This window comes from Gelidibacter maritimus (assembly GCF_014062315.1).
GTDB lineage: Bacteria > Bacteroidota > Bacteroidia > Flavobacteriales > Flavobacteriaceae > Gelidibacter > Gelidibacter maritimus.
In genome coordinates this window covers 115,344-310,844 of the sequence record NZ_JACGLT010000005.1, presented here as the reverse complement: position 1 = coordinate 310,844, position 195,501 = coordinate 115,344, and the positions used below count along the sequence as shown (strand labels likewise).

General features: G+C 38.2%; 148 protein-coding genes and 1 other RNA gene. 97 read left to right on the top strand and 52 right to left on the bottom strand.

Annotated elements, in window-relative coordinates; all coding sequences use genetic code 11:
- The 6 genes from H3Z82_RS09050 to H3Z82_RS09025 form a co-directional block, all read left to right on the top strand.
- On the top strand, positions 1-831 hold an 831-nt coding region (locus H3Z82_RS09050), incomplete at its 5' end, for a sugar kinase (protein WP_182202274.1).
- A gap of 33 nt (positions 832-864) precedes the next feature.
- Positions 865-1,533, top strand: a complete 669-nt coding sequence (locus H3Z82_RS09045; protein ID WP_182202275.1) for a bifunctional 4-hydroxy-2-oxoglutarate aldolase/2-dehydro-3-deoxy-phosphogluconate aldolase — start codon at positions 865-867, stop codon at positions 1,531-1,533.
- Positions 1,534-1,548: 15 nt separating this feature from the next.
- Complete coding sequence (locus H3Z82_RS09040) at positions 1,549-2,529, top strand: TRAP transporter substrate-binding protein (protein ID WP_182205127.1); 981 nt, start codon at positions 1,549-1,551, stop codon at positions 2,527-2,529.
- 60 nt (positions 2,530-2,589) lie between these two features.
- Positions 2,590-3,054, top strand: a complete 465-nt coding sequence (locus H3Z82_RS09035) for a TRAP transporter small permease (protein ID WP_182205125.1) — start codon at positions 2,590-2,592, stop codon at positions 3,052-3,054.
- The gene (locus H3Z82_RS09030; protein WP_182205123.1) at positions 3,054-4,349 is read left to right on the top strand and encodes a TRAP transporter large permease; all 1,296 of its coding nucleotides are present in this window, start codon (positions 3,054-3,056) and stop codon (positions 4,347-4,349) included. The genes H3Z82_RS09035 and H3Z82_RS09030 overlap by 1 nt, the downstream gene beginning before the upstream one ends.
- A gap of 5 nt (positions 4,350-4,354) precedes the next feature.
- Positions 4,355-4,999 (top strand): carbohydrate-binding family 9-like protein, encoded by a 645-nt coding sequence (locus H3Z82_RS09025; RefSeq protein ID WP_182205121.1) that lies wholly within the window; start codon positions 4,355-4,357, stop codon positions 4,997-4,999.
- Here the strand turns inward: H3Z82_RS09025 and H3Z82_RS09020 are convergent.
- On the bottom strand, positions 4,996-6,036 hold the full coding sequence (locus tag H3Z82_RS09020) for a LacI family DNA-binding transcriptional regulator (RefSeq protein ID WP_182205119.1): 1,041 nt from the start codon (positions 6,034-6,036) through the stop codon (positions 4,996-4,998). The genes H3Z82_RS09025 and H3Z82_RS09020 overlap by 4 nt on opposite strands.
- A 196-nt stretch (positions 6,037-6,232) precedes the next feature.
- Here H3Z82_RS09020 and H3Z82_RS09015 point away from each other — a divergent pair, with 196 nt between their 5' ends.
- From H3Z82_RS09015 to H3Z82_RS08915, 21 genes are all read left to right on the top strand, one after another.
- On the top strand, positions 6,233-7,144 hold the full coding sequence (locus H3Z82_RS09015; protein ID WP_182205117.1) for a nucleotidyltransferase family protein: 912 nt from the start codon (positions 6,233-6,235) through the stop codon (positions 7,142-7,144).
- A 1-nt stretch (position 7,145) separates the two neighbouring features.
- Positions 7,146-8,210 (top strand): phosphotransferase enzyme family protein, encoded by a 1,065-nt coding sequence (locus H3Z82_RS09010; RefSeq protein WP_182205115.1) that lies wholly within the window; start codon positions 7,146-7,148, stop codon positions 8,208-8,210.
- A gap of 91 nt (positions 8,211-8,301) precedes the next feature.
- A complete protein-coding gene (locus H3Z82_RS09005) occupies positions 8,302-9,618 on the top strand; it encodes a sugar MFS transporter (RefSeq protein ID WP_182205112.1) in 1,317 nt (438 codons plus the stop codon).
- A 35-nt stretch (positions 9,619-9,653) separates the two neighbouring features.
- Positions 9,654-10,652 carry a Gfo/Idh/MocA family protein gene (locus tag H3Z82_RS09000; RefSeq protein WP_235982416.1) on the top strand — a complete coding sequence of 333 codons (999 nt, stop codon included), beginning with the start codon at positions 9,654-9,656 and terminating at the stop codon, positions 10,650-10,652.
- 12 nt (positions 10,653-10,664) lie between these two features.
- Complete coding sequence (gene nagB, locus H3Z82_RS08995; protein WP_182205110.1) at positions 10,665-12,593, top strand: glucosamine-6-phosphate deaminase; 1,929 nt, start codon at positions 10,665-10,667, stop codon at positions 12,591-12,593.
- A 93-nt stretch (positions 12,594-12,686) separates the two neighbouring features.
- Positions 12,687-13,244 (top strand): LacI family DNA-binding transcriptional regulator, encoded by a 558-nt coding sequence (locus H3Z82_RS08990; protein WP_182205108.1) that lies wholly within the window; start codon positions 12,687-12,689, stop codon positions 13,242-13,244.
- Between the two features lie 90 nt (positions 13,245-13,334).
- Entirely contained in the window at positions 13,335-13,652 is a 318-nt protein-coding gene (locus H3Z82_RS08985) for a hypothetical protein (RefSeq protein ID WP_182205107.1), read from the top strand.
- A gap of 121 nt (positions 13,653-13,773) precedes the next feature.
- Positions 13,774-15,231 (top strand): sodium:solute symporter family protein, encoded by a 1,458-nt coding sequence (locus tag H3Z82_RS08980; RefSeq protein ID WP_235982415.1) that lies wholly within the window; start codon positions 13,774-13,776, stop codon positions 15,229-15,231.
- Positions 15,232-15,762: 531 nt separating this feature from the next.
- Complete coding sequence (locus H3Z82_RS08975; RefSeq protein ID WP_182205106.1) at positions 15,763-17,316, top strand: glutamate racemase; 1,554 nt, start codon at positions 15,763-15,765, stop codon at positions 17,314-17,316.
- 120 nt (positions 17,317-17,436) lie between these two features.
- Positions 17,437-19,164 carry a gamma-glutamyltransferase gene (gene ggt / locus H3Z82_RS08970; RefSeq protein WP_182205105.1) on the top strand — a complete coding sequence of 576 codons (1,728 nt, stop codon included), beginning with the start codon at positions 17,437-17,439 and terminating at the stop codon, positions 19,162-19,164.
- A gap of 209 nt (positions 19,165-19,373) precedes the next feature.
- Positions 19,374-20,252 carry an AraC family transcriptional regulator gene (locus H3Z82_RS08965; protein WP_182205104.1) on the top strand — a complete coding sequence of 293 codons (879 nt, stop codon included), beginning with the start codon at positions 19,374-19,376 and terminating at the stop codon, positions 20,250-20,252.
- A 165-nt stretch (positions 20,253-20,417) separates the two neighbouring features.
- Positions 20,418-21,737, top strand: coding sequence for an L-fuconate dehydratase (locus H3Z82_RS08960; protein ID WP_182205103.1), 1,320 nt, complete (start codon positions 20,418-20,420; stop codon positions 21,735-21,737).
- Positions 21,738-21,739: 2 nt separating this feature from the next.
- Positions 21,740-22,516: an SDR family NAD(P)-dependent oxidoreductase gene (locus H3Z82_RS08955; protein ID WP_220459156.1), complete on the top strand. Its 777-nt coding sequence runs from the start codon at positions 21,740-21,742 to the stop codon at positions 22,514-22,516.
- Between the two features lie 67 nt (positions 22,517-22,583).
- On the top strand, positions 22,584-23,435 hold the full coding sequence (locus H3Z82_RS08950) for a fumarylacetoacetate hydrolase family protein (protein ID WP_182205102.1): 852 nt from the start codon (positions 22,584-22,586) through the stop codon (positions 23,433-23,435).
- Positions 23,436-24,266, top strand: coding sequence for an amidohydrolase family protein (locus H3Z82_RS08945; RefSeq protein WP_182205101.1), 831 nt, complete (start codon positions 23,436-23,438; stop codon positions 24,264-24,266).
- 4 nt (positions 24,267-24,270) lie between these two features.
- On the top strand, positions 24,271-25,050 hold the full coding sequence (locus H3Z82_RS08940) for an L-fucose dehydrogenase (protein ID WP_182205100.1): 780 nt from the start codon (positions 24,271-24,273) through the stop codon (positions 25,048-25,050).
- A 2-nt stretch (positions 25,051-25,052) separates the two neighbouring features.
- Entirely contained in the window at positions 25,053-26,381 is a 1,329-nt protein-coding gene (gene fucP / locus H3Z82_RS08935) for an L-fucose:H+ symporter permease (protein WP_182205179.1), read from the top strand.
- Entirely contained in the window at positions 26,368-26,709 is a 342-nt protein-coding gene (locus tag H3Z82_RS08930) for an L-rhamnose mutarotase (protein WP_182205099.1), read from the top strand. The genes fucP and H3Z82_RS08930 overlap by 14 nt, the downstream gene beginning before the upstream one ends.
- A gap of 4 nt (positions 26,710-26,713) precedes the next feature.
- Positions 26,714-27,862: an alpha-hydroxy acid oxidase gene (locus tag H3Z82_RS08925; RefSeq protein WP_182205098.1), complete on the top strand. Its 1,149-nt coding sequence runs from the start codon at positions 26,714-26,716 to the stop codon at positions 27,860-27,862.
- Between the two features lie 243 nt (positions 27,863-28,105).
- Positions 28,106-29,563 (top strand): FAD-dependent oxidoreductase, encoded by a 1,458-nt coding sequence (locus H3Z82_RS08920; protein WP_182205097.1) that lies wholly within the window; start codon positions 28,106-28,108, stop codon positions 29,561-29,563.
- A 160-nt stretch (positions 29,564-29,723) separates the two neighbouring features.
- Complete coding sequence (locus tag H3Z82_RS08915; RefSeq protein WP_182205096.1) at positions 29,724-31,493, top strand: aminopeptidase P family protein; 1,770 nt, start codon at positions 29,724-29,726, stop codon at positions 31,491-31,493.
- 59 nt (positions 31,494-31,552) lie between these two features.
- Here the strand turns inward: H3Z82_RS08915 and H3Z82_RS08910 are convergent, their stop codons facing one another.
- From H3Z82_RS08910 to H3Z82_RS08895, 4 genes are all read right to left on the bottom strand, one after another.
- The gene (locus H3Z82_RS08910; RefSeq protein WP_182205094.1) at positions 31,553-32,515 is read right to left on the bottom strand and encodes an endonuclease/exonuclease/phosphatase family protein; all 963 of its coding nucleotides are present in this window, start codon (positions 32,513-32,515) and stop codon (positions 31,553-31,555) included.
- Positions 32,516-32,854: 339 nt separating this feature from the next.
- On the bottom strand, positions 32,855-33,286 hold the full coding sequence (locus tag H3Z82_RS08905) for a hypothetical protein (RefSeq protein ID WP_182205092.1): 432 nt from the start codon (positions 33,284-33,286) through the stop codon (positions 32,855-32,857).
- A gap of 8 nt (positions 33,287-33,294) precedes the next feature.
- Positions 33,295-33,810, bottom strand: a complete 516-nt coding sequence (gene azu / locus H3Z82_RS08900) for an azurin (protein ID WP_182205089.1) — start codon at positions 33,808-33,810, stop codon at positions 33,295-33,297.
- Between the two features lie 65 nt (positions 33,811-33,875).
- A complete protein-coding gene (locus H3Z82_RS08895) occupies positions 33,876-34,784 on the bottom strand; it encodes a helix-turn-helix domain-containing protein (protein ID WP_182205087.1) in 909 nt (302 codons plus the stop codon).
- Positions 34,785-35,019: 235 nt separating this feature from the next.
- Between H3Z82_RS08895 and H3Z82_RS08890 the strand changes: the two genes are divergently transcribed.
- The 4 genes from H3Z82_RS08890 (at position 35,020) to H3Z82_RS08870 (ending at position 40,555) form a co-directional block, all read left to right on the top strand.
- Positions 35,020-36,582 (top strand): glycerol-3-phosphate dehydrogenase/oxidase, encoded by a 1,563-nt coding sequence (locus H3Z82_RS08890; protein WP_182205084.1) that lies wholly within the window; start codon positions 35,020-35,022, stop codon positions 36,580-36,582.
- Between the two features lie 338 nt (positions 36,583-36,920).
- Positions 36,921-38,498, top strand: a complete 1,578-nt coding sequence (locus H3Z82_RS19640; protein WP_235982414.1) for a glycerophosphodiester phosphodiesterase family protein — start codon at positions 36,921-36,923, stop codon at positions 38,496-38,498.
- A gap of 161 nt (positions 38,499-38,659) precedes the next feature.
- Complete coding sequence (locus tag H3Z82_RS08875) at positions 38,660-39,412, top strand: aspartate/glutamate racemase family protein (protein ID WP_182205082.1); 753 nt, start codon at positions 38,660-38,662, stop codon at positions 39,410-39,412.
- A gap of 3 nt (positions 39,413-39,415) precedes the next feature.
- Complete coding sequence (locus H3Z82_RS08870; protein WP_182205079.1) at positions 39,416-40,555, top strand: DmpA family aminopeptidase; 1,140 nt, start codon at positions 39,416-39,418, stop codon at positions 40,553-40,555.
- Positions 40,556-40,586: 31 nt separating this feature from the next.
- On the opposite strand, the gene H3Z82_RS08865 is transcribed toward H3Z82_RS08870, so the two are convergent.
- Entirely contained in the window at positions 40,587-41,915 is a 1,329-nt protein-coding gene (locus H3Z82_RS08865) for a D-serine ammonia-lyase (protein ID WP_182205077.1), read from the bottom strand.
- Between the two features lie 309 nt (positions 41,916-42,224).
- Positions 42,225-43,793, bottom strand: a complete 1,569-nt coding sequence (locus H3Z82_RS08860) for a serine hydrolase (protein WP_182205074.1) — start codon at positions 43,791-43,793, stop codon at positions 42,225-42,227.
- Positions 43,794-44,419: 626 nt separating this feature from the next.
- Between H3Z82_RS08860 and H3Z82_RS08855 the strand changes: the two genes are divergently transcribed.
- The 17 genes from H3Z82_RS08855 to H3Z82_RS08775 all read left to right on the top strand — a co-directional run bounded on the left by H3Z82_RS08855 (position 44,420) and on the right by H3Z82_RS08775 (position 66,938).
- Complete coding sequence (locus tag H3Z82_RS08855; protein WP_182205072.1) at positions 44,420-45,331, top strand: polysaccharide lyase family 7 protein; 912 nt, start codon at positions 44,420-44,422, stop codon at positions 45,329-45,331.
- A gap of 45 nt (positions 45,332-45,376) precedes the next feature.
- Positions 45,377-46,423 (top strand): T9SS type A sorting domain-containing protein, encoded by a 1,047-nt coding sequence (locus H3Z82_RS08850; protein WP_182205070.1) that lies wholly within the window; start codon positions 45,377-45,379, stop codon positions 46,421-46,423.
- Positions 46,424-46,494: 71 nt separating this feature from the next.
- The gene (locus H3Z82_RS08845) at positions 46,495-48,798 is read left to right on the top strand and encodes a chondroitinase-B domain-containing protein (RefSeq protein ID WP_182205067.1); all 2,304 of its coding nucleotides are present in this window, start codon (positions 46,495-46,497) and stop codon (positions 48,796-48,798) included.
- Positions 48,799-48,806: 8 nt separating this feature from the next.
- Positions 48,807-51,044, top strand: coding sequence for a heparinase II/III family protein (locus H3Z82_RS08840; RefSeq protein WP_182205065.1), 2,238 nt, complete (start codon positions 48,807-48,809; stop codon positions 51,042-51,044).
- Between the two features lie 109 nt (positions 51,045-51,153).
- Positions 51,154-53,445 carry an alginate lyase family protein gene (locus H3Z82_RS08835; protein ID WP_220459155.1) on the top strand — a complete coding sequence of 764 codons (2,292 nt, stop codon included), beginning with the start codon at positions 51,154-51,156 and terminating at the stop codon, positions 53,443-53,445.
- A gap of 10 nt (positions 53,446-53,455) precedes the next feature.
- Entirely contained in the window at positions 53,456-53,812 is a 357-nt protein-coding gene (locus tag H3Z82_RS08830) for a cupin domain-containing protein (RefSeq protein WP_182205062.1), read from the top strand.
- 341 nt (positions 53,813-54,153) lie between these two features.
- Entirely contained in the window at positions 54,154-57,231 is a 3,078-nt protein-coding gene (locus tag H3Z82_RS08825) for a SusC/RagA family TonB-linked outer membrane protein (protein WP_182205059.1), read from the top strand.
- A gap of 128 nt (positions 57,232-57,359) precedes the next feature.
- Positions 57,360-58,781: a RagB/SusD family nutrient uptake outer membrane protein gene (locus H3Z82_RS08820; protein ID WP_182205171.1), complete on the top strand. Its 1,422-nt coding sequence runs from the start codon at positions 57,360-57,362 to the stop codon at positions 58,779-58,781.
- Between the two features lie 27 nt (positions 58,782-58,808).
- Positions 58,809-59,711: a PKD domain-containing protein gene (locus H3Z82_RS08815; protein WP_182205057.1), complete on the top strand. Its 903-nt coding sequence runs from the start codon at positions 58,809-58,811 to the stop codon at positions 59,709-59,711.
- 23 nt (positions 59,712-59,734) lie between these two features.
- Entirely contained in the window at positions 59,735-60,637 is a 903-nt protein-coding gene (locus H3Z82_RS08810) for a polysaccharide lyase family 7 protein (protein WP_182205054.1), read from the top strand.
- 178 nt (positions 60,638-60,815) lie between these two features.
- Positions 60,816-61,517, top strand: a complete 702-nt coding sequence (locus H3Z82_RS08805) for a FadR/GntR family transcriptional regulator (protein ID WP_182205052.1) — start codon at positions 60,816-60,818, stop codon at positions 61,515-61,517.
- Between the two features lie 192 nt (positions 61,518-61,709).
- The gene (locus H3Z82_RS08800; protein ID WP_182205050.1) at positions 61,710-63,026 is read left to right on the top strand and encodes an MFS transporter; all 1,317 of its coding nucleotides are present in this window, start codon (positions 61,710-61,712) and stop codon (positions 63,024-63,026) included.
- A 14-nt stretch (positions 63,027-63,040) separates the two neighbouring features.
- Positions 63,041-63,796, top strand: a complete 756-nt coding sequence (locus H3Z82_RS08795; protein WP_182205047.1) for an SDR family NAD(P)-dependent oxidoreductase — start codon at positions 63,041-63,043, stop codon at positions 63,794-63,796.
- A gap of 31 nt (positions 63,797-63,827) precedes the next feature.
- A complete protein-coding gene (locus H3Z82_RS08790; protein ID WP_220459154.1) occupies positions 63,828-64,688 on the top strand; it encodes an alpha/beta hydrolase in 861 nt (286 codons plus the stop codon).
- Between the two features lie 10 nt (positions 64,689-64,698).
- Entirely contained in the window at positions 64,699-65,721 is a 1,023-nt protein-coding gene (locus H3Z82_RS08785) for a sugar kinase (protein WP_182205043.1), read from the top strand.
- A gap of 9 nt (positions 65,722-65,730) precedes the next feature.
- Positions 65,731-66,402, top strand: a complete 672-nt coding sequence (locus tag H3Z82_RS08780; RefSeq protein WP_182205041.1) for a bifunctional 4-hydroxy-2-oxoglutarate aldolase/2-dehydro-3-deoxy-phosphogluconate aldolase — start codon at positions 65,731-65,733, stop codon at positions 66,400-66,402.
- 2 nt (positions 66,403-66,404) lie between these two features.
- On the top strand, positions 66,405-66,938 hold the full coding sequence (locus H3Z82_RS08775; RefSeq protein WP_182205039.1) for a LacI family DNA-binding transcriptional regulator: 534 nt from the start codon (positions 66,405-66,407) through the stop codon (positions 66,936-66,938).
- Positions 66,939-67,265: 327 nt separating this feature from the next.
- Here the strand turns inward: H3Z82_RS08775 and H3Z82_RS08770 are convergent, their stop codons facing one another.
- Positions 67,266-67,841: a hypothetical protein gene (locus H3Z82_RS08770; protein ID WP_182205037.1), complete on the bottom strand. Its 576-nt coding sequence runs from the start codon at positions 67,839-67,841 to the stop codon at positions 67,266-67,268.
- 550 nt (positions 67,842-68,391) lie between these two features.
- Positions 68,392-70,434 carry a BCCT family transporter gene (locus H3Z82_RS08765; RefSeq protein ID WP_182205034.1) on the bottom strand — a complete coding sequence of 681 codons (2,043 nt, stop codon included), beginning with the start codon at positions 70,432-70,434 and terminating at the stop codon, positions 68,392-68,394.
- A gap of 820 nt (positions 70,435-71,254) precedes the next feature.
- Here H3Z82_RS08765 and H3Z82_RS08760 point away from each other — a divergent pair.
- The 14 genes from H3Z82_RS08760 to H3Z82_RS08695 all read left to right on the top strand — a co-directional run bounded on the left by H3Z82_RS08760 (position 71,255) and on the right by H3Z82_RS08695 (position 98,381).
- Positions 71,255-71,812, top strand: a complete 558-nt coding sequence (locus H3Z82_RS08760) for an RNA polymerase sigma-70 factor (RefSeq protein WP_182205032.1) — start codon at positions 71,255-71,257, stop codon at positions 71,810-71,812.
- Positions 71,813-72,175: 363 nt separating this feature from the next.
- The gene (locus H3Z82_RS08755) at positions 72,176-73,330 is read left to right on the top strand and encodes a FecR family protein (protein ID WP_182205030.1); all 1,155 of its coding nucleotides are present in this window, start codon (positions 72,176-72,178) and stop codon (positions 73,328-73,330) included.
- A 172-nt stretch (positions 73,331-73,502) separates the two neighbouring features.
- Positions 73,503-76,802 (top strand): SusC/RagA family TonB-linked outer membrane protein, encoded by a 3,300-nt coding sequence (locus H3Z82_RS08750; RefSeq protein WP_182205028.1) that lies wholly within the window; start codon positions 73,503-73,505, stop codon positions 76,800-76,802.
- 10 nt (positions 76,803-76,812) lie between these two features.
- The gene (locus H3Z82_RS08745) at positions 76,813-78,351 is read left to right on the top strand and encodes a RagB/SusD family nutrient uptake outer membrane protein (protein ID WP_182205026.1); all 1,539 of its coding nucleotides are present in this window, start codon (positions 76,813-76,815) and stop codon (positions 78,349-78,351) included.
- 538 nt (positions 78,352-78,889) lie between these two features.
- Positions 78,890-79,960 carry an endonuclease/exonuclease/phosphatase family protein gene (locus tag H3Z82_RS08740; protein WP_182205024.1) on the top strand — a complete coding sequence of 357 codons (1,071 nt, stop codon included), beginning with the start codon at positions 78,890-78,892 and terminating at the stop codon, positions 79,958-79,960.
- A 12-nt stretch (positions 79,961-79,972) separates the two neighbouring features.
- On the top strand, positions 79,973-81,331 hold the full coding sequence (locus tag H3Z82_RS08735) for a Gfo/Idh/MocA family protein (RefSeq protein WP_182205022.1): 1,359 nt from the start codon (positions 79,973-79,975) through the stop codon (positions 81,329-81,331).
- A 54-nt stretch (positions 81,332-81,385) separates the two neighbouring features.
- Positions 81,386-83,191, top strand: coding sequence for a right-handed parallel beta-helix repeat-containing protein (locus tag H3Z82_RS08730; RefSeq protein WP_182205020.1), 1,806 nt, complete (start codon positions 81,386-81,388; stop codon positions 83,189-83,191).
- Between the two features lie 7 nt (positions 83,192-83,198).
- Entirely contained in the window at positions 83,199-85,559 is a 2,361-nt protein-coding gene (locus H3Z82_RS08725; protein ID WP_182205018.1) for a glycoside hydrolase family 95 protein, read from the top strand.
- Positions 85,560-85,581: 22 nt separating this feature from the next.
- Complete coding sequence (locus H3Z82_RS08720) at positions 85,582-86,451, top strand: alkaline phosphatase family protein (protein WP_182205015.1); 870 nt, start codon at positions 85,582-85,584, stop codon at positions 86,449-86,451.
- A gap of 9 nt (positions 86,452-86,460) precedes the next feature.
- Positions 86,461-88,755 carry a GH92 family glycosyl hydrolase gene (locus H3Z82_RS08715; protein WP_220459153.1) on the top strand — a complete coding sequence of 765 codons (2,295 nt, stop codon included), beginning with the start codon at positions 86,461-86,463 and terminating at the stop codon, positions 88,753-88,755.
- 2 nt (positions 88,756-88,757) lie between these two features.
- On the top strand, positions 88,758-91,325 hold the full coding sequence (locus H3Z82_RS08710) for a glycoside hydrolase family 3 C-terminal domain-containing protein (RefSeq protein ID WP_182205006.1): 2,568 nt from the start codon (positions 88,758-88,760) through the stop codon (positions 91,323-91,325).
- Between the two features lie 66 nt (positions 91,326-91,391).
- Positions 91,392-93,929: a beta-mannosidase gene (locus H3Z82_RS08705; RefSeq protein ID WP_182205004.1), complete on the top strand. Its 2,538-nt coding sequence runs from the start codon at positions 91,392-91,394 to the stop codon at positions 93,927-93,929.
- 48 nt (positions 93,930-93,977) lie between these two features.
- A complete protein-coding gene (locus H3Z82_RS08700; protein WP_182205002.1) occupies positions 93,978-95,621 on the top strand; it encodes a beta-N-acetylhexosaminidase in 1,644 nt (547 codons plus the stop codon).
- Between the two features lie 531 nt (positions 95,622-96,152).
- On the top strand, positions 96,153-98,381 hold the full coding sequence (locus tag H3Z82_RS08695; protein WP_182205000.1) for an alpha-L-fucosidase: 2,229 nt from the start codon (positions 96,153-96,155) through the stop codon (positions 98,379-98,381).
- Positions 98,382-98,793: 412 nt separating this feature from the next.
- On the opposite strand, the gene H3Z82_RS08690 is transcribed toward H3Z82_RS08695, so the two are convergent.
- The 7 genes from H3Z82_RS08690 to ssrA form a co-directional block, all read right to left on the bottom strand.
- Positions 98,794-99,648, bottom strand: a complete 855-nt coding sequence (locus H3Z82_RS08690) for a 3-keto-disaccharide hydrolase (protein ID WP_235982413.1) — start codon at positions 99,646-99,648, stop codon at positions 98,794-98,796.
- A gap of 57 nt (positions 99,649-99,705) precedes the next feature.
- Positions 99,706-101,049 carry a Gfo/Idh/MocA family protein gene (locus tag H3Z82_RS08685; RefSeq protein ID WP_182204998.1) on the bottom strand — a complete coding sequence of 448 codons (1,344 nt, stop codon included), beginning with the start codon at positions 101,047-101,049 and terminating at the stop codon, positions 99,706-99,708.
- Positions 101,050-101,065: 16 nt separating this feature from the next.
- On the bottom strand, positions 101,066-102,049 hold the full coding sequence (locus tag H3Z82_RS08680) for a formylglycine-generating enzyme family protein (RefSeq protein WP_182204996.1): 984 nt from the start codon (positions 102,047-102,049) through the stop codon (positions 101,066-101,068).
- Positions 102,050-102,154: 105 nt separating this feature from the next.
- Positions 102,155-102,844, bottom strand: a complete 690-nt coding sequence (locus tag H3Z82_RS08675; RefSeq protein WP_182204994.1) for a 3-keto-disaccharide hydrolase — start codon at positions 102,842-102,844, stop codon at positions 102,155-102,157.
- A 274-nt stretch (positions 102,845-103,118) separates the two neighbouring features.
- Positions 103,119-103,745, bottom strand: coding sequence for a hypothetical protein (locus tag H3Z82_RS08670; RefSeq protein ID WP_182204992.1), 627 nt, complete (start codon positions 103,743-103,745; stop codon positions 103,119-103,121).
- A gap of 402 nt (positions 103,746-104,147) precedes the next feature.
- Positions 104,148-104,558, bottom strand: a complete 411-nt coding sequence (locus H3Z82_RS08665; protein WP_182204990.1) for a hypothetical protein — start codon at positions 104,556-104,558, stop codon at positions 104,148-104,150.
- A gap of 711 nt (positions 104,559-105,269) precedes the next feature.
- Positions 105,270-105,666: a transfer-messenger RNA gene (ssrA, locus tag H3Z82_RS08660) on the bottom strand.
- A gap of 395 nt (positions 105,667-106,061) precedes the next feature.
- Here ssrA and H3Z82_RS08655 point away from each other — a divergent pair.
- Entirely contained in the window at positions 106,062-106,931 is an 870-nt protein-coding gene (locus H3Z82_RS08655; protein WP_182204987.1) for a DMT family transporter, read from the top strand.
- Positions 106,932-107,211: 280 nt separating this feature from the next.
- Positions 107,212-108,414: an NAD(P)-dependent oxidoreductase gene (locus H3Z82_RS08650; protein ID WP_182204985.1), complete on the top strand. Its 1,203-nt coding sequence runs from the start codon at positions 107,212-107,214 to the stop codon at positions 108,412-108,414.
- A gap of 119 nt (positions 108,415-108,533) precedes the next feature.
- Here H3Z82_RS08650 and H3Z82_RS08645 read toward each other — a convergent pair whose 3' ends face one another.
- Positions 108,534-110,438, bottom strand: a complete 1,905-nt coding sequence (locus tag H3Z82_RS08645; protein WP_182204983.1) for a TlpA disulfide reductase family protein — start codon at positions 110,436-110,438, stop codon at positions 108,534-108,536.
- 280 nt (positions 110,439-110,718) lie between these two features.
- Complete coding sequence (locus H3Z82_RS08640; protein ID WP_182204981.1) at positions 110,719-111,354, bottom strand: SanA/YdcF family protein; 636 nt, start codon at positions 111,352-111,354, stop codon at positions 110,719-110,721.
- A 418-nt stretch (positions 111,355-111,772) separates the two neighbouring features.
- Here H3Z82_RS08640 and H3Z82_RS08635 point away from each other — a divergent pair, with 418 nt between their 5' ends.
- A complete protein-coding gene (locus H3Z82_RS08635; RefSeq protein ID WP_182204978.1) occupies positions 111,773-112,132 on the top strand; it encodes a DUF1801 domain-containing protein in 360 nt (119 codons plus the stop codon).
- A 192-nt stretch (positions 112,133-112,324) separates the two neighbouring features.
- Here H3Z82_RS08635 and H3Z82_RS08630 read toward each other — a convergent pair whose 3' ends face one another.
- The 4 genes from H3Z82_RS08630 to H3Z82_RS08615 form a co-directional block, all read right to left on the bottom strand.
- The gene (locus H3Z82_RS08630) at positions 112,325-112,789 is read right to left on the bottom strand and encodes a GNAT family N-acetyltransferase (RefSeq protein ID WP_182204973.1); all 465 of its coding nucleotides are present in this window, start codon (positions 112,787-112,789) and stop codon (positions 112,325-112,327) included.
- A gap of 1 nt (position 112,790) precedes the next feature.
- Positions 112,791-113,654, bottom strand: coding sequence for a hypothetical protein (locus tag H3Z82_RS08625; protein ID WP_182204969.1), 864 nt, complete (start codon positions 113,652-113,654; stop codon positions 112,791-112,793).
- A 15-nt stretch (positions 113,655-113,669) separates the two neighbouring features.
- Positions 113,670-114,488: a 3-deoxy-8-phosphooctulonate synthase gene (gene kdsA / locus H3Z82_RS08620; RefSeq protein ID WP_182204965.1), complete on the bottom strand. Its 819-nt coding sequence runs from the start codon at positions 114,486-114,488 to the stop codon at positions 113,670-113,672.
- A gap of 281 nt (positions 114,489-114,769) precedes the next feature.
- Positions 114,770-115,129, bottom strand: a complete 360-nt coding sequence (locus H3Z82_RS08615; protein WP_182204961.1) for a hypothetical protein — start codon at positions 115,127-115,129, stop codon at positions 114,770-114,772.
- Between the two features lie 394 nt (positions 115,130-115,523).
- Between H3Z82_RS08615 and typA the strand changes: the two genes are divergently transcribed.
- The 6 genes from typA to H3Z82_RS08585 all read left to right on the top strand — a co-directional run bounded on the left by typA (position 115,524) and on the right by H3Z82_RS08585 (position 122,898).
- Positions 115,524-117,323: a translational GTPase TypA gene (gene typA, locus H3Z82_RS08610; RefSeq protein ID WP_182204957.1), complete on the top strand. Its 1,800-nt coding sequence runs from the start codon at positions 115,524-115,526 to the stop codon at positions 117,321-117,323.
- Positions 117,324-117,587: 264 nt separating this feature from the next.
- Positions 117,588-118,559 carry a GNAT family N-acetyltransferase gene (locus H3Z82_RS08605; RefSeq protein ID WP_317172441.1) on the top strand — a complete coding sequence of 324 codons (972 nt, stop codon included), beginning with the start codon at positions 117,588-117,590 and terminating at the stop codon, positions 118,557-118,559.
- Positions 118,556-119,698, top strand: a complete 1,143-nt coding sequence (locus H3Z82_RS08600) for a DegT/DnrJ/EryC1/StrS family aminotransferase (RefSeq protein ID WP_182204948.1) — start codon at positions 118,556-118,558, stop codon at positions 119,696-119,698. Before H3Z82_RS08605 ends, H3Z82_RS08600 begins: the two co-directional genes overlap by 4 nt.
- On the top strand, positions 119,699-121,003 hold the full coding sequence (locus H3Z82_RS08595) for an O-antigen translocase (protein WP_182204944.1): 1,305 nt from the start codon (positions 119,699-119,701) through the stop codon (positions 121,001-121,003).
- 24 nt (positions 121,004-121,027) lie between these two features.
- Entirely contained in the window at positions 121,028-122,326 is a 1,299-nt protein-coding gene (locus tag H3Z82_RS08590) for an O-antigen translocase (protein WP_182204940.1), read from the top strand.
- Positions 122,323-122,898, top strand: coding sequence for an acyltransferase (locus H3Z82_RS08585; protein ID WP_235982412.1), 576 nt, complete (start codon positions 122,323-122,325; stop codon positions 122,896-122,898). The genes H3Z82_RS08590 and H3Z82_RS08585 overlap by 4 nt, the downstream gene beginning before the upstream one ends.
- 375 nt (positions 122,899-123,273) lie before the next feature.
- Here H3Z82_RS08585 and H3Z82_RS08580 read toward each other — a convergent pair whose 3' ends face one another.
- Together H3Z82_RS08580 and H3Z82_RS08575 are read right to left on the bottom strand one after the other, a co-directional pair.
- Positions 123,274-124,107, bottom strand: a complete 834-nt coding sequence (locus H3Z82_RS08580) for a glycosyltransferase (protein ID WP_182204937.1) — start codon at positions 124,105-124,107, stop codon at positions 123,274-123,276.
- A 12-nt stretch (positions 124,108-124,119) separates the two neighbouring features.
- Positions 124,120-125,259 (bottom strand): glycosyltransferase, encoded by a 1,140-nt coding sequence (locus tag H3Z82_RS08575; RefSeq protein ID WP_182204933.1) that lies wholly within the window; start codon positions 125,257-125,259, stop codon positions 124,120-124,122.
- Between the two features lie 53 nt (positions 125,260-125,312).
- On the opposite strand from H3Z82_RS08575, the gene H3Z82_RS08570 reads away from it, so the two are divergent.
- A complete protein-coding gene (locus H3Z82_RS08570) occupies positions 125,313-126,407 on the top strand; it encodes a glycosyltransferase (RefSeq protein WP_235982421.1) in 1,095 nt (364 codons plus the stop codon).
- Positions 126,404-126,802: a sugar 3,4-ketoisomerase gene (locus tag H3Z82_RS08565; protein WP_182204926.1), complete on the top strand. Its 399-nt coding sequence runs from the start codon at positions 126,404-126,406 to the stop codon at positions 126,800-126,802. Before H3Z82_RS08570 ends, H3Z82_RS08565 begins: the two co-directional genes overlap by 4 nt.
- Here the strand turns inward: H3Z82_RS08565 and H3Z82_RS08560 are convergent.
- Positions 126,785-127,717 (bottom strand): glycosyltransferase family 2 protein, encoded by a 933-nt coding sequence (locus H3Z82_RS08560; RefSeq protein ID WP_182204922.1) that lies wholly within the window; start codon positions 127,715-127,717, stop codon positions 126,785-126,787. The genes H3Z82_RS08565 and H3Z82_RS08560 overlap by 18 nt on opposite strands.
- A complete protein-coding gene (locus tag H3Z82_RS08555; RefSeq protein ID WP_182204918.1) occupies positions 127,717-128,613 on the bottom strand; it encodes a glycosyltransferase family 2 protein in 897 nt (298 codons plus the stop codon). Before H3Z82_RS08555 ends, H3Z82_RS08560 begins: the two co-directional genes overlap by 1 nt.
- 231 nt (positions 128,614-128,844) lie before the next feature.
- Here H3Z82_RS08555 and H3Z82_RS08550 point away from each other — a divergent pair, with 231 nt between their 5' ends.
- Positions 128,845-130,437 (top strand): right-handed parallel beta-helix repeat-containing protein, encoded by a 1,593-nt coding sequence (locus H3Z82_RS08550; protein WP_182204914.1) that lies wholly within the window; start codon positions 128,845-128,847, stop codon positions 130,435-130,437.
- Here the strand turns inward: H3Z82_RS08550 and H3Z82_RS08545 are convergent.
- The 4 genes from H3Z82_RS08545 to H3Z82_RS08530 form a co-directional block, all read right to left on the bottom strand.
- A complete protein-coding gene (locus H3Z82_RS08545; RefSeq protein WP_182204911.1) occupies positions 130,434-131,117 on the bottom strand; it encodes a cell division ATP-binding protein FtsE in 684 nt (227 codons plus the stop codon). The two genes, H3Z82_RS08550 and H3Z82_RS08545, sit on opposite strands and share 4 nt — an antisense overlap.
- A 278-nt stretch (positions 131,118-131,395) precedes the next feature.
- Entirely contained in the window at positions 131,396-131,902 is a 507-nt protein-coding gene (gene azu, locus H3Z82_RS08540; protein ID WP_182204908.1) for an azurin, read from the bottom strand.
- 251 nt (positions 131,903-132,153) lie between these two features.
- Positions 132,154-133,743, bottom strand: coding sequence for an apolipoprotein N-acyltransferase (gene lnt / locus H3Z82_RS08535; protein ID WP_182204905.1), 1,590 nt, complete (start codon positions 133,741-133,743; stop codon positions 132,154-132,156).
- 794 nt (positions 133,744-134,537) lie between these two features.
- Positions 134,538-135,608 (bottom strand): putative type IX sorting system protein PorV2, encoded by a 1,071-nt coding sequence (locus H3Z82_RS08530; RefSeq protein WP_235982411.1) that lies wholly within the window; start codon positions 135,606-135,608, stop codon positions 134,538-134,540.
- Between the two features lie 313 nt (positions 135,609-135,921).
- On the opposite strand from H3Z82_RS08530, the gene H3Z82_RS08525 reads away from it, so the two are divergent.
- Together H3Z82_RS08525 and H3Z82_RS08520 are read left to right on the top strand one after the other, a co-directional pair.
- Entirely contained in the window at positions 135,922-136,683 is a 762-nt protein-coding gene (locus H3Z82_RS08525; protein WP_182204902.1) for a CDP-alcohol phosphatidyltransferase family protein, read from the top strand.
- 59 nt (positions 136,684-136,742) lie between these two features.
- Positions 136,743-137,618 (top strand): DUF808 domain-containing protein, encoded by an 876-nt coding sequence (locus H3Z82_RS08520; protein ID WP_182204897.1) that lies wholly within the window; start codon positions 136,743-136,745, stop codon positions 137,616-137,618.
- A 109-nt stretch (positions 137,619-137,727) separates the two neighbouring features.
- Here H3Z82_RS08520 and lptB read toward each other — a convergent pair whose 3' ends face one another.
- From lptB to H3Z82_RS08500, 4 genes are all read right to left on the bottom strand, one after another.
- On the bottom strand, positions 137,728-138,468 hold the full coding sequence (lptB, locus tag H3Z82_RS08515; RefSeq protein ID WP_182204893.1) for an LPS export ABC transporter ATP-binding protein: 741 nt from the start codon (positions 138,466-138,468) through the stop codon (positions 137,728-137,730).
- Between the two features lie 74 nt (positions 138,469-138,542).
- Entirely contained in the window at positions 138,543-138,893 is a 351-nt protein-coding gene (locus tag H3Z82_RS08510; protein ID WP_182204889.1) for a carboxymuconolactone decarboxylase family protein, read from the bottom strand.
- Positions 138,886-139,722: a twin-arginine translocase subunit TatC gene (gene tatC / locus H3Z82_RS08505; protein WP_182204885.1), complete on the bottom strand. Its 837-nt coding sequence runs from the start codon at positions 139,720-139,722 to the stop codon at positions 138,886-138,888. The genes H3Z82_RS08510 and tatC overlap by 8 nt, the downstream gene beginning before the upstream one ends.
- The gene (locus H3Z82_RS08500; RefSeq protein WP_182204882.1) at positions 139,722-140,687 is read right to left on the bottom strand and encodes a KpsF/GutQ family sugar-phosphate isomerase; all 966 of its coding nucleotides are present in this window, start codon (positions 140,685-140,687) and stop codon (positions 139,722-139,724) included. Before H3Z82_RS08500 ends, tatC begins: the two co-directional genes overlap by 1 nt.
- Positions 140,688-140,775: 88 nt before the next feature.
- Here H3Z82_RS08500 and recQ point away from each other — a divergent pair, with 88 nt between their 5' ends.
- Positions 140,776-142,977 (top strand): DNA helicase RecQ, encoded by a 2,202-nt coding sequence (gene recQ, locus H3Z82_RS08495; RefSeq protein WP_182204877.1) that lies wholly within the window; start codon positions 140,776-140,778, stop codon positions 142,975-142,977.
- Between the two features lie 306 nt (positions 142,978-143,283).
- On the opposite strand, the gene H3Z82_RS08490 is transcribed toward recQ, so the two are convergent.
- Positions 143,284-143,739, bottom strand: coding sequence for a hypothetical protein (locus tag H3Z82_RS08490; protein ID WP_182204873.1), 456 nt, complete (start codon positions 143,737-143,739; stop codon positions 143,284-143,286).
- A gap of 298 nt (positions 143,740-144,037) precedes the next feature.
- Here H3Z82_RS08490 and H3Z82_RS08485 point away from each other — a divergent pair, with 298 nt between their 5' ends.
- The 5 genes from H3Z82_RS08485 (at position 144,038) to H3Z82_RS08465 (ending at position 153,440) form a co-directional block, all read left to right on the top strand.
- Entirely contained in the window at positions 144,038-145,039 is a 1,002-nt protein-coding gene (locus H3Z82_RS08485) for a lipoate--protein ligase (protein ID WP_182204869.1), read from the top strand.
- A gap of 683 nt (positions 145,040-145,722) precedes the next feature.
- Positions 145,723-148,743: a tetratricopeptide repeat protein gene (locus tag H3Z82_RS08480; RefSeq protein WP_182204864.1), complete on the top strand. Its 3,021-nt coding sequence runs from the start codon at positions 145,723-145,725 to the stop codon at positions 148,741-148,743.
- A 102-nt stretch (positions 148,744-148,845) separates the two neighbouring features.
- Entirely contained in the window at positions 148,846-150,582 is a 1,737-nt protein-coding gene (locus tag H3Z82_RS08475) for a TonB-dependent receptor (protein ID WP_182204860.1), read from the top strand.
- A 208-nt stretch (positions 150,583-150,790) separates the two neighbouring features.
- Complete coding sequence (locus H3Z82_RS08470; RefSeq protein ID WP_182204856.1) at positions 150,791-151,744, top strand: Fic family protein; 954 nt, start codon at positions 150,791-150,793, stop codon at positions 151,742-151,744.
- A gap of 79 nt (positions 151,745-151,823) precedes the next feature.
- Entirely contained in the window at positions 151,824-153,440 is a 1,617-nt protein-coding gene (locus H3Z82_RS08465) for an amidohydrolase (protein ID WP_182204853.1), read from the top strand.
- A 4-nt stretch (positions 153,441-153,444) separates the two neighbouring features.
- Here the strand turns inward: H3Z82_RS08465 and H3Z82_RS08460 are convergent, their stop codons facing one another.
- A complete protein-coding gene (locus H3Z82_RS08460) occupies positions 153,445-153,819 on the bottom strand; it encodes a GxxExxY protein (protein ID WP_220459152.1) in 375 nt (124 codons plus the stop codon).
- Positions 153,820-153,944: 125 nt separating this feature from the next.
- Positions 153,945-154,640 carry a class I SAM-dependent methyltransferase gene (locus H3Z82_RS08455; RefSeq protein WP_182204850.1) on the bottom strand — a complete coding sequence of 232 codons (696 nt, stop codon included), beginning with the start codon at positions 154,638-154,640 and terminating at the stop codon, positions 153,945-153,947.
- A gap of 343 nt (positions 154,641-154,983) precedes the next feature.
- Between H3Z82_RS08455 and H3Z82_RS08450 the strand changes: the two genes are divergently transcribed.
- The gene (locus H3Z82_RS08450; RefSeq protein WP_182204847.1) at positions 154,984-155,889 is read left to right on the top strand and encodes a hypothetical protein; all 906 of its coding nucleotides are present in this window, start codon (positions 154,984-154,986) and stop codon (positions 155,887-155,889) included.
- A gap of 58 nt (positions 155,890-155,947) precedes the next feature.
- Here the strand turns inward: H3Z82_RS08450 and H3Z82_RS08445 are convergent, their stop codons facing one another.
- Complete coding sequence (locus H3Z82_RS08445) at positions 155,948-157,207, bottom strand: exo-beta-N-acetylmuramidase NamZ family protein (RefSeq protein WP_182205156.1); 1,260 nt, start codon at positions 157,205-157,207, stop codon at positions 155,948-155,950.
- A 9-nt stretch (positions 157,208-157,216) separates the two neighbouring features.
- Between H3Z82_RS08445 and H3Z82_RS08440 the strand changes: the two genes are divergently transcribed.
- From H3Z82_RS08440 to H3Z82_RS08410, 7 genes are all read left to right on the top strand, one after another.
- A complete protein-coding gene (locus tag H3Z82_RS08440) occupies positions 157,217-158,452 on the top strand; it encodes an ABC transporter permease (protein WP_182204843.1) in 1,236 nt (411 codons plus the stop codon).
- A 258-nt stretch (positions 158,453-158,710) separates the two neighbouring features.
- Entirely contained in the window at positions 158,711-159,898 is a 1,188-nt protein-coding gene (gene mnmA, locus H3Z82_RS08435; protein ID WP_182204838.1) for a tRNA 2-thiouridine(34) synthase MnmA, read from the top strand.
- Positions 159,899-159,929: 31 nt separating this feature from the next.
- Positions 159,930-161,543 carry a S8 family serine peptidase gene (locus H3Z82_RS08430; RefSeq protein WP_182204834.1) on the top strand — a complete coding sequence of 538 codons (1,614 nt, stop codon included), beginning with the start codon at positions 159,930-159,932 and terminating at the stop codon, positions 161,541-161,543.
- Positions 161,543-162,487 carry an NAD(P)H-dependent flavin oxidoreductase gene (locus H3Z82_RS08425; protein WP_182204830.1) on the top strand — a complete coding sequence of 315 codons (945 nt, stop codon included), beginning with the start codon at positions 161,543-161,545 and terminating at the stop codon, positions 162,485-162,487. Before H3Z82_RS08430 ends, H3Z82_RS08425 begins: the two co-directional genes overlap by 1 nt.
- A gap of 561 nt (positions 162,488-163,048) precedes the next feature.
- Positions 163,049-164,440, top strand: a complete 1,392-nt coding sequence (locus tag H3Z82_RS08420) for an MATE family efflux transporter (RefSeq protein ID WP_182204825.1) — start codon at positions 163,049-163,051, stop codon at positions 164,438-164,440.
- Positions 164,441-164,828: 388 nt separating this feature from the next.
- Positions 164,829-165,056, top strand: a complete 228-nt coding sequence (locus H3Z82_RS08415) for a hypothetical protein (RefSeq protein WP_182204822.1) — start codon at positions 164,829-164,831, stop codon at positions 165,054-165,056.
- On the top strand, positions 165,056-165,628 hold the full coding sequence (locus tag H3Z82_RS08410; protein ID WP_182204818.1) for a phosphatase PAP2 family protein: 573 nt from the start codon (positions 165,056-165,058) through the stop codon (positions 165,626-165,628). The genes H3Z82_RS08415 and H3Z82_RS08410 overlap by 1 nt, the downstream gene beginning before the upstream one ends.
- A gap of 5 nt (positions 165,629-165,633) precedes the next feature.
- Here the strand turns inward: H3Z82_RS08410 and H3Z82_RS08405 are convergent, their stop codons facing one another.
- Together H3Z82_RS08405 and H3Z82_RS08400 are read right to left on the bottom strand one after the other, a co-directional pair.
- A complete protein-coding gene (locus tag H3Z82_RS08405; RefSeq protein ID WP_182204814.1) occupies positions 165,634-166,515 on the bottom strand; it encodes a diacylglycerol/lipid kinase family protein in 882 nt (293 codons plus the stop codon).
- 362 nt (positions 166,516-166,877) lie between these two features.
- On the bottom strand, positions 166,878-168,239 hold the full coding sequence (locus H3Z82_RS08400; protein ID WP_182204797.1) for an acyl-CoA dehydrogenase family protein: 1,362 nt from the start codon (positions 168,237-168,239) through the stop codon (positions 166,878-166,880).
- 90 nt (positions 168,240-168,329) lie between these two features.
- On the opposite strand from H3Z82_RS08400, the gene H3Z82_RS08395 reads away from it, so the two are divergent.
- Positions 168,330-168,545 (top strand): hypothetical protein, encoded by a 216-nt coding sequence (locus H3Z82_RS08395; RefSeq protein WP_182204770.1) that lies wholly within the window; start codon positions 168,330-168,332, stop codon positions 168,543-168,545.
- Between the two features lie 136 nt (positions 168,546-168,681).
- On the opposite strand, the gene meaB is transcribed toward H3Z82_RS08395, so the two are convergent.
- The 3 genes from meaB to H3Z82_RS08380 form a co-directional block, all read right to left on the bottom strand.
- Complete coding sequence (meaB, locus tag H3Z82_RS08390; RefSeq protein WP_182204767.1) at positions 168,682-169,758, bottom strand: methylmalonyl Co-A mutase-associated GTPase MeaB; 1,077 nt, start codon at positions 169,756-169,758, stop codon at positions 168,682-168,684.
- Between the two features lie 17 nt (positions 169,759-169,775).
- Complete coding sequence (locus tag H3Z82_RS08385; protein WP_182204765.1) at positions 169,776-170,351, bottom strand: DUF2911 domain-containing protein; 576 nt, start codon at positions 170,349-170,351, stop codon at positions 169,776-169,778.
- 236 nt (positions 170,352-170,587) lie between these two features.
- Complete coding sequence (locus tag H3Z82_RS08380) at positions 170,588-171,286, bottom strand: DUF4382 domain-containing protein (protein WP_182204763.1); 699 nt, start codon at positions 171,284-171,286, stop codon at positions 170,588-170,590.
- A gap of 240 nt (positions 171,287-171,526) precedes the next feature.
- Between H3Z82_RS08380 and H3Z82_RS08375 the strand changes: the two genes are divergently transcribed.
- The 5 genes from H3Z82_RS08375 to H3Z82_RS08355 all read left to right on the top strand — a co-directional run bounded on the left by H3Z82_RS08375 (position 171,527) and on the right by H3Z82_RS08355 (position 176,242).
- Positions 171,527-173,065, top strand: a complete 1,539-nt coding sequence (locus tag H3Z82_RS08375; protein ID WP_182204761.1) for a bifunctional metallophosphatase/5'-nucleotidase — start codon at positions 171,527-171,529, stop codon at positions 173,063-173,065.
- Between the two features lie 338 nt (positions 173,066-173,403).
- A complete protein-coding gene (locus H3Z82_RS08370) occupies positions 173,404-174,801 on the top strand; it encodes a nicotinate phosphoribosyltransferase (protein WP_182204758.1) in 1,398 nt (465 codons plus the stop codon).
- 154 nt (positions 174,802-174,955) lie between these two features.
- Positions 174,956-175,561, top strand: coding sequence for a bifunctional nicotinamidase/pyrazinamidase (gene pncA / locus H3Z82_RS08365; RefSeq protein ID WP_182204756.1), 606 nt, complete (start codon positions 174,956-174,958; stop codon positions 175,559-175,561).
- A 197-nt stretch (positions 175,562-175,758) separates the two neighbouring features.
- Entirely contained in the window at positions 175,759-176,094 is a 336-nt protein-coding gene (locus H3Z82_RS08360; RefSeq protein WP_220459151.1) for a PIN domain-containing protein, read from the top strand.
- Positions 176,084-176,242 (top strand): hypothetical protein, encoded by a 159-nt coding sequence (locus H3Z82_RS08355; protein ID WP_182204753.1) that lies wholly within the window; start codon positions 176,084-176,086, stop codon positions 176,240-176,242. The genes H3Z82_RS08360 and H3Z82_RS08355 overlap by 11 nt, the downstream gene beginning before the upstream one ends.
- A gap of 227 nt (positions 176,243-176,469) precedes the next feature.
- On the opposite strand, the gene ccsA is transcribed toward H3Z82_RS08355, so the two are convergent.
- The 6 genes from ccsA to H3Z82_RS08325 form a co-directional block, all read right to left on the bottom strand.
- Positions 176,470-179,622, bottom strand: coding sequence for a cytochrome c biogenesis protein (gene ccsA, locus H3Z82_RS08350; protein WP_235982410.1), 3,153 nt, complete (start codon positions 179,620-179,622; stop codon positions 176,470-176,472).
- A 63-nt stretch (positions 179,623-179,685) separates the two neighbouring features.
- Positions 179,686-181,185 (bottom strand): ammonia-forming cytochrome c nitrite reductase, encoded by a 1,500-nt coding sequence (gene nrfA, locus H3Z82_RS08345; RefSeq protein ID WP_182204751.1) that lies wholly within the window; start codon positions 181,183-181,185, stop codon positions 179,686-179,688.
- Between the two features lie 12 nt (positions 181,186-181,197).
- Positions 181,198-181,797 (bottom strand): cytochrome c nitrite reductase small subunit, encoded by a 600-nt coding sequence (gene nrfH / locus H3Z82_RS08340; protein WP_182204749.1) that lies wholly within the window; start codon positions 181,795-181,797, stop codon positions 181,198-181,200.
- 356 nt (positions 181,798-182,153) lie between these two features.
- Complete coding sequence (locus H3Z82_RS08335; RefSeq protein WP_182204746.1) at positions 182,154-186,113, bottom strand: AsmA family protein; 3,960 nt, start codon at positions 186,111-186,113, stop codon at positions 182,154-182,156.
- A gap of 284 nt (positions 186,114-186,397) precedes the next feature.
- Entirely contained in the window at positions 186,398-186,910 is a 513-nt protein-coding gene (locus H3Z82_RS08330; protein ID WP_182204744.1) for a hypothetical protein, read from the bottom strand.
- Positions 186,911-187,332: 422 nt separating this feature from the next.
- Entirely contained in the window at positions 187,333-188,001 is a 669-nt protein-coding gene (locus H3Z82_RS08325) for a porin family protein (protein ID WP_182204741.1), read from the bottom strand.
- A gap of 171 nt (positions 188,002-188,172) precedes the next feature.
- On the opposite strand from H3Z82_RS08325, the gene H3Z82_RS08320 reads away from it, so the two are divergent.
- Positions 188,173-190,653, top strand: coding sequence for a hypothetical protein (locus H3Z82_RS08320; protein WP_182204739.1), 2,481 nt, complete (start codon positions 188,173-188,175; stop codon positions 190,651-190,653).
- A gap of 151 nt (positions 190,654-190,804) precedes the next feature.
- Here the strand turns inward: H3Z82_RS08320 and secA are convergent, their stop codons facing one another.
- The 3 genes from secA to H3Z82_RS08305 form a co-directional block, all read right to left on the bottom strand.
- The gene (gene secA, locus H3Z82_RS08315) at positions 190,805-194,158 is read right to left on the bottom strand and encodes a preprotein translocase subunit SecA (RefSeq protein WP_182204737.1); all 3,354 of its coding nucleotides are present in this window, start codon (positions 194,156-194,158) and stop codon (positions 190,805-190,807) included.
- A 273-nt stretch (positions 194,159-194,431) separates the two neighbouring features.
- Positions 194,432-194,653: a DUF2795 domain-containing protein gene (locus tag H3Z82_RS08310; protein WP_010177336.1), complete on the bottom strand. Its 222-nt coding sequence runs from the start codon at positions 194,651-194,653 to the stop codon at positions 194,432-194,434.
- 156 nt (positions 194,654-194,809) lie between these two features.
- Positions 194,810-195,385, bottom strand: coding sequence for a cob(I)yrinic acid a,c-diamide adenosyltransferase (locus tag H3Z82_RS08305; protein ID WP_182204734.1), 576 nt, complete (start codon positions 195,383-195,385; stop codon positions 194,810-194,812).
- Between the last annotated feature and the right edge of the window lie 116 nt (positions 195,386-195,501).

Below are 195,501 nucleotides of genomic sequence, written 5' to 3'. Positions count from 1 at the left end.
GCATTGATGGAAATACGTCGACAAAATGTGTCTGCAGAAAACATTATTTATGGCGGTGAACGTTTGGGAATTTATTTTCTAGAAACCGGTGCGGGATTACGTGGCAGTAAAGTGGTCTATGATCGTAATCATTCGGGCATTTCTGACGTTGAAATTGGTGTGATTGATTGGAAAAAGGTCTTTCAAGATGCAAGTGTATTCCATTGGAGCGGACTTACACCAGCTATATCCCAAAATGCAGCTGATGTGTGTTTGGAAGCGGTGAAAGTTGCCAAAGGTATGGGAGTCCTAATTACCACTGACCTAAACTACAGGGCAAAACTTTGGAAATACGGTAAAGCACCTAAAGACATTATGCCAGAACTTTTAAAATACAGCAATGTCATATTGGGAGACCTTGATACCGCTTTCATGATGATCGGAAAAGATAAGGTTAACCCAAACTATAAGGATGCTGACAGTTTACCACAGTTTTATGATCTTTTTTTTGATCAGTATCCTGATTTGAAATATATGGCGACGACCTTGCGATACTCCCGAAGTGCATCCCATCAACAAATAGGTGGTATTTTTTATGATAAAGAAAAATTGTATACCGCAACCGTTAGAGAAATCACACCTGTAGTTGATCGTGTTGGGAGTGGTGATGCCTTTATGGGAGGGATTATTTATGGTCTGGTGCTGGATACGTTTGATCCTCAGTATACGATTAATTTCGCAGTCGCAGCTTGTTGTTTGAAACATACCATTTCGGGTGATTATAACTTGGCCACAAAAGAGGAGGTAGAAGCTCTGGTTAAAGGAGGTCCCTCAGGGATCGTTTCACGATAATTTATAAAAATACGAAAAGAATAATAATAGCTTATGGCACAATTTTCAAGAATAGAAGTCGCAGGTATCATGAAAAAAACAGGATTGGTGCCCTTGTTTTTCAGTCAAGATTTAGAATTGAGCAAGAGTATTCTTAAAGCATGCTATGATGGTGGTGCGCGGTTGTTGGAGTTTACGGCCCGTGGTGATTTTGCTCATGAAGTTTTTGGGGAACTGAACAAGTATGCCATCAAAGAACTACCTGGAATGGTAATGGGTGTTGGATCGGTAACCGATGCGGCGTCAGCTTCCATGTACATGGCATTAGGGGCTAATTTTATTGTTACACCTGTATTTCGTAAGGATATTGCCATCGTTTGTAATAGACGTAAAGTATTGTGGTCTCCAGGATGTGGGTCGTTAACAGAAATTGCAGAAGCGGAAGAAATGGGCTGTGAAATTGTTAAACTTTTCCCTGGCGATAGTTTTGGCGCAAAATTCATAAAGAACATCAAAGGCCCACAGCCATGGACCAATATTATGCCTACAGGAGGTGTGTCCCCTGACCAGGAGAATTTAAAGGAATGGTTTGATGCGGGAGCGACATGCGTAGGCATGGGATCCCAATTAATAACGAAAGACATAGTAAATCAAAAGGATTTTAAGAAGCTGGAAGAGCAGGTCCGATGGACCATTGAGACGATCAAAACCTTGAGGGAATAAATTACAGTTTTGAATATGAAGAACTATAAATATATGTTATTTACGATTGCGCTTTTCTTTGGGCTCGTTTCCTGCGAATCGATCGAAGAGACCAAAATAATCAAGTTGGCCCACGGTCTGGATGAAACGCACCCTGTACACAAAGCTATGGTATTCATGGGTAAGGAATTGGAAAAAAAATCTAATGGGACTTTAAATATTCACGTCTATCCAAACCAGCAATTGGGTTCAGAGCGGCAATGTCTGGAACTTCTACAAATTGGAAGTTTGGGAATGACCAAGGTGTCCGCCGCCGTTATGGAAAACTTTTCACCAAATATGAAAGTGTTTGGATTACCGTATTTGTTCAAGAATCGTGCACAAACCTTTAGGGTTCTAGACGGCCCTATTGGAAAGGAACTTTTGGATGGTGGCACAAAATATTGGTTAAAAGGCTTGGGTTATTATGACGCTGGGAGCAGAAGTTTCTATACCGTTAAAGAACCTGTTGAGGAGCCGGATGACCTGAAGGGACTAAAAATCCGGGTCATGGAAAGTGTTACAGCCATGAACATGATTAAGAGCATGGGAGGGGCGCCTACGCCAATTTCTTCTGGCGAACTATATACCGCTTTGCAGCAGGGGGTGGTGGATGGAGCTGAAAACAACCCTCCTACATTCTACTTGACAAGGGAGTATGAAGTTTGTAAGTACTTCTCTTTGGATGAGCATACTACCATCCCGGATGTGCTCATTATGAGCACACATTTATGGGAGTCATTAAATGAAGAGGAGCAAGGGTGGGTGCAAGAAGCGGCAGACGCATCAGTCCAGTACCAAAGAACACTATGGGCCAAGGCCGAAGAGGAAGCACTTACAGCAGTTGAAAAAGCCGGTGTTACCATTTCAAGACCTGATAAAGCACCTTTCATGGAAAAAGTGACCTCGGTCTATGAATCTTATAAGGATAACCATGAAGTGTACAGTCTGATCCGAAGGATTCAAGAAACCGATTAGAGCAAACTTCACACTGATAATATTAAACCGTACGATTCCTATAAACGATAATCAAATATTATGAAATTCCGAAGAAAAATAGATCTGTATTTAGGTTATATCCTGGTTGTTATTATGGGCGTTATGGTTATAAACGTTCTTTGGCAGGTGTTTACAAGATTCGTTATGGGCGATCCAAGTTCATTTACTGATGAACTTGCACGCTACCTTATGATTTGGGTTGGTGTCTTGGGAGCGGCCTACATTTCTGGAAAAAGAATGCACGTTGCCATAGATTTATTGCCCAACCGTTTAAGTAAGGCAAAACAAATGCTGCTCAAGATGCTTGTGAATTTTATTATCATCCTATTTTGCTTTACCGCCTTGGTGGTTGGCGGTTTAAGATTGGTATATATTACCTATGTCCTTGATCAACATTCGCCTGCACTGCAAATTCCTTTGGCCTTAGTGTATTTGATTATACCTATTAGTGGCATCCTTATTATCTATTATAAAATATCAGATATTTATCTTAAACAATTCTAATGGAGTATTTACCTATTTACGTGTTAATTGTCAGTTTTGTCGGATTGTTGCTCATTGGCGTGCCGGTGGCATGGAGTATTGCCATCTCTTCATTATTGACCATGATGACCAGTATTTCCATGCTTCCCGCTTTGACTACGGTTTCCCAGCGCATTGCTACCGGATTGGATAGTTTTGCATTATTGGCCATTCCATTTTTTGTGCTTTCGGGACAATTGATGAACAAAGGTGGCATTGCGCATCGCCTAATTGATTTTGCTAAAACCCTAGTTGGCGCACTGCCAGGCGGACTGGCACTTATTAACGTAGTGGCGGCTATGCTAATGGGCGCCATTGCTGGATCGGCTATGGCATCGGCATCGGCAATGGGGAGCATTTTGGGTCCGGAAATGGAAAAAGATGGCTATTCAAAAGAATTTGGCGCAGCGGTGAATGTTACTTCCTCAACCTTGGGATTGATTATTCCGCCAAGTAATGTGCTTATCGTATATTCTTTGGCCAGTGGTGGCGTGTCTATCGCTGCACTGTTTTTGGCAGGTTATATTCCTGGAATTTTAACAGGTCTGTTTTTAATGATCGTAGCATCGTTATACGCAAAAAAGAAGAAATATAAGTTGGGGGAAAGAAGTTCGTTGAGAGCTGTGGTCAAAACTTTCGTAAGAGCTTTTCCAAGTTTGATGTTGTTGGTTGTGGTTATTGGAGGTATTGTGGCAGGGATATTTACAGCAACTGAAGCTTCTGCGATTGCAGTACTCTACACATTGGTCTTAGGTTACTACTACAAAGAAATCCAAACAAAAAAATTACCGCAAATACTTTTGGAATCCGCTGGCACCACAGCTATCGTGATGTTGCTCATTGGGGCCTCCATGAGTATGTCATGGGTCATGTCTTATGAGAATATACCTCAAGATTTAAGCAATCTGTTGTTGGGTCTGAGTGATAACCCAATCGTGATATTACTCATCATTAATATCATGTTGCTTTTAGTGGGGATATTTATGGATATGACACCCGCAGTGTTGATATTTACCCCTATATTTTTGCCTATAATCATCACGTTGGGCATGGATCCCGTACATTTTGGAATTGTAATGATATTAAATTTATGCATTGGTCTATGTACACCGCCAGTAGGATCCGTACTGTTTGTGGGAGTTGGAATTGCAAATACCACCATCGAAAAAGTATTCAGGCCCCTGCTGCCTCTTTTCCTGGCCATGATTATTGCATTATTATTGATCACCTATATTCCTGAATTAAGTTTATGGCTACCAAGTCTATTTGACCTCTAAAATTTATGAAAACATACAAAGTTAATGTAATTGATTCCAATATTATGGAAATCAACGGTAAAGCAAATCATCCCTTGTGGGAAAATGCAGTCGTCTTAAAAGACTTTTCTTCACCCTGGATTTCTGAGGATTTTGAGGACATTGAATTTAGAGCCTTATACGATGGTACGCATTTATTTGTAGCCTTTAAGGTAAATGATAGTTCACTGCATATGGTCAGTACGGATAACTCAAAAAAAAGTGTTGACAATTCTGATCGGGTGGAGCTGTTTTTAAGGTCTGATAAGCATTTGAATCCTTATTATTGTCTTGAGATAGATCCGCTGGCTCGAGTTCAGGATTTTATGGCGCGTCCAAATAAGGTGTTTGATTACCAATGGGATTGGCCAAAACAGGACCTTAATATCAAATCGAATATTACCTCTAAGTCCTTCACTGTGGAGTTGGCAATCTCAATAGACTCTCTAAAAAGATTCAACCTTATCCAAAAAGATGGTCATATTGAAGCAGGGATCTATCGCGCCAAATACAATCAGAAACAAGATGGTCAGTTTGAGCCCACTTGGATCACTTGGATCGATCCTCAAACCGAAACGCCAAATTTCCACACGGCATCATCCTTTGGAAAATTAAAACTTGTAAACTTTTAAGCTCTCAGAAAAGGCTTAACATTTTCTGAATTGATAATATCTATTGGTAAAAGGTATTGGCCAGGAATGTCTTTTTCAAACACCAAATGTTCAATTAAAAACTTTAGACCTAAATAGGCTTGCTGTCTGGGGTTTTGATGGATGAGAAAATCGATCACGCCATTTTTTAGGAAACGGACATTTTCCTCCAACAGGTCATATCCTACCAGTTTAATATGGTTCTTGTTTTCAGATTCTAATAAGCGTGCCACATGAAAAGCTTTTGAATTGGTAACAAAAATCCCGGTCAAATTAGGATGATCCTTTAAAAAATCACGTAATTTATCTTCCGTCTCGGTATATCTTATTTTGCACTTTAAAATATCATCTTTAAAACCTTTGAGATCCTCAAAATAACTCTTGAAACCTTTTTCTTTTTCCTGCATGTGTACCGCATTCTTGTATTTTTCATCAATATGGATGATGGCCATATCACCATTATCGATAATACTGTGCATTAATTTTGCGGCCACACGTCCACTTTGGTAAAGGTCTTGGCCAATAAAACTGGCAGCAGAAGCGTCAATTTGATTATTAAAAGTGCACACTTGAATGTTCAAGGACTTATATTCCTCTAAGACGGTTTTGGCCTCCTTATAAAACAAGGGCACCATCAAGATCATGTCTGGAGTTGAATCCAATAGCTTTTTATGTTGTTTTATAAACGACTTAGTGTCCGTGGGATCAAATAAAAAGGTGTTCATCCTTATGTCAAAAGCGCTGAATTCGGAAAGGGCTTGTTGCATCCCGTCTGAGCAGACCTGCCAATAGGCATCCTTTTGTGGGTCAGGCAATAAAGCGCTTATTTGATAAATGCGATTGTTTTTTAAGTTTCTTGCGATAAGATTGGGCTGGTAATTAATATCTGACAAGAGTTGCTTGACCTTGTCTTCAACATCTTTTGCCACATTGCCCCGTTTATGGATAACCCTGTCTATAGTTCCTTTTGAAACTCCAGCGAGTTCTGCAATATCTTTAATGGTGTATTTTTTCATCATTCACATTTGTATAGTACACGAGAGATGTGTATATTCGCAATACTGTGTTCGAGCACAATGTATGGAAAATTCCGATGCATTTCAAAATTACGCAGTAATATGTGATAAAATCAACGGATTTTTTTGGTCTAAATTACATTAATTTTCAAAATCAATCTCACTCGTCTGAGACAATTTACAAGTTAAAACACAAATCATGGTAGAGACAAATAAACCCACATTAGTCATTTTAGCAGCTGGAATGGGGAGTAGGTATGGTGGCTTAAAGCAAATGGACGCTTTCACTCCCGAAGGTGATACCATAATTGACTTTTCTTTATATGATGCGCTTCAGGCAGGATTTGGAAAATTTGTTTTTATTATCCGTAAAAGTTTCGAGGAAGAATTTAAAGAGATTTTTAGTGAAAAGCTGAAGGGGAAAGCTGAGGTGGATTATGTGTTTCAGGAATTTGATAGCGTTCCTAAAAAATATATAGATCCCAAAAGAACCAAACCATGGGGTACAGGTCACGCCCTATTAATGGCGAAAGATGCCGTTAAGGAAAACTTTGCCATTATTAACGCAGATGATTTTTATGGTAGGGAGGCCTTTATGACCATGGCCAAGTATTTATCGGAAACGGATAAGGAGTCGTATGATTTTAGTATGATGGCATACCTGCTTAAGAACACCGTATCAGACCACGGCTATGTGGCCCGCGGTGAATGTGAAGTAGATGAAGACGGTTATTTAAAAGATGTTACCGAACGTACGCATATTGAAAAAATTGATGGTCAACTCATGCGTAAGGATGCCAATGGTAAATTTATTCCAATTGACGGAGATACGACCGTGTCTATGAACTTTTGGGGCTTTACGCCAAGATGCTTCGAATTTGGCGGAGAATTGTTTGACGCGTTCTTAAAGGTCAATAAGAACAATCCAAAGGCAGAATTCTTTATTCCTTATGTGATCAATGAAATTTTGAGATCCAAAAAAGCAAGTGTAAAAGTTCTAAAATCCGATGCACAATGGTTTGGGGTCACGTATCTTGAAGACAAGGAGATTGTTGAAGCAGCTATCGCGAAGCTAAAAGCGGACGGTGTATATCCCAAAAAACTTTGGTAAGATGAAATCAGAACAACTGAAATTTATATTTGAACAGTTTGAACACGATGCCGAATTTGATTCTTATAAGGAATTGGCTTCCGGGCATATCAATGACACTTATTTGATCAAGACCAAAGAGAAGCCGTATTTTGTTTTACAGCGGATCAATCATGGTGTATTTAAAGATGTGCCGGGACTTATTGAGAATAAAATGCTGATCAGTAACCATATCAAAGAGAAGCTCAGCCATTTGTCTCCGAAAAAACAAAACAGACGTATCCTCAGGTTTTATATGACAAAATCTGGGGATTCCTATTATAGAGGCGATCAGGGAAACTACTGGAACCTCATGCATTTTATTGATAAAAGTGTCACCCACTTAAGTGTTTCCAATGAAACTATTGCTTATGAGGGTGGCCGCTTACTGGGTCAGTTTTTGACCTTGACCAACGACTTTGATGCCTCTAAATTAACTGAGGTCATTCCAAAATTCCATGACATGTCTTTTAGATATTGGGAATTTGAAGAGGCGAATCGAAAGGCATCTCAGGAGCGACTTGAAAAAGCGAAAGAGCAGATTGAATTGGTGAGAAATGCCAAAGAGGAAATGCATATTCTCCAACATTTGAAAGAATCTGGGGATATCAAATTGCGCGTTACCCATAACGATACCAAAATATCCAACGTCTTGTTCAATAAGCGCGATAAAGGGCTTTGTTTGATTGATTTGGATACCGTAATGCCAGGGATTGTACATTATGATTTTGGTGATGCCATCCGTACTATCTGTAATACTGCGGCAGAAGATGAGTCCAATTTGGATTTAGTTGAGTTTAACGTCGATTATTACAATGCCTATACTAAAGGATTTTTAAAAAAAATGGGAAAATCCCTGACACCAATTGAATTAAAACACTTGCCGTTGGGAGCTAAAACCATGATATTTATTATTGGATTACGGTTTTTAACCGACTATCTGAATGGCGATATCTATTTTAAAACAAAATATGACGATCATAATTTAGATCGTGCGAAGAATCAATTTAAACTATTGCAGAGTCTCTCTGAAAAATTGGGTGTATAAAATCATGATGATTAAAATATTAAACCGTCCAATCATATTAGAATAACTATAAAACCATAACCAATACGTCGCTAACCGATAACCTGTCTATATGAATACAACACAAAAAAACAATCTCGTCCCAATCCTTATCATTGGAGGACTCTTCGCCATTTTCGGATTTGTTACTTGGATTAATGGAGCGCTCATTCCATTCATGAGAACGCTTAATGAACTCACTGAAGCCCAATCTTATTTTGTGGCTACAGCATCATACATTTCCTTTGTGGTTATGGCTTTGCCGGCATCTTATGTCATTAATAAAATTGGATATCGCAACGGTATATCATTAGGTCTGGCGGTTATGGCCGTTGGAGCATTGGTATTCATTCCTGCAGCAGATGCACGTACCTATTGGGTGTTTTTATTGGCTATTTTTATTCAAGGTATCGGGATGACCATTTGTCAAACCGCTGCCAATCCGTACATTACCATTTTGGGGCCAATAGAAAGTGGCGCTAAACGTATGGCCATGATGGGAATTGCCAACAAGGTGGCTGGAGCACTCGGATCGGTGATATTTGGTGCTTTATTATTATCAGGCATTGATGAGGTCAATGAGAAACTGGGTACCGTTTCTGACGATGAGAAGAATGTTCTGTTGGATACAATGGCCGATAGTGTGCACACACCATATATTGTGATGGCGGTTATTCTGTTCATTTTTGCTTTCTTTATTAGAAAAGCAAATTTACCACATGTTGAAGCAGCTGAAGAAGAGGTTGTGGTGGAAGGAGAAGTGAGAAAAAGCAGTAAATCCATCTTTGAATATCCGCATTTATGGTTGGGCGTATTGGCCTTGTTTGTATATGTTGGAGCAGAAGTAATTGCTGGCGATACCATTATTGCATACGGGATTTCTCTCGGAATCTCGGCGGATGATGCAAAATGGTTTACTACCTACACCTTAATGGCCATGGTAGCAACTTATGCTGTGGGCGTCGTTTTGATTCCGAAATATATTAAACAAAAAACAGCATTGATTATCAGTGCCATCTTAGGTATTGTTTTCAGTATCTGCATTTTGTCAACTACCGGATTTACGTCGGTTTTATTTGTGGCAGCTTTAGGTATTGCAAACGCCTTGGTATGGCCGGCAATATGGCCGTTGACGTTGGATGGCTTGGGAAGACATACCAAGACAGCCTCTGCATTATTGATCATGGCCATTTCGGGTGGTGCTATCATTCCGCCACTATACGGCCGTTTGGTAGATGCCGGCAAGCATGAAATGATGACCAACGGTGTTCAAGATGCCGCTGAGTTATCTGTAGCGTCAACAAGTAGCTATTGGATCTTGATTCCTTGCTACCTTATCGTTCTGTTTTTTGCGGTCTGGGGACACAAAATTAAAAGTTGGAAAAAATAGATACCGATAGAACATAGGCAGGTGAAGGTTTTGAAATGAAGGCGAATAGAACATATAAATGGGGAATGATTGGTTGCGGAAGCGTAACCGAACTCAAAAGTGGACCCGCTTATCAAAAAACAGAGGGTTTCGAACTTTTTGCAGTTATGCGACGTGATATCGCTAAAGCAGAAGATTATGCCAAAAGGCATCAAGTGCCTCTTTTTTATAATGATGCCGACGCGCTTATCAATCACCCAGAAATTGATGCAATCTATATTGCTACGCCACCAGATTCGCACGAGTACTATGCTTTAAAAGTGGCTGAAGCGGGAAAGATATGTTGCATTGAAAAACCTATGGCACCGAGTTACGAGGCCTGCGTAAGGATTAATGCCGCTTTTGAAGAGAAAAATGTGCCATTATTTGTGGCTTACTACAGACGGTCATTGCCGCGTTTTTTGCAGGTAAAAGAATGGATCGATCAAAATGAAATAGGAACTATTAGGCACATCCATTGGCATTTTGCCAAGCCGACCAATGATATGGATACGTCAAGATCATATAACTGGCGCACCGATGCAGAAATTGCTCCAGGGGGATACTTTGACGACCTGGCATCGCATGGTTTGGATTTGTTTGTGTATTTGCTAGGAACGGTTACATCTGCAAAAGGCACAGCTGAAAATAGGCTGGGACTTTATACGGCCAAGGATATTGTTAAAGGACAATGGCAACATGATTCGGGAGTGACCGGATATGGCAGCTGGGACTTTGGAGCGGATCAACGAGAAGATGTCGTTAAAATATACGGCAATGAAGGAAATATCACTTTTTCAGTTTTTGGAGAGTGTCCCCTTGTATTGGAACGTGATGAAAACACGATAAGTCAGACTATAGAAAACCCAGAACATGTGCAATGGTATCATGTTCAAAATATCAAAGCTCATTTATCAGGAGTAAAAACACATCCATCATTAGGCGAAACAGCAATGCATACCGCATGGATTATGGATCGGATATTAGAAAATAAAATTGAAGTCATTAATAATTAAATAAGTTAGGATATGTTAAAAAGCACAATCGATAAAGCAACAGATTTCGAAAAAAGGTTCGAAAATATCAATACGGTTATGTTTGAGGATTCTCAAGTAGCCTCTAAAGCCGTTGCAGAAGAAATAGCAAATCTTATTAAGGTGAAACAATCGCAAAAACAGCCCTGTATCTTAGGGTTGGCAACAGGTTCTTCACCAAAAGGCTTGTACGCTGAATTGGTGCGATTGCATAAAGAGGAAGGTTTGAGTTTTAGAAATGTAGTGACCTTCAATTTGGATGAATATTATCCAATGGAACCAGATGCGGTAAATAGTTATGTGCGTTTTATGAAGAAAATGCTATTTGATCAAGTAGATATTCTTCCTGAAAACTGCTATATCCCAGATGGAACGCTGCCTAAAGATAAAATTGCCAGTTATTGCAGTGATTACGAAAAGAAAATTGAAGCACTTGGCGGTATTGATCTCCAAATTTTGGGGATTGGTGGTAACGGCCATATTGGATTTAACGAATCAGGTTCCCTACAAAACTCGAAAACACGATTAGTAGCCTTAGATCATATTACCAGGGTTGCCGCCAGTAAGGATTTTGCAGGGTTGTCCAACACACCAAGAACGGCAATTACGTTAGGCGTCAAAAAAATAATGGAAGCCAAACGCGTTATTCTTTTGGCTTGGGGCGAAAGTAAAGCAGCAATTATCAAAACATCGGCTGAAGGGCAAGTTACCAATCAGGTGCCGGCCTCCTTTTTGCAAGAGCATAATAATGTCACTTTCGTACTTGACAAAGAAGCGGCATCAAAGTTGACCCGTGTCAATGCACCGTGGTTGGTGGAGAAAGTCACTTGGACCGATCGTCTTATCAGAAAGGCCGTACTGGGGGTAGCAATGCATCTCAAAAAACCTATCTTAATGCTTACCGATGCCGATTATATTGAGAACGGGATGAGTGATCTCTTGGCGGAATTCGGACAGGCTTACGATATCAATATCAAAATTTTTAACAAACTACAACATACCATAACCGGATGGCCAGGTGGAAAACCAAATGCAGATGATTCGCATAGACCCGAGCGTGCCAAGCCAAGTAAAAAACGTGTTTTGATTTTCAGTCCGCATCCTGATGATGACATTATCAGTATGGGTGGGACTTTTAAACGACTTCACGAGCAAGGCCATGAAGTACATGTAGCCTATCAAACTTCAGGAAATATTGCCGTGGCTGATGAAGAAGCTTTGCGTTTTGCAAACTTTGTTATTGATTATAACGAGAGGTTCGGAATTAAAAGTGAAGCCACTGAAAAAATATACAAAAAGGTTGTCAAATCGCTTACTGAAAAGAAACCAAGTGAAATCGATATTCCAGAAGCACGTTATATCAAAGGACTGATTAGAAAAGGTGAAGCAAGAGCGACCAGCCATTTTGTTGGATTGTCCGATAACCAGATCCATTTTATGGAAATGCCGTTTTATGAAACAGGAACCATTGACAAACATCCTCTGGGAGAAGAAGACATTCAAATGACCGTGGATCTTATTGAGAAAATAAAACCACATCAAATTTATGCTGCTGGAGATTTGGCAGATCCGCATGGAACCCACAAAGTCTGTTTGGATGCTGTATTTGAATCCGTCAGAAGATTAAAAGACAAGCCATTTATGAAAGATTGCTGGGTATGGCTCTACAGAGGTGCATGGCAAGAATGGGGAATCGATGAAATTGAGATGGCCGTACCAATGAGTCCAGATCAAGTATTGGAAAAACGTCACGGTATTTTCAAACACCAGTCACAAAAGGATGGCGTGGTATTCCAAGGCTCAGATTCAAGAGAGTTTTGGCAGCGCGCTGAAGATAGAAATAAAGAAACGGCCGATTTATATGATCAATTGGGCTTAGCACATTACGCTGCAATGGAAGCCTTTGTAAGATGGCATTTTTAGTCGGCAGAATTTATGAGAAAATGACGCCTGTCACACCATGCTATGATAGGCGTCTTCTAAAAGTAGGCATGGAATAAATTTAAGAAAAGAAATATGATGGAAGTAACCATGAAAACCTTATCCCAAATGAGCGGCTATTCTGTATCCACGGTATCCAAGGCGCTCCGAGATAAAAAGGATATTAGTCTCAAAACAAGACAGATTATTAAGGAATTGGCTGAGACTTATGACTTTGTGCCCAACAATTCGGCTATTGCGTTACGATCTCAAAAAAGTAATACCATTGCTGTAATCGTACCGCAGATTGACTCTATGATCTACGGAAGCATGTTGAACAGTATTCAAATGGAAGCTTTTAAGCAAGGGTACCGATTGGTGGTGCAACAGTATTTGAATTATGAAAATGGCGAGCTTGAATGTCTGAAAAGCCTCAGAAATGGGGGTATTGATGGCGTTATCGTTATCGGGACTTCAACCACTTTAGAAGATTTAAAGCAAAACTCTAAAGATCAATTATTTCCTACGATCATTAAAAGAGTAGAGGATTTGTCGTTGAAAGCTCAAGATTACAAACATTTTGGAAAAAAGATGATCACGTCATTGTTTTCAAAAATTAATTTGAATGATGATATGCGAATCAATGTCGTTTAAACATTGTCACCATAAGATTTAGGGCTTGTAAATTTTGAAAACGGTAGGTGTTTAATTAGTTAAAGAGAGGTATTGAAAATGGAGCAAAAATTGGAAATAGAAGATGTGAATCGGCACTATTGGTTCTTGGAGATGAATTTTCCATGTTCTAAACAATATGATCAATTTATAAATTGGCTTCAAAAGGAATATTATTTTTTTCAGCAGGACAATGGGCCATATTTAACCATTTATTTTCCTAACGGACATGTCAAAATCGAAAAGAAAACGAAAAAAGAAAATATTTATGCCTCAGAGATTACTGTGGAAAGCAAGTGTCGTAAATTTGGTTTAAAAATGCGAAAAAGCTTGTCAGAATTCCTTTCTTTTATTGAAAATTATCATAGACTCAGTCAGATAAAATACTGAGGTTCTTATTCTTATAAAATACATGAATGAGCCTGTAATATTATTATTTACAGGCTTTTTTATACCCATTGATTGGGTTTATGGAAATGCTTAAATTTACAAGTTTTACAGCTCAGATAAAATGATGCAAAGAACTACGCTTACTATTTTTTTGTTGTCAATATATGTTATTGCTATTATTGCCATAGGGATATGGAACAGTAAAAATGACAGTAGCGAATCTTATTTTTTAGCTTCCCGAAAATTGCCAGCTTGGCTATTGGCCATAACTTTTATTGCCTCATGGTGGGGCGGTGGCTCAGCTATTGACTTGGTAGACCATGCACATAATAACGGACTGAGTTCTTTCTGGATCTATGGCGTACCAGTGCTCATTGCTACTGGCTTGATGTATTTATTTTCAAAAGGCATTCGAAACATTGGGACCATATCACAACCTGAGCTCATGAGTCAACGCTATAATGAAACGGCAGCGTTCATGCTGACCATTTTTATTGTTATTTTTATGGTAATTGCTTCCACGGTTCAGGTCATAGTCATAGGTCGCTTTTTTCATGCCTTTTTTGATATAGGTTATGAGAATAGCGCCATATTAGGTACTATAATTGTGCTGGTCTATTCTATGTTTGGTGGATTTAAAGGGGTTGTGCTGACCGATTTGCTGCAATTTGTATTTTTTCTATTTACAGGAATTTTCTTGTTTTATCTCACCTATTCGGACTCAGGCGGTCTTGAAGCTGTTAAAATAAATGCCATAGCCAATGCGAAGGTTGGTTACACCTCGTTTTTTTCCAATGTGGCTGATAATTTAGCTTACGTCATCACTTTTGGAACCTCTTGGATGATTCAGGCCAACATTTGGCAACGTATCTCAGCGGCTAAAAACGGATCAGCTGCTAAAAAGATGATGCTTCTAAGTTTCTTGGCGTTTATACCATTATATCTGATGGTCACTTACACGGGCATGTTTAGTTCTGTTTTGTATGAAACCGTTCCAGAAACTGGAATTATTCCAGATTTGATCAGTAATCTGAGTAGTCCATTGGTAAGTGCAATACTGTTTGTGGGCTTATGTTCTGCCATCATGTCCACTATGGATTCGCTCATCAATACAGGTGCCTTGTCATTAACTGTAGATGTTTTTCAGAAGTACATACAACCCAATGCAAAACCTCAGACTGGAGTTATTGTCGCACGTGTTTCAACCTGTGTTATGGCGGCAATTGCGTTGTTTATGGCGTTAAGGATACAATCGGTACTTACAATTTCTTGGATTGCCTCCGATTTTCCTACCAGCGGGGCATTTGTACCTTTGGTTTTGGGTTTTTTATGGGCAAGAGGGACTTCCCAAGCAGCAATTGTATCTATGATTTTCGGTCTGCTGTTCTCTAGCTATAATCTATTCGTGGCCTTGGGTGCTGATTTTCCGGTAGCATGGGAAATTGCATCGGCAAAGCAGGCTATTATTGGCATCTCAATTTCTTTTGTCCTTTATGTGGGGATTAGTTTGCTAACCCCAGCAAAAACGGAAAAAAGTATACGGTTTATTCAAAAAGCAAATTTGTTTGGAAGGTATTGAGAGCATTGATTTTGTGTTTTAAGACCATCGCTGATTTACTGAAATCGTCTTAGGGAATAACATAAAGATGACACTTAAAATGCAGCGGTTTTTTCGAACGATAAATAAGATCATTATAACTCCAATAATGTATATAAAGGCTGTTTAGTAAATTTAATTTTGAGGCGCCAATTAAGCGATGAGAATCTGATTTTCTGCGGGGTTAATAGTTTTAATAGATATAATTTAATTAATGGCTGGCCCTATAACTTGCAAATCGGATTGTGTCCTTAAGAAGCCCTCTGTTCAATTCGGTAAATTTTAATACTCTAGAGTTCTTGATTTTATTTTATAAGGGAGTTTTATTAGATAAAGCAATTAACTGAATATTATTGAACTATAATTGGTATATATAGTAACAGTTGCTAAATTTAAGGTCGCATATATTTCAACAAAAGTGCAACCAATAAAGTGAATCGATTCTAAGAAAACATGTATATAACCAAGTTTTAATCCTTCCATCCATTTATGAATGCTATTACGAATAATAAAATGACACACCTAAAAAATCAGTATCTGTGGGCTTTATTGGTAATTTTGGCAAGCTCTTGTAAAAATTCTGAAAAGAAAAACCTCGTAAAAGACGAGACGGTTATTCAAAATGAGCGTGCTATCGAATCTGCTATTATGAACGATGAGCGTTCATTTTTCCATGTCAATTTTGAGGATTATCCTGAGATGGACAAAACCTTGCCTATTGGTGTTTTCGATTCAGGAACTGGTGGTCTGACCGTATTGGATGCGCTCGTTAATTTTGACGGTCACAATAATAACAATCAAGAAAAAGGCGGCGATGCTGTTCCTGATTTTGTCTCTGAAAAATTCATTTATTTGGCAGACCAAGCCAATATGCCGTATGGCAATTATTCCAGTGAAGATAAAACAGATTTATTAGTAGAACATATTCTTAAGGATATGCAGTTTTTACTGTCAAATAAATATTATCGTGAGGCTAACGATGCGCAATTTCAGCAGGATAAACTACCAGTGAAATCCATTGTAATCGCCTGCAATACGGCTACGGCCTATGGAAGTGAATTTATAAGGAAATTCATAGATAAAACCGGGATTGAGTTAAAGGTCATTGGTGTTATAGACGCTGGGGCTCGTGGTACACTTTCTACCTTTGGAAAGGATGAAAGCGGCTCCATTGGTGTTATGGCTACGGTAGGGACTATTCAGTCTAAAGGTTATGAGAACACATTGTTGAGAGTAAAAGATGAATTGGGTTATACCGGCAATATTCAAATATTTAACCAAGGAGGCCACGGTATTGCTGAGGCGGTTGATGAGGAGCCGGATTTTGTGACTAAGAATTCTGACGAACCTCGAGACGATTATCGGGGACCTTCATTAGATGATCCAAATTTCACCATTGACAAAACCTTAATGGATATTTATAATTTTGATTTCGACCACGGCAAAATGCTTTGTGATAATCAAGATACTGACGATTGCCAAATTCTTCAAATTAACGATTCTGAAAACTACGTACGCTATCACGTCGTTAGTTTATTGGAGAAAATCAGAAAATCAGAAAATTCCCAACCGCTAAAAGCCATTGTTCTGGGATGTACACACTATCCTTATTTGACGGAGGAGATCAATGAGGTTTTAGATGAACTTTATAATTATAAAAAAGATGGTTCTTATATTTATCGCGACTTTATGGCCGAGGATATTGCTATCGTGGACCCTGCCGTAAATGTTGCTGAAGAACTATATGTCTATATGAAAGAGAAGGATCTTTTTAACCCTTCCGGGGATATTATGGATAGTGAATTCTTTATTAGTGTACCAAATTCCGAAAATTCAAATGTAAAGATCGACGATAACGGTCGTTTCCCATACGACTACAAATACGGAAGAACAGAGAATGAAATTCAGGAATATGTAAAAATGGTCCCTTTCAGTAAAAGTAATATTTCAGAAGAAACCTTAGATCGTTTTAAAAAATCAATTCCTGAAACTTATAAATTGATCGAAGCATTCAATCGGTCAAATCCAAAAACTGAATATTTTGAATCATCTCACAGAATCCAATAGGAAGTTATAAATTTATCACATCATAAAATTTTCAAATATCATTCTAAACCAATAAATGAAGTCATCCCAGAAATTGATTTTTGGGAGCTGCTGAACTAAAAACATAAAACCAAGTATCTTATGAAACGTAGTATTAAATTATTGAGTCTGACCTTTATTTCCGTTCTCTTTCTTACCTGTGGCGGAAATAAACTTCCTATTACTGAGCGCTTTGAAGGTGGAAAAACGGCGTTTTCAACAAATGGCATGGTGGTTTCTGCACATCCTGAGGCCAGTAAAGTAGGCAAGGACATTCTGAAACAGGGTGGAAACGCAGTAGATGCCATGGTTGGCGTCCACTTTGCTTTGGCAGTTGTTTATCCTTCTGCAGGAAATCTTGGTGGTGGCGGATTTATGATGTATAGAAAAAATGATGGTGAGGTGGTTTCTTTGGACTTTCGCGAAAAAGCGCCTGGTAACGCCTTTGAGGAAATGTACTTGGATGCCGATGGCAATGTGATTGAAGGCGAAAGTGTCTATGGTCAGAAAGCTGCTGGGGTGCCAGGATCGGTGGACGGTATGCTGATGGCACACGAAAAATTTGGCTCACTTCCGTTGACTACCTTGATTGAACCCGCCATTAAACTTGCAGAAAAGGGATTTCCTATTTCAGCACAACAAGCACGTAATTACAATTCTTATAAAGACGATTTTCTAAAATACAACCGAAATCCCAACACGGTGGCTTTAATTAAGAATGAGCCGTGGAAAGCTGGAGATCTTTTGGTACAAAACGATTTGGCCCAAACCCTCAAGCGTATCCAACAACAAGGACGGAAAGGATTTTACGAAGGTAAAACCGCTGAGTTGATTGTTGCCGAAATGCAGGCAGGCAACGGTATCATAACCTTAGAAGATCTTAAAAATTATAATTCTGAATGGCGAACGCCAATCACTGGTAGTTACCGAGGTTATACAGTTTATAGCATGGCACCTTCCAGCAGTGGAGGTATTGCCTTGGTCCAACTTTTAAAGCTGTCACAGCACTACCCTTTATCTGAATACGGATCAAAATCAGCTAAAACCATCCATCTGATGACTGAAATGGAAAGACGGGTTTATGCTGATAGAGCGGAACATTTGGGCGATTCTGATTTTTGGGATGTTCCCGTTAACGCGTTGTTGGATGATGATTATATCGCATCACGAGTGGCTCAGATTGACGAATCAAAAGCAACGGATAGTGAAGAGGTTCGCGCTATGTCATTGGACAATATTCAGGAAAAGGAAGAAACTACCCATTATTCAATAGTGGATAAGTTTGGCAATGCCATTTCGTTGACCACTACTATCAATGCTGGTTATGGATCTAAAGTATTTGTGGAAGGCGCTGGATTTTTATTAAATAATGAAATGGACGATTTCAGCATGAAACCAGGTGTGCCAAATATGTACGGATTACTTGGAGGCGCTGCAAATTCAATTCAACCAAACAAGCGTATGTTGAGTGCTATGACACCAACGCTTATTGACAAAGATGGCCAATTGTTCATGGTAGTAGGTACGCCGGGCGGTTCAACCATTATCACATCTGTCTACCAGACCATTGTCAATGTGATTGATCATGGCATGAGCATGACCGATGCTGTTGCGGAAAAAAGAATACACCACCAATGGAAGCCGAATTGGATCTCTATTGAACGGGGAGCGATTGATGATTCCGTACGTACAGAGTTGGAGGCTATGGGCCATGTGATAAAAGAACGGGGAAGCATCGGTAGGGTGGAAGCCATCTTGGTCAGACCTGACGGATCTTTAGAAGGTGCGGCCGATCCAAGAGGCGACGACTGGGCCATGGGTGTGGATTAAATTGAGCAAGACACATCAAAATTGAATATATAACACATCATATTAGGGTTTTACAAAACCAAAATATGATGTGTTTTTTTTATAGGATGGTGATGAAAACTTGAGACTGTGGAAGAATGAACCCGATCCAAACTATAATCGTTTACTGATGTGATACTTTTATTGCACAATAAGCTAAAAATTGCTTACAAAGTGCTATTTTCATAGTCATGAAATTACATTTATTAGATCGTAGTCATACTGCATCTGCGATATCGGTAAGAAAAAACAGTTACGCCAATTTTCTTAAAATTTGGCACTACCATCCCGAATTGGAATTGGTGGTTGTTCTTAAAAGTAAGGGCACGCGTTTTATTGGCGATAGCATTAAGAAATTTCAGCCCAAAGATGTCGTGCTTATTGGAAAAAATTTGCCACATATGTGGTTGAATGATCCTAAGTATTTTCAGGAAGATAAAAACTTAAGGGCGGAGGCTGTTGCTATTCATTTCAGGGAAGATTTTTTAGGAAGTACATTTTTACAACTGCCTGAAATAAAACCTATCGTTGCCCTTTTTAAAAAAGCAGAACAGGGCATTCAGTTTAGGAACCTGCCGGAAGCTTTCCTACAGGCCATTGTAAAACTAAATGACGAAACCGATTTTAATAAAACACATCAGTTCATTGGCATTCTCCATCAATTAGCTTTGCACGATGACTTTAAGCTCCTGGCCAGTTCAGGCTATGTGGCCTCTTTAAGACTCGAGGAATCAGACCTATCTAACAAAGTTATTGCGTTTATTTTTAATAACTTTAACAAGGATATTGATCTTAATACAGTCGCTGATATTGTAAAAATGAATCCATCGGCATTCAGCCGCTCGTTTAAACGTGTGCATCGAAAAACATTTTCAAAGTATGTCAATGAAATTAGGATCGGTTACGCGTGTAAATTGCTTATTGAGAATGAACTGAATGTTGCTGCTATCGCCTACGAATCAGGATTTAACAATCTTTCAAATTTCAACCGGCAGTTTAAAATGATCAAGAGTATGTCACCGTCGGCTTATTTGAAGAAGCATAGTAAATATACAAAAGAGTCGATATAATGTGCTCTAATGCAAAAATAGTATTAGTAGGGGTGTAATTATTAGTGGATTTATTAAGATTCATAGTATAGCTTTGAAAGATTATCAAGGAGGTCTCATGGATTGGGTAGAAAAGACTCTAATCGGCCAAAATTGCAAATGACCTATAACAATACGTACTAAAAAATGAAAAAACCAATTACCATAACCGAAGTCTTAACCAAAGATGTCCGTTTTCCCACAAGTGATGAATTGGACGGTTCTGACGCTATGAATACGGATCCTGATTATTCAGCAGCCTATGTCATTTTAAAAACCGACCACCCAGAATTTGAAGGTCACGGATTAACCTTCACCATTGGTCGCGGCAACGAATTATGCGTGGCGGCCATTGAGTCACTTTCTCATTTGATCATAGGTAAAACCTTGGAATCCTTCACGCAGAATATGGGTGATTTCTGGAAGATGATCACAGGCGATAGCCAGCTGCGTTGGTTGGGTCCTGAAAAAGGAGTCATCCATTTGGCTACGGGTGCCGTTGTCAATGCCGTTTGGGATTTATATGCGAAGGTTGAAGGCAAGCCACTTTGGAAATTAATTGCCGATATGTCTCCGGAAGAATTTGTGAAATGTATTGATTTCACCTATATCACAGACGCCATAACTCCCGAGGAAGCCTTAGAACTTCTTAGGAGTAATGAAGCCACCAAACAAGAACGGATTGACATTTTACTAAAAGATGGCTATCCTGCCTATACCACATCTGCGGGGTGGTTGGGCTATAGTGATGATAAAATGCGTAGATTATGCCAAGAGGCGAAAGCGGATGGGTTTAAGCATATGAAAATTAAAGTCGGTTCTGATTTGCAGGATGATATGCGCAGGGCACAGATTATCCGTGAGGAAATTGGAGACGATTTACAACTGATGATGGATGCCAACCAAAAATGGGATGTGGATGAGGCCATAGAAAATATGGCATCGCTCAAAAAATTCAATCCGTATTGGATTGAAGAGCCTACCAGTCCAGACGATATTTTAGGTCACGCCAAAATTGCCAAGGCCGTAGCACCAATAAAGGTTGCCACTGGGGAACATTGTCAGAATCGAGTGGTATTTAAACAATTGATTATGGCCGATGCCTTACAGATTTGTCAGATTGATAGTTGCCGCGTTGGTGGGGTCAATGAGATTTTAGCCATTTTAGTGATGGCTGCAAAATATAAGGTCCCTGTTTGTCCGCATGCAGGAGGTGTTGGCCTCTGCGAATATGTACAGCATTTATCAATGATTGATTATATTTGTGTCAGTGCCACCATGGAAGATCGGATCATTGAATATGTCGATCATTTACATGAGCATTTCTTTGATCCTGTAGTGATCAAAAACGGCGCTTACATGCCACCACAACTTCCAGGATATAGCATCACCATGAAACCAGAGTCGTTGGAAACCTATAGTTTTCCGAACGGAGAGGTTTGGACTAAAAAATTACAAAAAGCATAATTATGGTATTCAGTTTAAAAGGAAAAACAGCCATCATCACAGGTGGTGGAAGTGGGATAGGAAAAGCAATTGCCACCACATTTGCAAAACATGGTGCGAACGTTTGTATTTTGGATTTCAATGTTGAAAATGGAAAAGCAACCGTTTCAGAAATTGAAAAAGATAGTGGTTCGGCAAGTTTTTACCAATGTGATGTGGCCAATCAAGAACAAGTGGAAGCCATTTTTAGCAAGATAGCTAATAACAATGCCATCGATATTTTGGTGAACAATGCTGGAATTGCCCATGTTGGAAATATAGAAAACACCAATTCTGAGGATTTGGACCGATTGTATAACGTTAACATCAAAGGGGTTTATAACGGCATGAAAGCGGCCATCCCACATTTTAAAAAGCAGAAAAAAGGTGTAATCGTTAATATGGCTTCCATCGCCTCTTCAGTCGGGATTTCAGATCGATTTGCCTATTCCATGACCAAAGGTGCGGTCTTGACCATGACCTATTCGGTGGCAAAAGATTATGTCGCAGAAGGTATCCGGTGTAATTGCATCTCGCCAGCGCGTGTGCATACGCCGTTTGTGGATGGATTTATAGCCAAAAATTATCCCGATAATCAAGCGGAAATGTTTGAGAATCTCTCAAAAACACAGCCTATCGGACGCATGGGGAAACCTGAAGAAATTGCGAATTTGGCACTCTATCTATGTAGTGATGAAGCCGCGTTTATTACGGGAACAGATTTCCCAATTGATGGTGGTTTTATTAAGTTGAATGGGTGATTTCCATCCTTTCCGATAGTGATAAAACCAATAAAATATAATAATAGAAAATAAATAATAGTTTACAATGAAACTCATAAGATTTGGGTCGGAAGGCCAAGAAAAACCAGGACTTCAATTAGAAAATAAACGTATTGACGTCAGCAGTTTTGGCGAAGATTTCGATGAAAAATTCTTCGAAACCAATGGCTTGGAACGTTTAAAGGACTGGTTAAAAACTAACCAAGAAAATTGTCCAACCGTTGATGATTCGGTACGATTGGGATCACCAATAGGAAGACCTTCAAAATTGGTCTGTGTCGGGTTAAATTATGCCCAGCACGCTGCCGAAACTGGAGCTAAAGTGCCATCAGAACCTGTTTTGTTCTTTAAATCGACAACGGCAATTGTCGGTCCAAACGATAATGTCATTATTCCAAAAAACAGTGAGAAAACGGATTGGGAAGTGGAATTGGCCATTGTTATTGGTAAAAAAGCGTCATATATATCTGTAGAAGAAGCAGACGATTATATCGCAGGTTATGTCTTGCATAACGATGTGTCTGAACGCGCCTTCCAAATTGAAAAAGAAGGCCAGTGGTGCAAAGGAAAAGGCTGTGATACGTTCGCCCCTTTAGGACCATTTATGGCTACAAAGGATGAAATAGAAGATGGCAACAATCTACATCTATGGTTGGAGGTCAATGGCGAACGCTTGCAGGACTCATCAACCTCCGATTTTATTTTCAATATCCAGCATTGCGTGTCATATATCAGTCAGTTTATGACCTTGTTGCCTGGGGATGTCATTTCAACAGGAACGCCTTTTGGTGTTGGATTAGGATTTCAACCCCCACGTTATTTAAAGCCAGGAGACGTCATGCGCTTAGGAATTGAAGGTTTAGGGGTACAGGAACAAACAGCAGTAGCCTACAAATAAATGCGAATAGACACACATCAACATTTCTGGAAATTTGATCCGCAAAGAGATGCTTGGATTACGGATGACATGTCCGTAATCCAACGCGATTTCCTGCCCGAAAACCTAAAGCCAGTATTGCAGCAACATCAATTGGATGGCTGTGTTGCAGTTCAGGCCGACACATCAGAAGCCGAGACTAAGTTTTTATTGGATTTGGCCAATCAACATGATTTTATCAAAGGTGTTGTGGGCTGGTTGGATTTGTGTAGTGGCACTATCGAAAATCGTTTACAGCAATTTTCAAAACACAGAAAGCTCAAAGGTCTGCGACACATCGTCCAGGCGGAACCTGTTGGTTTTATGCTTCGCAAGGATTTTCAAAACGGCATTTCAGCATTGGAAAAATACAATCTGACTTATGATATCTTAATTTTCCCACATCAATTGGAGGACGCCATTAAACTGGTAGAGGCATTTCCGAAGCAAAAATTCATTCTGGACCATGGCGCAAAACCTTATATCAAGGACGGGAAAATAGAGCCGTGGAAAAGCCAGATGGAAACACTATCTGGGTTTGAAAATGTGGCCTGCAAGGTTTCAGGATTAACTACGGAAGCGGATTGGAAAGATTGGGATAATGCTAACATGGAACCCTATCTGGATGTGATTTTTAATGTCTTCGGAACCAAAAGAACACTTTTTGGCAGCGATTGGCCGGTCAGTTTATTGGCGGGAAATTATACAGAAACGCTATCGCTTGTTGAAGATTATATTTCGAAATTTTCAGAAACCGAACAACAACAAATTATGGGCTTGAACGCCAAAACCTGGTACCATTTAGAAGATTAAACTTATGGATTTAAAACTAAAAGATAAAGTCATTGTTGTTACTGGCGGCTCAAAAGGAATTGGTAATGGCATTTGCAAAGTGTTGGTCCAAGAGGGTGCCATTCCTGTAATTTTAGGTCGAAATGAGCAAGATGTTATAAAAGCGGTGAATACTATAAAAGACAATGGCGGGCAGGCATTTTATGCTTTGGCAGAATTAACCGATCAAGTTGCCTGTAAAAATGCAATGGATAGTGTGATCAAGGAATTCGGTCGTCTTGATGGTTTGGTCAATAATGCGGGTGTTAATGATAATGTGGGACTTGAACATGGCAATTATGACCATTTTATGCGCTCCATTCAACGCAACGTTGCACATTATTATGCCATGGCACACCATGCCTTGCCCGAACTCAAAAAGACTAAAGGTGCTATCGTAAATATTGGATCAAAAACTTCGGTTACCGGTCAAGGGGGAACTTCAGGTTATGCCGCTGCCAATGGTGCCAGAAATGCATTGACGAGAGAGTGGGCAGTGGAATTATTGCCTTACAGTATTCGCGTAAATACCGTTATTGTTGCCGAATGTTACACGCCATTATATAAGAAATGGTTGGATACCTTCCCAAATCCCGAGGAAAAATTAGCAAGTATTACCAAACATATTCCTTTAGAAAACCGAATGACCACCGATATCGAAATTGCAAATACCGTGGCATTTTTGTTATCTGAAGTCTCAAGCCATACCACCGGACAGCTTTTGTTTGTTGATGGTGGGTATACCCATTTAGACCGCTCGCTATAATGATGAAAAACGCCATAAAACAACCACTCGTTTCGAGAAACATCCTGCTACCGTTTATATTGATCACCTCCCTGTTTGCACTGTGGGGAATAGCGAATGACTTGACGAATCCGATGGTTTCTGCCTTTAAAAAGGTTATGCCCGAACTTTCAAATACGCAAGCCTCATTGGTTCAGTTTGCTTTTTATTTCGGCTACTTCTTTATGGCTTTACCAGCGGCATTGTTTATCAGAAAATACAGTTATAAATCTGGAATTCTTGTCGGGTTATCGCTATATGCTATTGGTGCTTTTTTGTTTTTTCCAGCTGCGAAGTTTGAAATCTTTAATTACTTTTTGGTTTCCTTATGGGTCATGACCTGCGGCTTGGCATTTTTAGAAACCACTTCCAATCCGTTGATTCTGGCATTGGGTCCTAAAGAAACCGCTACCCAACGCCTCAATTTAGCACAGGCATTTAATCCGATAGGGTCTTTAACGGGAATGATCATTGCGCAGGTATTTATCATTGATGCTTTACGTTCCGTAGAATTTACCGAAGAAGCATATCAGGCCTTGTCAAGTTCAGAAATGGCGGCCATTCGGGAAAACGATTTAAGCGTCATCAGTGTGCCCTACATTGCCTTGGGCGTTTTGGTCTTGATTATTATGGTGGCCATCATGATGGTGAAATTTCCGAAGGTGGAAGCGCATTCAAAAATTGCACTTTCAAATACGTTTAAAATCCTGGTAAAAAATAAAACATACATTACCGGGGTGATCGCACAAATGTTTTATGTAGGTGCGCAGATTATGTGTTGGACCTTCATTTTTCAATATGTAGACAATTTAAATGCGACCTTGCCAAGAGAAGAACACTTAACTGCCACTTGGTATAATGTAGGCGCAATGCTACTATTTCTTTCGGGAAGATGGGTAGGTACCCTGTCGATGAAGCGGATTGGCCCTTCCAAATTATTGTTTATTTTTGGAATAGGGGGCGTGGTAACCACCTTGATTACGGTGTTTATTGGCGGTCATATTGGTTTGTATAGCTTGGTAGCAACATCGCTCTTTATGAGTATTATGTTCCCAACCATTTACGGAATTGCCTTAAATAATATGGGCGATGAAGCCAAAATTGGTTCTGCCGGATTGGTGATGGCCATTGTGGGTGGTGCATTATTGCCAGTTTTACAAGGAAGTATTTTGGATATTGGCGGACCGGGTTTTGCTGATGTGAAAATCCTTGGGTATATTCCTGAGGTTAATTTCTCCTTTATCTTACCGCTGATTTGTTTAGCGGTGGTAGCACTTTTCGGATATAAAACTATAAAACATGAAAACCAATAGACATTGTTTTGCACTCGACTTGATAAATGATGCCGAACTGATTTCTGCCTATAAGAAATACCATGAGAACGTATGGCCGGAAATCGAAAAAAGCATTAAGGATAGCGGGATTTTGGCTTTAGAAATTTATCTTGTTGAAAACCGACTGTTCATGATCATGGAAGTTAACGAAACGTTTTCTTTTGAAAGGAAGGATAAAATGGATGCCAACAATCCTAAAGTTCAAGAATGGGAATCTCTCATGTGGAAATACCAACAAGCACTTCCGACGGCAAAAGACGGTGAAAAGTGGGTGTTGATGGATCAGATATATCAATTAAAAGCCTAATCACATGGAAATAAAAATAAACCCGAAATATCCGTCTGTTACTGATTTGCGAAATAGAGCGATGGTGAAAATGCCTAAGTTCGCTTTTGAATATTTAGATGGTGGCTGTAATGAAGATATCAACTTAGATAAAAATCGTACCGATCTGCAGAAAGTCGAATTAATGCCGCAATACTTGTCCAAGTTTGATAAGTCGGACACCAGAACTGAATTATTTGGGCATACCTACGATGCGCCTTTTGGGATAGCACCCGTTGGACTTCAGGGTCTGATGTGGCCCAATTCGCCAGAGATTTTGGCAAAAGCCGCCTTTGACCATAATATCCCTTTTATACTTAGCACGGTAACCACTTCAAGCATTGAACGGATTGCGGAGTTGACCGAAGGGAAATCGTGGTTTCAACTATATCATCCAACGGATGAGAAAATTAAACGAGATATATTGGATAGAGCTGCCAATGCAGGTACCAATGTTCTTGTGATTTTAGCCGATGTGCCTACTTTTGGATTTCGCCCACGTGATATCCGGAACGGATTGGCCATGCCACCTAAAATGAGCATGAAGAATATTCTTGAAATATTTACAAAACCAGATTGGGCCATTCAAACCTTAATTCATGGGCGGCCTGCTTTTAAAACTATGGAGCCGTACATGCCGAAAGGGTTGGATTTAGCGAAGTTGGGGGAGTTGATGGATATCACTTTCTCTGGACGATTAAATACAGATCGGATCGCCTCGATAAGAGAACAATGGAAAGGTAAATTGGTAATCAAAGGCGTGGTCAGTGAGGAAGATGCTGAGAAGGCCATTGGTCTTGGTGTTGATGGGTTAATTGTTTCCAATCACGGCGGACGCCAGTTGGATGCTGGGCAATCGTCTATTGTGCCGATGACCCATTTAGCCGAAAAATTCAAAGGTCAGATAAAAATCATGGTCGATTCAGGGTTACGCGGAGGGCCAGATATTGCAAGAGCCATGGCAAGTGGTGCTGAATTTACCTTTATGGGACGCAGCTTTATGTATGGTGTTGGCGCCTTAGGTAAAGAAGGAGGAAATCATACTATTTCTTTGATGAAACGCGAATTCCAACAAGTCATGGAACAGATCTGTTGTGAAAAAGTGGAAAATTTACCTCAGTTTTTGGTGAAATAGAATGGTCTTGATGTTTGAACCGTCTTTTGATAAAGTTTGTAACATTTTATCCTTAGCTACGGGTTTAGCCTATAAGTGTCTCTTTATTCTACTGCGAAGGGAACATGGATATTAATTTGATTTTCTTTCACCAAATTCTATATCAACTATAAAAGCCAGAATCACTACTTTTGCCGATCATTAATTGTATTGGCTAATTTTGGGAAAATCGCAAGTGGTCAACTTCAGTTTAAATAAACCTAAGTGCGAAATTCTGAAAGTAAAGCGTTAAGTTGGTCGGTATGTCCAGAATGTCAAGGATGTGGCAAGAAAAACCAAAAGCCCAAAAAGAAAGTGCGACCCCGCTATAAATTGGCCTGTGATCAGTTTAAGAAAAACAATGGCATTGGGACTGCGCCACTACGTCCGAAGACACAATTAAAGTTGTGCAGCAACTGTTCTGGATCTGGGTTGATTTCTTCTAACAACCCTCCGCAAGTTGATTATGACAACTTCCCACATATAGCTATTATTGGTGGAGGGATAGGTGGTATCGCATTAGCTGTGGGCTGCTTGCACCGTGGGATACCTTTTACTCTTTACGAGCGCGACAGCGGTTTTGACGCTCGATCTCAAGGTTATGGTCTTACGCTGCAACAGGCACGAAAAGCGATAGAAGGATTGGGGATTTCCACTTTGGAAGATGGTGTCATATCAACACTACATGTTGTGCATACAACTGACGGAAACGTGATCGGAGAATGGGGGATGAGAAAGTGGTCGGAACCAAATGTCAAAGTCGCTGCGAAACGTACCAACGTCCATATTGCCCGCCAATCGTTACGTTTGGAACTTCTTGATCAACTCGGTGGGGATGACACCGTTAATTGGGGTCACCAGCTAGTCGATCTTAAAGAAAGTAGGGACGGTCAGATTGCTTTGAGCTTTCAAGTGAATGGTGAAATTAAGACGACGCACGCAGATCTTGTGGTTGGAGCTGATGGTATTCATAGTTCTGTAAGAAAGTTAATGATTGGCGAGGCTATCAAACCATTGCATTATCTAGATTGTATGGTGATCTTAGGTATTTGTCCACTGACGGATGTCAAGGATGTTAAAAGTGCTTTGCTCGATTCAGCTACGGTATTTCAAACTGCTAATGGGGAGGAGCGCATCTATATGATGCCGTACACCTCTGACAAAGTTATGTGGCAATTGAGCTTCCCAATCTCAGAACAGGAAGCGAAGGACTTACATTCGCAAGGTGCGCAGGCACTTAAAGCCGAGGCCTGCCGTAGAACCCAATGGCACGATCCCATTCCACAGGTTTTAATGGCAACGGAACTAGATCAGATTTCAGGTTACCCAGTATATGACCGCGAATTACTCGATGCAGAAGTATTGGATAAATTCGGAAAAGTGACCCTGATCGGGGATGCTGCTCACCCAATGAGCCCGTTTAAAGGACAAGGGGCAAATCAAGCCTTGTTGGATGCATTAGCGCTTACGAGAGAAATTTACAAAGAATGTAGATCATTATCCCATTGGCGTGATGCCGGATTAAGACGGAAAGTATTAAGCGCTTTTGAATCAGAAATGTTGGAACGCAGTGCAGCCAAGGTCAAAGATTCAGCAGCCGCTGCACAATTCCTTCATTCAGAAATTGTACTTCATGAAGACAATGCGCCGAGAGGACGTTGTTTAAAGAACAATGAACTGTAAAATCCCACTTTATTCTCTTTTGGGTTATAAAATTCAATTCGCCATCTGTAACAGTGCCATACACTTCGCTTTTTTAACGTAATGATAGCGTTATAATGACGATCAACGGTAAGATTTTGCTATAGATTCTTTAACTTTGGCCTATATAAATTTTATAGATATGACCGCCAAAGAAAAAGTAGCCTTGTTGAGAACCGAAATGAAGAAAAACAATATTGATGCCTTTATTGTTTATTCTGCCGATCCGCATTTGGGGGAGTATCTTCCCGCCGAATGGCAGGAGCGAACTTGGCTTAGCGGATTTACCGGTTCTGCTGGATTTGTGGTTGTAACTTCAGATAAAGCAGGCCTTTGGACCGATGGCCGTTATTTTACCCAAGGTCCCAGGGAATTGAAGGGATCGGGTATTGATTTGTTTAAAGATGGGATCGAAGGCACGCCAAATTATATTGATTGGATCATCTCCGAAACATCAGAAGGTGCGACCATAGCGGTAAATGGCTTGGCCACTTCCCATTCCAATTGGGTAGATTTAGAAACCAAATTGACCAAACACAAGCGACAGGTTAAAGACTTGCCATTGTTGAATAATGTTTGGACGAAACGTCCTGCGCCAAGTAAGAATTCTGTTTTTGAGCATCCCATGGCATACGCAGGCCAATCGGCAATTGATAAAATTACTGCTATTCGTGAGAAAATGAAGGAGGAAGGAGCAACGGCACACATCATTTCCAGCTTGGATGATGTGGCGTGGACGCTCAATCTTCGCGGGAGTGATGTCGAGTGTAATCCTGTATTTTTAGGTTATATTTTATTGACGTTGGAGGAATGTTTCCTTTTTGTCGATTTGTTCAAATTAGATGATGACGTAAAAGATCTCATGAAGAAATCGGGGGTGTTTTTAAAACCCTACCATAATTTCTTCGATCATCTTAAAATGTTGAAAAACCAGTCCATTCTGATAGCAACTAATAGTAACCAATCAATTTTTGAGGCGGTTAAAGCTGATAACACTATCATTGAGAAACCAGTTCCTGGAAATTTAATGAAGGCGATTAAAAACGAAACAGAACAAAAAGGTTTTGAAACGGTCATGATCCGCGATGGTGTGGCGATGGTGAAATTTCTCCATTGGCTGATCCATTCCGTAGGTAAAGAAGATCTTGACGAATATAGTATCGGTAAAAAACTATATGCGTTTCGTGCTGAGCAAAAGAATTTCATTGGGAATAGTTTTGGAAGTATAGTCGGCTATAAAGACAATGGCGCCATAATGCATTATTCTGCCAAATCTGAAGGAAGTGCTAAAGTTACTAATGATAGCAGTATTTTGATCGATTCTGGAGGTCAATATTTGGAAGGGACTACTGATATTACCCGTACGTTTGCCTTGGGAGCCGTATCTGATGAGTTTAAGAAAGATGCCACTAAGGCACTTCAGGGATTGATTCAATTAACTTTGGCGAAGTTTCCTAAAGGCACAAGAGGCGCTCATCTTGATGCTTTGGCGCGAATGCCATTATGGAAAGAGGGGAAAGATTTTAATCACGGTACCGGTCATGGTGTGGGCAGTTTCTTGAATGTTCATGAAGGGCCGCAAAGCATCCGTAAAGATTTGAATCCGGTAGAACTACGAGCAGGCATGGTCCTGTCCAACGAGCCTGGGTATTATGTGGAGGGTAAATATGGGATTCGTCATGAAAACCTCATTCTGATTAAAACCTGGAAGACTAACGAATGGAATACCTTTTATGAATTTGAAACCTTGACGCTGTGTCCTTTCTTTAAAAATATCATCGTTCAAGACATGCTTTCCCAAGAAGAGATTGATTGGATCAACAACTATCATCACATGGTTAGTGAAAAGCTCGGACCACATTTGGATGGTGAAGTCAAAACATGGTTTGAGAGTTTGGTAGCACCATTATAATTTCAAACATTTCAAAAAAATTGTACTGTTCTATATTTGAAATAGCTTTCTGTTGGGCGTTACACCTTAAATTCAGCCCACAACGGATAATGATCGGAAATCAGCCAAGACAGGCTTTGTTTGGTTAAATCTCGATTTGCAAGGGCATAAGGTACAAAGTCATAATTGCCGCCATTTATAAATTCCATGGACAATTTTGGTCCATTGCCCTGACTGTTGAACCAAGCAATCTGATCGTAGAATTTAGTGGTATCAAAAATAGATCGGGTAACGTTTTCATTCTGAAGCTGTGGAGGAATGTACAAGCCTTCGGAAAGAAATGTCTCTTCTAATAGATCACCTCGTTCATCGATATTAAAATCGCCCAAAGCAATAAAATCCTGATGGTAGGCATTGATACTGTCCGCCCAACTATAAAGCCATTTGGCAATGCCTCTAAGTTCCTCAATTCGGCTTTGTGGGCTTTTCCCATAAAGAATATGTAAAGTCACTAATATAAACGTGTGTTTATTGGATTGAAAACTTACGGCGTAAGGTGATCTTACAAACTGTTTGGATAGGGCGTGCTTTCCGATATTATCTTCCCATTCTTCGGGAACCACCAATTCTCCTGCCAATCCTGATAAATGCACTCTTCGGGTATCGAATAAATAGGCCATGCGTTCACCATTGCCCACTTTGCCCTTATTGACATCGGTGAGAATAAAAGACCAGTTTTTACCCAACACTTTTAAAGTGTCTCGGAGCGCTCTTATATTGTCTTTGACTTCCTGAATGGCAATAACATCAAACCGACTGATAATTTCAGCAATGCATAAAACAGAATGCAAATCGCGTTTGGGAGAATCCTCATCATCAGAATCCCATTTGCGCGTTAAATTTCCAAAGGCACGAATATTCCAAGTGGCAATAAGGAGATTTTTATCTAATTTTTTAAAGGGAATTTTTGAGTCTAAATCGGCTTTCAACAAATTTAGATTGTCTTGAACCTCTGTAGGTGGTATGTCGGTGATGGCGATCATACACTAAATATAATGAATTATAGGTTTTGACGTTTAATTTAGCGTCTATATTTTATTTCCTGATGGTAGATGTTTGCTTGATATAAGCCTTTGTCATTCAGTGTTATAAGTTAAAATATGCCCATTGCTCTATTTGATAATTATAAAAACAATAGTGTTTAGTTACTACAGAAATTGGGAGATTTAAAAAATAACTGGTCCTGTTTCATGGTATTTTGCAGTCCTTTTTAAAGTTCTTGACTCCCATCGGGTACATCATTGAATTTATATTTAAGTGACACGCTGACATTTAAATAGCTGTTCAAAAATCCGATGCTAATGTTTAAATTCTGACCATATTTACGACCATAAAAACCAGGGGATTAAGTAGGCTACAATTGCAAAACCAAGAAAGTAATAAATTAGCAATTTTTTGTATTTAGAAGTATCTGGGAGATTGATTTTCTTCGTGACTCTATAGCCGATGGTAATTAAAACGGCAGCCAATAGCATTCCAATAGGGTGCTCTACAATATAAAACCTTGAGATGGTATGCCCCATGGATTCTCCTGAAAAGTTTGACATTCCCAAAGGAGATAAAAAATAGAGTATCAAACCAATAAGTATTTGAATGTGCATGGTAACCATTCCTATCAAGGCAGCAACTTTCACTGATTTGTTGAAAGGTTTTTTCAATAAAAATCGCACAAGAATGAAAATAATTACTAGTAATAAGAGGAACAGCAAAAGCATGCCAATGCCGTTATGTGATTCTTTGAGAATAGTGTACATGTTTTATTTTATTTAACGTTAAACTTACCTTTCATAATAGCGTAATGGCCAGGAAAAGAGCACAAGAAGTCGTATGTTCCTTTTGCCGGAGCCTTAAAAGTGACAGATGTACTTTCTCCGCCACCTATAAGATCTGTGTAAGCAATAACATGCTTTAAATCCGTTGGGATATAGTCGTTTTCTTTGGCTTTAATGGCGATTTTGGCAAATTCAGAAACGGATATGCCGTTGCTAATCAGTACAAAGTTATGGCCCATTGCGGTAACGGGCATCGTACCAGTATGTTTTAGGGTTAATATTATAGTTTGACCTTCATAGGCTGTGATTTCGGTCTTGTCAAATTGCATTTTATCGTTAGAATTCAAGAGGATGGTTATCGTATCTTGTTTTGATAATTTTTCTAATGCGTCAGGCGTCATTTCATTTGCTACCGATTCAGTTTTAGAGGTTTCCTGACAGGAAACAAAGCCTACAAGGGCCAATGTTACAATTAGAAAAGTGGAGGTAAATCTATTCCGTTTCATTATTTTAAGTTTTTAGCAAATATAATGCTTACGACTTCCTTTTTAGAGGATTTTTTATGCCGAAATTAGGACAAATCAATCATTTTTCGATACATTGAAGGTGTGGCGTTCGTTTGGTTTTTAAAAAGGCGACTGAAATATGAAGCGTCATCAAAACCCAATTCTGTACTAATTTCCTTAATATTCATATTGGTTTGAAGAAGCAGTACCTTAGCTTCTAAAATGATGGTTTCCTTGATGATTTCCGAAGTTGTTTTTCCCGTCTCCTGCTTGACACGTTTATTGAGATGATTAGGCGTAATGTTCAACGTTGTTGCATATTTTTGAATGGACCAATGTTGCTTAAAGTATTTGAGAACTAAGCTCATGAAGTTTGAGAACATAGCGTTATCTTGTCTTGGTTCAAGCTCTTGTTTTTTTATCGTTAAAAACAATTCTGCAATAAAAGTAGAAAGGTAAAATGTGATTAAGCGATTGTTGTTGGGATTCTTTTTTCGATGTTTAAAAAGTTCAACCATTCGAGCTAATAATTGCTCTAAATTAAAGGCTTCTTTTTGAGTTATCTGCAAATAATTTTGATGACTTGGTTGGGTGATCCAGATTCCTAAAAATGGGTTCGCTCCAATAAACTCATCTGAAAAATGGCAATAAAATCCTTCAAGATCGGGAGATACTGATGTAGTGGTAGTAATGTTGTTTTTGGGTGTGAATAAAAAGTCATTTTTATATAATAGATAGGTCTCAAGTCGTAAGCTTTTCGCCATGCTGCCATTAGTTATAAAAACAAAGTCGTGAACCGTTTTTTTATGGGGCGGAAGAGGCAGATTAAGATACACATCGTCATCCTTAAAAGAATGGATAAAAAACTCAGCGATACTGTCATCATTCAATAATTCATCCGTGTTGTTTTTAATATGATCTTTTCTAAAAATCGTCGGACTCAATACCGGAATGTTGGATTTTGATGTGTTCAATGGTTTGTCAGATAATAGGGTTAGTAGATTTTAAGGCAGGTATGCACCATGAAAAATTAAATTGACCATCTGGTTTATTAGTAAGCATAAAATTACGGACTTTATTCAAAACTATTGCTTTTATGATTTTAGCCCATGAGGATTCTTTGGTTTCATTTCGTTTGACGGATTTACGAATTGTGGTGAATAAAATATCTATATTTGAAATTGAATAACCACCCCAACCCATAGCCTTTTGTTCGATAGAGAATCTTTATTAAAACCCTTAGAAGGCAATCCTGAGTGGGATGTTATTATTATTGGAGGCGGGGCAACGGGCCTCGGTGTAGCGCTGGACAGTGTTACCAGAGGTTATAAGACGCTGCTCTTGGAACAATCAGATTTTGCAAAGGGGACGTCCAGTAGAAGTACCAAATTGGTGCATGGCGGTGTACGCTATTTGGCGCAAGGCAATATTGACTTGGTTCAAGAGGCTTTGTACGAGCGTGGACTGATGCTGAAAAATGCATCACATTTGGTCAAAAATCAATCGTTTATCATTCCTACCTATAAATGGTGGGATGCTATTGTTTACACTGTGGGATTGAAAGTCTATGATTTTCTGGCAGGAAAATTAAGCTTTGGTAAATCGACAAGAATTTCTAAAAATGAAACCTCACGGAGACTTTCCACCATCAAAACAGACCATCTTAAAGGAGGTGTGGTATATCATGACGGGCAATTTGATGATGCACGATTGGCAATCAATATTGCTCAGACTGCTATTGAACAGGGGGCGTCACTCTTGAATCATTTTAAAGTCACCCGATTACAAAAAGATACTGACGGAAAAGTCAGTGGTGTTACTGCCATTGACCAAGACTCACATAGGAAATATAACTTTAATGCCAAGGTAGTGATTAACGCAACTGGCGTGTTTACCGATGAGATTTTGCAAATGGATATTGCTGGCGCCAAAAACACAGTAAGGCCTAGCCAAGGTATTCATTTGGTGCTGGACGGCTCCTTTTTGCCGGGCAATGATGCGATTATGATTCCTAGAACAGTTGATGGGAGAGTGCTTTTTTTGGTGCCTTGGCATCATAGAGTGGTGGTAGGCACAACTGATACACTGCTCGATAGCCATAGCTTGGAACCTAAACCATTAGAAGAGGAGATTGATTTTATTTTGGAAACTGCCAATGCCTATTTGAATAAAAAGGTGTCCAGGGCAGATGTGTTGAGCATCTTTGCCGGATTAAGACCGCTGGCAGCACCAAAAGATCCTTCAGAAAAAACTAAGGAAATTTCGAGAAGTCATAAGATAATTGTGTCATCGTCCGATTTGATTACCATTACTGGCGGCAAATGGACCACCTATAGAAGAATGGCCCAGGATACCATAAACAAGGTGATAGCTTTGGGTAAATTGCCTCGTGAGAAATGTCAAACAAAACATTTGAGTATTCATGGTGCTGACGGTTCAGCAGAGGATGACGACCACCTATATGTTTATGGGACAGATCAGATAGCTATCGAACAATTGATTAAGGCGGCGCCTGAGCTCGGTGAAAAGTTGCATCCAAGATTGGAATTTCTAAAAGCCGAAGTGGTCTGGGCGGTTAAAAATGAGATGGCCTTAACGGTAGAAGATGTCTTGGCAAGACGCGTGCGTATCCTGTTCTTGGATGCAAAGGCTTCACAAGATGTTGCACCTCAAGTTGCGGAAATATTGGCTCAGTATTTAGATAAGGACGAGGCTTGGAAACAATCCCAGATTGAGGAGTTCACCCAATTGGCAGATCAGTATATTATATAAATAAAAGCGATTTTGAATCGTATTTTCCGAAATATAATTTTAGTCCGCTCTACAATAAGAAGTCGTACTAAAATCGTTCGTTTTATTTTTAATTACGCTTAGTCTTAATTAAAGAATTCGGGCATCTTCATACTCTGACAATGTTTTCGTGCAGATTAAAGAAACAGTGCAATCAAAGACTGATGGTACCTCGATTTTTGTTTGCACCGACAATCTCGAGTGATTGCTACCAAATTATCTTAAATTTGAACTTAGGATGAAGTAAATAACTTAGGGTTGATAGTAATGATGTTTATTAGGCGGATATCTGGTTTAACTCTTTTAAAAAAAAATACATTATGCGTTATGTTTTTATACTGTTAATGGTCATGTCACTGCAGACATGCAAATCGACCAAACCACCGATCGGCATAACGTTTTCAGAAAATCCTGTAATTGCCCATAGGGGAGCCTGGAAGGCTCAAAATCTTCCCCAAAACTCTATTGCATCCCTAAAACATGCCATAGCGTTGGGCTGTACCGGGTCAGAGTTTGACGTGCGTATGACTTCAGACAACGTATTGGTGGTGAACCACGATGCTGATCATAACGGACTCATTATTGAAAAAACTACATATTCAGAATTATCGAAACACAAATTATCCAATGGTGAAATTTTGCCCACCTTAAGAGATTATCTGTTGGCAGGAATGGAAAACAATCCAGGTACAGGTTTGGTTTGTGAGATCAAACCTTCAAAAACTGAAGGTCGGAATGAACTCATGGCAGAGAAAGTATTGGAATTGGTTGAAGAAGTTGATGCTGAAAAGTATATTTCCTATTATATCAGTTTTAGCTATGAACTATTAAAGCGAATCATTGAGGTAAATCCGAAAGCGAAAACACAATATTTAAACGGCTCGATGGCTCCGGAAGCTTTGAAAGAAGCCGGGATTTTTGGATTAGATTATGCAGCTGGCGTCTATAAACGTAACCCGGAATGGATAGAAAGTGCCAAGGACCATAATCTGAAATTGAATGTTTGGACGGTCAATAGAACCAAAGATATTGATATGTTTTTGGCTCATGGTTTTGATTATATTACCACGGATGAGCCAGAGCTGGTATTTGAGCGGATGCGACATCGGACTCAAAAGAAATCTGAAAACGACCTTAAGGTCATGACTTATAATTTACGTCTGGACATTGCATCAGATAAAGAAAATGCATGGCCCAATAGAAAGGACTTTCTAAGTTCTCAAATTCTGTTTTTGGAACCTGATATTCTTGGGGTCCAGGAAGCTAAGCCAAATCAGGTGGACGACTTAAAAGCATCTCTGGAAAATTATAAGTTTATCGGGAAAGGACGTGATGGCGGGCAGGAAGGCGAACATTCAGGAATTTATTACAACAGCCATAAATTGAAGGTCGAAAACGAAGATACGTTTTGGCTTTCCGAAACTCCCGATGTAGTTTCTAAGGGTTGGGATGCCGATTATCCAAGGGTGTGTACTTATGGATTATTTACCTTCAAGAAAAGTGAACAGAAAATATGGGTCTTTAACACGCATTTAGATCATGTAGGTGCTGAAGCACAAAGAGAAGGAATGCAACTCATTTTAAACAGGATTAAAGAAGTGAATATCCAAAATTATCCTGTGATTTTGATGGGTGATTTTAACGTAGAACCGGATTCAGAAGTCATTAGGTCTTTAAAATCTCAACTTTCTGATTCACGAGAAAAGGCTGAGGTCGTTTTCGGACCCGAAGGTACGTTCAACGCTTTCAAATATAATGAGCCTGTAACCCGAAGAATTGATTATATCATGGTATCTGATGGGATTAAGGTTGAGAAATATGCGACGCTGTCAAGTTCAATAGATTTTAAATTTCCTTCGGATCACTTTCCGGTTTTTGTTGAACTCAGACTGGAATAAAGGAATTGAACAAATGAAGGTTCTGTGGCTAGTTTCAAATAGAGAAGACAGGCTCGTCCTAAAAAATTAATTCATCATGGATTGTTTTGAAAATCTCATTACCTTAGTTAAAATGTTGAAGCACGCAGGATAATTCTGCTGCTCATGGAAAAGAAGTATTTATGATTGGAATTGTGGGAGGTGTAGGACCTTATGCAGGAATTGACTTATTAAAGAATATTTTTGATAACACTCTGGCCAAAAGGGATCAGGACCATTTGGATGCTTTGTTGTTTTCTTTACCGTCCAAAATCAAGGATAGAACGGAATACCTTTTAGGAGAAGTCGATGAAAATCCAGGCTATTCTATTGCAAAAATAATTTCGGACTTAGAAAAATCGGGTGCTACAGTCGTTGGCATTCCTTGTAATACAGCACATGCACCCGAGATATTTTCCTTGGTCAAAGAAGAATTGAATAAGCAAAAGAGTCACATCAAGTTACTTCATATGATCGATGAAACGATCGATTTCATTAAAGTAAATTACCCGCATTTTTCTAAAATAGGTGTACTTTCGACCACGGGGACCTATAAGCAGAAGATTTATTCAAATGTCTTAAAAGATAACGGTTTTAAGGCTATTGTACCTACTTTGGAGATGCAGGAAAGATGCGTTCATCCGGCCATTTACCATCCAGAATATGGTATAAAATCAAAATCGAATCCTTTTCATCCAGATGCCAAGAAAAACTTGGAGATTGCCATGGATTATCTTAAGGAAAATGGTGCAGAAGCTGTAATTTTAGGATGTACGGAAATACCATTGGTAATCACCACTAAGGAAGTTAATGGTATGATTGCAATCAATCCTACCAACGTTTTGGCAAGAAAATTAATTCACAAAATAAATCCCGAAAAACTAAAACCTTTATAACTGATGACAAGACTTATTTTGGTAGGCCTACTCTTGATTAGCTTACCGTTTCAGAATAGTGCTCAAGAACGACAACGAGCTCGTGATTTAGGTATTAAACCAGGTATTCTCACCCCTGGAAAGTACAATGCCATTACTGATGTAGCTGGTGTATCGGTTGGCCAAAAGACCTTAAATATCGGCGACTCTATTCGGACGGGGGTAACTGTTATTTTACCACATCAAGGCAATCTGTTTAAAGAGAAAGTCCCTGCTGGTATTTTTGTTGGCAATGGCTTTGGGAAATCAATCGGCACCACACAAATTGAGGAATTGGGAAATATTGAATCACCAATAGCCTTAACAAATACTCTGAACGCTTTTTTAGTGGCGAATGCACTTGTTGATTACACATTGAGCATTCCTGAAAATTCGAAAATTAGGTCGGTCAATCCCGTTGTTGGAGAAACCAATGATGGTTGGTTGAACGATATTAGAGGCCGCCATGTAACTACTTCTGATGTTTTTGAAGCCATCAATACGTCTTCAACCAAAGAAGTTCTCGAAGGTAATGTTGGCGCTGGAACCGGTACTAATACGCTGGGATTTAAAGGTGGCATCGGAACGTCTTCCCGAGTGCTACCCAAATCCAAAGGCGGATATACCGTAGGGGTCTTGGTTCAGACAAATTTTGGTGGCATTTTGCGAATTAACGGTGCTCCTGTGGGCAAAGAATTGGACACTTACTATATGGCTAATGATGTGCCATATCAAGTGGATGGTTCCTGTATGATTATTATTGCCACTGACGCTCCACTTTCAAGTAGAAACTTACAACGCTTGGCACGACGTTCATTTTTAGCTTTCGGTGCTGTGGGGTCTTTTTCTTCCAACGGAAGTGGCGATTACAGTATTGCTTTCAGTACGCACAAGGATACCAGAATTCCGTATGATGCTGAGTCCATTGAAAAAACCAGTCCAGAAGTTCTAAATGATTTTATGTCTCCTTTGTTTTTGGCTGTCTTTGAAGCTACCGAAGAAGCCATTTATAATTCCATGTTTATGGCTGAGGATATTGTGGGTCAAAAAGGAAGACAAATGAAAGCGCTGCCCATCAAAGAAACCTTGGAGATATTGGATAAATACAAAGCACGCGAAAACTAACCGGTTTTAATGGCCTCAAAATAAAATTATTTTAGGTCATCAGCAGTTGGCGGCCTCTTTCATAAAACTTTTTCCTTTGGAATTCGGGCACGAGAAGACCACCAGTAGCCCATACGATATGCGTTGCATTGTTCAGGTTGAGTTGATGTGTTTTTACATAATCTGTTTTTTGTAACCGTTGAGGTCCTATTAAACCTGCAGTAGCAGAAGGTTCGAGAAAGATGTTCTCGGTGTCTTTTAATTGGGCTAAAAGTTTAAACAGTTCGTCATCTTCTACCGTAAAAATACCGCTGACTAGAGATTTACTGATTTTTGTGGCGAAATGTGAAGGTCGACCTACAGCCAAACCGTCTGCATCTGTTACGTTATCAAGTCCAATATCCTGAACACTGATACGACTCATTTCACCGGTAACCAATCCTGTCAAGACCGCGGGAGAATGTGTAGGTTCAACAAAGAAGCAATGCACATGATCGCCATAAATTTGCTTTAACCCAAAAGCTGTTCCGCCGGGAGAGCCACCCACACCACATGGGGAATAGACAATTAATGGATGATCTGCATCAACCTTGATGTTTTGCGATTTTAACTGCTCCGCTATCCGTAATGCACCTACGGTATAACCAAGAAATAAATCGTGTGAATCTTCATCATCAACAAAGTGGGCATTCGGATCTGACTTCGTTTTTTCTCGTCCGACAGAAATGGCCTCGCTAAAATCGCCATCGAACTCGACGACAGTCACTCCGGCCTTACCCAACAACTCTTTTTTCCACTGTTTGGCGTCGGCAGACATATACACTGTCACTTCAAAACCTAATTTCGCACTGATAATACCTATACTGAGTCCGAGGTTACCAGTTGATGCTACACCAATCTGATGTTTGCTAAAAAACTCTCGGAATTTGGGAGCGGTCAAAACACTGTAATTATCCTCTTTTTTCAATAGACCCGATTCAAGCGCTAAGTGTTCTGCGTAGGTCATGATTTCAAAAAAACCCCCACGAGCTTTGATAGATCCACAAATAGGAAGTGCATTATCACATTTTAAGAACAATCGTCCTTTTGTTTCTTCCTTATTGCCATCTAAAAGCGATTTCATCTTTGGGATTTCAAGGAGAGGAGACTCTAAAATTCCGTGACTTTCTTCAGTTTCGGGAAAAGCTTTTACGAAAAATGGTGCGAAACGTTTCCATAATTGCTCGGCTGCTCTCATATCATTCATGTCTATGGAGAATTTTGCGGCGTGCCGTACAGATTGTAACTCGGGATTGACCCAAGACACGGGTTTTGCTCTTTTGATCTCTTCAAGAATGGGAGAGGTTTCTATAAAAACGTTTATTTGGTTATTGGAATACATAATTTCGGAGTTATAACAATAAATGAAAAATACCACTATTTAGAATGAATAAAAATAAGGATAATTTTTCGATTTGCTTCCGAGTTAAGGTTAATTTATATGTTGAATGAATGTGAGTGAATGCAAATGAATTGAGTCGTTTAAAATTGAAAACAGGATAAACACATTGGAAATTAATCTAAAAAACTCGATTTCGTTCAAGATAATTAGGGTCGATTATCCAGGAGCGGACCGATAAAATAGGTAAGGACAGCGAATCACGTTTTATCCCAATGTCGGGTGACATTCTTTGCCATAACGGTATTTAATTTAGTCCGCTTTCCTAAAATCCAAATCCTGAAAATCATAACTAAAATCTGTCAATGGCGAAATCGGACTCATTTTAAAACCATTCGCCTTACCTTCGGTGTCCAAACTGAAATTCACAAAAGCATCGGCTTTAAGCGAAGCGTCATTCCATCGTACTACATAGGTTGTGCCTTTATAAAATGCCATGGTTCCGGTTAAGTCCGAAGATTTTAAAGCTTTAAAATGAAGACTGCCATTCTGATTGGTGATGGCCACTTTTCCAAACCAGTTATCAATATATGTCCCGGTATAATCTGCAGGATTAGGCTTTTGGGTTTTATTCTTAAGTTGCGCGGTAATGCTTTTTTCCAAAGCAGAAACGATGCTGTCCTCTTCCTTTTCGCCTGCCAATCGCCGTTCATTATACTGCTGTATTCTGTCTTTGTCTTTGATGCCGAAATAGGCATCCTTGATGGAATTGGTCACAGCGTTGAATGCCGCACCGCTCTGTTGATTTGTGAGCACAATAATGCCCAAATTCATTTCTGGAATAAGTGTTACCTGACTGACAATCCCGAGCAATCCACCCGTGTGTGTCACTTGAAAATGGCCGTTGACATCACTCAAGAACCATCCCAGGCCATAAGCTAAGAAGTGTGTATTGTACGGGCCTTTCCCGGTTTTGATAAGCGTTTGTGGGGTCCACATGTCGTTGAGAACTTTAGTGCTGAAAAGAGTATCATTTAGTTTTTCGCCGTATTTCCCTTCGTTCAATAATGCTTGTACCCAAGTGGACATATCGTTGATGGAGGCGAAAATTCCTGCTGCGGGTGTAGAGATTTGGGTAAAGGTATTCGCTGTCAATTCGAGTTTTCCGTTTACAGGTGCATGACCATCAATTCTGTTGTTGTCAGCTTTTATTTCAGATAGAGAAAGTAAGGAACGCTCCATCTTTAATGGCTTAAAGAAATTTTCTGAAATATAATCGTCAAAGGATTGTTTTGAAATTCTTGAAACCACTTCGCCGGCGACAATATAGAGCAGGTTGTCATAATCAAATTTACTTCTGAAAGAGGATACGGGTTTTAGATATCTAAGATTATGGATCATTTCATCTTTAGTAGTGGTGTTGGAAGCGGGAAGCACCATCAGATCTCCAGCGCCCAGACCCAAGCCGCTACGGTGGGTGACGAGGTCTCGAACCGTGAATTCCCGTGTCACGTAAGGATCGTAAAGTTGAAATTCTGGGATAACGTCTATGACTTTCGTATCCCAAGTAAGTTTGCCTTGATCTACAAGTTGACCCATAGCTGCTGTTGTAAATGCTTTGGTATTTGAAGCCACACCAAAAAGTGTGTTTTCATCAACTTTGGCATTTGTTTTTATTGATCTGATACCGTAAGTGTTCTTGTGATAGACCTGGCCATCCTTCAATACCGCCACAGCCATTCCGGGAACATCAAAAGTAGTCATCGTTTTTTGGACTAAACTGTCAATCTGCGGGCCGCTCAAGGCTTGCGCATTTATTAAAAAATTGATGGAAAGGAAGAGTGCCGTAAGGCATAGTTTTTTATGGATAAGTGACTTCATGATATTGATTTTAATAAAGAGACTTTAAAGGTATGAAATCTTTCAAATTTATAATATTAAAAGTGAAGGTTGAAAAAATCTGATCTCAAGTATGGTTGTTTTATCTGATGGAGATTTTTGGAAAAGGGTTATTAATGCCAGTGGAAATCAGTTGGAACTATTAGATATATTGGTTCTGTGCTTTATGGTTATCTACTTGTTTTCGTTACTACTTGTAATGTTATCAGCTTGGCATAATTTTGAAAGTCAAAATAGTTTAAACTGATAGAACATGGAATAATGGCCTAATAACAAACTATTGCTAACCAATTAGAAAGTGATTTATTTAATAATATATTTCAATTTATACTTCATAAATGTACTGTTTTAGAAAGATTTCAAATTGTGTTTTTAAGTTGAGAGTTAAGCCTCTGTTGGTCCGTTCCTATTCCTATCGAAATTTAGCTAAAAGGGTTCATAAAAATTTTTAAAAGTATGGTCCAGATAAAATTACATTTCACTTCTCTATAATTTCTGAATTGCTAAATATTCATAGAAATATTTGTTTCTGAACTTTAATTATATATATTTGGTAAACCAATCTGGTAAACCAATTATGTGATTTAACAAATATTACAATCTAAAACATGGCCAATAGAGCAAGTTTTTTACTTTTAAGTTTAATGATGTCTCTGTTGTTTACCTGCAGTTCATCCAATGAAGTTTTGGAAGAAATAGAACAGGAACAACAGGAAGAAATCGAAGAAACACCAACTCCTGTTTTTGCAGACATTGATTTCTCCAATTGGAAAGTTACTCTTCCCGTAGATAGAGATAAAAATGGCAGTCCAGATGAATACCAACCCGCAAAACTTGTAAATTTCGGATATCAAAATTTAGAAGAGGTCAAACCTTTTATGTATGATGATGTTTCGGATGCCTCCATTGTCTTTTATACCTATCCTGAGACTTCTACAACCAATAGTTCCTATTCCAGAACGGAACTGAGAGAGCTTATCAATCCATCCAATTCTCGTGAAAATTGGAAGCTATCTGACGGCGGCATCATGAAAGGTCGTTTGAAAGTGGATAGTATTTCTGAAAACACTAAAAGTAGTGCAAAATATCATAGCGTGATTGTTATGCAAATACATGGTATTATTTCAATAAAGGACATGCAGTTACATGGTTTTTCTTCAAATAATGGGCCTCCTTTATTAAAAATGTATTGGAAAGATGGGTATTTATGGGCACACAAAAAGTCATTGGTAAACGAAAATACTCAAGGTGATGACCTTTTAAATGTCTCTTCTTCTACGTGGACAGATATCAAACATAATTTTGGTTACGTAGGTTTTGAGCCTTTTGATTTTAAAATTACAGCTTCCAATGGAAGGTTAGAACTGCAATTGAATGATGCTTCACCTTTTATATATGAAGATGTCAGTTTGGCCAAGTGGCCTTTTGAAAATTACTTTAAGGCAGGCAATTATTTGGTCACAACAGATGCCGATGCTTTTGCCTATATAAAATATTACAGTTTGAATGTCACTCATTAAGAGTTTTACCATTAATAACCATTACTAACCACTAAACACACAATTATGAAAACAAAATTACTTTTCCTTTTAACGGCTGTCCTGTCTCTATACGGGATTCAAGCTCAAGTATCGCTTCCTTATTACGACGGCATTGATTATACCATTGGTGAAAAACTTATTACTGAAGGCACCAACACTGGCTTTGGTGACTGGATGATTCCAGCATTCCAAAGTGCGGGGTCAAGTGCAGATCCATTTATAGTGGCCTCCCCAGCATGGTCTTTGCCTGCAGGTCTTCCAGCAGCAACTGGAAATGCTTTGGAATTTGTTGGTGGAGGTGATGACCCGGTCATTGCAATACCTGATCAAGGTGATACGGGTGTAATCTATTCGTCATTTGTTTTTAGAGCGATAGATCAATCTGCGGTGAACACGAATAGTCCAGAGTATTTTTATTCTTTTGCAAAAACCTCAAGCAGTGGGACATCTCTCAATTATACGTCATGTGTCTATATTAGAAAAGTTGATGATGGCACGTTTAATTTAGGAATCTCTGAAAACAATAACACAACCAATGCCGTTTGGGCACCTGATGCATTTACAGTTGAACAAGACTTGTTTGTAGTGATATATTATGATATAGACAATGCAGTTTCAAAGATGTGGATCAATCCAGTAGTTGATGGCAATGAGCCAGCAACTACTTATATTACAGATGAAACCGCTACATCAACAAGAACTAACCTTGATAAAGTAAGAATTAATTTAGGGTCAAATTCTAAAACACCTGGAATCATACTGGACGAAGTGAGAATCGGTAATTCATGGTTGGCAGTCACCACAAACCCGACAGCAAGTGTGTCAAAAAATGAGTTTGCCAATAATATTAAGGTCTATCCAAATCCATCTCGGAATTTTTTAAATGTGGAGACCAACAATATGACGGTAACATCGCTACAATTTTATAATATCTTGGGAGCTAATGTTTATTCACAAAACGGACTGCTCAATAATCAAGTAGATATATCAACATTGGCAAGTGGCGTTTATTTAATGAAAATAAATTCTGGAGACCAGTCGGTAACCAAAAAAATAATTAAAGAGCAATAACCAATTACTTATATGGAAAAGCCTTTAATTTAAAGGCTTTTCCATTTAAATAATTTTGAACAAACAAAATCATGAGAACATTCATTTCAATTTCATTCTGTCTAATCCTATTTTTTGGGTGTGAAAAACCCATATCATCGAATTCAATTTCTGTTAATGATATTGAGGCTTTAAAGGAAGCCATCACAAACAGTAAAGCTGGCGATGAAATCGTTATGGCAAATGGTATTTGGGAGGATGTTCAGATTGAATTTTCAGGTCAGGGTACGGAAGATGAGCCCATTGTTTTAAGAGCAGAAACGCCAGGAAAAGTTACGATTGAAGGGGTGTCCAATTTGAAAATTGGCGGCCAATATCTAATTGTTAAAGATTTACACTTTAAAAACGGACATACGCCGACCAAAAATGTCATCCAGTTTAAAATTGATGATGAGAATATTGCAATGTACAGCAAAGTGACCAATTGTGTGATTGAGGAATTTACACAGCCCAATCGTGAGGTTTCAGATCAATGGGTCGAATTCTGGGGACGTCATAATGAATTGAGCAATTGTTATATCGCCGGAAAATCGAATTTTGGACCGACGGTCATGGTCCGATTGAATGGTAATGAACATATTAAGAATTATCATAAAATCATCAACAACCATTTCGGGCCAAGACCTCGAAAGGGCGGGCCACATGGAGAGACCCTTCAAGTTGGAGATAGCTACACGTCTATGACGCCATCGCATACCATCGTATCCAATAACCTTTTTGACCGTTGCAATGGTGAAGTTGAAATCATTTCGAGTAAATCGAATTTTAATGAATTTACCAACAATGTGTTTTTTGAAAGCGAAGGGTCTTTGGTATTACGTCATGGGAATTATGCAAAAATAGATGGGAATGTTTTTATAGGAAATGATAATTCGGAATTTATAGGTGGTATTAGAGTCGTCAATACGGGCCACTGGATTACGAATAACTATTTCTACAAACTGAAAGGAAAAGTGTTTAGAAGTCCACTTGCAGTGATGAACGGCATTCCAAGATCGCCATTGAATCGCTATAACCAGGTCACCGATGTGGTGGTGGCTTACAATACCTATATTGACTGTGAATCGCCATTTCAATTTGGTGTGGGCTCTAATGTGAGTCAGAGTGAGGTTTTACCAGAATCGGAAATCCGTTCGGCAAGAGCTATCCGTACCATTGTCGCCAATAATTTGATATACAATCATAATCCTGATGATCAACCTGTAGTGGCCCATGACTCTGTAGATGGCGTTATGTTTGCGAAAAACATTCTAAACAGTCCAAACCATAGTCCTGTCAAATCTGAGGGATTGATTACAAAAGATTTTAAGGTGAAAGAAGTGTCAGATGGTCTCTTCGTTCCCACAGAAAATTTTGAATCTGTTTATCCTGGTTTTGATTTCGAAACAATAACTACAGATCTTTTCGGAAATGATCGCACAAAGCAAAATGCCGTAGGTGCTATAATAGTGCCTGTTAAGGATGGCGTCGTTTTAGTAGATAAAAAGAACTATGGCACGGATTGGTTTGCTACAGAGAAATCAGCCTATGAAGCGCAGACATTGCAGGTTTCTAATGTTGAAGAATTAGTAGGTCAACTTCAAAAAGCGAATTCCGGAGATATTTTGGCTTTGAATCCTGGAGCCTATGAGTTGAATGAAAAATTGATCATCAACAAAAATATCACCATAACCTCTTCTGACAAAAACAATAAAGCGGAATTGATATTTAATTCTGATAGTATTGCTTTTGAGCTGCATCCCAAAGCACGATTGCAACTCGATGATATCTTTATGAAAGGAAATGGCAATCAAAATGCCTTTGCAACTTTGGATAAGAATATGACCAAGGCTTATGATTTGTTTTTGGAAAATGTAGAATTGGATAATTTCAAAAACGTCTTACAGGTCAGTAAAGGGGCTTTCGCAGATACCATTTCAGTGGTAAATTCGGTCATTAAGAACTCAAATCGAGGATTTCAATTAAATAAAGAAACCGATGATAAAGGTGATTATAATGCAGAGTTCGTCATTTTGAAGAATAATGAATTCACCAATATTAATGAAACCATTCTCGATTATCATCGAGGTGGCTATGATGAATCCACCATAGGCGGAAATTTAGTGTTTCAAAATAATACGGTCACCAATTCGGGGAAACAGGAAGCAGACCATATCCTTATAAAAAACAGAGGCATCATTAATGTCGATTTCTCCAATAATACCTTCAAAAACAATCCTGTAAAACTGATTGCGGTGCTTTGGGGTGAGAAAGATCAGAAACCTGTTGATAATACCATTGAAAATTCGGGCGAAATACAAGTGGTTCAGAACTTAAAATTAAAATTAATGTACTAAAAGATTCAATGATGAACCCAAGCAGCACATATCTGATTTTCTTTTTTTCAATCTATTCCTTTGTGCTGTTTGGGCAAACAATCCCTTCTGATAAAATTATTCCAATTATAGAATTGAGGCGTTATTTAAAAGAAGATCTTAAAACCAAGTTTAACGGCAGTAACACAGATGAATTGGCATCCTATTTTAGAGAGAAATTTTCTGAACGTTATTTCTTCGATTGGAAACAAATGGATGCCAGATTTGAAACCTATAATGATCTATATCCTAATGTAAAAGTTTCACATCAGGAAAGAGCTTTGGACCATAGGTCAAAATTCTCAGCCAAAACTACTTGGAAATTACCGTTTAACTATACGGACGGATCTCCGGTAAATGCCTATGCAATCAGACATTTGGCGCGTCAGCATAAGATGGTAGATATTGCCTTCGACTATTACTATGAAAATAAGGAACCAAAATTCATCAACTATTTTAAAGAACAGCAGCTGTCCTTAAATGCTGCACTACTCACCAATCAATTTGAAACAATTGAAGATGGCAATGGTGTTTATGAAGTATTTCGTTCAGGGTATCGCATCTTAAATTGGTTGCAGATCCATAATATGTTTTTGGGCGAAAAGAATTATTCTGATGACGATCAATTATATACAATTGCTACCTTATTACAGCACGGTTCGGATTTGTTTGAAAACAATGAAGAATTCACTTCGGGAAATCACCAAACCCGTGGGATGTCTGCTTTAGCCATGTTGTCTATCTTATTTCAAGACTTTGAAGATGCCGATTTATGGTTTGAACGCTCCATGTCACTCTTAAAAATGCATTTGGAAAAGGAGATTAATGACGATGGTTTTCAATTTGAACGTACCGTACATTATCATATAAGTGATATTGATAACTACTATTATGTTTATCAATTGGCTAAAAATAGCGGAATGCCCTTGGATCCTTTCTGGGATTCAAAATTGGAGTCTTTATTTACGACACTTATCAAAATTGCTTACCCTGATAAATCTGCTCCAGTACTTTCCGATGATACGGATGCGCCTTGGGCAGAAAAAAATGATATTTCCGGAGCACTGACTTTGGGGTACGTGCTTTTTGGAAATCCTGAGATGGGATATTTTGCCAAAAAAAAGGTAGAGTCTAAAATGTTTTGGTATTTGAATAATTCCCAATTGGAACTTTTAAAAGACATCACTTCCAAGAAACCAAATTATGAATCTTTAGCTTTTGAGGATACGGGTCTATATATCATGAGAGAGGGCTGGGAAAAGAACGACCGAATGCTCATTATTTCTGCTGGATTGGACCCAAAAAAACCCGACCATCAGCACGGTGATATGTTAGGGATCCAAGCCATGGCTAATACTCACGTGTTATTGCCCAATTACCAAGTGCGCTATTCCTTGGAAGATTTGGAATTGTTCAAAAACTCCATGGTTAAAAACGTGGCATTGGTAGATGATGAGTTGCAAGGAAAAGAATACGCTTCCAACAAAGGAGGAAGTGGGTTTGGGAAATTTGGGAAGTTGCCAAATCCTAAGACATTATTGTGGAAAACCAATGCGGACTTAGATGTATATATTGGATCACATGATGGTTTTAATAATATAGGGGTTGATTACAGCAGACAAGTTATCGATACTAAAAGTGGTTTTTGGATCGTGAAAGATAATTTTAAATCGAATCAAAAACATACGTATAAACAAGTTTGGCAAGGACATTACAGTTTTGAAAATGCGCCAAATCTACTTCGTGCAACTTTTGATGATGGTTCAGGAGTTGATATTTTACAATTGCATGACGTAGATGAGGTCTTAACGGATGGAGCTCGAGGGAAGGAGTGGAGCGTCTTGTCAAAGAATGATCAAAACAATTTTGGCTTTCTAACAGTTATTTATCCTTTTTCAAAATATGACCATCGCATTGACGAAAACTCAAACGATTATATAGTTAATGGCTGGACTATAAATAAGTCCAATGAAATTACAAACTCTTCTAGTGCTACTATCATTTCGAAACATGAGCAGCTTTATGCATTTTCATCATCTGAGATAACATTCGGGACTGTCACGATAACCTTTGAGAGCGAAGTTGATGTTTTTATCACTTTTAATGAACGTCAAATCCACATCTTATCATTAAGTGATCACAATATTGCTATAAATGCTATTAATGGCAAATCCATTCAAAAGAAATTATTGCCAGGAGAGACCTATACTTATACTATTCAAAATTAGCAATTTCATTTTCTGTTAATTTCTTAATTTAACTCTTTAAAAATTGATGGATTAATAAATTTTTATATATTTGGTCAACCAGATTGGTCAACCAATTTAAAAAAAGAGCATGCAATCTCAATTAAAGTTCAACTTCAAATACAGTTTTCTTTTTATTTTATCGCTATTTTTTGGGTGCCAACCGATGGCGCAACAGCGCATTCTGACGCACAATGAAGTCAAGCATCACCCAAAACTCATTCTCACTCAAAAAGGAGTCGCAGAAATAAAATCCAAACTCGGGAATATTCCACTTTTTGATACTTCCTTAGAGGAGGCGAAAGCAGAAGTAGATGCAGAAATCAGGTTGGGGATTGAAGTGCCTGTTCCAAAGGATCTTTCTGGTGGTTATACGCACGAACGACATAAAAGAAATTTTTTAATGATGCAAAAGGCGGGTGTCCTGTTTCAGATTTTGGAAGATGACACTTACGCCATATACGTTCGGGATATGTTGATGGCCTATGCCAAATTATACCCAACTCTTCCTATCCATCCACAAGAGCGATCTTACGCACGCGGCAAGCTTTTTTGGCAAGCATTGAATGACTCCAATTGGTTAGTGTATACAAGTCAAGCCTATGACTGTATTTATGATTGGTTATCTAAAGAGGACCGCGATCTATTGGAAAAGGATTTATTCCGTCCGTTTGCCGATTATATTTCCATAGGCAATCCGCAATTTTTTAATCGTGTTCATAATCATAGTACCTGGGGCAATGTGGCCGTTGGGATGATTGCTTTAGTCATGGATGATGCTGAATTATTGGACAGAGCTTTATATGGGATCAAAGATGATAAGTTGACCGCAGGAATGAGAGACAATGATGGCGGACTGATAAAAAAAGAAGGTCAGAAAGTTGGTTTTTATGGTAATTTGGATGAACCATTCTCTCCAGATGGCTATTATACCGAAGGTCCTTATTATCAGCGCTACGCCATGTATCCATTTCTGATTTTTGCGCAAGCACTTGAGAATGTAAAACCTGAATTAAAGATTTTTGAATATAAGGATGGTGTACTCTTAAAAGCGGTGAATGCCTTATTAAATCTTACCGATGCGGATGGTGATTTTTTTCCTATAAACGATGCCCAAAAAGGGATGTCCTATTTTTCTCGGGAACTGGTGACCTGTGTGGATATTGCCTATTACTATGGTGGTCAAAATCCTGAATTACTTGATATTGCCCAGAAACAAAACCGTGTGTCTCTAGATGATACTGGCCTGTCCGTTGCAGTGGCAATCAAAGAAGAGAAAGCTAAACCTTTTGTGAAAAAGTCAATTGAGTTGCGTGATGGCCAAATGGGCGATGAAGGTGCTATCGGAATCCTACGAAGTGACGATTTGGAATTGGTTTTTAAATATGCAGCCCAAGGCTTAAGCCATGGGCATTACGATAAATTGTCATTTTCATTATATAATGCAGGGCAAGAAGTATTACAGGATTACGGTTTGGCGAGATATGTCAACATTGAACAAAAAGGTGGTGGCAACTATCTGAAGGAGAATACTACTTGGGCAAAGCAAACCATAGCCCACAACACGTTAGTGCAAAATGAGACCTCGCACTTTAAAGGCGATTACGAAACTGGAAGTCAACATCATTCTGAAAAATATCTATTTAATGTTGATGATGAAAATCTGCAAGTGGTCAGTGCAATTGAGGAAAATGCCTATCCTGGAACTAAGATTCAGCGGACTATGGCGCTAATTAAGGATGAAAATTTTGAAAACCCTTTCGTTCTCGATATTGTGAAGGTTAACTCTGCCACGTCCAATAATTATGATTTACCTTTTTATTATTTGGGACAGTTGTTACAGACCAATTTTAAATATGAAACGCCAAAAACATTAACCCAATTAGGAGATTCAAATGGCTATCAACATTTATATAAAGAAGGTTTAGGTATTTCCGACGGCAACAACACGAGTTTCAATTGGATGTTGAACAATACGTTTTATACCTTGACTTCCGTTACATCTAAAGGTGATGAATTGGTGTTGGCAAGAATAGGGGCAAATGATCCAGTGTTTAATCTGCGGCGGGAGCCAGCATTTATCATCAGAAAAAAAGATAAAAAGGATGCCATTTTTATTTCCATATTGGAGACGCACGGCTCATACAGCCCAGTGTCGGAATTCGCGTTGAATGCTTATGGACAAATAAAGAACATAGCAGTGATACATGACGATGAGGATTACACTGCAATTGAAATCACCTCTAAAGATGATAAAAAATGGTGGTTTGTTATGGCCAACAACAACAACAACAACAGTTCAAATGATGGGCAACATCAACTATATATAAATGATACTACGGTCAAATGGGAAGGACCTTTTGTATTTAAACCTATTAATTAAATCTATTGGGATGAAAACAGTTAGAAGTAGTGAGGAATTTATTTTTGATGACCAAATTGAATGGGAAACCATTGGAGACGGCATTAAAAGAAAAATTATGGGGTATGATGATAAAATCTTGCTGGCTAAAGTTCATTTTGAAACGGGGGCAGTCGGATCAATGCACAATCACGTCCATTCTCAAGTCACCTATGTTGAAAGTGGAGAATATGAACTGACCATAGGCGATGTCACCAAAACGATTAAAACAGGTGACAGTTTTTATATTCCATCAAACGTCATGCACGGAGCAACCTGCACACATGAGGGCATGTTGATTGATGTGTTTAGTCCAATTCGGGAAGATTTCTTACCTAAGGGTCAGTGAATTAAGACTTGTACCATTGAAATATGTTAAATAGAAAACTTTTTTTTACAAAAGTATTGGAATTACCATTTTTTTATTATATTTGGTCAACCAATGTGGTAAACCAATCTGGTTAACCAATATTGTCTAAGGTTTGTAACAAAAAAAAGGACAGGTGCACGCCTATCCTTTTAGAGTAAAAATACTTCTTTGGAGGGAAGTAAATAGTTACATGCCGTCTTTATGACACCATGTTCTGCAAAAATACAAAAAGATTTGAGTTAAGCGAAACATGTGTTGTGATAAAGTGATTTATTAATATGGAGTTATCCAAGATTTACACTTTAAACAAAAAACAAATTATGAATCTAAAAATTAAATTGACATTAATCCTCATCGCGGTCTTTAATGTCTCATTATTTGCTCAAAATGGCATCTTGATTACAGGAAAGGTAGTTTCTGCTACAGATTCCCAACCCATACCAGGTGTCAATGTTATCGTGCAAAACTCATCAAAAGGAACAACAACTGATTTTGATGGATTGTATCAGATCGAAGTTTCTAAAGGAGATGTGCTGCGCTTTTCTTATGTGGGATTTATAACCCAAGTTATTATCATCGATAATCAAACAGAGTTGAATGTTTCGTTGGCAGAAGACTTAGCGACATTAGATGAAGTGGTCGTTGTAGGATACGGTAGTCAAAGAAAAAGTCATTTAACCGGATCTATTTCTAAGGTTGTCAATGAAGATTTAGATCAAGTTGCATCGGCGAGAGTAGATGATGCTTTAGTTGGACAGGTTTCGGGGGTTAATATTCAAACCACTGACGGTGAAGCTGGTTCAGCGCCAACCATTAGAATTAGAGGTACTGGTTCATTGGCTGGAAGCTCCTCTCCGTTAATTGTAGTTGACGGTTTGGCTGTGGATGATGACTTTTTAGGCTCCTTAAACATGAATGATGTCGATTCATTTGAGGTGCTTAAAGATGCCGCTTCCTCGGCTATTTATGGCTCAAGAGGTGCTAATGGCGTCATTTTGATTACCATGAAAAAAGGTAAGGAAGGGAAGACCAAGTTTAGCTATAACACCTTTACGGGACGCAAAGATGCCAAGAAAAGTGATGCTTACAACTTTTCAGTTAAGGATGCCATAGCTTTAGAACTCGAGGAAACAGGAACTTTATCGGACAGAGCACGTTATATGCAGTTGTTAGGGGTTGATAATGATTGGCAGAACATCATTTTCAATGGCGGGACCATTACCAACCATGCGTTTAGTGCAAGAGGTGGAAGTCAGCGTACAAAGTTTAGCGCTTCTCTTGGATATTCACACGATGAAGGCGTATTGATTATAGATGACTTCAAAAAATACAATGCGAAATTGACTATAGATACAAAGCTAAGTGATAAGTTTTCCATAGGTGCTAATTTATCTCCATCTTATACCAATACAACCCGTTTTGATGGATCTACTCACGATATCTTAAGACAGGCACCATGGTTGCCACTTTACCTTTCTGAAGAAAATATGCCATTTGTAAATAGACTAAGAGAGAATGGTCGGTGGGCAAACGCAAAGATTGGTGATTATGCAGAGCAACGTATGTTTGATGATTTCGATTTGAATACGATGCAACCTATAGCTTCCGGTGGAACGGATATTAGTGATACCTCCAATACAAACCCTGGAGCAAAAGTCTTGGAGCGCGATCGCAGGGATTTGAAATTTAAACTGTTCGGTAATTTTTACCTACAATACAATATCACAGATGCTTTGAGTTTCAGGGCTTCTTTGGGAGGCGACTTTCAAAACACGAGCAGAAAGCGTTTTTGGGGAGAGAAATCCAATAACATAGGCCCTTCCGTGATAGAATTAACATTGTCTGATGAGAATACAATTCATATTGTTACGGAAGAGTATTTGTCTTATAACAAAACTTTTGGGAATCACGATGTGAGTGCGGTGGCAGGTTTTGCGGCCGAAAAATGGGATACCTCATTTAAAACCGTTACTGGAGCTGGCTATGATAATGAGTATATTAAAACCATTTCGGCGGCCACAATCATATCTGAAAAGGAATCTATGGATTACCAGAGACGTTTATTATCTGTTTTTGGACGGTTAAATTATGCCTACAAGGATAAATATTTGGCCTCATTAAGTTTTAGACGTGATGGAGGTTCGGTTTTTGGACCAGATAATAAATATGGTGATTTCCCTGCGGCTTCTGTGGGATGGGTTGTTTCAAAGGAAAAATTCATGAGAGACAGTGAGGTCATCAATAATTTAAAATTTCGATTCAGTTATGGGGTTACAGGAAATCTTAATCTAAATGCGGGTGACAAGCTGATTGATAATTATCCTTATTTGGCACTATTAACGGCGTCAACTGCAGTGGTTGACAATAGTTTGGTAACAGGTTTTAACCCAATTAATATTGCGAATCCGTTCTTGCAATGGGAACGTTCTGTGGAAATTAACCCAGGAATTGATTTTGGAATGTTTAACAATGTGATATCGGGTTCGTTTGAATATTACCAACGAAACAGTGATCAGTTGTTGTTGAATAACCCTATTTCTTCAACCACTGGTTTTACCAATGCTCTGGTTAACCTTGGTGAAGTTGAAAATAGAGGATATGAAATAGAGTTGAGAACGAGAAATGTATCTAATCAAAATTTTCAATGGTCAACAACCATATTGGGTTCAGTCAATAAGAATGAGCTCATCAGTTTTGGTGATTCAAATGGACTCATTCAAAATGTTGATGACAAAAGAGCGGCAGAATGGATCAATTTGATTGGAAATCCAATTTCATCTTTCTATGGATGGGTTGTAGATAGAGAAATTCCAAAAGAATTTATTAGTAATCCATATTTTCCAGTTGGTGGACAGGCTCAGGATGTTTATGTGAAGGATTTAAATGGTGATGGATTGATCGATGATGATGACAAAACTATTTTAGGTAGTCCATATCCAAAGCTAATTTGGAGCTTTACCAATGAGCTACAATTCGGAGATGTTGACGTAAGTTTCATGTTCCAGGGCAGTCACGGTGCACAGGTAAGAAATATGGGGGATCAGTATTTGTTCAATCAATTTAATAGTGCTCAAGATTTTATTCCAGCAACAACGCCAGATCAAGGTTTTATCAGGGAGAAAATATTTACCAACTCCATTGTTCAGGATGCGTCCTATATCGCTTTGCGAAATGTGAATATTGGATATAATTTTTCTCAGGATTTGATTTCCAAAATAGGTCTTTCAAAAGCAAGGCTTTACGCAGCAGGACAAAACTTACTATATTTTACTGCTGATGATTATACAGGTTTTAATCCGGAATCCATTTACAATACGAGCCCAACAACTTATGGTTACCAAAGAGCAGGTTCGCCAATTTACAGAACGGTTTCATTAGGTCTTAACTTGGAATTTTAATTAAAAACGATACGTAAAAACATATATAAATTATGAAAAATTCATATTTAAATTTCGAACATTCAAGTTCTTGTCTATTGCGAACATTAAAGCTGACATTAACTAAAACTGTTCAGTTCAGGGCATTCATGATAGCAGCCTTGGTTCTTATCTCAGGATCATTTGTGAGCTGTGGTGATAACTTTTTAGATCCAGCTCCAAGTTCTGCAATCAGTGCAGATGACTTTTACACTACTGAGGGCGAGCTTCTTAATGCGGTTATTAATATGTATGACGGTATTCAGGGTGTGAACGCTTTGGATGACTCTGATTCTAATGCCAACCATGCAATACAGGTTGAGTTCTATATCACCGAAATGCGGAGTGATAATACGAGAACTAAAAGTAGTGAAGGTGAGGCCGCACAATTTGAAAATTACACCTTAAGACCAACAAATGGGATTGTGTATGACTATTATCGTAGCTTTTATGATGTTCTCAAAAGAGCAAATATCGTACTTGCAAATATAGATGTAGCCTCCGAAGCTAATAAAGCGAAGATTGAAGGTGAAGCAAAATTTATACGAGCCTATGCCCATTTTAATTTGGTAAGGTTGTTTGGCGATATACCAATGGCCGACAGAGTAATAGGGATTGCTGATACGGATGTTCAATTTACAAGAACTCCAAAAGCGCAAGTATATGAATTAATTATTGATGATCTTAATGCCGCTATTGCTTCGTTGGATAACACATATGTCAATAGAGCATCAAAAGCAGCAGCACAAGCTACGTTGGCCAAGGTATATCTTACCTTGGGAACCAATTACACAGAAGCACAAGTGCTTTGTGAAGCAGTCATAAACAGTGGATTTGCATTGGAACCAAACTTTAATGACGTGTTTTACAATGAAAACAATAATGAAGTTATTTTTTCAATTGGCTTTCTTTCAAATCCAGCATCAGATAGTCAAAGTTTCTCTGCAGAATGGCTGAATTCTGTAGGACGGTCTAGCGGTGTGAATTACGTTACCAACGAGGCTGCGGCCGCATTGGATGCAAATGGAGGCAATAGAGCTGCATATTCTTATCGTATTGATCCTGCACAACCTACCCAAAAACAAGTGGCTAAATATTTCCCTAATGGGGAGAATGGAGGTGCCACAGGCGTTACCTTTAATAGCAATCCAAGAGCTGCTGGCAACGATTGGATTGTCTTGAGATTGTCGGATGTTCTTTTGATGCATGTAGAAGCTATAATGGCCGGAGGAGCATCAACATCAGTGCAAGCCGCATTGAATTCATTTCAAAAGGTTAGAAACAGAGCAGGGCTTACGGATGTGGTTACGAGTATTACAAAAAAAGATTTATTGGATGAAAGACGTGTGGAATTGGCTTTTGAAAACCATCGATTATTTGATTTGATCCGATTTAATGCGGCTCAGGATGTACTCTCTGCGTTTTCTGCAGCTAATGGTTACAGCTTTACTTCCACTGATTTATTGTTGCCAATTCCTCAAAGGGAAATTAACCTTAGCCAGGGAATGTTGACACAAAATCCAGGGTACTAAACAGTTTTAATAAAAAAATATACGATTATGAAATTCATAAAAATTATTAATAAAAAGTATAGACAAGGCCTTGGTATCGCAGCTTTTATGTCCGTAATAGGGGTGTTCATCTCCTGCGATCCTGCATTGAGTCATTACGAATTTGATTTGCCCGAAACAGGATCGATTGCTGACGCAACGCCACCTACGGCCAATTTTTCTGCAACGCAAAGTTCAATAGATTATAGAATATACAACTTCTCTAATCTTTCAGTGAGTGCGACCACATATCTTTGGGATTTTGGTGATGGAAATACATCGTCTAGCCTGGATGGTGTTAATACGTATCCGGGTGAAGGCACTTTTACCGTCACACTAACGGCCTCAGATGCGTTAGGTGTTGAAAGTACCTTTTCCATGACTATTGAGATAGTGGAGCCTGAAGCTCCGGCGGCCATAGTTCCTTTTATTAAAGAAGCTAGTTTTGAAGATAACAGTCCAGGAAGTGAAGACTGTGGAAGCGGTAATATGGACGGGCGTGACTGTTGGAGAATTAGCGGTGGTCGTATTTTTGGAATTACATCAAGTCCAGTAAGAACAGGCTCGCAAGGTGCTAAGTTTGACGCAGGATCTGACCGGGTTGCTTATCAAGCTTTGACGGTAACACCTAATACGGATTATATTGTGACAGTTTATTACACCATCAAAACATCGCCAGTTGGTTCTGCAATGCGCTTGGCAATTTTAGGGAATGCTATTTCAAATGCTTCAGAAGCTGAGGACGCTATCATTGCTTCCATTACTGGTGATAATCAGGATGATGCCAATGAATACTTGCCTTTAGTATTATCATTCAATTCCGGAGCAACAGATACTATTGCCATTTGGATAGATAGTAATAACGTGGCGGAGTCCAGAATTGATGATGTCTCTATTATTTTGGCAGAATAATGAAATTAGTTAACGGCTTTAAAATGAATAAGATTCGACTTTTTAGTCTGTGTATGATTTGCTTCTTGTCCATGCAATTGAAAGCTCAGAGCAGTTCTGTGGACGATCATCAGCAAACTCAGGTTCAGAAAAAGAAAAAAAAGAAAAAGAGATTTAAATTGTCAGGCATTGACTTATCGCATTGGTCGGTAACAGTGCCAGCTGCAAGAGAAGATGGAAAACCCTTAAGTGTGGAGCCGCCAGCAATTTTAGATTATGGTAATAACGAGGCTCTGAAGCCCTATATGTACAACGATTCTATAAAGGGAGCTCTAGTGTTTTATGCCTATCCAAGTGAAGCTACGACGGCCAACACAAAGTATTCGAGATCGGAGTTGCGGGAGCAGATGGTGCCTGGGGATAATAATACCAATTGGACATTTTCACAAGGAGCCAATATGAAAGGGAAGTTGCAGATGGATGAGGTTACTAAAGCGGCAGATGGGAAATATCATAAGGTGATTGTGATGCAAATCCATGGTCGATTAACCAATGAGCAACGCGATGCCATAGGACAAAAGGATAATAATGCGCCGCCAATGCTCAAAATTTATTGGCAGGATGGCAAAATCAGAGTGAAAACCAAAGTGTTGAAAAATTTAAACGCTCATGGTGAAGACCTTCTTTACACAAAGGCTTGGGGAGATGACAAGGGGTTTACTTTTGAACAAGAAGTAGGATTTAAAAAATTTACGTTGGAGGTTCAGGTAACTGATGGTAGAATGGTCGTTATTTTAAATAACAATGAGTACAAAGTTTATGATGACATCCATATGAGAAAATGGGGGATTTTTGAGAATTATTTTAAGGCTGGAAACTATTTCCAATCAAGAGATAAAGACGGTTCGGCAAGAGTTAACTATTACGAATTGGAGGTAACACATTAACTTAGTATTGGAGCGTTTAGAAGAGTTTTTGGCTTAGTGCTGTGTTAATAAGGGATGTTAAGATTATTTTTTATAAATTTGACCTATGCTAACTGGTTAACCAATCGTGAAGCTGTTTTAAATCATCCAGGATTTCTGACCTTAAATTAGTAAGGAGATTCGTAATAAAATGCAAAAAATGAAATTTGAAGTTTTAACAAAATACGAAAGTGAAGCGACTCAAAAAGAAGTCATTTCAAAAATTAGAGATTTGATCAATCAAAAGAATCTTGAGCCAGGAGATAAGTTGCCGTCCGAAAGAAGTCTTTCTGAAAAATTTGAAGTGAGCAGGGGTTGCGTACGTGACGCTATTCAAAAATTGGAGCTTTATGGCTTATTGAAGTCCATGCCACAAAGTGGAACTTTTGTAGCGAATATTGGAGTGATTGCTTTAAATGGAATGATTGAGGATATTTTGAGCTTAGAGGAACCTGATTTTAAATCGCTTGTAGAAACACGAATTTTGTTAGAATTGAAAACAGCGCGGTTAGCTGCTTTGCGAAGATCTGACGAAGACCTTGTTAAGATGAGGATCGCTTTAGATGCTTATAATAAAAAAGTGAATGCAGGAGAAGATGCTGTGCAACAAGATCTTGTATTTCATTTGGCCATTGCGAGAGCTGCCGGCAACAGTACGATGAATACTTTTATGTTGATTATCACTCCAGAAATCATCACCAATTTCGCAAAATACCATGTGTGTGAAAAAAACGATCCTGTAATTGGTATAAAGGAACATGAAGATATTTTTGAGGCGATCAGAAAAGGAGATCCAAAAGAAGCCAAGCAAAAAATGAAAGATCATTTTAGAGTATTGTATCAGTATTTATACAATATCTAATAAATAACAATCTGAAAACATAAATGCACGCTTGTGTTTTCACGGAAAATGAAGGAGGGAGGTAAGTCGATTCTTTATTAGTTTCATTCGAAATTAAGAGATAATCAGTTTACTTTCATAGATATAGATAATTCTGTCGCATTAATCGTTAATGATGGCACAGTATGAATATGTTTTAAAATAAAGGAATTTATGAAAGTTAGAGGTTTAAGGTGGTGGGTAGTCGCATTGATAGCTATTGCAACCATTATCAATTATATCGACCGTACATCGCTAAGTGTTCTTTGGCCAGAAATTGCCAAGGAATTGTACCCTGGACATACAGCAGACGAGACAAAGTCAATCTACGCTCTTATCTCAATTATTTTCGTGTTTTCCTACGCTTTTGGTCAGGCCATATTCGGTAAAATATTCGATTGGGTGGGTACACGAATAGGATTTGTACTATCCATTGGAGTTTGGTCCGTTGCCACAGCGTTACATGCTTTAGCTCAAGGCGTATTGAGCTTTGGAATCTTCCGAGCTATATTAGGTGTTGCAGAAGCTGGTAACTGGCCAGGGGCTACCAAAGGTAATGCCGAATGGTTTCCTACCAAGGAGCGCGCACTCGCCCAAGGAATATTTAATTCAGGAGCGGCCATAGGTGGAATAGTATCTATCCCGTTAATTGCATTTTTAACTATCTATTTTAACTGGAAATCCATCTTTATACTGATTGGTTTAGTAGGATTGCTCTGGCTGATTCCATGGTTGATATTAGTCAAATCACCGCCTAAAAATCATCCTTGGATAACGGATGATGAGCGAGACTACATTTTAACAGGTCAAAAAAATGAAGATTTTGATGCCGATGGTGTGGAAGACCAAGAGTATAATCCAGACACCAAAGCACTGCTTGGCCATAAACAAAGTTGGGGAGTCATTCTGGCTTCGGCCGCAATCGATCCGATCTGGTGGTTATTTGTTTTCTGGATCCCTATTTATTTACATGAAGTTTACGGGATGGATGTAAAATCTATCGGACTGTATGGTTGGGTGCCTTATGTAGGGGCTATGCTTGGAGCATGGTTTGGCGGCCTCCTGGCGCAGAATAGATTAAAGGCAGGATGGAATGTTGACAAGACCCGTAAAATGGTCATTTCTATTGGGTGTATAATAATGTTACCGGCATTATTGGGCATGGCAAATCCCGGTGGCCCCGTTGGAGCGGTACTTATCATGGCCGTTATTTTGTTTGGTTTTCAGACAGCTATTGGAAATATACAGACTTTGCCGAGTGACCTTTTTAGTGGGAAAACGGTAGGAACTCTTGCTGGATTTTCCGGTATGGCGGCTAAACTAACCGCTGCAGGTCTAACATACTTGGTACCATGGTTAACTAGTGGCGGGAATTATACCCCTGCATTTGTAATTGGTGCCGCCTTGGCAATAATTGCTTTGGCAAGTGTCTGGATATTATGTCCAAACATAAAACCGGTAAAATCAAAAGAATTAATTAAAAATCAATAAATAAATCTAATATTATGAGTAATTTAAAAGGAAAAGTAGCAGTAGTCACTGGAGGTGCCCGTGACATCGGACGTGCCGTTTCAATAAAATTGGCTAAAGAAGGCGCGAAAGTGGTGGTCAATTATTTTGAAAGTCAAGAGGAAGGCGACGAAACCGTTAGATTGATTAAGAAAGATGGTGGTGAAGCTATAGCAGTTTATGCAGACGTCACCAAACAAAAAGATATTGACAACTTGGTCGCTAAAACCAAAGAAGCTTATGGAAATAAGGTTGATATCCTCGTAAACGTTGCCGGTGGACTTTTCGCAAGAAAGACCATTGAAGAAATAGATGAAGAATTTTACGATTTGTTGATGAATGTCAATTTTAAAGGAACTGTTTTCACAACAAAATCATTTAAGCCTTTAATGGGCAAAGGTGGAGCAATTGTTAATTTTGCCTCGCAAGCAGCAAGAGATGGCGGTGGTCCTGGTTCAGGATTGTATGCGGCATCAAAAGGTGCTGTTTTGACCTATACAAGATCTTTGGCCAAAGAATTTGGTCCTCAGGGCATTCGCGTTAACTCATTATGTCCAGGGATGATTGCAACTAAATTCCACGATGATTTCACAAGTGATCAAGTCCGTGCCAACGTGGCCAATGGAACACCTCTGAGACGTGAAGGTCAAGCTGAAGAAGTGGCAGATCTGGTTGCATATTTAGCTTCAGATGAGGCTTCTTTTATCACAGGAAATAATGTGGACATCAACGGAGGTTTAGCGTTTAGCTAACATGTCCCGTTTACATTGTTTAACCAGGAGATTGGCAGGTGTTTTTGTGCTATTGCTGGCTACCATGACGGTCGCACAGGTAAATAATGCTCAAACACCTGTCAATTTTCCTAATAACTATGTGACACAATTAGATCTCGTTTACACTAAAGTGGGATCATGGGAAGGACGCTTGGACATTTATCATCCATCCACCAAAGATCAAAAAGTACCATTGGTCATAAATATCCATGGCGGCGGTTGGAACCATGGAACAAAAGAATCCCAAACTGGGTTTGGATCCTTTTTCAAGAAGGGATTTGCGGTAGCCAATATTGAATATCGACTGGTCCACGAAGGAGAAGCTCCAGCGGCCGTACAGGATGTACGATGTGCACTCAATTATTTATATGAACATGCAGAAGATTTTAATGTCGATAGAGATCGCATTATACTCATGGGCAGTTCAGCAGGAGCTCACTTGGCCATGTTGGCAGGTTTATTGAAAAACAACACTATTTTTGATGTATATTGTAAATCTGAAAATAACCTCGCTGTTTTTGCGATTATAAATAAATATGGCGTTTCAGATCTGACTTCTGAAAATGTGAGAAAGTCAAAATCAGTAAAAAACTGGTTGGGCACACGTTATCATGATGTGAAATTTGTAAAATCAGTTTCACCTATCTATTACGTGGATAAAAACAGCCCGCCTATTTTTATGGTACATGGTGATGCCGACCCGATTGTATCTTATTTACAATCAAAAAGGCTGTATCAGGCTCTTCTTGATAATTCAGTAAAAACAAAATTAATGACCATCAAAAATGGAGAGCACGGTAAGTTTTCTAAAGAAGATCAAAAACACAGCAATGATGAGCTGTGGCATTTTTTGGATGCTTTAGGGCTTTAAAATATATAAAATGAATAAAGTAGTAACTTTTGGAGAAATCATGTTGCGTTTGTCAACAGAGCGACATCTACGATTCTCCCAAGCCAATAAATTTGCAGCTTCTTATGGCGGTGGTGAATTCAATGTCGCCGTTTCTTTGGCTAATTATGGCGTTTCCACTGAATTTGTAACACGGCTTCCCAATAATGAAATTGGAGCCTGTGCTTTGAAGGAAATGCGTAAATACAATGTGGAATCTAAAAATGTAGTGTATGGCGGTGATCGTTTAGGAATCTATTTTTTAGAAACTGGCGCCGGAACACGAGGTAGCAATGTGGTTTATGATAGAGCCAACAGTTCCATGGCAACCATTGAACAAGGTGAAATCAATTGGGAGGATGTTTTGAAAGACGCGACTTGGTTTCATTGGAGTGGTATTACACCTGCCATTTCAGAATCGGCGGCACAAGAATGTTTGCGAGCGGTAAAGACCGCACACACACTTGGTCTCACTGTTTCTTGCGATCTTAATTATAGATCCAAACTGTGGAAATATGGCAAAGCGCCTAAAGACGTTATGCCAGAATTATTACAGTATAGCACAGTGATATTGGGCGATTTGGACACGGCTTTCTTTATGCTCGGAATGGATCAGGTAGAACCGGATTATCAGGACGAAAAATCCCTACCGAAGTTATATGACAAATTGTTTAAGACATGCCCGAATCTGAAAACGGTGGCGACAACTTTACGCTATTCCATTAGCGCCTCACATCAACAAATTGGAGGTGTGTTATATGATGGAAATCATCTGTATACTGCAGACATTAAAGATGTCACTCCTGTTGTAGATCGTGTTGGTAGTGGGGATGCTTTTATGGGTGGATTGATTTATGGATTGATAAATGATACAATTGACAAACAAAAGGCGTTGAACATTGCAGTGGCTGCCTGTTGTTTAAAACATACCATATCGGGAGATTATAATTTAATCACACTTGATGAAATAGAAAGATTATTAAGCGGAGATGCTTCTGGTAAGGTCTCAAGATAATTAAGGAAAATGGCACAGTTTACAAGAATAGAAGTGGCAAACTTGATGGAAAACACAGGCTTAGTGCCTTTGTTTTACCACGACGACGTTGAAGTGAGTAAAAAAGTTTTAAAGGCCTGCTATGATGGGGGAGCTCGGTTATTGGAATTTACCAGCCGCGGCGACTTTGCCTTTGAGATTTTTGCAGAATTGAACAAATATGCACTTTCTGAACTTCCAGGAATGGTTTTGGGCGTGGGTTCTATAACCGATGCCGCCGCGGCTTCCCTATATATGCAGCTGGGAGCCAATTTTATCGTCACACCAGTGTTAAGAGAGGATATTGCCACTGTGTGCAATAGACGTAAAGTATTGTGGTCACCTGGCTGTGCTACCTTGACGGAGATTGCCAGAGCGGAAGAATTAGGGTGTGAAATTGTAAAATTATTTCCTGGCGATGCCTATAGTCCGAGTTATGTCAAGGCGATAAAAGGACCGTGTCCGTGGACCAGCATCATGCCTACCGGGGGCGTTGCACCTACAGAAAAGAGCTTAAAATCGTGGTTTGATGCTGGAGTCACTTGTGTTGGAATAGGTTCAAAACTTATTGCAAAGAACGATCAAGGCTATTTTGACTATGCCGAAATTGAAAGATTGACGGCGTTTTCCGTAGGGTATATCAAACGTATTAAAAATAGATAACTATGCATCCCGAGGCGATAACGCTTAAAAAAATTTCAAGACTTTCAGGTTATTCTGTGTCAACGGTGTCCAAGGCCCTAAATGACAAAAAGGATATCAGTATTGAAACCAGGGCTACAATTCTAAATATTGCCAAAGCGCATAATTACGTACCCAACTATTATGCCATCGCACTACGCAAACAGCAGACAAAAACATTAGCACTCATTATACCACAGACCTCAGATGAGTTTTATGGCCAACTTCTGTCTGAAATTCAAAATATGACTTTTGATCTTGGGTATCGATTGCTCGTCTTTCAATCCTTTGAATCCATTCAAAAGGAAAAGGACTGTTTTAAGATCATCAATGACGGCAGTGTCAATGGCGTTCTGATCATCACTACACTAAATAATGAATGCTTAATTAAAAAACTTGAAGTTGAAAACATGTTGCCAACTGTTTTGTGGACATTAGAGGGGGAAATAGTTGACAACAATCTGATCTTGGAAGAGACTAAAATATACTTTAACCAATTGCTGGATAAAATTTTTTAGAATTGGAGTAGATTTGTAAGCAGTCTTATTTTAAAATTAATTTCTTGCTTTCCATACCCAAGCTATGGGAACTAATTTAACATAGGAGTTATATCATTTCGATTTTTAAAGGTCGTACTAACATAATTTTAATTTTGAATACGGCAAACCATAACTCTAATTTAAGAGTCCTAATAAGAATTTGAGATGGAGTTGTCTTTAGAAGGTGTCAATTTTATCCAACGGAAAAACTTTAAGGTTTTGTTGGTGCTTAATTTGATTGACCGTTTTTTTGGATATATAAATACAATATTTTAAAGACGGCGCTTAGAATCTAACGATCCAGTTTTATAACACCTCAAAAGCCGTTTGATAGGTCACCATCGTATCATTTTTTATAAAATTTAAATATTGATCCTGATAGGTTATTTCAGTTGCGAACTGAAGATTTTCAAACTTGGCTGTTTTAAAAGTGAAGTCTTCAATGTCCAATTGCGGACTATCAACTTCAAGTTGTTCAGAATTCAATAAGCCAATTGTTCTTTGTACCACATAAATCCCTTTGGGTACTTCTTCCGATAGGAAACTCCCTTTTGACTCTAAATTGAATAATGGGTACAAAACTAATTCATTGAACAATTCATGTGCTGGGATTTTTAAAACCTTCCGGCGGTCAAACCAAATTTCTATTTGGCTTTTTGGTGTGTTGAGCATTCCTGAAATAAGATTAGCCTCAATATCTTCCAGTTTTTTGATTTTCTTGTCTTTAAGACCATAATAAAAGAAAGGATCCAAAATTAAATCAGGGATACTGCGATTCTTTTTGGTAGCAATTGCCTGCCAACGTTGATAGGTATCTGAACCTAAATGTAATTGCCTTATTTCTATGCCTTCTCCAAACGTATTAATCTTTATTTTAGGCATAGGGTAAAGTTTCAAAAGACTTTATGATAACAATAAATAACCCAATTATATAATTTACCAATTCACTTCACGCAACCCTATTCACCGTTCATTTGCCGAGGTGATACCCGGAAATGCCTCTTTCAGAATCATAATAAAGGCCTAATGCTTTCTAAATTACCGTTAGGTTCGTTTTGTAATTTGAAAATTTGTGTTGTGGATTATAAACAAAGTGTATTTCAATTTTGCTTTTCGAATATATGCAAAACTTTTAGGATTAGGCATCGTTTGAATTCATAATTATAAGCATCCTGGCGATTAATTCTTCGCTTGAATTATTTTTTTATAAAAACTGAGCAAACCCTTCAACAGGTCTCGTCTGATGATCCAAAAACAATTATCTAATCCAATTGCGCTGGGGTATTGCCTGTGCAACTTGGATAGGTCTCGAAATTTTTAGTCAGGAAAACCCAGCTCACAGATACTCGGTTTGCTCAGATAATATCATATCATAGCTCATTGTGTTAAGTGCTTGTTATCGGACTACGAAAAATTCCATCCACTGAAATACCTATGTGTTAAACTTTTGTTTGATCTTTTTTACTTTCTTACGGTGGATATTACTGCTGATAAACATGACATTTTTCTCTTCAGAGGTCAGTTTTAAAAACCTTTCGTAATGCTTTAAGACGTCGGTAATTAATTCGTTTTTTGAAAAGTATGTCACGTTATAGCCTTCTCGCGTATCACCAAAATAGGTTAATGGATAAAAAGATTCTTCAATGTCGGCATCCGGTAAGTTTTTTTCTTTTATAAAATATTCAGGCATATCTCGCGATTCGTTTTTTACGCCATAGATGAAGTTATTCAGCACATCATATTTGATTTCAATTTCTATCCGATTCGGATCTTGATGGTTATGGATCAAGGCATCGATGCCATGTTGTGATAGGACCTCTTGCAGTTCTTCAAAGGCCTCTATAACCGTTGTATTGATAAATCGATCAATCGCTGCGCGATTTTTGAACGTGACAATCTGATTCAGTTTGTCTTTCCATGAATCGGACGACCACAAATTGGTGCTCATTGAGAAGCCGCTCTCGTAATACTTATAGTCAATGCGAAGTGCTTTTACCAAACTCACGATAAACAGGAGCATGATGACGGAAAAGGGCAGTGCGGTAATGAGCGTCATACTTTGTAGAGCAGGCAAGCCTCCCGCATTTAATAAAACCAGCGAAATTACCGCTAATAAAATACCCCAAAGTACGATTTGAAGTTTACTCGACTCCGTTGAGTTTTTTGTGGCAATACTGTCCATCACAACAATACCGGAGTCGGCGGAGGTGATAAAAAATATGGTGATGATGAAGATGACCACATAGCCGGTTATTTCGGTTAATGGTAAATATTCCAAAAAACTAAACATAAGGATATCCGGATTGCTGGCAATGTTGCTCAATGCACCATTGGCCACAAACTCATCAATCCACATGGCGCTGTTTCCGAATACGGTCATCCAAATAAAATTGAAGAGCGCAGGAATGATAAGAACCGCCCCAACAAAATCTCTGATGGTCCGTCCTTTTGATATTTTAGCTATAAACAGCCCTACATAAGGCGCCCATGAAATCCACCAGGCCCAATATAAAATGGTCCAATCATAAAACCAAGGCAGCTCGTCGGTTTGGTAGGCGTGGGTGTTAAAGGTTAGTTCAACAAAATTACTTATATAATTTCCTATACCGGTGGTAAAGCCGCCAAGAATATGAGTGGTGGGGCCAACTGCAACAACAAACAGCAACAATAAAACTACCACCACAATGTTGATGCTACTCAGTATTTTTATGCCCTTGCTTACTCCCGTAACAGCCGAAAGGATTGCAATTCCGACTAAAATACAGACGATAATAATTTGGTATGTAAAACTAGTGTCTGGAAAGATATTCATATTGACCAATCCCGAATTAATTTGAACCACGCCAAAGCCTAAAGTTGTGGTAATGCCAAAAATAGTACTACACAGTGCAAAAATATCGATAACATTTCCCCAACCGCCTTGAATTCGGTCCTTGAGCAGTGGATAAAAGCAGCTTCGTAAGGAAAGCGGTAATTTATACCGGTAGGTAAAATAAGACATGGCCAAACCAACGATGCCGTAAATGGCCCAAGCATGTACGCCCCAATGAAAAAAGGTGTATAATTGTGCGTTCTCCGCTTTGTTGATGCTCGCATCGCCAGCAAAAATATCTGAGCTGTAATGTTGCATCGGCTCGGCGACACTAAAATACATAAGTCCGATTCCCATTCCAGCTGCAAAGAGCATGGCCACCCACGAGAAAAAAGAATGTTCCGGTTGGCTGTCGTTATTGCCAAGTCTGATATTCCCAAATTTGCTTAAGGCCAAATAGAACATAAATCCCACAAAAATGGTAACGGCCCAGACATATACCCAATGGAGATTGGTGAAAATAAAGTTTTTAATGGTTTCTAAAACTGCATTGGTTTCGTTTGGAAATTGACCGGCAAAAACACCCGTTATGGTGATGAATATAAGACTCGGAATGGTGATGCCTTTGTTTAGTGTGATTTTACTGAAAAATGCTTTTTTCATAAGTTTTTATTGAGGGTAATACGAACTGATTATCGGTGCGTTTGGAATATTTTTTATGGATACGTTAAATTTTTTTAACATCGAGATAAGCTTTTGAGTTCTCCTGAGAGACAGCAGTGAGGTTAATTCTGATCTGAACCTGGACTAACTACAACAGCAATGTGTAGGTGATTTATCCATCATTTCAAAGCAACTGATTGTATGGTTTGAACGCATGGCTATACCACCAGTTGCTCTTATTTTAATTCTGTCTGTTAAAAGAACATCCACAGCTTAATGAAGCGTTTCAACCAAAAATTTTAATGGAAACTTAGTTCGGCACCAGTTTATTTTACCACGTTGTATACTGTATGGCCCCCTTTTGTTTCCCGAAAGGTAAATAATTAATATTGGGAGTGCAAGTGGCCGATGGATAAGAATATGTCTTTAACCCATGAAACGCTTCACCGTCAAAAAGAGCAATCGGGTCAAGTTGTTGCAGCTTTTAAATCTCAAAAATTATGTTTTCTTGTGGTGAGGGATGGCTGATAAAAAAACTCATCATCTGTTATTCCAACAGATTAAGGTCATCAATTGCTGAAAAATTGAGCATGCATTCTTATGGCTATTCTTATTAAATGATTTCAATGTGCCGAGGTTTGTAGTTTAAGAATTTGAGTGAGAAATAAGCTTTCAGGAAGTTTTGATTTTTTATAAATCAGGTTTTTAATCGGTCTTAAAGTAGTTTTTAAAAAGATGAATAAGTGATGGTTTTATAAATATATTGCCATTTGATTTTTTTTGTTAAGTTTGTTAGATACAAATTCCTATGTTGTAAAACATGCTTAATTCTGATACTAATCTAATCGAATCTTTAAAAAGCGGCGACAAAAAAGCATTGACTGCGCTTTACGATAAGTATTGGAAACCACTTTTTATATCTTCTTACAATATTCTCAAAAACAAGGAAGTATGTGAAGAGATTATTCAGGATGTCTTTATTGAAATCTGGAACAAGCGCTCTGAACTTGAAATTAAGGTGTCACTACAAAGCTATCTTTATGCTTGTGTCCGGTACAAAGTATTTTATGAATTTAGAAAAAATACGATAATAAGGGTCGAGTTATTTGAAGATTTGAATAGACGCTTCCATTATGCAACACCAGAAACCAAGGTCATGTATAAGGAATTGGAACAGCATATAGAATCTATCGTTGGGAATTTACCTCAAAAATGTCAAAATGTATATCGTTTAAGCCGGAATGAGCATCTAAGTCACAAGGAAATAGCACAACAACTGAATATTTCTACAAAAACAGTTGAAAACCATATTACAAATGCGCTTAAGGTCTTGCGCGCTTCTTTAGGTAATGTCTTATTTATTTTAGTCTTTCTATAACTGTTGTTTTAAAAACCTAAACCTTTAAATATCCGATTATATGTTGGGTGAACCCATCTGTATGTGTCGGTCTCATATCTGTTTTTCCACTATTTGTCTGTCTTAAATTTTCCTTTCCATGGTTCGTTTTTAGAACCTACGGAAGGCCACGTCTTCTTTTAAAAAATACATATTTACCACCTTATAGTATAATCTTTAACCCCGATTATGGTCAAGTCCTTTTTAAGGATAATGCAATGATTCTGTTAACATATTTTTGAAATAATGTATTAATTAAAAAAATTTTTGGAATTTACTTAGGGGATAGGTCATTTATTATACACTATACTAATAGAACGCATAATTTGCGCAATAAACTTTAAGATGAATAACCAAAAAATAAATAAAGAATTTAAAAACTTAATTGAGAAATATCTCGATGGAGAAATCAGTATAGAAGAGTTAAAGAAGTTGGTAAGTTATTATGAAAGCTTCCAAAAATCTAATGAATGGGTTGAGGAATTGGGATCGGAAAGCGAATTGAAAAATAAAATACTTTCTAATATTCTTGAAACCATTCAGGAAGAAACCCCTAAAGCTAAGTTGGTACCATTTTATAAAAAGCCAATATTCAAATACACTGTGGCTGCTTCCATTGCACTTTTAATGGCGCTGAACTTTGTATTTACCAAACCTGACTCTGTTAAAATAGAGCCCACACTTGTGGAGTCTAAAGATATAGTTATAGGAACGGACAAAGCCACGCTAACCTTGGCTGATGGATCTCAAGTAGTTTTGGAAAGTGGTGAATCTTATAAAACCGCAAACGCCAATAGTAATGGAAAGGAAATTATATATGATGCTGGAGCAAACGCATCATCAGAAGTCCAATATAATTACTTAACCATTCCCAGGGGAGGTCAGTTTTTTATCAAATTATCTGATGGAACCCAGGTCTGGTTAAATTCGGAATCGCAGTTAAAATATCCAGTGCATTTTGTGTCTGGTAAAACACGTGAAGTTGAGTTGATTTATGGTGAAGCTTACTTTGATGTGTCCCCAAGTGTACATCACCAAGGCGCAAAATTCACGGTTAAAAATGAATCGCAAAATATTAATGTGATCGGTACAGAATTTAATGTTAAAGCTTACAAGTCAGAAAATCAAATCGTAACCACTTTGGTGGAGGGTAAGGTTGAAATTGCAAAAGAAAAGGACAGGGTGCTCTTGAATCCTAATCAGCAATCTGTTCTTGATATGCAAAATGATAAGATAGCGGTTAAAGAAGCAGATGTTGCTCAGGAAATCTCTTGGCTCAAGGGCTTGTACACCTTTGACGAAGCCTCCTTGGCCGATATTATGCGCACGCTATCTCGATGGTATGATTTCGACGTCGATTTTAAAAATACAGAAAAACAAAACTATGTTTTTACCGGTGTTTTGGAACGATCAAAGTCCATCCAAGATATTTTGAAGAATTTAGAAGCCACGGGCGAGGTTCAATTTAATATTGAGAATAAAATGATAACAATTGAATAAAACGAATACGATGAAACACTATTGAATTAAAAAAGAAAAGGCTACACCTCTCACAGCAATAGCCTTTCCACTAAGAGAGTAATTAAAACAAGTTTAACTAAACCAGAACAAATTTATGAAATTTTATCCTGAAATGGCATTCCTTTATCCGAGGAATCTATTAAAACTGATCATGAAAACCTTTTTTCTATTATGCTGTACGGTGGTCTTTGCTTTAGGCCCTAACGATGGATTGGCCCAAAATGCCAATATTGTTATTAATAGCAACCAAACCTTAAATGTAAAACAGGTTTTTAAGCTGATTAATAAACAAACGAATTACCGTTTTGTATATCGCAATGACTTAGTCAATGATGCACCTCACATCATCGTTGAAAAGGGGACAATCAAAACGAAAGACTTATTGAATAATATCTTGACACCCATTGGTGTTGATTACATATTTTCTGACGACACCATAATTATTAAAAAAATGGAGGTCGTTGCCCAGGATGTCAAAAACACGCCCTTAGTAGCCATTCAATCTTTGGTGGAAGGTGTGGTGACCGATGCTGACGGAATGGTTTTACCTGGTGCAAGTATCCTTGAAAAAGGAACTACAAATGGTGTAACCGCAGATTTTGATGGAAAATTCTCTCTGGAGGTGCAGTCTAAACAATCTGTCTTAGTCATTTCCTATATGGGTTTTGTTACCCAAGAAATTGTAGTTGGAGATACCAAAGTGTTTAATATTACCATGATTGAAGACGCAGATGTGTTGGATGAGGTGGTGCTGGTAGGTTATGGAACACAAAAGAAAGTGAATGTAACTTCCGCGATTAGTACTGTAAACACTGATGATTTGGGAGATATTACAGAGGGCAATATTGGTGCTGCCATTCAAGGTAGGGCGCCGGGGCTATATGTAAGAGACGCCGGTTATAACGAAGGGATTGGCTTTTTGATTCGTGGCTCCACGACTATTGGTAATAATACGCCGTTATTTATAGTAGATGGTGTTCCACAAGATGCCTTAACGATAGATCCTAAGGATGTTAAAGATATCTCCATTTTAAAGGATGGCGCTGCTTCTGCAATTTATGGTTCCAGAGCAGCAGCCGGTGTGGTGTTGATTACTACTAAAACCGGAGATAATGAAAAAGCTTCCTTTAACTATGAAACCTATAGTAGTTGGAGTAACGTCACCACCACGAGATCTTTTGTAAATTCCATTGAATCTGCTAGGATCATGAACGAAGCTTCTGTAAATTCTGGCGGCGATCCTTTATTCTCACAAGAACAGATCAATTATTTCAGAACCGGAGAAGAACATTTCTATGCCAATATCAACTGGGTTGATGAAATACTCAAAACAGAATTTGCTCATAGTCATTTTTTAAGTGCTCAAGGCGGCAGTGAGAAATCATCCTATTATGTATCCTTGGGATATAGAAATGCGGATGGTATTATGGTAAAAAACATTGATAATACACGTTATAACCTGCGCGCCAACCTAAACGCACAGTTGGCCGATAATCTTAAGTTGGCAACAAATATAAGCTATATTATTACCGATAGTACCACGCCTAGTGTGAACGACGGGATGGATAATATTTATCTACACGCCAATGTTACTGCTCCATTTATGCCCATAAAAATGGGCGATGAAGAAGACGCTGTGTATTCTGACCAAAGTCAGGCAGGTGATTATTTCAGATGGTTCAATAATCCACTTTGGGAGCTTGGTGGCGGTAAAAATAGGACGGTCGGAAAGAATTTTTCTGCTAACCTGAGTTTGGATTGGGAGCTATTTGACGGCTTTCATGTTCAAGGAAACTATTCTGGTATTTTCTACAACCAAAAGTCATCGGCCATGAATTATCGGGCAGTAGCTAGTGGGGGACCATCATGGTTTGCAGAGTTTAATAATTTAAATCAAACCTACAATGATAATAGACAAATCAATGCGCAAACGTTTTTAAGTTATGAAAAAGAAATTGGAGACCATTACTTCAATATCCTTGGAGGCTGGGATGTCCAATTTAATAAAGATTCATTTCTAACGGCGGGTCGCGAAAATTTCCAATTTGACGATTATTTGTCTGAGTTTGATGCACCCAATTCAGGTGATAAAGAGGACATCACAAATTTAAGTAGTAATACCTTCGAAAACGTCTTGCAATCTGCCGTAGGACGTATCGACTATAATTATGCTGGGAAATACCTTTTAACCTTAGTGGGACGCTATGACGGTGCGTCAATTTTTGCCCCTGAAAACAGATATGGGTTTTTTCCAGCTGCTTCTGCAGGGTGGTTAATCTCGAGAGAAGATTTTTACACTTCAGAAACAGTGAATTATTTGAAACTAAGAGCTTCATACGGGGTTACTGGAAATAACAGGGTAGATGGAACCTACTTCTCCAATATCTTATTTGGCCAATACTATTTTGGGTTGAATGAAACTGTAGGTGTTACGGCAAATGAAGCTGAATTGCCATTTAGGGATTTAAGTTGGGAAACCACCAAAACTGCGAATATCGGGGTTGATTTTAGTATAAAAAATCGTCTCTTGGACGCAAGTATTGACGTCTATCGTAAAATCACCGATGATATTCTTTTGCCAAGCCCAGTTCCTGGGACCGTGGGCACCGATAGAAATGGTCCTGCTATTAATGCGGGAAGAGTCCAAAATACAGGGGTGGAACTCACACTTAGTCACCGTAATGCTGTTTCTAAAGACTTTAGCTATGGCATTTCTGCCAATGCATCGTATAATAAGAATGAAATCTTAGATCTTACTGATGCCTTTTCAGAATACAGTACAGACTATAGAATTGGCGATCCGTTAGGCGCTGTATATGGCTATAAGGCCGATGGTATTATCTCTTCAGATGCCGAGTTGCAAGCCTACAAGCAGGCTATTACCTCTGGGGCAGACCCCAATACATCGTTAGGAGATATTAAATATGTGGACGTCAACGGCGATGGAAAATTAGATTTTAAAGACCAAGTGGTCATCGCAGAAACAGTACCAAGGATTAATTGGGGCCTTAGGTTAAGTGCCGAATATAAAAATTTCGATTTCCAAGCTTTCTTTCAGGGCGTAGGGAAAACCAAACAATACCGAAGTACTGATCTCTTCGGAAACTATAGCTGGATTCCGCAAGAAGCTACGGATGCATGGAGTCCTGAAAATACAGACGGTAGCTATCCGCGGGTTTTACTCTACGGGCAGCAAACATATTTTAGAAATTTTAATACCACTTCCAGTTTTTGGGCATTTAACGCTGCTTATTTAAGGTTAAAAGATGTTCAATTAGGCTATAACCTGCCATTGAAGGAACAGAATTTCATCAAGAAAATGAGAATTTATGTTAAGGGTACCAATGTACTTACGGTTTCTGATTTTAGACCAGGGTTTGATCCCGAATCCAGTGGTTTGGGTATTCCACCATTAAAAACCTTTTCAATGGGATTAAATGTTAATTTTTAATATAAACATCATGAAAAAATTCAAATATATATATCAAGTTTTAATAGTCATAAATGCACTGCTATTGGTGGGTTGCTCCAATGATGACTTGACCACGCTGCCGGTTTCATCCATCTCTGAAGATGAGTTCTGGACTTCGGAAGAGCAGGTTATAATGGCTACCAATGCCGCTTATTTAACTTTGGAAAATAACGATAAGATAGAGTGGGATGGGTTTACTGAAGTGCTTTTTAGTCAAACCGGCTCCACCAAAGAAATTGCAACAGGAGGTATCAATCCTGGTTCGGATGTTGTTAATTCACTTTGGACCGATGCTTATCAGAATATTCGAGAGGCCAATTGGTTTTTGAACAATGTCGAAAAATCTCCAGTTAGTGGCAATGAGCTGGATAAGTATACCGGCCAATGGCGTTTTGTTAGAGCTTGGGCGCATTACAAACTTATGTATCATTTTGGAGGCGTCCCGATTGTAACAGAAGTTCTCAAAGTTACCGATGGTCGGGTTAAACCAAACTCTAGAGCTGAGGTTTTGGCTTTTGTCCTTTCAGAATTGGATCATACCATTACTGAATTGTCAGCAGCAGATTACAATCCTGAAGGGGGTAGAATTACAAAGTGGGCGGCTATGGCCTTAAAATCCCGTATTCTATTGTACGAAGGGACCTTAAATGATAATCAGGATGATTTCCAATTAAGTGCCAATATTTCTAAAGACATAATTGAACAAGGTGGATTTGGCCTACATCCCAATTATACTATGCTTTTTCGCCCAGAGGGAGATAATAGCAACGAAGTCATATTGGCGAGAATCAATGCCGATAAAGAAGGCGAATATCATAATTTAGGAACTAGATTAGGGCCACCGAGTTTCCATGGTAGTTATAATACTTATTCACCAACACGGGCATTAGTGGCAAAATATCCTGACATCAATGGGGTTGCTATTGAAAATAGTACCTTGTATGACGCCGATGAACCTTTCAAAAACAGGGATCCAAGGTTGAAGCAAACCGTATTCGACTGGACAAAAGATGTAGTCTATGAAGGCGCTGAATTTATTAATACGGGCACTTGGTATAATTTTAGAAAATTTATTGATCCGAATGAAAAATCAGATAGAAGCCATGCCGATCACATCATCCTGCGTTTAGGTGAAGTCTATCTTAATTACATCGAAGCACAGAACGAGCTGAATGGCCCTAGCCAAGAATTATTGGACTACTTGAATGAGCTTCGTACCCGTGCAGGAAAAGGTGCAGCCGATGACGGTAGCGATATTGCGGTCCCACCAATAGCATTGGCAGGTTTAACAAAGGAAAGCTTTAGGGAGATCATACGTAGAGAACGCGTAATTGAATTGGTTGGAGAAGGCAACTTGTATTATGATTATCACCGTTGGGGCTTATTGGAAGAAACAATGAACAAGCCAGCAGAGGCCGTTAAGCCTTTGGAAAATAGAACCTTTACGGCACCAAGAGATTACACATGGCCAATTCCTGATTTTGAACTTATAAATAATCCTAACTTAACTCAGAATACCGGGTATTAAAAACAGAATTTATAAGGAAGTCATGCAATAGTACGCACCTTAGTTTACGGAAACCATTGGGTTTTGCTATTTACTTTATAGTTTTATCCAATGGCCGGAAACTATTTTTGAAGTATTGTTTGTATCACTGTAGGATAACTTTTCCTATAACTCAAAAATACAGAAATAAGAAGAAACCGTGCGGTCAGTATTTATTATGACTGCCAAGAATGAAACTGCTTCGATTTTCGATTTTTTGGTCAGGAGAAGAACACTTAGCCATCCACAAGGTAAGTGCAGAAAATGGTAAAGTTAAAGTCATCGGCATTGCGCCGATAGCACCTGCTTGTGGATTATTTTAAAACCGAGACTCACTTTATAACAGCTTGATTCACTCCTTTTAGGCCAAAGTTGTCAATTATGGTGTGAAGGCAAAAACAAACCTGAAACTTGATAGGTTTGGTTGGGAAGCGCATAGGGTTGAAACAACAAAAAATTAAAAGTGAACCTTTCAAAAATCTCTTATAACGCGTAAAATGCTATAGGTAAAATATTAATTATGAATAAAATTGCAGCCTTACTTGGTCTCCTTCTCATTTGTTTTTCATGTCAAGGTTTCGAAAAACAACAATCTGAAAAACCGGATGTCGATGGAGGCACCAAAGATCTCAAAGTGATGACCTTCAATATTTGGCAAGAAGGCACGATGGTAGAAAATGGCCTGGATAAAATCCGGGATATCATCATTGAAGCCGATCCAGATCTTGTGGGCTTTACCGAAGTCAGAAATTACGAAGGTGAGGATTGGACTTCAAAAATTGTAAAAAAATTAGCCGATAAAGGAAGTCATTACTCTGGCATGTTTGCGGGCGGTGATGTGTCCCTGATCAGTAAATTTCCCATTACAGCTTCCCATCTTATATTTGATGGCGAGGGTTCAGTGGTGAGATTTAATGTGAAAGTGGACTCACAAACTATTGTGGTGGCGGTTGCGCATCTCGACTATACGGGTTATGCCTGCTATTTGCCACGAGCTTATTACGGTGGCACGCCCAATTGGAATTTTATCAAGGACAGAAAAGGAAACAAGGCGCCCATTACCGATGTGGATGCGATTATGGCTTACAATCAAAAATCAACGCGAGAGGCGCAAATTCAAGCATTTCTAAACGCCGTGAAAGACGAAACCAATCCTGTCATTTTGATGGGCGATTTTAATGAACCTTCGCATTTGGATTGGACTGAAAAAGCAGCGCAACGATTTGATCATAATGGGGTAGTTATAAAATGGCCAAGTACTTATGCCTTATATCAAAATGGATTTACAGATGCCTATCGCGAATTTCATCCTGATGAATTGACTCATCCTGGCATCACCTGGCCTTCAAAAGCCCATGGAAAGGGCTCGACAAGCTGGACCCCATTATCGGATGAACGGGATCGGATTGATTATATCTTTTATAAAGGAAATGGCATTAAAACCACGTTTGCCACGTTGGTAGGACCAAAAGAATCTTACGCTTTTGATGAACTCACAACAACCCATACCTCTGGCGATCATTTTTTGGCCGATACCTTAGCATGGCCTTCAGATCATAAGGCGGTACAAGTCACATTACGCTTTAAATAAAAAGAAACAGCAATGAAAACAAGAAGAAATTTTATAAAACAAACCATGGTGGCTACGGCAGGTTTGGCCTTGACACCATCATTAACATTTGGAGTCAGCCAAACCCATAACGTACAGAAACTTAAGTTAGCATTTATAGGCGTAGGAGGTCGTGGTATGGAACATGTACGAAATGCCGTGAAAAGAAAGGATGTGGAAATTACCGCTATTTGCGATATCGATCCAGCAGCCATAAAAAATGCTTTGAAAGAGATCAATAAGTTTGGGTTTAAACGCCCTGAAATCTACAATAAAAGTGAATACGATTATAAAAACCTATTAGAGAACAAGGATGTAGAGGCCGTAGTCATTTCTACGCCTTGGTTATGGCACGTGCCCATGACGAAAGACGCCATGTTGGCTGGGAAATATGCTGGTGTTGAGGTGTCTGCAGCAAATACCATGGAAGAGTGCTGGGATCTTGTCAACACCCACGAACGTACAGGCACCCATATGATGATTCTCGAAAACGTGAATTACCGTCGTGATGTTATGGCCGTTTTAAATATGGTGAGACAGGATGTTTTTGGAGAATTGGTCCATTTTAGATGCGGGTACCAACACGATTTGCGCGACGTTAAATTTAATAATGGCAAGCAAATTTACGGTGGCGGGGTTGAATTCGGTGAAAAAGGAATGTCAGAAGCACGATGGCGTACGCAGCATTCATTGTTAAGAAACGCCGATGTTTATCCTACTCACGGAGTGGGACCAATTGCCGTGATGTGCGATATTAATCGGGGCAATCGGTTTTCATCTTTAACCTCAAATGCTACAAAAGCCATCGGACTAAATAATTACATTGTTAAGAACGGCGGAAAAGACCATCCTAATGCCAAGCTCAAATGGAAACAAGGCGATGTCATTACAACCACCATTGAAACCGCTTTAGGGGAAACCATTATTGTTACCCACGACTGTAATTTGCCACGGCCATATTCTTTAGGGTTTAGAGTGCAAGGTGCCAATGGTTTGTGGGAAGTAGATGGCAATAGAATCTACATTGAAGGGCAGTCAAAATCACATCAATGGGATGATGCCGATGACTGGCTTAAAAAGTACGATCACCCTTTATGGAAAAAATATGGAGAAATGGCTTCAGGTGCCGGTCATGGCGGTATGGATCACTTTGTTCTGAATGCTTTTGTCGAATCGGCAAAACGGAATATTGCACCGCCAATGGATGTTTACGATGCCGCCGCTTGGAGTGCCGTCACCCCTTTATCTGAAATGTCTATAGAAAATAATGGACAACCTCAAGATTTTCCAGATTTTACCAGAGGGAAGTGGATCAAGAGAGAACCATTTACTTGGATGAATGAAGAGTTTTGACAGTATATGAAAAATCACTTATTTATTATATGCTTGATTTTGATGCCTACTTGCATGCAGTCAAATACGGCAAGTCAGATTCAAGAACATAAGAAGCTTATCAAAGCTGAGGATTTTGGAATCATCCCCAATACGTCAAAGGATATGGCGCCATTTTTTAATGATTTGATTCAAGAAGTTTCTAAGTTTTCTAATGTGACCATCAAATTTCAAGAGGGTAGATATGATTTTTGGCCAGAACATTCACCAAAACGCGAATATTTTATCTCAAATACCTCAAGTGAAATTGAATGCCCTTCCAAAACAAAAACCATAGCTTTATTATTGGAGGGTTTAGAGAATATCACTATTGAAGGCAACGGAGCTCTTTTTATCATGCACGGGAAAATGATCAATTTTGCGTTTGTGAATTGCAAGAACATTATCATGCAAAACATCAGTTTTGACTATGAACGGGCGACCATGTCCGAGCTGAAACTCGAAGCGGTTTCGACTAATAGCATTACGGCAAGTATCAACCCAAGTTCTACGTTTAGGATTATAGAACATCAGATCGAGTTTTATGGCGACAATTGGACACTCGAAAAACACCACACCATTGCAGTAGATCCTGAAATGGCAGCTTGGTATTACAGCGATTTTGGTCCTCTATTAAAAAGTAAAGCAGAAAAAATTGCACCCTATAAGGTGGTCTTTACAGGCGATTTCTCAAAAGCTAATTATAAAGAAGGACAGGTTTTAACGGTTAGAGATCCGATTAGAGATCAAGTGGGAGGCTTTATTGCTTATAGCAAGAATGTTGAGTTAAAAAACGTGAACATGCATTATATGCACGGCATGGGCATCATAAGTCAATTCTCTGATAACATCACATTTGATGCGGTTAACGTCCAACCCAGAAAAGAAACCGGAAGACTAATTGCTGCCTTTGCCGATGCTTTCCATTTTTCAGGTTGTAAAGGACAGATCACAATTAAAAATTGTACCACTAATGGTGCCCATGACGATGCTGTAAACATTCACGGTACCCATTTAAAAATTAGAGAAAAACTAGCTCATAATATTGTCAACTTGGAATTTATGAACCATCAAACTTATGGTTTTGATGCTTTTTTTAAAGGTGATACTTTAAATTTTACCCATTCTAAAAGTCTGCAGGTCTATGGTCAGGGCATCGTAAAGAAGGTCGCAAAAATTAGCGATAGGATTGTGCAAATCGTGTTGATGGAAGATTTACCGAACGACTTAAAAATAAATGATGTGGTTGAGAATATCACTTGGACGCCTTCAGTAACCATCAAGGATAATTATTTTTCCGGTACAAACACGAGGGGCGTTTTACTAACCACCAGAAGAAAAAGTGTCATTGAAAATAATGTGTTTTATAGAACAGGCATGCACGCCATTTTAATTGCCAATGATGCGTCCAGTTGGTATGAGGCTGGTGCCGTGAGAGATGTCACCATTAGGGGAAACCAGTTTATTGAATGCGGTTATAATCAGTCGCCAGACAGTTACATAATTAATATCTGGCCAGAGAATCATGAAACAGTACCCAACTATTTTGTACATGAAAATATTGTTATTGAGGACAATCTGTTTCAATCATTTGACACTCCGATTCTAAAGGCGAAAAGCACGAAAGGAATTCTATTTGAATATAATAAAATAGTGGTTTCAGATATTTTTGAACATTTAAAAGCAGGGAGACCTTCGTTTTATTTTGATCAATGTACCGAGGTTTGTCTTATCTTGGAAAAATTCGATAGTAATAACTTTGAAGCGATGACTACGACTAAAAACATGTCTAATAATGACATTATTGTTAAGGATTCGAAACAAATAAACCCTAAATATTAATAAACAAATGACCAAATTGAAAATTAAAGAAACACTTGTCGCGTCTCTCACTTTATTGATGTTCTCCTCTTGTGCCCAAGATAAATCATCAATGGATTTATGGTACAACGAACCCGCTGCCAATTGGATGACCCAAGCCCTACCTATTGGAAACGGTTATGTAGGTGCCATGTTTTTTGGAGGCCTGCAAGAAGAACAGATTCAGTTTTCAGAGGGTACGCTGTGGTCTGGCGGGCCTGACTCCAATCCCAACTATAATTTCGGAATTCGAAAGGACGCCCATAAACACCTGTCAGAAGTTAGGACCTTGTTGAAAGAGGGAAAGAAGGCAGAGGCCCATAGAATTACCCAATCCCAGTTCACCGGAATCATCGACACTGGTAAGCAATACAATGCCGACTTTGGTGATTATGGCGCTCAACAAACCATGGGAGATATTTTCATAAAGGTGGGCCATTCTGGAGACGTTAGCAATTACAAACGCGGTCTTGACATCAACAATGCTTTGGGCAAGGTAGAATACAGTATCGGGAATGAAACATATAGCCGAACGTATTTTGGTAATTATCCGAGTAATACCATGGTCTATCGTTTTGAAAGTTCAAAAAAGACAGATTATGAAATCCGTTTTGATAGTCCACATGTCATGGTTTCACAGGATTTCAAAGATGGTGTTTTTGCCTTTGAAGGGAAAGTTGCCGATAATGGAATGCCATTTGAAACAAAACTGTCTTTGAAATTATCAGATGGACAAATCACCTATAAGAATGGGATTATTTATATAAAGGATGCGAACGATGTCATCATTCTAAACACATCTGCTACCGCTTATACACTAAATTACCCGACCTATAAGGGTAATGATTATAAAGCGGCCAATAACGCAGTAGTGCAGAAATGGGAGAACTCGACTTATGAAGATTTGAAAAAGGAGCATATCAGCGATTATTCTAATTTGTTTGATAGGGTGAGCTTGAATTTGGGCGAAAGTCCAAAAGTTGATCTTCCTACCAACGAACGTTTGGTTGCTTACGCCAATGGCTCAGACGACAATGCTTTAGAGAGTTTGTATTTTCAATATGCTCGATATTTAATGATCTCGGCAAGTCGCCCCAACACCATGTCCATGCACTTGCAGGGCAAATGGAACCATTCCACCAATCCGCCATGGGCCGCCGATTATCATAGCAATATCAATCTGGAAATGATCTATTGGCCAGCAGAGTTGACCAATCTTTCAGAATGTCACGTGCCGTTTTTGGACTTTATAGAAAGTCTTGTAGAACCTGGGAAATTGGCTGCCAAAGAATTTTTCAATACCCGAGGCTGGATGACCAATACCATGACCAATGCCTATGGTTACACCTCGCCGGGATGGGGTGTGGATTGGGGATTCTTTCCTACAGGTGCCGCTTGGTTTTCACAACATTTATGGGACCATTACGACTTTACTCAAGATAAAACCTATCTAAAAGAAAATGCTTATCCCGTTATGAAGGAAGCTGCCCTGTTTTGGATCGATTACCTGACCATGGATGATAATGGGAACTTAGTGTCAACCCCGTCTTATTCTCCAGAACACGGTGGGATATCAGAGGGCGCATCTATGGACCATCAGATTGCTTGGGATATCTTGAACAACTGTATTAAAGCTGCTGAGGTGCTGGAGATAGATGATGAATTCACCGCAACAGCAAAACGTACCAGAGATGCGATCTTAAAACCTAAAATTGGTTCTTGGGATCAATTACAGGAATGGACCGAAGATGTGGATGACCCAAAGAGCGATCACCGTCATGTTTCCCATTTATTCGCATTACATCCAGGTAATCAAATCTCAACGGCTCAAACTCCAGAATTGGCCGAAGCGGCAAGAGTTACCTTAAACGCTCGTGGCGATAGTGGAACAGGTTGGTCGCGTGCATGGAAAATGAACTTCTGGGCACGTCTCAACGATGGAAACCGTTCGCACAAAATGCTAAAAAACTTATTAAAACCTGTTTCTGATACAAGCGTTGAAATGTCAACGGCAGGTGGAACCTATTCCAATTTACTATGTGCGCATCCGCCATTTCAATTGGATGGCAATATGGGTGGCGCTTCCGGAATGGTGGAAATGTTGCTCCAGTCGCAATCAGGAATCATTGAGCTGTTACCGTCATTACCCGATGTATGGCCAACAGGAGAAGTCAAAGGCCTAAAAGCCCGAGGTGGATTTGAAATCGATATCCTTTGGAAAGATGGACTTGTTGTGGAAGCAAAAATTATTGGAAAACCCAATCAGTCCGGCGAACTAAAAGTCAATAATGAAAGATTGACTTTTAAATTAAATACCGAGGGTATTTATACCTATTCAGACAAAAACTAAAATATTAAAAATATAGAATCATATGAAATTTCAATTTAAGTATTACAGCCTCATAGCTCTTGTAGCGATAGTCTCCTTCGGACAACTTCAAGCACAAAACAAAGTGCTTATCATTGGCATAGATGGCACCCGACCGGACGCTTTATTGGCAGCCAGAACTCCAAATCTCGATCAATTATGGGAAAACGGCGCTTACTCATTCAAAGCAAAAACGGACGATCTGAGCTGGAGCGGTGTCTGTTGGACCAGCATGCTTACTGGCGTTTGGAAAGAGAAACACAACGTCTATGGCAATGGCTATGAAAATCCTAATACTGAAGAATATCCTCATTTCTTTAATTTGGCACGACAACAACAACCCGATTTACGCACGTATTCCATTATCAATTGGTCTCCAATTCATAAGATCCTTAATAATAATGACGCCACCGTTATGAAACACAAATTGACCGATGGCTTAGTCACTAAAAGTGTTAGCAAGACTCTAAGAAATGAAGATGTTGATGTGATGTTTGTGCATTTGGACAATGTGGATCATGCGGGTCATAGTACTGGGTTTACGCCAGATAATCCAAAATATATTAAGGCCATTGAAAAATCGGATAAAAATATTGGCAAGATTCTGAAATCCCTTAAAAAACGAAAAAATTATGCCAACGAAAACTGGCTCATTTTAGTCTCTACCGATCATGGTGGTAGCGGGACCAATCACGGTGAAGCAACGCCTGAACATACTACCATATTTTATATTGCTTCTGGAAAAGACGTTAAGAAAGGAGAAATTCAAAAACAGGTTTATATCACTGATGTAGCCGTAACCGCACTTAAACATTTAGAGATTGCCATTAAAGACGAGTGGCAATTGGATGGAAATGTATCAGGGTTGAAATAGATTTCTAAAATGAACAATACTGAGATGAAATCGGTTTTCTATCCTTTTGGACTTTGGATTGTAGTGTTCATACTTTTCTTAGGCTGTAAATCGGAACCTGAGAAAACAGATAAAGTATCCGTCAACCTCATTGATTACGTCGATCCTTTTATCGGTACAGCCTTTCATGGACATACCTTCCCCGGTCCTGTGCGGCCTTACGGCATGGTGCAATTGGGCCCGGATACCAAATTGAACGGTTGGGATGCTTCCAGTGGCTACCATTATGATGACAGCACCATCTATGGGTTTTCGCACACACATTTGAGCGGTACAGGCATAGGCGATATGGGCGATGTTCTGCTCTTGCCCTTTACAGATGATATTGACAAAAAACCGATAGCGACCTTCAATAAAGCAGACGAATCAGCAAAAGTGGGGTATTATAAAGTGGCCTTTAATAACTATGACGTCACAGCAGAATTAGCAGTAACCGAGAGGGTGGGTCTGCATAAATACACCTTTGACAACGATACGGAAAAACGAGTCTTGTTTGACTTGGCCCATACCTTGCAAAGAACATGGGGCAACAGTAATGTGCATAATGAGCTGGAGGTTGTGGATAGTGTCACGATTAGAGGCCTCAAGCACACCACAGGATGGGCCGATGACCACAAAGTGTACTTCTATGCCGAATTTTCCAGTCCGTTTGCAGTGGAACAGATCAATATCGATTCTGTAAATGTCTCCAACCGCGCCATCGCGAAAGGTCAAGATGTTTATGCCTATCTGAAATTTGATGCCCTGAAGGCTGATGAACCCCTTCAGGTTCGCGTGAGTATTTCATCAGTTGATACTGACGGCGCTAAAAATAACTTGGCTACAGAATTATCACATTGGGACTTTGATAAGGTAAGAGTGGACACTGAAGACGCTTGGCAAAAGGCACTTAAGAAGATTAAGGTTCAAACAAAAAATGAGGACGATCTGACCATTTTTTATACCGCTTTATATCACAGCATGATTGCGCCGATGACATATCAGGATGTCGATGGGCGCTACCGAGGCATGGATAAGGAAATTCATCAATCGCCAGAAGGCGTTACCAACTATACTGTGTATTCCTTATGGGATACGTTTAGAGGTCTTCATCCGTTAATGACCATTATTGACGAACCAAAATCGGTAGAATGGGTCAATAACTTGATGTTGAAATATCAGGAAGGTGGCATCTTACCTATGTGGCCATTGGCTTCAAACTATACAGGAACCATGGTAGGCTATCCAGCGGTAGCAAATATTGCAGACGCGCTGTCAAAAGACCTTCCTGGAATAGACAAGACATTGGCTTTGGAGGCCACATTAAACAGTGCCTTATATAAACCTTGGATTGTTGAGGACGATGCGCTCAATCCGAAGAAAAAATCCTTGATGCCATTGTATAATAAGTATGCCAATGCCAATAAACATTTCCCCGCAGATAAGCTGATAAAGTCGGTGTCCTTTGGATTGGAAATGGCTTATTATGATTGGTGTATTGCCGAAATTGCAAAATTAAACAACAATGATTCCCTTGTTGCTGTTTTTGAAAAGAGAGCTAAAAATTACCAACATTATTTTGATCCGAGCACAGGATTTATGCGTGGTAAAAATGAAGATGGCTCTTGGGTAACTCCTTTTAATCCTCGATATTCCAGTCACAAAGAGTCAGATTATACCGAGGGCAATGCTTGGCAATGGACCTGGTTTGTGCCTCACGATGTGGACGGCATTATCGAGTTGTCTGGCGGTCGCGAGCGGTTTACCCAAAAGTTGGACACCCTGTTTACCACCTCTTCGGAAATTGTTGGCGAAGATGCCAGCAGTGACATTACAGGATTGATTGGCCAGTATGCGCACGGTAATGAACCGAGTCATCACGTTGCTTACTTGTACACCTATGCGGGTCAACCATGGAAAACCCAAGAGTTGGTCGATCAAATTTTAAATGATTTTTATACCTCAGAACCTGATGGCATTATTGGCAATGAAGATTGTGGACAAATGAGTGCGTGGTATATATTAAATGCGATGGGTTTTTATCAAGTGGCACCAGGAAATCCCGTTTACACTATAGGACGCCCTATTTTTGATAAAGTTGAAATCCCATTGGATTCAGGTAAAAATTTCACCATCATCACCGAAAACAACAGTCCTGAGAACAAGTATGTGCAAGCGTTTTATGTGAATGATGTGAAACAAAATGGGCTGTTTTTTAAGCATTCAGATATTAAAAATGGTAGTACTCTTAAAATTGTCATGGGTAATAATCCTAAAATAAATTAGGAATGAAAGCGATATTAAAACTCATCTTCTTTATAGTCCCATTAGGCATCATCGGACAACAAAAAAATCTGCCATTTCAAGATCCCTCGTTGGCGATTGAGGTGCGGGCAGAGGACTTATTAAATCGCTTAAGCTTATCGGAAAAGATCGGGCAAATGCAAGATGTGGCTCCGGCAATTGAACGTCTGGGAATTCCAAAATATAATTGGTGGAATGAATGTTTGCACGGGGTCGCCAGAGCTGGTTCAGCAACATCATTTCCACAGGCTATCGGGATGTCGGCTACTTTTAACGTATCACTTCTTAATCATGTGGCCAGCGCCATTAGTACCGAAGCACGGGCAAAGTTCAATCAAAGTATCGCCTTGGGGCAGCGCAACCGCTATCAGGGCTTGACCATGTGGACGCCCAACATTAATATTTTTAGAGACCCAAGGTGGGGGAGAGGTCAAGAAACCTACGGTGAAGATCCTTTTTTAACCTCCCGGATGGCCGTAGCTTTTGTAAAAGGCTTGCAAGGTGATGACCCCAACTATTTTAAAGTCATTGCCACGCCCAAGCATTATGCCGTACATAGCGGTCCGGAGTACAACCGACATAGTTTTGATGCCTATACTGATCCAAGAGATTTATGGGAAACCTATTTGCCAGCTTTTGAAGCGGCCATAGTGGAAGGGGAGGCATTTTCTATCATGTCTGCTTACAATAGGTACCTTGGGGCTTCGGCTACCGCAAGTCCACTTTTGCTGGGTGATATCTTAAGGGATCAATGGGGATTTAAGGGTTATGTCGTTTCGGATTGTGGTGCCGTTTTGGATATTTATAAATACCATCATATTGTGGCAACTGCCGAGGAAGCATCAGCTTTAGCGGTGAAAGCAGGATGCGATTTAGATTGTGGAACGAGTTATGCAACTTTAGCCAATGCGGTGGAACAAGGCTTGATTACAGAAGCAGAAATCGATACCTCTTTAACACGGTTGATCGTCGCCAAGCTCAAATTGGGGCTCTTAAATCCTTTAGACCAAACACCGTTTTCAGATATCCCTGAGTCCGTAATAGAATCTGAAGCACATCAACAATTGGCACTGCAATCGGCGCGAGAATCCTTGGTGTTGCTAAAAAATGAAAATAGAATTTTGCCATTATCAAAAAACATAAAAAATATTACGGTGATTGGGCCAAATGCCAACGACCGCCATTTTGTGCTTGGAAATTACTTCGGAACACCAAACCATTCAAAAACAATATTGAAAGGCATCAAAGATAAGGTGTCCAAGCAAACGAAAGTCCATTACTTTAAAGGCGTCAATCTTATTGATGACCAACCAATTTTTGATGTCGTTGGAGATGATTTCTACAGTGGAGAAGTGACCGCCGAATATTATAATAATGCCAACCTGAAAGGTAATCCATTCGTTGTAAGTACTGTGAATTTTGTCGATTTTGAGTGGGGTGGTGCAGCACCTGTTCCTGTATTGACCCCGGGCGATTTCTCAATTCGCTATTCTGGAATTTTAAAACCTGACTTCACCGGAGAAGTCGCTTTAAATGTGCTTCAGAGCGGCGGAAGCTACAAATTGATTGTGGATGGCAAGGAATTTATGGTAAGTCAAGAGGATTCAGATCCTAAACCTAAAACACTATTTGTAGAAAAAAACAAGAAATATGCATTCGTCATAGAATATCAATGTACCAATCCGTGGATGGCTTCTGTTCAATTAATGTGGGATTTGGAGCATAGACTGGGCAAAGAAAAGATGTTTCAAAGTGTCAAGGAAAGTGATGCTGTGATTTATGTGGGCGGCATTACGGCACGATTGGAGGGCGAAGAAATGCCCGTGGATGTGCAAGGCTTTTATAAAGGCGACCGCACTACTTTAGATTTGCCAAAAGTACAACAGGAACTGCTCAAGGAATTGCACAAATTGGGCAAGCCAGTAGTGTTTTTATTGACCGGCGGTAGCGCCATGACCATTAATTGGGAACAGGAACATCTTGATGCCATTCTTAATATCTGGTATCCAGGACAGGGTGGTGGCGATGCTGTTGCTGATGTTCTTTTTGGAGATTACAATCCGTCCGGGAAATTACCCATAACCTATTACAAATCAATTGATGATTTGCCTCCTTTTGAGGACTATCATATGAAAGGTCGCACCTATCGTTATTTTGATGGCGAAGTGCTTTATCCTTTTGGTTACGGATTGAGTTATACTGATTTTTCCTATTCGAAGCCCCAATTATTGAAATATAGGCAACAAAAGACCGAATCAAATCTTGTGGAAGTTACAGTAACGAATAATGGAAATTACGACGGAGAAACGGTAGTTCAGTATTATGTAAATGATAAAGAGGCAAGTGTTACAACCCCGTTAAAATCACTAAAAGGCTTCCAGAAGGTTTTCTTGAAGAAGGGAACATCAAAAGTTGTGCGATTTGATATCACCCCTAAAGATATATCCATATTTAATAATCAAGGCGAATCCTTTATTGAACCTGGGATATTTGAGATTTATGTTGGGGACAGCTCAACAACCACTAACAAGACTTTATTAACCGTAGAATAATACACCATGACTCTTCTAACCACAAAAACCGTTAATCTTTTCGTTACCTTTTTAACAGCTATGCTCATGATCAATATAAGTGTAAATGCTCAGAATAAAATAACAATCGATTCTCAATGGGAGTTCCGTCAATCCAATATTGGAGAATGGCTTCCAGCAACTGTTCCTGGGACGGTCCACACCGATTTATTAAACAATAAAATCATTGAAGATCCCTATTATCGCACCAACGAAAAGGACTTGCAATGGATTGATAAAGTGAATTGGGAATATAAAACCACATTTAATATTGATGCATCGGTTTTCAATAAAGAACATATCGACATTATTTTTAATGGTTTGGATACCTATGCCGATGTGTATTTAAACGACTCCCTTATTTTATCGGCAGATAATATGTTCAGAACTTGGAAAGTGGACAGTAAAAAGCTTCTAAAAAACGGTGCAAACGATTTACATATTGTTTTTCACTCCCCAATCAACAAGGGGATGGCACTTTATGAAACCTTCGGAATTCCGCTGCCTGCCAATAACGATCAATCGGAAAACGGTGGGCTGGGTTCAAATAAAGTGAGTGTGCACACCAGAAAAGCTGGCTATCATTATGGCTGGGATTGGGGCCCAAGATTTGTGACTTCGGGAATCTGGAGAACCATTGAAATCAACGCTTGGAACACCGCACAAATTGACGATAGTTATGTGGTGACGCGCAGCATCGATAGAAATTCGGCACATTTAACGGCAGATGTAACCATTAATTTATCCACACCAGGCAATTACACACTAATCACAAAATTAGATGGTCAGAAAGTAGCACAAAATGACGCTTTCCTTGAAAAGGGCGTGCAGGAGATAAAATCCGAGTTCAAGATTAGAAACCCTAAGCTATGGTGGCCAGTAGGTTTAGGTGACGCCCATTTATATACGGTTACACAAGAACTTTATTTGGATACTGAGTTAATAGATGTTAAAGAAGTAAAAACTGGAGTTAGAACCGCACGATTGATCCAAGAGGAGGATGCCGATAAAAATGGGAGAAGTTTTTATTTTGAAGTGAATGGCGTGCCAGTTTTTGGAAAAGGTGCCAATTACATTCCGAATGATCTTTTTTTGCCTCGCGTCACTTTAGAGGATTATGAAACGGTGATCAATTCTGCCGTTGAGGCCAATATGAACATGCTTCGCGTATGGGGTGGGGGTATTTATGAAAACGACGAGTTTTATGAGTTATGCGATGAAAAAGGCATTATGGTTTGGCAGGATTTTATGTTTGCCTGCAGCATGTATCCAGATACACCAGAACTTCAGGAAAGCATTAAGCAGGAAGCAATTGATAATGTCCGCCGCTTAAGAAATCATCCGTCCATTGTGTTATGGTGTGGCAATAATGAGATCGAAGTGGCCTGGTCTGAATACGACCATACCCGAGGATGGGGCGGTTGGAGAAAGGAATATCCAAGAGAACAGCAAAACAAAATCTGGGCGGCCTATGAGACCATTTTCCATGACATTCTACCTAAAGTGGTAACTGCTGAAACCGAACTTATCGATTATTGGAAATCGTCGCCGTCAGCAGGACCAGAACAAGTGGCTACAAACGAAACCCGATCTGGAGACAACCATTATTGGGGCGTTTGGCATGGCCTTCATCCCTTTTCGGATTTCAATACTTACATTCCGCGATTTATGAGCGAATATGGTTTCCAGTCTTTTCCAGAATTTTCAACCGTAAAAAAATACACCATTGAATCCGATTGGGATATTGAATCTGAAGTGATGGCAGCCCATCAGCGCAGTGGTATTGGGAATTTGCGGATCAAACAATATATGGAATCCCATTATAAAGATCCCAAGGATTTCGAATCGTTTTTATATGTGAGCCAACTTTTGCAAGCAAAGGGGATCAAAGAAGCCATAGAGGCACATCGGAGAAATATGCCGTATTGCATGGGGTCTCTTTTTTGGCAAATTAACGATTGCTGGCCCGTAGCGAGTTGGTCGAGTATGGATTATTATAAAAACTGGAAGGCACAGCAATACATGACTAAAAAAGCGTTTGCACCTATTTTTGTTTCGCCAAAAGTCAATGGCGAACAACTCGAATTTTATGTGATTTCGGATGAATTAAAATCACAAAGAGCCGAATTGAAGGTCACCGCTATGGATTTTAATGGTCACATTATAAGTTCCTCAAACAACACGATTAAGATTGATCCCAATACCAGTAATATCTATCACACCGTTGACGTCAGTACATTGATTAAAGACTATAAAATGGAAGACGTGGTAGTGCTTTCGGAAGTGATTGTAAATGGTGAAATGGTTTCAGACAATATTACTTATTTTGCCGAACCAAAAGATATTGAGCTATTTCAACCAGAAATAATTAAAACTTTCACTGTTTCTGATGACGGAAAAACACAATTGACTTTGAGTTCAAAAACTTTGGTTAAAGATGTGTTCATTACGATTGATGGCGCTTCTTTGAAGTTGTCGGACAACTATTTTGATTTGTTGCCTGATTTAGAGAAAACAGTAACATTTGAAAGTTCAGATGTTGACCCTACGAAAATTAAAATTACGTCATTATTTGACACTTACTAAAATTATAAATTCTGAAATATGAAAGCTAACTTCTTTAATTATTTTAACATGAAGCACTTTATCATTATTGCACTGGTTTCTTTGGCCTTTATGTCTTGCACTAAAAAATATCAACATCTTGAAAACACAGACGAAGATTATGCCATCATTCCAAAACCTTTAGTTCTTGAACCACAAACGGGACGGTTTTTAGTCGATGCCAGTACAACGATTGTTGGAGATGAAACTCTGAGTAATGAAGGCAACTTTCTGGCTGAATTATTAAGCATGACCCTCGGTACGAATATTCAATTTTCCTTACAGAACGCTAAGGGCGATATCGTTCTTGAAATTGATCCCGCCATAGAAAATGAAGAAGGTTATGAGTTGTACGTAGATTATGATAAAATTCGGATTTCTGGTAAAAACAGTACAGGGGTGTTTTATGGGATTCAAACCTTGAGACAATTGATTCCCCTTGCGAATGGCGCGGCTGCAGATGATGGAAAAGAACTCACCATTCCTGCAGTGGTCATTAAAGACCATCCCCAATTTGTTTACCGTGGCATGCACTTAGACGTGGCGCGGCATTTTTTTCCTGTAGCATTCGTTAAAAAGTACATTGATTTAATTGCGATGCACAAAATGAACACCTTTCATTGGCATTTAACCGAAGATCAAGGGTGGCGAATTGAAATAAAAAAGTATCCTAAATTGACCGAAATCGGTGCTATTAGAAAAGAAACGGTTATTGAAAAAAACTTTGACCCCTATATTGCTGATGGTATTCCGTATGGTGGATTTTACACTCAAGAAGAAATCAAGGATGTTGTGGCTTATGCCCAAACAAAACACGTCACCATTATCCCCGAGATAGACCTTCCTGGGCATTCACGGGCCGCCATAGCGGCGTATCCTGAATTGGGAAATACAGGCGAACAATATGAGGTAGCCACAACATGGGGCGTTTTTGAGGAGATTTATGCGCCTACGGAAACCACATTCAACTTTTTAGAAGACGTGCTGACTGAAGTCATGGCACTTTTTCCAAGTGAATACATTCACATTGGTGGGGATGAGGCACCAAAAAAACAATGGGAAGAAAGTCGATATGCTCAAGAATTAATGAAGAAGGAAGGCTTGAAAGATGAAGACGAATTACAAAGTTATTTTATAAAAAGAGTTGAAAAGTTTGTCAATTCAAAAGGACGGAAAATCATCGGATGGGATGAAATCATTGAAGGCGGCTTGGCACCAAATGCCGCGGTGATGTTCTGGAGATCTTGGACTGGAGAGGATGAAATTATTGAAGCCGCAAAAAACGGTCACAATATCATCATGACCCCTGCATCGCACGTGTATTTTGATGCCTATCAAGTGCCTGAAGAAGATCATGCGAAGGAAAAGTTTGCCATTGGCGGTTTTACTTCCGTAGAAAAGGTATATGGTTTAAATATCATTCCAGAAGCGCTTCCAGAGGAATTTCATAAGTATATTTTGGGGGCGCAAGCCAATCTCTGGTCGGAATATATTAAAACATCTGAACATGCTGAATATATGGTGCTGCCAAGAATGACGGCATTGTCAGAAGTGGTTTGGTCATCAGAAGAACAGAAGGATTGGTCAGATTTTAAAGTTCGGTTGGATAAAATGAGAGAACAGTATGACGCTTTGGGATTGAATTATGCTAAGCATGTTTTTGAAAGTGAATAAAAATCACATCTTCTCAGAGTGTGGCTTTGGTTAGTTTCCATTGGGGGAAGCATGAAAATTCAGAAATTTAACCGTTGTTGCAAATCCTCAACGCGCTTATCTTCTTTCTCTTGATATTTTACATATTTCTTAATGATCACCTCATCCGTATCGATAAAATATCGCTAAACTCCAAAAAGATTGTCAAATAGAACTTCGTTTTGAATTTAGGGTAACTTTTGAACTGTAAATTGCGAAGACGACATTTTGGAACTCAAACAACATTATCAAGATGGTGATATTATTTTATTAAGCAAACCAAAGATCCAGAATCTGATTTTATCGTCAATAAATTGTTTTTCACTCAGAATGATGAGTCCTATTATGCGATGATGCCCTAATGGAAATCAGAGATCGCAAAAGACATTTTAAAGGGACAACAAAAGGGAAAGAATTTTGTAATTTCGATGCCATCGTACCAACCAAATAAAATGCGCGATTCCGACAGTTATGCATATGTTGTAAAAATTAATAAAAGGTAGATTCAAAATAATGAGAAAAATAGTTCTTTATGCCGTTTTAGTATTCGTCTTAGCTTCATGTTCCAATCAGAATAGAAACCTTCCAAAGGTGAGCTCAACTATTGAAATCGATTCAGATGATACTAAAGATTCCATAATTTTTAAGGCAGCTCATGTCGTGCCAACCAAAAACCAATATGAAGCTTTAAAAAACGAGTTTATTGCATTTATCCATTTCGGGCCAAATACGTTTACCAGAATGGAATGGGGAAATGGTTTTGAAGATCCCGAGATTTTCGATCTCAAAAACTTGGATACAGATCAATGGTGTAAAGCGATGAAGGATGCGGAAATGAAAATGGTAATCCTTACCGTAAAACATCACGAGGGATTTGTACTTTGGCAAAGCCGTTATACCGAACACGGTATCATGTCTACAGATTTTGAAGACGGTAAAGGCGATATTTTAAGAGACCTTGCAGCATCCTGTGAAAAATATGGTTTAAAACTCGGCGTGTATTTATCTCCGGCAGACCTTTATCAAATTGAAAACGAGGCGGGATTATACGGTAATTTAAGTGAATATTCAGATCGTGTTATTCCAACGCCGGTTGAAGGACGTCCATTTGAAAATAAAACAACATTCACCTTTAATGTTGACGATTATAATGAATATTTTTTGAACCAACTTTTTGAGTTGTTAACAGAGTACGGACCTATTCATGAGGTTTGGTTTGATGGCGCGCACCCAAAACGCAAGGGTGGGCAAAAGTATAATTATCTGGCATGGAAAGAATTGATATCTACATTGGCTCCAGAGGCAGTTGTATTTGGAAAACAGGACATCCGCTGGGGAGGGAATGAAGCTGGCGCTACCAGAGATACGGAATGGAATGTAATTCCATATTCAGGAAACCCTCTTGAAATGGATAGTTTTGCGGATATTACAGGTGAGGATATTGGGAGTAGGGAGAAACTTTATGATGCCAATTATTTACATTATCAACAAGCAGAAATCAATACGTCAATTCGCGAAGGCTGGTTTTATAGAGATGATGATAAGCAAAAAGTACGGAGTGCCGATGATGTTTTTGACATCTATGAGCGTTCAGTAGGAGGGAATACCACCTTTTTACTAAACATTCCGCCGAACAGGGACGGAAAGTTCTCATCAGAAGATGTTCAGGTCTTGGAAGAGGTTGGCCGACGTATTCGCGAGACTTATGGCACTAATTTATTTGCCGATGCTTCTGGAGTGAAAAACATTTTGGATGCAAATGCTGATACTTTTGAATTATTGGATACTGATCCAAAGGAAATCCTTATTGAAACAAAAAGCCCTGTAACCATCAACCGATTGGTTCTTCAGGAAGCCATCACTACACATAGCGAAAGGGTTGAAAAGCATACATTGGATGTGTGGCTTGACGGAGCTTGGAATGAAATAGTTTCAGCCACCAATATTGGATATAAACGAATCTTACGATTTCCAGAGACCACTTCAAATAAATTTAGGGTTCGAATTTTAGAGTCGCGATTGGCACCTGCAATTTCAAACATAACTGCACATTATTATCAACCACGTCCACCACAATTAAGTGTAACACGGACCTTTGATGGTATGGTTAGCATAAAACCCAAAAAGCACGATTTTGGATGGAAACCCCATGGCGAAGATAGCTCGGGAAATATCAATGCTGGAATAGAAATTCGCTATACGAATGATGGCAGTGAACCTACTAAAACATCCCCTCTTTTTGAAGCTCCATTTCTTGCGACCGGATTGATTAAGGCCGCGGCTTTTTCCAATGAAGAAAAAGGAAGTACGGTTTCCGCAGAATTAGGAATTTTGAAAAAGGATTGGAAAATTATCAAAGACAATGGCTCTGATCCCGATCATCCGGCTAATTTGGCAATAGATGAAGAACCAGAGACCTATTGGTTGTCTACAAAAAAGGACGGGCCACATTTTATAGAAATTGATTTGGGAGAGGTGCAGAATTTTAAAGCATTTGCTTATACACCGCCTACCGTAACCTCCGATGGCATGATAGAGCAAGGCGTCTTTAAAGTGAGTGATGATGGCGTATCATGGAAAGAAATCGAGCGTTTTGAATTTGGAAATCTAATTAACGATCCAACATCAAGAACCCATTATTTTGAAGAAACGGTAAAAGCGCGTTTTGTTCGTATAGAATCAGTAACCATTGCCGGTGGGAAGAAACAGGCAGCAATAGCAGAAATTGATTTTATTGAATAAATCGTATTAGTTGATCATACCTGAATTAAAATGGTAGGTATGGAACTAAAATTTTCTATTGTTGTTTACTTGTGGAGGTCTGAAATATTCGAGTTCAAATAGCGACGATGATGTTTTTTTGAGATAAAAACATCTCAACTTAAATAGTCTTGTTTATACGGATACCCCGTTGCGTACCCCAAACCGAACTGACTGCGATGAACAGTGGCACAAATTAATGCTAACAAGATGTTCAAATATCGTCTTAAATATTTAAATAGTTTTCAGTTCCTCCCACCCATTAAAGCGACAGTAGAGCAGGCAGAATTTAGGGAGGAAAATTAAGCATAAGCCGATAAATACGGTTCGTCTTTATGACGCCAAATGTGCTGAAATAAACCTAATTTTAGGCATCACTAAACCGTCAGCTAGATTAATTTAGTTTTTTAATCTTGATATCTTTAAACTCTACGCCTTGACCTTCGGCCTGAAGACCTATATACCCCTCAGTTAACCTTTTTCCATCGATTTTAATTTTTGGATCATAACCATTGGCCACGCCACCACCTATTTGCGGCTTTGTATATTCAAGCACCTTTTCGCCATTGACCTTATGGATAACCAACGAATCGCCATACACGATTAATTCTGAAGAAACCCATTCGTCCCAATCATAAGTTTCCGAAGAAGAGTTTATACAATGTCTGGGATCCATTTCGCCTTTGTAGAAAACTTCTGTCCCAGGAGAACACATATTTCCCGTTGGTCTGGCAACATCATTTTTTTCCCTCGCCAACATCTGATACTCGACAGAAATAGGCCAATCTTGCTCTTTTAAGATAGTGTTTGGATCTTGTGAATGAAACATCACCCCGCTATTTCTGTAGGTGTAACTTGGGGCATCCTCTAGCCATTGATCGGTAAATCGGTACATAAACTTTAAATGGTATGAAGAAAACGGTTCTTTATAAAATAAATGTCCGTAACGCTCGTCAAATGTGTCATAACCATCATAATTGACCTGGATGACGCCGTCTACCACTCTAAATGTGTTGGCATAATTGTCACCCACATCATGATGATGAATTTTAACAGTCCAGTCGTTTAAATCTTTTCCATTAAAAAGAGGCAACCATTCTTCCTGGTTTTCTAAGGCTGCCACTTCGGTCTTGTCCGACTTATTTTTTGGACCAAGACAGGAGAACATTATGGAAACTATGAATATTGCGGGAATCAATAGACGACTTTTTTTCATGAATAACTGAAAGACACTTGTTGTTGAAGTCATAATTTTTTAGAAATACGGGTTTGGTAATTGTAGTTATGGAGTATTTGCAGGTTAATTTTATATAATTTGGGTTTTTCCGGGTACTGGAATAGGATACGATCCATCCTCTCCTGGAACCGTTGGGGGTGTGGATTCCCAGCTGACAACTGGAGGCATTAAAATCTTTTCAGACTTTAAGGCGTCCTCCCAATTGATCATCTGACCAGAATAGGTTGCCATCCGGCCCATTATGGCACTCATAGTACTTTTGGCACCATTTTCAGCATCATTTATCACTTCTTTATTCCTTATGGAAGCAAAGAGCCTATCGTGTTCTACTTGATAAGGATTAGGATCATTACGTCCTCTATATTCGAAAATTTTATTTCCTTGATGATCAACTATACGAGCTGCGCCGGCATCGTTCATATGTATGCTGCCATTACTGCTCTGAAAGTCCTCACCAACCTTTGACCAAGTTCCGGGTTGATGGCGACACTGGCTGGAGATCACAGCTCCACTAGGGTATTTGAACTCCACAAAATGGTGATCAAAAATTTCTCCATGATCGGGCCCGTTTCTTACCAAGCGACCACCCATGCCTTGTGCGGAGATTGGGTACTCCCCAATAAACCAATTGGCAATATCTATATTGTGGATGTGCTGCTCAAGAATATGATCGCCGCAAAGCCAATTGAAATAGTACCAATTGCGCATTTGATATTCCATTTCACTCTGATCTGGCCTTCGTGGTCTTACCCAAACTCCAGCGCTATTCCAATACACCTGACCTGAAATTATCGCACCTGATTTTCCTTCATCTATTTTCTGTTTGATGGCCAAGTAATTGTTTTGGTATCGACGCTGTAACCCTACCACTACGTTCAGTTTTTTAGCTTTGGCAACCTTTGCCATTTCCAACACTTTTCTTACACCAGGCACGTCGGTAGCTACTGGTTTTTCCATAAACACATGCTTTCCTGCATTAATGGCATACTCAAAGTGATATGGCCGGAATCCCGGCGGCGTGGCAAGGATCACCACATCTGCCTGGTCTATCGCTTTTTTATAGGCATCAAACCCGACATAACGATGATTCTCCGGAACATTTACCTTTTTACTACCTTCAAACTCTTTTTGAAGACTCAATAGACTTGCATTTAACTGATCTTCAAAAGCGTCAGCCATAGCCACCAATACTACATTCTCATCTGCCTTTAAGGCCTGATTGGCAGCGCCTGTACCTCGACCACCACAGCCCACTATGGCAAGTTTTAGGGTTTTATCGTTAAACACATTGGCCATAGCTGCCATTTCCATGGTTGGGAGTAGCATGCCTGCTGTGAAAATTGCGGTGTTTTTAACAAAATCTCTTCGTGAAGATTGAAGAATGGATTTTTGATTGTTTTTAAAATTAGTCATAGTTCAATAACATAAATTAATGGGATTTCGGGCCCCAATATTTTTCATAATCGGTTTCTTTAGGTGGATGTGGTACGCTCACAATTCTAAAGCCTACAAAAGGAGCATCTGTATGCCACCATTTACTTTTAGGGAATTGAGGATCGCGCATTTTCCAGTTTTCGGTAGACCCTAAACGGGCTGCACTTCTCAGATATTCCGCATCATCGTAATATGATCCACCTCTTACGGCATGCGGATATTCCTTGATCGGAAATTCTATGGGGTTATGAGTTAAATCTGTTCTTCTTTCATAGACGGTCGGCAGATATTGATCTAAGGTCCATTCTGCCACATTGCCGTACATATCGTAAAGGCCCCATGGGTTCGGCTTTTTCTGACCTACCTTATGATAGGTGTCTTTACTGTTGTCATAATACCAAGCGTACTCGTCCAACATAGTCTCATCATCTCCAAAATGATATGCCGTGGTGGTTCCGGCACGAGCGGCATATTCCCACTCAGCTTCTGTAGGCAACCGATAGAATCGTCCCGTTTTGGCAGACAGCCATTCGCAGAATTTTGATGCCGCGTGGTGGGTGACATTGCCCACGGGTAAATCACTACCACTGCCCATACCTAAACTCATATCCACATAAGGAACTGTAGCTCCGGAAATAGCATCAATATCAGCAGTCACCTGTGTCGCTTTACTCGAACTTTCAATCTTATCTATGGTTCTATTCACAAATAAATTATATAAATCCCAGGTGATTTCATATTTGGACATCCAAAATCCATCAATGGCGACTTTATGCTGAGGTGCTTCGTCTTCATAATGGTGTTTTTCGTTTTCTGAACTTCCCATAATGAACTCGCCTTTTGGAATGGCCACCATTTCAATGGTCAGTTCTGAACCTGCTATGTCTTGCGTATAATTCTTGTTTTGCTCTTCCTGTGCCAGAAGTATTGAAGTTTGTAAAATCAGCAGTAAAAGGGAGAGAAGAAATGAAATTTTCATGTTTTAATATAAATTGTGTAGCTCAAAATTATAGGTTTCAGGCCTAAGTATTTCCGTAAAGATTACATTTTTTGTTGCGTAGAGTATCATGCTGTTGTTGAAGAATTATAGCGGCGTAATTTCCAATTTCTTAAATTCTACTTCGGCACCTTCCGCCTGAAGTGCAATCTGACCTTTATGGGCGGTAGAATTGAAGCCTTCATTGACTAAATCGCCATTGACCCAGACCTTGATCTTATCATCGCGGCATTCAATGACCATAGTATTCCATTGTCCTAACGGAGATTCAGAGCCTGTAGTCAAATTACGGATTCTTCGCGCCTTATCGCCAGTGGTGCCCCAATTCTCTTTAGGACCACGACGCTCCTCCATGTTAAGAACTTCAATGTCTTCTGCAATGCACCAAAAATCTCCTGCATTTTCGTGTTCCATTTGTACTTCAATTGATTTTGGAAACATGCCGTATAGTGCTCTTGGGGTAGAAGCATGGACAAGAACACCACAATTGCCCGGAGCTCCAGGAAATCGGTAGTCCACCTCTAATTTATAATTTTGATAAATAGTATCTGTAATAAGATGTCCGCGCGGTTCTCCCAAGCTGACAAGCATATTATCACGAACAATAAACGGATTTTTCGCTAAGACATTCTTGTCCATTTCGGGTACATCAACGTGCCATCCAGTAAGATCGGTTCCGTTGAATAAACTATATGAAACTTTTTGTAAGTTTTGATTAGGTAGTTGCCAGGCAAGGATTAAAAAAGTAATACATAAAAGCGGTATAAATTTTCGCATTGCAGCTTAAATTTGAATTAACACACAATATAAGATTAATAATTATGAGAGGTCCAAAAAGCTTCATGAATTTATCTAATTACAACCAAAAGGATAAGGCTGAGGTGTGTTTTATCAATGAGCCAGGTGTATAAATTCCATTATCTGACAAAGGAGAGGTTCAAGTTGTGCGGTCTTGATAATCGTAGATGATGAGAGCTTTGAAAAAACGTGGTTAGGCTTTTTTATGTGCGATATTTGATACTGTTAATAAGAGGCTAAGAATTAGTGTGTTCTAAACTTCTAAATCTTCAATAGTTATGACGCCCCATCCTTGTGTATCGATAAATATCCAGATTACATCTCTTTTGATCTCAAAATGACTGATAGTGAATTTCTCTACATTTCCCATAATTGAAAGGTTTTTTGTGGCTGTGAGCTCTGACGCTAACTTGATATTGACGAGGTCAATTTTTTCTTGCAATATGGGCATTAAGTCAACGCTTAAGGTATTGAGGATTTTTTTATAAATGAAGGTGTTCAGTACGGATTTTAGGATGTTACTTGCAATCCAATGGTCTCCGCTACTATTAATATTATAGGCTTCAACATATAATTTTTGGGTTTCGATATCCAACCTTAAATCTGTTAGAACCGACACTTCAATGTCCTTATTGTTGAACAAAAGAGTGAGTGTTTGTAATTTGAGTCGCAGTTGCAAATTATAAGGTTCAGTTTGACTCTCAAACAGGTTAAGGTCCAGTATTTTAAAATAATTGGAGGTTTTTCCTCTGCTGCTTGTTTTACTGATTGTGGTACCTGTATATTTTTTCTTTAGAAAGGATTCGATGACTGCAAAGCCGATGCGCACCGGCAATGTTACCGAAATATCTTGATTGGATGTTGTAGAGTTGGAGTTCATAGATGCTGAATTGTGAGCCTAGTCGTAATTTAAGATAAATTATGTAAGAATACGATCTTGTATCGAATTTTAAGGTGCGTTAAAGGGATGTTCAACATTAAAAGAGCATGGATTTCGATACTTAGTACAAGGAATTCTGCGAATTCGTTGCGTTTTATGCTTTGAAAGCATACAAAGAAAGTCTGAGTATCTTGGTGCACTATTTGTCATGAAGCTCATTTTAGATATAGTGAGTTTTTAACTTTCGGAGAGATTAACTTCTTTGTTCTCCAATGTCTCCCATTATGTAAGTCCAACATTCTATCCTTATAGACCAAGCCATGTAAGGAACAAATTTCAATCAAGTCAACCGGTGAGCACGTAAGTTGCGTTTAATTTTTTCATTGTCGTCAATAGTAGTGGTCACTGTGTGGAGTTATTCTGCTTTATTCTCGGATCGATTTGACAAGTTTCTTCGAACATAATGGTTTCATCTAAATACTCGATAACAACCCGGTTCTGTTTAAATTCTGACATTAAGGATTTTGTCATTATTTCAATTTCAGATTTAAGATCTGTTTCATCTAAAGGAAATTTTGGATAATTAATGAAATTCAGATTCAAGTGAGGTTCTTCTTGACCACTAAAAATAATGGTACATTCACTTAAAGAAACGCTTAGCATAATGTTTTTATCCTTGATTAAATGGTCTTGATAATTTTGAATGAACCTAATTACTAATGATTTATCTATAGGATTTCCGGAATATCCTTTTTCAAGTCCTATAGTAACTTTGGCAGAAAATGGTTTAGTTTGAGATTTTTGTATATTCACTTTTTATAATTAAGTTTTTTAGTCATTTAAACAAAAATCCAACTAATAAACAAAAGAAAAAATTTTTTTAATTTTTTAATACTTTTCAATTTGAGGAAATACAAACCTACAAGTAATCTTGAGTTAAAAAGAGGCACCTTGAGTTTAATTAATTTCTTCATGAATTGAAAACCAGAAATGAAATACAAAACAGTTAAAGAAACCCCAACACTAAAGAACACCTCTTCAATTAAAATTGTGAACAAGTACGATTTTTTGCGGATGATGATTTAATCCCTTTATTAGTGTGCAATCAGTTTCGAATTTATCCTGATGAGTATAAGGATTTGAAATTATTAAGGCACAAAAAAATAGCTTTAGCCGGGAAATTATATTTGTCTGGAATTGAAACAAACATCGAAGAATATTATTTGGACGACTTAACAATATTTCTTTTGACATTTTCATCTGTCAATTTAATTTTCAGAGAACGAAATGACCAAGATAAATATGTGTTCCGAATAAAAAACTACTGGCAGTAAATTGTATAGGTTAGGATTGTTTTTGAGTCTGCTTAGATATCTGAGAGATTAACTTCGTTGTTCACTATCACTCCAATTCTGCAACTACAACTGGCTGTCCTTGCAGTCCAGATGCTTTAAAACAACAAAATCCGTTCAAGCGAGCTTGTCGGATTTCTTATGTTTTAAATCATAACCCAGTTGTGATTGATTGTGGAGTCGGAGGGATTCGAACCCTCGTCCAAACAAGTTACCAAAGGGCTTTCTACACGTTTATTCTTTTCTTGTTTCTTCGATTGCAAGCTGGTTAAAGACAACCCACTTACAACTTAGCTTCTTTAGCTTCAAGAGCAAATCAAAGCGCTTTGCTCTCTATGTCAACTTTTACGATGTCTCTTAGCTGACCGCCGCTGACCAGGGCTTTCAAGAGACATTTAGCCTTCCTACCTAGTAGGAATAAGCGCAATCTTACTGTAATTCAGATTATGCAGCTAAAGCGTAGTTATTCTCGCCGTTTAAAAGTTTGAAATAGTCTTTTACGTGTTTCAATTTCATTACACGACGTGCTTACCGTTCAATAAATCTCGCTGTCAAAACCAGTCGACCCCAATTCATTCCTGCGAAGGCAGGAATCTCATCATTGAACTTTATTCTCTTGCGTCAGGGTTTTACAACTTTTATTAATAAAAATAAAAACAAAAGCTTGCCTGATCCTTAACGCAGCTTGCAAAGTTACCAAAAAAATTTCATCTAACTTCACAACTTCATCCAACTTATTTCAAAAATTATGCCAACACTAAAAGGTATTCGAAAACGTGCCAACATGACCTTAGTTTCATGAAAGTGGACGAAAATCCCCGTAAACCTGTCATATTTTACTTAAACTTACTTTATATGAGAAATTTGTGGGATAATATAGTATTAGCAATTGCTAATTTAATATGATGAGGTAATGGACATTAAAGCGTAATTTTGCACACTTTAAACTTAAAAAAATGTGATCATGACAAAACCAAGAGTTGCACTAGCCGTTGGTATTATTTGCATTTCAATATTTCCAATTTTGGTGAAGTTAAATCTATCGCCAGGCTTGATTTCTGCATTTTATAGAATGGTAATAGCCTCTGCTATTATTGTACCTTATGTTATTATCACAAAACAGTTTAAGGTCGCTTCCCGAAAATCATTTTGGCTCTCAGTCATTTGTGGGGTTGTTTTTGGGTTGGATGTTGGCGTATGGAATATTGCCATCCAGCAATCAACGGCAACTCAGGCTACACTCTTGACCAATTTATCACCGGTCTGGGTAGGTATAGGGGCATTTCTGTTTTTAAAAGACAAACCAAAGCAGAATTTTTGGACCGGAACCGTGGTTGCTATTTTAGGAATGGCGCTGTTGGTCGGTTTTGATCTATTTCTGAACTTGGATTTTAATTTGGCCTTTATTTTCGGAATCTTATCCGGGATGCTCTATGCTGTTTATATGTTGACCAGCAAACGGGTTTTGGGTGAAATGGAGGTATTAACGTTTATGACCGTAAGCTTGCTTTCCTCGGTCGTAGCATTAGGAGTGTTGAGTTACGCTGTAGGAGAACCTTTTAGCGGATTTTCAAATGCGGGATGGTTGGTGTTGGTCATTCAAGGGGTGGTATGCCAACTCTTGGCCTGGTTGCTCATCAGTTTTGCAACCAAACACATGCGGGCCACCAGAGTATCGGTCAGTTTGTTGGGGCAAGGGGTTCTGGCGTCAATTCTAGCCTGGTGGCTACTTGATGAGCAGATTTCATTGCAAATGATTATTGGAGGATTCGTTTTACTTTTTGGGATTAGACTGACCTTTTATGAAAAACCTTTCTTCAAAATAAAGAAATAATTTCATTTTTAAGCTTTTATCGGCTATCTGAACTCCTGTTTGCCATTTTAATCTATAGCTCAAAACATGACGAATGGCTGAGGCTTTAACATTAGAGATGATGTTGGTGTTTTGCCAAGTGTATAGGACACCGCAATCTTGACTAAATTCCACTGAATAATTTAATCAAGGAATGCTTGTGAGAACTGTCAAATCGGCTTATTTTCGTGACAAGACTAATCAAATACATTTCCTACCGAAAACTTATCGGATGTATGGGGAAACTTAACGCCATTTTTCTATGAAATTTGCTCTTATCAAAGAACGTAAAAATCCGCCTGACCGACGTGTCGTATTCTCACCAGATGAATTAGTTAAAGCCAGGAACCAATTTCCACAGGCAGAGTTTATTGTTGAATCAAGTGACATTAGAGTGTTTCCAGATGCGGCTTACGAGGCTTTGGGATTTCAAGTTACAGATGATGTTTCAAATGCAGATGTTTTATTGGGCGTTAAGGAGGTTCCGATCGATGCTTTGGTCCCCGATAAAAAATACTTCTTCTTTTCCCATACCATCAAGAAGCAATCGTATAACCGGAGTTTACTTCAAGCAATCTTGGATAAAAACATTCAGTTGTTTGATCATGAAACCATCGTTAAACAAAGTGGTACGCGCTTAATTGGTTTTGGTAGGTATGCGGGTTTGGTCGGTGCTTACAATGGCTTTAGGGCTTTAGGCATGAGAGATGGACTGTTCAATTTACCAAAGGTAGAGACCTTGGCTGATTTGAATGCTGTTAAAATGGAATTGGATAAAATCAAAATCCCACCGCTTAAAATATTACTTTCTGGAAATGGTAAAGTGGCTTATGGTGCCAAAGAAATTCTTGATCATCTCGAGATAAAAGAAATCAGCGATGCACTTTATTTAACTTCAGAATTTACCGAGCCCGTTTATTGTATGATCGATGTTATGGAATACAACAAACGAAAAGATGGAAAAGTAGGCACTAAGCTTCAATTTTATAAAGATCCATCCGGATATGAAAGTAACTTTTTACCTTATGCTAAACAGACCGATATGTTTATTGCTGGACATTATTACGGTCAAAATGCGCCGTATCTTTTCACTCGAAAAGAAGCCAAATTGCCAGATTTTAGAATCAATCTTATTGCAGATATCAGTTGCGACATTGATGGGCCGGTAGCATCAACATTAAGAGCCTCAACCATAGCAAATCCATTTTATGGTTATGATGCCCAATCGGAAAAGGAAGTGGTTTTTGATGCTAAAGACGCCATCACGGTCATGGCAGTAGATAACTTGCCTTGTGAGCTCCCGAAGGATGCTAGCGAAGGTTTTGGTGAGATGTTTTTGGAACATGTGCTTCCTGCCTTCTTTAATCAGGATGAGCGTGGTATTCTTAAACGGGCTAAAATGACCGAAAATGGACAGCTTACAAAACGCTATGAATATTTACAAAACTATGTGGATGGGAAGTAAGTAGCCACAAGTTATCAACTACCTGTGGCAAATTTGGAATTTTTAATTCTCAGATTGTTATAAATAAAAAAGCTTGAAAAAATGATTTTCAAGCTTTTTTTATGAATAAAATCTAGTGATTATGATTTTAAAATATCTATCATAATATCCATTTCCTTAACTAATCTTTCAATGGAACCACCGTAGCCCACCGATTTAAATTTCATCCGTCCATCAGGTCCAATGATCACTTTGGTCGGGATTCCGTTGATGTCATATTTGGAAGCCACTTCAAAATCATTGCTGTCTTCAATCATTGGGTCATAAACCACATGAAAGGTGTAGTTGTTGCTCTTTATGAAATCTTCAACCATTTTCTCTCGAGTTGGACCTCTTTCAAACGTATCTACAAATAGGAGAACCACCTTATCATCATCTTTATATTTTGTTACGACCTCCTGCATACCTGGGAAGGATGCCTTGCAAGGCCCACACCAAGTTGCCCAAAAATCTAAGATAACTGTTTTTCCTTTTAAATCTGCCAAGGACACATCTTTGCCGTCCATACCTTTTAAACTAAAGGTTGGCGCTTCTTCATCAAGCATCGTTTTTTTGATTTCGGCCACTTGGGTTTTGTACGCTTCTTTATCAAAAGACGCTATTTTCGCATCGGCATCAGTAGCGGACGGGTTTTCAATAAGATAAGCCGTTTTGTAGGCTTCTTTTATGGTCTCGTTGGCATGGCCCAGCGTCATAAAATGCTCTGCTTTTTCAATAACTTTCTGATGTTGATTGTCAGCCACCAAGTATTCAATATATCGTTGGTTGCCGTCAACATCCCTAGCTTTGGCATCTGTAGCTTTTTCTTGGTAGGCAATGGCTTCCTTAACTTTACCCTGTTTGAATAATATAAGGGCATAGGTGTCCGCGTACATGCGGTACTGCGATTCTAAACTCTTAGCGTATTGTTTTTTGGTGACATAATCTGGTTTATCTGTTTGATCGTTCTGAAGTGAGGTGATAAGGTCTAAAGAACTTTTTGACATTTTTTCGGCTTGAGCCATGTTTTCTCCACTTTCTGCCAATGGCCAAGCCAAACTGTTGAGTGTTGAAGCTCTGCGACTTTTATCATCAATCAAGGAAACATATTTTTCAAAGTTATCCGTGTCTTTATTCTGATAATATGTTCTAGCCAAAGTGCCGGCCATATAATTACCGATGTTCCCTAACTTTGAATTGGCATCAGAAAACCTTTTGAAAATTTCAGCCTTCTTATCCAGATCACTTTCTTGTTGAAACTGGTCAATCAGTTCAAAATTAGCCGTGCTACCTTCTGGAAATTTCTCTAAAACTACTTTTTTCAACGAATCTAATTTGGATTCATCCCCAATTATCGAATATGTTTGCAGTAAGGTAGTGTACTCTTTTTCAGATACGTCAGATTGTGTTCCTATTGTTGCTGCATAAGTATCAATCAGTTTCTTACCTTCAATTTTATCGTTTTTGTATGCCATTTGCAGGTATGAACTGTTCCAGTCTGCTTTCAGTTCAGGATGAGCTGTCATGTCGGTATGAATTGTTTCAAAAGCAGCTTTTTCATCCATTTTGATGCCATAGTCACTGCCTTGTCTTAGAGCGTACAGCGCGGTAGCCGCTTTGCTTCCTATTATTTTAGAGCCGCTTTCGTCATAAAGTGGCACTAAATATCCTTTTTTATCATTATCGTCAAATTGATCATCAGCTCTAATAAGAAATGCCAGCGCTACTGCAGAATCTGGAACATGTATAGACGCATGGTGTTCGTTGTTTGATTCTGAAAAATCAATATCGACCGGGTAATTCCTGTCGCCAACCATATAGGCGTAAAAAGCTTCAACGTCTTTGGCGCTACTATAAATAATTTCTAAGTGGTCTCCTGGTTTAGGTTGCTCATTGGAAATGGTCAAGGGGCCCATAGTAAGTGGCGATGCTTTTTTTTCTGATTCCTGCTTACAGGAAAATACTACCAAAAGGGTAAGGAATAAATAGAGTGTGATTTTTTTCATCTGTAGTTTTTGAGTTTATATGGGAATAAAAATAGAAAATATTGAGCTAACTCTAAAATTAAGACAGATGATATGCAATGAATTACAGCTTTTCTTGAAGAGGCATAACTAGCCTGTTTCCTGCCAAGATATAGCCTGATGTTGAAGATGAAGCTCTAAATGGAATCAAAAATTGCTAGAAATAGGCCAGTTAAATCCGATTTTTTATATACACTTTAATGACGGTTGGTGTTGCAGGATGGAGCAAGGCTATAAAAATAGTGGCTATTAAATATAGCTGTCAAGATTGTTCTATCGGCATTTTTTCGCCTAAAAACTTGGGTTGGACATTAAATAACACATCTATGGCAGCTTTTACTCTCGCCAAATATTCTCTTCCACGTGTCCGCAATCCGTAAAGATTATCAACATCTTTGGCATTAAAAGCAATGGCATCAATTTGAAAGTTGTTGGCTAAATAGATAGCACGTTCATTATGGAATTTCTGGGAGATAATGGTAAAGGCGTTTTGTCCAAAAACTTCTTTTGCTCTTACCACAGAATCCAATGTTCTAAAGCCCGCAAAATCCAACACAATTCTATTTTCCGGAATCCCCCTCTTAAGAAGGTCGTCCTTAAACATTGTGGGCTCATCATAATATGCACTTCCATTATCGCCACTCACCAAAATATAATCTATTTTACCAGCTTCAAATAGCGCAACCGCTGCATCGATGCGATAGGCATAATAAGGGTTAACCCCACCTTTCACCATATATTTGCTAGTGCCCAAAAGCAAACCCACCTTGTTTTTAGGTAGTTCAGTGATGTTGGAATACACATTGTCCTTGGCCTTTAAAATGATATAGTAATTGGTTGCAACCAAAGCGACAACACCAAGGATGACGAGTAGCAGAACTGTTTTTAGGAATTTCATACGCTAAAATAAACAACAATTATTTTGAATTATTGAATAATATTTGAGTTTTAACCTCTACAGATTTATTCGATTCCATTTTTTGATCAAAAGATAGCTTGTAGAAACTATTCACAACCATTTTTAACACTATTTTTAGCAAAGTATTGTGTAAATCATAAATGTGTACTGTTTGGCATCTTTTATTAATACCGGTAACTTACTGTTTCATAGCATTGGATTTCAATTTTTTAGATGGTTGCTGCCAAGGGGGGAGTTTTGATTTAAAGATTCTAAAAATTTGATGTGGTTCTGCCCAAAACCTTGATGCTTTTTGTATTTGAAATAGGTCAATTTTTGAGCGCTGCATTAAATTCAAGAATCATAAAAATAACGTCAGAATAAATTTTCTAATTTATAAACACCTAATCTCATATCCATGAAACCAGCTGAGGCCTATATTCTAAAACAATCAGAGCCATACCGAAGCATCATTATGCAATTGCAAATGCTGATTGAAGTATCTATGCCTGGTTGTGAGTTGTTGTATAAGTGGCAGATGCCGTTTTTCTATGTGGAAAACCGCCCCATTTGTTATATCAATCAAACTAAAGATTATGTGGATCTGGTGTTTTGGAATGCAGCACGCTTTACAGAATTCACGGAATTTTTAGTGACAGACAAACGAAAACGGATGAAGTCTTTGCGGTATTCAACTTTGGATGAGGTTGATGATGTAATCGTAATTGAAATGCTTAAACAGGCCTATCGTTTTAGAGAATTTAAATTTTTGACTTAGTTTTAATGAAGAATAGTTTGCCATATACCGGATTCCTCAAACTCCTTAGTAACTTTATTTCAATCTGTAAGAAATTTGGCCATATATTTTTTAAGGAATAGGAAGTCGGCCAGTTTATTCAAAATACCAATAACCAATAAAAAACAAAAAATATAGGAATATCGGCGAAATCCGAGGGAGAAGCATTGAAATCTACAATTCCTTATAAACTTTAAAAATTTCAAATGCCAGACCCTTATAGTTCTTTTTCTGTTTCTTTTCGACGATGTAATATTGGTCCTCAAAAAACGGTAATGCGGTGATGCTTACATCAGCTTTAATTACCTCGTAGCCCTCTGCCAAAGCTTGAGATTCTATGATACGCATCAACTTAATACCAAATCCTCTTCGTAAAAAGTCTTTATGCACAAAGAGACCATCAAAATAATTTCCTTTACTCAGGTAGGCAAAACCGACAATTGTGTCATTTAATTCGGCTACAATAAAATAGGAGTTCGCAATGCGGTCCTTCCATTGATCAATGTCTGATGCCCCGGAGGCCCATTGTCGAATTTGCTTTTCAGAATAATCCTTAGCATTGACATTCGTAATTGTATCCCTGAAAATTGTCGTGATAAACGGGATGTCTTCTAAAGTTGCTTCTCTAATTTCTATCATCTTAAATTCTAAATATACCACCTAAGTTAAACACACTTTCACCAAAGAAAAAATGTTGTGAGGCGCCTTCACTTGGGTTGCGGGTTGTTCTAATATTGCCCATGTTGATATAGCCACCTCTCAAATCTCCTTGAATAAAAAAGTGTTTGAAAAAAGTAAAATTCAGACCTGCACCAAGGGACAATCCATATCCAGACACATGAAATTCATCATACCGATCTCTATCAAAAAGCGTCGTGTTGGTTTTAGGATATAGAATCCCTGCACCAATGCCTTCAGTGATGTTGATCTGAAATTTATCCGTATTTTGAATATTGAATAATGACGATATATCATCACGTCGCGCCAGTTCAAGATAAACATAATTTAGACCATCGGTATGCTCAAATCTTAAAAATTCTTTAGAGACAAAAAAGTTCTGCTGATCATAAACACCATTATAAATAGATCCGACATCATCCGCAGGTAAGTCAATATAGCCGTCAACCACTCTGTTATTGTCCATAGTCATGATATACTTCATGTGGTCTACGCCAAGAGCTAATGAATATTTATCTGAAAAGAAATAACCAAGTTTAAAGTTGGTCTGCGGGATGGTAATCCGTGCGGGATTGATATAATCTATATGCCATCCTTTCGGTTTGTCATTTGCAGTGGCATCTTTGATGGTAAATTCGTAGTCCTCACCTTTAAACGTGATGTCAGATTTTGTATAGGCTGCTCTATTGCCGCCCCAACTCACAAAAACCTTACCTTTGTTGGTTGCTGTGTATCTTGTTGAACCCGTACCGTTTTGCGAATTACCCTTGAGTGTGAACAATAAGAGTAGTGCACCAATTAATGGTGAATTAATTTTTTTAAGCATTTTAATATAAAAAAACTATAAAGTGGAGATTGTCTTTCTAATTGCCACTAAATTATGGAGTAGCTTTTCTAAATTATCCAAGTGAAGCATATTGGCACCATCACTTTTGGCATTTGCAGGATCAAAATGGGTTTCAATAAATAAACCATCAACATTATTGACCACGCCAGCTCTGGCAATTGTTTCAATCATATCTGGTCTTCCACCCGTAATACCAATGCTTTGGTTGGGTTGTTGCAAAGAGTGTGTAACGTCTAAAACCGTTGGTGCAAATTTGCGCATGGTAGGAATGCCTCTAAAGTCAACGATCATATCCTGATAGCCAAACATGGTACCTCGGTCTGTAATCCACGCCTTTTCATTGCCAGCGTCCTTCACCTTTTGGACCGCATGTTTCATGGCTTCCGGACTCATAAACTGGCCTTTTTTAAGGTTGACCACTTTACCGGTCTCGGCTGCTGCAACCACCAAATCTGTTTGTCTTACCAAAAAGGCAGGAATCTGCAGAACGTCCACATATTCAGCTGCCATTGCTGCATCAGAAACTTCATGAATATCAGTCACCGTTGGAATATCGAAGGTTTCAGACACTTTACGTAGTATTTTAAGTGCCTTTTCATCACCAATTCCTGTAAAACTATCGATTCTACTGCGGTTGGCCTTTTTGAAACTTCCCTTAAATACATAGGGGATGTGTAACTTATCAGTGATGGTCACCACTTTTTCAGCAATGCGCAGTGCCATTTCTTCGCCTTCAATGGCACAAGGGCCACATAATAAGAAGAAATTATCGGCGGCAGTATGTTTTAATTTTGGAACATCGTTAAGAGTCATTTACTTAAGAATTTAGATGTGCAAAGTTACGCAAAATAATGCACGAAGTTATGCTTGTTGAATACGTTATTTCAATGTTGGTATTGACTCTGTATTTACAATGGGACTCGAAGATTAAAATTGTTATCAATGAGAGGTTTTATTGACGTAAATATCTAAAGTTTTAAAGTTACTGAGCTTATGTGAATGCCAAATTCTAAAATCGCAAAGAAATTGTATCTATACAAAATTACTTATGTCAATATTGAAGCCATTTAGCGCAGCCGTTTGATCTTTTTTATCTAAAATACCTTTTTAATACTGTTGCGAATCATCCATAGTGCCATCACAAAATTACCAATCACGAAAAATCCGCCCATTATCAGAAAACGTTTCGTATCATAAGAAAGGTTTACGATGTTTAGAAGATCAGATAAATAGGCCAATATCATATAAGAAGAAAGGCAAACGAAGGTGATTCCCAAAGAGAAATTGAGCTTCTCATTTGGCTTTATCAATTGCCATAAAAATGGAATTCCAAACAAGAGAATAGGGTATGCGGTAAGACCTTCACTTCTGTTCACGTCGGTAAACCAATAGATGATTACCGCAATAAAATAAAAATAGGGGATGTATTTTGAGTATGTTCTAAGTGTTTTCATCTGTAAACTTTTTAATCAGTATGCCTCTGAAATGAAAAATTGTTAATTCTTTTCAATCCATAGGCCTTATAATTATGAAACTGTCAGATGTAAAGTGCCAATGAGTTAAATGATGTTGTGGGGATATGGCATTTTACTATTAATCTATTCTTAAAACGAAAGATACCAATTGAAAGTGTGCTAGTTTTGAACAATAACATTTTATTAACTGTCTAAAATTGGATCTGCATACTGATTAAAGCACTAATTTGATGGGCTTCAATAGCTTGTATAAGTGGTTAATTTTTGTTATTATAAACTTAGAATGAATAAATCCGAAAATATAGAAGCTGTGAGAAAGCTTGTAAAAAATAAATAGCGTACATTTGCACGCTGAAAAAAAGGCACCATATATATGGCGAAGATAAAAAATATTGCAATTATTGCACACGTTGACCATGGTAAAACAACCTTGGTTGACAAAATTATGTATTTCTGTGACACCTTTCGTGAATCTGAAAACACGGGTGATTTAATCCTTGATAATAACGATTTAGAGCGTGAACGAGGAATTACTATTACCTCTAAGAACATTGCTGTTACTTATAAGGACACTAAAATTAATGTGATTGACACACCAGGTCACGCGGATTTTGGTGGTGAAGTAGAACGTGTACTGAACATGGCCGATGGCGTTTTGCTGTTGGTTGATGCTTTTGAGGGACCAATGCCACAAACCCGATTTGTGCTTCAAAAAGCACTTGACCTTGGTTTAAAGCCTTGTGTTGTGGTCAACAAGGTGGATAAGGAAAACTGTACACCTGATGAGGTGCATGAGGCTGTTTTTGATTTGATGTTTGAATTGGGCGCAGAAGAGTGGCAATTAGACTTTCCGGTAGTTTATGGATCGGCCAAAAACAATTGGATGAGTACCGATTGGAAAAAACCAACCGATTCGTTAGAACCATTATTGGACATGGTGATCGAACATATTCCTTCAATGAAAGTTGAAGAAGGTACTACTCAAATGTTGATCACATCTTTGGACTACTCCTCATTTACAGGTAGAATTGCTATCGGACGTTTACAACGTGGCGTTTTAAAAACTGGAATGAACATTTCTTTGGTTAAGCGCGATGGAAAAATTGTAAAGTCCAAAATAAAGGAGCTGCATGTGTTTGAAGGTGTAGGCCGTAGAAAAGTAGAAGAAGTTCAGGTGGGAGATATCTGTGCCTTGGTAGGACTTGACGGATTTGATATTGGCGACACCATTGCCGATTATGAAAATCCTGAAGGCTTAGAGTCTATTGCTATTGATGAGCCAACCATGAGTATGTTATTCACTATTAATGACTCACCGTTTTTTGGTAAGGATGGAAAGTATGTGACCTCCCGACATATCAAGGACCGTTTGACAAAAGAACTCGAAAAAAACTTGGCATTACGCGTTAATGAAACCGACAGTGCCGATAAATTTATGGTGTTTGGCCGAGGCGTTTTGCATTTATCTGTATTGATTGAAACCATGCGTCGTGAAGGTTATGAGCTACAAATTGGTCAACCGCAAGTTATCATTAAGGAAATTGACGGCGTTAAATGTGAGCCTGTTGAAGAAATGACTATTGATTTGCCAGAATCTGTTTCCGGGAAAGCTATAGAAATGGTGACCATGCGTAAAGGTGAGATGTTGAGTATGGAAGCTAAAGCCGATCGCATGGTTTGTGAATTCCTCATTCCTTCTCGCGGTATCATTGGTTTGCGTAATCAATTGTTGACCGCTACGGCTGGTGAAGCAATTATGACGCACCGTTTTAAAGAGTATCAGCCGGTAAAAGGTGGTATTCCTGAACGACAAAATGGCTCGTTGGTTTCTATGGAAAAAGGCCAGGCCATTCCGTATTCTATTGACAAATTACAGGATAGAGGTAAGTTTTTTATTGATCCTGGTGAAGATATTTACGAAGGTCAGGTGATAGGTGAAAACTCACGTGGCGATGATATGACGGTTAACGTTACTAAAACCAAAAAAATGAGTAACGTTCGGTCTTCTGGAGCAGATGATAAAGCGCGTATTGTTCCGGCGATTAAATTCTCGTTGGAAGAAGCCTTGGAATACATTCAGAAAGATGAATATGTAGAGGTAACTCCAAACCATATTCGTTTGCGTAAAATCTTATTGACTGAAGTAGAACGTAAAAGAAATAAATCGATCTAATCAAATCGATTCTATCCTCAATAGGGCACTGATACCCTTGAGCTTTTGACTTAAAAATGGGATTCCAAATCGGAGTCCCTTTTTTTATACGCAATGGTTGCTTTAAAACTCAGAGTTTGGAGGTTTTTCCTGATGAATTGCCAATTGGACATCGGTAATAGGGAGCGAATAATTAGACTGAAACGAGATGCCTTCTATTAAAAATATTGTATTTTGGAAGCTAATTTGAATTATAAAATTTACAAATCATTTTGCCTTTTGAAAGTGTATTCAGTCAAACAATATCAACCTCATTTTAAGTCGGTTTGGAATGCTTTTGTTTCAAATTCCAAAAATGCTACATTCTTGTTCCATCGTGATTTTATGGAGTATCATCAAGAGCGGTTTGAGGATTTTTCCTTGATGATTTTTAAAAGGGAAAAATTGGTTGCTTTGTTACCTGCCAATAGAGTGGGAGATGAAGTTTATTCTCATCAAGGCTTGACTTACGGTGGATTGATTTTGTCCAAAAACATCCGATTTGAAAATGTTTTACAGAGCTATGAAATACTACTAAAGTTTTTGTACGAACAGCACATTAAAAGCCTTTATATAAAAGAGATCCCTTCAATATACCACCATATTCCCGCCGAAGAAATCGCCTATTTGAATTTTATTATGAGTGCCCAATTGATAAGACGGGATACGCTTTCAGTAATTGATAATCAGAACAGGTTAAAATTCTCGGGCAGCAGGCTTGAGGGAATTAAGCGTGCAAAGAAATATCAGTTGAGGATTGAAGAAGACGGTGATTTTGAAATATTCTGGAATGAAATTCTAATACCTAATTTGCTTAAAAAACACAATGCAAATCCTGTTCATTCATTGGACGATATATTATATCTGAAAAATACGTTTCCTGAGAATATTAAACAATTCAATGCGTATCATGCTGGTCAGATTGTTGCCGGTGCCACCATTTTTGAAACGGAAAACGTTGCACATTGTCAGTATATTTCTGGAAATGACGATAAAAATAGGTTAGGAAGTTTAGATGGCTTACACGATTATTTGATCAATACCGTTTATGTTAAGAAGCGTTACTTTGATTTTGGCACATCAAATGAAAATGACGGAAAAAATATTAATAAGGGCCTGCAATTTTGGAAGGAAGGCTTTGGTGCTAGAACGCAGACGCAAGATTTTTTAAGAATAGATCCCCAGAACTATAACGCCCTGAATGCGATACTCAAATGATCAACTTTTTAGACCTTCATAAAATAAATGTACGTTTTGAAAATGATTTTCAAAACCAATTTAAACGTTTTTTTAATTCAGGACATTATATTTTAGGACCTGAAGTTGAACGTTTTGAAACGGGTTTTGCAACATATTGTGGCACTGATTTCTGTGTTGGTACGGCCAACGGATTGGATGCACTGACTTTGATTTTTAAAAGTTATATTCACTTAGGAAAGTTGCAGTTGAATGATGAGGTGATTGTTCCGGCAAATACGTATATCGCCTCAATCCTTTCTATTATCAATGCGGGTTTAAGGCCGGTTTTGGTAGAGCCTGATCTTGAAACCTATAATATTTCACCGGAAGAAATTATAAAACATATTAACCCAAACACCAAAGCCATTTTGGTGGTGCATCTCTATGGTCTTTTGGCCGATATGGACGCGATAAATGCCATTGCAAAGTCTAATAGATTGCTGGTCATCGAAGATGCGGCACAGGCACATGGAGCACTTAAAAGTTCCAATACAATCAAACTGAGCGCAGTGGAAGTGCCAAATTCCAAAATAAGGAAAGCTGGAAATTTAGGAGATGCCGCTGCTTTTAGCTTTTATCCCACTAAAAACTTAGGGGCTTTGGGAGATGCCGGAGCGGTGACCACCAATAATCCTGATTTAGCCGAAACCATTAAAATGATGCGCAATTATGGTAGTTCAAAGCGGTATGTCAATGAGGTTATTGGCGTTAACAGTCGGTTGGATGAACTCCAAGCAGCATTTTTGAATGTCAAATTAAAACAACTCGATCAGGACAACGAGATACGCCGAACCATTGCAAAAAGATATCTTCGGGAGATCAAAAACAAAAAATTAATATTGCCGTTTTATAGTGGTGGAAATGATCACGTGTTTCATTTATTTACGGTTCGCGTTAGTAATCGTATTGAATTTGAAGCTTATTTAAAATCTCATGGTATTGGATATTTGATCCATTACCCAATTCCACCGCACCAGCAAAAGGCTTTATCAATGTATAATAATAACAATTATGATATTACCGAATTGATTCATAAAACTATTATCAGTATTCCATTGAGTCCAGTAATGACAGCGGGAGATACTGCTACAATTATTAACGTTTTGAACGCGTATTAAATGGGGAAGTTCAATAATTATATCAACGAGCACGTGCTGTTTAAGGTGGCCAATCTCAATACTGCAACCATAATTACCAAGATTATTGCTGGCATTTTGACCTCTAAAGCCATAGCTGTTTTTATTGGGGTAGAAGGGATGGCGCTTATTGGAAACCTCAGAAATTTTTTAAATGCGATCCAATCCTTTTCAATTTTGGGAATTTATAATGGTTTGGTCAAATCTATTTCAGAAGTTAAAAATGAGGCCTTCAAATTAAGTCAAACCCTATCTACAGCCTATTATCTTGGTTTTTTCTCAACCATATTGATTGCTTTTTTGAGTTATTATAATGCAGAATCCATTAATAATTTCTTGTTTGCTGCCCATTATAATTATGCCTATATCATTAAGATCATGGCTCTGGCACTCCCGTTCTATGCCCTGAACATGTTCAGCTTTGCAATAATGAACGGTTTTTCAAAGTATAAGATTTTACTGATCATCAATATTATTGGTCAAATTTTAGGCCTTTCAATTACGCTGATTTTAATCTATCAATATAATATTGATGGAGCCATGATTGCAGCGGTCATTGCGCCTTCTCTTATTTTTCTGATTACGTTTATCGGATTTGTCAACCAACGAAGTTTAGTGGCTTCCTTAAAAATATCCAATGTCAATTTGGGCGTGTTGAAACGATTTGCGCCTTTTGCAACTATGGCCTTGGTAACTGCTATTGCCATTCCAATGGTGTCCATTATCATCCGTAATTATATAATTGATGAAGTTGGTATAAAGGAAGCAGGACATTGGGAGGCCATGCAACGCATTTCAGATTATTATCTGATGTTTATCAATTCGTTGTTGACTTTGTATATTCTACCAAGATTTAGCGAGATTGAGAGCAAAGCGGACTTTAGGAGAGAAGTTTTCAGTTTTTATAAATCTGCCATGCCGCTTTTTGGAATTGGTTTGATCGTCATTTATTTCCTGAGATCTTTATTGGTCCCGCTCATGTTTTCAGAGGCCTTTGAGCCAACAGAAGATTTGTTTTTATGGCAACTGCTGGGCGATTTTATAAAAGTGCTTTCCATAGTTATTGCCTATCAGTTTATCGCAAAGAAAATGTTTACGCATTTTATCATTATTGAAGTCTTTTTGGTGATCATCATGTATTTGTCAAGTGTTTATTTGATTGATATTTTTGGTGTTAAAGGTGCGGTTATGGGCCATTTTGTGAGCTATTTGATGCATTATGGCATTATTTTGTTGATATTTGGAAGTTCGCTATTTGGAGTGATAGCCAATACCGACGACGACTAACGCATACCAAAACATATATTGATATTGAAAAGAATATTCCAATATATCAACAGTAACCTGCTTCTCAAAATAGCTTCATTTAATTCTGTTGCTGTTTTAACTAAAGTGGTGGTTGGATTCCTTACGTCAAAGGCCATTGCTGTTTTTATTGGAGCGGAGGGATTGGCTTTAATTGGAAATTTAAGAAACTTTCTCACCACCGCCGAGTCGTTCTCCACATTGGGCTTTACAAGCGGCATCGTTAAATATGTTGCGGAGTATAAAGAGGATAAAGTCAAACTCAATGAAGCTGTTGGTACAGTCCTGACGACGCTCTTGATTACTGCACTCGTCATTTCCTTGCTCATCTATTTTAATGCCGAAACTATAGACGTTTGGATTTTTGGTTCTCAGGAATCGTATGTTTTTATAATAAAGCTTTTAGCCCTTATGCTCCCTTTTTATGGGATGAATTTAGTATTGCTGGCAATAATCAACGGACTTTCTAGATACAAAACTTTTGTTAAAATCAATATTTACAGCCAGATTTTTGGGCTCTTGGTGACCTTGCTTTTGATCTGGAAACATCAGTTGAATGGTGCATTGATAGCCGCTGTGGCGATTCCAGGTTTGTTATTTTTTGTCACTTTGTTTAGCTTTTTTGATATCAGACATTTTTTTAAGCCCGTCAAATTATCTGGAATCAAGCTGAAGGTTCTAAAGAATTTCAGCCATTATTCTGCAATGGCCTTGTTTTCTGCAGCGGTCATGCCATTGGTTTTTGTATTTATCAGAAATTATTTAATTGACCATGTCAGTATGAAAGATGCAGGGTTTTGGGAAGCAATACGACGGATTTCCAATTATTATCTGATGTTTGTGAACTCCTTACTAGCATTATATATTTTACCTCGGTTCTCGGAAATAACAAATGCCTTCGATTTCAGAAAAGAGATCGTTCATTTTTATAAAACCGTGCTTCCTATTTTCGGAACGGCTTTGCTTGTCATCTATTTTCTGAGATCATATATTGTTGCTATCCTATTTACCGACGAATTCCAACCGGTTGAAGATCTATTTATGTGGCAGTTATTGGGCGATTTTTTAAGGGTGATTGCCTCTGTTATTGCGTATCAATTGATCGCTAAAAAAATGGTCTCATATTATATTGGGATTGAGTTGTTATCTCTCCTTACTTTATATTTTGCCAGCATTTATTTTATTGATATTTATGGAGCGAAGGGAGCGGTTATTGCGCATTTTGTTAACTTCGCTCTTCATTTGATAGTTATTGCCACTGTTTTTAAAAAGCTCTTGTTTAGCAAACAAAATTTTGAGATATGAGCCAGAATCTAAAATCGAAATATGTTGAATTGGTGATGTATTTGAAAAAAATATATTATAGAATGGCTTCTTCTAATGGACAAATCAATGGAAAATATAAGGCGGTTCAACCTGTAGTTATTAAAGGAAAAGGGCAGGTAGTTTTTGGTCAGAATGTTCAATTTGGGGTTGTAAATTCACCTATGTACTATAACACCTATGCTTATATTGAGGCTCGTACGGAACAAGCTACAATTAGTTTTGGTCATAATGTGAGTATTAATAATCAATTTACAGTCGTTTCGGAATTGGGAGTTGCCATACATGATGACGTTCTTATCGGATTGAACTGTGCTATATACGATAGTAATTTTCATGACTTGGATCAAGCAAATCGGAAGAAAACGGATCTAAACCCCAAGAAGGTGATCATTGAGAGAAATGTGTTTATTGGTAATAACGTGACCATTTTAAAAGGCGTCACCATTGGTGAAAATAGTGTGATAGCTGCCGGAGCAATGGTATTTCATAGCTTTCCTGCCAATGTGGTCATTGGTGGTTCTCCTGCAAAAATAATAAGAGACCTCGCTTAGTATTTGTATTAGATGTCACGATGCTGTTTTGCATTATTTTTATAATCAGGTCTCCGTTCGCTAAACATTCTTGCATTTTTAGAAATCTCCATAATCTTTTCAGGATGTTCAATCAGCCAACCTAATTTTCGTGATTAATAATCCACATTAGGTAAGACGTATATAAAAAGGGTGCCTTCTTACAATTTAGTATGGCAGATTCAATAACGATGTGGTTGGAGATTGGAAAGGTTTATATTATTATTATTAGCTAAGACGTCCATGTTGAACTTCATTGGAATAGGTTATCATCCAACTCTTACATTAAATGATTGTGTCGTGTTTTATTGTTCGAAAAGTTATGGCTCCAAGTGATGTATAACTGATGGATAAAAATTATTTACCGAGTAATATCCCTTTTAAAAAGATTTTAGTTCGATAATAAATTCGATAGGGCATCATCAAGGTATTGTAAAGTATAATAGAGTTCTTGGAGTTCTTGGAGTTGTAAAACGTCATATTATCTAATCCAAATTCTTCTATATTTAGGTGAGAAACTTTTTTTAGAGCTTTTATTTTATCATTGGTGAGATTTCCCTTATGGATTAATTGTATCCACATAGGCTTAGAGTCATACTTAATTTTATGAAGTGATTTCCAATCATTATGATTTTTTGAAATCACCGTTTGAAAATCTTCAACTGACTCCACCAAGCTTATAAACGGGTTATAGTGTGACCTGTAAGCTCTCAAATCCGTCGCTTTATCATTAATACTGACCTGATAGCCTTCAATTAAATCGATAATGGTTTTATTTTTTTCCACTGACAAGGATTGGATCGTTTCAATAAAACCCTTATGGATGATGTCATCATTGTCCAATCGTGTGGTGATGATATACTTATCGTTTTTATTTAGCTGTGAGGTTATAAATTCAACCAATGCGCTTTGTAAAGATTTAAATCCGTCAATAAATAGTGGATATATATTATTGCCTTTCGTTGCTAGGTGCTCAATTTTTTCCTTATAGATAGAAGGGGTTTGAGTATCAAAAAGGATGCACCAATAAAACTTTTGATTTGTTTGTTTTTCTACAGAGGGGAAGCAGTAGGTTTCAAATAGTCTGAAGCGCTCATTGAGCCACTCTTCCGTAATGACCTGTTGACCACTTTTGGTGTGTTGCCACTGTTCGTTTTTAAGATTGAAACGTGTGATTAAAAAATGCTTCATTTTGATTTTTAATTAATGTTTCCAAACTTCAAGATACTTTTGGGCAATGGTAATATAATCATGTTCCTTTTCGATAAATGCGCGAGCATTACTTGATATATTCAATATGTTTTCAGGATTTAAAATCAGCCACTCCAATTTTGCTGAAATTTTATTTGCGTCCGGCAATGCATTGATTGCAACAGTATCAGCTTCAATATTGTAATAGTCTAACCATTCTTGTTCAGCACCAGTAAATACTACCTTGCCCTTTGCCATGGCCTCTAATGCATTATAACCTTGATCATAAGCATAAACCTGATCTAATAGAATATGACAGGCATCATAAACCTTTATATAATCATTATATGGAATATCTTCGGTTCTTATTACTTTGACTTTATCGGGGAATTTATTTTTAATGATCTCAAGGGCCTCGTCAAAGAACACATTTCCTTTTTTAATGTAGTTTTGAGAATTGACCCCATGAAAAATGATGATTTTATTAGTAATAGACAAAGGGATGAATTCTATTTTGTTGTAATTTATTGGATTTGGAATCAATCCCAAATATTTCGGATGGTTGAGTAATGGTAAGTGGTAGTCAATATCTGAAGCAAGAACGCCGTTTATATGTTTGAAAATAAAATCATGTAGTTTGATGGCAGGTCTCTGAAGTTTCAAAAGAATGAATTTATAATAGTCCTTTAAATTTTGATTTTCATGATATGGTGTTAAGATTGAATATTTGAACTTCTTATCATAGGCATATTTAACACTTAAATGATCTATTCCGCACGAAAGTAAGAATATTTTTTTATTGTTTTTAATGATCTTTTTAAGTAACCAAATTTCGAGCGTCGAATTTGTTTTAATGCTGTTTTCGTTAATCAACTGGACGGTGTCAAATTCTTTTAACTTAGGTAATAGCCTGTAAAACCTAATAGCAGACTCAATTTGTGGTAAATTTAAGCTTGTCAGTCGGTTGATCAGAATTGAGAATGATTTTAATTTAGACCGAGAAAAAAATGATGCGCCGTAATTGTAATCGACAGGAAACTGTTTGAATCCATCCTCTGTACCAACTAGTATAACGTTATGGCCTAGTTTTATCAATCCTTCTTTTAAGGAATTGTGCAAACGGCTGTATTCACCAATTAAAAGAATGTTCATTAATTGTATATTTGATTTTGTAAACTTAATCAAAATAAAGGTAGTTGTTAGCAATGGATTCTTTGGCAGAACCTAATTTAAAAATATGTTTGGTGTCTATTTCTTTAGCTAAAGGAGGAGCTGAGCGTTCGACTGCCATTTTAACCAAGATGCTCCATGACGCGGGTTTTGAGGTGCATGTGGTGTTGCTCAACGATGTTATCGACTATGAATTTAAAGGGAAACTTTTTAATTTAGGATTGGATAAAAAAGGTTCAGATAATCCATGGAAACGGCTTCGTCGGACTCAAAAATTAAGAAAATATCTAATAAAAGAAAATTTCGACTATATCATTGATACCCGAGCGAGACGTTCAGTAGTGATAGAATGGCTATATTTAAATTATGTCTATCTCAACCTGAAATTTATTTATCTCGTTCACAGTTGGAAACTTGAAAATTACCTAACCAAGTCCAATTGGATGGCAAAATCAATGATTAAAAAATCCCATAAAATGATTGGAGTATCTAAGGCCATTACCAAAAGAATCAATTCAGAATTTAAGACACAAAAAGCACTAACCATTTATAATTCAGTTGAGAGTTTCAAAAAGCAACAAAATGGAATTGAAATTCAAAAACCTTATATTCTTTTTTTGGGTCGAATAGATGAAAAAGTGAAGAATTTATCATTGTTGATTGCGGCGTATAATCAATCACAATTGTCCGATAATGGGGTTCGACTTTATATAGTAGGAGATGGGGATGACAAGGATTTAGTGCAGCAAAAAATCAATTCATATACCCTGCAAGATCAGATTAAAATACTTCCTTTTACGGCAAACATTTATTACATGTTAAAAGACAGCTTATTTTTGGTATTGACCAGTCGATATGAAGGATTTCCGATGGTTTTGATAGAAGCGCTTTCTGTGGGAACGCCGACCATTTCAGTAAACTGTAAAAGTGGACCATCAGAAATCATTGATCACGAAAAAAACGGACTATTAGTAGAAAATCATAACCCTAAAGCTCTAGCGCAAGCTTTTGACCGGTTTTTGTTGGATCCGAATATATACAACACCTGTAAGTCAAACAGCAAACAAAGCGTAGCCCATCTGAATCAAAAAATCATTGGAGCGCAATGGTCAAATATCTTAAAGTCATGAAAAGAGTAGAACTGATAACCATCCCCAAAATTGAAGATACAAGAGGAAATCTCGCCGTTATAGAAAAAGAGTGTATTCCGTTCGACATAAAACGAGTGTATTATTTATACGATGTGCCAACTGGGGCCTATCGGGGAGCGCACGCCCATAAAGAGCAGACCGAATTTTTGATTGCCCTGAGCGGCAGTTTTGAAGTGGTTTTGGACGATGGTTTTGAAAATCGACGAATCATGTTGAACCAACCCAATAAAGGCCTGCTCGTTCCTACGATGATGTGGCGTGAACTCGATAATTTTTCCTCTGGAGCCGTCTGTTTGGTATTGGCGTCTGATAAGTTTGATGAAGATGATTATATCAGGGATTATGATGATTTTAAATCATTTAAAAGCACTTAAGTGAATCCCAAAATGCTGCATTCGTTTTTTGAAAAAATGTAAACACCGAATCACACTGGTGGGTTGTTTTAATAAAAACTGCTGCTTTTTATTCAAATTGTTATAATCGATTTCTTTTTCGAATCTTTTGAAACTGCTGCGATCATTTTCTAATTTTGATAATATGGCCATCGAAAATCGATTCAAGTCTATAAATTTTTTCAAGCCCGGATTGGTTGCTTCAAACTTTAGATAATTGTCATATTTCGGCTTATCCGATCGCTTAGTTCTGTTGGAGAGGCTCTTTTTTTCGTAGCGATAGGTGACAAGCGCATCATTAATAAAAACAACCTTGTATTGAAGACCAATACGAATCCACAAGTCGGTGTCTTGACCGCTTTTTAGAGAAGTATCGTAAGTTCCAATTTTATCGAAAACATTCTGGTGGACAACAGTACTTGAGCTGGTCAGCACGGTATTGATATAACTTGACTTAAAATAATCAACAATATAAATTTCTTTGTCCTTAATATTATTAATGGAGTACATGGAGCGAACAAGGCCATTTGAAGTTTCTATAGTTACTGCGGTCGCAAAAACAGCTTGCTCCGGATGAAATGTAATAAGCTGATTTATAGTTTCAAGATAGTTTTCTTGCCAAATGTCGTCAGCATCCAAAAGTGCAAGGTATTGGCCACTTGCCTTAGAGATGGCCGCATTTCTTCCTGCGGAGGCGCCTTTATTGTCTTGTTTAAAATACTTTATTCTATGGTCCAAAATTGAATTGACCATAGTTTCACTGGCATCTGTTGAGCCGTCATTGACCACTATAATTTCAAAGTCCTGAAATGTCTGAGACAGTACACTTTCAATAGTGGTTTTGATAAAACCTTCTTTGTTATATAGCGATATCAAAACGGAAAAGAAAGGCGTCATTATTTTCTATTTAGGTTAGACTTATAGCACATATAAGAGAGACGATAGAGCTGTAGTAAGGGTATTGAGGGTTTTTTGTCCAGTAGATTCTTGCGCATTTGTGCATCAAATGCTTTGTAAATATAAGAAAACACGTGGTGTAACCTGTATTTTTTTAAGGTTATAAAAAATGAGAGCAAACCGTTTTCATGATCCTTCATTTTATCATCTTGATAGAGTTTTAACAAGGTGTCTACAGCTTCCTCTGTCTTATGTAAAAAAACAGCACTTGGCTCAATTCCTAAATGCTGAACGGGATTGTTGATATGGAAAACGTCTATTCTATTTTGTTTTAAAAGTGCTCCGAAATAATTGTCATAACCATAGCCATGAGTTGTGATTTTAGAATTAATGCTATTAAATACACTCTTTTTGATCAAGAAATTAGCAGATATAACAATTTTATAAGGCTTTGTATTTCTGATTTTGGCATCGACTTCTTCTTGCTTTCTGCCATATTCCCAACGCAACACACGATCGGCTTCCGGAGCAGTCTTAGAGTAGGAGAATCCTCCGTAAATAGCATCATGATCTTTAACAATCAAGTTGATGTAATTCTGAATAAAGTTAGGAGATTCAGGCATAACATCAGCATCTAAAAAGAGCAGCCATTCGTAGTTGGCTTTGTCGCTTAGACGTTGGCGGGTTTGGACTCTTCCGTAGTTTTTACTTGATTTATGCAGATGGGTATGCGATAAACTATCAATCACTGAATTTTCAATGATGATTTGGCTTTCTGAAAAATCATCCATAACAATAATTTCGAAGGTTTTCCCTGAAGACATAAGTTGTTGATGGAGTTCTTTTACAAGAGCTACAATATGGTGATTATATACAGGAATTAAAACCGAAATCATTTCTAAGATTAAAATTTAAAAATACATTTTTTTATGGTCAAAATAATGGCTTTGATTACATTGGTTTAAATTTGTGACAAGGAAATCGACGTCTAAGTTCCAATTATCCAATTTTATACGTGCTCACTAGCCTCTTATATGCGAAAGATGATTGAATGACGAAAATTAATTGAAATGAACTGTTAATTGTCCATTCCTCTGATATGGTATAGTAATTGTATTTTCTGTTTTATGAAAAATATATTCCTCTTACTTTTCGGACTTCTATCTATTTCATTGGTCAATGCCCAAAGGGAATTTCACGTATTTCCAACTGGAAAATCTTCCGGAAACGGAAGTCTTTTAAATCCGTGGGATTTACAAACGGCCTTGACTCAAAAAACAAATACTGTCAACGGTGGCGACACGATTTGGTTGCATGAAGGGATCTACGAAGGACAATTTATAAGTACTTTAGAAAGTACAATTCCGCAATCGTTTATAACTGTAGCTGCTTTTAAAACAGATAAGGTGGTTTTGAATGGGAACATTCCAAATAATAAAGGTTATGTGTTGGAGGTGAGGGGAAAACAAGTCATCTTTAAGAATTTTGATGTGACTTGCCTCGGTGACTTTTCAAGAGATAGCACGGATGAGAATTTTAATGGAATTACCGGCATCAACCATATTTCTGGTGAAGACTGCCAATTTATCAATCTCAAAATCTACAATATACCTGGGTCTGGTATGGGATCGTGGAAAATGACGGGAGGAACAAAGATAGAAGGGTGCATGATTTATAACAATGGTTATATGTCTAAATCGAGGGGCAGTGGAGTAGGTTTGTATGTTCAAAATCAAAGTGAAAAGATTAGAGAGATCACCAATAATATTATTTTTAACAACTACTACAAGGGGGTCGAAATCTGGTCGGCAACCTCAGGCTCCAAATTTGAGTTCGTAAAAAACGTGCAAATGACAGATAATGTCGTTTTTAACAATGGCTCGCCGTCTAAGACGTTTAAAGGGAATGTGATTATTGCTTCAGATGATAATGATGGAATAAATGTGGCAAAAAACATTACTTTAAGAAATAATGTGCTCTATCATAATATTGATTTTGCAGATAAAAATAATTTTGGAGATGGCACGTCTCTACATTTGGGATGGAATAAAAATGCGCCAGTAAATAATGTTGTTATTGAAAATAATCTGATTGTTGGTAAAAATAACGGGTTAAATATTTTGTACGCTCAGTCTTTGACTTTTAAAAATAATATTGTTTACACTGGAAATGTGCATTTATATTCTAATATTTTGGAAAACCATAAAAACTGGGACTTTGATTACAACACATACTACACCCGGCGCTCGGATGGCTTTAGAGTCCTCAAGCATAAAGATTACAGAATGGCCGATTGGCAAAAGAACTTTCAGTTGGATGCTAACAGTACGTGGAGCTTTATTAAAAATGCCGAGGTCAAACCATATAAAAATATTGTAGCCTATGCCAATCGTGCCAATACCTATAAAGTTGTTTTGATGGATAAGACGGCAACCGAGATAGCTATTGATTTTGCGAAATATTCACTTAAAAAGCGGATGGCCTATAAAATTTATGATGCGGAAAACCCAAGTAAAATTATTCGTTCAGGGATAATAGGTGCATCTGGGCAAATTAATTTCCCCCTCGGATTGAAAGAACTGGAATACCCGTTGCATAATACTCTCGCTCAAAAATCGGCTACAAATTTTGGCGTGTTCATCGTTGAGTTCCAAGGTATAAAAGATGTTGACGCTAAGCCACCATTGTTTAAACGGTTATTTGAGTGGTTTGGGATTTAACCTTTACGCTGCACAACCTCAAAGACCTTATTTTCATCACACTTCAGAGTTTTGCTTGGATATCGCAATAGAAGTGCATAATCATGAGTGGCCATTAAGATGGTATTGCCATTTTTATTGATTTCTCGTAAGACTTCCATGACTTCAATACTGGTCTGCGGATCTAAATTCCCGGTGGGCTCATCGGCTAAAATAAGTTCAGGATCATTCAATAAGGCTCTTGCAATAGCAATACGTTGTTGTTCCCCACCCGAAAGCTCATGGGGAAACTTAAACCCTTTGGTTTTCATGGCCACTTTATCAAGAACTTTTTCAACCCGTTCCTTAATCTTCGTTTTATCTTTCCAACCAGTTGCTTTTAATACAAATTCTAAATTGCCATTCACCGTTCTGTCCGGTAACAATTTAAAATCTTGAAAAACAATGCCCAATTTACGTCTTAAAAACGGAATATCTTTTTCCTTAAGAGTTCGTAAATTGAAGTCTACCACATGACCTTCACCAGTGTTTAATTCCAAATCGCCATAAAGTGTTTTCATAAAACTACTTTTCCCGCTTCCCGTTTTTCCTATAAGATAGACAAAATCGCCTTTTTTCATTTCAACGTTGACTTCAGATAACACCATGCTGTCACCTTGATATATGGAGACATCCTTTAATTCTAAAATAGTTTCAGCCATTATTTTTATACGGTTTTAAAGAGTTGTAAATGTATTGTTAAAATAGTCAAATATCAAATATTTTAAAATGTGAAGGTGGTTAGTAATAGTTGCATTTTTAGCAATTGTTCCTAAATCATTCAGACCTTGCAAGAATAGAAAAGCAAAACTAAAAATAAAAAAAAAGCTGCAATAAGTTTGCAGCTTTTTTAAAATAAAGGCCTTTAAAGACACTTTAGTTTTCATTCTTTTTTTAGAACTTCAAGTGCACTACTTGATTCCTAAAAAATCGTGCTTAATTATTCCACGATAAGTTTACCTTGCATCAAAGCGTAGTGCCCTGGGAATGTACACATATACGTGTAGGTTCCTGGAGCAGGAGCGTCAAATTCAATAGTAGTAGTTTCTCCACCACCAATCATTTTTGTATGGACAATAAACTTGTCGGTCATATCAGCAGGGATATAATCGTTGTCCTTGGCCAAAGCAGCAGCATTTCCAACAGTAGCCACATCAGCATCTTGGGTTAGTAAAGCCCAGTTATGACCCATAACTTGTATATCCATTTTACCTACGTGCTTTAAAGTAAGTTTTACTTTTTGACCTGCTTTAACTTTAAGTTCTTTTTTGTTAAATTGCATTTGGTCATTACCCTCTATGGTCAAAACGGCCACATTTGGATCTTCAGCAGGTGCTTTTTTCTCAACTTTTGTATCAGTTGTCGTTGTAGCTGCAGGTGTTTCTTTTTTCTTGTCGCCACAGCTAAATGCTAAGGCTACTAAAAATACTAAGATTAACTTTTTCATTGTTATTTAGAATTTAAATTTATTTATTGCAAAATTAACTGCTATTTATAGGATAGCAAAATCATTCGTATCATTTTTTTTCAAAAACACCCTAAATCATATAGTGTTTAAAGGATTCCAGTTGATGGTCAGATGCTCTGTATGCGATATGATTTTAATTGTTTGGCTGTTAATTGATTAATGGATGCCGTCCGTAAGTTTAGATCAAATTCGGAAGAAGTCTTGAGCTTGGTCACAAATTTATATCAAAACTAGGACACTCTACTTTTCCTGAACATGGTAATCAAAAACACGAAAAGTGCAATGAATATTGCAATCCTCGCAATATAATCGCCAGCCCAAACGTAAAAAGTTGTTTCTTCGTTGGTGGTGACGGTACCTGACAAGGCTCCTTGGGTATTATAGGCTAATGACGAAGTAATGTCCCCCTTAGCATTGATCAATGCAGAAATACCTGTATTGGCACTTCTTACAATATCCCTTCGGGTTTCTATGGCGCGAAGTCTTGCGTAACTTAAATGTTGCTTATGACCCTGTGTTTCGCCCCACCAGGCATCGTTGGTGATAATGGCTAAAACCGAGGCTCCATTTCTAATGTACCCAGTTACAAATTCCCCGTAAACTGATTCATAACAGATAATTGGAGCAACCTTTAGTTGTGGATTGGATGTTGTAAACGCAGTGCGCTCTTCTTGGGTTGTTTTCATGGCCAAAGTCCCACCCAAATCAATCATAAAATCACCAATTAAGGGTTTTATAATGGTTTGATAAGGCAGCGTTTCTACACCAACCACCAATTTCGATTTGTGATAAAGCTGTACATCGTCACCCCCATTGAGCATCATGGCCGAATTATAATCGTCATACCAAAATCCGTTTTTGTGGTAATTGGATTGTTTTTTGACCAGTGATTTATCCGTGATAAAATTGATAAATGAAATCCCTGTTAAAATATTTATATTGGGGTGTTGGGAAAGATAGACATCCAGTTTTCTTTTAAAATAAGCATTTTCCAACTGCGTGATTTTAACATTGTCAGCAAATACCGTTTCCGGAGCAACCACAAGATCTGTTTCTGCATTGATTTCAGTATCGGTCAATTTCAGCAACATATCGGCAATTTCCTCGTTGGACACATTGTATTTTTCGGAATACGGATCAATATTGGGTTGTAGCGCAATAACATTCATCTGTTCACCTTCAATCTTATAGGTGTGATAGATGGTTAAGGAGATTATAATAGGTAATATGATAAGCGCTAAAATAATAAGACCGTCTGATTTAACGCTTTTAATGGATTTTTGAAGGTGATATTTTACAGCCAATTTATAAATCAAGATATTCACAAGCCAAACCCATAGCGTACCACCAAAAGTCCCAGTGTATTCATACCATTGGATCCAAGTGAAATATTCTGAAAACCCATTTCCTAAATTCAGCCATGGCCAGGAAAAATCCCATCCTAAATGCAGCTTTTCAAAAGCCATCCATAAACACATTAAAAATAAAAGACTGATGTTGACCGTGGCACGTTTGGCAATGCTATGATAAATGACCATAAGGATTGCCATAAGCATAGAATTTACTAAAACAGCAAAACTGGCGCCAAATTCATCGGCATATTGAAGCCAATTGGTGGTGATGAAATTCCAGATGACAAAACTGAGGTAACTAAACCCAAAAACGGATAATTTTTTCCATTTGAAAGTCGAAAGTCGAACATGACGCTCCACCAGTAATATTGGCACAAAGCCTATAAAAAGTAGCACTGGAAAACCGTAGGTGGGCCAAGCAAAGGCTAAAAGTAACCCTGAGAGTATGGCTAAAAGGAAATTTTTCATTGGGGAAATTTACGAACAAATTTAATAAATAAGTAGTTTGTGCTTATAACAAAGACGAAAGAATATAGGGTAGGAAAATAGGAAATAGAATTGAGAGAATGGAATAAAGAATAATGAGTCAAGAATCAGGAGTCAAGACGCCAAGATCAAGAGACATTTTCAGGATTCAGTATTCAGTATTCAGAGTTCACGATTCAGAGTTCAAGATTCAGTATTCAGAGTTCATTATTCATTATTCAGTATTCAATAAGAAGGTGTAAATGACCCAAACCTGAAAGAGAAAGCCGAAACAAGCCTGTCCGTCCGTAGTTTTTACGAAGGCGGGAAATCGAAATCGAAATCGAAATTGAAGTTGAAATCGAAGCTAACTAATGATTAACGATTAACGACCTGCCCGAACGTTACTTTTTAGGTATGAGTGGGTTGTTGAAATATGATCGTGAGAAGTTATTAGGGACGGATGAACCAAGTTGGATGAATGATTTGTAATAATCAATGGAATTATGGAACAAGCAACTTCAATAACGTCTATATGTAATGTATTTGCGAAGGCTGGTAGTTATTGCCGAAAACTTGAAACAAGCCTTCCCGTTCACAGTGAGGCGGAGGTGGGGAACAAGAAACAAAAATTAAGAACTAAGAACCAAGATGTCAAGATCAAGAGACATTTCAGGATTCAGTATTCAGTGTTCAGTACTCAGTATCCAATAAGAAGGTGTAAATGACCCAAACCTGAAAGATAAAGCCGAAACAAGCTTGCCCTTTCGCAATGCAGTGAAGACTGGAAACCTCATTTACCTGAAAATACTGAAATCCAATTTTAAGGAAAACACGTTCGAATACAGAGCAGCGCTTTGATCGCCAATATCTGTAAAGGCATAATCTATCTGTATGCCTCGATATTTAAATCCGACGCCAAAATTAGGTTGAAAGGTGAGGTTTTCAGAATTGTCAAGTTGGAGTTCATTTTGGAAATTACCAACGCCAGCTCTTAAGAATACTACATCAGTATAGCCAAATTCAAAACCCAAGGATGGTGTAACACTTGCAAAAGAAGTAGAGATAACATCATTGTTTTGCTCAAATCGGACATTGAGATCCAACGCAGTTACCAAGGAATAGTCATAATGGAAAATAAACTTTTTTGACAGCCCCAATTGTAATTTTGGGATGGTTAATTCAGTGGATTCTGGGACGTCTTGATTTTGACCTTCTACAGCATCTTGAATGTCCGCCAGTTTGTCCTTGTCAAAAGTCCACGCGTTAAACGTGGTCGTAATATCCCGAGCCATCAATCCGAATTTCCAATTGTTCTGTGATTGGAATTGAATGCCTAAATCCAATCCAAACCCCCAGGAAGAAGCAAAATCGCCAATAATCCTGCGGATGACTTTTGCATTGACCCCATAGCTAAACCCATCTAAAGGGATTTTACGAGCGTATGAAAACGTCAATCCATAATCAGCCGCTGAAAACAAGCTGACGCGATCATAATTAATATTTCCCTGTGCATCAATTAACTGTGTCGTGTCTAAAATGTCATCCACACCAAAGCGGATCAATGATATTCCAACCGCACTTCTATCATCAAGAGGCATTGCAAAAGCGGCATAATTATAATTGGCTATGTTGGCAAAATAACTGGAGTGCATTAAAGCAATTTGATTGTCTTCAAGCTCAACCAATCCCGCGGGATTCCAATAGCCTGAATTCACATCTGAAGATTGCGATACCACGGCATTGCTCATTCCTAAAGCAGCAGCGTCAACCCCAATATTCATGAACTCATTGGAGTATTTACGGGTACTTTGACCGTAGGCAAGCAGAGTCGACAGGAAGAGCGCAACAACTAAATTCGTTTTCAATCGCAAAATTTTTACAAAGATGCACAAAAAGTTGAATTAATTCGGTTTTTTGGTGGGATCTCAAGTTTAGAACTTCGACAATTAAGTACGAATTTGCATAGTAACTTCTTTTATTTAAACTAAATATTTTTGTAGATATTGTGTTTCTCAACGATTTGGCGCATTGAATTTTTATGACATCCTAACAATCAATGTTGATACCCGAGGGTCATGTCTCCGATGATGCCCAAATTTTCAGCATTTAAGTTTTCAATATTCGCTTATGAGCATATTCTTATAAAAATAGTTTGTTATTTTTACACAAACTTATCTCATGGCCATAAAAAGACACCTACCAAATATCATAACGCTACTCAATTTGTTTTCAGGTAGCATTGCGGTTGTATTAGCTGTGCAAAACCATTTTGTGGCTGCAGCTTTATTTATGTTTCTTGGAATATTTTTTGATTTCTTTGATGGCCTAGTGGCAAGGAAACTAGATGTTCAGAGCGAATTGGGGCTACAATTGGACTCTTTAGCGGATATGGTCACCAGTGGTTTGGTACCAGGTATTGTAATGTTTAAGTTACTGAATTGGGCCATTGGTCATCCGGTGATAGAAAATGATGAGACACTTTGGGACGCCTCAAATATATTTGAAGGTCTGCACCATTATTCACCTTGGGCTTTTATTGGGTTTTTCATCACCTTGGCTTCTGCCTATCGGTTGGCAACATTTAATCTTGACATTGAGCAGCAGGCCGCTTTTAAGGGGTTGCCAACGCCTGCAAATGCGCTTATGATTATTTCATTACCGCTTATCATGGAGTTTCAAAATAATGACACCATAAATACCATCATCTTGAATCCGTGGTTCTTAATTGGTGTTACAATTTTAAGTTGTTATTTGCTGAACTCTGGAATAAATCTGTTTGCCTTGAAGTTTAAGGATTGGAGTTTTAAATCCAATGGCGTCCGGTATATTTTCATCATAATGAGCATCATATTTATCGTTCTTTTTAAGTTCCTGGCCATACCGCTGATCATTATATTTTATGTTTTACTGTCATTGTTTTCAAAATCGCTAACTACATAAAAACCGTCTTTTTTACACTAATCAATAGTAAATCGCTATAACTAAAATTTTCAATACAAATGGGATCTGGTTTTTTTGCACTTTTAGATGATATTGGCGTTTTAATGGATGATGTGGCTTCTATGGCTAAAATTTCCACCAGAAAAACAGCTGGTATTCTTGGTGATGATTTGGCAGTAAATGCTGAAAAGGCATCCGGATTTGTCGCTTCACGAGAAATTCCTGTATTATGGGCCATTACCAAAGGCTCATTTATAAACAAACTTATTATTCTACCGGTAGCTTTTTTATTAAGTGCATTTTTCCCTGTTGCAGTCACAGTCATATTGGTATTAGGCGGAATTTATTTAGCATACGAAGGTGCGGAGAAGGTGTATGAATATTTGGTGCCGCACCATAAACCTTCAACTGTTGAAGAGAAAGGAGGTATGAGTTCCCAGGAGATTGTGGAACTTGAGAAATCTAAGATCAAATCGGCCATTATAACCGACTTTATTTTATCCGTAGAAATTGTCATCATTGCCTTGGGTACTGTTATGGGGCTTCCGCTTTTAAATCAGATTTTGGTGGTCTCCATTGTAGCACTTATTGCAACAGTTGGGGTATATGGCATTGTGGCACTTATTGTCAGAATGGACGATTTTGGTTACAGCCTGATAAATTTCAACGACAAAGATAAAAGCATCTCCGACTTCTTTGGTCATTTCCTTGTCAATGCCTTGCCGTGGGTAATACGGAGTTTGGGTGTTATTGGTACGATTGCCTTATTGCTTGTGGCCGGTGGGATTTTTGTACATAATTTAGATTTCTTCCATCACTTTTTAGAAAATTGGCCATCGCTTCTTCGAGAATTTATTGTGGGTGTCATTTTTGGATTCGTAGCCTTGTTGGTTTTTAATGGGATAAAGATGCTGATAGGTTTATTGAAGAAGTGATGGTTACACGGATTGTTAGTGGAAAATATCATGAATGTCCTAAGCAAAACCAGTTTTTAATACCTACCAAAATTCAAGTGGCAAAATCCAATAAAGAGAACTTCAAGTGTTAAAAAAGAATCTTTTTCTTACGCAATTCGAAGTTCTGGCCTAAATATACTTTTCGTACCATTTCATCGGCAGCTAATTCTTCAGGCACCCCAGCTTTAAGAATATTACCTTCAAACATCAAATAGGTTCGGTCTGTAATGGCGAGTGTTTCTTGTACGTTATGATCGGTGATTAAAATACCAATATTCTTTTTGGTCAATTGGGCCACAATCCGCTGAATGTCTTCTACCGCCACTGGATCCACACCGGCAAAGGGTTCGTCCAATAAAATAAAGTTAGGGTTGGTAGCTAAGGCACGCGCAATTTCGGTTCGGCGCCGTTCACCACCGGATAGCAAATCGCCTCTACTTTTCCGGATGTGTCCCAATCCAAATTCGTCAATCAGCGACTCCATTTTCTCAAGTTGCTCCTTTTTGGAGAGTTTTGTCATTTGCAATACGCTTAAAATATTGTCTTCAATGCTCAACTTTCTAAAAACGGAAGCTTCTTGTGCCAAGTAACCAATCCCGTGTTGGGCTCGTTTGTACATAGGAAATTTTGTGATTTCCATATTGTCCAAAAAGATTTTGCCTCCATTGGGCTTGATTAAACCAACAATCATATAAAAAGAGGTCGTTTTACCAGCACCATTCGGGCCGAGCAAACCTACAATCTCTCCCTGGTTGACTTCCAAAGAAACATTTTTGACCACTTGTCGCCCACCGTAGGACTTCATTAAATTTGTTGCGCTTAACTTCATAATTTTAATTGTAAGTCTAAAAATAGTAAAATCTTAGAGGACACCTAATTATACAATTTATTTTTATAAAAATTTTAACCTTGAGCTTCTAAAGCTTCCCAAAACTCATAGGCCTTACGGAGATGCGGAATCACAATGGTGCCACCAACTAAGGTAGCAATGCCAAGCGCTTCGCTGATTTCTGCTTTGGAAAGACCTTGTTTGTAGCTGGTTTCTAAGTGATACTTAATACAATCATCACAACGCAACACGGCAGAGGCCACCAACCCTAAAAGTTCTTTGGTTTTGACGTCCAATGCGCCTTCTGTATAGGCGTTGGTATCGAGATTGAAAATTCGCTTGATGATTTTATTATTGCCGTCGCCCAAGATTTTATCATTCATTTTGGTGCGATAGTCATTAAACTCTTTTACAATATCAGACATGTTTCTTGTTTTTTCGTTTTTCTTGTCGCTTTTGGTTTCTTACCACAATGGCAGAAATATAGATGCTTACTTGGTACAAAATTAAAATAGGAATGGCAACGATCACCTGACTAGCCACATCAGGAGGTGTGATAACCGCTGAAATGATAAGTACGCCAACCAAAGCATATTTTCTGTACTTTTTAAGTATCTGTGGCGTGACGAGGCCAACCTTGGTAAGGAAATAGATGATGATGGGCAATTCAAATACAAAACCTGCCGCAATAGAGGAGGAGCGTACTAAGCTAATATAAGAACTGATATCAAATTGGTTTGTAATTTCACTGCTCACGGAATAGGTGCCCAAAAAGTTGATAGAGAGTGGTGTAATGACGTAATAACCAAACAAGACACCCAGAAAAAACAATAAAGAGGATACGACAATGAAGCCACGGGAGTTTTTACGTTCATTCTCCAAAAGTCCCGGACTTATAAAACTCCAAAGTTGATAAATGATATACGGAAAAGCAATGATGAATCCAGCAAAAATTGAGGTCCATATATCGGCAGAAAATTGACCGCCCATGGTTCTACTTTGGATGGTGAATGGAAATGCATCCGCACAAAACGTAGAGTCAATATTTAAAAACGTTGATAGCTTACATAGATATTTGTATGTTGGGAAATCCATGCTTTTCGGACCAAATATAATGACATCAAAAATCCATCGTGAAAAAATGAATGCCACTGAGCCTGCAATAACAATGCTTAAGGTAATCCGGATGAGGTGCCAGCGTAAGTCTTCGAGATGGTCTAAAAAGGACATCTCATTGGAAGTTGATTTTGCCATTAGATAATTCCTTCTTTTATGAGATCATGCAGATGCACTACACCAGCATACTTGCCTTTATTTTCTACCAGAAGCTGGGTGATTTCATTGTTTTCCATAAGTTCCAAGGCTTCTACCGCCATGGCATTTTCATCAATTCGTTTTGGGTTGACGCTCATGATGTCTTTTGCGGTTAAATGAATGAAGGCGTCACTTTTAGTGAGCATTCGTCTTAAATCGCCATCTGTAATGATGCCAATAATCTTTTCATCTTCAACAACCGCAGTCACCCCCAGCATCTTCTCGGATATTTCAACAATGACCTGTTTTACATTGGTGTCTAAACCTACTTGAGGTTTTTCATTCACTGATGATAGGTCGCTCACTCGTAAATACAAGCGTTTGCCCAAGGCACCGCCAGGATGGTATTTGGCAAAATCCTTACTAGAAAATCCTCTTAATTCCACTAAGCAAATTGCAATAGCATCACCTATTACCAATTGTGCAGTGGTACTGGTTGTGGGTGCTAGATTATTTGGACAGGCTTCCTGCTCAACGTGTGTGTTTAAAACATAGTCTGCTTGCTGGCCTAAATAAGATGTGATGTTCCCGGTTATGGCAATCATTTTATTGTTGGCACTTTTCAATAAGGGGATTAAAACCTTGATTTCTGGTGTATTCCCACTTTTAGATATGCAAATAACCACATCATCCTCCAAGACAAGTCCTAAATCGCCATGGATGGCATCTGCCGCATGCATAAAAACAGCGGGTGTACCGGTGGAGTTTAACGTGGCCACAATTTTATTGGCAATAATGGCACTTTTTCCTATACCTGTAATAATGACCCTTCCTTTCGAGTTGTAAATAAGCTCTACGGCATCGGCGAAGTCGTCAGTCAATAAATTGGCCAGGTTGGAGATAGCAGAACTCTCTAAGTCAATGGTTTTTCGTGCAACGCTTAGGATCGAATTTTTAATATTCAAAATTTATTGATTTTTGGGTTTGATGCATCTAAAGAATTTTAGTATCTTTAATCCAATGCAAATGTATATAAAATACTAATAGGGATTAATGAGTAAAGAAGAAATTGACTTACATGCAGAACTAAAAAAATACTTTGGATTTTCTAAATTCAAAGGTCTTCAGGAAAGCGTTATTAGGAGTTTAGTTAGAGGGGATGATACATTTGTTATCATGCCAACAGGAGGCGGTAAATCGTTGTGCTATCAATTACCGGCATTGATAAAAGAAGGCACCGCAATTATTGTATCGCCTTTAATTGCACTGATGAAAAATCAGGTGGACGCTATTAGAGCTGTATCTCAGCACGAGGGTGTTGCCCATGTGCTGAATTCATCTTTGAATAAAACTGAAATAAAACAGGTTAAAGAGGACATTAAAAGCGGGATCACAAAATTGCTTTATGTAGCTCCAGAGTCATTGACCAAAGAAGAGAATGTTGAGTTTTTGAGGTCGGTACCTATTTCCTTCATGGCTGTTGATGAAGCCCATTGTATAAGTGAATGGGGCCATGACTTTAGACCTGAATATAGAAACCTCAGACATATTATAAAACGTATTGGTGACAACATTCCTATTATTGGATTGACTGCCACGGCCACGCCTAAAGTCCAAGAAGATATTCTCAAAAGTTTGGATATTACAGGTGCGAATACTTTTAAAGCTTCTTTCAACCGTCCTAATCTTTATTACGAGGTCCGACCAAAAACAAAAAATGTAGATTCTGATATTATCAGATTTATCAAGCAAAACGAAGGGAAATCTGGAATTGTTTATTGTTTGAGTCGTAAACGTGTTGAAGAATTAGCTCAGGTTTTACAAGTTAATGGCATTAAGGCCGTGCCTTATCACGCCGGACTGGATGCCAAGACCAGAGTGAAACATCAAGATATGTTTTTGATGGAAGATGTTGATGTGGTAGTTGCTACAATCGCCTTCGGGATGGGTATCGATAAACCTGACGTACGTTTTGTAATTCATCATGATATTCCTAAAAGTATTGAAAGTTATTATCAGGAAACAGGTCGTGCAGGACGCGATGGTGGCGAAGGTCATTGTTTGGCATTTTATGCCTATAAGGATATTGAGAAATTGGAGAAGTTTATGGCAGGCAAGCCAGTGGCAGAGCAAGAAATTGGACATGCCTTGCTTCAAGAGGTAGTGGCATTTGCAGAAAGCTCTTTGTCACGACGAAAATTTATACTTCATTATTTTGGCGAAGAGTTTGACAACGAAACCGGCGAAGGTGGTGATATGGATGATAATGTACGCTATCCTAAAAAACAATTTGAGGCAAAGGATGATGTTGTAATTTTACTGGAAACCGTCAAACAGACCAATGATAAATATAAATCGAAAGATTTGGTACATGTCATTACCGGAAAATCAAACGCATTGATTGCATCTCATAAAACTGACACCATGCCCTTTTTTGGTGTTGGAAAAGATAAGGATAAGCGGTATTGGATGGCATTGATCCGTCAGGTACTGGTGGCGGGGTTATTGAAAAAAGATATCGAAACTTATGGTGTCCTACGATTAATGGACAGTGGTAAGGCGTTTCTAAAATCGCCCACCTCATTTATGATGTCAGAAGACCATGTGTTTGATGAAACTACGGAAGATGGGATCATTACCGCCTCAAAAGGTGAAGCTGCCGTGGCTGATGTACAACTTATGGCCATGCTTAAAGATTTAAGAAAGCGAAATGCCAAAAAACTAGGAGTGCCTCCATTTGTCATTTTTCAGGATCCTTCTTTAGAAGATATGGCTCTAAAATATCCTATTACCTTAGAAGAATTGAGTAATGTGCATGGCGTAGGCGATGGAAAAGCAAAAAAATATGGTAAGGATTTTATTGCCCTTATAGAAACGTATGTTGAGGAAAATGATATTATTAGACCAGACGACTTAGTGGTCAAGAGTACGGGTAGCAATTCGGCTTTAAAACTTTATATCATACAGAATGTGGACCGTAAATTACCTTTGGATGATATTGCTTCAGCCAAAGGAATGAGTATGAAGGATTTCATAAAGGAATTGGAGGCTATTGTTTATTCGGGGACGAAATTGAATATTAATTACTGGATCGACGATATTTTAGATGAAGATCAACAAGAAGAGATCCATGATTATTTTATGGAATCAACAACCGATAAAATTGATGTGGCCATAGATGAATTTGACGGCGATTACGACGATGAAGAATTACGTTTATACCGAATTAAATTTATTAGTGAAGTGGCGAATTGATATGGCAGTTGGCTGTCATCAGTCAACACTCGACAGTTTTTAAAGAGTAGTTGGTGGTTATCAGTTTTTCAATATAAAAGTCACACTCTTAAAGCATCAAAATAGCCGAAAAGCTAAAATCATCTGTGGAACATATGAATGTTAATTTCGAGAAAGACGTTCATATTCTCCCATTTCAAATTGAATTTATTGTCCCTACAGCTGTCGAGCAATCTTTATACAGCAGTCGGGATGCAATTGTTGATGATCGTCGGTTAACTGTCCTTTCTCATCGCTCCTTAAACTTGGCGACTCCGCGATAAAAAATTATTCTTCCTCGTCTTTTGTAATTTCTATAATATTGAAAACTATCTTTTCTTTTTTGGCTGAAAGTTCAAGTGATTGAATTTTAGATCTACCAATTTTTGGGAGGTCTTTTTTATCAATTTCAAAATCAATAGCCGTGATATTTCGGTTTGGAGCGGTCTCAGAGTTTAATTCGAGCATATCCGATGGCAATTCCAGTTTAAAATTTTCTCCATTAATAATGAGTTTTGCCCCTTTAAAAGTTTTGATTTTAAATGTGCCAATTATGATGGTTTTAAAATAATGGTACCCAGCCAACTCACTCATTCCGGCATACATGACATTGGTTTCAGATAAAGCAAACGGTTCGCCTTCAACAGCATTAATGATCTCATTGGTATAGGCGCTATTGTCTTGTCCGTTATTAGTTTTATTGGTCCCAAAAGCAGCTTTTAACTTGTTAATCGAAAATTTCATAGACTTAAATTTTTTGTAAAACTAAGCTTATCGGATTGAAGTTCCAAGTTCAGAGTTTCAAATTCAAATTTCAAAAATTGCAGATTTCAGATCTTGAGTTCAGGGTTTTAAAAATTTTAGTTGGAAGTTTTAACCTTCAGATAAGCTTTAAAGGTCAAGATATCTTACATAGTTGTTCTGCCGGTTGCCGACCGCTGACTACTGAAACCTGAAAACTGCCAACTGCAGGCTAATCTCTAATCCTTCATCCCATTTCCTCCCAACAATTAATTATCTTTGTATAAAACAATCCATTATCATGATTTTTATAGAAAATGAAGGCCATACCAATCCGAAGTTAAACTTAGCGTTGGAAGAATACATACTGCGAAATTTTAGTGTTGAGAATGACTACCTGTTGTTTTACATTAATGAACCATCTATTATTATAGGGCGCAATCAAAACACTTTGGAGGAGATCAACCACAATTATGTGGAAGAAAATAACATCCATATTGTAAGACGAATCTCAGGTGGGGGCGCGGTATATCACGATTTTGGAAATCTCAACTTCAGTTTTATTACCAATCACGATGTGAAAAGTTTGAGTAATTTTAAGAAGTTTACAGCACCGGTTATCAAGGTCTTGAACAGTTTGGGATTGAATGCCGAATTGAAAGGTCGGAACGATATTGAGGTGGATGATAAGAAAATATCCGGCACGGCTCAGTTTTCTACAGGCAAGCGGATGGTTAGTCACGGTACCTTATTATACGACACAGATTTAGGCGAAGTTGTCAATGCATTGAACGTAAAAATGAGTAAAATTCAGTCTAAAGGTCATAAATCGGTGCGCAGTCGTGTGGCCAATATTTCCGAATTTTTAAACAAGTCTATGAAAATTGAGGATTTCCGACAATTATTGCTGGAAGGCCTCTATGATGAAAGTGATGCTTTTGAAAGCTATCACCTCACTTCAGAAGAATGGAAAGCAGTCCACCAATTAAAACAAGAAAAATATGACACTTGGGACTGGAACTATGGGCGTTCTCCAAAGTTCAATATTCAACGGAGCAAACGTTTTCCTGTTGGAGAGATTGATCTTCGGATTTTTGTTGAAAAAGGCCATATTACAGAATTTAAGGTTTTTGGAGATTTCTTTGGAAAAGAGCCGGTAGAAAAGCTTGAACAATTGTTGATTGGATCGCGTTATGATCGGGCAGATATTTCAGACGTATTAAAGGATTTTAATATTATTGAATACTTTGGAGATATTCCAAAAGAAGAGTTCATCGATTTGATTTATGGAGAGGATGAGTGAGAAGTTGGCAATATTCAGTCCTCAGTTGGCAGCCCGCCCGTACCGCTCGTCTGAACTAATTCAAGAAGAAAAAGGTACGTTCGGGCGGGTCCTCAGTTAGTAGTCCTCAGTTGGCAGTCGGCAGTTCGCAGTGCACGGTCATCCCGCCTTCGCTTCGCTACCCACCTTCGCTTCGCTACCCGCCTTCGCTTCGCTGCGGACGGGCAGGTGGACGGGCAGGCCCGCCTTCGTAAAAACTACCCGCCTTCACTACGGACGGGCAGGCGGAGGGGCAGGTGGTTTTCAGTCTGTGGTTTGTCGTAGATGGTTTCCAGCTTAAAATCGGAAGTATCTTAGGCTGTCTTAAAAGGAATATTTATGATGGATGATTCTGAACTGGTCGCCAAATGTCTGTCTTAGTCTTCGAAAGCTACAGAAAATTTTCAGGTTGTTATTTAAGGAATTTCTGTTTTGTTTTTTTGAATTGACATTTTTGCCTGTCAAATGTCGACCGAAAACCTCTCACTACCCTCTATATACCACCCACTACCCTCTAAAAACCACCCACTACCCTCTAAAATCACTCACTACCCACTAAATACCGCTCATTTCTTTTTTAATAACTCCGTGTATAATTAAAAAATAAATCCTTCGTTATAGATTTAAGATTCAAGTATCTTTGGTCGTCAAAAAAATCAAACTTAATGCTTAATAAAAAACTCTCACTTTTTGTAGGTTTCCTATTGCTAATAGGGCATACTTACGCACAACAATCGGCTACGTACACCAATGATTTGGTCGATTATCAAAAAGCACTGACTTTATATAACAACAAACAGTATCAAGCAGCACAGAGCTTATTTGATAAAATAAAAGATGCCACTGACAATGAACAGTTGATTGCGGATTGCACCTATTACTACGCTAATTGTGCGGTGCGACTCAATCAGATCAACGCTGATGCTCTCATTGAAGATTTTGTTGAAACCTATCCTACAAGTACCAAGCGAAATTCGGCCTTTATGGATGTCGCTGATTATTACTTTGATAACGGAAGGTATTCCTATGCCAGAAAATGGTACGAGAAAGTTGATGAACGGAATATCGGTGTTTCTGAGCGCGATCGGTTTGCGTTCAATTACGGATACAGCCTATATTCAACAAAAGATCAGGTGGAGGCGCAGAAATATTTTAATCGCGTTGTGAACTCGAAGGAATATGGCTCACAAGCCAAGTATTATATTGGCTTTATGGCTTATGAAGGTGATGATTATGATAGGGCCAACGAATATTTTGAGCAAGTCAGTGATAATGAAAAGTATCAAGAGAAACTTTCATATTACCAAGCCGATTTGAACTTTAAGCTCGGCAAATTTGAAGAGGCCATAAAACTTGCTGAAGCACAAATGAAAAAGAGCAATCCGACTGAAAGATCAGAATTGTCTAAAATTATTGGCGAAAGTTATTTCAACCTTAAAAAGTATAAGGAAGCCATTCCATATTTAACCGCATATAAAGGTAAAAGAGGAAAATGGAACAATACCGATTATTACCAATTGGGATATGCTTATTACCAGCAAAATGATTTTGAGAAAGCTATTTCCGAATTCAATAAAATTATTGGGGGGAATGATAGCGTGGCACAAAATGCCTATTATCATTTGGGCGAAAGTTATGTGAACTTAGATAAAAAGCAGGAAGCATTGAATGCTTTTAGGAATGCATCACAAATGGATTATGATCTTAAAATTCAGGAAGATGCCTGGTTGAATTATGCAAAACTCAGTTATGAAATAGGAAATCCCTATCAATCGGTGCCACAAGTACTCACCAGTTATTTGGAGAAGTATCCTAAAACGGCAAATAAAACTGAAATTGAGACCTTGTTAATCGACTCCTATATCACCTCAAAAAACTATAAGGAAGCTTTACGGTTATTGGAGGGTAAAACCAGCTTTGAAAATAAAGTCGCATATCAAAAAGTGGCTTTCTATAGAGGTATTGAAGTGTATAACGAAGGCGACTATAGAACAGCAAAAAACTTGTTTGAAAAATCCTTGAAAGAGCCACGAGATTCAAAATTCACGGCCAGAGCTACTTTTTGGAAAGCAGAATCCGATTATAATATTGGTAATTATGATGAAGCGTTAATCGGATTTAGACAGTTTAAGCAACAAAGTGAAGCCGCATCAACACCAGAGATGACCAATATTGATTACAATCTGGGCTATACGTATTTTAAGCAAAGAAATTATTCAAAATCGACCGAACATTTTAAAAATTTTGTCAACCAACGTAAAGAAGACAAGTTACGATTGAACGACGCTTATTTAAGATTGGCGGATGGCTATTTTGTGTCATCAGATTATCGTGACGCGATTGATGCTTATGACAAAGCCATCGCTTTAAAACAAATTGAACCTGATTATGCCGATTTTCAGAAAGCAATGAGTTATGGCTATATCGGACAGGATAAAACCAAAATTCAAGAACTGAACAGTTTTATAAACAGATACAGCAAATCGTCATTAAGAGATGATGCGATGTATGAACTGGCAAATTCTTATGTCAAAGCCAATCAGAACGATATGGCAATTGCCATGTATGACCGATTGAATTCAGAGTATAAAAATTCCGTATTTATTTCGAGGTCCATTTTAAGACAGGGACTCATCTATTATAACGCAGGTCAGAATGAACAAGCCTTGAACAAGTTTAAAAATGTTGCCAGAAACTACCCAAGTAGCGAAGAAGCCGTTCAGGCGGTTTCTACTTCCAGATTGATATATATTGATACGGGAAGGGTTGACGAATATGCGGCTTGGGTGAAAACCTTGGATTATGTTGAGGTGACGGATGCTGAATTGGACAATACCACATATTTAGCGGCAGAAAAGCAATATTTGGAAAACAAGACTGATGATGCCATTAAGCAATTTAACGGGTATTTAAATCAATTTCCGAATGGGATGCATTCTTTAAAATCGCATTTTTATTTGGGCGAATTATACACTAAAAAATCCTTGCCGGAAACTGCACAGCCCCACTATGAATATGTAGTTGATAAACCTAAAAGTGAATATTCAGAGCAGGCTATTGTTAAACTATCAGAGATTTATTTGAACAGTTCGCAATGGAACAGGGCTATTCCGCTCTTAAAGCAATTAGAAATAGAAGCCAATTATCCGCAGAATATCATTTATGCACAATCTAACCTGATGAATGCCTATTACCAGCAAGAAAAATATAAAGATGCCGAAAGTTATGCTGAAAAGGTGCTGTCAGGATCCAAATTGGACAATAAGGTAAGAAGTGATGCGCAGATTATTATTGCGCGATCTGCCATTAAGACTGGAAATGAATCTAAAGCAAAATCAGCTTATGCCACGGTTGAAAAAATAGCCACTGGAGCATTGGCCGCTGAAGCGCTGTATTATAATGCCTACTTCAAAAACAAGGATGGTAGTTACGAAGCATCAAACGCAACCGCTCAAAAATTGGCAAAAGATTATGGTAGTTACAAGTATTTCAGTGCTAAAGGCTTAGTGCTTATGGCAAAGAATTTTTATGCTCTTAAAGATGCATTTCAAGCCACTTATATTTTGGAAAGTGTGATTTCAAACTTCCCGGAATTTAAAGATGTGGTTCAGGAAGCGCAGGCACAACTCAGTACCATAAAAGCACAGGAAGCAAAAACAAACTCATCAATCACCACCGATAACTAAATTCCTGTCAAGGCTTTATTTTCTGAAGTATTGCACGATGATGAATGCCAGTAAAGAATGGAATTTGGAATTTTATTTTTGGAAATTAACACGAAATAAACAATGCTAAAACAAATTAAATATATCTCCCTCATTGCAGTCCTTATAAGTACTGCATCTTTTGCCCAAGAACGCACAAAAGATACTTTAGATTCTGAAGTGGTCAATGTTGTCAAACCTTATACGCCGACGGTTGCTGATGCCTTCAAAATAAAGGAAACCCCGGTGTTGGATGATGATGTTAATACCTCTAAAAAAGAGATTAAATACAATATTTTTTCAATACCTGTAGCGTCCACCTTTACCCCGGCAAAAGGAAAAGCGGCCACAGTCAATAGACCCAAAGCCGTTAAATTATATGATAACTATGCGTCTTTGGGAGTCGGCACTTATACCACAATATTAGGGGAGGTCTATTTAAATCATGAGTTGGGTAGAGGAGAAAATGTTGGCGGATATTTTACGCACCATTCCTCAAGCGGCGGTATTGATGGGGTGCTTTTGGACGATGATTTTATTGACACTAAGTTGAATGTAAATTACAGCCAGCGCCTTAGAGATCTTTCATGGTCTATAGAAGCTGGTGGTTTATTTCAAAAATACAATTGGTACGGATTGCCGCAGCCTTATTTTGATGAGACAACAGCTGACACTCTTAATGTAGGCCATCAATTTTATGGCGGAAACGTTGGTGGAAAAGTGAAGTTCCACGATTATCTATTTAAGGATGCAAGTGCTTACTATCGAAGATTTGGCGACAACCAAGGTTCTGGTGAAAACCGTTTTGTGGTAAAAGCATCGGCGGATGTTCCAATTCAGGATGAATTGATTTCTACACAAATTACCATTGATTATATCAACGGAACTTTTGATAGAAATTTTTATACGGATAATAAATTAAACTACGGTAACGTAAGTTTCGGAATTGCACCAAGTTATCAATTGACCCAAGATAACTTAACACTTAATTTAGGAGTGAATTTGGTCTACAAAAATAATACGGGCGATTTCGGAGCGAGTAAATTGCATATATATCCGAATATTACGGCGTCTTTGAGAGTGGTGGACGAGTTGATGATTGCCTATGGCGGTCTCGAAGGTGGATTCCACCAACATTCATACTATGATTTTGCCCAAGAAAATCCATTCGTTTCGCCGACACTTCGTATCAGTCCCACCGATCAAAAATATAATTTGTCAGTGGGTTTAAAGGGGAAATTGTCCAATAGCATTAGCTATAACGTGAGCGGCCGCTATATGAATGAATTTAATAAAGCCTTGTACACTTCAAATCCTGTTTTTGTTGAAGCTACTGAAGATTACCAATATGGAAACTCCTTTGGATTGATCCACGATGATGTCAAAACCTTGTCTTTTGCTGGTGAATTAAACGTTGATGTTAACCGAAATTTTAAATTGGGTGCCAAAGTCGAATATTTCTCTTATAGCACTATTGCTGAAGCAGAAGCTTGGAATCTTCCAGATCTGAAAGGATCATTATTTATGGATTATCAAATTGATGAAAACTGGTTTGCTGGAGCAGGGATGTTTTATGTGGGCGAACGTAAAGATCAGTTTCTGCAATATAGTTATATTCAAGACATAACGTCTATACAGGGAACCAAAACATTGGATAGTTATTTTGATGCCAACGCCCATGTGGGCTATCGTTTTGACGACCAATTATCATTTTATGTAAAGGCCAATAATATTGCGGACAAGAAATATGAACGCTGGATAAATACGCCAGTTCAGGGCATCCAGTTTTTGGTTGGAGCCACTTATCAATTTGACTTTTAACTGCATCGCTGCAAAGGCAGGGATTTCATGATGAGAAGTGAAATTTTGTTTTTCAGATTATCATAAAACATCTAAAGCACCCAAATTGAGGGTGCTTTTTACATTTTTGCATACCATGAATTAAAATGGATTCTGAACATATATAATGCGCTTAATATCGGATAGCTTAATTTATTGAGGTATCCGATAAAATAACTATCTTTGTGGGGTGAGAAATTTAGATTTAACCTATCGCGAAGAAATGACGCCTATTTTTGAGCGTCTTGAAATGAAGCTGGAGCAATTAAAAAAGCACCGGCCTTTACCTTCTATGGCCTTAAATAAAATAAGAGAGGCTTTGACCGTTGAGTGGACCTATAATTCCAATAGTATAGAAGGGAACACTTTAAGTTTAAGAGAAACCCAAATGGTTTTGCAAGATGGTATTACTATAAAAGGGAAATCACTTCGGGAGCATTTTGAAGCAAAAAACCATGAGCGGGCCATAAATCTCCTTTATAAATTGGTCGAACGTCGTGAACCGCTTTCCATTCATGAGGTCCTTTCTTTGCATGGGCTCGTAATGAATTCCATAGAAGAGGAATTCGCTGGAAGACTTCGCAATGGCGGTGTGCGTATTTCAGGAGCGAATTTTGTGCCTCCAAATGCCGTAAAAGTATCTGCTTTGATGGATGATCTTTTAATATTTACGAAAGAGAATCCTTTAAATTTGAATGTTATTGAACTCTCTGCTGTATTTCATCATCGGTTTGTTTGGATCCATCCATTTTTTGATGGTAATGGCCGGACCGTGCGGTTGGCCATGAATTTATTGTTGATGACCCATGGTTTTCCACCGGCTATCATTTTGACCAATGATCGGATAAAATATTATACGGCGTTAAATGACGCCAATAAAGGGCGTTATGGAAAGTTGATGCTTCTTATGTCGCAGGCCATAGAGCGTACCTTAAATATTTATCTTAATGCTTTGCCAGGGAACACCTTGGAATATACAGAGATCTCAAATTTGGTAGAGGAGGAAAATCTTCCCTATGGTCAGGAATATATAAGTCTGTTGGCCCGTACCGGAAAGATAGATGCCTATAAGGAAGGCAGAAACTGGCTTACAACTAAGGAAGCAATTGATGATTACGTGAAAAACAGAAAGCGTAAGAGATAAGTTTTGAAAAGCATTTCAATTGGAATGCTTTTCTTATTTTTACAAGACAACCAAAATTCAACTGAAACCAATTATTAAGATGAAAAAATTATTAGTTTTCCTTGTTTTAGCCTTTATTTTTTCTTGTGAAAGCGAAAAAACTGAAGTCGATTCAATCATTATCAATGCCAATATTTATACGGTTAATGACCATTCGGACAAAGCCGAAGCCTTCGCCGTTAAAGATGGGAAATTTCTTGAAATAGGAAGTTCCAAAGCTATTCAGGACAAGTATGCTTCCAACACTATCATCGATGTTCACGGAAAAACCATTGTTCCGGGATTTATCGATGCACATTGCCATTTTTTGGGATTGGGATTAAATCAACAATCTGTCGACTTGGTAGGCACTAAAAGCTTTGAAGAAATTGTACAGCGCATCAGCGAATTTCAAAATGAAAAAAATCTTGATTTCATTCAAGGTCGCGGCTGGGATCAAAATAATTGGGAGGTTAAGGAATTTCCCAATAAAGCCTTATTGGACGCCTTATATCCTGATACACCGATTGTTTTGACGCGTATTGACGGTCATGCCATATTGGCCAATCAAGCGGCCTTGGATTTAGGCAATGTGACTGTTGACAGCAAGGTTGAGGGAGGAGAAGTGGTGATTGAAAAGGGTGAGTTGACTGGTGTTTTGGTGGATAACGCTGAGAATTTGGTGATGGCACATTGGCCCAGATCCTCTAAAAAGGAACTGATCAACGCACTTTTGGACGCTCAGAAAATCTGCTTCGATTACGGATTGACCACTGTGGATGATGCGGGTTTGTCACGACAAGCTATTGAACTTATTGATAGTTTACAGCAATCGGGCGATTTGAAAATGCGAATCTATGCGATGGTTTCCGGATCAAAGGAAAATGTGGATTATTACTTGAACAAAGGTATCAGCAAGAACGATAAGCTCAACGTGAGCAGTTTTAAGTTTTATGCCGATGGCGCTTTAGGTTCAAGAGGAGCAATGTTAAGGGCGCCGTACAGCGATAAACCAAATCATTTTGGATTGATGGTAACGGATTTGGAAACTTTTAATGATGCTGCACAACGGATTGCCAATTCTGAATTTCAGATGAATACCCATGCCATTGGCGATTCTGCTAATCATGCGGTTTTACAGACCTATAACAAGGTATTAAAAGATCAATCGGATAGACGCTGGCGTGTGGAACATGCGCAGATCGTATCACCTGGAGATTTTGAGCTTTATAAAAACGTCCTGCCATCAATTCAACCAACACATGCCACTTCGGATATGTATTGGGCAGAAGACCGCTTGGGATCAGAACGCATCAAAGGTGCTTACGCTTACAAACAGTTATTGGACGCTTACGGAAAAGTCGCTTTGGGAACTGATTTCCCGGTGGAGCAGGTGAGTCCGTTTTTAACTTTCTATGCCGCCGTAGCGCGTCAGGATTTGGATTCTTTTCCAGAAGGTGGTTACCAAATGGAGAATGCATTGACCCGCGAGGAAACCTTAAAAGGCATGACCCTTTGGGCGGCGTATTCCAATTTTGAGGAAAACGAAAAAGGAAGTATCGAAAAGGGCAAATTTGCCGATTTTATCATCCTTGATAAAGATATTATGAACGTTGAGGTTCATGAGATCCCGAATATTAAAGTAGAGGGAACCTTTGTTGGTGGGGAGAAGCAGTAACAAATTATAACACAATTCTTTTTATACCGCTTCTTAAAGTTGTCACATGAAAGTTTAGCAATAAACCTAATTTATAATTTCCAAGCTTAAGGTAAGTTAAAACTTGAGCGAGATGTACATCTGTAAAGTTTTCGACTGTTTTGATTTCTATAACGACTTTGTTTTCTACCAGTAAATCAATTCTATAACCATGATCTAATTTTATGTCTTTATAAACAATAGGTAACGCCAGTTCTTTTTTGGTGCTAAGTCCAATTAGTGAAAGTTCATGAAATAAACATTCTTTATATGCAGATTCTAATAGGCCAGGACCGAGTTGTTTGTGAACTTCAATTGCACAACCAATTATCTTGTTCGATAGATTGTTTTCGATAATCATAAATTAGAGGATTGAAAGTTGTGACACTAAGTTACACAAAGAAAGCACAAAGTTTCACAAAGTTTTTCTTCGTGTTTTTTGTGGCTTCTTCGTGCCTTTTGTGTAACCATATCCTACTTTAACCTTTAATAAACTCGCGCCAAATAATCGTAATGCTCTCCTTTCATCACCAATTCACACTCTAATCCCACCGAATGGCAAGCCGTTGCTAAAGTTTCAAAATCCATGTAGAGCCACGTGGTAAGCGGTTCTGATTCGCCTTTATAACTCACAAGATAATCGAGTTCGCCGTAGTAATTGGCGTTCAAATCCTGCCAAATTCCGCCATCTTCATCTTCATACATATATATAATATCTGTGGAGTCGAGTAATATTTGACCTCCAGGATTTAAAAGCGATTTAAGATGATTTAAATACATTGGTACTTTAGAGAGTTCTTGAAAAATTCCACTACCATTCATCAATAATAAAATGGTATCAAATTTTTCGGTTTCATCTAAAAGAGCAATCACTTCGGCATTTTTGAGTCCGCGTTTTCGTGAAACTTCTATGGCACCTTTAGAAACGTCAATAGCCTTGACCTCAAAACCTTGTTCCTGAAGATACAAACCGTGACTTCCTGCGCCGCAGCCCACATCCAACACTCTTCCTTTAGCAAGTTCCATGGACTTCTTTTCCAATATTGGCATTTCATCATAATTCCTAAAGAGGAAGGGCAGTGGCAATGCATCTTCATCAGATATATTTGTCGCTGTAAAAACGTCTTCAGTATAATTTCCGTTATAATAATCCAATAATGCTTTTCCAAATATATCTCTCATAGCAAGTTCATTTCATTTCCATATAACTGGAAATATTAAGTTCAAAATATGTTATTTTTACACTTTATAAGATTGCAGCAAGAATCTCATAGAGCGGGGCAAAGATACATATAAGGAAAATGAAAACTTTGATCAAATAGACGAAAATCAAAGAAGACTTATTTTGAAAATTCTTCAATCATCACTTCGATCATTCAGTCGAGTTAAAAGCTCGTAAAAACCTTATATTAAACTTGAAATAGAAATACCAACTCTGTAAGATTTTTACGAAAAAAATAGTGCTGATTTGTCATAATTATTCAATACTATAGTGGAAGTGCAGCAGCCTAAAAAAATATGAAATATGAATTTAAAAAGAGACGTTTTAATTTTACTGTTAACCATGTTAACATCCAATATTTGTTTTTCTCAAGAATGGATGACTTCTTTGGAAGCTGCAAAACGTACGGCCTTAGTTCAGGATAAATTTCTGTTCATGATGTGGGAAGAAGCAGCTTCGATACCATATCCTGTCATTATGAATGATACAAATGGGAATGAGATATTGTTTGACGACTTGTTTCAAAATGAAGAAATCAATCGGATTATTTGGAAATATTTTGTGCCTGTAAAAGTAGACGAAAATCTTTATGGCGAATTATACGATGAGATTAAAGACACGAAAAGCAGAAGTTATATGCTTCAATTTGAAGATGACAATATTAAGATTATGGACCCCAATTTAAATATTGTCAATACTTCATTTTCTCCTGAAGCTTATTTTAATTTATCCCAATTCATAACCAATTATGGTTTAAATACATCTTATTTAAATGCTGAATTGCGTAATTATGCCGAGCACAAAAATTTTGGAACTGCTTATCGGTTGGCTTCAAAATATATGGATTTTGCAATTTTGGTTAACCGCAAAACGAGACAAGATATTGTGAGCTTAAGTCTGAGATATTTAGACGATGCCGAAAGATATTTAATTACCGATGATATCAATGGTAAGAAGCATTTTGCGGATAAGATCAGCTTATTGAGATGGTCACAATACCTGCTTCAAAATAGACCCAAAAAAGTGCTTAGATTATTGAAAAGATTTGACACTTCAGAAATTGATGAAACTACGGCGTCACAGCTTGCTTTTCTCTATTATACAGCTTATGAACTTAGAAAAGACGAAAAAAATGCGGGATTATGGAAAGGTAAGGTGTCTTTAGTCAACCTAAGAAAAGCTGAATTGATTGCTAATCTTCATTTATAGCGCGTTTAAAATTATTTTCCAAATCAGAAAAGCAGTTTAACTTAAGGTTTTATCCTGATTAAGGATAGAGCTTATATTTATTCCGAATCTTTTTGAAATCCTCAAGTTCCTGTGACCAAGTGGCTTTAATCTCTTTTTCAGAAAGTCCATTTTGAATTTGTTCTTGAAGTTTTGTTGTACCTGCCAATTTCATAAAAAATGAATTGAAGAATTTAGCTTTATCCGTTGTATGTGCATAGGCGTCAATTAGATATTTTAAATTTATTCCTGGCTGGACTTTAACTTGGGTTAAATCTTTGCCATGACATTTTTTTCCTTGTTGAGGTGGCGTTTTTGCACCTTCATTTGGTTGTGGTATAAAATTAAATGGAAAGTGGCTCTTGTCTAAGTCAGGGCTGCCAAAAACTTGGAATTGCTTATCGGTACCGCGACCAACGCTGACATTGGTGCCCTCAAAAAAACACAGACTTGGATATAAGGCAATCGATTGGTCATTTGGTAAATTGGGTGAAGGCTTAATTGGTAGGCTATAACTTGTTTGGTGTGTGTAATTAACCATAGAAACAACGGTCAATGTACACTGCCTCCCATTTTTCAGCCACTTTTCACCATTGATCATTTTCGCATATTCACCAATGGTCATTCCATGGGCAATTGGTATAGGGTGCATGCCCACAAAACTGGAGTTCTCCTTTTCTAAAATTGGTCCATCCACATAATGGCCATTTGGGTTGGGTCTATCCAATATAATGAGTGGAATATTAGCCTCCGCACAAGCCTCCATGACATAATGCAAAGTGGAGATATAGGTGTAAAAACGCACCCCCACATCTTGAATGTCAAATATTAAAACATCTAATCCTTTAAGCTGTCCTGGTTTTGGTTTTTTATTATCGCCATAAAGTGAAATAATGGGCAGCCCTGTCTTGGCGTCAAGACCGTCTTTAATTTTCTCGCCAGCATCAGCGGTACCTCTAAACCCATGTTCTGGTGAAAACACCTTTTTTACGTTGATGTTTAAGCTCAATAAAGAATCGACGAGGTGCGTGTAATCGCCATGATCATTTTTTCGTTTTTTGTCCTTAAAAATCACACTCGATTGATTTCCAACAACGCCAACTTGCTTGTGTTCTAATAGTTTCAGATAATTTTCTGTTTGATTGGCGCCAACTGTTATTGATTTTAGAGAAACGTCTTCCGTCATCGGTCTCCCGTCTTCGGTCTTTTTGTTTTTAGTTCCATTCCCACAAGAAATCAATACTAAAACAACCGATATTATTATCGAGAATAATGTATTTTTGAGCATCTTTAATCGCATCATAAAATTTTGAATTACGAGTTTTTTATAGCTAAACGAATTATAGGCAGTAAAGCGTATAAAAGTAGTGTTTCAGCACCGATAATAAAAATTGGTATTGCTGCCATTGCTATTGGTATTGTGGTGATGCTCATTGCTATTGCTACGGGAATTGGGCTTCAGCAAAAGATAAGGGATAAGGTGGTGGCGTTCAATGGCCACGTAACCATTACTAATTTTGATAGTAACGTGTCTGATGAATCTGAAATTCCAATTAGTAAAAACCAAGAATTTTATCCGGAATTTAAAAATATAGACGGTATCAGACATGTCCAGGCAACCGCTACTAAATTTGGGGTTATCCGGACAGAAACTGATTTTGAAGGTGTTGTGCTTAAAGGTGTCGGTTCGGACTACGATTGGCGCTATTTTGAAGAATTTCTAATGGAAGGGAGATTGCCAGACTATTCTGATGAAATGAGCAATGAAGTCCTGATATCTCAATATTTGGCCAACCGATTACAGTTTAAATTAGACGAAAACTTTCAAACCGTTTTTAAAAAGGAAAGCATTGATCAGATGCCGTTTTTACGGGCGTTTAAGATTGTTGGCATCTATAATTCGGGTTTTAAGGAATTGGATGAGAAATTTGTAATCGGAGATATTCGTCACGTACAACGTCTCAATAAGTGGGATGAAGATCAAGTTGGAAATTTCGAGGTGTTCATTGACGATTTTAAACAGATTGATGTCAAAGGAATGGAAATTTACGAGAATATTCCATCCGATCTTGACGCAACAACGGTGGAACAAAAATATATGACCATTTTTGAATGGATCAGTATTTTTGACAATAATACTTATGGCATTATTGGAATCATGATTCTTGTGGCGGGTATCAACATGATTACCGCCTTATTGGTGCTCATATTGGAGCGTACCCAAATGATTGGCATTTTGAAAGCTTTGGGCAGTAACAATTGGAGTATCAGAAAAGTGTTTTTATATAATGCGACTTATTTGATTGGATTGGGATTGTTTTGGGGAAATTTAATCGGATTGGGAATGTTGCTGGCACAAAAGTATTTTGGATTGGTGCCATTAAATCCGGAAGTGTATTATGTTTCAGAAGCTCCGGTTTATCTCAATTTAGATTATATTTTGCTACTTAATTTAGGAACTTTCATTGTGTGTTTGTTGATGCTTTTAATTCCTTCGGTTATTATTACCAAAATTTCTCCAGTAAAAGCGATGCGATTTGATTAGTTCGAATTCCTTTCAACAATCAGCAGTTGATATTCCAGATACAAATGTTTCTGAGAAGCACTAACAATTGAAGGACGGAAATGCACATTTTAAACGTATTGTTTCATCTGTAAAATGCAAGATGATTAACGGATTTACCCGTGAAACTCAATTGTTTTTATGAAATGTCTTTGAAATAATTCTTAGACAAAATTATCCATCAAATTTTCAATATCAACGTCAATTCCATATCTGCAATAAACTTCGTAATTTTGCAAAATGAAAAGAGTTATTGTAGGACTTTCTGGAGGTGTTGATTCAAGTGTTGCTGCTTATTTATTAAAGGAGCAAGGCTATGAGGTTATTGGCTTGTTTATGAAAAACTGGCATGATGATTCTGTGACTATTTCTGATGAATGTCCGTGGTTGGACGATAGTAATGACGCCATGTTAGTGGCCGATAAATTAGGAATTCCGTTTCAAACGGTCGATTTGAGCGAACAATATAAAGAACGCATTGTCGATTATATGTTTGACGAATACCAAAAAGGTAGAACACCAAACCCCGATGTGCTCTGCAACCGCGAAATCAAGTTTGATGTGTTCATGAAAATCGCTCTCGATTTGGGTGCTGATTTTGTAGCCACCGGCCATTATTGCCGAAAAGGAACTTTAGACAAAGACGGAAAGGAAATCTATCAATTGCTTGCTGGAGTTGATAATAACAAGGATCAGTCTTATTTTTTGTGCCAATTATCACAAGCCCAATTGGCAAAGGCATTATTCCCTATTGGCGAATTGACCAAACCTGAAGTTAGGAGGATTGCCACGGAGCAAAATCTGATAACTGCCGACAAGAAAGACTCCCAGGGTCTTTGTTTTATAGGAAAAGTTAGGCTTCCCGAGTTTTTACAGCAAAAATTACAGCCTAAAGAAGGGCTGATTGTTGAAATTCCGTCGGAGCAAAATCTATACACTCAGTTGGAACCAGACTTTACTTCCGAAGAGGACCATCTCGCCTATATGACCCGAAAAATTGATTACCAAATTACAGACGGAAAAGTGGTGGGCAAACATCAAGGTGCGCATTATTTTACTAAAGGCCAGCGAAAAGGCCTTGCTGTAGGTGGTACTGTTGAACCGCTTTTTGTAATTGAGACCGACGTTGAAGAAAATGTCATTTATACGGGTCAGGGGAAAGAACATCCAGGGTTGCTCAAAAAAGCCTTATTTGTTTCTAATGATGAGCTACATTGGATTCGTGAGGATTTAAAATTGGCTTTGGACCAAACCATGGAGGTGAAGGCACGGATCAGATACCGTCAACCGCTTCAAAATGCAACCTTACATCAAGTGGATAGCGGACTTTATGTGGTTTTTGAAGAATTACAATCGGCCATTACCGAAGGCCAATTTGTGGCATGGTACCTCAATGACGAATTAGTTGGTTCGGGAGTAATTTCTTAAATTGCAGTAATAATTTAGTTAATTATTGCTGATGAAAGTAAACGTTTTCCTGTTTCTAATACTATGCGTTTCTCATGTGGTCTTCGCACAACAAGATGCATGGGTGTATTTGATGGATAAGGAAAATGTAGAAGCTTCGATTCAAAATCCCATCTCTATTCTTACTCAACAAGCCATTATTAGAAAAAATACGCATCAAATTCCTATTGATGCCAGAGATGTGCCTGTCAATGAATCTTATATTTCTCTTCTTAAATCTGCTAATGGCATCAGTGTTTTAGCAAAATCAAAGTGGATGAATGCAGTTCACGTCAGAGGTGAAGTTTCGGATATTACGGCACTTTTTGATTTGGAATTTGTGAGTAGCATTCAGTTTGCGAATAAAAACTTGGCCAGTTTAGCTCGGCCAACTGTCCAAAATGAAAAATTTTCTGTTGAGACTGGACTGGAAGATTTTCATTATGGAAGTACCCAAAACCAAGTGGACATGATTCATGTAGATGCGCTTCACCTCAAAAACTACACTGGAGAAGGCATTGTGATTGCCGTAATTGATGCTGGTTTCCCCAATGTGAATACTATGGCTGCATTCAGTAGGTTGCGTTCTAATAATCGGTTATTGGGTGGTTATGATTTTGTAGATAGAACTTCAGCTATTTATGACTATACTGGCAGTTCACACGGTACTAAAGTGTTGAGTACCATGGCAGGTTATATTGAGAATGAATTTGTTGGTACCGCGCCTGATGCATCCTATTATTTGTTCCGTACCGAAGATGCAGCTTTTGAAAACCCGGTAGAGGAAAGTTATTGGGTGGAAGCTGCTGAGCGTGCCGATAGCTTGGGCGTTCATATTATCAATTCTTCATTAGGCTATAATACGTTTGATAACGCCAATTATAATTACACACCATCGGATATGAATGGTACGACTGCCTTTATCAGTAAAGGTGCGAATATAGCTTCTGAAAAGGGAATTTTAGTCGTTAATTCGGCTGGAAACTCAGGTAACAAACCATGGGGCATTGTCACTGCTCCTGCAGATGCCTCTGGTGTTTTTACCGTTGGTGCCGTAAATGATGCAGGTTTGTATGTCTCATTCAGCTCAAAAGGAAACAGTTCACAAACTACCCAAAAACCAGATGTTGTAGCGCAAGGTTTAGGGGCTATGGTGGTTGATGAAATGGATGCTGTCGTAGCAAATAATGGCACATCTCTTAGTTCGCCCATTTTAGCAGGTGGGATTGCATGTTTATGGCAAGCATTACCAAACGCTAATGCCGAGCAGATTAAGCAATATGTACGATTGTCAGCTTCGCAATACACCGCACCGGATTATTTTATAGGTTATGGTATTCCGAATTTTCAATTGGCATTTTCTTTAGCGCTTTCAGTGCCGGGAAACGAGGTCAGAGAATTTAAGATCTATCCAAACCCTGTTTCAAATCGGCTTCATATTCAGATGCCAACAAGTAGAGAGGAGGGAATTCTAAGGATTTATGATGCCCTTGGTAAGCTCATAAGTGAACAGGTGTATTCCAATGCCCCTTCCAATATTGATGTGTCGTACCTAAATTCAGGATTATACATGCTTCATATCATTTCAAATAGTAAATCACTCAATTTTAAATTCATAAAATCTTAATGTCAAATAAAATCACAGAACTTTTCAATATTAAATACCCAATCATCCAAGCAGGAATGATTTGGAACAGCGGCTGGCGTTTGGCATCAGCGTCAAGTAATTCCGGAATTCTTGGACTAATTGGTGCTGGATCCATGTATCCGGATGTTTTGAGAGAGCATATCCAAAAATGTAAAAAGGCCACCGATAAACCTTTTGGAGTAAATGTACCCATGCTTTATCCAAATATTGAGGAGATCATGAATATTATTGTAGATGAAGGGGTAAAGATCGTGTTCACTTCCGCAGGAAATCCTAAAACTTGGACTACTTGGTTAAAAGAACGTGGGGTTACTGTGGTACATGTGGTGAGTAGTGTAAAGTTTGCGTTAAAAGCACAAGAAGCGGGGGTTGATGCCGTTGTTGCTGAAGGATTTGAAGCTGGAGGTCATAATGGAAGAGAAGAAACAACTACCTTAACCTTAATTCCTATGGTCAAAGAAGCTTTGGACATTCCGCTTATTGCAGCGGGCGGAATTGCCACAGGACAGGGCATGTTGGCAGTGATGGTGTTGGGTGCAGATGGAGTTCAGGTGGGGAGCAGATTTGTTGCCAGTGAAGAAAGTTCAGCGCATCACGCCTTCAAAGAAGTGGTTATTAACTCTCAGGAAGGAGATACGCACTTGACCTTAAAAGAACTTGCCCCTGTACGGTTGATTAAAAATAAGTTCTATAATGATATTGTCGAATTGTATAAAACATCGCCATCACTACAAGATCTTAAAAACTTGTTGGGAAGGGCAAGAGCAAAGCGGGGTATGTTTGAAGGCGATTTGGAAGAAGGTGAATTGGAAATTGGACAGATTTCAGGATTGATCCACGATATAAAACCAACCCAAAAAATTGTGGAAGATATGCTTCACGAATATGAAGAGGCGAAACAGCATGTAAGATCACTGTTTTAATTTCGAAGTTTATATAACTGTCAAATTTCATCATATTGCTAAAAAGAAGTTAGCGACAGATGAACTAAAAACACGACAGATGCAATGTGTCCAAAGTTTGTGAAAAGCGAAAAGGGGAAAGTCTCCCCTTTTGCGATTTGAAACGTTTTAACAACAATATTTTTAAATCCCTCTAAAATAATAAGCTAAAACCTTCAGTTTGATATAGTAAAGATCATTAATGAAACAGAAACAATTGATACCAATCAATATAGTAATGTAAAAATAGCGGATATCATTATTTAGAGCAATTATATTGAAGTAATTTATTAACAATATATCGATGTAAGTTAATAACTATCAATTAGTTGCTTTCGTTTTTTAGATGTCTGTTAACTGAAAACGCGCTAAACAGTCTGTATTCCTTCGATAGACAAAGTCTATAAATTCCGTTCAGCAACTTAAAAATTGTTAATAAGTTTTTTTGTGCATTATAAATGGGTGAATAGTATCGGAAATTTAATCATAAAAATAGGCATAAGGACAATCAATCAACTACCTTTGCATCTTTAAAAATTTAAGGTGGTTTTATCTCAATATACTAAAGAATTTAAGTACAACTTAAACTTGGCTGCACCTGTCATGTTGGGCATGTTGGGTCATACTTTTGTGAGTCTTGTGGACAATATCATGGTGGGACAATTGGGGGCTGCAGAACTTGCTGCGGTGTCTTTGGGCAATAGTTTTGTTTTTATTGCCATGTCCATCGGAATAGGTTTTTCAACAGCAATTACGCCTTTAGTAGCAGAAGCTGACACTGAAAACAATTTTAAAAAAGGGAAATCGGCATTAAAACATGGCTTGTTTCTATGTACGGCTTTAGGAAGTGTTCTGTTTTTACTCCTTTTAATCGCCAAGCCTCTAATGTATGTCATGGATCAGCCGGAGGACGTTGTGGTCTTGGCCATTCCTTATTTAGACCTGGTGGCATTTTCATTGATTCCGTTGATTGTTTTTCAGGCTTTTAAACAGTTTAGTGATGGACTTTCGCTTACAAAATACCCAATGTACGCCACGCTTATAGCTAATGTGATTAATGTGGTGCTCAATTATTTGTTGATTTTCGGGAAATTTGGGTTTCCTGAAATGGGTATCGTTGGCGCAGCTATCGGCACCTTGATTTCAAGGGTTGTGATGGTGTTTTTTATATGGTGGGTTTTAAAAGCTCGAGATAAATCGAAAGCCTATGTCACCAATATCAAAATTTTTGTACTGGAATCGGCCATGATTAAAAAGGTCATTAATATTGGGTTTCCAAGTGCGATGCAAATGTTTTTTGAAGTGGGTATATTCACTTCGGCTATCTGGCTCAGCGGTACTTTGGGCCAGAATCCGCAGGCAGCCAATCAAATTGCCTTGAACCTGTCATCCATGACCTTTATGGTGGCAAGTGGTTTGAGTGTGGCAGCCATGGTAAGGGTGGGCAATCAAAAAGGCCTTAGAAATTATACAGAACTACGACGTATTGCCATATCCATCTTCTATTTGGGGGTTGTGTTGGCCTTTATATTTGCTTTAGGCTTTGTGCTTTTGCATAAAGTGCTCCCCACTATTTATGTGGATTTGGATGATCCTTTGAATGCCATTGATACCAGAGAAGTTGTGGCCATTGCGTCCACCTTACTCTTGGTGTCAGCTGTTTTTCAGATAAGTGATAGTTTACAAGTAGTGGCCTTGGGCGCGCTTAGAGGCTTACAGGATGTAAAAATTCCAACCATAATCACGTTTATATCTTATTGGATCATCGGATTTCCAATCAGTTTTTATTTAGGAAAAGAAGAGGTTTTCGGAAGTGTTGGAATCTGGATTGGACTCATAGCGGGATTGACCTGCGCGGCCATTTTACTGTTTATCAGATTTAATTATCTGACTAAGAAATTGATAAGATTGGAAGTGCCTACAGTTAGTGTTTAAGGTTTTAGTAGGGAGCGTTTAAAAGTGAGAATTTGTTCCATGTCTATAAAACTCAATAATGAGGTCTGAAAAATTCGTAAGTCTGGCATGGTGATATGCTATAATTGATGCTAAAGAAGACGGCAAAAAAATAATTTGCGGCTATATTATAAAAACGGACATGGCAAAGTGTAGCCCACATGAGAAATTTATCTGCTGCTTCACCAACAACAAAGACGTGTTGTAAAAATGTAGAATGAATGCCAGATAGCTTTTGATTATTCTGCTTCAATTGCGAATAAGTAATAGGCTAAATACTGGATAAAATTTGATATTTTTACAGTCTAATAAAACTTTACTCAAAAGCTTTTCAAATATTTAGATTCTCTAAATTTATTAACTTTACAATATGGAACTACCAAAATTTATACTAGGCGACAATACAGATCATCCTGATGCCATATATATTATTCACACTGAATTTCCACGATTTATTTTAAATTTAGAAGATGACGAGGTGGAATGGCTGGAAGAGTTTGATCAGCACGATGAAAAGGAAATTGAATCTGAGACTGAGAATTTGATTCAGCAGGCTACCGACTTCTACGATCGTGAAATTGAAAGATACAATGCCTAATGATTGATCAGCTTTTACAATTAGATACTGACGTTTTCATTTATTTAAACAGCCTCGGTACCAAAACCTGGGATCCTTTTTGGATGGCTTATACTTCTAAGTTCAACTGGATTCCACTCTATGCATTGCTGCTGTATTTAATGTTTAGACAAATGCGGTTAAAAGCGGTATTAATTACCCTTTTAGTAGTGGCTCTAATGATTTTGGTCACTGATCAGGTGACCAATCTCTTTAAGAATGGATTTCACAGATTGAGACCTTGTCATTTGGCCGAATTGATTGATGGAATGCGACTCGTAAAATCGAGTTGTGGTGGTCAATACGGGTTCTTCTCGGGGCATGCTTCCAATACCATGGCCGTAGCTATATTTATTGGATTGACCTTGAAAAAACGATTTAAATACCTTATTTACCTTCTGATTTCTTGGGCTCTTTTAATGGGATATAGTCGCATCTACATTGGTGTTCATTATCCTTTAGATGTACTATTGGGAGGGTTGTTTGGTCTTATTACTGGAACTGGATTCTATAAAATCAACCGTTACGCTATTCAACATTTTAAGGCCGATTAAAGAGGTCAGTAAATAACGTGTAGTGATTTTTTTAATAGCGTGATGTTGATGGTGTCACTCTTGATACTATAAAATTCACCATCTATTTGACTTTCATAAACAGTGTCATCTGCTTGGTGAATTCTGATGGATTTTGATTGATAACGTTTAGCCTCCTTTATCAGATGGGGTTTTTTAAGCAAAATCAAAAAACCGAAGTAGAAGACCTTTAAAAAAGTCATTTTTGGAACAATTAAAACATCCAACAGACCATCATGTAAACTTGCCATTGGTGTTAGGCTGATTTTATACCCCATTTCGTTGGAGTTGGAAATAAAAAGCAGAAACGGATAGGTCTGAATTTTTTCTCCGTTGATTTCAACCGTTATTTTGTTTTTATATTTTAAGCTCTTTAACGCTTTAAACGACGATTTTAGGTAACTAAATAACTTTCTCTCATTGGAGTTTTCATAGTGCCTAATCACTTGTGCGTCAATACCGATGCCCGTATTGCTGAAAAAATAATGTTCATTGACGCAACCAACGTCTATCGTTTTGACAGATGCTGTTTTAATAAGGTCAATGGCATGTTCAATTCGTATCGGAATCTTTAAATTGGAAGCCAATCCGTTGCCGGACCCTAGCGGGATAATACCTAAAACAATAGTCGTATTAACCAAACAAGAAGCCACTTCATTTATCGTGCCGTCTCCACCGCAAGCCACTATGATATCCGCACCTTCAGCAATGGATGATTTGGTCAAACCAATTGCGTGTTTTTTATAATCGGAATATTTCACGACAACCACGTAATGTTTCTCATCAAAAAATCGTTTCAAAAATTTCTGATGGATTGGCTGGGTTCCAGAACCTGATACAGGGTTCACTATAAAATGTATATGTTTCAAATAATCTTCTTCTATTCCAACCTGTTAGCTTCTATACTTCGTGGCCTGGCTCAATCAAAACAACTGCTTGTATATTTAATAGGTGCGTCTCAAGATATTATATTATAAAACGACTGAGAAGCCAATTCTGCAACTAAATTTGTTGAACTATGAATTCTTGGACAAAAGTCTGAAAAGTGGCTCAAAGAAATCGATTTTCATAAATAGTTTATGGAAATTTTAAGGAATGAAAATTTACCAGGCCTGCACCTCAGTAGTTGTTGGTCATCTAATCATAAGATTTGGGATGATTATACCATGCGGTTGCGTCTCGTTTGAGCGCGTAGATTAACAAATAGTATAATTTGTTGTTCGGTTAGATATTATACAAATGCGCTATACCCAGTAATGGCTCTACCCACAATAAGCGTATTGATTTCTTTGGTGCCTTCATAAGAATAAATAGCTTCAGCATCGGCTACAAAACGGGCCACTTTGTACTCCAATAAGATGCCATTGCCACCCATAACCTCACGTGCCTGACTGACCACGTCGCGAGTTCGTAGTGAGCAAAACACCTTTGCTAAGGATGCGTGTTCATCTGTAAGCAGACCTTGATCTTGTAATTCAGAAAGTCGATAGACCATAGTTTTCATCGCCGTTAAATTGGATAACATTTCCACCAAATGATTCTGAATCAATTGAAACGATGCAATCGGTTTCCCAAACTGTTCACGTTTTTTGGTGTATTTAAGTGCATTCTCGTATGCGCCTCTTGCGCAACCCACGGCTTGCCATGCCACTCCCGCTCTGGTCATCCTTAGCACCTTGGCTGTATCACGGAAGGAGTTGGCGTTTTGGAGTCGATCGTTTTCAGCAACCCTACAATCACTTAAAGTGATAATGGCGTTCTGAACGGTTCTAAGAGCCATTTTATCTTCTATTGTTTCAGAGGTGAATCCTGGGGTGTCCTTTCTCACTAAAAAACCTTTTACTTTGTTGGTTACCTCGTCTCTTGCCCAGATAATTGTAACATCGGCAAATGTTGCATTACCAATCCATTTCTTTTGGCCATTCAATATCCACTCGTCGCCTTCAAGTCTACAGGTGGTTTCCATCCCGCCCGCTACGGCACTTCCAACATTGGGTTCGGTTAGGCCAAAAGCACCTATCAATTCCATTTTTTGCATTTTTGGTAGCCATTCTTCCTTTTGTTCCTCGCTGCCGCAGAGATAAATTGAGCCCATTGCAAGTCCGCTATGTACTCCAAAAAACGTTGAGATTGAGACATCTACACGTGCCAACTCTTCAGCAATAATGCCTTCCATAATAAAAGGAAGATCAGGACAACCGTACCCTTTGTAAGCCACGCCGCAAATATTGAGTGCTGCTAATTTTGGGATGATTTCCATTGGAAATTCGGCCTTGTTCCAATATGCATTGGCAATGGGTTCAATTTCATCCTCCATAAAATTGCGGACTTTCATTTGGATTGCACGTTGTTCTTGTGTCAACTTCAAATCGAGATCGTAAAAATCGCCATCAATTGGAGGGAGTTGATGCTGGCCTTTTTTACTTTTTTCGGAGAGCATTTTCATGAGTCCGTTAAGTTGATTCTCATCCAGTTCACCCACAGTTTTCATGATTTTAGGCAAGTCTATTTTTTCTGAAATTCTACTGAGATCTTCAAAGTCCACTTCTTTCATCAAATTGATGATGGACTTAATTTTCCTGAATAATGTCATAGAGCGCTGCGGATTTAAAATTAGTTGTTGAAAAGTTAGGCATTTTTGATTGAATATAATATGACCTTATGGAGATTTATTTAGAATTTAATGTGGGAGGTTGAATCCCGTTGGGTATCGGGAGAAGTCGAACTTGAAGTCGCCCGTCTTACTGACGGAGTCGGGCAGGAAATTAAAATTGAATTTGAAATTGAAATTGAAATCGAAATCGAAGTTGAAATTGAATTCGAAGAATTATTGAGAGGCTGTCCGTTATTTACTGTTAGAGCTTCAGGCAGATCACCGCAGGCGCAATTAGAAGAATAAACTGATTTCATTATTTAGGTTTGCTCTAATCTCTTATCCAATTAAGTAGGGAGAGGAATTATGCACCGTCAATCCACTACAATCCACAACCCACCATCAAGCTTACAGAGAAATCCGTTAAAACATTCGTGGAGATTTACTTTAAGCCCAGCAAGAGTTCTGCAGCAGCGAATGGTGTGGTTTCACCATTTTCAATACATTCCAATTGGTGTTTCAATTCTTTTTTAATGGAAGGGTTATTGTAAAAGTCCGTTTTCAGTCGGTCTTCAATAGTTTGGAGCAGCCAAAATTTGTTTTGTTCGTTCCGGGTATAATTAAAAAACTGATTTTCTTTTACTAACTTCAGATAGTCTTCAATCAACTGCCATACCTCTGGGATACCTTCATTTTTAAGGGCACTTGCAAGTAAGACTTTGGGTTGCCATCCAGAATCTTTAGGTGGGTAGAGGTGGAGCGCCCTATTGAATTCAACCTTGGCGGTTTTGGCGTTTTTAAGATTATCGCCATCTGCTTTATTGATTACGATCGCATCAGCCATTTCCATGATGCCTCGTTTAATGCCTTGTAATTCATCACCTGCACCGGCCAATTTCAATAATAAAAAGAAATCTACCATGCTGTGGACTGCCGTTTCACTTTGTCCAACGCCAACGGTTTCTATAAGGATGGTATCAAATCCAGCGGCTTCACAAAGAATAATAATTTCCCTGCTTTTTCGAGCCACGCCACCAAGTGAAGTGCCTGAAGGAGAGGGTCGGATAAAGGCGTTGTCGGTCTTGACCAAATCTTCCATTCGGGTTTTATCGCCCAGGATAGAACCGCGACTCACAGTACTGCTCGGATCAACGGCCAAAACAGCAATTTGCTTTCCTTTAGAAGTCAAATAAGTTCCAAAAGTTTCAATAAAAGTGCTTTTCCCAACCCCTGGAACCCCAGTAATGCCAATCCTAATGGATGTGTTGGCATAAGGGAGACACTGTTGGATGATTGCATTGGCTTTCTTTAAATGCTGCGGGTTGGTGCTTTCCACCAAAGTTATTGACCTACTGAGCGCTGTACGATCCTGGGCTAATATACCTTTGACCAGTTCGGCTACAGAAGGTTGTTTTTGGCGTCTGTTTTTAATGGCGGCAATAGCACTTTTGTTGGTCGCTTCCGGTTCAGAAACACCTTCGTTTTCATGCAGTGCTGAGGTTTTGCCTTTCTTGGTCAAAATAGATGATATTTAGCCTATTGCGGTTGCTCTTTGCTGATTTCTATAGGAACTTCAATTTTAGTGTGGTCCCATGCCATGGTCATTTTTAGAACATCTACGGTGTTGTCAAAAGCAATCGTGAATTGTTCCACCGTACTGTCAATATCAATAACAGGAACATCAACTTCCAAAAGATCATATTTTGGTTCGCGCATCGGTCGCATTTGTTCATCAACACCCCACGGATATTGCTTGGTATTGAAATAAACTTTCCAAATACTGTCGTTAGGTACAGTCCAAAGCGTATAAACACCCTTAGGCACAGAAATACCGTCGACGATTAGCGTTTTATTGGTAGTAAAAGTAGTGGCCTCATTAGCTCCCGTACGCCAAACTTGGTTATATGGCACCAAAGCGCCAAACACCTCTCGACCTTTTTTATAAGGCCTGTTATAGAGCACTTCCAATTTGGTGTCATTTAATTCAAATTTTACGACATCTTTTGGACTCATTCGTTTGGAGAAAATATCTTCAACAAAGTAGGAATATAGAAATAAACCCACTGCTACAAAGGCAAGGATAATCAATAGACGTTTTAGAAACTTGTTCATAAATAAGGGATCATGGATTTGAAACTTGGCATAAATATAATTATAAAAGATTGCTCATTAAAGTACTTAACGTTGTTTTATGGAAAGTTGCTCTTATTTTTTAAAAAGAAAGTTAAAATGACATTGGTCATCACTCGAAAATCAGTTCTCTACATCTATTAAACAAAAAAACTGCTCGAAAGCAGCTTTATAAGCTTTCCGAGCAGTTGTTATTATTAATACGTGATTACTGATTCTTAATCATCCAATAAATCAATTTGTACTTTAAAAGCTTCCTTTATTGCTTCTGCCAAATCATTATTGCCATCCATATCTTCTGGACTAATTACAATTACTCCATCACCATCACCATCGGTAGCGGTAGAAAGATCAACCATGCCCAGTACAGCATTGAGATCAAAGTTGATAACCACTTCTTTAGTGTCATTATTGATTACGAGCTTCTGCTCACTGTCTTCGTAGTCAATTTCGATCTCATCTTCAAAATCATGCCAAAAAATAAAAGCTTGTCCGTTAATTTCACCGGTCATTTGCATGCTTCTCCCAAACAAGTCAGAGTTAGGGTTTTCGCTTTTATCAAATTCAAATTCAATTTCTTCGTAGATGCCATTTGGGATTTCGATGTCTACCAATTGGACGCTGTTTCCGGAAAAAAGATCAATTTCAAAAGGACCTTTCAATTCAATGTCATCATCGCTATCGTAAAAACCATCTTGAAGTTCCAGTTCAATTTCTTTGAAGTTCACTAAGAATTCTCCGAGATTTACGCTATTTACGCCGCGAGAAGCCACGGGGCTATAACTTGCTTTAGCAGCAATTTTTAAGTGACCTTGATTAGGGACGTTTGTTGAATCATCATCTGATGAACAGGCGGTAAATACAGTTGCCATGGAAAGTGCAACAACGCCAAATTTCATTTTTTTTAATACATTCATAGTTTTAAACTTTATAGGTTATCTAGTAAGAACGTGTTAAAATGCAAATAGTATGCTAGGAATGTTAAATCTATCTAAAGATTTTTTGTTACAAGACTTTGTTTTTATCACACTATTGGGTTTTTAATGACCTTATGTTCGTTGCTTTATGAATCTTTATTTCTCATTTATAAGTCTGGGTTGACTTCTAAGTTTTTGATTAACAATGTAAATGCTTATTTTGCATAAAACTATACTCTCATGAAAAAAGAACTTTCGCTACTGTTGCTCGTAATCTTATTGTTTGGAACTTCCTGTTCAGTAGTTCAGAAAAACACCGCACTAAAAGACGATGGTATAATCGATATTGTTTTTGTACAAGTCAATGACGTTTATGAAATTGCACCATTAGCTGGAGGGAAGGAAGGTGGAATTGCACGTGTTGCCAGTTTAAAGAAGGAGGAAAAGGCAAAAAATGAAAATACATTTCTGGTTATGGGTGGTGATTTTGTAAGTCCATCCATTTATAATAGTTTGAAATATGAAGGAAAGAGTATACGTGGTAAGCAGATGGTAGAAGCACTTAACGCTGCTGAAATGGATTTTGTTGTTTTTGGCAATCACGAATTTGATATTAAAGAAAGTGAACTTCAGTCGCGAATTGATGAATCCAGGTTTACCTGGGTGTCTTCAAATACGTTCCACAAAACTGGTGATGCGGTTCAGCCTTTTTTCAAAAATTCTACAACAGCATTTCCAGAAACCTATATATTAAATGTATCAGATGCCGATGGTACTCAGGCCAAAATTGGAATTATCGGGTTGACTTTGCCTTTTAATAAAGCGTCTTATGTGCATTATACAGACCCAATGTCAACTGCTAAAAACTTATATAATCAACTAAAGGATTCTGTTGATGTGGTGGTCGCCTTAACGCACTTGGATCTTGAGGATGACATTAAACTTGCCCAGCAAATTCCGACCTTAGGGTTGATTATGGGAGGGCATGAACATGATATGCAGTTTGAGAAAGTAGGGGATGTGTACATTACCAAGGCCCATGCCAATGCGAAATCGGCTTATGTGAATACGATGAGATTAAATAAGAATACAGGTGAATTAAAAGTGTCTCCAAAATTAAGGTATATTAATGAAGACATTCCGCTTGATCCCCACACCAATACCGTAGTTGAAAAATGGGAAGGAATTGCCAATGCTAACTACAGTTCCTTAGGTTTTGATGCTACGGATATTGTTATAGAAAAAAGTGAGCCTCTTGAAGGTAGGGAGATTATAATCAGGTCAGAACCAAGCAATTTAACCGAACTTGTGGTAAACGCTGTTCAAGTTGCTGCGCCTTTGGCTGATGTCGTACTTGTCAATGCGGGAGCAATCCGGGTTGATGATATTTTATATGCGCCGGTTTCTCAATATGATATCTTAAGAGCTATGCCTTTTGGTGGAGAAATTAGAGAAGTTGACATGAAAGGAAGTCTGCTAAAAGAGATTTTAGGAGTTGGTGAAAGTAATAAAGGTAGTGGCGGCTATTTATTGCGGAATTCAACCATAAAAAAGATTGATAATAAATGGGGTGTTGGAGAAGATCATATAGAGAATGGAAAGGTTTATCGGGTTGCTATGTTAGGGTTCCTGCTTACTGGTATGGAAACGAACTTAGATTTTCTAAAAGATAATCACCCTGATATTATTAAAGTTTATCCTATTGAAACCTCTATTGATCATCCTCAATCTGACATTCGGTTGGCGCTCGTGCAATACTTGAAAAGTTTACAGAACTAGAAAGGTAGAAAACCGACAACAATTCAGTTTACTTGGCGGAAGAATGACTCTGGAACCATATAAAAAACTTATGTTAAATTTTCAATCGGTATTTAAAGATATCTATTTTTTTTGTATATTTATAAAACAATCATAACGGGGTGCTTAAATTATTAAAATTAGCTGAGAATATACCCGTATCACTTCAAAAGCGTTAATGCCAAAAGAAGGATTATGATTTGCAAAGGGAACAATGTTTATATAACTTGTTCCCTTTGTTTTTTCGAAAATCTTATGAGAAAATCATTCGTATTTTAAATATCTTAACAACTAAACTTCTCAATTAAAATCAAATTCTAATGAACATTACAGCTTCTTATACTGATCTCTATCAACTGACCATGGCTCAGGTCTATTTTAAAACCAAACCCGACGGACGAGCGGTCTACGACTATTATTTTAGAAACAATCCCTTTAACGGCGGATATTCTATTTTTACGGGACTGGAGGATGTCTTGAATATCCTTGAAACCTTAAAATTTTCTGATTCCGATTTGACCTATCTGGAACAACACGGATTCGAAAAAAGTTTTCTGGAGTATTTAAAAGATTTTCAATTCCGCGGGAATATCTCATCAAGTTTAGAAGGAGATGTTGTTTTTCCAAACCGTCCCATTCTACAGGTTGAAGCGAATATTATAGAAGCACAGATCATAGAAACGATGCTGCTGAATATTCTAAATTTTCAGACTCTAATTGCTACAAAGGCCAGTCGGATTCGCCATAGTGCTAAAACAGAAATGCTTTTGGATATGGGGCTACGCCGCGCCCATGCTACCGGAGGCTATTATGCGTCACGGGCAGCCATTATTGGTGGTTTTGACAGTACAAGTAATGTGAAAGCAGCGGAGGATTACGACATTCCCTCTTCAGGTACCATGGCGCATTCTTTTATTCAGAGTTATGAAGATGAGTTACAGGCGTTTCGGGATTTCGCAAAAATACGACCAAAAAATTGCGTCCTACTGATTGATACCTATAACACGCTTAGAAGTGGATTGCCAAATGCTATTACGGTGGCCAAGGAAATGGAGAGCAGTGGAGAGCAGTTATTGGGTGTCCGATTGGATAGTGGGGATTTGGCTTATCTCGCAAAAAGAACACGTAAAATGTTGGATGACGCCGATTTAAACTATGTAAAAATTGTTGCCTCGAACCAATTGGATGAATATGTCATTAAAAGTTTAAAAGAACAGGGCGCACCTATTGATATCTATGGTGTGGGAACAAACCTGGTGACCGGAAAGCCTGATGCAGCAATAGATGGCGTTTATAAGTTGTCTGAATACAACGGCGAACCACGGATCAAGCTTTCTGAAAACATTATTAAAGTTTCCCTACCATCAAAAAAACAGGTGTACAGAATGTTGGATAAAAATGGCATGTTTTACGGTGCAGATGCCGTTGCCATGTATGATGAGGAAAATGTAGCGCGAATGGAACATTCATTTGACGCAAACAAGAGTTTGGAACTCACGCGTTTTGAACACGAACCTTTACTTCAGAAGGTAATGGAAAACGGTAAAAAAGTAATGCCGGCACGAACGGTCAGTGAGATTGCAGAGTATTCAAAATCTCGATTGGAGCAACTTCCAGAGGAATACAAACGATTTCAGAATCCGCACATTTACAAAATAGGTTTGAGCACAGATCTAAAGAAAGAACGTGATAGCCTGGTTCAAAAGCACAAATTCTGAATCGAACTTTTTGGACACGTCCCCAAGGCTATCGTGATCATGCATGGTCACTAATTTAGAGGTAAACATTTCACTAACTACGAATGCCTTTGGGTTGTTATAAATAGTAGGTTTATTTAACTTTACGAAAAATAGCTTATAATCATATAAAAACATGAAAACACTTCTTATAATTGATGTTCAGAACGATTTTATGCCTGGAGGATCGCTTGCGGTTCCAGATGGCGATAAAATTGTTCCGGTGATCAATAATATCCAACATAAATTTGATTTGGTAGTTGCGGCCCAAGATTGGCACCCGCAAGATCACGTAAGTTTTGCCTCCAATCATGCAGGGAAATCCCATTTTGATGAGATCGAAATTCATGGGAAACCACAAACATTATGGCCAGATCATTGTGTACAGGGCACTGAGGGCGCAAAGTTTCACAAGGATCTTGATACTCAAAGATGGGAAGCGATTTTTAGAAAGGGAACGGATAAGGAAATTGACAGCTATAGTGCCTTTTATGATAACGGCCATTTAAAGTCGACCGGATTGACCGGTTATTTAAAAGAGAAAGGCGTATCCCAACTTTTTTTATGCGGACTCGCAGCCGATATCTGCGTTTATTTTTCCACTTACGATGCCTTTAAGGAAGGTTTTGCCTGTTTCTTTATTGAAGATGCTTCTCAACCATTGGATCCAAATAAACATGAAGAATTAAAAAAGAAGATGGAATATCTGGGCATACAAATAATTTCTTCCGAAGATATTTAGTAGTTAGGCGCGAAGCAATAGAAATTGTACTAAAATTGAACATCACACTGAATTTCGTAAATTTATAGAATGAAAAGACAACGGATTTATTTGGACACATCAGTTTTTGGTGGCTATTTTGACGATGAATTTCAAGAGTTCACGAAACCATTATTTGAAGGTTAAATAAAGGGGAATTTACAATTGTTTTTTCTACAATGCTCGAGGGAGAGTTAGAGTTGGCACCAGAAAAGGTTCGTCAATTAGTTCGCGGAATCGAAAGCGAAGATACCGAATTCGTTGAAGAAACTGATGAAGCTGTAGAGCTTGCGGCAGAATATATTAAAGAAAACGTAGTTGGTAAGACAAGCTATTCCGATTGTCTTCACATCGCGTTGGCTACAATTAATCAAGTGGATTTACTCGTTAGTTGGAATTTTAAACATATTGTAAATATTCAGCGAATTAGAGGTTATAACTTGATAAATATTAAAAATGGATACAAACCATTGGAGATACGTTCTCCAAGAGACATAATGAGTTATGGAAACTAAAAAAGAAAAAAAATTTGACACCGTCAAAATGGCTCGTGAAATTAAGGACAAATTGGATGCTAAATTATCCAAAATGACGAAAGAAGAAATTGTTGCCTACTTTAGAGAACAACGAATGAAACCAGATCGAGTTAAGCCAAGTGCATAGCAAATACGTGTGTTAGTTATGGCTTAGGTCTTCTTTGCATACATAGAAAATCCTTCACACTAAAAAGCGTTGTAGGTGGGATTTCCCATAACCAATTTTTATTTGGACAGGTTTGCTACCGATACATGTCAAAGCTCAATTACATGAACTGTAATTTAGATAAAAAAGAAACCTCTCATCCTGATAGCTATCGGGACTGAGAGGTTTTTTTATGCAATTATTTAACATTAACCCACTTTCTTTTTCGGCTTTCGCACTCTTATATAAGCTATGATGGATACCACAATTACAACTGCCGTTAGTATATAAATAAACTTTGGAACAGGGATAGGGTCGCCCGCAGCATAACTGTGCAAGCCTGTTAAATAGTAGTTCACCCCAAATGAGGTCATTATAATGGAACCGAATGCAAATACACTGGCCACGTTTAGGGTAAATCGACTTTTAAGTGCCGGAACGAGTCGTAAGTGTAAGACGATCGCATAGATAATGATTGAAATCAATGCCCAAGTCTCCTTTGGATCCCATGCCCAGTAACGTCCCCACGATTCGTTGGCCCAAACGCCACCTAAAAATGTTCCGATGGTCAATACAAACAAGCCAATGGTCATGGAAATTTCATTGATATAGGTGAGTTCTTTAATGCGGATATCAATTTTATAGGCGCTCTTTTTCGTTCTGATAATCATTAAAATCAAGGCCATAAAACCCAATACGGCTGATAATGCCAAGGGTGCATAACTACTGACAATCGTCGCCACGTGAACCTTGAGCCAAAACGACGATTTTAAAACAGGCATTAAATTGGTGATCTCCGGATTTAACCAATCGAGGTAACTTACAAATAGTAGAGACCCCGTAAATAAGGTTGCCAATGGCAGTGAGAAATCAGATTTTCTAAAGGTCATCAATCCGCAGAGCATCAGCACCCAAGCAACAAAAACCATCATTTCATAGCCGTTGCTCCATGGTGGATGTTGGGCAATATACCAACGTAGCAGGATGTTCCCTGTAAATATCAAGAAACTGATCAATGAAATTAACACGAGAATATCCCAAAGGATATTTATAAATCGATTCTGAACAAATATCTTAGAAAGTGCCAATATCAGCATGATCAAACCAATAGTGAAAAAGGTCTGAAACAGCCAAAAGTTAAGATTCATTTGGTTATACCACAATTCGGCTTCAATTCGTTCTTCGGAAGGGATAATGTCTTTCCCCAAAGTAGATTGATAGGTGTCTATATAAGAAAGTTTATCGGTAGCTCCTGCCCAGTTATGAGCGGCAATATCGTTAAAGTAGGTCCGTGTGATATTTTGAACAAATCTACCATCTTCTGGAGGGAAGTCGTTGAAGTGGTGGGTATAACTGAACCACTTATCCGTTTCATCTAAACTATTTGGGAAAATATTCAGATAGTTTCCAGAGAAAATATTGAACAGTATATTAAAGCGCTCATCAACTTTAATGACTTCCTTATCAAATTCATTTTGTTCAGCAGGTTTTTTGGCGTGCGCATCTTCCGCCATTTTTGCCAAGACATAATCACCTTCTGGGTTGATCAAATGATCAAAGGAGATATAACCATCATCTGTAATTTTAAGGGGCTTAAAAAAATCGCCGCCTTTAATGGCTTCTATTTTAATGACGGGAATTTTCTGCCATGCTCCAGGTGAAACGTGCATTGCCAAAAACACCTGATTGGCATCCAATTTAATCTTTTCCTCGCTTGTTTTATAGGTAAAGGTAGTCTTACCATAAATTTTACGTAAAAACTCTGAAGCTAAGGTATTGATAGGTTTAATTCGTCCATCGATGTCCTGAACCAAAATACGTCCGAATAAATCGGAATGTTGCTTGTCAATTTCTTGAGCTTTCACCAAGTCAGTTACAGACGGGATCGAGTCTCTTTGCATCGGTGCTTGTGCAAATGTTGTAAAAGAACTGAATAGACCAATCAGCAGAATCGAGGTAATTTGTTTCAGTTTTTTTAATTTTTTGCTGATGATGGTAAAGCGGGTGCTTTTCCCAAACAGGGTAAAAAACATGCCAATCATCAGTAAAAAATAACCAATATAGGTTACTGCGGTGCCCAAAACGTCATGATTTACGGCGAGCAGAGTACCTTTTTCGTCGGTGTCATAACTGGCCTGATAAAATCTAAATCCGCCATAGTCCAAAACATTGTTCATATAGATTCGGAATGGCATCTCAGTATCACCGTCTAAAACAGTGACTTCACTGGCGTAAGACGATGGGCTTTCAGATCCTGGGTAACGCTCCAATTGAAAATCATTTAACTTAATGGCGAAGGGGGTTTCAATGGGCATGGCGCCATAAGAAAAACTAAGATTTATCCCGTCAATAATAATCTCATGAGTGGTAGGCAGAAAACCTTTTCTGTAAAGAAGCATGACTTCTTCGGTTTTATCTCCAACGGTCACATTTAGCACGACGGCATCATCTTTGGTTGGATCATTATCCTGTGGTTTTTCTGAGGAACTGGTCAACTTCATTTTACCATTCGGGTGATATGAAAGAGGAACGAAAGATAAATCGCCCTGTCGGTATAAAGTTCTAAGCGACATAGGCTGAAGCGAGTCTCCTTTAATAACGCCAGCTTTTTGATCGGCCATGACAAAGAAGTCGAGTGGGTGAGGTGCCCAAATCTTGAATTCTCCGTTATCTTCGGTGATATTAATAATTCCTTCTTCTTGCGCTTCAAAGCCTACTTTATGTTTGTGCGGACCGATGACCTCTACCTCTCCTTTGTTAAGAAATAGCGTCTCTCTACCGTTGCCGGAAGTGGTGACCATTTGTAATAAGGGAATACCATTTTCTGGATCATCAACAATTTCCGGTAAGGCATCTGCAACAAATTCCTTTAAGGAAATGACTACAGGCGTATCTTCAATATCCGTATTGATGGTGAAGCTATTATCATTTAGTGGAGAAAACTCCTTTTTCTTTTGTAGATGTCTTGTTTTATTGCCGTTGGAAATATGAACTTGTAAATAGTTTTTATCTGAAATAATAGTGTTGGAACTTTCACCTTCCCTAATTCGCATGATGCCACCATAAGAATCATATCGTGTAATTCCGGCACCAATGATGATAATGATGAAGGAGAGATGAAAAAGAAGGATGGCCCATTTTTCCTTTCGCCATAAGTTGTATTTGAAGGTGCTGGCAAGAAAGCATAAGGCCAAACCAACCATGACCAATTCAAACCAAAGCGCATCATACACCTTGATCCAAGCGGTATCTGTGCCAAAATCATTTTCAATAAACGTCGCGGCACCCATGGCTACCGCAAAAATTAAGAGTAAAAGTAAAGCTAAAACGGAAGACGAAAAAAAACGATAAATAAATTTCATAGGGAATGGTATGGCTTTTAAAAAAAGCCGTTATAGAACTTGTTAATCCGTTTGTGGATATGGTTAATTTTTGGAGCTTACTACTTTATCGGAACCCATTTTAGCTTCTCGGGCTTTTGCCTCTTCCAGCCATTTTGGTAACGCGTTGGATTTGAAATTTTCTTTATCTTTTTTCAATTGATCCATATCGAGTCCGATGTATTCCTGTGCTTTTGCCTTAGTTGAAATATCCGGCATTGCTACCGGCTCATTATGTCCTAAAGTAGCTAAGAGACGTACCAGTTTAACGCGTGCTTCTTGAGCTTCGGCGAGACCACTACCCAATACGCGCCCTATTTCTACAGGTGAATGGAACGAACCACCGTGAGAAGCAGCTGTATAATCCCAACGCCATTGTGCATGACGAATGTTCATCAAGATATCTTTCATTTGCTCCTCTGTTGCGCCAAGCTCCCAGGCTTTCCCTGCTTCAATATGTGCTTTTACCAAAACATCTTCTAACTTGATTCTGTTTTCATTGGACTTTTGTTGCCTGTCATAAACGTTGGCAATAAGTTTTGCTGTTTCTTCTCTATGACACACTTGGCATGAGTTGGCAACATTGTTTAAAGGCGATTGTAAATGGTGATCGGTAAACTTTTGACCACCTTCACTCTTATAAGGCATGTGACAATCGGCGCAAGATACACCACGGTCGGCGTGGACTCCAGTTAGGAAAATTTCATAATCAGGATGCTGAGCTTTAAGCATTGGCGCTTTACTAATAGCGTGTGTCCAATCTGAAAATTCAATATCATCATAATATTTCTCCATATCCTCAACCGCAAATCCATTTTCCCATGGGAACGTCAGATAATTTGTGCCTTCATGTCCCGGTTTGTTTTTGTTGAAATAATATTCCACGTGGCATTGTGCACAAACCAATGAGCGCATTTCTTGGTGGGTTGACTTGTTGATGTCTTTACCCATAGCCTGGAAAGCCTCTACTAATGCCGGTCTTGTAATGCGCAATTTCATATTGTTCGGATCATGGCAATCTGCACATCCTATGGGGTTGACCACTTCCGAAACATTTTCTGCCCAAGTTCCCGCATAAAACTCTCCAACACCGTGCTCATCCATTAAACGCGGTACATCAGGACCTTTACAGGTCCAACAAGTTGCTGGCATAGGCCCATCTTCTTTGTTCTCAGGAGCTGCAGTCCGTAAAGTGTTATGGATGTCTTCAATAGCATAATAGTGGCCACGACCTTGATTGTAATCTTTTGAAAACGCATAGCCTGCCCAAAGTAATACCATTCTCGGATCTTCTTCCAACATATCAACCATGGCAGAACCCCCTTGATAAGAACGGAAAGACGTATCGGCGGTTTTCATATACGATTGGTACTCTCTTGGATAGTTTTTACCCCATTCTTCATTTCGAGGTTCATTTTTTCCAATGACTACACTTGGCACATATTTGTATTTGGCCTCACTTTTTCTATTTATAATACTTGATGCCAGTAATCCTAATAAAAAGACGACTACAATTGTGACGATGAAGAGAACTTTATTTTTCATAATAATTACGGTTTATTGTGCTTCAATTTCTTTTGCCAACCATTCGGGGATGACCATTTCATCTTGATCAGTTGGTAATGGAGCGATATTATATTTGACGGTCGATAGTCCGTGGATACGGCCGTGTGGCACTTCTTGATGACAGGACCAACAGGCTCTTTCGGTACGATTTTCTCTGTGATTATCGAGCCAACCATCATACTTAACTTCTGTTACTTGTTGTACGTGGCATCTGATGCAGTTATTTTGAACAACTTCTTCTGAGGCTTCACGCATGGTAATGACATCTGGCTCTGTCCTGCTCGTAAAAACAGCCGAGTGATACAAACCATCTTTAGCCTTAAAATAATAGGAGTTAAAAATATTGTCCTGCGGCACGTGACAACCATTACAAGACACCCATTCTCTGTGGGAACTGTGCATCCAACTGTTATAAACAGGGGTCATAACATGACAATTTACGCAGGCTTGCGGATTGTCTGATAGGTAAGAGACCACTTCAGCTTCACGCATTAGGAAAAAACCCATGCCCATTACAACAGCAATTGCAAACACTGCAAATGTGCGCCAAGAAGAGCCTTTTTCCGGAAGTATTTTTAAGTTAAACTTCATACCATTGTGAATTGTATGTTAAAAATAACCAAATAGATTATTCGTTTAACTGATATTCATCATATTTTATTAAAAAACATGTATGAAAAATCCCTCAAGCGAAAATAATTATTGAAAAGTTAAGCAAGCAATTATTTTTTGCAACGTCTTTCAATTTTCTAATTGGTTAATATTCTGTATCTAAGATGGGAAATTATTTTGTCAAAGATAAATAATGAGTCTTTTTTATCTTCAGTTTTGACTGATTTAGAATCGTTCTAAAAAGATAGAACATTTTTAAAATGCTTTTATTTTTATGGAAAAAATCGGCTATTTGGTCAATTTCAAATACTGCTGCCAAATAGCTGCATCGGATTTTACTTTGAGTCCTCCCGCATTTTTCTTAATTTCCTATTTCCTAATTTAAATTTTACTTTCAGCTTTTGCTTTCGCTCCTTTTCACTAGTTTTGTCTTGAATAAACTGCAAAAAGAATTTGGCTCCCGCATCGTCATAAGTAGTTTTTTGGGGTAAAGATAAGCCATCATTATGTTTGAGGTTTCTCCACGGCACAGATAACCAGATATTCATATATTCTTTCAGTTTTAATCGGCCTTCGGCAAATAAATGGATGGCTGACGACTGGATTTCTGTTCTCGGAATGATAACCTCGCCATGCTTTATCTGTAATGTTTGGACAATAGGTTGGAATCTCAGGTTTTTAAAACGCTCATCCCGCATCAGCGGAATAGCATCCATGAGGGATTTATAATTATAAAGTGCTAAGTTTTTAAGATCAAAATGAAGAACGCCATTCATGGAATTCATGTTCAGCTGCCCATTTTCATCCAACAACACGGTTGCTTTTATCGTGTAATTTAAAAGGCCATTAATGCTATCAGCCTGCTTTAAATCATCGTTATTAAAATAATTCACACTCTTTAGAAACTCATGAAGCCGAATATTATCAACGTTTATTTCGATTGCCACTGGAGTATTCACGGCATGTTCAATTCCCAATGCGAGGTCTAATGCTAGTGTACCCCCAAAACTATTGAACCGCATATCCTCAATCATTAGATTGTTTTCTTCAAACAGAAGTTCTGAACCAAAATTGGTGATATTGAATTTATCGTGCTTTAAGGTGTCAATTACGATGGTTATATCTGGGTAAAATGAACTGTTGATCTCCGTCATGGTGGTCTTCCATTTTTGTAAATCAAACGAAGAAGAATCCGTCGGTTGATTGTTTTGGCTTGAGGTTGCAATAAATTCCTTAATATGCTCGGTGTCAAGATACGGCGCGTAAATGGAGAAACTTGAACTGTGCTGATTGATATCCTGTGGTCCATTGATAAATCCGGAAAAATTGTCAATTGTTCCTGAAAAATAGACCTCACTTTTTCCTGGTAGTTGGATATCAAGTGTTTTTAGCGTTGCTATATCGTTATTGATTTCAACATGCAAACTATCCACTGGAAATTGAAGCCCAGCCGCTCTGAAATCTACAACAGTCCCCGCCATTTTGAGATCTCCAAATCCCTCGGCATTCAACAGTTTCAGTTCTTTGGACTCTGCTTTGTAGTTGCCGATAAATTCAAAATCACCCGATTTAAATACAAAATTGGTGGTCTTCAAATAATCATTCAGATCTTCAGATTTCCCTTTGACCTTCACCGAAAAATCGAGATCAAATGGATTGTCTTTCCGCAACTCAATCTGACTGGCATGTGCGTTCACCTGACCATATACATTGGCCACGGTTTCTTTAAAATGCATATCTAAATGGGCAAGTTTAAGAATGGAATCATTTTCAAAATGTATTTCGGCTTTGATATTTTCAGTGATTAAGTTCTTATATTTTAAAGAATCCACAGCTATTGTTATCTTCGGATTGAACCTGTTAAGATCTTCAAAGAGGTGATGTAATCCTTTTTTGTTTTTTTGAACCTTTAATGAATCTTCATTTTTAAATGAATTTATGGTTGTCAATAAGTCGTCACCATCAATAAACGGTGCGGTAAGATTCAAAGACACTGAGCTTGGCCCTTCCTTATCATCTAATAAAAAAATCGGAAATTGTTTAATGCTTCCATCGAGATTTATGGAGTGAACATCGTCAATCTCCAAATTGAATTCTTTTAGCAGAATATTGGAATCATTCACAAAGAGAGATAATGAGTCAATACCAATATCCATTTTAGCAGGTTCATAATGGAGACTGGTGTTAGTCAAGGTCAGATCACCTACGGCATTATTCAGAAGCTCGCTGATTTCTTTTACATTGCCGGTAACGTGTCCGTTAAAATTATAATCACCTGAGTCTATTCTGAAAAGTTCAATATTGAATAAATCCTTAAAAACAGAAATGGGCCCATTTGAACTGGCCTCAGCATTCATATATACAGCATTTTTGAGATTGCTTTGTGGACCGTGAACCCGAACATTTCCTTTTAATTTGGTTAGGGCCTCATCATATTTGAAATTAAAATTTTCTAATACAATGGTTTCCGAATCGACCAATTCCAGGTTTGAATTTACATCGGTAATAACCACATCATCATACTTTAAGGAACCGATGTTGATTTTAAACTGCGGATGAAATTGGCTGTAAATAGCGTCAAGGGTTTCATAGAGATTTCTTCTATCGTCCACCGGTGTGTTTGACTTTGGCACAAATCTTTTCGCCATGGCAATCACATCATTGATATTTAGGTTTTTAGAGTTCAATGAAATCTGACTCGTTGTAGGAACTATAGGTGCTTTTGATAAAATGCCAGCGATGTTTTTTAAGTTTCCCTTAAAAACTAAATCCTCACCGTTGGGAAGGTTGATAGTCAGTTCCTTTAGAATAGAGTTTTCCCTTTCCAATAAAACCGTGATAGACTGTACTGGCAATTGCAGTCCGTTTTTTTTAAGGACGACTCGTGTATTGTCCAGTTTGAATAGGCCCGTAGCTTTGTTTAGAAATTCGAAAGGATTGAGGATATCACCAGAAAAGTGTGCATCCAAAAGAAACTTTCCATCCTTAAAATCAAAATTGTCGGTTTCGATAATGGCTGCTAAATCTTCGTTATGTCCATTTAATCGTACTTTGGCGTCTATATAATTTAAGGCTTCCGGTGTACTTTGAAAATAGGAATTATGGATGTCAACCTGTACGGTCTCTAATTTCGCATTAATTGTATCAAAGCTTATTTTAAAGTCTTTCACAGATCTTTTTTCTTGTTTTAAACTATCCGTTTTATAGAGATCATTGGTCAGGTTGCCACTAAAGGATGTTTGCTTAAAATAGAATTTATCAGCAATGAGCACCGCGTTGTTTGTGGTAGAAAATTCGGCATTGATATCTGGATTATTTCCATAGGCAAATTTACCCCATAGCCTGAGATTGGTTGTAAAGGGATTTTGGATCTCATAACTTTTGAGTTTCGCCGAAATACTATCCGTAAGTAAACCTTTAAGGGCTTTAAAATCTGTATTGGCGTTTTGCAGTGCAAACCTGTATTCTGTGATGTCTGAAAGATCAAAGTCAGCACTTAATTGAAAGGTCTGGTCATCTATTTTGAGTGGGAATTCTGGAACCTCTATACGGTTGTTTTTTAAATCTACAGTAAATTTATAGTCTCCCTTTACAATGGCACCGTTGAAGAAACTGCCTTTAGTAGTGTTAAATCCTAAGTTATTGACGGTGATATCCATCTCAGAGTTTCCTTGTAATTTCAAGTCATCCCCTTTAAACGCTCCTTTTATTTTATGTATGTGAAGATTGAAGTATTTGTTTAAAACACTATCCTTGGTAACATATTTGACATTGTCCAATAAGATATTTGCGCCAGTAGGATTGACCCAACTGGGTAATTGAAAACCTTTTTGCCTTGCTTGTTGTTTGTCTTTTTTTAATTGCTGGTGATATGTTAAGGGTTTGTCTGAGATGACTTCTGAATGGAATTCGGCATTTTTGATAGCGATATTTTTAAAAATAATCTGGCCCCTCAATAATTTTCCGGCACCTATTACCATCTTAGCTTCATCGATCTGAAGACTTGAGACCTGATCGGAAACTGAATCTTTATTGGTGTGCGTGATGTCTTTGAGCGTAAAACTGACATTGGGGAAACCACTTAAAAACCGGGCGTTTACCTTACCAATGGTCAATGTTCCTGAAGTGTTTTCAGCATACCACTCTTGGAGTACGTCAATAACACTATCCCGATTGAGCCAACCAATAGTAAAGAGACCAAAAGGCAATAGCATGAGGACAATTAAGCCTATAGAAATTCTTTTAAGCCATTGTCGCTTTGTAGATTTTTTGGTCTTGCCTATTGGGGTTTTCAAAGTCGAAATTTATGGAAAAATAAGGAGAAAATTTGGGTTGGAAAACATTAGGTTGAAAATACTCTTAAACATAGGCAAGAGAATCTGGATTTGCAATGGTCACGGCGGATTGCGCTGATAAAAAATATATGATTTTCCAAACTGGAATCACATCAAGATCAATACCTTTCAACGCCAGTCAATTGATTTTTTGATTCGTCCTTAATACGACAAACTGAAGCTTCTTAGTTTAAAAATCAGAACGTTAATTTTTCAATACACAGTTATGGTAGGATCACAACTGTTTAATCATTTTCGTCAATGTTCATATCAGACATATCTGTCGTTACTGAATTGAGGCTCATCATTACAAAAATTAAAAAAGATGCTGATTTTCTTAGGTCTTTATCATTGGGGTTTAATTGCAAAAAATCACCTCCTTGTTGCATCGAGAATTTACCATCATCTGACCATGAAAGATATTGACCACTGCCATTGTCAATATCACCAGTGTCATTGATCTGTACCATTTTATTAGTGTCGGCATCATAAACAAAACCATCTTCATCAATTGTTGCCAGTAGTTTGCCGTCGTTGTTTTTCAGTTCGCCGTTGGCATGTAGAGTTCCAACTTTTTCAGAGTCTCCCTGCATAGAAAAAGCGTGGACCTCGCCACTGTCTGCTAAGGATATAAAACTGGCCGAGCCATTCATATTAATGTTAAATTCTTTGATGGGTAGCGTTTTATCGGTACAGCTTGTAAGCATCATAAAGAGTAGTATTATGGTAGTAATTGAAAATCTTTTTCTTAGTTTCATATATCAAATTGGAATTGGTGTTATAAAGTTCGAGAATTGAATTGTTCCAAAATAAACCTTTGCTATGGATGGCAATATACACCAACTTTGTGGTCTAAATTGTCGCCCTCGTTAATTTATGATACTGAAGATTGAAACTTTATTGTTTGCAACTTAATGCGAATTATGTCTTTTATATGACTTTCTTAAGTGAGTGGCTAAAATTATGTCCTGATGCTTAAATGCCATAACGAATGATTATGGTGAAAGGCGAGTTGCACAATGAAAAGTTAAAACTATTAGATAGTAGAGTAATGTTTAAGAAGTAGTTATTGTTTTTATGACTGAATTTTATAAATTGTCCAACACCTATCATAATAAATAGAGGTTATTTTGAAATTCAAGATAACCTCTATTTTATTTCGATTTAATTTATCACTTTTTTATCTTGAAAAAGCATAAGTGACACCTACTTGAAACATATGGCTTTTGATGTTTCCTGAAATTACCCTTTCTTTATTCATATCAGAAAAATCTCCGGTGTACCTCGCGCCTACCTTTAGGCCTGGCGCAAAAGCGGCTAAATCATAGCCAACGCCTACACCAAAACCAAAAGTACCTGTTTTATAATATTCTTTAATATCTTCATCTGAACCGCCATCAACCGATTCCTTGATAGAGAGTAAAAGATTGTATTGAGGTCCTGCTTCCACGTAAAGAGCATGGGTGATTTTGTATTGTAGCATTACAGGAAGTGTTATATTGTTCGTTTTGACTTTTCCCGAAGCCTCATAACTCGCTGTAGTTGCCGCATTTCTCATTTCAATATCAGCAGCCATAGCGGCAATATAATTATAACTATATTTTGTGCCACCGGTTGAAAAGAAGAGCTCAGGCTGAACGGCAAATTTTTCGTTGATGGCATAATTGCCAAATAAGCCGATATGAACTCCCAGAAGTGATTTCATGTCCGTATTATCTGAAAATTTAAGCTCTGCAATATTAAGGCCAGCTTTGGCTCCATACGTGAAATCCTGTGCATTTACTGCAAAGGAAAAACTAAAGATACAGATGAAGAAGAGCAGTTTGAATCTGTTTTGTGAATTTCTCATAATGTGAATTTTATAGGGTTACGGAATAGCATCGGGATCGTTCGGAAATGTCATCAAAGTTTAAATTCTAATTGGATGAACGAACTATTTAAAGTTGGAAAATGTCCAAAAAAACATAGCAAAGTATTTGGTCCGATTATTCTTTTATATATTTGATAAAATACCTTGATTATGAAAAACGCTTCATTATTCTACAAATTCCTTTTTTGTACAGTTATCATTTTAAATGGGTATTCTACCGTTGCACAGGAGAAAAATAATTTGCTTTCTGCTTACCAAAATTATACTGGAAACCCAAGAGAGGTTGCTTATCTACATCTTAATAAATCCACTTATATAAAGGGCGAGGCAATTGGTTTTACTGCTTATGTTTTTGACAAGAAGGATAAAAAACCTTCAAATCTGACCACCAACTTATATGTTTCAATCGAAGATAAAAACGATAAGACCATAGCGAAAAAGTTGATCAGGATAATGGATGGTGTGGGCTCAAATACGTTTGTTGTTGATTCAACCTTCACTTCTGGTTACTATAAGATAAAAGCCTATACCAATTGGATGCTTAATTTTAATGAACAAAACCATTATGTAGAATCGATCAGAATTATTGATCCGGATACTGAGGAGTTTATTTCCACAGAAACTGCATCCAACGAATTGGATGCGCAGTTTTTACCGGAAAGTGGCCATCTGCTGCATGGCGTATCCAACACAGTTGGAGTGGTAGTTAAGGATAATTTGGGTTATGGTGTACCTTATATAGAAGGTACAGTTTTTGGCAAAAACGATGAGGTATTGACATCCTTTAAGACTAATAAATTGGGCATCGGTAAATTTCCGTTGTTTGCAGAGCTTAATACAGGTTACAGGATTAAGCTTAAACATGGCAATAAGGATTTTGATTTCAATCTTAATCAAAAAATTGAAGAAAAGGGAGTAGTTGTTTCCCTTAACAGAACTAAGTCCAAGGTGTTTATCTCAATTAAAACCAATACAGAAAGCTTAGATTTTATAAAAAATAAAAATTATAATTTGTTGTTGCACAATGGCGATAAAAGCACTTTAATGGATGTCAATTTTACGGACAATACAACCGTTACCATAGGCATCGAGTTGGCCAGTGCTTCTTCTGGAGTTAATATCTTGACACTTTTTAATGAAAACAATCAACCAATTGCCGAACGTTTGTTTTTTAAATATGAGGGAATCAACCTGCTCAAGTCAAATGAGATCTCAACATCAAAAACAACAGACTCTATAGCTGTAGCACTTAATTTTAAAAACATAGATGCCGATGCGCTTAGCAATATTAGTATTTCAGTCTTGCCAGAAGCAACTAAATCTTACAATAAAGACCATAATATCGTTTCCTATCTCTATCTGCAGCCCTATGTCAATGGGCCAATTGAACAAGCCAAATATTATTTTACTGACATTGATGCTAAGAAACAATTTGAATTGGACAATCTGCTACTTACCCAAGGGTGGAGCAGTTATCACTGGAACACTATTTTTAATGCTCCTGAACGCCTGAATTATACATTTGAGCAAGGCATCAGGTATAAAGTCAATATTAACTCTTCAAGCAACGAGCTGACAAGTTCATATCTCATGCATGCAGTAGGTGAGACTGATCCACAAACATTCAGAGTTAATAGAGACCAAAAAAATTTTATGATAGACAATGTTTTTCCCATGGAGAATGACCGTTTGTATTTGTCTAAAGTTAAGAGTAATGGTGAGTTGGGACCTGCAAAGTTATATATACAATCATTTCCAAGCGCTATTCCAAAACTGTCGGCTGAATCAGACTATCTGAATCCGAAATTTGATTATAATATCAGCACAAGTCTCAACAACGCCATCCAATTTGAGAAGTTGAATGATATGCAGCAATTGGACGAAATAACTGTTTCTACACGTGTAAGTAAAACCAAAACGCGCATTCAGAAACTTGGGGAGCATAAATATGGAAAGATCAAAATAGTAGAAGAAATCGATCGAATGACATTTAATACACTTACTGATTTTTTACACTTTCATGGAATAACTAGTGATGAAAGCGAGGGCGGCTTTTCGTTATTTGTAGGTTCTAAACCTTTAAGGAACAACTCCACCGCAAATTATGGGGCTGTTACCCTAAAACATAGATCATCCTCGCCACCGCCTACTGATATTATGGGGACTTCGGAAGTTAGAGTTAAACCGATGGCAGTGTTTTTGGATGATATACAGTTGGTGGATCATTCGATATTAAATCAATATCCGCTCAATAATGTGGACTATGTTGAAATCAATAAAAGAGGAATAGGTGGTGGCCTTAGGGGTGCCAGTGGGGTTGTAAAAATCTATTCTTATTACGGTTCTGATCTTCAAGACAACAGAAAGACTGGGCAAGGATTTGAATTACCTTTAGCATTTAGTCCCCAGAAAATATTCTATGTACCTAAATATCAATATTACACCGATGACTTTTATAAACAATATGGAACGGTCGATTGGAAACCTAAACTTGTGCCAGATGCTAATGGAAACATAGAGTTTACCATAGCAAAACCTAAAGTGCCTGTAACATTATTTATTGAAGGTAGTGTAAGTGATGGCTCAATCATTTATGAGGAAAAATCAATAGCTTTAGATTTGCATTATTAAATCAGATCGCGTCCGTAGAACTAAAAATTTGATCCACCTCTCTGATGGAGAGAACGTTGATGGTATGGAAAAAGAGGCTATCTCAAGTGTTATGAGATAGCCTCTTTGTTATAATAATCCCGCATTTTCAGGACTGATTTTGCAAATTGGGTTAATCTTCAGTCAGCACCCAATCCCCTTTAGATATTAAAGGTTCAGCCTGTTTGTATTTTAAAGTTTTATTTTCACCGCTTATCACGTGTTTGATGGTCACCCGATCATTACGACCAATTTTAGGTCGGTCACGAACAATGGTTTCCACCACTTCTTGACGCTGTGTGTTGCCGGCAGCTCTGCTTTGAGAAGAACGTTCGTCCAGATTTGGAATTTCTTCCTTATTGGTTTCCAACTTCTCTTTGGAGCGTGTTTGACGCGCTTCCTGAATGGCATCTGTAGTTTCTGATGGTAATTCGCCTTTGAACAAGAAGGAGATCACATCTTTGTTCACTTGGTCAATCATCTCTTTAAACAATTCAAAAGCTTCAAATTTATAAATCAATAAGGGGTCTTTTTGTTCGTGTACCGCTAATTGAACCGACTGTTTCAATTCGTCCATCTTACGTAAATGCGTTTTCCATGCATCATCCACGATGGCCAGGGTAATGTTCTTTTCAAAATCATTGATCAGTTGTTTCCCGTTGGTTTCATAAGCCTTTTCGAGATCTGTGACCACTTGCAAACTCTTTACACCATCAGTAAACGGAACCACGATGCGTTTAAATTTGTCGCGCTGGGTTTCGTATACATTTTTAATGACCGGGAAAGCCATGTCTGCATTCTTTTGCATTTTATCCTTATAATGATCAAATGCTGCCTTATAAATTTTGCCAGCAATCTCCATATCGGTCATTTTACCGAATTCAGCCTCAGTAATAGGTGAACTCATAGAGAAATAACGAATCAATTCAAATTCAAAATTTTTAAAATCGTTGGCCGCTTTATTGGTTTGGGCAATAATTTCGGAAGTGTCATAGATCATATTTGCTAAATCCACTCGCAAACGCTCACCATGTAGGGCATGACGACGACGTTTGTAAATCACTTCACGCTGGGCGTTCATAACATCATCATATTCCAATAAACGTTTTCGCACCCCAAAGTTGTTTTCCTCAACCTTTTTCTGCGCGCGCTCAATAGATTTTGAAATCATGGAATGTTGAATCACTTCACCCTCCTTAAGGCCCATTCTATCCATCATTTTTGCAATACGTTCACTACCAAAAAGACGCATCAAATTGTCTTCCAAGGAGGCATAAAACTGAGAGCTTCCTGGATCTCCCTGACGTCCGGCACGACCACGCAACTGCCTGTCCACACGACGCGAATCATGACGTTCAGTACCGATAATGGCCAAGCCACCTGCTTTCTTCACTTCTTCACTCAGCTTAATATCCGTACCACGACCAGCCATATTGGTGGCAATAGTCACCTGACCTGGTTGTCCTGCTTCTGCAACAATATCGGCCTCTTTCTTATGGAGCTTTGCGTTCAAAACGTTGTGAGGGACTTTTCGTAGGTTCAACATTTTACCTAATAACTCACTAATTTCAACGCTCGTTGTTCCAATTAAAACGGGGCGACCTGCCTGAGATAGTTTGGTGACCTCGTCAATGACTGCATTGTACTTTTCGCGTTTTGTTTTATAAACCAAATCGTCGCGGTCATCACGGGCAATCGGTCTGTTGGTTGGAATTTCAACAACATCTAATTTGTAGATCTCCCAAAACTCACCAGCTTCTGTCAATGCTGTACCAGTCATCCCTGCCAATTTACGGTACATTCTAAAGTAATTTTGAAGCGTTACCGTGGCAAAAGTTTGCGTTGCCGCTTCAATTTTGACATTCTCTTTAGCTTCAATAGCTTGGTGTAAACCGTCGCTATAACGACGTCCGTCCATAATACGACCGGTTTGCTCATCAACAATCATTACCTTATTGTCAATAACCACATACTGAATGTCTTTTTCAAAAAGGGCATAAGCCTTTAATAGCTGGCTTAGCGTATGGATACGTTCTGATTTGATACCAAAATCCCTGAACAATTCTTCTTTTGCTTCAGCTTCGTCTTCTTTGGAAAGATTTTGAGCTTCAATTTTTGAAATCTCCATGCCGATTTCTGGCATGACGAAGAAGTTTGGATCATCTTCTCCGGAAAGGAAGTCCACACCTTTATCAGATAATTCAACCTGATTATTTTTTTCATCAATCACATAGTACAGCTCCGCATCAATTTTAGGCATTTCGCGGTTATTGTCCTGCATATAGTGGTTTTCGGTTTTTTGCAGTAATTGTTTAATGCCTTCCTCACTTAAAAATTTGATCAAGGCTTTGTTTTTAGGCATTCCTCTATAAACACGCAACAATTTAAAACCACCTTCTTTAAGATCGCCTTCAGCAATCAATTTCTTGGCTTCAGCTAAAACACCAGTTAAATATTGGCGTTGCGCAGCGGCAATGGCATCAACTTTAGGTTTTAACTCGTTAAATTCATGACGTTCTCCTTGCGGAATTGGTCCAGAGATAATCAATGGCGTACGCGCGTCATCCACCAGTACTGAATCCACCTCATCCACAATGGCATAATGATGTGGGCGTTGTACTAAATCGTCAGGCGAGTGTGCCATATTATCACGCAGGTAGTCGAAACCAAATTCATTATTGGTTCCGTAGGTGATATCTGCATTATACGCTTTTTTACGAGAAGCAGAATTGGGCTGATGGTAATCGATACAATCGACACTCATGCCATGAAATTCGAATAGGGGTGCCATCCATGCGCTGTCACGTTTTGCTAAATAATCGTTGACCGTTACCAGATGTACACCATTGCCCGTAAGTGCATTTAAGTACATTGGAAGTGATGCCACGAGGGTTTTACCTTCACCAGTCTGCATTTCTGCAATTTTACCCTGATGAAGTGCTACACCACCAATAAGTTGAACGTCGTAGTGGATCATATCCCAAGTAATCGGTTTACCGGCAGCATCCCAGGAGTTAGCCCATATCGCTTTGTCATCATCTAAGGTAACGTAGTCTTTACTTCCTGAAATTTCACGATCAAAAGTGCTGGCTGTTACGGTCAAGGACGTATTGTGGACAAAGCGTTTGGCGGTTTCTTTAACTACACCAAAGGCTTCCGGCAGTATGTCGTTCAAAACTTTTTCCGTAGCCTCATAAATATCGTCTCTAATGCGGTCAATCTCAACGTAGATATCTTCCCGCTCATCAATATCTTCAGTAGCTTCAGCATCTTTTTGAAGCTTTTCAATGGTATCGTTAAAAGGCTTGCGCGCTTCAGCAATCTTAGATTTAAAAAACTCTGTTTTTGCTCTTAACTCGTCATGAGACAAAGCTTCCAAAGCTTTCTCGTAGGTTTTAATCTGATCTACAATAGGAATGATGGCTTTGACATCCTGTTTGGATTTGTCGCCAACAAAAACCTTTAATATTGAATCTAAAAAACTCATATAGTGTATTTTTTAAGCTACACGTTGATATGTTCCGTGTGCATTTATGATAATCTCTGTTATTTGTGCATTGTTTTGCCTGTAAGGCTCACAAAGATACGGTTTGTACTAAGTTTATTGAAAAATAACGCACAAAAAAAGTCTCTTGAGGAGACTTTTTAACTATTCTTTTTGATTTATTTCCCACTAGTGGGCATTTATACACCGAGGCTTATCACCATCGTAAAGACAATTTATCATTCACATCTTGTGCCCCGTTGCTCGGATCTTGATTTAATATTCGTCCTCGTTCCAGAGGTAGTCTTCATCGGTTGGATAATCTGACCAAATTTCTTCAATAGAATCGTAAGAATCTCCTTCATCTTCAATAGCCTGTAAATTCTCTACCACTTCTAAAGGCGCACCAGTACGGATCGCATAATCAATTAATTCGTCTTTGGTTGCAGGCCAAGGCGCATCACTTAAATAAGATGCTAGTTCTAATGTCCAATACATTTGTTATTCGTTTTAAATTTTTGCAAAAATAATTTTTTTGTTGATATAATCAAGTAATAAATGAATTATTTAATCACCATTTAAAAATGCGTATAATTCTTACAGGATTTCTCACTATTAATATATAATCAAAATTAAGGTAAGTACCTAATTTCTTTAGGATTCTTTTTCTGGAATCCATTGTATTTCTTCTGCTTTCAAGTCATGAGACAACTTCCGTGCCAACACAAATAAGTAGTCAGATAGGCGGTTCAGATAGGTCAAGGTTTCGGGTTGGAAAGGCTCTAAATCATTGAGTGCTGACGCCAAACGTTCGGCTCTTCGGCAGACGCACCGGGCAATATGACAGAATGACACAGTCTGGTGGCCGCCGGGCAACACAAAATGCGTCATTTCAGGTAGTTCGGCGTTCATTTGATCGATCTCATTCTCTAAACGTTGAATGTCTTCTGTTGATATTTTAGGAATGTTCAATCGGGCTTTGCCACTTTTAAGTGTCGCTTTTTCGGGGTCAGTAGCCAAAGTAGAGCCAATGGTAAATAACCGGTCCTGAATAATCATTAAGATATTTTTGGAATGTTGGTCGATGTTCTGATCTCTGACCAAACCAATATGTGAGTTTAATTCATCAACCGTTCCGTAACTGTCAATGCGGATGTGGTGTTTTGGAACTCTGGTACCACCAAATAGCGCCGTGGTCCCTTTATCGCCTGTTTTTGTATAGATTTTCATGATAATAGAAATTATAGATTGAAGATTGAAGCGTAAAGCTTGAAGTACGAAGATACAATAGATTGAAAAAGTTTACCACCAATGGCGGACTATTTTTTTGGAGAAGAAGATGTGAA

Excerpts from the sequence above, each read along its gene's own strand:
- H3Z82_RS08425 (WP_182204830.1), top strand. The coding sequence starts at position 161,543 with ATGTCAAATAAAATCACAGAACTTTTCAATATTAAATACCCAATCATC.
- H3Z82_RS08595 (WP_182204944.1), top strand. The coding sequence starts at position 119,699 with ATGGGGAAGTTCAATAATTATATCAACGAGCACGTGCTGTTTAAGGTG.
- H3Z82_RS08445 (WP_182205156.1), bottom strand. The coding sequence starts at position 157,207 with ATGCGATTAAAGATGCTCAAAAATACATTATTCTCGATAATAATATCG.
- H3Z82_RS08575 (WP_182204933.1), bottom strand. The coding sequence starts at position 125,259 with ATGAACATTCTTTTAATTGGTGAATACAGCCGTTTGCACAATTCCTTA.
- H3Z82_RS08655 (WP_182204987.1), top strand. The coding sequence starts at position 106,062 with ATGACAAAACCAAGAGTTGCACTAGCCGTTGGTATTATTTGCATTTCA.
- H3Z82_RS08740 (WP_182205024.1), top strand. The coding sequence starts at position 78,890 with ATGAATAAAATTGCAGCCTTACTTGGTCTCCTTCTCATTTGTTTTTCA.
- H3Z82_RS08645 (WP_182204983.1), bottom strand. The coding sequence starts at position 110,438 with ATGAAAAAAATCACACTCTATTTATTCCTTACCCTTTTGGTAGTATTT.
- H3Z82_RS08685 (WP_182204998.1), bottom strand. The coding sequence starts at position 101,049 with ATGACTAATTTTAAAAACAATCAAAAATCCATTCTTCAATCTTCACGA.
- H3Z82_RS08855 (WP_182205072.1), top strand. The coding sequence starts at position 44,420 with ATGGCCAATAGAGCAAGTTTTTTACTTTTAAGTTTAATGATGTCTCTG.
- H3Z82_RS08845 (WP_182205067.1), top strand. The coding sequence starts at position 46,495 with ATGAGAACATTCATTTCAATTTCATTCTGTCTAATCCTATTTTTTGGG.
- H3Z82_RS08310 (WP_010177336.1), bottom strand. The coding sequence starts at position 194,653 with ATGTATTGGACATTAGAACTAGCATCTTATTTAAGTGATGCGCCTTGG.
- H3Z82_RS08670 (WP_182204992.1), bottom strand. The coding sequence starts at position 103,745 with ATGAACTCCAACTCTACAACATCCAATCAAGATATTTCGGTAACATTG.
- H3Z82_RS09030 (WP_182205123.1), top strand. The coding sequence starts at position 3,054 with ATGGAGTATTTACCTATTTACGTGTTAATTGTCAGTTTTGTCGGATTG.
- H3Z82_RS19640 (WP_235982414.1), top strand. The coding sequence starts at position 36,921 with ATGCGTTATGTTTTTATACTGTTAATGGTCATGTCACTGCAGACATGC.
- azu (WP_182204908.1), bottom strand. The coding sequence starts at position 131,902 with ATGAAAAAGTTAATCTTAGTATTTTTAGTAGCCTTAGCATTTAGCTGT.
- H3Z82_RS08795 (WP_182205047.1), top strand. The coding sequence starts at position 63,041 with ATGAGTAATTTAAAAGGAAAAGTAGCAGTAGTCACTGGAGGTGCCCGT.
- ccsA (WP_235982410.1), bottom strand. The coding sequence starts at position 179,622 with ATGAAATTTATTTATCGTTTTTTTTCGTCTTCCGTTTTAGCTTTACTT.
- H3Z82_RS08490 (WP_182204873.1), bottom strand. The coding sequence starts at position 143,739 with ATGAAATTTTCGATTAACAAGTTAAAAGCTGCTTTTGGGACCAATAAA.
- H3Z82_RS08600 (WP_182204948.1), top strand. The coding sequence starts at position 118,556 with ATGATCAACTTTTTAGACCTTCATAAAATAAATGTACGTTTTGAAAAT.
- H3Z82_RS08780 (WP_182205041.1), top strand. The coding sequence starts at position 65,731 with ATGGCACAGTTTACAAGAATAGAAGTGGCAAACTTGATGGAAAACACA.
- H3Z82_RS08360 (WP_220459151.1), top strand. The coding sequence starts at position 175,759 with ATGCTCGAGGGAGAGTTAGAGTTGGCACCAGAAAAGGTTCGTCAATTA.
- H3Z82_RS08715 (WP_220459153.1), top strand. The coding sequence starts at position 86,461 with ATGAACAATACTGAGATGAAATCGGTTTTCTATCCTTTTGGACTTTGG.
- tatC (WP_182204885.1), bottom strand. The coding sequence starts at position 139,722 with ATGGCAAAATCAACTTCCAATGAGATGTCCTTTTTAGACCATCTCGAA.
- H3Z82_RS08930 (WP_182205099.1), top strand. The coding sequence starts at position 26,368 with ATGAAAACCAATAGACATTGTTTTGCACTCGACTTGATAAATGATGCC.
- H3Z82_RS08580 (WP_182204937.1), bottom strand. The coding sequence starts at position 124,107 with ATGAAGCATTTTTTAATCACACGTTTCAATCTTAAAAACGAACAGTGG.
- H3Z82_RS08305 (WP_182204734.1), bottom strand. The coding sequence starts at position 195,385 with ATGAAAATCTATACAAAAACAGGCGATAAAGGGACCACGGCGCTATTT.
- H3Z82_RS08955 (WP_220459156.1), top strand. The coding sequence starts at position 21,740 with ATGGTATTCAGTTTAAAAGGAAAAACAGCCATCATCACAGGTGGTGGA.
- H3Z82_RS08630 (WP_182204973.1), bottom strand. The coding sequence starts at position 112,789 with ATGATAGAAATTAGAGAAGCAACTTTAGAAGACATCCCGTTTATCACG.
- H3Z82_RS08870 (WP_182205079.1), top strand. The coding sequence starts at position 39,416 with ATGACAAGACTTATTTTGGTAGGCCTACTCTTGATTAGCTTACCGTTT.
- H3Z82_RS08380 (WP_182204763.1), bottom strand. The coding sequence starts at position 171,286 with ATGAATGTATTAAAAAAAATGAAATTTGGCGTTGTTGCACTTTCCATG.
- H3Z82_RS08635 (WP_182204978.1), top strand. The coding sequence starts at position 111,773 with ATGAAACCAGCTGAGGCCTATATTCTAAAACAATCAGAGCCATACCGA.
- H3Z82_RS08965 (WP_182205104.1), top strand. The coding sequence starts at position 19,374 with ATGAAATTACATTTATTAGATCGTAGTCATACTGCATCTGCGATATCG.
- typA (WP_182204957.1), top strand. The coding sequence starts at position 115,524 with ATGGCGAAGATAAAAAATATTGCAATTATTGCACACGTTGACCATGGT.
- H3Z82_RS08975 (WP_182205106.1), top strand. The coding sequence starts at position 15,763 with ATGACACACCTAAAAAATCAGTATCTGTGGGCTTTATTGGTAATTTTG.
- H3Z82_RS09035 (WP_182205125.1), top strand. The coding sequence starts at position 2,590 with ATGAAATTCCGAAGAAAAATAGATCTGTATTTAGGTTATATCCTGGTT.
- H3Z82_RS08840 (WP_182205065.1), top strand. The coding sequence starts at position 48,807 with ATGATGAACCCAAGCAGCACATATCTGATTTTCTTTTTTTCAATCTAT.
- pncA (WP_182204756.1), top strand. The coding sequence starts at position 174,956 with ATGAAAACACTTCTTATAATTGATGTTCAGAACGATTTTATGCCTGGA.
- H3Z82_RS08480 (WP_182204864.1), top strand. The coding sequence starts at position 145,723 with ATGCTTAATAAAAAACTCTCACTTTTTGTAGGTTTCCTATTGCTAATA.
- nrfA (WP_182204751.1), bottom strand. The coding sequence starts at position 181,185 with ATGAAAAATAAAGTTCTCTTCATCGTCACAATTGTAGTCGTCTTTTTA.
- H3Z82_RS08485 (WP_182204869.1), top strand. The coding sequence starts at position 144,038 with ATGATTTTTATAGAAAATGAAGGCCATACCAATCCGAAGTTAAACTTA.
- H3Z82_RS08990 (WP_182205108.1), top strand. The coding sequence starts at position 12,687 with ATGATGGAAGTAACCATGAAAACCTTATCCCAAATGAGCGGCTATTCT.
- H3Z82_RS08560 (WP_182204922.1), bottom strand. The coding sequence starts at position 127,717 with ATGACGCCTTTCTTTTCCGTTTTGATATCGCTATATAACAAAGAAGGT.
- fucP (WP_182205179.1), top strand. The coding sequence starts at position 25,053 with ATGAAAAACGCCATAAAACAACCACTCGTTTCGAGAAACATCCTGCTA.
- H3Z82_RS08615 (WP_182204961.1), bottom strand. The coding sequence starts at position 115,129 with ATGAAAACACTTAGAACATACTCAAAATACATCCCCTATTTTTATTTT.
- H3Z82_RS08550 (WP_182204914.1), top strand. The coding sequence starts at position 128,845 with ATGAAAAATATATTCCTCTTACTTTTCGGACTTCTATCTATTTCATTG.
- kdsA (WP_182204965.1), bottom strand. The coding sequence starts at position 114,488 with ATGACTCTTAACGATGTTCCAAAATTAAAACATACTGCCGCCGATAAT.
- H3Z82_RS08860 (WP_182205074.1), bottom strand. The coding sequence starts at position 43,793 with ATGAAGTCACTTATCCATAAAAAACTATGCCTTACGGCACTCTTCCTT.
- H3Z82_RS08735 (WP_182205022.1), top strand. The coding sequence starts at position 79,973 with ATGAAAACAAGAAGAAATTTTATAAAACAAACCATGGTGGCTACGGCA.
- H3Z82_RS08745 (WP_182205026.1), top strand. The coding sequence starts at position 76,813 with ATGAAAAAATTCAAATATATATATCAAGTTTTAATAGTCATAAATGCA.
- H3Z82_RS08980 (WP_235982415.1), top strand. The coding sequence starts at position 13,774 with ATGATGCAAAGAACTACGCTTACTATTTTTTTGTTGTCAATATATGTT.
- H3Z82_RS08815 (WP_182205057.1), top strand. The coding sequence starts at position 58,809 with ATGAAATTCATAAAAATTATTAATAAAAAGTATAGACAAGGCCTTGGT.
- H3Z82_RS08625 (WP_182204969.1), bottom strand. The coding sequence starts at position 113,654 with ATGCTTAAAAAAATTAATTCACCATTAATTGGTGCACTACTCTTATTG.
- ggt (WP_182205105.1), top strand. The coding sequence starts at position 17,437 with ATGAAACGTAGTATTAAATTATTGAGTCTGACCTTTATTTCCGTTCTC.
- H3Z82_RS08865 (WP_182205077.1), bottom strand. The coding sequence starts at position 41,915 with ATGTATTCCAATAACCAAATAAACGTTTTTATAGAAACCTCTCCCATT.
- H3Z82_RS08555 (WP_182204918.1), bottom strand. The coding sequence starts at position 128,613 with ATGATTTCGGTTTTAATTCCTGTATATAATCACCATATTGTAGCTCTT.
- H3Z82_RS08755 (WP_182205030.1), top strand. The coding sequence starts at position 72,176 with ATGAATAACCAAAAAATAAATAAAGAATTTAAAAACTTAATTGAGAAA.
- H3Z82_RS09020 (WP_182205119.1), bottom strand. The coding sequence starts at position 6,036 with ATGATGAAAAAATACACCATTAAAGATATTGCAGAACTCGCTGGAGTT.
- nrfH (WP_182204749.1), bottom strand. The coding sequence starts at position 181,797 with ATGAAGTTTAACTTAAAAATACTTCCGGAAAAAGGCTCTTCTTGGCGC.
- H3Z82_RS08415 (WP_182204822.1), top strand. The coding sequence starts at position 164,829 with ATGGAACTACCAAAATTTATACTAGGCGACAATACAGATCATCCTGAT.
- H3Z82_RS09040 (WP_182205127.1), top strand. The coding sequence starts at position 1,549 with ATGAAGAACTATAAATATATGTTATTTACGATTGCGCTTTTCTTTGGG.
- H3Z82_RS08765 (WP_182205034.1), bottom strand. The coding sequence starts at position 70,434 with ATGAAAAAAGCATTTTTCAGTAAAATCACACTAAACAAAGGCATCACC.
- H3Z82_RS08915 (WP_182205096.1), top strand. The coding sequence starts at position 29,724 with ATGACCGCCAAAGAAAAAGTAGCCTTGTTGAGAACCGAAATGAAGAAA.
- H3Z82_RS08760 (WP_182205032.1), top strand. The coding sequence starts at position 71,255 with ATGCTTAATTCTGATACTAATCTAATCGAATCTTTAAAAAGCGGCGAC.
- H3Z82_RS08570 (WP_235982421.1), top strand. The coding sequence starts at position 125,313 with ATGGATTCTTTGGCAGAACCTAATTTAAAAATATGTTTGGTGTCTATT.
- H3Z82_RS08925 (WP_182205098.1), top strand. The coding sequence starts at position 26,714 with ATGGAAATAAAAATAAACCCGAAATATCCGTCTGTTACTGATTTGCGA.
- H3Z82_RS08710 (WP_182205006.1), top strand. The coding sequence starts at position 88,758 with ATGAAAGCGATATTAAAACTCATCTTCTTTATAGTCCCATTAGGCATC.
- H3Z82_RS08395 (WP_182204770.1), top strand. The coding sequence starts at position 168,330 with ATGTGGGAGGTTGAATCCCGTTGGGTATCGGGAGAAGTCGAACTTGAA.
- H3Z82_RS08640 (WP_182204981.1), bottom strand. The coding sequence starts at position 111,354 with ATGAAATTCCTAAAAACAGTTCTGCTACTCGTCATCCTTGGTGTTGTC.
- H3Z82_RS08820 (WP_182205171.1), top strand. The coding sequence starts at position 57,360 with ATGATAGCAGCCTTGGTTCTTATCTCAGGATCATTTGTGAGCTGTGGT.
- secA (WP_182204737.1), bottom strand. The coding sequence starts at position 194,158 with ATGAGTTTTTTAGATTCAATATTAAAGGTTTTTGTTGGCGACAAATCC.
- H3Z82_RS08805 (WP_182205052.1), top strand. The coding sequence starts at position 60,816 with ATGAAATTTGAAGTTTTAACAAAATACGAAAGTGAAGCGACTCAAAAA.
- H3Z82_RS08650 (WP_182204985.1), top strand. The coding sequence starts at position 107,212 with ATGAAATTTGCTCTTATCAAAGAACGTAAAAATCCGCCTGACCGACGT.
- H3Z82_RS08730 (WP_182205020.1), top strand. The coding sequence starts at position 81,386 with ATGCAGTCAAATACGGCAAGTCAGATTCAAGAACATAAGAAGCTTATC.
- H3Z82_RS08680 (WP_182204996.1), bottom strand. The coding sequence starts at position 102,049 with ATGAAAATTTCATTTCTTCTCTCCCTTTTACTGCTGATTTTACAAACT.
- H3Z82_RS08835 (WP_220459155.1), top strand. The coding sequence starts at position 51,154 with ATGCAATCTCAATTAAAGTTCAACTTCAAATACAGTTTTCTTTTTATT.
- H3Z82_RS08810 (WP_182205054.1), top strand. The coding sequence starts at position 59,735 with ATGAATAAGATTCGACTTTTTAGTCTGTGTATGATTTGCTTCTTGTCC.
- H3Z82_RS08410 (WP_182204818.1), top strand. The coding sequence starts at position 165,056 with ATGATTGATCAGCTTTTACAATTAGATACTGACGTTTTCATTTATTTA.
- H3Z82_RS08565 (WP_182204926.1), top strand. The coding sequence starts at position 126,404 with ATGAAAAGAGTAGAACTGATAACCATCCCCAAAATTGAAGATACAAGA.
- H3Z82_RS08430 (WP_182204834.1), top strand. The coding sequence starts at position 159,930 with ATGAAAGTAAACGTTTTCCTGTTTCTAATACTATGCGTTTCTCATGTG.
- H3Z82_RS08370 (WP_182204758.1), top strand. The coding sequence starts at position 173,404 with ATGAACATTACAGCTTCTTATACTGATCTCTATCAACTGACCATGGCT.
- lptB (WP_182204893.1), bottom strand. The coding sequence starts at position 138,468 with ATGAAGTTAAGCGCAACAAATTTAATGAAGTCCTACGGTGGGCGACAA.
- H3Z82_RS09010 (WP_182205115.1), top strand. The coding sequence starts at position 7,146 with ATGAAATCAGAACAACTGAAATTTATATTTGAACAGTTTGAACACGAT.
- H3Z82_RS09045 (WP_182202275.1), top strand. The coding sequence starts at position 865 with ATGGCACAATTTTCAAGAATAGAAGTCGCAGGTATCATGAAAAAAACA.
- H3Z82_RS08750 (WP_182205028.1), top strand. The coding sequence starts at position 73,503 with ATGAAAACCTTTTTTCTATTATGCTGTACGGTGGTCTTTGCTTTAGGC.
- H3Z82_RS08510 (WP_182204889.1), bottom strand. The coding sequence starts at position 138,893 with ATGTCTGATATTGTAAAAGAGTTTAATGACTATCGCACCAAAATGAAT.
- H3Z82_RS08455 (WP_182204850.1), bottom strand. The coding sequence starts at position 154,640 with ATGAGAGATATATTTGGAAAAGCATTATTGGATTATTATAACGGAAAT.
- H3Z82_RS09025 (WP_182205121.1), top strand. The coding sequence starts at position 4,355 with ATGAAAACATACAAAGTTAATGTAATTGATTCCAATATTATGGAAATC.
- H3Z82_RS08475 (WP_182204860.1), top strand. The coding sequence starts at position 148,846 with ATGCTAAAACAAATTAAATATATCTCCCTCATTGCAGTCCTTATAAGT.
- H3Z82_RS09005 (WP_182205112.1), top strand. The coding sequence starts at position 8,302 with ATGAATACAACACAAAAAAACAATCTCGTCCCAATCCTTATCATTGGA.
- H3Z82_RS08905 (WP_182205092.1), bottom strand. The coding sequence starts at position 33,286 with ATGTACACTATTCTCAAAGAATCACATAACGGCATTGGCATGCTTTTG.
- H3Z82_RS08940 (WP_182205100.1), top strand. The coding sequence starts at position 24,271 with ATGGATTTAAAACTAAAAGATAAAGTCATTGTTGTTACTGGCGGCTCA.
- H3Z82_RS08320 (WP_182204739.1), top strand. The coding sequence starts at position 188,173 with ATGAAAAACGCTTCATTATTCTACAAATTCCTTTTTTGTACAGTTATC.
- H3Z82_RS08325 (WP_182204741.1), bottom strand. The coding sequence starts at position 188,001 with ATGAGAAATTCACAAAACAGATTCAAACTGCTCTTCTTCATCTGTATC.
- H3Z82_RS08770 (WP_182205037.1), bottom strand. The coding sequence starts at position 67,841 with ATGCCTAAAATAAAGATTAATACGTTTGGAGAAGGCATAGAAATAAGG.
- H3Z82_RS08695 (WP_182205000.1), top strand. The coding sequence starts at position 96,153 with ATGAGAAAAATAGTTCTTTATGCCGTTTTAGTATTCGTCTTAGCTTCA.
- H3Z82_RS08545 (WP_182204911.1), bottom strand. The coding sequence starts at position 131,117 with ATGGCTGAAACTATTTTAGAATTAAAGGATGTCTCCATATATCAAGGT.
- H3Z82_RS08850 (WP_182205070.1), top strand. The coding sequence starts at position 45,377 with ATGAAAACAAAATTACTTTTCCTTTTAACGGCTGTCCTGTCTCTATAC.
- H3Z82_RS08705 (WP_182205004.1), top strand. The coding sequence starts at position 91,392 with ATGATCAATATAAGTGTAAATGCTCAGAATAAAATAACAATCGATTCT.
- H3Z82_RS08385 (WP_182204765.1), bottom strand. The coding sequence starts at position 170,351 with ATGAACAAGTTTCTAAAACGTCTATTGATTATCCTTGCCTTTGTAGCA.
- H3Z82_RS08910 (WP_182205094.1), bottom strand. The coding sequence starts at position 32,515 with ATGATCGCCATCACCGACATACCACCTACAGAGGTTCAAGACAATCTA.
- H3Z82_RS08465 (WP_182204853.1), top strand. The coding sequence starts at position 151,824 with ATGAAAAAATTATTAGTTTTCCTTGTTTTAGCCTTTATTTTTTCTTGT.
- H3Z82_RS08400 (WP_182204797.1), bottom strand. The coding sequence starts at position 168,239 with ATGACATTATTCAGGAAAATTAAGTCCATCATCAATTTGATGAAAGAA.
- H3Z82_RS08460 (WP_220459152.1), bottom strand. The coding sequence starts at position 153,819 with ATGATTATCGAAAACAATCTATCGAACAAGATAATTGGTTGTGCAATT.
- H3Z82_RS08825 (WP_182205059.1), top strand. The coding sequence starts at position 54,154 with ATGAATCTAAAAATTAAATTGACATTAATCCTCATCGCGGTCTTTAAT.
- H3Z82_RS08700 (WP_182205002.1), top strand. The coding sequence starts at position 93,978 with ATGAAGCACTTTATCATTATTGCACTGGTTTCTTTGGCCTTTATGTCT.
- H3Z82_RS08525 (WP_182204902.1), top strand. The coding sequence starts at position 135,922 with ATGGCCATAAAAAGACACCTACCAAATATCATAACGCTACTCAATTTG.
- H3Z82_RS08720 (WP_182205015.1), top strand. The coding sequence starts at position 85,582 with ATGAAATTTCAATTTAAGTATTACAGCCTCATAGCTCTTGTAGCGATA.
- H3Z82_RS08585 (WP_235982412.1), top strand. The coding sequence starts at position 122,323 with ATGAGCCAGAATCTAAAATCGAAATATGTTGAATTGGTGATGTATTTG.
- H3Z82_RS08875 (WP_182205082.1), top strand. The coding sequence starts at position 38,660 with ATGATTGGAATTGTGGGAGGTGTAGGACCTTATGCAGGAATTGACTTA.
- H3Z82_RS08450 (WP_182204847.1), top strand. The coding sequence starts at position 154,984 with ATGAATTTAAAAAGAGACGTTTTAATTTTACTGTTAACCATGTTAACA.
- H3Z82_RS08690 (WP_235982413.1), bottom strand. The coding sequence starts at position 99,648 with ATGACTTCAACAACAAGTGTCTTTCAGTTATTCATGAAAAAAAGTCGT.
- H3Z82_RS08725 (WP_182205018.1), top strand. The coding sequence starts at position 83,199 with ATGACCAAATTGAAAATTAAAGAAACACTTGTCGCGTCTCTCACTTTA.
- H3Z82_RS09000 (WP_235982416.1), top strand. The coding sequence starts at position 9,654 with ATGAAGGCGAATAGAACATATAAATGGGGAATGATTGGTTGCGGAAGC.
- azu (WP_182205089.1), bottom strand. The coding sequence starts at position 33,810 with ATGAAACGGAATAGATTTACCTCCACTTTTCTAATTGTAACATTGGCC.
- H3Z82_RS08950 (WP_182205102.1), top strand. The coding sequence starts at position 22,584 with ATGAAACTCATAAGATTTGGGTCGGAAGGCCAAGAAAAACCAGGACTT.
- nagB (WP_182205110.1), top strand. The coding sequence starts at position 10,665 with ATGTTAAAAAGCACAATCGATAAAGCAACAGATTTCGAAAAAAGGTTC.
- H3Z82_RS09015 (WP_182205117.1), top strand. The coding sequence starts at position 6,233 with ATGGTAGAGACAAATAAACCCACATTAGTCATTTTAGCAGCTGGAATG.
- H3Z82_RS08355 (WP_182204753.1), top strand. The coding sequence starts at position 176,084 with ATGGAAACTAAAAAAGAAAAAAAATTTGACACCGTCAAAATGGCTCGT.
- H3Z82_RS08675 (WP_182204994.1), bottom strand. The coding sequence starts at position 102,844 with ATGCGAAAATTTATACCGCTTTTATGTATTACTTTTTTAATCCTTGCC.
- H3Z82_RS08945 (WP_182205101.1), top strand. The coding sequence starts at position 23,436 with ATGCGAATAGACACACATCAACATTTCTGGAAATTTGATCCGCAAAGA.
- H3Z82_RS08520 (WP_182204897.1), top strand. The coding sequence starts at position 136,743 with ATGGGATCTGGTTTTTTTGCACTTTTAGATGATATTGGCGTTTTAATG.
- recQ (WP_182204877.1), top strand. The coding sequence starts at position 140,776 with ATGAGTAAAGAAGAAATTGACTTACATGCAGAACTAAAAAAATACTTT.
- H3Z82_RS08960 (WP_182205103.1), top strand. The coding sequence starts at position 20,418 with ATGAAAAAACCAATTACCATAACCGAAGTCTTAACCAAAGATGTCCGT.
- H3Z82_RS08830 (WP_182205062.1), top strand. The coding sequence starts at position 53,456 with ATGAAAACAGTTAGAAGTAGTGAGGAATTTATTTTTGATGACCAAATT.
- H3Z82_RS08375 (WP_182204761.1), top strand. The coding sequence starts at position 171,527 with ATGAAAAAAGAACTTTCGCTACTGTTGCTCGTAATCTTATTGTTTGGA.
- H3Z82_RS08785 (WP_182205043.1), top strand. The coding sequence starts at position 64,699 with ATGAATAAAGTAGTAACTTTTGGAGAAATCATGTTGCGTTTGTCAACA.
- mnmA (WP_182204838.1), top strand. The coding sequence starts at position 158,711 with ATGAAAAGAGTTATTGTAGGACTTTCTGGAGGTGTTGATTCAAGTGTT.
- H3Z82_RS08775 (WP_182205039.1), top strand. The coding sequence starts at position 66,405 with ATGCATCCCGAGGCGATAACGCTTAAAAAAATTTCAAGACTTTCAGGT.
- H3Z82_RS08330 (WP_182204744.1), bottom strand. The coding sequence starts at position 186,910 with ATGAAACTAAGAAAAAGATTTTCAATTACTACCATAATACTACTCTTT.
- lnt (WP_182204905.1), bottom strand. The coding sequence starts at position 133,743 with ATGAAAAATTTCCTTTTAGCCATACTCTCAGGGTTACTTTTAGCCTTT.
- H3Z82_RS08800 (WP_182205050.1), top strand. The coding sequence starts at position 61,710 with ATGAAAGTTAGAGGTTTAAGGTGGTGGGTAGTCGCATTGATAGCTATT.